Below are 230,686 nucleotides of genomic sequence, written 5' to 3'. Positions count from 1 at the left end.
CGAAGGAGTCTCCATGAAACAGGAAAGGGGACGCGACCGCCGCGGCTCCCCGTCCTCAGACCGCCCGCGCCCCCGGCGCCTCCCGCTCGGTGAACGCTGCTGCGTCCCACGTGCCGCCCAGCTCCGGAGCGAGCCAACTCCCCGCTGCCGCACGGAAGGCGGGCCCTTCGAGCGACCCGGCGCCCTCCGGGACCGCGCCGAGGAGCGGTGTGCCCGCGTCCTTCGGCAGGTCGGCGAGGTTGCAGCGGGACGCCAGGTCGGGGGCGGCCGGCCAGCTGCCGATCAGCGGTCCGAGCTGGCGCACGCCGCGCGCCCGCAGCGCCTCGGCTGTCAGCGTTGTCGCGTTGAGCGTGCCGAGGCCCGCCGTCACCACCATCAGGACCGGCGCGCCCAGGAGCCGCGCGGCGTCCGCGAGGGTGCCGCCCTCGTCGTCGAGGCGTACGAGCAGTCCGCCCGCGCCCTCGACGAGGACGAGGTCGTGCTCGGTCGCCAGCTTCGCCGCCGCGTCGGCCACCTGCTGGGGCCGGACCTGGGCGAGACCGGCCCGCCGTGCCGCGACGTCCGGCGCCAACGGCTCGGGATAGCGGGCGAGTTCGAGGGTGGTGATGCCCTCGCCCGCGAGCCGCGTCACCTCCCGCGCGTCGCCGGGATCGTCGGGGCCGACCCCGGTCTGCGCCGGTTTGAGCACCGCGACGCTGCGCCCGGCCGCGACGGCGACCGCGGCCACCGCGGCCGTCGTCACCGTCTTGCCGATCTCCGTGCCCGTACCGGACACCACGATGACCGTCATGTCAGCCCTCCTTCGCCGCCGCGCACACCGCGCGCGCGATCCGTGCCACGTCGTCGTCGCCCGTGACGAACGGCGGCATCGTGTAGATCAGGTCGCGGAACGGCCGCACCCACACGCCCGCGCGTACCGCCGCGTCCGTGGCCGCCGCCATGTCCACCGGGTGATCGAGCTGGACGACGCCGATCGCCCCGAGGACGCGGACCTCCTTGACGCCGGGCAGGGCGGCCGCCTCGGCAAGCCCCTCGCGCAGGCCCGACTCGATGCGTTTGACCTCGGTGCGCCAGTCCTGCCCGAGCAGCAGGTCGATCGAGGCACCGGCCACCGCGGCGGCCAGCGGATTGCCCATGAACGTCGGCCCGTGCGCGAGGACCGGAACCTCGCCCCGGGAGATGCCGTCGGCGACGCGCGGTGTGCACAGGGTCGCCGCCATCGATAGATATCCGCCGGTCAGCGCCTTGCCGACACACATCACATCGGGTGCGACAGCGGCGTGGTCGGCCGCGAACAGCTCACCCGTACGACCGAACCCCGTCGCGATCTCGTCGAACACCAGCAGGACGTCATGGGCGTCGCACGCCTCGCGAAGCGCGCGGAGGTAGCCGGGGGAGTGGAACCGCATGCCGCCCGCGCCCTGCACCACCGGCTCGACGATCACGGCGGCGAGTTCGCCGGCGTGCGCCCCGATCAGCTCGTGGAGGTGATCGGCGTACGACGCGTCGAACGCGTCGAAACCGGCCGGGGGCGCGTCCGCGAACACCTGCTGCGGAAGCACGCCCTGCCACAGCTCGTGCATGCCCCCCTCGGGGTCGCACACGGCCATCGGCTGCCAGGTGTCGCCGTGGTAGCCGCCGCGCCAGGTCAGCATGCGCCGCTTCTCGGGGCGGCCAAGGGAACGCCAGTGCTGGAGGCACATCTTCACCGCGACCTCGACCGCCACCGAACCCGAGTCGGAGAGGAAGACGTGCTCCAGGCCCTCGGGCGTGATGTCGACGAGGCGCTTGGCGAGCGCGACGGCGGGCTCGTGCGTGAGCCCGCCGAACATCACGTGGCTCATGCGGTCGAGTTGGCCGCGCACCGCGTCGTTGAGGACGGGGTGGTTGTAGCCGTGGATCGCCGACCACCAGGACGACATGCCGTCGATGAGCTCGGTCCCGCCGTCCGCGAGACGCATCCGGACACCGCTCGCGGACTCGACGACCAGGGGTTCCCGGGTGCCCGGCATCGGCCCGTAGGGGTGCCAGACGTGCTGCCGGTCGAGCGCGATCAGGTCCGCGGTGGAGAGGTCACGCATTGGGTGCCAGGTCCGTTCCCGCGCCCCGGCGACGCACCGCCACCAGATCCGTGCGCGCCTCGTTGGCCTCGGCCGCGGGCTCGGTCACGGGTCCGGCCGTGGCCTCGTCCGAGGACGCGGCCGGAGCCTCGGAGCCCCCGCACGGACCGCACCCGCCGCCTTCGTGCGCACCACAGCCGCCCGTCGCGCCGTGCGAACCGCAGCCCGCGGCGGCGGCCGCCGCGTCGACCCGGTGCTTCGGCAGCGTCACCTGGTCGGTGCCCTCGACCTCGAAACCGGCGTCCGCGATCATGTCCAGGTCCGCCTGGCCCGCCTGGCCCTCACTGGTCAGGTAGTCGCCCAGGAAGATGGAGTTGGCGAGGTTCAGGGCGAGCGGCTGCATCGAGCGCAGATGGACCTCGCGGCCGCCCGCGATGCGCACCTCGATGTCCGGGCAGACGAAGCGGGTCATGGCCAGGATGCGCAGGCAGCGCTGCGGCGTGAGGTTCCACTCCTTGGCGAGCGGCGTGCCCTCGAAGGGGATCAGGAAGTTCACCGGCACGGAGTCCGCGTCGAGTTCGCGCAGCGCGTACACCACGTCGACCAGGTCGTGGTCGCTCTCGCCCATGCCCGCGATCAGCCCCGAGCAGGCGGAGAGGCCCGCCGCGTGCGCCTTCTGGACGGTGTCGACGCGGTCGGCGTACGTATGCGTCTTGGTGATGTCGCCGTACGTCGCCTCGGACGTGTTGAGGTTGTGGTTGTACGCGTCGGCGCCCGCGCCCCGCAGGCGCTCCGCCTGGCCGTCCGAGAGCAGGCCGAGGCAGGCGCACACCTCGACGCCCTCGTTCTGCTCCTTGACCGCGGCGATGGTCTGCGCGACACGGTCGACGTCCCGGTCCGTCGGCCCCCGGCCGCTCGCCACCAGGCAGACGCGCTTGGCGCCGCCCGCGACCCCGGCGGCCGCGGCCTGGGACGCCTCGTCGGGCTTGAGCCAGGTGTACTTGAGGATCTCGGCCTTGGAGCCGAGCCGCTGCGAACAGTACGAGCAGTCCTCGGGGCACAGGCCCGACTTGAGATTGACCAGATAGTTGAGTTTCACCCGTCGCCCGAACCAGTGCCGCCGCACCTTCCCTGCGGCGGCCACTACGTCCAGGAGGTCGTCGTCGGAGGTGGCCAGTACGGCCAGCGCCTCTTCGCGGGTCGGCAGTTCGCGCCGAAGCCCCTTGTCCACCAGCGTGTTCAGCAGATCCATGGCGCTGATCCTTACGTACGGCGACCCCCCTGGCCAAGGAGAGTTCGTACAACAGAAACGGTTTGAGGTGTGGGTATTGCCACACCCTGGCCAGGTGGCCGGGCGGCTAGGGTCTGTGCAATGTCTACAAACAGGCCCCGTGTGGCGGAACCGGCGAGCACGCCGTTCGACTGGCTCGACGAGCAGGCCGGGCTACGGTCGGCGGCCGGTCTCGTCCGCACCCTGCGGCCCCGCGCGGCCGACCCGGGCGGCCTCCTCGACCTGGCGAGCAACGACTACCTGGGCCTGACCCGGCATCCCGCGATCGCCGAGGGCGCGGCCGGGGCGGCCCGGCGCTGGGGCGGCGGCGCGACCGGCTCGCGCCTGGTGACGGGCACGACGGAGCTGCACGCCGAACTGGAGCGGGAACTCGCGGAGTTCTGCGGCTTCGAGGCGGCGCTCGTGTTCTCCTCCGGGTACACCGCGAACCTCGCGGCCCTCACCGCGCTCGCCCCGCACGGCTCCCTGATCGTCTCCGACGCGAGCAACCACGCCTCCCTGATCGACGGCTGCCGCCTCGCCCGCGCCGCGACACAGGTGGTGCCGCACGCCGACCCCGCCGCGGTGCGCAAGACCCTGGAGGCCCACGGCGGCCCCGCCCTGATGGTCACCGACTCGGTGTTCTCGGTGGACGGCGACGCCGCGCCGCTCGACGAACTGGCCACCGCGTGCCGGGAGTTCGGCGCGGGGCTCGTCATCGACGACGCCCACGGGCTCGGTGTGCTGGGGTCCGGCGGCCGGGGCGCGCCGCACGCGGCGGGGCTCGCGGGCGCGCCCGACACCGTGGTCACGCTCACGCTCTCGAAGTCCTTCGGCAGTCAGGGCGGCGCCGTGCTCGGTCCCGCCAAGGTCATCGAGCACCTGGTGAACGCGGCCCGCACCTTCATCTTCGACACCGGGCTCGCGCCCGCTTCGGCCGGTGCCGCGCTCGCCGCCCTGCGTCTGCTGCGCGCCGAGCCGGAGCGTGCGGAGCGGGCGCGGGAGGTCGCCGCCGAGCTGTATCGGCTGCTCACGGCGGAGGGTCTCGCGGCGGTGCGTCCCGAGGCCGCCGTCGTCTCCGTACGGGCGCCTTCACCGGACGGGGCCGTGCGCTGGGCGGCCGACTGCCGGGCCGAGGGTCTCGCGGTGGGGTGCTTCAGGCCGCCGTCCGTGCCGGACGGCATCTCGCGACTGCGGCTGACCGCCCGTGCGGATCTCACCGACGAACAGATCGCCGATGCCGTACGAGTGATCAGCCGCAACGCACCCGGGTAAGAACCGGTCCCGGCCCGGCCTGGGCCGGGGTCTGCTCACCGGAGGCTGTCTACGAATGTCTCCCAGGGGCCGGGGGAGAAGAGCAGGGCGGGCCCTGCCGTGTCCTTCGAGTCACGCACGGCACGCAGGCCGGTCAGCGGACCCGAGTCGAGCGTGGCCGTCTCGACACAGTTGTTCATTCCATTACTGCGGCTGCTGCGCTGCCACCGCGCACCGTGCAGTGTGGTGCTGGAAGGTAGGTGTCGAGGCAGTTCGGTCATGGTGCCTCCTTATGCGCCACCGCCTAGCCCGGCGATGAAATCCGTTGAGTCCTCTGGTGATAGCGCCTGTTCCTGAAGGGAGTTGAAGGCCTCCGTGTATGCCTGGAGGTCTTCTTTCCGTTCGAGGTAGAGGCTACTCGTCAAATGGTCGAGAACAACCAGATCCAGATCAGCAATGTTCGGAAATGAGAAAATAACGAAAGGCCCGATCAGGCCAACGTGCTCTCCGGCGGCGAACGGCAGTACCTGAAGCCGCACATGGGGCAGGTGTGCCGACTCCCGTAACCGCGCGAGCTGCCCCGCGAAGACCCGTTCCCCGCCCACCGGGCGGCGCAGCACCGCCTCGTCGAGCACCACGCTCAGCCGCAGCGGCGGATCCGCGCGCAGTACGTCCTGGCGGGCGAGCCGCACCTCCACCAGGGCGTTGACCTGCTCCTCGGGCAGCCCGCCGAGCGCGGCCCTGGTCACCGCGCGGGCGTAGTCCGCGGTCTGCAACAGGCCGGGCACGACGCTGGTTTCCAGGGTGCGCAGCCAACTCGCCTGCGATTCCAGGCTGATGAAGTCGCGATAGGTCGCGGGCAGCAGGTCGCGGTAGGCCTTCCACCAGTGGTGACGCCCCGCGCCCGCTTCGTCGGACCCGCCCAACGCGGCCAGGCGTTCGATGAGATGGGGGTCCTTCACGTCGTACGCCTCGAGCAGCAGGCGCACGTCGGGGGCCTTCACGCCGCTGCGTCCCGTCTCGATCCGGCTGACCTTCGACTGGTGCCAGCCGACCTTGGCCGCGGCCTCGCTGCTGGTGAGTCCGGCCAGGCCGCGCAGGGTGCGCAATTCCGCGCCGAGTTGGCGGCGACGCACCGCGGGCCCGTACTGCATGCCCGTCTCCTTCCGGACGGAGCCGTCGGTGAGGCGGCGGCTGGGTGGGGGCAATAGGCGACAGTAGAGGAAGTGCCGGTGTCCCGCCCAAATACGGTCTGTCGTTGCAGAGTTCACCGCTTCGAGCGACAGATATATGCACATCTCGGTGGATCGCCACCCGTGACCGGCCAAGGAGTGGCAGGCTGGCGCGATAGCACCAGTCCGGGATTGTCCTCGAGTCATCCGCCACGAGTCGGCGAGACCAGTCCCGGTGGGAAAGGGACAGCGTCGCCATGGCAGATCACCAGGAAGCATCCGTCACCCTGCCGAGCGATCCCGCCTCGGTCCCCGCGGCCCGCAAGTACGTCTCGCGGGTGCTCATGGAGTGGGGCCTCCCCGCGGAGGCCGACGTGGCGGACACGATCAGGCTGATCGTCTCCGAGCTCGCGACGAACGCCGTGCAGCACACCCTCGGCCAGTCGCCGACCTTCACCGTGGGCCTCGAACTCGACCGGGACGAACAGTTGCGGATCGGCGTCACCGACAGCCACCCCCGCTACCCCAAGCGGCTGCCCGCCGCCGTCCAGCAGGACAACGGCCGGGGCATGGTGATCATCCGCTGGCTCGCCGCCGAGTGCGGCGGCAGGCTGTCCGTCAGCCCCACGGAGGAGGGCGGCAAGACGGTCTGGATCGCCCTGCCGTGGACGGCGCCGGTCGAGGGCAGGCCCCGCGACCCGGCCCGCTGACCCCGCCCGCCCCGACTCAGCCCACTGAGCGGCCGTAGGCCCCGCGCAGCAGCGCCCGGAACGAGTCCGCGGCGGCGGTCGACTCGTCGGTGCGGTGGACGACGGAGATGGTGCGCCGCAGGTCGCCCGGTTCCAGCAGGCGCGTGCCGACCGGGGTGGCGGCGGTCCGCGCCACCATCTCCGGCACCACGGCGATGCCGAGCCCGGCGCTGACCAGCGCGCAGACCAGGGCGTAGCCCGGCGTTTCGACCAGCACCGAGGGCGTCGCACCGGCCCGTGCGAGCGCCCGCTCCACGGCCTGTCGGGGCGGATGCGTCGGCGCCATGCTGATCAGCGGCTGCCCGGCGAGGGCCTCCAGCGGCAGCCGTGCCGTGCCGCTCGCAAGGGCGTGCCCCGGCTGCGTCACCAGGACCAGTTCCTCCACGAGGATCCGCTCGGCGGAGACGGCGGCGGGCAGCGGCACCGCGTCGGCGGGCTCGTAGGCGTGGGTGAGAGCCAGATCGACCTCGCCCGCCGCCACCGCCGCGACACCGAACGGCGGTTCGTACCCCGCGACGGTCAGTTCCACGTCCGGGTGGGCCCTGCGGAACGCGGTCAGGACGGGCGGCAGCAGATGGATGCCCGCGGTCGTGAAGGTGCCGACGCGGAGCCTGCCGCCCGACAGGCCCGCGAGCTGCGCGAGTTCGTGCCGGGCGCGCTCCATCTCGTCGAGTACCCGGCGGGCCCTGGCCGCCAGGAGTTCGCCCGCGCCGGTCAGCCGCGCCCCGCGGTGATGGCGTACGAGCAGCGCCGTCCCTGCCTCCCGCTCCAGCTTGGCCAGTTGCTGCGAGAGGGCGGGCACGGTGTAGCCGAGCCGCTCGGCGGCCCGGGTGATCGAACCGGCCTCGGAGACCGCGACGAGTGCGGCGAGCCGCGTGGGGTCGTACATGGCAGCTCCTTGCGGCGCGAAGGGCGCGCGTACGGCTCCGGCGGCAGGCCACCCGGATCCCGGCCCGCAGACCCGGAGACTAAACGGCTGCTTAAGTCACGGTCAGGATATTCCACATACCCGTTGAAGGCTCGGGACCGGCAGGCTGGGCGGCATGGACGCACAACTGGTCGCCTTCACCCTGTTCGCCGCGGGCATGGTCGCCATGCCCGGTGCCGACTTCACCGTCGTCGTACGCAACTCCCTCGCCTCCCGGCGGGCGGGCGTGGCCAGTGCGATCGGGGTCGCGGCCGGACTCCTGGTGCACACGGCCCTCGCGGTCGCGGGCGTCGCCGCGGTGCTCGCCGCGGTCCCCGCGCTCTTCCGGGCGCTCCAACTGGTCGGCGCCGCCTATGTGCTGTACCTCGCCCATCGCGCGCTGCGCTCGGCGGCACGACCGCGTGAGACGGCGCAGGACGTGCTGACGGCGCGGGCCGGTGGTCTGCGGGAAGGCTTCCTGACCAACGCCCTCAACCCCAAGGCGTCGATCACGTTCCTGAGCGTGCTGCCCCAGTTCGTGCCCGCGGGCAGTCCCGCGATGCCCAGGACCTTGCTGCTCGCGTCCATCGTGGTGGCGCTCGCCCTGCTGTGGTTCCCGGCGGTGGCCCTGCTCGTCGACCGGCTCGGCAGGTGGCTGCGCAGGCCCCGTACGGCCCGTGCCATCGAGGCGGTCACCGGTGTCGCGCTCGGCGTGCTGGGTCTGGTGCTCCTGGTGGAGCCCGTTCTGGCCTGACCCCCGAGCACTCCGGAGTGCTCGGGGGACAGGACGGTCGCGGCGAGGGTCAGCGGACCCGGCCGTACCAGACGCTCTTGGACCAGATCTTCTCCAGGCGCACCACGGTGTTCCGCTTGGGCGCGTGCCAGATGCGGCCGTTACCCGCGTAGATCCCGACGTGGTAGACGTTCCTTCCGGAGTGGAAGAACACCAGGTCGCCGCGGGTCCGCTGGGACTTGGAGATGTGCTTGGTCTTGTTGTACTGCGCGGCGGCGGTGCGCGGCAGTTTCTTGCCCGTCTTCTTGAACGAGTAGAGCGTCAGGCCCGAGCAGTCGAACCGGTTGGGTCCCGCCGCGCCGTAGCGGTAGGGGGAGCCCTTCTTGGAAGCCGCGATCTTGAGCGCCTTCGTCCCGTGAGTGGCCGCTTGCGCTTCCCCGGTGAGCCCGGGGGCCACCACGGTGCCGCCTACGACGGCGAGCGTGAGGGCCGAAGCGGCCCCCGTCCTGCTGAGCAGCGACGGAACATGATTCAGCGCAGTCATGCGCAACCCTTCGTCAGCCGCCTGTGAAAGATGACCTGTCGGGTTCGGGCAGGCGAAGATGCCCGGCCGCGTCGTGCTCTGCGGCTTCACCCCAAGGGCGCGTCGTCCGGACCTTCCGGACGGGCCCGCCGTGCTTGGGTCCTCCACTCCTGCCGTTGCACCGATGTCGACCGGTCATCCGGGTGGCGGCAGGACTCGGCGTCCGCCCGGACCGCCCCGCCGCTGTGGCGGGGGCTTGTCGTCGGAGAGGATCTTGACCCGACAAGGGCGAAAAAACCGAGCCGAAACGGCGTTTTGTGAGGCTCCTCACGACTGACCCGTTCAGGTGGACACCGCCCGAAAGGGGCAGCCGTCCGGGTGGCCGACGACGGTTCGACCAGCACCGGAATGGTCCGTTCCGCACTCCTCGTACACCTCTGACGCAACTCTCGACCACGCCTTGGCGGACCCTTCGCTACGCCGTTCGGGGTAGCTCGTCTGGTCCGTTTCAACACGGCTCCGGACGTTCCGGAGAGTGCGGCGCGACGGGTTTCGGGCCTTCGGTGGCGGTCAACGGGCGCATAGCCACAGGGGTCTGGCCGAGGGGCGTGATCAACTCTGTGACGGGGGTGGCACGGTGACGCGGCGGGTCCTTCGCTCGCCGTCGAGCACGCGCAGCGCGCGGGCCAGCGTGGGCGCGTGCACTTCGCTCTCGCCGCGCCGGTGCATCAGGGTCAGCGCGTCCCGCAGGTCCTTCGCGCTGGTCACCAGGGCCTGGGCCGCGCGCAGTCCTCCGTAGGTGAGTTCGCCCCTTGCCGGGTTGATCCGGCCCACCAGGTCGACGACTTCGAGGTAGCGGTCGACCAACTCGGCCTCGGCGCGCGTCAGCGCGGGCAGGGGCGGGAGGTGGGGAAGCATGTCGGGCTCACCTCCCGTCGTGCGCGGACAGTGTGCTCTTGCGGCTCGGGATGATGCCGTCCACCAGGCCGTACTCGACGGCCGTGGGGGCATCGAGGATCTTGTCCCGCTCGATGTCGGCGCTGATCCGCTCGGGGCTCTGTCCGGTGTGCCGTACGAGCAGTTCCTCCAGGAGCCGCCGGGTGCGCAGGATCTCGTCGGCCTGGATCGCGAGGTCGCTCGCCTGCCCGCGGACCGGCTCGCCGATGGACGGCTGGTGGATGAGCACGCGCGCGCCGGGCAGCGCGAAGCGCTTGCCGGGCGTGCCCGCGGCGAGCAGCACGGCGGCGGATGACGCCGCCTGCCCCAGACAGGTCGTCTCCACGTCACAGGTGACGAACTGGATCGTGTCGTACAGGGCGGTCATCGCGCTGAACGAGCCGCCGGGGGAGTTGATGTACAGCGAGATGTCACGCTCCGGCGCCTGGTGCTCGAGGTGCATGAACTGCGCCATCACGTCGTTCGCCGACGTCTCGTCGATGGGAGTGCCGAGGAAGACGATCCGCTCTTCGAGGAGCTTGGAGTACGGATCGAGGGTCCGCGTCCCCGAACTCGTGCGCTCGGTGAACTCGGGCAGGACGTAACGGGCGGACGGACGGTTCACCGGGTGGTTCGACGGACGGTTCATGGGACGCCTCTCTTCGCAGCACTCCGCAGGGATCTGTAAAAAATGTACAGGACGTACGTTCATGGGGGGAAGGGTCCGACCGCACGCTGGGTTTCACGCCGCTGGGGTGGATCTGGACGGTGCGCTGAGCGACGGGAGCCGGTCGGCGCTCGGCCCCGGACGCTCGTCCGCACTTCGTGGCGCACCGTCAGGGCCACGCGGCCGCCTGTGCTCGCACGGGGAACGGGTTCCTGAGGTGGCGTTTAAGCTGGACGCATGGCCTACGAGATTCCGGTGACGCAAGCCCGCGCAGAGCTCGCCGAGCTGATCAACCGTGTCGTCTACGGCGGTGAGCGGGTCGTCGTGACCCGGCACGGCAAGCCGCTCGTGGCACTGGTCTCGGCCGCCGACCTGGAGCGCCTCGAAGGGCTGACCGAGGAGCCGGAGGAGCACACCATCACCTCCGTCACCTCGATCGGATCCACCTCATCGTCCCCCGGCGAACCGCGACGATTCGGTATCGCGGCGGAGCACCGGGGGCCGAGCGCGACCTGAGCCCGGATCCAACTCCCCTTCTGGGTGTGGGGTGTTGAGGGGCAGTGGAGGGCGCTTCGCCGGGCTCACGATCCACGTGTTCGGAGCGGCCCCGCAGTACGCGCCGCATCCGTCCGTGGCGCGGCTGGTCGGTCCCGATCGCGCATCCGAAGGCTGATCAGCGCGGTGACGGTGAAGACGGCGGCCTCGTAGAGCATGGCGTGCCGAAACGCGGCGCCCGGACCGGCGGCGGGTGCGAGATAGACGAGCCCCGCCGCGGCCACCCCGATCGATCCGCCCAACTGCTGAGCCGTGGGCAACAGCCCGGACACGGAACCGGCCGCGGAGCCGTCCACCCTCGCCAGCACCAGAGCGAACACCGAGGCGGTGAACGAGCCGAACGCGGCGCCGCCGAGAGCCAGGACCGGCAACGCCGCCCAGCGTCCCGCCGCCGTGCCGATGAGCGGCGCGAGAGCCAGGGCCGTCGCCGCCAGTACCAGCGCCGAGACCGTGAGCACGGCCGACCCGTGTCGGCGGGCCAGCGCGGGTGCGCCACGGCTGCCCAACACGGCCGCGGCCGCGAAGGGAGCCGACGTCAGCGCGGCCGTGAGGGCGGGATACCCGATGGCCGACTGCAGATGCAGGAACAGCAGGTACGTGAAGGACGGCACTCCGGCGTTGAACACGAACACCAGCAGCACCCCCGCACGCGCCCGCCGGTCGCGGAACAGCGACGGATGCACCAGGGGATCCGGCCGGTGCGGGAGAGTCAGCGCGAAGCAGCCGAGAACGGCCACGGATACGGCCAGCGTGGCCCATGTCCACCAGGGCCAGCCCGCTTCCCTTCCCAGCGCGAGCGGCAGCACCAGCGCGCCGAAGCCCACGGTGGTCAGCAACACGCCCACCCCGTCCACGCGCTGCCCCGCCGCGCCTCGCGTGCGAGGCAGTACGGTCGCGCCCGCGAGCGAGACGAGTGCCACCGGCACCGTGACCAGGAACACCGAGCGCCAGCCGAGACCGAAGGGGTCGGCGCCGACGAGGAGTCCGCCGATCAGCGGCCCGGCCAGCGACGCCACTCCCATCGTCGCCCCGAACAGGCCGAGCGCCCGTGGGCGCCGGGCAGCGGGGACGGCGACCTGGATGATCGAGAGGACCTGCGGGGCGACCAAGCCGCTGCCCGCGCCCTGGACCAGCCGGGCGACGATGAGGAACGCGGCGTCGGGAGCACACGCGGCGGCCACCGAACCGGCCGTGAAGACGACGGTGCCCAGCACGAACAGCCGGTGGTAGCCGTACCGGTCGCCCAGGCGCGCGGCCGTGATGAGCAAGCAGGCGTAGGCCAGGGTGTACCCGGCCAGGATCAGCTGCACGGCACCCGAGCCCGCGCCCAGGTCGGCGCGGATCGCCGGGGCGGCGATCTGCGCGACGGTGACGTTGAGCAACTGCGCGAACGTCGCGCTCAGTACGACCGGGAGGACGAGCCGCTCTCTCACGAGGCGAGGGCCGCGGCGAGTTCGTCCGGCCGGGCCGCGAACGGGCTGTGGCTGCCGGGCAGGGTGCGCACGGTGAACGGGTTACCGGGGAAGGCCCGGTCGGTTTCCGTGATCATCAGGTCCTGCGCGGCCGGTGCCAGCGCCCGGTCATCGGCGCAGCGCAGGAAAGTTCGTGGAACGCGTCCCCACCGTGCCGCGGTCAGGGTGACCGGAGTCGTCGGGATCGACAGGGGCAGGTCGGGGCTCAGTGCAGTCCGCCAGCGGTCGAAGCGGTCCAGGGGGGTGTCGTGGTAGTGGGTTTCCCGCAGTTCGTCGAGGTAGGCGGGATCCGGTGAGAGCGGATTGATCCGTACGGCGCCCAGGGCCTCGGGGTCGCCGAGGTTCAGGTTCTGGCCCAGCGCGGTGGCGTTCTCGGGTGAGCCTAGGTAGTCGAAGAACCGCGGCCGCCCGCCCGGGACGAACGCGGAGAGGTAGACGATCCGGTCCACCAGCTCGGGCGCCCGCTCCGCGGCCAGGGACGCGGGGCCGCCGCCCGCGCTGTGCGCGACGAGCACGACGGCGCGATGGTGACGCACCTGGCGCAGGACGCTCAGTACGGCCTCGGCGCAGTCGTCCATCGTCAGGGTGGCGAGCCGCGACTTCTCGGTCAGCAGGCCCGGCTGGCCGGGCAGCAGGTATCCGGTGGGCAGGGGTGCGTCGAAGCCGTGCCCCGGCATGTTGACGGCCACGCTCGCAGCGCCCAGTCCGGCCAGCGCGCGCTGCGTCGCCGCCCACTGTCCGGAGCTGTGCCAGGCGCCGTGCACGAGGACGAAGACGGTGCCGGTGTCGGTCAGAGATGCGTTCTTCATGGCCCCATTCCAGACAGGAACCACAGCGTCATCCACTTATAGATCTGGTAAGCGGCATGGCGATATCTTTGAGGTATCGCCAGCAGCTGATGGATCGATGGAATCGATGGGACGGAGGGCGGGTCATGGAAGCGCGGCACCTGCGGTACGCGGTTGCTCTCGCCGAGCACGAACACTTCGGCCGGGCAGCGGGCGAGCTGGGCATCGCGCAGCCACCGCTGTCCAAGCAGATCGCCGACCTGGAGCGCGAGGTCGGGGCCCGGCTGTTCGACCGCACCCGTCAGGGGGTGTTCCCGACCGCCGCCGGTGAGGCGTTCCTCGCGCGGGCGCACCGGGCGCTCGACGAGATCGCGGCGGCCAAGGTCGACGCGGGCCGGGCCGCGCGCGGCGAGACGGGACGGCTGCGCCTCGGCTTCATCGCCTCGGCACTGCTCGACCCGCTGCCGGGCGTCCTGAGCCGGTTCCGCCGTGAACGGCCCGACGTGAGACTGGAACTGCACGAGATGGCGACCAGCCGCAGCTCCCCGGCGCTCGTCGCGGGGGAGCTGGACGTGGCCCTCACCCTCGGCCCGCCACGCGGTGCCGGAGCCGAGCACCTCGTGTCCGTCCCGGTCGGCAGCGACCACGTGATCGCCGTGGTGGGTACGGCGCACCCGTACGCCGGTCAACAGTCGGTGAGCGCCGACCAGTTGCGGCGACAGCCGCTGATCGTGTCGGCCGGCGAGGACGAGCCCGCTGTGGTCGCCGGACTGCGCACCCTGCTGGGCACGGACTCGTCGGCGCTCGGCGGCGCGACCGTCGCGAGGGACGTGCACACGATCATCGGCCTCGCCGCCTCCGGCGTGGGCGTCGGCCTGGGCCCGTCCCGCATGAGGGCGGTCCCGCGTCCGGGAGTGCGCTTCTGCGAAGTGACCCCGCGCACGCCCCTGCCCGATCTCGTGCTGTCTTTCGCGGCCCACGATCACTCGCCGGTGCTGCACGCCTTCCTCGACACCATCCGGGAGAACTGCCCCGACGTCGGCGCCGCGCTCAACGACCGGCTCCGACCTCACACTTGATGCGGGCCGGTCGTCCCTTCGCGCGCACGTGTCCGGCCTTCCGGCACGGATCGGCCTCGGCGTGAGGCGCGCGGTGTGTAGCCCTGACCGCGCCGCACGACGCCCCCTGGGCGAGCGCTGTCCGCTCGGCGGCCGCCAGCTCGGTGGTGCGGAGGAAGTCGGCGACCTTTCGGCGCGACGTGAACGACGTCGTCGAGCTGTACGTCGTGCGCGGCGAGCCCACCGGCTAACCCCGAGCGACCTCAGCGGTGTGCGCGGGGGCGTACCGCTCACCCCTCACCTGGTCGCTCAGCGGGTCCAGCGCGGCCAGCGCCTCGGCGTCCAGGGTGAGCTCCAGCGCGGCCGCGTTCTGCTCCAGCCGGGCCGGGCTGCGGGTGCCCGGAATGGTCGCCACCGCCACCCCGAGCCGCTCGGCCTGGGCGTACACCCAGGCCAGCGCCACCTGGGCCGGGGTGGCACCCAGCCGGTCGGCCACCTCGCGCACGGTCTGCGCGATCTTCTCGTTGGCCTTGCCCGCCTCGCCCGCGAAGCGGGGGTTGGTGCGCCGGAAGTCCTTCTCGCCCAGCGCGGAGCGGTCCAGGGTGCCGGTCAGGAACCCTCGCCCCAGAGGCGAGTACGGCACAAGACCGACCCCCAGCTCGGCCATCACCGGGGTGACCGCCTCGACGTCGCGGGTCCACAGCGAGTACTCGCTCTGCACCGCGGTGATCGGGTGCACCGCGTGTGCCCGGCGCAGCAGCTCGCCGTCGACCTCGGACAGGCCCAGATGGCGGACCTTGCCCGCCTCGACCAGCTCGGCCATCGCCCCGACGGTCTCCTCGATCTCCACGTCCTGGGGCGGGCGGTGGGCGTAGTACAGGTCGATCACCTCGACGCCCAGCCGCAGCAGCGAGGCGTCACAGGAACGCAGCACGTAATCCCGGGCACCGCGGATGCGGCGTGCCTGGTCGCCGGCGCTGCGGTCGATGCCGAACTTGGTGGCCAGCTGCACCTGGTCCCGGCGGCCGTGGATAGCCCGGCCCACCAGTACCTCGTTGTGCCCGGTGCCGTAGGCGTCGGCGGTGTCCAGGAACGTGATGCCCAGCTCCAGGGCCCGGTCGATGGTGGCAAGGCCGCCGTCCCAGTCGGCGGCGCCATAGCTCTCGCTCATCCCCATGCACCCCAGGCCCATCGCGCTGACGGTGAGACCGGGCGAGCCGAGCTTGGTTCGGGTGATCATGCGCGGATACTCCTCCCGCCCGACGGACCGGGCGATACCTTGAGCACTGACGAACACCTCGGACGCTAGGACTTGGAGCGCGCTCGAAGTCAAGCCGGAGGGTCGGCCCCCGTCGGCGGGTGAGGCGCGGCGGGAGCGGCGTGCTCGTACTCCGTCGAGCGCCGCTCGGCGTACCGCTTCACGCCCGAGGCGTCCGCGATGCCGAGCTGCCCGGCCAGGTACTCCACGACCTTCGACGGCACGCATCGGAGAACGTCGCGTACGCCTCGGCCTGCTCATCAGCCAGAAACTTCACCGGCACGAGGCGGGCCGTAGCCAGCGCCGGCACCCGCTCGGCGGCCGCTGGTGAGTACCCTCCCCGCGACCGCGAGCCGTGCACCGTGCCCATCAGTGAGACCGAGGACAACCCACCCGCCCGGGGAGCGCCTCAGCCGACCGGCGCCATTTCGGTTCGCACCGCGGGCCGCCCGGCGACCGCCGGTGAACGCCGCCCCCTCAGTGCCGCGCCGAGCACCACCGCCGTCAGGCCGAGCACAGCCCACACGGCGAGGGTCAGGGCGGGGCCGAACGCTCGCGCGCCGTCGAAGAAGGAGACCGAGCGCAGCAGGGAGCCGCCCGCGCCCGGCGGCAGCAGCTGGCCGATCGTGCCCACCGGTTCGGGCAGCAGGTGGGGCGCGGAGGTCACGCCGGAGAACGGGTTGCCGAGCAGGACCATCGTCAGGGCGCCGACCCCTATCCCCGCAGGACCGAGCAGCGCGGCGAGCCCCGCGACGGTGGCGCTCACCGCGAGCGTGGACAGGCCCAACGACCCCGCTTCCACCCACCAGTTGCCGGTGAGCACACCGAGCCAGCTGTGCGTGAGCGCGGCCGCGATCGCGCCGACGAACACGGCGATGGTGACGAGAGTGGCCGCCGCACGGATGCCGCGCAGGCGGCGCAGGGTGACGAGCGACCCGGCCGCGACCCCGGCGATCGCCAGTGGCAGCACACTGGCCCCGAGGGCCGCGCCCCGCGGATCCGCCTCCGGCGCGGGCACCACATCGACCGTCGGCACGGCCTTGCCCTCCGGGGCCTGACTCCGCACGGCCTGCTGAAGGAGCTGCGCGACGACGGGACTCGCGGCCGACGCGGTGAGGAGCTTCGGCCCCTGGGGCGTGGCGACGACCGCGCCGTACACCGCCCGGTCCTCGATGGCATCGCGGGCCGCGGCCTCGTCGGCGTACCGGTGGACCTCGAACGCGCCCTGCTGGCGCTGGAGTTGCTGGGTCACAGGGTCGGCCGCCGCGGCAGGTCCCGCGACGCCGAGCGGCAGATCGCGGGGCGCCGTCCGTGCGGCGGGCCATGCGAAGGCCCAGAGCGCGAGGGCCGCGAGGACGGGGACGAGGACGGCCACCATCACGATCTGACGCGCCTGCGGGGGCGCGGTGGCGGGCGGCGTGGTCATGGGGGTGCTCCTCCGCGAAGGGGGCGCCCGGTGAGTGGCCCCGGGCTGCGACGTAAAGGGCTGCGACATAAAGAGAATGAACCTTCGTTTTACGTCATGCACTCTCCTGGGGAGGCGGCGCGCTTGTCAAGAATGAATGTTCGTTTTACGTTGAGCCCATGGCCCGGGTATCCCAAGAACACCTCGACGCGCGACGTCGGCAGATCCTCGACGGCGCGGCCCTCTGCTTCGCGCACAACGGCTTCCACGCCACGTCGATGCAGGACGTGTTGAAGGAGGTGGGCCTCTCGGCGGGCGCGGTCTACCGCTACTTCCGCGGCAAGGAGGAGCTGATCGAGGCGATCGTCGCCGAGGTGCTCGACGACATCAGGGGCGTCTTCGAGGCGGCCGCCGAACAGAGCCCGCCGCCCCCGCCGCACGAGCTGGTCGGCGAGGTCCTCGGCAACGTCCTGGAGCTCAAGCCGGGTCTCACCGACGGCGCCAAGTCGTTCTACCCGCGGCTGATGATCCAGGTGTGGACGGAGACGCTCCGCAACGACGACCTCTCGTCCCTCATCCGTGAGGGGTATGCCGGGGTGCGGGCCGCGTGGGTACGGGTCGTGGAGGGGTACCAGAAGGCCGGAATGATGTCCTCCGACGTGCCCGCCGACCATGTCGCACGGACCATGATCGCCTTGGCTCAGGGCTTCGCCGCCCAATATGCCCTGTTCGACGACGTCGCCGTCGAGATGCTGCAGAACGGCCTGCGAGCGCTGGTGAGTATGGATCTCCCCAGTTGATGGTCATGAGCCGGTCAATGACTGGTTAACCTCGTTGAAACTCCTCCCAACTACCCTCCCATGCCACGCCACCAGCGGATTTCGTAACCAAGGGTGCGTAGATCATGCGCACTCGCTGTGTGTTACATCTATATCTGTCGCGGTGGCCGCGGCAGCCGGACCCCGCACGGTTCGGAGCGAGGACTGTGAGGTGGGACGCGTGCAACTGACCCCGCACGAGCAGGAGAGACTGCTCATTCATGTGGCCGCGGATGTGGCCGAGAAGCGAAGGGCGCGGGGGCTGCTGCTCAACCACCCCGAATCGATCGCGCTCATCACCGCCCACATCCTCGAAGGCGCCCGCGACGGCCGTACCGTCGCGGAACTGATGTCCTCCGGGCGCGCGGTGCTCACCCGCGACGACGTCATGGAGGGCATCGCCGAGATGATCCACGACGTCCAGGTCGAGGCCACCTTCCCGGACGGCACGAAGCTCGTCACCGTCCACGATCCGATCGTCTGACGGGGGACCGCGCCTCATGCATGCCGCAGCGCACGCTGTCTCGGGTCGGGGAATGATCCCCGGCGAGATCCTCTTCGCCGATGACCCCGTCTCCTTCAACGAGGGCCGCGAGGTCACCCGCCTCACCGTCCTCAACGCCGCCGACCGCCCCGTGCAGGTCGGCTCCCACTACCACTTCGCCGAGGCCAATCCGGGTCTGGAGTTCGACCGCGGCGCCGCGCACGGAAAGCGGCTGAACATCGCCGCGGGAACCGCCGTGCGCTTCGAGCCCGGAATTCCCGTTGACGTCGAACTCGTTCCGCTCGCCGGCAAGCGCATCGTGCCCGGTCTACGCGGAGAGACCGGAGGTGCCCTCGATGCCTGATCTGTCCCGTGCCGCGTACGCCGATCTGTTCGGCCCCACCACCGGCGACCGGATCCGGCTCGCCGACACGGATCTGCTGATCGAGATCGAGGAGGACCGCTCGGGCGGTCCCGGACGCTCCGGCGACGAGTCGGTGTTCGGCGGCGGCAAGGTCATCCGCGAGTCGATGGGCCAGTCGCGGACGACCCGTGCCGAGGGCGCCCCCGACACGGTCATCACCGGCGCCGTGATCATCGACCACTGGGGCATCGTCAAGGCTGACATCGGTGTCAGGGACGGCCGCATCACCGGCATCGGCAAGTCCGGCAACCCCGACACGATGGACGGCGTCCACCCCGAGCTCGTCATCGGCCCGGAGACCGAGATCATCGCGGGCAACGGCAAGATCATCACCGCGGGCGGCATCGACACCCACATCCACTTCATCTCGCCGACCATCGTCGACGAGGCCCTCGCCTCCGGTGTGACCACGCTCTTCGGCGGCGGCACGGGCCCTGCCGAGGGCAGCAAGGCGACCACCATCACGCCGGGCGCCTGGCACCTGGCCCGGATGTTCGCCGCGCTGGAGTCGAGCCCCGTCAACGTCGGCTTCCTCGGCAAGGGCAACACCGTCAACGCCGAGTCGATGCACGCCCAACTCCGCGCGGGCGCCGTCAGCTTCAAGATCCACGAGGACTGGGGCGCGACCCCCGCCACCATCGACGCCTGTCTGAACGTCTGCGAGGAGACCGGCGCCCAGCTCGCCGTCCACACGGACACCCTCAACGAGGCGGGCTTCGTCGACGCCACCTTCGACGCCGTGGCGGGCCGCACCCTGCACGCCTTCCACGTCGAGGGCGCGGGCGGCGGCCACGCCCCGGACATGATCACGGCCGTCTCGCTGCCCAACATGCTGCCGAGCTCCACCAATCCGACCCGGCCGCACACCGTCAACACCGTCGAGGAGCACCTCGACATGCTGATGGTCTGTCACCACCTCAACCCGGCCGTCCCGGAGGACCTCGCCTTCGCCGAGTCCCGCATCCGGCCCACGACCATCGGGGCGGAGGACATCCTGCACGACATCGGTGCCATCTCGATCATGTCGTCGGACTCCCAGGCCATGGGGCGCATCGGTGAAGTGATCATGCGTACGTGGCAGACCGCGCACGTGATGAAGCGGCGCCGCGGCTATCTGCCGGGAGACGTGCGCGCCGACAACCACCGCGCACGTCGCTATGTCGCCAAGTACACGATCAACGCGGCCGTCGCCCAGGGCATCGACCACGAGCTGGGCTCGGTGGAGTCCGGCAAGCTCGCCGACCTGGTGCTGTGGGAACCGGCGTTCTTCGGCGTCAAGCCGCAGGTCGTCATCAAGGGCGGACAGATCGCGTACGCGCAGATGGGCGACGCCAACGCGTCGATCCCGACCCCGCAGCCGATCCTGCCGCGCCGCATGTACGGCGCGCACGGCAGGGCCCCGGCGCTCAACTCGATCAACTTCGTCACCCAGTCGGCCCTCGACGACGGCCTTCCCGAACGCCTCGGTCTGGACAAGCAGTTCACCGCGATCCGCTCGACGCGTGGCCGCTCGAAGGCGGACATGTACGAGAACGACGCGCTGCCCCGGGTCGAGGTCGCACCCGACAGCTTCGCCGTCACCATCGACGGCGAACTCGTCGAGCCGTCGCCCGCCGCGGAACTGCCGCTCGCGCAGCGGTACTTCCTCTTCTGACGGCTCCGACCACCGAGGGTTCTCACCGTCTCGACTCACCTGGCGACGATCACATGTCACGAGCAGCACTTCTCGTCCTGGCCGACGGACGATTCCCCGCGGGCGGGCACGCCCACTCCGGCGGGGCCGAAGAGGCCGTCAAGGCGGGCCGCGTCACCGGCGCCGCGAGCCTGGAGGCTTTCTGCCGGGGCCGCCTGCACACCACCGGCCTGGTGACGGCCGCCCTCGCGGCGGCCGCGGCCCTCGGCGTCGATCCGGTGGACCTGGACACGGCGGCGGACGCCCGTACGCCGTCCCTGGCGCTGCGCGTCGCCGCGCGGCGCCTGGGGCGGCAGATGATGCGGGCCGCGCGGGCCACCTGGCCGCACCCGGAACTCGACGCGCTGGCGCGGCATTTCCCCAAGGGGGCGCATCAGCCCGTCGTGCTCGGGCTCACCGCCCGTGCGGCCGGGCTCGGGCCGGAGGACGCGGCCCACTGCTCGGCGTACGAGGGGATCAGTGGGCCCGCGACCGCCACGGTGCGGTTGCTGAGCCTCGATCCCTTCGACGCCACGGCGGTGCTGGCTCGGCTCGCGCCGGACGTCGACCGTGTGGCGTGCCGGGCGGTCGACGCGGCGAGACGTGTGCTGTCCGACGGTGTCGACGCGTTGCCTGCGGGGTCGGCGCCGTTGCTGGAGGTCGGGGCGGAGGCGCATGCGGCTTGGCCTGTGCGCTTGTTCGCCTCCTAGTTGGCTTGGTTGATGTCGCGGGGCTGTGTCCCGGACCCCCTTTTGGCCTGGACGGCCTCGTCCTCAAACGCCGGACGGGCTGGAACGCCCGTCCCTGAACGGGCTCGTCCTCAAACGCCGGACGGGCTGAGATGCCCGGCCCTGGACGGGCTGAGATGTCCGTCCCTAATTGATCTATTGGAGCTGTACACATGCACCTCGACCACTCCCACGACGGTCCCGCCGCCGTGTCCGCCGATGCCCATCGTGCCGACGGCAGCCGTCGTGCGCTGCGGATCGGGCTCGGTGGGCCCGTCGGGTCCGGGAAGACCGCTACCGTCGCGGCGCTCTGCCGTGAGCTGCGCGACGAGCTGTCCCTCGCTGTCGTCACGAACGACATCTACACCCGCGAGGACGCCGAGTTCCTGCTGCGCGAGGCCGTGCTTCCGCCCGAGCGGATCACCGCGGTGGAGACCGGCGCCTGCCCGCACACGGCCATCCGCGACGACATCTCCGCCAACCTGGAGGCCGTGGAGGACCTGGAGGACGAGGTCGGCCCCGTCGACCTGATCCTCGTGGAGTCCGGCGGCGACAACCTCACCGCCACGTTCTCCAAGGGGCTCGTCGACGCGCAGATCTTCGTCATCGACGTCGCGGGCGGTGACGACATCCCGCGCAAGGGCGGGCCTGGCGTCACCACCGCGGACCTGCTCGTCGTCAACAAGACCGACCTGGCCCCGCACGTCGGCTCCGACCTCGCCCGGATGGCCGCCGACGCGAAGGCGGCGCGCGCCGAACTGCCCGTGGCCTTCCAGTCGCTGAGGTCCGAGGACGGCGTCGGCCCCGTCGCCGCCTGGGTGCGGGCGCAGTACGCGGCATGGACCGCGTCGGCGTGACGGTCGACCTCGCGCCCCGAGGCGTCACCAGGACGGGCGGTGGCGCGGGCGTCCGCGGCATCGCCCGTGTGGAGGCCCGCGCCGACGGACGCGGCGGCACCGTGCTGCCCGTGCTCGACGGCGAGGGCCCGCTCGCCCTGCGCCGCACCCGCTCGACCGGATCCGGGGCGCACATCACCCTCGTCGGCGCGATGAGCGGCCCCCTGGGCGGCGACCATCTGAGCGTGGACGCGACGGTGCGCGAGGGCGCCGCGCTGCACATCGGTTCCGCGGCTGCCACCCTCGCGCTGCCCGGCCAGAGCGGCGATTCCGCGCGATACGACGTGCGCCTGACCGTCGAGGACGGCGCGGAACTGCACTGGCTGCCCGAGCAGTTGATCTCGGTGCTCGGCAGCGATCTGCGTGTCACCACCCGCGCCGACCTCGCCCCGGGGGCCCGCCTCGTGCTGCGCGAGGAACAGGTCCTCGGCCGGGTGGCCGAGGACCAGGGGCGACTCACCAGCCGTCTCACGGTGTACCGCGCGGGCAGCCCCCTGCTCGACCAGGAACTGTCCTGCGGGCCCGGCGCCCTCGCGGGTTGGGACGGCCCCGCCGTCCTCGCGGGGAACCGAGCGGTCGGACAACTGGTCGTCGTACGGCCGGAGTTCGTTCAGAACATGCCGAAACCCGAACCGTTGGGGGAGTGGGCCGCGCTCACGCCACTGGCGGGCCCGGCGGTCCTGGTCACGGCGGTGGCGCCGGACGCGCTGCGGGTGCGCAGGGCCTTGGACGCGGCGTTGAACCGGCTGGGCTGACCAGTAGTTTCAGTGCTCCCTCCGCTGGAGCACGACGTACCGGGCCGCCCAGTCCGTGACGCCCCGGCGTCGCCCGAAATCGGAGATCCGATGGTCGAGCACGGTAAACCAGGGGGTCACCGCGGCGCGGAAGGTCTCCTCCGTGGTCCAGGAGGGGCCGTTCGACTGGTGCAGGGCGTCCTCCTCGTCGAGCGCGGCGGCCCCGACATGGAGCCACAGTCCATCGGGGCGGCACATCCGGGCCATCGCCGCGGCGAACGTCCGGCGCTCACGGTGCGTGGGGCAGGTGTGCAGCACGCCACGGTCGAGGACCACGGGAAACGATTCCAGGGGTGGCGGTTGGCCGGTGACGTCGAGCACCTCGTACCGTACGGCCGCGCCTGCCGGTGTGCGGCGCCGGGCCTCGGTGATCGCCCGGGGCGAGAAGTCGCAGGCCGTCACGGTGTAGGAGCGCTCGGCGAGCCACCGCGCCGTGGTGCCGAGTCCGCAGCCGACATCCAGGACGTGGGCCGGTGGCGGAGCGTGCTCGGCGAGGAGTTCGCCGAGCACCGGTGGTGGCTCCTCGTCCCATCCAGGGTTCGTGGAGCCGTAGGTGTGGTCCCATTCGGCCGCGCTGAGGGAACGCAGCGGCACGGTGGCTTCGCCATGAGGCGGCATGGTTCTCGATCCCTTCCGTCTGCTCTCGGCCGGTCCGTCAACTCACGACCGGCCAGCGGGAGATGCGGGAGGGCAGCCACCACAGGAGCGAGCCGACCTGATGAACGAGACCTGACTTCAGGAACGCCTCGATCTCCTGTGGCCGGAAGTCCGACACAGGGGCACCGTCGAGGAGCGACGCCAGCTTCCCCTTGTGCACTTTGCGCATGAGGACGCGCCGCTGTGTTCCGTGGCGCAGATCGGTGACTTCGACGAAGCCCGTGCCGCGCCGGTAGCCACACTTGTTCATGTGGAACGTGGCGCGCCACTGGTCGAGGACGGCATCGCCGTCCGGACCGGCCACCGAACGCGGGGGATAGAGGTGGCTGAACAGCCGCCATCGTCCGACCTCGGTGCCGAGGTCCAGCTCCCAGTCGACGGAGAGGCCGTGTCCCGTCGACTCCCGCACGTGGGTGAGTCCGCGGACCGCCTCCCGGTCACTCCCGGGATCGCCGTGCTCGTCGTGACCGAGAATCACGGGCTCGGGGAGGGCGACGTGCCGGGCGCCGCGTGCGACCAGGTCCGACACGGTCCGTACGGCGGTGTCCCCGTACTCCCCTTCGCCCAGGTAGATGCCGTCCCGCGCGCGTGTCTCCTCGTCGCGTTCCCGCCAGCACCGGAGCGCCGTCGCCGTGCCCGCTTCCGGCGTGCGGCCCACCGGCTCGTGGAGCAGCGCGGGCACCAGCGCGGGACTGCTGTCGCGGGTCACCCAGCGCATGAGGTCCTGGTTGGCTGCGTACGGTACGACGTGCACGGTCTGGCCACCGTCTTCGAAGAGCAGTCCCAGAGTGCGCCAGCGGGCGAGCAGGTCCGACAGGTCCTCCGCCGCGATGTCGTGATCGGCCTCCCGGAGCTTCTTCGCCAGGACGTCGCCGGTGCACGGCTGTTCAAGGAGCCGGAAGGCGGCCATCTCCCAGGGTTCGTCGATGCTCAGCGTCCGCCAGGCGAAGCCGGGCCGGGTATTGGTGAGGACGATGGAGTCGGTCAGGTCGCACTGGGTCAGCCGGCCCCGGGGGAACTCGTGGCGCCAGGTCTCGACGGCCTTCTCCAACCGCTCCGCGTGCGTGGTGGAGATGCCTTGGTGCGCCGCGTCGAAGACATAGGCCATGTCGCGCAGTTCGGATTCCGGAAGGTCGTAGATCACCGCGTAGTGAGCGGCGGGCTCCAAATCGCCGAATCCGAGCTCTGGACGGTTGAAATAGGGGCTGAAGCGCTCGATGGCTATGCGGGTCACTCCGTTGGGCGGAGCGAGGTGGTGGACGGCCGGGAACTGGTCGATCACCGAGTCGTAGTCGTCCTCGGTCTCGGCGGGAAAGCCGAAGAGGTAGTTCCACACGACACCGAGGCTCACCGACTCCGCGTCCCGCAGCATGCGGACGTTCTGGCAGCCGGTCACCCCCTTGTCCATCAACTTGAGGACACGGCCGCTGAGGCTCTCGATGCCGGGCTGCACGTAGTGGATTCCGGCGGCGACGAGCGAGGCGAGCTGTTCGCGGCGCATGTTGGACTTGATCTCGTAGCTGATGCGCAGGTCGCATTCGGCCTCCGCGAGCCGCGGGACCACCGACCGCAGATACGTCATGTCGAGGATGTTGTCGGCCACGGCCACGTTGAGCACCTGATGGCGTTCGGTCATCGCGAGCAGTTCGTCGACGAACCGGTCGGGGCTCTTGCTGCGGAATTCCATGAACGAGCCGTTGAGCCCGCAGAAGGTGCAGTGGTGCTTCTGGCCCCACCAGCAGCCGCGTGAACTCTCCAGGACGATGTGGGGCTCGGCCATGGCCCTGGCGCGGGAGGCCGCGTGCTGCTCGAAGTAGTCCGTGTAGTCCGGTGTGACCAGCGCCGACGCGGGCAACGGAGCCGCTCTCATGGCGTTGGCGTGCGAGGTGCCTTCGGCATCGCGCCAGCAGAGCCCGGGAATGTCCGCGGGGTCCGACTCGTCGCGCAGACAGGCCAGGAGCCGCGTGAACGACACCTCGCCCTCGCCGCGATTGACGTAGTCGACGAACGGGAAGCCGCGGTGGAGCGCGGCGCCCTGTGGGCCGTCGCAATTGCCGCCGCCCAGCACCACGTGCACTTCTGGTGCCGTCTTCTTGATGAGCCTGGCCGCGGCGAGAACGGCGCTGTTCTGCGCGAAGGTCGTCGAGAAGCCGACGACGTCGGGCCGGTCCGCGAGAATGCGACGGACCAGGGACGCGATGTACTCGGGAGCGAGTGCGTGCAGCTCCCGGCCCTTGTTGAGCATGTCTCCCGGCACTGCGCCCGCCACCAGGTCCGCGAATTCCGCATTGCGCCAGTGCGGATCGTCGTACAGCGCGGAGGAGAAGATCCACTCGCTGTAGCCGGTGAAGTAGGAGTCCCAGCAGAAGTTGTACTCCTCACGCGTGAGGCCCGCCCGCTCGGTGATCCAGTCGAGGTAGTCGAGATTGGCGTTCACGACGTCGACGCGGCTGTCAGGGAACTCGTCCGCGACGCGACGCTTGAGGATTCCCAGGGCCAGGGAAGGGAAGTCAATCGAGGCCCAGGGCATGTTGACCAAGGTGATGTGCACCGTGTGACTCCTTCAGCGTGTCGGACTGGTTGCCGGTAGCGGTGCGTCGCAGAGGACACCGGCATCCGCGGCGGCGAGTTTGCCGAGGAGGGACCGGCCGTGCGCACTGGTCGCGATCAGGGGACTGCCAGGGGCGTCGCTCCGGGTCACATGGCTCTTCGGCAAGGAGTAGACCTGTTCCCGTACCGGATCGGCCAACAGGGAGGAATCGCCTCCCGGGCCGCGCGGGGCGAGCCGTGCCGGAGCGCATCGGATCCATGGATGCGGGCGCAGCGCAAGGTGCTCGGCAGGGGAGTGTGCGGCGGCTTCGGCGGGCCCGGCCGCGGCAGCCGAGATCCGGCGCATGCCCTGCTTGAGCCGCCGGAGCATGTCGGGGCGCTCGGGTCCGCCGATGACGGTGTGCCGTCTGCCCACCCTGCCGCCCAGGTAGTTGAGTTCGCGGTTGTCGGCGAACGCGTCGGACCCGTCGAGGACCACGCCGAAGGCGTGCGGATCGGCCACCAGCCGGGTCCCGGGCTCGGCCACCATGAGCTCGAAGGCGTCGACGGCGAACTTGTCGCGGTTGCGTTCGAGGAAGCGGAGCGAGTCCTCGGACTCCTCCTCGGTCTCGTCCAAGAGGCCACCCATGATCGAAAGATTGACCCGTATGTCCGCCGCCGCGAGATTGTCGAGGATGGCCTGGAAGTCCCCGGCCTGCACGCCTTTGTCCAGCGTGTCGAGGAGCCGCTGTGTGACGCCCTCGTAGCCGACGGCCATTCCCTCGCAGCCCAGTTCGGCGAGCTCCTGACAGAAGGCCGGATCGAGCAGGATCGGCTCCAGGCGGTTGCGCGTATTGAAACGGACCTGAAGACCGCGCTCGCGCACCAGACGCATGGCACGGGCGAGCAGTCGCAGATTGGTGTTCTCATCGACGACGGTGACGAAATCGATTCCGGTGCTCTCCACGATCTGGTATACCGCGTCGGCGAGTTGCCTCGGAGAAGCCTGTTGGTAGGCACCGCGTTCGAGAGACCGGTTGCCGTAGGAACAGAAGACGCAGCGTCCCCAGTAACACCCCACACAGGACACCATGGAGAGAACGACGGTGTCATTGAGATAGGAGTGCACCTTCAGCCCGGCATAGTCAGGCGCTCCTACGTCCTTGAAACGCAGAGTGGGCGGTCGGCCGGGGCCTGTCGCGCCCCCGGGATTCAGCCATCTCATTCCCGGCACTTCGGAGCGAGGCGCGTTCGCGGTGAGATGCGCCAGCCAGCGCTCAAGCGGCTCCTCGCCCGCCGTGACGCAGAGAGCGTCCACCGCTGTGCGTACTGAGGTCAACGCGGCCAATTCGTCGTGGCGCAGCATGATCTGCTGTCCGCCGATACAGATCGGTGTGTCCGGGTGGCGGAGCCGGATCCACCGGGCGAGCAGCAGCGCCGGGGCCAATTGGCTGAAGAAGGCGACGGAGATGCCGACCGCCCGCGGCGTGGAATCGTCCAGTGCCTCGGTGAGTAACGCGTGCAGCTTCCGGGTCGCGAAGTCGAGGGAATCGACCGGCGCTTCCGACAGCTGGAGCACTGCCCGGTCCAGTGAGTCGAAGTCGTCCCACACCTGCGACAACGCCGAGTCGCGCAGCAGGAGTTGGGCGGCCTGTCGAGCCAGTCGCACCGCGCGCACAGGTCCGAGTCGGGGCGCCGGGTCCTTCGTCAGGACGAAGTCACGCATCTCGCCGAGATGCTGGAGGGAGGCATCGGCCACCACCGCTCGGTACCAGGTGGGCAGATCCCGCGCCTCGTCCAGCGTCCGGGCTTTCTGTGCGAGTGCCGGGCCGTCCAGGAGACGGTGGACCAATTCGATACCGAGATCGACCTGGTGAGCGCTGTAGCCGGACCTGCGGACGTGACCGGCGAGATAGGGCAGACTCAGATAGGGAAAAAGAGTTGCCTCCGTCGGGGGCGGAAAGAGCAACAAGAGGTCCATGCCATCCGTCCTGATCCGGACGGTGCGGCCGACCGGGTGCGCGAGGCGATCGCGGAGAGAGAGCGGCGGGAGAATCGAAGGAGCCCACAAGCGGGCGTTGCTCCGACCTCGCGGCCGAAGAATCCAGAAGATCTTGTGAGCTCCCCATGCAGCGATTCAGGCGGGCCGATCAGCCCGCCGGCATCTCCGAGGAGCGGTCTGCATTCTTGGCGATGTAGTTGTAGGCCGTGGACGAACCGCTGACTTGCAGTTCGTCCATCTCGAGTACCTCAAGTTCGCCGAGGTCGCTGTCGACTTCGGTGCTCATCTGGATGTCCATGGAACCTCCATGTGCGACATGTGTGAGTGGAACATGAAACGGGAGTGCATTTCTGGGACTCCGGTTCTCGAACAGACTCGCTGTGACGTTTCATCATGGTCAAGGGCGCTATTGAGCCATGGTCATCCGGGCGGCGCGCCGCCGCCGTCGTGACTCCGGGCGTCCGAGGGCGCGCGCGGCCCTCCTGGCAGGGGCGTGACCTGCGTCGACCCCTCCGCCCCCGCTCGCCCGTTGAGCGGTTCAAGGTTCACCGTTTATCGGATTGGTAAAGAACCTCCGCCACATCTGTCGCTGGGATCCTCGCAACGCGAGGATCCCTCGTACTGATCGAATCTGCTCGAATCGATGTGCGGGAGGCCCCACTTGCGACGGACCCCAGGAAACAGACGGACGGCGGTGCTCGGCACCGCGGGCACCCTGGTCACGGCCACGCTGATCGCGGGCGCCATGGCCGCGCCCTCGGCGAACGCCGACGCGGGTGCCCGCTCCGGGAAGGACCGCGAGGCGCGCGGTGTCGCGCTCGCCGCGCAGCGTGCCGCGAAGGCGGGCATCGACTGGCGCGACTGCCCCGCCGACTGGGGCCTGGACAAGCCGATCCAGTGCGGTTGGGTCACCGTGCCGCTCGACTACGCGAAGCCCAACGGCAAGAAGATCAAGATAGCCGTCGACCGCATCGGCAACACCGGTACGGACAAGGAGCGTCAGGGCGCGCTCGTCTACAACCCGGGCGGCCCCGGCGGCTCCGGCATGCGCTTCCCGACGCGCGTGACCAAGAAGAACCCGGTCTGGGCCAAGACCGCCAAGGCGTACGACTTCGTCGGGTTCGACCCGCGCGGCGTCGGCCACTCCACGCCGATCTCCTGCGTCGACCCGCAGGAGTACGTGAAGGCGCCCAAGGCCGACCCGGTGCCCGACTCCGAGGCCGACAAGCGCGCCCAGCGCAAGCTCGCCGCCGAGTACGCGGACGGCTGCGCCGAGCGCAGCGGCTGGATGCTGCCGCACATGACCACGCCGAACACCGCGCGCGACCTCGACGTGGTCCGCGCCGCGCTCGGCGAGAAGAAGCTCAACTACCTGGGCGTGTCCTACGGGACGTACCTGGGCGCCGTCTACGGCACGCTCTTCCCCGCCCACGTCCGCCGCATGGTCGTGGACAGCGTGGTCGACCCCTCCCGCGAGAAGATCTGGTACCAGGCCAACCTGGACCAGGACGTCGCCTTCGAGGGCCGCTGGAAGGACTGGACCGCGTGGGTCGCCAAGAACGACGCCACCTTCCACATCGGTGACACCCAGGCCAAGGTGCAGCAGCAGTGGGAGAAGCTGCGCGCCACCGCCAAGGCGAACCCGATCGGCGGTGTCGTCGGCCCCGCCGAGCTGACCGCCTTCTTCCAGGGTGCGCCCTACTACGACTCGTCGTGGGTGCCGGTCGCCGAGACCTGGAGCAAGTACCTCGCCGGGGACACCAAGGCGCTCGTCGACGAGGCGGGCCCCGATATGTCCGACACCGCGGGCAACATCTCCTCGGAGAACGGCAACGCCGTCTACACCGCGGTGGAGTGCGCCGACGCCAAGTGGCCGACCAGCTGGCGCAAGTGGGACCGGGACAACACCCGCCTGCACAAGGACTACCCGTTCCTGACCTGGTCCAACGCGTGGATGAACCTGCCGTGCGCCACCTGGCCGACCAAGCAGCACACCCCGCTGGACGTGAAGACGGGCAAGGGCCTGCCCGCCGTCCTCATCGTGCAGTCCCAGCGTGACGCGGCCACCCCGTACCAGGGCGCCGTCGAGCTGCACAAGCGCTTCAAGGGCTCCCGCCTGATCACCGAGAAGGACGCGGGCTCGCACGGTGTCACCGGCCTGACCAACCCGTGCATCAACGACCGGGTGGACAGCTACCTGCTCGCGGGGAAGACGGACGCGAAGGACGTGACGTGCGCACCGCACGCCACGCCCAAGCCGTGACGTCCCGCGTCTGACGGGTTCCTGTCCGACGGGTTCCTACTGGGAGATCGCCTCGGTCCGAGGCCCGGCGATCTCCCGGTAGTCCGCCGTCCGCAGCGCCAGCGAACGGTCGAGCCGCGCGGCGTTGAAGAAGATCTCCTCGTGCTCCAACAGTGCGGGATCCACGACGAGTTCGAGCTCGGGGTCGAAGGAGAACGGCAGGATGGTGCCGCTCACGCTGCCCGAGAGCCGCTCCGCCAACTCCTGCGTCGCGAAGCCCGCGTACGTACCGCCGAGCAGCGCCTTGAGCGCGTTCAGGTCCACGCGCCGATCGCCGGGCACCACGGCCAGGACGTACCGCTTCGTCTTCTTGCCGATCTTCACCATCACCACGATGCACTTGGCGGCCTGCTCCAGCGTGTTGCCGCGCAGCGCGCTCACCGCCTCCGTGGCGCCCTCGGCCTCGTGCTCGATGACGCGGTACGTGGCGCCCCGCTCGTCGAGGAGGCCCACGAGCTTCGTGTACTGGGCGTGCTGCTCGCTCACTTACTTCTCCCGCCGCGCCAACCAGGCATCTTCCGCCCGGTAGTTGAAGAGATCATAGTTCGCGGCCAATTTGGGGAACGCCTCGCGCCAGTCGCGCTCGCGGAGGTGGTCGACGAGCCAACGGACCGTCTCCTCCAGGGATGCGGCGTACGTCGTGACGGGCCTGTACCCCAACTCCCGCTCCGCGGCCGCCATGTCGTACACCACGGGATGCGCGGAGGACCACATCGTGAGGCCGACACCGGGTTCCGGCGGCTCGCCCTCCACCAGCACCGTCTCGGTCTCGACCCCCATCACCGCGTCCACCGAGGCCCCGATCTCGGCCACGGTCGGCGCCTCCGGGTCGCCCGCGTTGAGCACCCGGGACCCGGGCCTGGCCGCGGCGAGCCTCACGAGCTCGGCCAGCGTGCGCACCCCCACGGGGTGGAAGCGGCTGCGGCCGCCGTGGGCGAGCACCCGGGTACGCCTGCCGTCGAGGTTGCGCTGCACGAAGTACAGCTCGCGGGGCCCGCGGCAGTACGGCCCGTGGATCGCCCCGGCCCGCAGCAGCGTCACCGGCAGCCGGTCGCCCAGCGCGAGCAGCCCCCGTTCCAGCGCTATCTTCCGGGTGCCGTACGTGGCATCGCCCGGCGCCACGGTGGGCTGGCTCTCCGGGATCGGCACCGGGTAGCGGGGAAAGCCGTCCGGTTCGCCCTGGGTGTCGAAGCTCCGGCCCTGGGCGTCCGCGTAGACGGCACCGCTGGAGAGCACCACGGCGGACCCGATCCGATCGGCGAACGCGGCGTACTGCCGGGCGTGCGCCGCCGTGAACGCCACCATGTCGACCACGAGGTCCACGCCGTCGCCGAGCACCCCGGCGAGCTGCGCGTCGTCCTCCCGGTCGAGCACGGCCTCGCGCACGTCCCCCGGCCACCGCTCGTCGCGCCCGCCGCTCCGCGACGCCGCCGTCACGCTCCAGCCGTCCTCGACGAGTGCCCGTACCGTCGCGCGCCCGGTCTGTCCCGTCGCCCCGATCACCACCGCGTTCTTCATGACCGGACCGTAGGGCAGCGGGTCCGGTCAGGTGAAGGGTGATCTGCTCTCGGCAGAGGCAGAGGCAGAGGCAGAGGCAGAGGCAGAGGCAGAGGCAGAGGCAGAGGCAGCCGCAGCGGTCAGCTCAGCGGCATCCGCGGGAACTTGCGGGGCTCCTTGGCGCCCGCCGCCGTGCGCTCGGCCTCCTCCGCCTTCACGACGGCCGCGTACTTGTCGACGTACTCCTGACCGGAGAGCCCGAGGATCGCGTACATGATCTCGTCGGTGACGGCCCGCAGGACCGCCTTCTCGTTGTCCATGCCGTCGTAGCGCGAGAAGTCGAGCGGCTCGCCGAAACGAATCGTCACCTTGCGGAAGCTGGGCACCTTCTGGCCGGGTGGCTGTGCCTCGAACGTGCCGATCATCGCGCAGGGGATCACCGGCACCCGGGCCTTGAGCGCCATCGCGGCGACGCCGACCTTGCCCTTGTACAGGCGGCCGTCGTGCGAGCGGGTGCCCTCGGGATAGATGCCGAGCAGCTCGCCCTTGCGCAGCACGCCGAGCCCCTCGCGGATCGCGGCCTGGCCCGCCTCCTTGCCGGAGCGGTCCACCGGGATCTGCCCGATGCTGTGGAAGAACGCGGCGGTCAGACGGCCCTTGATGCCGGGCCCTGTGAAGTACTCGGCCTTCGCGAGGAAGGTGATGCGGCGCTTGATGATGGCGGGCATCAGGAAGTGGTCGGAGAAGGACAGGTGATTGCCCGCGACGATCGCCGCGCCGGACTCCGGAACGTGCTCGAGGCCCTCGATCCTCGGCCGGAACATCAGCCGGAGGAGAGGGCCGAGGACCACGTACTTGAGCAGTAGATAGAACATGGCGGCTGCCTTCCCCCTGGACCCGGTGCCGACGCAGAGTAGCCAATCGGCGGCGCGGACGCGAGAGCCCGTTCGGGCCCTTGCGCGCGGCCGGGCGGGGGACCGACCGGCGCGGCAGCTGGACCGCCCGCTCCGGCGGAGGGTGCGCTGGCCTCTTCCCGGCGTCCCGGACGCCACAGAACGTCACCGTCCCCGGAGGTTTCGCATGCGCCCGTTCACCGTCGCGGCCACCGCCCTGATCGCGCTCGGCGCGGCTGTCCCCGCCCACGCCGCAGAGGGGGTCCCCGCCCCGCGCGGCGGTCTCTTCCTGACCGTCTCGGGCGCCGACAACACCTGGATCCGCGGTGTGCTGCTGCGCTGTACGCCCGAGCCCGAGGGTCACCACCCGCAGGCGGCGCAGGCCTGTGCGGCCATCGAGGAGGCCGCGGGGGACTTCGACGCGCTGGCCGACGACCCGCACGCGTGCACCAAGGAGTTCGACCCGGTGACCGTGAGCGCGAAGGGCACCTACCGGGGCCGGGTGATCGGCTGGCACAAGACGTACCCGAACGCCTGCACCATGGATGCCGACACCGGATACGTCTTCCGCTTCTGACCGGCGCGGTACCCGGCCGGTGCGCGCCTCAGGTGGTGCTGCGGGAGAGCACCATGGCGAGGGTGATCAGGCCGAGGACGACCCAGCCGAACCAGAGCCATCCGTTGCTTCCGAGCGTCACCGTGTAGGCCGTCACCATGACCAGGCCGCCGATGGTGAACGCGCCCATCGTCTTCGTGGAATCGGGCATCGCTGAGCCTCCTCCCGGCAGCCTCGTGCGCCGGGGCGCGGCGGCTGCGGTCCGAGGGCCATCGTCTCCCGCGAAGCCCGGTTGCCGCTAGCGTCCGCGTGCGGCCAGTGAGGCCAGATAGGCGTTGTACTCCTCGAGCTCCTTGTCGCCGTTGCGGTCCGCGGCACGGTCCTTGCGCCGGGCCTCGCGGTCCTCGGACTTGCGCCACTGGAAGAGCAGGGCGACGAGGACCACCACGGACGGGATCTCGCTGAAGGCCCAGGCGATGCCGCCCGCCGCCTCCTGGTCGGAGAGCGGATCGATGCCCAGCGAGGCGGGCGGGTGCATGTAGGTGCCGATCATCGGCTGGGTGGCCATCATCAGCGCGATTCCGAAGAACGCGTGGAACGGCATGCCCGCGAACAGCTCCAGCATCCGGAAGATGTGGCCCGGCCGGTGCGGTCCCGGGTCGACGCCCATGATGGGCCAGAAGAAGACGAGACCGACGGCGAGGAAGTGCACCATCATCCCGATGTGGCCCGCTTTGGAGCCCATCAGGGTGTCGAAGAGCGGCGTGAAGTAGAGCGCGTACAGGCTTGCGATGAACAGCGGGATCGTGAACGCGGGATGCGTGATGATCTTGACGTACCGGCTCTGGAGGAGCCAGAGCAGCCACTCGCGGGGGCCCTTGTGACCGCGGGCCGCCACCGGCAGCGCGCGCAGCGCGAGGGTGATCGGCGCCCCGAGCAGCAGCAGGATCGGCGACAGCATGCTGATGATCATGTGCTGCACCATGTGCACGCTGAACATGACCATGCCGTAGTCGTTCAGCTTGGTGCACATCACCAGGAGGATGGTGAGCACGCCGATCACGAAGGAGACCGTGCGACCCACCGGCCACTTGTCACCGCGCCGCACGAGCCGCAGCACGCCCCACCCGTACAGGGCGAGGGCCAGCAGGCAGCCGATGAGGAAGAAGGGGTCGGCCGACGGTTCGAGACCTCGCCCCAGCGTGAACGGCGGCAGATCCATGTTCATGCCGTGCCCGCTGTGATCCATCCAGTGGCTCCTGATTCGTGCGGATTGTGCGACGTGTTCGGCACCAGAGTAGAACTGCCCCCGGCCGCTGACGCGACCGGGGGCAGATAGTTCAACAGGTGATGACCTCACCGATGTGCGGAGGGACTTACAGCACGCACTCCGCTTCGGCGTACCGCTCGTCCGGCACGGTCTTCAGCGTCTCGACGGCCTCGGCGAGCGGCACCATCGTGATGTCCGTGCCGCGCAGCGCCGTCATCTTGCCGAACTCGCCGCGGTGCACGGCCTCCACCGCGTGCCAGCCGAACCGGGTCGCGAGGACGCGGTCGTACGCGGTGGGGGTGCCGCCGCGCTGGACGTGGCCGAGGATCACCGGACGCGCCTCCTTGCCGAGGCGCTGCTCCAGTTCGAGGGAGAGCTGGCGGGCGATCCCGGCGAACCGCTCGTGGCCGTAGACGTCCTTGCCGCCCTCGTCGAACTCCATGGAGCCCGCGCGGGGCTTGGCGCCCTCGGCGGCCACCACGATCGCGAACTTCTTGCCCGCGGAGAAGCGCTCGCCGACCTTGGCCGCCAGCTCCTCGATGTCGAAGGGGCGCTCGGGCACGACGATCGCGTGCGCGCCCGCCGCCATCCCGGAGTGCAGGGCGATCCAGCCCGTGTGACGCCCCATGACCTCGACGATGAGCACGCGCTGGTGCGACTCGGCGGTGGTCTTGAGGCGGTCGAGTGCCTCGGTCGCGACGCCGACGGCCGTGTCGAAGCCGAAGGTGACGTCGGTGACCGCGATGTCGTTGTCGATGGTCTTGGGGACGCCGACGATGGGCAGGCCCCCGTCGGAGAGGAGCCGCGCGGCCTTCAGCGTGCCCTCGCCGCCGATCGGGATGATCGCGTCGAGGCCGAGGTCGGCGAGGTGCCCCTTGGCGCGCTCGACGCCGTCCCGCAGATGCGCGGGCTGGACGCGCGACGAGCCGAGGATCGTGCCGCCGCGGGCGAGGATGCCGCCCACCGCGTCGAGGTCGAGCTTGCGGTAGTCGCACTCCAGGAGGCCCTTCCAGCCGTCGTGGAAGCCGATGACCTCGTCGCCGTGGTCCACCACCGCGCGGTGCACGACGGAGCGGATGACGGCGTTCAGTCCGGGGCAGTCGCCTCCGGAGGTCAGGACACCAATGCGCATAGCCCGGAATACCTTTGCAACGTGGGCCGAGGTCCGGACCACGTCGTCCGGCTGGAATCCCCGCCACCCTATAGGCGGGAGGGGGTTGGTCCGTACCGGGCGTCCGCCTGCTGGACGCCCCCGCTCACATGTGCGGGCGGGGCGTCAAGCGGGCTCCTGTGAAGCTCAGGCGGGCTGCTGCTGCGCGGCGTTGATGCGCTCGTTGCGCAGCGCCTCGTACCACCGGTCGTCCGTCGGCGGCAGCGCGTTCACATCGAGGGCCAGCTTCAGGAGCAGGTCCGCGATGAGCGGGTTGCGGGCGAGGACGGGGCCGTGCATGTACGTACCGAAGACCGTGCCGTTGTAGGCGCCTTCGGTGCCGTCGCCCGTGCCGTTGCCCCGGCCGAGCCTGACCTGGGCCAGGGGGCGGGCGTTCGGGCCGACGTGGGTGACGCCCTGGTGGTTCTCGAAGCCGGTCAGCTGCGGCAGGCCGAGCTGCGGGTCGATGTCCCCGAGGACGTCACCGACGCACCGCTCGCCCTCGCCGCGCGTGGAGACCACGTCGAGCAGGCCGAGGCCCGGCTCGCGCTGGCCGAGGTCGTTGATGAACTCGTTGCCGATGATCTGGTAGCCGGCGCAGACCGAGAAGACGATCGCGCCGTTGCCCACGGCCCGCTGCAGGCCGCCGTCGCGGCGAAGGCGCTCGGCCGCCAGGCGCTGCGGCCGGTCCTCGCCGCCGCCGATCAGGTAGATGTCGCCGGAGGTGGGCACCGGCTGGTCGCTGCGTACGTCGTAGCGCTCGACCTGGAGGCCGCGCTGGCGGGCGCGGCGCTCCACGACCAGGGCATTGCCCTGGTCCCCGTACGTGCTCAGGAGGTCGGGGTAGACCCAGACCAGACGCAGGCTGTTGTCGCTCATGCTCATTGTCCTTACCCGGGGTCAGTTGCCGACGCGGCGGCGCAGGTCCTGGAACGCGGTGTAGTTCGCGATGGTCTCGATGCGTCCCGGCGGGGCGAGCTGCACGGCCTCGTCGAGGGACTCGCAGACCCGGAAGTCCAGGTTCGCGACCTCCAGGCGCACCGCGAGGTCCAGCTTGCGGTCGCCGAGGACGAAGATCGGGTGGCCCGCGAGGCGGGTGTAGTCCACGTCCCACAGCCAGGAGGTGTCCGTGCCGTCCGCGCCGCGGGCGTTGACGGAGAGGATCACCGGGGTCGGCGGCGGGTCGATCAGCGAGAACGTCTCGAGCCAGCCCGCGGGGTTCTTCGCGAGCAGCAGTCGCAGGTCACGGCCCTGGAACTGCACGACGTCATAGCGTCCCGCGACGGCCTGCACCTGGTACATGCGCTCGAGGGCGACCTGCGGCGGCACCCCGAAGACGGCGGCGACGGCGGCCGACGAGGTCGCGTTGGCCTTGTTCGCCCGGCCCGGCAGCTGCAGGTGGATCGGCCAGGCCGAGCCGTGCGGGTCCAGGACGTGGTCGCCGGAGAGCACCCAGCTGGGCGCGGGGCGGCGGAAGCCGCACTCGCCGCAGAACCAGTCGTCCCCGGGGCGCTGCATGACGCCACCGCAGGACGGGCACGACCAGGCGTCGTCCTTCCACTCCTGACCGGCGGCCACCCACACCACGTTCGGCGAGGAGGAGGCCGCCCAGACGACCAGCGGGTCGTCGGCGTTGGCGATGACCACGGCCTTGGAACCGGACAGGCCCTCGCGCCACTTCTCGGCGAGCATGCGGGTCTCCGCGGCGCGGTCCAGCTGGTCGCGGGAGAGGTTGAGCAGCGCGATCGCCTTCGGGTCGACGTCACGGGCGACGCCCGCGAGGTACTTCTCGTCGACCTCGATCACGCCGTACTTGGCGTCGGAGCCGCCGGCGAGCGCCGAGGTGATTCCGGCGGGCATGTTCGCACCGAGCGCGTTCGAGACGACCGGGCCGCTGGCCCGCAGCGCCTCGGCGATCAGACGCGTGGTGGTCGTCTTGCCGTTGGTGGCCGACACGAGGACAACGTCCAGGTGAGTGGCGAGCCGACCGAGCAGTTCGGGGTCGAGCCTGAGCGCGACCTTGCCGCCGATCACCGATCCGCTGCCGCGGCCCGCCGCGCGCGACACCGCCGCGGCCGCCTTGCCCGCCGTCACGGCCAGCTTGGCCCGCGGCGACAGCGGGTCCGTGTTGCCTGACATCTGTCGAGATCCTCCTTGCGTACGGCGCCGCGCCTGCCCCCGGCATCGTTTCGACCTCAGCCTATCGAGATCCACTGACAAGCCCGAACCGCGGCACCACCTCGGCACCGCTCCATCCCCTGGACCGTACTCTTGCCGCCATGCGACACGGCTCGATCCCGGGCGCCTCCGGGCGCGTAAGACCCCTGACCCTGCTCGGTGACCCCGTGCTGCACACGCCCTGTGAGGAGGTCACCGACTTCGGACCCGAACTGGCGCGGCTCGTCGAGGACATGTTCGCCACGATGTACGCCGCCCAGGGCGTGGGCCTGGCCGCCAACCAGATCGGCGTCGCCCGCCGGGTGTTCGTCTACGACTGCCCGGACGACGAGGATGTCAGACACCTGGGCCATGTGGTCAATCCGCGTCTGGTCGAGGCGGACGGCGTGACGGTGCGCGGCCCCGAGGGCTGTCTTTCGCTGCCGGGACTCGAAGCGGGGACGCCGCGCTTCGACCACGCCGTGGTCGAGGGCGTGGACGTGCGCGGGGAGCCCGTGACGGTGCACGGGTCGGGCTGGTTCGCGCGCTGTCTCCAGCACGAGTGCGACCACGTGGAGGGCGGTGTCTACACCGACCGCGTCACCGGCTGGCGGCGGCGCAGGGTGCTGCGGGCCGCCGCCAGGGCCTCCTGGAACAAGAACTGAGGACCGGGGTGTGACGCGGGGGCGGGTCGGTTCGGAGTACGGGCCCGCTCAGAACCCGGGCCCGCCCACGCGATTGCCCGCGGCGGCGAGCCTGCCCCACAGCAGGTCCGCCAGGCTGCTCACCAACTCGGCGCGCGAGCAAGGCCGTTCACCGAGCCACCAGTCGCCCGCCGCGTGCATCATGCCGACGATCCCGTGGCCCCACACACGGGCGAGTTGGGCGCTCTGCGGTCCGAGGTCGACGCGCTCCTCGATGACCTCCGCGAGCTCCTCGCCGAGGCGGCGGAGCAGCGGAGCGGAGTGCAGGCCGACGTCGAAGCCCTGCTCGCCGGGGGAGGGGGCCTCCGACGGATGCATCAGGAAGCGGTAGACCTGCGGGCGGGCCTCGATCGCCGCGAGGTAGGTGTCGAGCGTCGCCTCGACCCGCTCCCTGCGCTCGGCGGGTGCGTCGAGCGCGGCGCGCAGTGCCTCCAGGAGCGCGTCCGTGTGCCGCTTGGCGAGCGCCGCGTAGAGTCCGCCCTTGTCGCCGAAGTGGCGGTAGAGGATCGGCTTGGTGATGCCCGCCTCCGCGGCGATGGCGTTCATCGAGGCGCCGGGTCCGTCGCGGAGCACCACCCGGTCCGCGGCCTCGAGCAGTTCCCGTCGCCGGTGCTCGGCGGACCGCTGCTGATCGGTCCGCTGCGTGGTCTCCATGGCTTCTCCCCGCCCGTGCTGATTCGGTGACGCACGCGCAACGTAACACCCGGTGCGCTGTGCGCATCGAACGGGCTGCCGGGAGTTGACATGGACTACTGGCCAGTAACAGACTTCGGTTACCGCAAGTAACGCCGCAGTTGATCGCTGGTCCTGGAGGGGTCATGGCCGAGTTCACCATGGAGCTGAACGACGAACAGAAGGAGGTCCGGGACTGGCTCCACGGTTTCGCGGCCAATGTGATCCGCCCCGCGGCCGCCGAGTGGGACGAGCGCGAAGAGACCCCCTGGCCCATCATCCAGGAGGCGGCGAAGCTCGGGATCTACTCCCTGGACTTCTATGCCCAGCAGTTCTTCGACCCCTCGGGGCTCGGCATCCCGATGGCGACCGAGGAGATCTTCTGGGGGGACGCGGGCATCGGCCTGTCCATCATGGGCACCGGCCTGGCGGCCGTGGGCGTCCTCGCGAACGGCACCGAGGAGCAGATCGGCACCTGGATCCCGCAGATGTACGGCGACGTGAACGACGTGAAGGTCGCCGCCTTCTGCTCCTCCGAGCCCGACGCGGGCTCCGACGTGGCGGCGATGCGCACCCGCGCCGTCTACGACGAGGCCAAGGACGAGTGGGTGCTCGACGGCACCAAGACCTGGGCGACCAACGGCGGCATAGCCAACGTCCACGTCGTCGTCGCGGTCGTCGACCCGGAGCTCGGCTCGAAGGGGCACGCCTCCTTCATCGTGCCGCCCAACACCCCCGGTCTCTCGCAGGGGCAGAAGTTCAAGAAGCACGGCATCCGCGCCTCGCACACCGCCGAGGTCGTCCTGGAGGGCGCCCGCGTCCCCGGCCACTGCCTCCTCGGCGGCAAGGCCAAGCTGGACGAGCGTCTCGCCCGCGCCAGGGAGCGCGCGAAGTCGGGCGGCGAGCGCGTGAAGAACGCGGCCATGGCCACGTTCGAGGCGTCCCGCCCCGCGGTCGGCGCGATGGCCGTGGGCACCGCCCGCGCGGCGTACGAGGAGGCCCTGGAGTACGCCAAGACGCGTACGCAGTTCGGCCGCCCGATCATCGACAACCAGGGCATCGCCTTCCAGCTCGCCGACATGCGCACGCAGATCGACGCGGCCCGTCTGCTGGTGTGGCGCGCCTCGTGGATGGCGAGCACCGGCAAGAAGTTCGAGTCGGCCGAGGGCTCCATGTCCAAGCTGTACGCGAGCGAGGTCGCCAAGAAGGTCACGGCGCAGGCCGTGCAGATCCTCGGCGGCAACGGCTTCACCCGTGAGTACCCCGTGGAGCGCATGCACCGGGACGCCGCGATCTACACGATCTTCGAGGGCACGAGCGAGATCCAGCGTCTGGTGATCGCGCGCACGCTGTCGGGCATGCCGATTCGCTAGCGCTCGGCCGGGGCGGTTTGCGTCTGCGGGGGCGTCGTGGCCGGTCGCGCAGTTCCCCGCGCCCCTTACGGAGTCCGCCCCTGTCGCTTTCGCGGCAGGGGCGGTTTTTCGTGGGTGAGGGAGATTGGCAGGTTAGCTGTGCAGTGAAGCTTGCAAGTTTACCTGTCTATTGTCTATGGTGCGGAGCATGAGCGCACCCCTTGGCGACCCCGGCCCCGAACAGCTCGCCGCCGATCTGTCGGGCGCCGTGCGGCGACTCGTACGACGCTTTCGCGGAGTGTCGCCGGACACCGGCCTGAGCCCTTCGCAACGTTCCGTGCTCGCCCGCCTCGACGGGGCGGGCCCCGACACCACCGCGGGCCTGGCCCGCGCGGAGCTCGTACGGCCCCAGTCGATGCGGATGACCGTGAGCGCGCTGGAGGAGCTGGGGCTCGTCGCGCGCGCCCCCGACCCCGACGACAGGCGCCAGTCCGTCGTCTCCGTGACCGAACAGGGGCGCCGCACCCTCACCGAGATGCGAGCCGCCAAGCGCGACTGGCTCGCCGCGGCGCTCGCCGACGAGCTCGACCCGGCGGAACGCCGCCAACTGGCCGACGCCGTTGTGCTGTTGGAGCGGTTGGTGCGCAAGTGAGGACGGCGTCGCGCGCGACGCCCCGTCCCGCCGCGGGCGATCGTCCGGCCTTCGGGGCCCGGCTCACCGCGCCCCTCCTCCTCGGCTCCCTGCTCAACCCGCTCAACACCACGATGATCTCCACCGGCCTGGTGGCGATCGGACACGACTTCGGCGTCGGCGCCGCCGACACCGCCTGGCTCGTCTCCGTGCTCTACCTCGCGAGCGCCGTCGCGCAGCCCGTGCTCGGCAAACTGGCCGACGGCATCGGGCCGCGCCGGGTCTTCCTCGGCGGGCTCGTGGTCGTCGTCGCCTCCGGTCTCGTCGGCGCCCTCGCCCCGGGCTTCGGCTGGCTGCTCGTCTCCCGGCTGCTGCTCGGCGTCGGCACCTCCGCGGCCTACCCGGCCGCCATGGCCGTCCTGCGCGACGAGTCACGCAGACTCGGCACACCGACCCCGCGCACCGTCCTCGGCAGGCTCTCCTTCGCCGCGCTCGGCAGCGCCGCCGTCGGACCCACGCTCGGCGGGCTCCTCGTCGCGACCGCGGGGTGGCGCGGCATCTTCGCCGTGAACGTTCCCGTCGCCCTCCTCGCGTACGGCGCGACGCTGCGCTGGATACCCAAGGACGCGCCGCGCGGTGAGCGCACGGGCGACGGCGCCGCGGGCGGCCTCGACCCGCTGGGCACGCTGCTCTTCACCGGCGTGCTGACCTGCCTCGTCGTCTTCCTGCTCGACCTGCGCCACCCCCTGTGGTGGCTGCTCGCCCCCGTCGTCCTGCTCGGCGCCGTCCTCACCTGGTGGCAACTGCGCCACCCGCGTCCCTTCATCGACCTGCGGATGCTGGGCAGCAACCACGCGCTCGCCCGCACCTACCTGCGCCACGGACTGAGCTACCTGGTCGTCTACTGCGTCATGTACGGCTTCACCCAGTGGCTCGAGGAGGCCCGCGGCTACGGATCGCTGCACACCGGGCTCGTCATGCTCCCCATGTCCCTTGCGGCGCTGGCCTGTTCACTGCTCGGCGCCCACACGAAGGGCATCCGCGCGCCGCTCACCGTCGCGGCCGTGCTCCTCGCCGTGGGCAGCGCGCTGCTCCTGGTGACGACGGGAGCCACCCCGCTCGCCGTCCTGCTGCTCGCGGGCGCCTGCTTCGGCATTCCGCAGGGGCTCATGGGCACCGGCAACCAGGCCGCCGTGCAGCAGTTCGCGCCCGCCGACGCGATCGGATCGGCCGCGGGGCTCCAGCGCACCGCCCAGTACATCGGCGCCATCACGGCCTCCGGGCTCATCGGCCTCGCCTACGGCAGACAGGCCGACGACGGCGGACTGCACCTGATGGCCGTGGTCGGCGGCGCCCTCGCCCTGGTCCTCGTCGTCCTCACCGTCACCGACCGCGCGCTGCGGCCCGCACCACAGCACCATCCCGCACCAGAGCAACACCCCGCACCGGAAAGGCACCACTCATGACCGCCACCGTCCTCGACCCCACCACCGCCCTCGTCCTCGTCGACCTCCAGAAGGGCATCACCGGGCTGCCCACCGTCCACCCGGCCGACGAGATCGTCGAGCGGGCCGCGCGGCTCGCCGACGCCTTCCGCGAGCGCGGTCTGCCCGTGGTCCTGGTGCGGGTGACCGGTGGCGCTCCCGGGCGTACCGAGGCTCCCGCGCGCGGTGGTCGGCCGCCCGCCGACTGGGCGGACCTCGTGCCCGAACTCGGCCGCGTGGACAGCGACATCGTCGTCACCAAGCAGCAGTGGGGCGCCTTCTACGGCACCGACCTCGACCTCCAGCTGCGCCGCAGGGGCGTCCGTCAGGTGGTGCTCGCGGGCATCGCGACGAGCATCGGCGTGGAGTCGACGGCGCGCGCCGCGCACGAGCACGGCTATCACGTCACCGTGGCCGTCGACGCCGTGACCGACATGGACGCCGACGCCCACCGCAACAGCGTGGAGAAGATCTTCCCGAGGCTCGGCGAGATCGACACGGCGGAGGCCGTCGCGAGGCTCCTCGGCTGAGCGAACCGCCTACGGCGTGTACACGTACGGCGTGGTCGTGCACAGCGTCGCGAAGCCGAGCCGGTCCAGGATCGGGCGGCTGTCGTCCGACGCGTCGACCTGCAGATAGCGATAGCCGCGCTCGGCCGCGATGCGGGCGCGGTAGGCGACGAGGGCGCGGTAGATGCCCCTGCCGCGCCACTGGGGAGCGGTTCCGCCGCCCCAGAGCCCGGCGAACTCGGTGCCGGGGCAGAGCTCCATCCGGGCGCCGCACACCGGCAGGTCACCGGCCATGGCGACGACCGCGACGATGTCGTCGGGCGCCTCCGCCAGCTGGGCGAGCACCTGCTTGCCGATCCGCTCGCCCAGGGCGGCCTCGCCCTCGCCGAACGCGGCGGTGTGCGCGCGGGCCATGAGCCGCACGCCCTCGGCGTCCGTCACGGGGAGCAGGCGGACGCCCTCGGGCAGCTCGGGGCCCGCGGGCAGGGCGTCGGCCTCGGCGACCATCAAGGTCTCCGTGGGATCGGCCACGAAACCGGCGGCGACGAGGCGCTGCGCGAGGTCGGCGGGCCGGTCGTGGGAGTACAGCTTCCACTCGAACTCCCGCCCCGCGGCGGTGTAGTCACGCACCTGCGTGGCGATCACGGCGTCGGCCGTCGCCGCGTCGATGTCCGCCCACAGGACGCCGTTCCAGTCGTGCGCGGAGCCGATCTGCCGCACGACGCCGTCGATGCGCTCGATCCGCGAGGTCGCGCTGTCACTGTGCGCGTCGCGCCGCATCTGCCGGTCGTACGCGGCCAGCGTCTTGTCATGATCCATGCGCGTCACTTCAACAGGGCGCGATCGGCGCGGCAACCCAATATCCACGGCACGGGGCCGCGATGGCCGGGTCTACGCGTGCCAGCGACCGCGCAGCGCCGCGGTGGCGAAGCCCGGGCCGAAGGCGACCGTGGCGCCGTGCGCGCCGACGGCCGGGGGATCGGCGTGCGTGCGCTCCAGGACGCGCAGGATGCTCACGCCGCCGAGGTTGCCCTCGTGGGCGAGCGTGTCCAGGGAGTGCCGGGCCGCGTGGTCGTCGAGGCCGAGCGCGGCGGCGGTGTCGGCGATGATGCGGGGGCTGCCGGGGTGGATGACGGCGAAGTCGAGCGGCTCGGTGCCCAGCCACTCTTGCAGGCGCGGCATGACATCGTTGGCGGCCGCCAACGCGTGCTTGGTGGAGTCGAAGTGGATGCCGCCCGCGCTGATCCGCCCGCGCTGGCGGTCCAGACTGTCCGGCAGGACGTACTCGAGACTCTCCTCGATCACGAAGCCGGGGCCCAACGGGGTGTCGGTCACGATCGTGGCGGCGGCCGAGTCCCCGAAGAGGGCCTTGTAGATCATCGACTCGATGGACGTGTCGCTGTGGTGGTAGATGGCCGAAAGTACCTCGGCGGCGACCACGAGGACCTTGCTGCCGGGCCGGGCGGCGATCAGGTCGGTGGCCCGGATGAGGGCCTGGGCGCCACCCGGGCAGGCCACCGTGGTGAGCGCGACGCGGCGCACGTCGGGGCGGAGTCCGAGGCGTGCGACGAGGTGGATGTCCAGGTTGGGCACCGACCAGCTCGTCGTGTGCGTGGTGACGATCGCGTCGATGTCCCGGGCGGCGAGACCGGCCGAATCGAGGGCCGTGACGGCGGCGCGCTCGGCCATGACCAAGGAGTCCGTGAACGCGGCGCGCGCCCGCTCGCCGACGTCGGCGGTCCCCGAGACGGTGGGGGAGTCCAGGGGACGCGAGAAGTGACGCGTGTCCACGCCGCAGTTGCCGATGACCCGCAGGATCGCCCGCAGACGGGGGTGGTCGGCGTGGCGGGCGCTGATGTCGTCGGCTATCTCCGCCGTGGTGACCTTGTGGTCTCCGACAACGGTCTGAGGTCTGAGAACGTGGGCGGTCACGAGGCGGCTCCCTCAAGGACTGGCAAAGGGCGGGCGGAGTGATGGCCAAATTACTGCACCTCGCCGTGCCTGTTACCCATGGTGCCAGGACCGGAGTGGAACCTCTTTTCGAGCGACCGGGGAGCCGTCAGGTCGCCCGGAGGATCCCCGCGCGCGCGTGGATGCGGGTCTCGCCGGGGTGGAAGACCAGGATCATCAGGCGGGAACCGGGCGCCGTCAGGGGCTGCGCCGCGCACATGGTCACCCACCCGCGCCCCTCCTGGGCGTGCAGCAGCGGCCGCTCGTCACCGTCCGGATGCGGATGGGAATTGCCCGTGGCATAGAGGTCGGCGGTCTGCGTCTCGGCCAGGACCTCCTTCTCGATCTGCCGCAGGACGTCGTCGTCGGGCCGGGCGGCGAGCGCGGCGCGCAGTTGCGGCAGCACCATCGGCGCCCAGGCCGTGTCCCAGTCGAGGAGGGTCTCGCGGCCGTGCGGGTCGAGGAGCATCCAGCGCAGGGTGTTCGCGGGGACCTTGCCGTGCGGGAACATGGTGGCGAACCGCCGGTTGTAGGCCAGCATCTCCCAGGAGGCGTCGGTCACGTAGGCCATGTGCCGGATCCCGTCGACCGCCTCCTGCCACACCCCCGGCACCTCTTTGCCCGATGACAGGTGCAGGGGGCCAGGGGGGTCCTGCAGGAGCGCGTACCGGCAAAGCGACACCCACTCCTGCTCGTTGAGGCCGAAGAGGCGGGCGATGTCGCGGAGCAACGAGGTCGGCGGGTTGGGGTAATTGCCGGATTCGAGTCGGTGGTACGTGCCGAACGTCCGGTGCAGCAGCTGGTCGACCTGGTGCTGTGACAGGCCAGGCGCGCGTCTGCCCTGACCGGTGGGCCGGGCGAAGCCGTGTGATTCGGGGGCTATGAGGGCGCGTCGTTCGCGGAGCAGAGCGCGGAGCGCCGTCTTGTTCATGGTGGGTAATCCCTCTTGATGCACGCCGAGTTGGAGCGCGATCAGTCTAAATATTCACATCGGCTTTGGTAATAAACATTGCCCGAAGAAAACGATCAGTCTCTACGGCATCATGGAGTGCGCGAGCTCGTCGACCTGCAGCTTTGATCGTCGACGAGCCTGCGGGCACAACTGTGGGGCATCTTGTCCGGGGAGCCTGAGAATGGCTGAAATTCCCCGGCATTGGGTACCCCCTAGGCCCACAGGGCCGATGCGGGAAGCGTGTGGGACTGTTGTTCGTATTTCGATCGGTGTGGTCGGAAACAGGGCAACTCAGGATCGCACAGCGGTTCTTCCCGGACCGGCCGCGTGGGTCCACCGGCTGCGGTCGGTGCCGTCACTCGCCATTACGTAGCGGCCACGGTACCGGCCGCCCGTGGTTGTCCCCGGGCGGCTCACGCCCCCGCGACCAGCGCCTCGGCCTCCGCCAGGATCTCCGTGACCCGCAGTCCGAAACGGGCATCGCACGCGTGCGGCGTGCCACCGCGCGCGGCCTCGACGAGTCCGTCGATCGCTGTCCTGAACGCTTCGCCGGGACCGTCCCAGGCCGGCAGCGACTCCGTGCCTATCTCGCCGCGCAGCTCCACGGTCAGCCCCGCGCACTTCACCGGCGCCGTCAGGCTGAGTGCCGCCGTGCTGGAGGCCCCGCCCGTGTGGCGCAGGATCAGATGGGTCGTGTCGCCCGCGCCCCGCGCCGCCGTCACCGAGGTGACGTCGCCGAGCACCGGGAGCAGTACGGACAGGGCGTGCGGGCCGACGTCCCACAGTCCGCCTCGGCCCGCCCGCCAGGGCGAGGAGAACGCGGCGTCGCCGCCGTCCGGCGCGTAGAACGAGCCGTACCAGTCGGCGCGGCCCGTGAACCAGCCGCCGACGGATGCCTGTTGGGCGACCCAGGCCGCGGTGACGGGCGCGAAGCGGAGGGTGAAGAAGACCACGGACGCCACCCCGGCCCGTTCGGCCGCCGTCACGAGGTCCCGCGCCCCTTCGACGGAGGTGGCGACCGGCTTGTCGAGCAGCAGGTGGCGACCCGCGGCGGCGGCCCGTGCGGCGAGCGGCGCCTGGACGTCGGGCGGCACCGCGAACGCGACGGCGTCGCTGGCGGCGAACAGGTCGTCCACGTCCGCGTACGCCGTCGTGGCGTGCGTCGCGGCGAGCGTGGCGGCGGCTTCGGGACGGCGGCCCCAGACGCCGCTCAGTTCGACGCCGGGGTGCTCGGCCAGTGCGGGGGCGTGGGTGGCGCTGGCCCAGGGGCCGGTGCCCACCAGGCCGATGCGGAGTCGGTTCATGGGCGGCAGTATGACCGAGTGCGCCCGGGTGCGACCTCTCCCGGCCGGAGTCCGACCGAACTCGGACGGGTTTCCTGGCCGATGCGCCGGCGGAAGTGACCGTTCGGTCGACCGGGATGGCTGCCCGGTCGGCGGCGTCGGGTGCCGGTCGGCCACGGTGTGCCGCCGTACAGCCTCTTGTCGGACATTCCCCACCACTGGGTGCATTCCGTCACGCGAGAGCCTTCGCGCTTCATCCCAAATGGGTCGTCATATCCCGTTCCTGAATAGGGGCGGCACGGCATGTTCTCATGGCACATGCCAACTTCCTCATGGTGAATACCCATTCACCCGCTATGGTGAATTTCAATTCACCTCATGCTCGCGGGGGAGTCCGCATGAAGCCCGTCCCGATACCCGGCGAGGCGCGGGGCCCACGGGCCCGTCTGACCGTTCCCGTGCTGGCCTTCGGCGGCATCCTCATGGCCGTCATGCAGACGGTGGTCGTGCCGCTGCTGCCCGATCTGCCCCGGCTGACCGGCAGTTCGGCCGGAGCCGTCTCCTGGATGGTCACCGCGACGCTGCTGGCGGGCGCGGTGCTCACCCCGGTGCTCGGCCGCGCGGGCGACATGTACGGCAAGCGCCGTGTCCTGCTCGTCGCCCTCGGCCTGATGACCGCGGGCTCGGTGCTCTGCGCGCTGACCTCCGACATCCGGCTGCTGATCGCGGCGCGTGCGCTGCAGGGCGCGGCCGCCGCCGTGGTGCCGCTGTCCATCAGCATCCTGCGCGACGAACTCCCGCCGGAGCGCACCGGTTCGGCGGTCGCCCTGATGAGTTCCACGGTCGGGATCGGCGCCGCGCTCGGTCTGCCGCTCGCCGCGCTCGTCGTGCAGTACGCGGACTGGCACGTCATGTTCTGGGCGACCGCCGGCCTCGGTGCCATCGGGTTCGCGCTCGCCTGGTGGGTCGTACGGGAATCGCCCGTGCGTTCCCCTGGCCGGTTCGACTCCGCGGGTGCCCTGGGGCTCGCCGGGGGCCTGGTCTGTCTGCTGCTCGCGGTGTCGCAAGGCGGCCAGTGGGGGTGGGGGAGCGCTCCGGTGATCGGGCTCGGCGCGGGCGCGGTCGTCATCCTCGCCGCGTGGTGGCACCGGCAACTGCGCACCGAACAGCCGCTGGTGGACCTGCGGCTCGCGGCCGGGCGGAAGGTGGCACTGCCGCACGTGGCCGCGCTGCTCGCCGGATTCGCCTTCTACGCCAACTCGCTCGTGACGGCACAGCTGGTCCAGGCGCCCGCCGAGAGCGGCTACGGCCTGGAGCTGTCCATCGTGGCGACCGGCTTGTGCCTGCTGCCCAACGGCGTGGTCATGCTGGTCCTCTCGCCGGTCTCGGCCCGCATATCGGCGGCGCGGGGCCCCAGGGTGACGCTCGCGATCGGCGCGGTCGTCATGGCTCTCGGCTATGTCGTACGCATCGTGGACAGCCGGGACCTGTGGGTGATCGTCGTGGGCGCCGCGATCGTGTCGACCGGGACCACCTTCGCGTACTCCGCGCTGCCCACGCTGATCCTGCGGGCGGTACCGGTCGCCCAGACCGCGTCGGCGAACGGCGTGAACGTCCTGATGCGGACCATCGGGCAGAGCGTGTGCAGCGCGGCGGTGGCCGCCGTGCTCGTACGGCACACCAGCGCGGTCGGCGCGGCCCACGTCCCCACCCTGCACGGCTATCAACTCTCCTTCGCCCTGGCCGGAACGGTGGCGCTCGTCGCCTGCGCCGCCGCTCTGGCCATACCCTCGGACACGGCACCGCAGGGCGGGCGGCCGCGCGCGGGGCGCGGCGGGCCCGCCCAGGAGACGGCCCTGGAAGGAACGTGACCATGGCGACCACCGCCTCGTCCCCGACGACGGCTACGGACCCGGCCGCGTCCTCGGCCGCCGCAGCGACGTCGGCCCCCTCCGGCCGCAGGGACGCGGAGGCGAGCAAGGCCGCCATCATCCGCGCCGCCCGCTACCTCCTCGCGCGGCACGCGCACGGGGACATCACGCTCAAGGCGGTGGCGGAACGCGCCGGGGTGAGTTCCCCGTTGATCCTCAAGTACTTCGGGAACAAGGACGCGCTGTTCTCGCACGTCATGTCGTTCGAGGCCGACGCGGACGCCTTCTTCGACGCGCCCGTGGCCGACCTCGGCGCCCACATGGTCCGCCATCTCCTGACCGGTCAGGCCGAGCGGGGCGCCGACCCCATCCTGCGGATCGTCTTCGCCCCGCTCCACGGCGAGCAGGGCGACATCCTGCGTGCCAACTTCCGTACGCAGGTGGCCCACCGGCTCAGTGAGCGGCTGGCAGGACCGGACGCGGGCCTCCGTGCCGAGCTGGCCGTGGGCATGCTGATCGGGCTCGGCGTGATGTACGGCATCGCGCGCGGTCCGTGCGTGCGGTCCACCGAGATCGACGAGATCACCGACCGGTACGCGCCCGCGGTGCAGGCTCTGCTGACGCCGCGGTGACCGGCTCCTTGGAGGCGCTCGCGTCACCCCCGCGCCGCACGACCACCACGGCGGCGAGTCCGACCGCGAGGCCCAGGGCCGTCTGGGCGCCGAAGGGTTCGCCGAACATCAGGGCGCCCCACAGGGCCGTCACCGGCGCCATGAGGAACATGAGCGTATTGACCTGGGTGACTCCGGAGCGGCGCAGGATCAGCCAGTACAGGCCGTAACCGCCGAACGTGGAGAGCGCCACGAGCCAGCCGATCGCCACCCAGAACGACGCCTCGGCGGGCGGCACGACCCCACCCGTGGCCGCCGCGAGCGCCGTGAAGAGCGCGGCGCTGGTCACGCAGTGGACCGTCATCGCCACCGCGGGGCGCACCGGACGGCGCGTCCGCCGGTCCAGGAACGTCGCCGCCACCAGCGAGAGCATGCCGAGGAACGGCACGAGGTAGGCCCACCACGGGGCGTCGCCGCCGCCCGCGAAGTCGGCCGCGGTGACGATGGCGACACCGGTGACGCCGAGTCCGAGGCCCAGCCACTGGGTGCGCGAGACGTACTGCCCGAGCAGCGGCCCGGCGAGCGCGCCCGCGACCAGGGGCTGGGTGCCGTCGATCAGCGCGGTCGTGCCGCTGGAGACGCCGAGCTGGATCGCGTAGTACACGGTGAGCAGATAGCCGCTCTGGGACAGCGCCCCGACGACCGATTGCCTGCCGACGTCGCGCGGGGTCACACCGCGCCAGGACGCCCTGGTCAGCGTGAGGGCGACCACCGCGAGGACGACGGCGAGCGGCAGGAAGCGCCACATCAGGACCGTCGCCGCGGACGCGCTCCCCGCGCCCAGTTTGGCGCCGATGAATCCGGAGCTCCAGGTCAGCACGAAGGCGATCGACAGTACGACGTTCACGGTGGTCCTCCTCGCCGAGTCGGGTCTGCGCATCAGGGCGGGTATACAGATCGGTCTACTGGGGGGCGAGTATACAGATCGGTTTACTATGGACGCATGAGTGAGCGCGGGAGCGAGTACGAGAAGGGCGGCGCGGCGGCCGGGGGTCCGCGTCGCGTCGCCATGACGCCGGGCGCGCGGCGCGCCCTCGACGCCGCGGGGCGGCTGTTCTACGAACGCGGTATCCATGCCGTCGGAGTGGACCTGATCGCCGCCGAGGCCGGGGTGACGAAGAAGACGCTCTACGACCGGTTCGGCTCGAAGGAGCAGATCGTCGTCGAGTACCTCGCGGACCGCGACGAGCGCTGGCGGGCCTTCCTCGCCCCCTATCTGTCGGACGCGGGCACGGCGCGCGCCCGCGTCCTCGCCGTCTTCGACGCCTCGCGGGACTGGGCGGAGGTGCATCTGGCGAAGGGGTGCAGCATGGTCAACGCGCATGCGGAGATCAGTGACCCCGCCCACCCGGCGTATCAGGTGATCACCGGTCAGAAGGCGTGGATGCTCGCCCTGTTCACCGATCTCGCGCGGGAGCTCGCCCCGCGCGGGGCCCAACGCCTGGGCAGGACCCTGATGTTGCTGCACGAGGGCGCTCTCGTCGCGCACGGGTTGCACGTCTTCCCCGGGGCCGTCGAGCAGGCCCGCGCGGACGCCGACGCGCTGCTGCGGACCGCCGTGGCGCGGGGGTCCGCGGATCGTTGACAAGTCTTTGCATGTGGCCGGAATGCTTCGTTCCGTGATCTGCCGTGTGTCCGCCCGGGTGCGGTGACGGGATCCACGGCTGGTGCGGCGGGGCGTCTGGCCTTGGCAAAAGGCGGCCGAAATGGTGAGGGTGCGGTCCGCCGCCGTCGTCTTCGGGCGTTGACCGTACGCGATCGCAGGCGCACGCTCCTCAGGTAGGTGCTAGATACATCTAGTTCGCCCAATGGGAGGTAGCGCATGTGTGGCATCACCGGCTGGGTCTCCTTCGACCGTGATCTCGGGGCCGCGTCAGGGACGTTGGAGGCCATGACGGAGACGATGTCCTGCCGGGGCCCGGACGACCGCGGTACCTGGTTCGGCGGGCCCGTGGGGCTCGGGCACCGACGCCTGGCGATCATCGACCTGCCCGGCGGACGCCAGCCCATGACCGTCGAGACGCCGAACGGCACGGTCGCCCTCGTCTACTCGGGGGAGACGTACAACTTCACCGAGCTCCGTCGCGAACTGGCCGCCCGCGGCCACCGGTTCACCACCGAGTCCGACACCGAGGTCGTGCTGCGCGGCTACGTCGAATGGGGCGAGGCGCTCGCCGAGCGGCTCAACGGCATGTACGCCTTCGCGATCTGGGACGGCAGGCACGACAAGCTCGTCATGGTCCGCGACCGCATGGGCATCAAGCCCTTCTACTACTACGAGACGTCCGACGGCGTCCTCTTCGGCTCCGAGCCCAAGGCGATCCTCGCCAATCCGCTGGCCCGCGCCCGCGTCGGGACGGACGGACTGCGCGAGCTGTTCACCGTCGTCAAGACGCCCGGACACGCCGTGTGGGAGGGCATGCGCGAGGTCGAACCCGGCACGGTCGTGACCGTCGACCGCTCGGGCCTGCGCCGGCACGTCTACTGGACCCTGGAGACCCGGCCGCACACCGACGACCGGGACGCGAGCATCGCCAAGGTGCGTGAACTCCTCGACGACATCGTGCGCCGCCAGCTCGTCTCGGACGTGCCGCGCTGCACCCTGCTCTCCGGCGGCCTCGACTCCTCGGCGATGACGGCGCTCGCCGCACGCCAGCTCGCCGAGGCGGGCGAGACGGTGCGCAGCTTCGCCGTCGACTTCGTCGGCCAGACCGACAACTTCGTCGCCGACGAGCTGCGGGGCACCCCCGACACCCCCTTCGTGCACGACGTCGCCGAGCTCGCGGGCACCGAACACCGCGACATCGTCCTGGACTCGGACGCCCTCGCCGACCCCGAGGTGCGCGCGAAGATGATCCGCGCGCGGGACATCCCGATGGGCTTCGGCGACATGGACGCCTCCCTCTACCTCCTCTTCCGGTCCATCCGCGAGCACTCCACGGTCGCGCTCTCCGGGGAGTCGGCGGACGAGGTCTTCGGCGGCTACCTGCAGTTCTTCGACGAGCAGGCGCGCGCGGCCGACACCTTCCCCTGGCTGGTGAAGTTCGCCGACCACTTCGGCGACGACGCCGGTGTGCTGCGCCCCGACCTGAGCGGCACGCTCGATCTCGACGCGTACGTCAAGGAGGGCTACGCGACGGCAGTGGCGGGCATCCGACGCCTGGACGGCGAGAGCGACTTCGAGTACCGCATGCGCAAGATCAGCCATCTGCACCTGACCCGCTTCGTGCGCGTCCTGCTCGACCGCAAGGACCGCGCGAGCATGGCCGTCGGCCTGGAGGTGCGCGTGCCGTTCTGCGACCACCGGCTCGTCGAGTACGTGTACAACGCGCCGTGGGCGCTGAAGTCGTTCGACGGCAGGGAGAAGAGCCTGCTGCGCGAGGCGACCGCGGACGTGCTGCCGAGGTCCGTGTACGACAGGGTGAAGAGCCCCTACCCCTCCACCCAGGACCCCAAGTACGCCGTCGCCCTCCAGGGGCACGTCAAGGACCTGCTCGCGACTCCCGGGCACCCGGTCTTCGAACTGGTGGACCGCGAGGGAGCGGCGCGGGCCGCGAGCTGGGACGCGCCGCAGATCACCCAGGCCTCGCGGCGGGGCCTGGAGCGCACCCTCGACCTCGCGATCTGGCTCGACCTCTACAAGCCGGACCTCGCGCTGTCCTGACCGGCCGCGCTCACCCCGTCATCCGGGTCCGCCGAGGCCGCGAGGGTGTCGAGGAACCGCTGGAGCGCGGGCGTCCCGTCCGCGCCCAGGTCCCGCTTGACCGGGGGCACCGCGGCCCCGCGCCGGGCGTCGCCGCGCCGGCCCGGCTCCGGATACTCCTCGGGGCGCAGGGTGACGGCGCGGCGGATGAACTCGGCTACCGGCACCCCGAGCCGCTCCGCGAGTCCCAGGACCGCGTCGTACTCCTCGGGCGTGAACAAGACCTGCACAGGCTTGGCACCGTCCATGGACGCATGATGCCGCTCGGGCGGGTGTGACGCGGTGCGGTTGGCATATTCGCCCTCGAAGGCGTGAAATCCGCTCGGATCCGCACGGACAGTGAGGGCGGGCTGCTCACGCAGGGGTGTGGCCCCGGCCGGACGGGGGAATCGCGGTCGGGGCCACATCATGTTCAACGGTGAACCACTCTGTGGTGTTCCCAGGTGAGCGGCCTGTCGGTGTGACCTGCGTTACGCGGAATCCGGCCGGAGGCGCGGGGTCCGTGCCTCCGGGGCCCGGTCGGTACACCCCGTCATCGTGGCGTTCGGTGACCGGCTAGCGCACCAGCATCAGCACGGACGCCGTCACGCCGACGACGACGATGAAGGCGCGCATCGCGGCCGGCGGCAGCCTGCGGCCGTAGCGGGCGCCGACCAGGCCGCCCACCGTGGAACCCACCGCGATCAGACCGGCCGCCGTCCAGTCGATGTCCGCGACCACGATGAAGAGGACCGCGGCGACGCCGTTGACGATCGAGGCGAGGACGTTCTTCACGGCGTTCAGGCGCTGCAGGTCCTCCAGGAGCGTGGCGCCGAACAGGCCCATGAGCAGGACCCCTTGGGCCGCGCCGAAGTAGCCGCCGTAGACGCCGGTGGCGAGCACCCCGCACCACAGGAGGACGCCGCCGTCCTTCTTCCCCGGCTCCTCGCGGTTCCTCAGGCGCCGGTTGAGCCGGGGCTGCAGCAGCACCAGGACGCACGCGGTGAGGATCAGCACGGGCACCACCGCCTGGAAGGCGTCGGCGGGCAGTTCGAGCAGGAGCAGCGCGCCGATCAGGCCGCCGATCAGCGAGGCGGTGCCGAACCGCACGAGGCGTCTCGCCTGCCCCTTCATCTCCCTGCGGTAGCCGTACGCGGCGCTCAGCGTGCCCGGCACCAGACCGAGGTTGTTCGACACGTTGGCGAGCACCGGCGGAAACCCGAAGGCCAGCAGGGTGGGGAAGGTGATGAGGGTGCCGGACCCGACCACCGCGTTGAGCCCTCCGGCCGCGATACCGGCGGCGCCGACGGCCACCATCTCCAGCGCTTCCACAGCACACCTTTCCCCGAGCGGTCCCGGCCCGCGCGCCAGGTGCGGCGGGGATCATGACCCGCGCACCCACATCCCCGTCCGGGCAGGTCTCGATCTTGGTGTACGGCCAAAACCCAAGTCAATCCTCGGGTTTCCTTGCCTGCCTCCAAGCGATACCTTCACCCCTCGTGACTCTCGACGACCTCCGCGTCTTCACGGCCGTCTGCCGCGCGGGCAGCCTCAGCGCCGTGGCCCGCGACCTCTCCTGCACGCAGTCCGCCGTGAGCCAGCACGTCAAACGCCTGGAGCGGGAGCTCGGGGTGAGCCTCCTCGAACGGCACGCGCGGGGCGTCGTGCCCACCCCCGCGGGGCGCGTCCTCCGGTCCGCGGCCGCCGACGGCATCGGCGGCATCGACCTCGCCGTGCGCCGCCTGCGCGACCTGGCGCGCGGCGACGGCGGCGCGGTGCGGGTCACCACCGGAGCCACCTCCGTACGGCACTTCATGGCGGAGGCCGTCGTCGACTTCAGGGAGCGCTGTCCTCGGGTCACGCTGGAGTTCCAGACCATGAGCTCCAGCAGCGCCTGTTTCGACGCGCTCGCGGCCGACGACCTGGACCTCGCCTGGATCACCATCGGGGCGCCCGTGCGCGGCATCGAGCTGCGGCCCGTCGTCGAACTGCCCTGGGTGCTCGCCGTCCGCACCGACGACCCGCTCGCGGAACGGGACCGCGCCGAGCCGTCCGACCTGGCCGCCGGGCGGCTCATCACGCCGCCGGGGAACTCGACCTCGCGCGGACAACTCGACGTACACCTCGGTGAGTCGGGGGCGGAACTGCCGACGGGGACCAGCGTCGCCGACTGGGACACGGCCGTGCTCCTCGCCGAGCTCGGACTCGGCCACGCCGTGGTGCCCGCGCTGCCCGGCTGGCGCGACCAGGGACCCGCGGGGCTGCGCCTGGTCCCGGTCCCCGACCTGCCGCCGCTCCAGGTCGGGTGGGCGGTGCGCAGGTGGGACGCGCTGAGCCCGTCGGCCCGCGCCTTCGCCGACACCGTCGCCGAGCACTGCGCGCCGCTGGGCCCTCGGCCGGTTCAGGACGGCAGTCTGGCCGCGCGCGTCTGAAGGTAGTGGGCCTCGGGGCGGCTGAGCGTGCCCCGCGCCGCCAACCGGTAGGCGGTACGCGCCTCTTCGGTGTCGCCCGCCTGCTCCAGGAGGTGGGCGCGCACCGCGTGGAGACGGTAGTGCCCCTTCAACCGGTCCTCCAGCGCGGTCAGTTCGGCGAGCCCGGCCCGCGGCCCGTGCACCATCGCGAAGGCCACGGCCCGGCCGAGCTCGGCCATCGGTTCCGGCACGCGGTGGACGAGGAGGTCGTACAGCGCGAGGATCTGCGGCCAGTCCGTGCTGTCCCCGTCCGCCGCCTCGTCGTGCAGCGCCGCGATCGCCGCCTGCAACTGGTAGGCGCCCGCGGGGCCTTGGGACAGTGCCTCCTCGACCAGCGCCGTGCCCTCGGCGATCGCCGCACGGTCCCAGCGGGTGCGGTCCTGTTCGTCGAGGGGGATCAGCTCGCCGTGCGGCCCGGTGCGCGCGGCGCTGCGCGCCTCGGTGAGCAGCATCAGCGCGAGCAGGCCCGTCACCGCGCCCTCGGCGGGCAGCAGCCCGCGCACCGCACGCGTGAGCCGGATCGCCTCGCGGGCGAGGTCCGCCCGGTGCAGCGCCTCGCCGGACGTCGCCGTATAGCCCTCGTTGAAGATCAGGTAGAGCACTTGCAGGACGACGGCGAGCCGCCCGTCCCGGTCCTCGGGGACCGGCTGTCGGAAGGACACGCCCTTGATCTTCGCCTTGGCCCTGCTGATCCGCTGCGCCATGGTCGCCTCCGGCACCAGATGGGCGCGGGCGATCTCCGCGGTGGTCAGGCCGCCGACGGCCCGGAGCGTGAGGGCGACCTGCGCGGGCGGACCCAGCAGCGGGTGACAGCACAGGAACAGCAGGGTGAGCGTGTCGTCGTCCGAGGGGGCGCGGCCCTCGCCGGGCGGGGGAGCGGTGAACGCGTCGCGCGGGGTGAGCAGCGCGGCCTCCTCCTCGCGCCGCCGCCGCGCCTCGTCGGCGCGCAGCTGGTCCACGAGCCTCCGGGACGCCACCTTGATCAGCCAGCCGCGCGGATTGTCGGGCACCCCCTGGTCCGGCCACTGCCGCGCCGCGGCGAGCAGTGCCTCCTGCACGGCGTCCTCGGCGGCGCCGAAGTGTCCGTACCGGCGTACGAGCGCGCCGAGGACCTGCGGCGCGTGGCGGCGCAGCAGGTCCTCGACCCCGGTCGTACGTCTCAGCACTCGCCCCCGGCCTCCGGCACGGCCCTGATCACGACGGGCGGCTCGACGAAACCCTCGGGACCGGGGCATTCCGTGACGCGCAGGGCGATCTCGGTGACCCGCTCCAGGCTCTCGCACTCCAGGAGCCAGTAACCGGCGAGCACTTCCTTCGTCTCGCCGTAGGGGCCGTCCGTGATCACCGGGCGGCCGTCCTTGCCCTTGCTCACGAAGCGGGCCTGCGCGGGCTCCGTGAGGCCCTGAGCGTCGATGAGCTCGCCCGTCTCGGCGAGATCGTTGTTGATCTCGCCCATGTAGGCGTACATCGCCTGCAGTTCCTTCTCGCTCCAGGCCGGGCTGTTCTCGGAGGGCTTGCCCGCCATCGCCTCGTAGTCGGCCTGGGAACCCTGGACCATCACCAGATACTTCATGACTTCGCTCCTCGGCTGCGCCGTCACCCCTCGTGGGCGACGCTCACAGGGAACGTCGGAGCGGTCGGCACGTTCTCGACACCTCGCGAAAAGGAATTCCGAAGAAATCCTATCGACGGACGGCGACGGGTTCCTGGTGAAGCGCCCGCTTCCTTCCCGCCGCTGCTTCAGCCCATGTGGACGGGGGCCGCGCCCTCGTCCGTACGCTGCTTGCCCGCGGTGACGGCGAGGCCGGTGACGACCAGGCCCGCAAGGAACATGGCGCCCGCCCCGACGAAGGCCATGGTGTAGCCGTGCGTCATCGCGTCGGCCGCCCGGGCGAGCAGGCCGTGGTCCCGGGTGGCCGCCGCACGGTAGAAGGAGGCGGCCGCGTCGGGCAGCCGGTCGTTCGCCGCCGAGGTGGAGATCGTGGCGAGGACGGCGAGGCCGAGGGCGCCGCCGATCTGCTGGGCGGTGTTGAGGAGCGCGGAGGCGATGCCCGTCTCCTGGTGGCCGACGCCGCTGACCGCGCCGAGCGTCATGGGCACGAAGCTCATCCCGAGGCCGAGCGCGGTCACGAACATCGCGGGCATCAGATGCCCGGCGTACGACGAGTCGGGCGTGAGCGTGGCGAACCAGAACATGCCGACGGCCGCGATGAGCAGGCCGGGCCCGGCGATCAGGCGGGGCGCCAGGCGTGTGACGAGCTTGGCGCTGACGGTGGCCGCGACGCCCATGCCGAGGCTGAACGGCAGATTGGCGAAGCCGGTCCTGACCGCGCTGTAGCCGAGGATCAGCTGGAGGTAGAGGGTCAGGAAGTAGAACGTGGCCATCATGCCCGCGCCGATGAACAGCATGGTCGCGTAGGAGCCGGAGCGGTTGCGGTCCTTGAAGAGGCGCAGCGGCATCATCGGGTGCGCGGTGCGGCTCTGGACGAGCAGGAACACCACGAGCAGGACGGCGGCGACGGCGAAGCAGGTCAGGGTCAGGGCGTCCGTCCAGCCGTGCTCGCCGCCGCGGGTGATGCCGTAGACCAGGGCGATCAGACCGCCGGTGCCGGTCACGGTGCCGGGGATGTCGAGGCGCCCGCGGTGGCGTTCGGCCTCGACGAGCGTCCTGGTCCCGGCGAGGACCGCGAGGCCGATCGGGATGTTCACGAAGAACACCCACCGCCAGTCGAGGGCGTCGGTCAGGATGCCGCCGAGCAGCAGTCCGACGGTGGCGCCGATGCCCGCCATGGCGGCGTAGACGCCCATCGCCTTGTTGCGGGGCTTGCCCTCGGGGAACGTCGTGGCGATCAGGGAGAGCGCGCTGGGCGCGGCGACGGCCGCGCCGACGCCTTGCAGGACGCGCGCGCCGATCAGCAGCCCCTCGTTCGGGGCGAGACCGCCGAGAAGGGAGGCCAGGGTGAACAGCGCGATGCCCACCTGGAACATCCGGCGCCGCCCGAACAGGTCTCCGGCCCGGCCGCCGAGCAGCAGCAGACCGCCGAAGGCGAGCGCGTAGGAGTTGACGATCCACGCGAGGTTGGCGTCGGAGACGTCCAGGGCGGTCTGGATGCTGGGCAGGGCGATGTTGGTGATGGTGCCGTCGAGAACCACCATCAGCTGGGCCGCGGCGATCACGAACAGGGCGAGGCCGAGGTGGCGACCCCGGGGCGAGGCGTCGGGGGCACCGGCGGTGTCCACCGGTGCGGGGGCGGTGACAGCCGTGCTGTCAGCAGACATGAAAGGGCTCCAGGACGAGGCGTGGACACATTTCACCGGAACGGGAAGCGGGCGCGGAAGACTGGCTTCCCTTTCGGCGGTAAAGGCATGGTGACCGGCTTCGGAGAGCTGGATCACCGCAATGCAATCCGAGCGATGCGCCGACGGTAATGCGGCCTGGGCTCGGGACGAATGAAGACTTTAGCACCCGGTAGTGCCTGGTGGTGGCCCTGAGGGAGGGGTAAGGGGCAAGGAATTATTGGACTTGACATTCGCCGTTGAATCATAGGCAGGCGACCTGAGAGGAGTTATCAATTCCGCTTGATTTCTCGCCAAAAGTGTGAGCAACGGGCGATTGTCGACGCCATTGTGGGTCCACACTTTCGCCGTAAAAGCAAATCGCACGGCGCGGTCGATGGCCGGAGAAACTTCCGCGAACGGGCCATGAACGGCTGCCGCTGGACTAGCGTGACCGCAGGGGCGGACGGGGGAGCGGGGGCGGAAGTGACCGAGAAGGATCGTGCCTCGGAGGCGGAGTCGCCCTCCCTGTGGGCCAATGTCCACTACCGCACCTTCCTGGTCATCCAGACCCTCTCCGCCCTCGGCGACTCCTTCTCCTTCGTGGCGATCCCGCTGCTCGTCCTGCACAGCACGGGCTCGGTCGTCCAGATGGGGCTCGTCACCGGCCTCACCGGCGTCTCCTCGATCGCCACCGGACTCTTCGCCGGGGTGATCGCCGACCGCGTCGACCGACGGCGGCTGCTGATGCTGAGCGATGTGGCGCGCGCCCTGCTGTACGCGCTGATCCCGCTGGTCTGGCTCTACGCCACGCCCATGTGGCTGATCTACGCGGTCGTGCCGCTCGCGGGCGTCTTCTCGATGCTCTTCCAGGTGACGTACGTGACGGTGGTCCCCGCCCTCGTCGAGCCCGGCCAGATCACCCGGGCCAACGCCCACCTCTTCGGGGCGTTCGCCGTCGCGACGGTCGGTGGACCGACCCTCGCGGGTTTCGTCGCCGCGGCGTTCGGGCCCGTCGCCGCCATCGGGATCGACGCGGGAACCTTCGCCGCGTCGGCGGCCGGACTGCTCCTCGTCAAGCTGAGGCCCGCGCCGCCGCCCACGGACGAGGAGGCCGAGCGTGCCCAACAGGGCGGAGTGCGCGGGGAGTTCCTCGCCGGGGCCCGCTTCCTGTGGGCGCATCCCGTGCTGCGGCCCCTGACCGTGCTGCTCTCCGTGTTCATCTTCCTCACGCACGGCCTGACCGACGTCATCATCTTCCGTGTCAAGGAGGACCTCGGGCACGCCGACAGCACCGTCGGCTATGTGCTGAGCGCGGGGACGATCGGCACGCTGCTCGGGGCCTTCGTGGTCACCCGGCTGCGCAAGAGGCTGGGTTTTGGGCGTAGTTGGACGGGAGCGATCGGCGTGGCAGGTGTCGCCGTCGCCTGCGTCGGACTGACCGAGAGCGTGCCGTTGACCGCGCTAGCTTCGGCGGTGATGCTCCTCGCCACCGGCGTGTCCGGCATCTGCTCGATGTCCCTGCGCCAGGAAGTGACGCCGAGTCACCTCCTGGGGCGGGTCACCGCCGCGTTCTGGACCACGCACTACTCGCTCGGCCCGCTCGGCGCCGCCGCCGTCACGGCGGCGGCGGCAGGATTCGGCGTTCCCGCGGTCTGCCTGGCCGTGGGCGCGGGAGTGGTGTGCGTGGCCGTGGTCGGGACGTTCACGGGCATCGTGCGCGGGGAACAGGCCCTGCGATAGGGGCGCTGGGAACCGTGGACAGGAGCCGAGCCCACGAGCAGGTGAACGGGACCTCGTACGAAACGGACCCTACGGAACGTGCTCGTCCGGGCCCTCAGGCGCCGGTGCAACCGCCCCGCCGCCCCCGTTCCGCTTCTCATCCCCGTGCCCCGGCCACCAGGCCGCGTGCCCGATCAGCGCCGTCAGCGCGGGCGTGAAGATCATCGCCATCACGAACGCGGCGATCGCGATGCCGAACGAGAGGGAGAAGCCCATCTGCGAGAGCGTCGAGTTGCCCGCGAGCATCAGCGTCGCGAACGTACCGGCGAGGATCACGCCCGCCGAGCCGATGGTGGGCCCGGAGTGGCGTACCGCCGTGCCCGCCGCGTCGTGCGGGTCGCGGCCCTCGCGGGCCTCCTCGCGCAGCCGGGACACCATGAGGATGTTGTAGTCCGTGCCGAGCGCGACCACGAACAAGTACATGATCACGGGGAGCATGAACATCAGCCCGGGCTGGCTCCCGATCTGCTGGAAGAGCAGCGAGGTCGCGCCGAGCGTCGCGCCGAATCCGAGCGCGACGGACAGCATGAGGTACCAGGGCGCCACCAGGCTGCGCAGGAGCAGGCCGAGGATCACCATGATGGCGAGCGCGGCGGTCGGGAAGACCACCGAATAGTCGCGGTCCACCGCCTTGTTGATGTCGACGTACACCGCCGTGGTGCCGCCGACGAGCGCCTGCGTCCCGCTCGGGGCGTCCTCGTGGGCGGCCGGTCGCAACCGGTCCTTGACCGTGGCGAGCGCCTTGTCGGAGGCGGGAGGATCGGCCAGGACCACGGAGTAGGAGGCCGTCGTGCGGTCGGGACTGAGCCGGGCGGGCGCCACCTCGCCCACGCCGGGGACGTCGGCGAGCCGCCCCCGGAACGCCTTCGCCTCGGGCTCGGTGACGCGCTTGTCGGTGGTCGAGGAGAGGTACACGGAGGTGGGGTCGGTGGAGCCCGCGGGGAAGCCCTTCTGGAGGTTTTCCAGGGCGACCATCGACTCCTTGTCCTTGGGCAGCGAGGACCCGGCGAGGTCGAAGTTGGCCTTGTAGCCCAGCGCGCCGAGCGCGAGCGCGCCCATGAAGAGGGCGGAGACCACGGCCCACACCGCGGGCTTGCGGGCGATGGCCCCACCGAGCTTGGCGAACCCGGTGCCCTGCGGCTCGCGCTGCCAGGACTTCGAGGGCCAGAACACCTTCGTACCGAGCAGCGAGACCACGGCGGGCACCAGGGTGAGCCCGGCGAGCAGCGTGACGAACACGGCGATCGCGAGCGCCGGGCCCATCGACCGGAGCATGCCGAGCGAGGAGAGGGTGAGCGCGGCGAAGGCGACGATGACGGCGCCCGCGGCCGAGGTGATGGCCTCGCCGACCCGCTCGACGGCGTGGGTCATCGCGCCCTTGGGATCCTCGCCCGCGCGCAGCGCCTCCCGGTAGCGGAAGAGCAGGAAGAGGATGTAGTCGGTGCCGACGCCGAACAGGACGACGGTGAGCAGCTCCTGGATCGAGGAGTCCGCCTTCATGTCGAACGCCTTGTTGGCGGCGGCGATCAGGCCCGTCGCCATGGGCGAGATCAGGCCGATGAGGACCACGGGCAGCAGCGCGATGATGGGGCTGCGGAAGATCACGAGCAGCAGCACGATGATGATCACGATCGTGCCGGCGCCGACGAGGATGCCCGCCTTCTTGGACGCGTCGCTCTCGTCCAGCGCCTGCGCCGCGGAACCGGTGATCCCGGCCGTCAGGTCGGTGCCCTTCAGCTCGGGCTTGAGATCGGTCCGCAGCTGCTTCACCGCGTCCTGCTGGGCGGTGTCCTCGGGGTTGGTGATCTTGGGCATCGCCACGACGGAGGTCTGCACGAGCTTGTTGGGCGACACCTCGCCGGGCACGACCGCCCGCACCTCGTCGATCTTGCGCGCCTGGAGGTCCTTGGAGATCCGTACGACGTCCCCGGAGTCGGCGGCGGTCAGTTTCCCGCCGTCGGAGCGCTGGAAGACGATGATCGCGCCGATGTTCTGCTGCTTGGGGAACTCCTCCTCCTGCACGTCGGCCGCGCGAATGGACTCGTAGTGATCGGGAAGGAAGCTCGCCTCGTCGCTGCTCGACGTGAGTTTCGGTGCCAGCGAGATCACGGCACCGGCCGCCACCACCCACGCGAGGATGATCCACCAGGGGCGGCGGACCACGAATCGGCCCAGGCCAGAGAACATCTGCTACTGCCTCTCCTCGCCCCCGAGGCACAACAGTCCTGTCCGACAGCATCGGCCGGACCGGGCGGCCGCGCCACTTGGGGCGAGCGGTTTCGGCCGCTCGCCCCAAGCGGGCCGCCCGGGCGCGTCAGAAGTTGATCATGTGTCCCGCCAGGCCGTGCACGGCCTCCTTGACGGCCTCGCCGAGCGTCGGGTGCGCGTGGACGTTGCGCGCGACCTCGTGGACGGTGAGGTCCCACTGCTGGGCCAGGGTGAGCTCGGGGAGCAGCTCGGTGACGTCGGGACCGATCAGGTGGGCGCCGATGATCTCGCCGTACCGCGCATCGCTGATGATCTTCACGAAGCCGACGGTGTCGCCGAGGCCGTGCGCCTTGCCGTTGGCCTGGAACGGGAACTTCGCGACCTTGACGTCGAAGCCCTTCTCCTTGGCCTGCGCCTCGGTCCAGCCGAAGCTGGCGATCTGCGGCTGCGAGTAGGTGGCGCGCGGGATCATCGGGTAGTCGAGTTCCATCGTCTCGGCGTCCGCGAGCGTCTCGGCGGCGACCACGCCCATGGCCTCGGCGGTGTGCGCGAGCATCAGCTTCGCGGTGACATCGCCGATGGCGTAGATGTTCGGGACGTTGGTGCGGCAGCGCCCGTCGACCTCGATCGCGCCGCGCTCGGTGAGCGCCACACCGGTCGCCTCCAGGCCGTATCCGGAGACGTTCGGGGCGAAGCCGATGGCCTGGAGGACCTTGTCGGTCTCCAGGACCTCCTGCTTGCCGTCCTTGCCGGTGACCGTGACCTTGACCTGCTCGCCCGAGTCGTCGATCGACTCCACCCGGGTCGAGGTGCGCACGTCGATGCCGAGCTTGCGGTACTGCTTGGCGAGCTCCGTCGAGACGTCCGCGTCCTCCAGGGGCGCGATCCGGTCGAGGAACTCGACGATGGTGACCTTCACGCCGTAGTTGTGCAGGACGTACGCGAACTCGATGCCGATGGCGCCCGCGCCCGCGATCACGATGGACCCCGGCAGCTCGTCGGCGAGGATCTGCTCCTCGTACGACACCACGCGCTCGCTCAGGCTGGTACCGGGCAGCAGGCGCGGCGTCGCGCCGGTGGCGATGATGCAGTTCTCGAAGGAGAGCGTGCTCGTCGTGCCGTCCGAGCCCTCGACCCGCAGCGTGTTCGCGTCGACGAACGTGCCCCGGCCGTCGAACTCGGTGATCTTGTTCTTCTTCATCAGGAAGTGGACGCCCTTGACCCGTCCCTCCGCGACCCGGCGGCTGCGGCTGAACGCCTCGCCGTAGTCGAAGGAGACCTGCCCGTCGACCTTGATGCCGTACGTCTTCTGCTCGTGCGTGAAGAGGTGCGCCAGCTCGGCGTTGCGCAGCAGCGCCTTCGTCGGGATACAGCCGACGTTGAGGCAGACACCGCCCCAGTACTTCTCCTCGACGACCGCTACGCGCTTGCCCAGCTGGGCGGCGCGAATGGCGGCCACGTAGCCGCCGGGTCCTGCTCCGAGCACGACGACGTCGAAGCGGTCTTCCATGGGGAGGTCCTCTCTGGGTGGAACGGATCCAGTGGTGCGGATGGCTCTGTGTCACGATCATGCGCCATGCGGGGGCCCGGACGGCGGGCGGGTGTGGCACGCCACAGTCCATGGTGGGCGACGGGGCCGTCTCCGAGGGGCGCGGGGGTGCGGGCGCGGGGGAGTGCTGCGCGAGCCGCACGGTTGACCAGGAGCGGTCCGCGTTCCACAATGACGACCATGATCCAGCACCTGACCGCTGCCGTACGGACGTTCAACGTCCCGTGGCGGTGCGGGTGCGAGCGATCGGGCCGCTAGCTGTCCGGAGTCATCTCCGCACGCCACCCGCCCGCTTCCGCACCCCTGAGGATCGGATCCCCATGACGGTCACCGACACCGAACCGACCCCTGCCCAGACGCCGCCCGCGCTCCGCGAGGCCCGCGTTCCCGCCGACGGCATGTACGAAGGCCGCCGCGTGCTGCGCCGACTGCCCGACGGCTGGGACGAGCGGCCCTACGAGCTGCTCGACATCGCCCCGCGGGGCCGCGTCATCGGCGCCGAGATCCGCGGCGTCGACCTCGCGCGGCCCCTGACGGCCGCGCTGCGCGAGGAGTTGAACCGCGCCCTGCTCGAATGGAAGGTGCTGTTCTTCCGAGGCGCGCACATCACCGCCGAGCAGCAGCGCGCCTTCGCCCTGAACTGGGGCGAGCTGGAGACCAATCCGCTGCTCGCGCGCGGCTCCGCCGAGGACGTCGTCCGCTTCGACAAGGGCGGCAGCGCCACGCCGACGTACGAGAACGTCTGGCACGCGGACGTCACCTTCCGCGAACGGCCCGCCCTGGGCGCGGTGTTGCAGCTGCGCGAGGTGCCTCCGTACGGCGGCGACACGATGTGGGCGGACATGGCGGCCGCCTACGACAACCTGCCCGAAGCCGTCAAGGAACGCATCGAAGGGGCGCGAGCGGTGCACGACTTCATCCCCGGCTTCGCCCGCTTCTACGGTCCTGAGCAACTCGCCCCGCATCAGGACCGGTTCCCTCCCGTCACCCACCCCGTGGTGCGCACGCACCCGGAGACCGGGCGCCGGATGCTGTTCGTCAACACCTCCTTCACCACGCACATCGTCGGCATGGACAGGGCGGAGAGCGACCGGCTGCTGAGCTTCCTGGTGCGGCAGGCCCATGTGCCGGAGTACCAGGTGCGGTTCCAGTGGCAGGCGGGCGACGTCGCCTTCTGGGACAACCGCGCCACCCAGCACTACGCGGTGGACGACTACGCCCCGCACCGGCGCGTCGCGGAGCGGGTGGCGATCGCGGGCGACCGGCCGTACTGACCGGGCGGCCGTATGAGGGGAAGCGGAACCTTGGGGCGCCGGGAGCGCCCCAAGGCGATCCGCCGCAGCGCTCGTTAGCCGGTGGTGAAGATGACCGCGTGCGGAACCGTGGCTCCGCCGTAGGCGCCGCTCCCGCCGGGCGCCAGCGAGTCCTGCGGGACCAGGCACTCCGTGTCACGGAAGAGCACGGCCCGGGTGTCGGTGCCGTTGTCGGCGATACCCGCCCCGCCGTCCAGCGGGACACACGTGTCGTCCGGCGGATCGGCGATCGGTACCCGGAAGCCGGTGTCGGCCCGGTTGTAGAAGAAGGTGCCCGACGCCGCCTGGGCACTGGTCGAGACACCCGCCACCAGGACGAACGCCGAGCCTGCGACGACGGTCATCCTGGCGAGCCGTTTCCACATGTGCATAGAGGACCCCTTTCCCGAAACCGGGTGATTTCCACTGTGCCTCTTATGAGGGCTATATCCAGCAGAGCAGGGATGACAGCGGCATGCCGCCGATCTGCGCACGAATCACCTGTGTGGTACGGCGAAGCGGAAGCTCGGAGTACGGGGGATGCGCGGGCGGCGCCCCCCTCTCAGCCCCTTCCGGCACTCCTTTCCGGCGCCCTCACTCTCCGGCGGTCCGCCGCTCCCAGCGGATCTCGCCGTCCTGGACCACATCGGTCGCCGTGAGCCGCGCCGCCCTCGCGACGGCCGCGGACGCCTCGTGGTCGGGATGGACGTGCGCGACGAGCGTGCGGACGGCCCGCTGCGTGGTCAGCCAGTCCACCAGGCCGCACGCCGCCTCCGACGCGAAGCCGCGCCCCTGCCAGGGCGTGCCGATGACCCAGGCGACCTCCGCCGTGGGACCGTCGCCGTCGACGCCCGGTGTGACCGTCGCCTGCACCGTCCCCACCAGACAAGGGAGTTGACCGGTCCGGAGCCTGACCACCCAGTTGAGCCAGGAGACGGCGGGGTCGGGCGATCCGGCGAGCATCCTCCCGTAGCGGGCGCGCAGCGCCGTCACGCCGTCGGGGGCGCCGCCGATGAAGGTGTGCAGCGCGGGATCGGCCAGCACGGCCGCCATCTCGTCGGCGTGCTCGACGCGCAGCGGCACCAGGTCGAGGCGGGCGGTGCGGATGGTGGCGGGTGCGCCTATGGGGTCGGAGGAGGGCTCAGGCATGCGCGCATTCTGTCAGTGCTCCCTCTGCTCCATCTGCTCCCTCTTCTCCGTCTGCGTCCTCTGTGTCGTCGCGCCGAGCCGTGCCGCGACCGCGCTCACCGCGTCCAGGAGTGCGTCCGCGATGGCGGGGAGCCGGTCCGCGGTGCGCGAGGTGGGGCCCGCCACCGCGATCACCGCGCGGACCTCGCCGTCGACCAGGACCGGCCGGGCCGCGGCGGTCACGTCGGGGAGCGTCTCGCCCCGGTTGAACGCCACGCCCCTGGCGCGGACTTCGGCGAGGTCGGCGCGGGCCGCCTCGTACCCGCCCGGGTCGGGGAGCAGCGTGCGGAGGTAGGCGTCGCGCCGCTTCTGGGGGCGGTGGGCGAGCAGCACCTTGCCCGCGCTCGGCGGGTACAGCGGACGGCGGGTGCGCAGCGGCGCCGAGTAGCGGATCAGCTGACGGGACTCGGCGGCGCTCGCGTAGACCAGTGAGTCGCCGACGGCCGTGCCGAGCATGGCCGTCTCCCCGAAGTGGTCCCGCAGCGCTTCGAGCGTGGGCAGCGCGGCGCTCGCGAGGTCCTGCGCGGTCCTCGGCAGGAGGCTGCCGAGTGCGGGGCCGAGCCGGTGGACACCACCTTCCTCGACCAGGTAGCCGGTCGAGACGAGGCCCTTCACCAGGCCGAACACCGATGACTTGGGGGCGTCGAGGGCATCGGCGAGCTCCTGCGTCCGGGCGCCGCCGTGCCGCGAGACGTACTCCAGGATGCCCGTCACCCGGCTGACGGTCCGGTGCTCCTTGGGCGTGGCCGCTTCACTCACGCCGTCCCCCTACTCCCCGGTGGCTCTTGACCCGCCGATCACGCGGCTCTTAGCCTCACGCATATCCGACTCGGCGATCGTATATACGAACTGGGGCTGGAAACCATGGACTTCGCGCTGTCCGAGGAGCAGGAGGACATCCGCCGCGCCGTCGCCGCGCTCGCCGCCCGGTTCCCCGACTCGTACTGGGCGGACCACGACGAACGGGCCGCGTTCCCCCAGGAGTTCTACGACGCCTTCGCCGACGCGGGCTGGCTGGGCATATCGATACCCGAGGAGTACGGCGGCGGCGGACTCGGCATCCTGGAGGCGTCCCTGCTGCTCCAGGAGATCGCCGCGTCAGGGGCGGGCATGAACGGGTGCAGCACCATGCACCTGACGATCTTCGGGCTCAACACCATCGTGAAGCACGGCAGTGCGGAGCTGCGCGAGGACATCCTGCCGCGTGCCGCCGACGGCTCGCTGCACGTCTGCTTCGGCGTCACCGAACCCGACGCGGGCACGGACACCACCCGCATCTCCACCGTCGCCCGGCGCGACGGCGACGACTACGTCATCGACGGCCGCAAGGTGTGGATCACCAAGGCGGGCGAGTCCCAGAAGATGGTGCTCATCGCGAGGACCGCCCCGCGCCACGCGGAGCGGCCCACGGACGGCATGTCGCTGTTCCTCGTCGACATCGCCTCCGATGCCGTACGGCTGCGGGCCATTCCCAAGATGGGCCGCAACGCCGTCGCCTCCTACGAAGTGCTCATCGACGGACTGCGGGTGCCCGCGTCCTGCCGGGTGGGGGAGGAGGGCCAGGGCTTCCGGTACCTCCTAGACGGGCTGAACCCGGAGCGGATCCTCCTCGCCCACGAGGCGCTCGGGATCGGCAGGGCCGCACTGCGCGGCGCCGTCGACTACGCACGCGCGCGTGTCGTCTTCGACCGGCCCATCGGGCAGAACCAGGGCATCGCCTTCCCGCTCGCCGAGGCGGCGACCCGGCTCGACGCCGCCGAACTCATGGCACGCGCCGCCGCTTGGCGCTACGACCAGGGGCTGCCCTGCGGCAAAGAGGCCAACATGGCCAAGTGGCTGTGCGCCGACGCCGGTTTCCAGGCCGCCGACCGTGCCGTGCAGACGCTCGGCGGGATGGGGTACGCCAAGGAGTTCCACGTCGAGCGGTACTTCAGGGAGGCGCGGTTGCTGCGGCTCGCCCCGATCAGCCAGGAGATGGTCCTGAACTACGTGGCGAGCCATGTGCTCGGCCTGCCGAAGTCGTACTGAAGTCCTCCCGATGTCGTCCTGATGCCGTCCTGATGCCGAGGTCCTCCTGATGACGAACACGCCGATCCGCGCCCTCGACGGGCTCAAGGTGCTCGATCTGTCCCGGGTCCTCGCGGGCCCCTACTGCGCGCAGATGCTCGCCGACCACGGCGCCGAGGTCATCAAGGTCGAGCCGCCGACCGGTGACGAGACACGGGGATGGGGCCCGCCGTTCGTCGCGCCCGGCACCTCCGCGTACTACCAGAACCTCAACCGCGACAAGAAGAACGTCATCGTCGACCTGTCCGTGCCCGAAGGGCGGGACATCCTGGGGACCCTGCTGCGCGACACCGACGTGCTCGTCGAGAACTTCAAGGGGGGCACCCTCGCGGCATGGGGCTACTCCGACGACGAGCTGCGCGCCCGCTTCCCCGCGCTCATCCACTGCCGCGTCACCGGCTTCGGCACGGACGGGCCGCTCGGCGGACAGCCGGGCTACGACGCCGTGCTCCAGGCGTACGGCGGCCTGATGAGCGTCAACGGAGCGGCCGGGGGACCGGCGTTGCGCGTCGGTGTGCCGGTCGTCGACCAGGTCACCGGAATCCTCGCGTTCTCCGGGATCCTGCTCGCGCTGAACGAACGGCACCGCTCCGGCCTCGGCCAACTCGTCGACTGCACCCTTCTGGACACCGCCGTCAGCCTGCTCCACCCGCACTCGGCGACCTGGCTCGCGAACGGCACGGTGCCGATGCGCACCGGCTCCGCGCATCCCACCATCGCCCCCTACGACGCGTTCACCGCGGCCGACGGGCCCCTCTTCGTCGCGGTGGGCAATGACCGCCAGTTCGCCGCGCTCACCGAGGTCCTGGGGGTCCCGGAGCTCGCGGCCGACCCGCGCTTTTGCACGAACCCGGACCGCGTACGCCATCAACAGGAGCTCCGCGCCGCCCTGGAGAAGCCCATCGCCGCGCACTCCCGCTCCGCACTGACCGGACTCCTCACGGCCCGCGGCATCCCGGCCTCGCCCGTGCACGACGTCGCCGAGGCCCTGACGGCGCCCCAGGTCCGCCACCGGGGCCTGGTGATCGAGCACGACGACTACCGGGGGCTCGCCTCGCCCGTCTCCCTCTCCCGCACACCGGCGCGGGAGCGTCCCGTGGTGCGGGGCGCCGGCGCGGACACCCGGGAGGTGCTCGGCGCGGCGGGGTACGACGACGCGGCCGTCGACGCGGCGGTGGCGCGAGGCGTCGTGCGGGCTACCGAGCCCGAGGTGACCTGCGACGACGCGTGATTGTCAGTGTCGGGTGCGAAGGTGATCGGCATGACACCTCTGCTTCTCAGCGACATCGAGTCGGCCGTGCGCGACAGTTGGGGCGCCGACACGTGCCCGCCCGACTCCACGGACCCCTGGCCGCCGGAGAACCCGGCCAGGGACCAGTGCGGGGTGACGGCGCTGGTCCTGCACGACCTGCTCGGCGGCGAGCTCGTCCGCGGCGAGGTCCATGTGGACGGGGTCCGCACGGACTACCACTGGTGGAACCGCCTGGGCGCGGGAGTGGACGTCGACCTGACCCGCGAGCAGTTCGCGCCGCAGGAGATCGTGACGGCGGGCACGGTCATCGCCAGGCCGCCGGAGATACGCCGCTGCCGCGCGGAGTACGAGCTGCTGCGCGCCCGGGTGCTTGCGAGACTCGGCGAGTTGGCCGGTGAGCGCAGCGCACGGTCCGCCGCGCAGACCAGGTCGGGGACCGCTCAGGCCACGTCGTAGACGTCCAGTCGCCCGCACATGCCGAACCTGCCGCGGGCCGCGGGCCGTTCGGCCCGCACCGAGGCCAGGGCCAGATAGTCGGCGTCGCCGCGCTCCAGGTGGTCGAGCTGCGCGCCGGTCGCCCCGGCAGCGGCGGCCGCGCCTTCGCGCCAGCGTGCGCGCCAGGCCGCCGCGAGCGGGCGGGCGAGGGCTACGGCGGCTCGGTGGAAGGCCGCGAGCGGCTCGGGGTCACCGGACTCGGTCGCCTCGCGGAGGGCGGTGAACCCCTCGATGGCCAGGTCGCGACGGTGCCGGGCGGCAGTCGCCTGTTCGGCCTCGGTGGCTTCGGTGGGCAGCGCGACCGCCGCGCGGTACGTCTCGGGGTCGGCCAGCAGGGGAGGGGGCAGGGTGAGCACCGCGTCACCGGCCTCGGGGAGGCCGCAGTTCTGCATGAGGACGGTGATCTCCAACTCGCCGTCGTTGACCAGGCGGTGGATGGTGCCGGGGGTGAACCACACCAGTGCGCCAGGGGCGAGCGGTGTCTGCCGGAAGCCGGACGCGGTCAGGGTCTGCACGGCGCCGCGGCCTCCGGTGACCGCGTACCCCTCCGAACAGGTCAGGTGCAGATGGGGAGTTCCGCCGCGCAGCCCGTCCGCCGTGGGCCAGTCGTACACCCGTAGGCGAGACACGCCGATGCCGCCGGGAAGCCCTGCGTAGGTCTCACACGTCTCAGGCATACGGGAACACTACGGCCCCCGGTGCCCGAGGACACCGGGGGCCGCCCCGCGTCCCGACCGCCTTCCCCCACGAAAGGTGCCGGGACTCCCCTGAGTGTGGTTCAGGGACAGGTCTCGTCAGAAGGTGAGTGCGACGCCTTCACCGAGACCGGCCTTCATCATGCAGGCGTTGGGGAAGGTGGCCGACCACTGCACGTGTCGGCCGCCCCAGACGCCATCGGCGGTCACGACGACCGGCCGCCATTCCTTTGTACACACCACACTCGACTCGGCGCCGACCAGCTCGGCGAACCGCCCGTCCACCGCCGCCAGTTCGGCGCAGGCGGCTGCCGCGGCGGGGTGGCTGCCCGCCGGGCGCGGCGCACAGGTCAGCGTCACCGCGCGCTCCACGGTGGCCGTGGCGGTGTTCTCGCCGTGGCCGACCGTGAAGACGAGGGCGGACGGCGCGTAGAGGCTCGTCGGCTTCGGTGCCTCGGCCTGCGCGATGCCTGCCGTCGTGGTGAGGACGCAGACCGCCGCGGCGGCGGCCGCGACCGTCGCCTTGAGGGTGCGACGCATGGTGGACTCTCCTTCGATGGATGCGGTTGGTGACTGCGGTGAGGAGTCTTACCTGTGCGGAGAGTGAGTGCCATACGGATGGTCGATTTCCGGATGTGCGTGTTCGGTGTTCGGTGACCGTACGCTCGTTCGGGCAGCTCAGGGGTGGTGGCGCGGCGGCGCGCACGCTGTCCAGCATGTGGACGCACGGCATTGGTATAAGCGCTGACTAACTCCTGACCTGCGTAAACGTGGAATTGGTTCTTTCTTCGACGATCTGCATCGACCGGAAATCATCGCTGCACGCGCTCGTCGGTGGCCTCCTCCCGAAGGCCCGGGTTGGCGGCCGCGCCCTCGGTGCTGAGCAGGACGACGGTCGAGGTGGGGGAGATGCCGAGCGCGGCGCGGCGCTCGGCGGCGCCCTCGCCGGTCAGCGCGGCCCGCGCACCGGCCAGGGGAGCCGCGCCGCAGGGCCCCGAGGAGACGCCGAGGTCCGCCAGGTCCCGCACGGCCGCGGCGCTCGCCGCGTCGGTGACGGCGACCGCCGCGTCGAGGCCGTCGCGCAGCGCGGGCCAGCCGAGCGAGGACGGCGTGCCGCAGTTCAGCCCCGCCATGGCCGTCATCCCGGTCGGCACGCTGGTGAGGCGCCCCGCGCGCAGACTGGCCAGCGCGCAGGCGGCCGCCACGGGTTCCACGGAGAGCAGCGCGGGAGCCGCCGCACCCACCGGGCCGTCCGCCGGTCGGCCCCGGTAGTGCGTGACGGCGGCGTGCGCGAGCGCCCCGACGCCGACCGGGACGGCGACCAGGGAGGGTGACGCCACGCCCGTTTCGGCCAGTTGGGCGTCGATCTCGGTGAAGAGCGTCGCGTATCCCTCGACGATCAGTGAGGGGACTTCCTCGTAGCCGTCCCACGCGGTGTCCTGGATGAGCACCGCGTCCGGCGCGGCGGCCGCGTCCGCCGCCCTGCGCACCGCGAGGTCGTACGAACCGGCCACCTCCGTGACCTCGGCCCCCTCGCCCCGGATGGCGTCGACGGCCACCGCGTGCACGCCGTCGGGGACGAAGACGTGCGCGCGCTGGCCCAGTTGCCCGGCCATCCTGGCGACGGCGCGCCCGTGATTGCCGTCGGTCGCGGCGATCAGGGTCAGCGGGTGCCCCGCGCCGTCCGCGGCGCCCGCGTTCGCGCGCCGCGCCAGCACCCGGTGGATCGCCCAGGACGCGCCGAGCGCCTTGAAGGCGGGCAGACCGAGCCGCTCCGACTCGTCCTTGACGAAGACCCGGCCGACCTTCAAGTCCGCGGCGAGGGAGGGAAGGTCGTGCAGCGGGGTCCTGGCGTAGCCGGGCAGGGACGCGTGGAAGTCCCGGGCGTCGGACGGGGTGGGGGCACAGGTCCAGGAGCGCGCGGCGGGACGCGCGTACCAGGGCAGCGGAGCGGCGGAACCGGCCGGGGAGTCACTCTCTTGATCCATCACGGGATCAGCCTGCGGCGGACCACCGCCTCCGGTCCAGCGCATGTCCCGGACCGGCAGTGATCGAGGTCAGCCCCGCGTGAACGCCAGGATCGTCGCGAGGTTCATGGGGCGGCGCGTCGAGAGGTAGACGTAGGGCGCGCCGCCGTACGCGTCGCGCAACTCGATGCGCAGCGCGGTCGGAACGTAGGAGCGCAGGAGCAGCAGCGCGTACGGATTCGCCCTGACGGTGCGCCACTCGAAGGCCTCGCGCTCGTCCAGGATCTCCGTCGCGCCGAGCGCCTCGATCGGGATCTTCCGGCCACCGACGACGAGCGAGCCCGGTGTCACGAGGATGCGGACGCTGCCGTGCGCGTGGACGATCGCGGCGGCCACCGCGATGCCGGCCGTGGCCGCCGTCACCGCGGCGAACACCCCGAAGGGGAACGCCCCGAGCCCGAGACCGACTCCGCCGAGCACGACCAGAGCCCACCAGGAGCGGGGCACGCTGAGCCGCTCTTCGTAGATGTGCATGTCCGCATCCTGGCAGGACGGCCCGCCGCTCGTGGCAGGGGGCTCCGGGAGAAGCGCGCCCATCTCGCCGCGCCCGCCGCTCTTTTGCGGCCTTCCCCGGGCCCTTTCCGCGTTCGGTTCCGCCGGGAGGCAACTCAAGGTCGTCGATTTCCGTCCTCGAAGGGGCAAGAGGGGCACGTGAGTTCGGTTGCGTGTCCTGTGGAGAGTGATGACGAGGAGGACCACTTTGAGACGTGTCTCACGAGTGGTGACCACGGCGCTCGCGGCGTTCACGCTGGCCGCGGTGTCACCCGGGGCGGCGCACGCGCTGCCGCACGCCGACGCACCACCACCCGCTCCGGCCACGACGACCGGCGACGCCGACGACGGCCTTCCTGAGGGCTGGCGGCTGGCCGGTGACGGCGGCGGCGAGGAACTCGTGTGGGACTCGCCGGAGGCGGTCCCCATGGGCGACGCCAGGGTCGAGTTCTACTCCGGTGACCGGCTCCTGGGCCGACCGGTGGCCGCGCAGGACCGGAAGTCGTTCCGGCTTCCGCTGAACGGCGCGCGCCTCGGCCGGGCGACGGAGCTACGGGTGCTGGCCGGTGGGCGCCGCCTGGACGAGGCGGGCAACGGGCAGCGGCAGGACGCCCGGCGTCCCGCCTCGCCCCCGCTCCCCGGCAAGCCGTTCCCCGAGGCCCAGGTCGACCCCGGAAAGCCCGGCGGCTACCGCACCGCCACCGACGACTACACGCTGAAGTCGGTGCGGCTGCCCGGCTTCCCCGAGCCGGTGGAGATGCGGGCCAAGGTGGTCGGCCCCGTCGACGCGCCGGGCGACCGGCCGCTCGCGCTCTTCCTGCACGGCCGCCACTACACCTGTTACGGCGCGGGCGACGAGGAGGGCGGCGACTGGCCCTGCGCGGCGGGCACGAAGCCGGTGCCGAGCCAGGACGGCTACCTCGGCACCCAGAAACTCCTCGCATCCCAGGGTTACGTCACGGTGTCCATCGCCGCCAACGGCATCAACGGACAGGACCACCTCGCCGAGGACGGCGGCGCTCAGGCCCGTTCGTCGCTGGTGCGACTGCACCTCGCCCAATGGGCGGACTGGGCGAAGGACCGCTCGGGAGCCCCTGCCGCGGTGCGCGCGATCGCGCCCGCCGACCTGTCGCGCGTCCTCCTCGTCGGCCACTCCCGAGGCGGCGAGGGCGTCAACAGGGCCGCACTCGACAGCCTTTCCCGGCCGCCCGCCGACCAGGACGGTTACCGGGGCCCGGTGCGCTGGAAGATACGCGGCAACGTCCTGATAGGCCCCACGATCTTCGGGCAGAACCCGGTGCCCGACGTGCCCTCCGCGACGATCCTGCCCGGCTGCGACGGAGACGTCTCCGACCTCCAGGGCGAGATCTACGTCGACGGGACGCGCGGCGTCAGCCGCGGCAAGGCCCTGCACAGCGCGGTGTACATGGTCGGCGCCAACCACAACTTCTTCAACAGCGAGTGGACTCCGGGGCAGTCGAAGGCGCCCGCCACGGACGACTTCGGGTCCGAGGACCCGGACCCGGTGTGCTCGCCGGGCACGAAGACCCGCCTGACCGCCCCGCAGCAGCAGAAGGCCGGGGCCACCTACATAGCCGCGGCGGCCCGGCTGTTCGTCGCGGGCGACGACCGGGTGCGCCCCCTGCTCGACGGCTCCGGCAGGCGCGCGCCCTCGGCGGACCCCGCGAAGGTGCTCACCCACGCCGTCGGCGCGGGCCGCACCCCTGCCATCCTGCCCACTCCCTCGACCAAGGTCGAGGGCGGCCGGGTCTGCGCCCAGATCACCTCCGACGCGGCCCGTTCCTGTCTGCCGCGCGACGGCAAGGGCGCCTCACCGCACTTCGCCGAGTGGGAGACCTCGCCCGAACCGGGCCGTGACGCCGTCGCCATGAGCTGGTCCCGGTCCGGCACCCCGGTGCGCGTGAGTCCCGCACGGCCCGTCTCCCTGGCGGGCGCCAAGGAGCTCGCGCTGCGGGTGATCGTGCCGCCCAACACCGAGGGCACCGCGCTCGACGTGAGCGTCGTCGACAAGGCGGGACACCGGGCGAAGCTCGGCAGGGCCCGCGTCGACGGGCTGCCGGGCAGCAGCATGACCACGTCCTACTGGGCCCGCGAACTCCGCGTGCCGATGGCGGCCGCGGTCCGCGCCGGTTTCGACCTCAAGAGCGTGCGGAGTCTTGAACTCACCCCGCGTACCGGCAAGGGCAAGGCGTGGCTGATGGACGCCTGGGGCTGGCGCCCGGGGACTCCCGAGGTGAAGCCCGCCGAGCTGCCCCGCGTGGACATGGGCCGCCTCAAGGTGAAGGAGGGCGACTCCGGGGTGCGGACCTACCACGTGCCCGTGAGCGTCTCGGGCAAGGGCAGCGGCCAGGTCAGGCTCTTCCAGCCCAAGCCCGGCAGCACGGGCGAGTACGTCTCCCGGCTGGTGACGGTACGGCCCGGCGGGCAGGACATCGACGTACCCGTAGAGGTGCGTGGCAACACCCGCTACGGCTACGACGTGGCGCACGACGCGTTCGTCAAGGCGGTGCGCGGCGCCGTCGTCGGCTCCCACCACGGCGGGGTGACGGCGCAGAACGACGACCCGATGCCCAAGGTCACCATGAAGCCGATCGCCGACAAGGTCACCGAGGGCAAGCCGCTGAAGTGGCGGATGACGCTGTCGGAAGCCGTCGACGTGGACATCCAGGGCGAGATCTCCTTCCTGCCGGTCACCGGTGGCGCGGAACTCTCCACCCTGGACGTGGACCCGCGCTGGCTCAAGGACGAGTTCGACGAGAAGCCCCGTCCGGGCCGGGCGCTGTCCAAGATGGCGCCGGGCTCGGCCCTGTACGTCTCGGTGCCCGCGGGCAAGAAGAGCGTCGAGGTCCGCGTGCCGACGGTGAAGGACGACGTGCGGGAGCCCGACGAGTCCCTGAAGGCTCAGCTCTCCCTCTACGACGAGAACTGGGAGCCGCAGAAGGGTCCTGTGTTCACGGGAACGGTACGCAACGCTTCGTAGCGCCGTACGAACCCTGAAAGGAGCGGCCAACTCGGTCTACCACAGGCCGAGTTGGCCGCTCCGTGCGTGTGGCCCCCGACAGGGCCGGTACCCGTCGCCGGGCGTCGCGTGCGTGCCTACGTAGAGTTCCCCTGTGCCCGCACCCTCCCCGGGCCCCGAACTACAGCTCCTGCGCCCCGATCACGCGCCCGCCCTGCTCGCCTTCGAGGAGGCGAACCGGGCGTACTTCGCCGCGTCGGTGCCCGACCGGGGCGATGCCTACTTCCGTGACTTCGCCGCGCGGCACCGTGCCCTCCTCGCCGAACAGGCCGAGGGCGTCTGCTTCTTCCACGTGCTCGTGGACGGGGCGGGGGAGATCCTCGGGCGGGTCAACCTGGTCGACGTGGCGGCGGGCAGCGCCGATCTCGGCTACCGGATCGCCGAGCGGGCGGCCGGGCGGGGCCTGGCCACCCGTGCCGTGCGGCAGATCCGCGAACTCGCGCTCTCCACGTACGGCCTGAGCGAACTCCGGGCCGCCACGACGCTCGACAACCCCGGCTCACGGGCCGTGCTGACCCGCACCGGTTTCGTGTCCACCGGCGACATCACGCTGGACGGGCGGCCGGGGACCGCTTTCGTGCTGACTCTCTGAGCCCTGCTGCTGAGGCGGCAGTGCCTGCTGGGCCCGTTCGAGGAAGCGGAGCAGTTCGACGGGGAAGGGCAGGACGAGGGTGGAGTTCTTCTCGGCGGCGACCGCGACCACGGTCTGCAGCAGCCGCAGTTGCAGGGCCGCGGGCTCCTCCGCCATCTCGTGCGCCGCCTGGGCGAGCTTCTTGGACGCCTGGAGTTCGGCGTCGGCGTTGATGACCCGGGCACGCCGCTCCCGGTCCGCCTCGGCCTGCCGTGCCATGGAACGCTTCATCGTCTCCGGCAGGGAGACGTCCTTGATCTCCACGCGGTCGATCTGCACGCCCCAGCCGATCGCCGGGGAGTCGATCATCAACTCGAGGCCCTGGTTGAGCTTTTCGCGGTTGGACAGCAGGTCGTCCAGGTCGCTCTTGCCGATGATGGACCGCAGCGAGGTCTGGGCCATCTGCGAGACCGCGAAACGGTAGTCCTCGACCTGGATCACGGCATTGGCGGCGTCGACGACCTTGAAGTAGATGACGGCGTCCACCCGGACCGTGACGTTGTCGCGGGTGATGCCGTCCTGCGCGGGCACCGGCATCGTCACGATCTGCATGTTGACCTTGCGGAGCCGGTCCACGACGGGGACCACCAGGGTGAGGCCGGGGGCGCGCACGTCGCCCGAGAGCCGTCCGAGGCGGAAGACGACGCCCCGCTCGTACTGCTTGATCACGCGAGCCGCCGTCATCAGATAGACGAGGCAGCCCGAGGCGACCGCGGCGCCTGCGGTGAGCAGTTCCTGAACCATGGCGACCCCCTGACGTCCGAGTCGGCCACCTATTTCACGATATGCCCGCAGATGCCCTCCGGTCGAGCCCCTGGCCGCCCCGATCACACGGCTCACCTGGCTCGCGCGGCCGCGTGCTCAGTCCGAGCGCGGCCGGGATTCGTGCAGGCGCGTGTGATAGCGGCCCTCAGACTCGTAGCCGGCCGGATCCTCCCCGGCCAGGATCACCTGCCGTACGGCGTCCCGCTGCTCGTCGGAGCTGGTGAAGAGGCGCTGCGGATACGTGCGCGAGGTGTCCGTGACCGTGGTGAGGCCGTGCGCGTCGAGCGTGGCGGAGATCCGCCGGTAGGGGACGGTCCTGAGCACGAACGCGCTCACCCACACCGGGAGCCGCGCGCAGTCGAGCAGGGCGTCGAACGTGCGGTGCGAGATGTACCCGATGCCACCGGTGACCGTGATCAGACCGGTGCGGGCGACCGCGCGGCGCAGCGCGGGGCTGGGCGGATGCCGCTCCAGGTTCTCGGCGTACGCCTCGTCCAGAAGACCCACGTCCAGCGCGTAGCGGGTGGCGTTCTCCGCGGTGTCGAGCCCGATGACCGGGGTGGCGTCGGCGCGCCGCCGCGAGGCGTAGAACTCCTTGTCGTGCTCGATGAGTTCGGGCCGGGAGAGCCCCGCGGTCTCCTCGGAGGTGTAGTGGGCGTACAGGTCGGCGAGCGTCAGGTCGTGGTTGAGCAGTGCCGCGTTGATCCCGTACGAGCAGCACAGATCCAGGACCGTCACGGGCCCCTCGGCGTCGGGCGACTGGGAGCGCAGCTCGCGCGTGCGGCGGAAGACCGCCTGCGCGTGGTGCGGAATCTCGTACGCGAAGGGCGCGAGCGTCCGGAAGTAGGGGCGCGGGTCCGGCTGGTCGTAGATGTCGTCGAAGCGCGTCTTGCCCGATGCGGTCCGCGTCCTGTGCCGCTCTGTGGCCATGGGGCACCTCCGGGAAGGAAGTCGGGTGTGGGGCGATGTGCAGCTCTACCCGACCGCTGACGCCCCCGGTAGACCTCGTGGCGGTTACCGGCCACCGCGGCGCCCCGCCGGGGCGCGTCCCCTTCGCTCCCTGACTACCCTGGAGCCGATGTTCACCTCCCAGGGTCCCACGCTGCGTGAGCTGGCCGTTCAGGCCCTCTCCTCCATCGAGCACGGGTACGACCTGCTCGCCCCGAAGTTCGACCACACCCCCTTCCGTACGCCCGGCCGGTTCTTGACGGTGACGACCGAAGCACTTCGGCCGTTCGGGCCCTTCGCCGCGGGGCTCGACGTCTGCTGCGGAACGGGCGCGGGCGTCGAGGCGCTGCTGCCCCTGTGTACGGAACGGGTCACCGGGGTGGATTTCAGCGCGGGGATGCTGGCCGCCGCGGCGGAGGCCGTGCCGGAGCCCGGGGGAACCACGGTCGACTGGGTCAGGGCGGACGCCCGTGCGCTGCCGTTCGGCGAGGCGTTCGACGTGGCCGTGAGCTTCGGGGCGTTCGGTCACTTCCTGCCCGCCGAGCGGCCCGCGCTCTTCGCCGGGGTGTACCGCGCGCTGCGCCCCGGTGGCCTGTTCGCGTTCCCGGTCGGCGCGCCGCAGCCGTTCGGCTCCCGCTGGTACTGGGCGATGCTCGGTTTCGACGGGGCGATGCGCGTACGGAACCTGCTGTGGCGCCCGAGCTTCGTCATGTACTACCGCACCTTCCCGTTGGGTGCCGTGCGCGCGGACCTGGCCGAGGCGGGTTTCGACGTAGGGACGCGGGCCCTGGAGGAGTTCGGACGGCGGCCCGACGGGAGCCCGCACTGGCGCCTGGTCGTGGCGAGGAAGCCGGATCCTGACCGGGCGGGGTAGCGGGCCCTGCGTCCTCGTCGGACTGGTCAGGGATCCTTCCGCGCGAGTCCGCACACTCCTCTCACCGCGTCCATGAGCTGGTCCCTGTGCGGCTGGGCCGCGCGGTCGAGTTCCAGGGCGAACGGCAGCACCGTGCCGTCGGGCCGGGTGACGCGCCGGGGCGGGGCGGTGAGCGTGAGCTCCTCGGCGGCGGTGCTGACGATCTCGGCCGCGAAGCCGCAGAAGCGGTTGGTGTCGTCGATGACGACGAGACGCCCCGTGCGGCCCACCGACGCCGCCAGTCCCGCCCAGTCGAACGGGTAGACCGTGCGGGGGTCGAAGACCTCGACGGAGACCTCGGAGGCGAGCTCGTCGGCCACCGCCACGGCCTCCTGAACGAGATGGCCGACCGCCACCACCGTGATGTCCGAGCCCGGGCGCACCACGCGGCCCACGCCGAGCGGGACCGGGCCGAGCTCGGCGGGATCCACGTCCTCGCGGTCCGTCGACGAGGCGGCCGGGGTCAGGACCACCACCGGGTCGTCGTCCCGGATCGCCGAGACGAGCAGTCCGTAGGCGTCGGAAGGGGTGCTGGGGACGACCGTCTTGAGCCCCACGTGGGCGAAGAGGCCGTACGGCTGGTCGGAGTGCTGACCCGCCCAGCCCACGCGGGAGCCGGACCCCGGCACGAGATAGGTGACCGGCACCTTGGCCTGACCACCCGTCATGAGCGAGAACTTGTGCGCCTGGTTGGCGATCTGCTCGAAGACCAGGAACAGCAGGGACGGGATCTGGAACTCGATCACCGGACGCTGTCCGACGAGCGCCGCACCGGTCGCGAAACTGGTGAACGCCTGCTCGGACAGCGGCATGTCGACGATCCGCTGCGGACCGAACTGCTCCACGAGACCCTTGGTGATGTTGGCGACGCCGACCCGTACGTCCTCGCCGAAGACGCAGACGGAGGGGTCGCGCGCGAGTTCGTCGTTGAGGGCCTTGGAGAGCGCGCCGAGGTAGGAGAGCTTAGGCATGGGCCGTCACCCCTGCCCGAGGGCGCAGGCCCGTCGCGTACAGATGGTCGAGGGCGTCGGCGGGGTCGGGTTTGGGGCTTTCCAGAGCGAACTGCCGTGCGGACTCAAGGACTTCCTCCACCTCACGGTCGATGCGCTCACAGGTCTCGGAGCCGATGAGCTCCGCCTGGACGAGCAGCGGGTCGCGGGAGCGTCCCTCGGCGACCTCCTCCCGCGTCCGGTACCTGACGAACGACTTGTGCTCCCAGGTGTGATGGGCGTCGAACCGGTACGCGGCGCACTCCAGGAGCGCGGGACCGCCGCCCGAACGGGCCCGGTCGGCGTACTCCCGCGTGGCGGCCATGACCGCCTCGGCGTCCGTGCCGTCGATCCGCGCGGCGGGAATGCCGAAGGCGGCGGCGCGGCCGACGATCGTGCCCGCCACCGCGTTGTCCACGGTGAGGGTGGAGGCGTATCCGTTGTTCTCGCAGACGAAGAGGACCGGAAGCTGCCAGAGCGCCGCCAGGTTGAACGATTCGAGGACCACGCCCTGGCTGACCGCGCCGTCACCGAAGAAGCTGACCGCGATCCGGTCCTCGCCCGCGCGCGTCGCCGCCCAGGCGGCACCGGCCGCGATCGGGGCGCCCGCCCCGACGATGCCGTTGGCACCGAGGATGCCGAGGCTGACGTCCGCCGCGTGCATGGAGCCGCCGCGGCCCTTGTTGAGACCGGTGACCCGTCCGGTCAACTCGGCCATCATGCCCGCGGGATCGGCGCCCTTGGCCAGGACGTGACCGTGGCCCCGGTGCGTGCTGGTGATGTAGTCGTCGGGGCGCAGTGCCGCGCACACCCCGGCCGCGATGGCCTCCTGGCCGATGTAGGGATGGATGCCGCCCGCGATCTCCCCGGAACGCACCAACTTGATGCAGAACTCCTCGAAGCGGCGGATCAACCGCATGGTCCGGTACAGCCGTTCCCTCGTCGAGTACTGCTCACTCATGGCGTCACTCATGGCGTGCCCCTCGTGGTCGAAACCGACGACCGAAGACATCGAGGCGGAAAGGACGGGCGCTACCGCGGGCCAAGGGATTCCACATCCGCTGATTTCGCGGAAACGGTCCGCGGCGCGGTGCGGAAACCGCCTCATCCGGCCGACGATATTCCGGTCCGAAGACGCTTCGTGCAGATCGTGCGGATCGTGCGGACATATATGCCGGAGCCGTGGAACGCCGGGATACTAACCCGCTCCTCAGAACAGCAGCAAGCATGGGGCGCCCGTGGGAAGCGGCCCCGTGACGGTGGCCAAACGCCACTGCCTGCCCCTATTGACGGATATGCCAGGCAGGTTGGCGTTTGTAGCGATCTTGCCCCCTTCCCAGGCGGCGACCGTGCTTGCTAGAGTCCGATTTCGTTCGCCTTCGGGTTCCCAGGAAACGTGCCACAAGTTTCTCATGACCGCATCACGACGAATGCGAGGGACTTCATGCCGGGGCCGCACGACAAAGTAACTCCGGATCACTCGAGCGAGTATTTGCCCTTGTTGGCCGCCCAACGGGGAATTTGGTTCGCGCAGGCTCTGGCACCCACCGTCACGCACCACAGCATCGCCGACTGCCTCGACATCGAAGGCCCCGTGGACCCCGCGCTCTTGCAGGAGGCCCATCACCGGGTGACCACGGAGATGGAGGCGCTGCGCCTGCGTTTCGTGGAGGGCGCCGAAGGACCGATGCAGTACGTCGACGATTCCGCGCGGCCGCCCGCCCACTACTTCGACGTCAGTTCCGAGGCCGACCCGCGGGCCGCGGCGGAGGCGTGGATGCGCACCGACATGGCCAAGGAGGTGAAACTGTCGGAGCCCCCGCCGTTCACCACGGCGCTGTTCAAGCTCGCGGCCGACCGGTTCACGCTCTTCCGCCGCGTCCACCACCTGCTCCTCGACGGCGGCAGCCTGGGCGTGCTGCACCGTCGTACGGCCCAGGTGTACACGGCCCTCGCGGCGGGCCGGACCGTCGACGACAACCCCTTCCGGCCCTTCCGCATGCTTGTGGAGAGCGAGACGGCCTACCTCGCCTCCACGCGCCGCGAGCGGGACCGCAAGTACTGGCTGGAGCGGCTCTCCGACCGGCCCGAACCGGTGCGCCTGACCACCCGGCGCACGGCGGGCGGCGCGGACGTGCTGACCCGCAGGGCCGCCCTCGAACCGGCGCGACTGGCGCGGCTGCGCGCGGCCGCTGAGCGATTCGCCGTCAGCTGGGTCGAGTTGACGACCGGCATCACCGCCGCCTACACCGCGCGGATGACCAGCGCTCCCGAGGTCACGATCGGCATGCCCGTCGCGGCACGCCTGACCAAGGTCGAGCGGGACACCCCCGGCATGCTGACCAACCCCGTGCCGCTGCGCATCGCCACCGACGCGGGGACCCCGCTGGCGGACTTCCTCAAGGACACCCGGGCCGAGGCACGCGCCGCCTTCCAGCGCAGCCGGTACCCCTCGGAGGAACTCAGCAGGGAACTGGGGCTGCTCGGCACCGAACGGCGGCTGTGGGGACCGGCGTTGAACGTCATGGGCTTCTCCCACGACCTCGATTTCGCCGGAGCCACCGCGCGCCTGCGGACGCTGTCCCACGGCCATGTCGCCGACCTGATGTTCACGTTCTTCCAGACGTCCGCCGACGGGTCCGTGGACCTCATCGCCGCCGCCAACGCCGACCTCCACCTGCCGGGCGAACTCGACGCGCACGTCGAGCGGTTCCTGCACTTCATGGACGGCGTCGCCGCCGCGGACCCCGGGACACCGATCGGCGCCCTCCCGCTGCTGCGCGCCGAGGAACGCGAGCAACTGCTCGCCTGGGGCGCCGGACCGGTCAAGGAGATCCCCGAGGTGGGGATGCACACCCTGGTCGAGCAGTGGGCGCGGCGGACCCCGGACGCGGCGGCGGTCGAGCTGCACGGCGGGCCCACGCACAGCTACCGCGACCTCAACGAGCGCTCCAGCAGGCTCGCGCGGCACCTGGTCTCGCGCGGCGTGGGCCCCGGCAGCGTCGTGGGCCTGTCCCTGCCGAGGTCCCCGGAGCTGGTCGCGGCCGTCCTCGGCGTACTGAAGACGGGCGCCGCCTTCCTGCCCCTCGACTCGGCCTATCCCGAGGACCGGCTCGCCTTCATGGTGGCTGACGCGTCGCCCGCGCTGCTGTTGCTGCACTCCTCGACGGCGCACCTCGCGGACGTCCTCGACACCGAGAGCCTCCTGCTCGACGACCCGGGCCTGCGGCGGACGCTCGCCGAACTGCCCGGGGACGACCTCACCGACGACGAGCGCACCGGTCCTTTCGACCCGGGGCTCCCGGCGTATCTGATCTACACCTCCGGCTCCACCGGGCGCCCCAAGGGCGTCGTGGTGCCGCACCGGGGCGTCGTCAACATCACCGGAGCCATGCTGGACCGGCTCGGTTCCGGGCCCGGCGGCCGCACCCTGCAGTTCGCCTCCGCGAGCTTCGACGCGTCGGTGGGGGAGATGACCCAGTCGGTGCTGGTCGGCGGGACGTTGGTGATCGCCCCGAGCGACCGTCTCGCGCCAGGACCCGACCTCGCGAGGATCATCGACGAGGCGGGCATCAACGACCTGGTCCTCGCCCCCTCGGTGCTCGAGGTGATGTCGCCGGACGACCTGCCCCCGGGCGTCACCATCACCATCGTGGGCGAGGCGTCGTCACCGGACGTCGTCAGGCGCTGGTCGCCGGTCTGCCGGCTGATCAACGGCTACGGCCCCACCGAGGCCACCATCTCCACCGCGATGAGCCTGCCGCTCTCGCCCGCCGACGCCGAGGCCCCGCCGATCGGCAAGCCCCTGCGCAACGTCCGCGTCCGCGCCCTCGACGAGCACCTCGAACTGGTCCCCGTCGGGGCCGTGGGGGAGCTGTACGTGGCGGGGGCAGGGGTGACCCAGGGCTACCGAGGCCGGGACGAACTGACCGCGGAACGCTTCGTACGCGACCCCTACGGGCCCGAGGGCTCCCGGATGTACCGCACGGGCGACCTGGTCCGCTGGACCCCCGAGGGCGACCTCGTCTTCGTCGGGCGCAACGACGACCAGGTCTCGCTGCGCGGCTACCGCATCGAGCTCGGGGAGGTCGAGGCGGCGATCCGCGAGGTGCCGGGCGTCGCGCGGGCCGCGGCGACGGTGATCGAGGACGAGACCGGCGACCGTCGGCTGATCGGCTACGCCGTGCCCGAGCCCGGCAGGCGCCTCGACCCGGCGGCCGTACGCACCGAGATCGGCGACCGGCTGCCCGGCTATCTGACACCGAGCCAGCTGGTGTCCCTGGACGAACTGCCGCTGACCGCCAGCGGCAAACTGGACCGCAACGCGCTGCCCGCGCCCACGGCGGCCGCGGCGGACCGCAACCAGGTGCCGCGCACCGCGGCCGAGGAGATCCTGGCGGGACTCTTCGCCCGCATCCTCAAAGTGCCCCAGGTCAACATCGACGACAACTTCTTCGACCTGGGCGGGCATTCGCTCTCCGCGACCCGCCTCCTCGGCAGGATCCGGTCCACGCTGGGCCGGGAACTGTCGGTCGGCGAACTGTTCGCGAGCCCCACGGTGGCCGGTCTCGCCCGGCAGCTGGGGGACGGCGTCGTACGCAACCGCGACGACGTGCTCGTTCCCCTGCGGGGCACGGGCAAGAAGACCCCGCTGTTCTGTGTCCACCCCGCCGACGGACAGAGCTGGGTGTACGTGCGGCTCGCGGGCCACCTTCCTGCCGACATCCCCCTGTACGGACTCCAGGCGCGCAGCCTGACCGAGGAGGACGGCCTCCCCGCCACCCTGGACGAACTCGCGGCCCAGTACCTGGATGCCGTGCGCACCGTCCAACCCTTTGGCCCCTACCGCCTGTTGGGGTGGTCCTTCGGCGCGCCCGCGGCCCACGCGATGGCCGTGAAGCTGCGGGAGCAGGGGGAGGAGGTGGAGTTGCTGGCCCTGCTGGACGGCTACCCGGCGCAGGCGGGACCGGATGCGGCGGGTGACGGCATGTCGGAACAGGAGGTGCTGCGCGCACTCCTCGACCGCTTCGACTGCCCCGTGCCGGACACCGCAGGTGAGCCCCTGACGATCGCGCGGACCGCCGAGGCCCTGCGTGACTCCTCCGAGGACCCGGCCGATCTGGCGGAGTTCGACGAGAGCAGGGTCGCGGCGCTCGTACGGACGTACCGGCACACCAGCGCCCTGCTGAGCGCCCACCGCCCCGAGCCCTACGACGGGGACGCGGTGCTCTTCACGGCCACGCGGGGCGGGGCCGCCGGGCCGACTCCGCACGCCGAGTCCTGGGACCCCTTCGTACGGGGCCGCCTGGCGCGCCACGACATCGACTGCGCGCACGACGAGTTGACGCACGCGTCGGCGCTGGCCGTGGTGGCCCAGGTCATCACCGCTGGACCGGACGCCTGACCGTATGCGTGAAGCGGCCCGGGCCACCGCCGAGAGGCGGTGGCCCGGGCCGCTTCGGTACGGCTGAGCGGAGGCCGGTCAGTACCGGATCTCCGCGAGTGCCTTGTCCAGCGTGGTCACGATCTCCTCGACGTCGGACGCGGTGACGACCAACGGCGGAATGATCATGATGGCGGGGACCATGGCGAGCGAGGAGACGAGCACGCCCCGCTCCTCCAGGGCCAGCCGCAGATGATCCGCCATCGCGCCGCCCGTGAGCGCCCCGTCCTGTGACGCCGCCACCATCTCGACGGCCTGCATCAGACCGGCGCCGCGCACCGCCGCCACCTGCGGATGCCGCGCCGCCACCTCCTCCAGGCCCTGCCGCAGCAGCGCGCCCATGGCCTCGACGTTCTCCAGCACCCCGCCGTCGGCGAGCGTGTCGATGACGGCCATCGACGCGGCGAGTCCGAGGGGATGCCCGTCGTTGGTCGAGCCGATCAGGAACTTCTGCTCGAAGTCGAGGTCGAAGAGGCGCGCCGAGACCTCGTCGGACAGCACCACGGCGGACAACGGCGCGTACCCGGCGCTCAGCCCCTTGCCCAGGGTGAGGATGTCGGGGCGGATGCCGACCTGCTCGGTGCGGGTGAACGCGCCGGTGCGGCCCATGCCCGTGCTGACCTCGTCGACGATCAGGTGGATGCCGTGGCCGCGGCAGAACCGTTCGAGCGAGTGCAGATAGTCGTCGGAGAGGACGTGTCCGCCCTCGCCCACGACGAGTTCGAGGACCACCGCGGCCACCCGCTCGGGACCGCACGCGGTGATGGTCTGTTCGAGCCCCGCGCCGGGGGCGGCCGCGCCCTCGAAGGGACCGGAGACGTGGTGGACCTCCGGCAGCAGCGGCCCCGACTGATCGTGCACGTACGACATGCCGGTCACGGCGCCCGCACCCGAGCCGAGGCCGTGGTAGCCGTGCCACATGCCGAAGACCGCGAGCCGTTCCTTCTCCCCGCCGCTGTGGTGCAGGAAGCGCGAGAGCAGTACCGCGGTCTCCACCGCCTGCGAGCCGTTGCTGCAGTAACGGATCTTGTTCATGTGTACGGGAAGGTGGGGGAGCAGCGCCTCGGCGGCCTCCACGGCGATCGCCCCCGGCCGTCCGTAGCCGACCAGGTTGGCGAACGGCAGGGTGCGCAGCTGCCGTTCGATGGCCTCGGTCACCTTCGGGTGGTCATATCCGAGAGTGACGTTCCACAGCCCGGAGCGGGCGTCCAGGAACCAACGCCCCGCGGCGTCGCGCACCCGCACGCCGCGGCCCTCGACCAGCATGTTCTCGTGGGACAAGGTGGTGAGGTAGGCGCTCATGCTCGGGCTGTTCCACAGCGGATAGGTGTCTCGATCGATCACGGCCTGGCTCCTTGTCTGCGGTCCGCCGACGGTGGTTCCCCTGCGTGGTTCCCCTACGGTGGTTCTCCGCCTCACCACGCTCAGGGGGCGGCGAGCGGGCGTGCTTCGATGACGCACATCCCGGGCGGCCCCTGCACGACGCGCTCCAGCCGCCAGCCGCCGCGTTCCAGGAGCCGCCGGAACTCCGGCAGCGTCCGTTCCTTCGCGCGGTGGTAGAGGGCGAGCATGGCGACGTCGGCCCAGCCCTGGAGAGCGGACGGAACGGCGTCGTCCGGCAGGACGTCCTCGAAGATCCGCAGCACGGCCGTGTCGTCACCGCCGCGCCGCACGGCATCGAGGATCGCGGCCACGCTGTCGTCGTCCCAGTCGTGCAGGACCCGGGAGAGCACATAGACGTCCGCGCGCGGCGGTGGCACGAACAGATCGCCGGTCCGCACCGTGCACCGGTCGTCCACGCCCTGCTCCGACAGATAGGCGCGGGCGCGGCCGAGCACCTCCGGCTGGTCGACGAGAATGCCCCGCGCGTCCGGCGCCTCGTCCAGGATGTCGGCGAGCAGCACCCCGATGCCGCCGGCGATGTCGGCGACCGTGCCGTCGGCGGGCCAGTCCAGGAGGGGCACGCACGGCAGCGTCAGCAACCGCGCCTGCTCCGCCATCGCCTCGCCGAAGACCAGCTGTTGGTCGGGGTGCTTCGCCAGGTGCTCCCAGAAGTCGATGCCCAGGGCGTGTTGGGTGGCGGGCGCGCCGTCCTTGAGGGTCTCGGTGAGCGCGTTGCCGACGTCCGGGATGCCGAAGGTGGCGAACGTCGCCCACAGTGACATGGGGTGACGGCGGCACAGCACCTTGCCCTGTTCGGTGAGCGCGGCGCCGACACGGTCCGCGTCGACGTCGACGATCCCGCTGCCCGCGAGGAGCACGAGCACCCGCCGCAGGGCCTCTTCGTCCGTTCCTGTCTCTTCGGCGAGGTCGGCGATGTCGCGTCTGCCGTCGGCCATCCGGTCGGGGATGGACAGCCGGGTCACGGCGCAGAGGCTGTGAAAGACGAGCCCTTGCCGATAGACGTCCAACAACGCTCCGACGTCGCGCAATGGTTCAGCAGCCAAGAATCCTCCAGCAAGCTGTTGACGTCCCCTTCCGCCGTCGTGCGACGGGGGACGTCCTTGATGCGGGACGGGTGTCCGCGGATGCGCTTTGCGTGGGGAGAGACGGAACCGTATGACGGCCCCTCAGGGGGCGTTCCGATTCCGCTCGGTATACCGAGAGTGACGAATCCGGCTCGGGCAATCGTAGACTATACATGCCTGAGTGATGATTTCCGGGGGCCGCAGGAACCTGCCCGAGACACCGGATCGGCCCCATTTTGCACCGACTTCGGGACCTGCTCCCGTGCCGAACCACCGGAATGCCGGAGTTCGGAAAGGGGGCCTTGACTGGGGGTGCCGACCGCAATGAAGATGGCATGCGGGTGCGCCGCTGGCGCACCGGAGATACAGCTGTCCTGGCCGTAGAGATTCCCGACGCAACACGGTTCGAGCGTATTCGGAACGCCGGAGAGATGAAGCAGATCTCCGTCACAGGACCCTGCCTCGAGGCAGTGGCGATTTCCATGCAGACGGCTGCAGTCGTCCACCGCAGCCCCGCACTTCATTGCTCCCGACAGCGGTCGGTCGATAAGGGGGATTAATGGGACGCCCAGCGGACGGAGCGGCGGGGTGCGATGCCCGGACGTCGATGGATGCAGTAGCCATCCGTGAAGTGCGAAACGCAATTCGGGGCGAGATTCGCGGCCGATTATTCACGCTTAAAGTGCTGGTCTGCGCCTTGATCACGGCTGCGGGATGCTGGCTGGCACTCCAGTCGCAGCTGTCACTGCGGCTGTGCGGAGTCCTGCTGATCGGGCTCATGTTCGCGCACGCCGCGGAACTCCAGCACGAGACCCTGCACGGCCTCGCCTACCGCGGCCGGCGCGCCAACCGCGTGGTGGGCGTGCTGCTCGGTCTGCCGATGCTGATCTCGTACACCGCCTACCGCGTGGCCCACATGCGCCACCACCGCGACCTCGGCACCCCGGGGAACCGGGAGTTCTTCGACTACGGGGACCAGTACGGCGCGGGGGATGGCGGCAGCCGGATCGGCACCGCGCTGACCTGGTTCGCCCGCTTCACCATGGCCTACCACTACTGGCAGTTCGGCGTCGGCGTCGGGAAGGCGCTGCGGGGCAGCAACTTCGACGGCGAGAGCGCCGTCAACACCCGCCGCATCCGGGTCGAGCACCTGCTCGCCGTGGCCGCCCTGGTCGCCGCGGCCGTGCTCTCGGTGGTGTTCGCGAGCCCGGCGGTCCTCTGGCTCTGGGTGCTGCCGATGGTGGTGGTCGCGGCTCCGATGCACGCCCTGATCGAGCTGCCGGAGCACTTCCGCTGCGAGACGCTCGACCGCTCGCCGTTCGCCAACACCCGGACGATCAAGTCCAATTGGCTGCTGACCTGGTACACCAACGGCAACAACTTCCACGTCGAGCACCATCTGATGCCCAACCTTCCCATCGAGCGGCTGCCGGACCTCCATGTCGAGGTGCGCGACCGACTGCGCCACTACCACCCCGGCTACTTCGCCTACTTCAGGAGCTTCATCGGCAGCAAGTAGCCCCCGCACGTGGACGGACGGAGGAACGTGGACGGACGGAAGGAAGGGACCATGGCCGAGGGCATCACCTTCCGCAGGGCCCGCACACCTGCCGAGGACGCGGATGTGCTGCGGCTGCGGGAAGCGGTGTACGTGCGGGACCAGGAGCGGCTCACCGACACCGCGCAGACCGCCGACACCTTCGACAAGTTCGACGCCCGGGCCTACTACCTCCTCGCGTACGCCGGATCCGAGGCGATCGGCACGATAAAGATCGTCCCTGACTCGCCCGCCGGACTGCCCTGCGAGGACGTGGCCGACATCGGCCGGCTGCGCTCCGCCGGGCACCGCCTCGTGGAGTTCGGCCACCTGATGACGCTGCCGGGCGTGCGCAACCGGAAGGTGGGCATGCGGCTGATGCGCGAGGCGCTGGTGCACAGCGTCCGGACGCACCAAGTGACGTGCATCATGGGCGACTTCTTCACCGACGACGGCGAGGGGCGGCTGCGCGACTTCTACACCGGCATCGGCTTCGTGCCGGTGCACGGTCCCTACCTGGACCCCCGCTTCACCGGCGCACCGCTGAGCATGGTGGCCGCTCTCGACGTGCCGGAGGCGGTGCGCCTCTGCAAGGAGCTGGGCGCCGAAGGCAACGCGGTGCTCAGGTACTTCTTCCAGGACTTCGACGAGTACGCGAGGGGATCCTCCGAGTATGCGGACATACCGGCAGGTACTGGCCGAGGCTAAGGCGGCCCACAACCACCCCACCTACGCGAAGATGGCCTTCGTCATGGGGTGCGGTGTCCAGGGCGTGGGGAAAGGATCCACCGTCCTCGACGACGCGGGGCAGTCCTTCCTCGCCATGTTCGACCAGTACGGCAACCAGTCCCTCGGCTACTCCCACCCCCGGATCATCGGCGCGCTCCGCGATCAGCTCGCATCGGGAGTCCTGAACAGCAGCAAGATCATGTTCGAGGAGGTGTCCATCCGCCTCACCGAACGGCTCGCCGAAGTCACCGACCAGGAGCTGCCGTTCGCCTATCTCGCCAACGGGGGCGGCGAGACCATCGACAACGCTCTGAAGCTGGCCAGGGCGGCGACCGGACGACCGAGGTTCATCAGCGCGCTCGGCTGCTTCCACGGGAAGACGTTCGCCACGCTCGGCGCCGCCGCCCGGCCCGAACACCAGGCCAGCCTCGGCCCGCTCATGGCCGAATTCGAGCAGGTGCCCTTCGGTGATCTCGACGCCCTGGCCGAGGCCCTGGACGACTCCGTGGCAGCGGTGCTGCTCGAACCCGTCCAGGCGGAGGCCGGAGTCGTCCCGCCGCCGCCGGACTATCTGCGCGAGGTCCGACGGCTCTGCACCGAAGCGGGCGCGCTGCTCGTACTCGACGAGATGCAGACCGCGTTCGGCCGCTGCGGCACCTTCTTCGCCTACCAGCGGTACGGCATCACCCCGGACCTGCTCTGCGTCGGCAAGGCGTTCGGCGGCGGCATGCTCGCCCTGTCCGCCGTGCTGGGCACCGAGGCGGTCTGGGAGGTCCTGCGCGAACTGCCCTCGACCTTCGGCTCCAGCCTCGGCGGCAACCCGCTGGCCTGCCGGGCGGGCCTGGAGACGATCGCCATCGCGTCGGACGAGGAGTTCCTGGCCGACGTCCGCGCCAAGGGGGAGCGGATCGGCGCGCGGCTCTCCGCCGTCGCCGACCGCTACCCGGAGGTGATCGCGGAGCACCGCGGCGTCGGCATGATGCACGGCCTCGAGCTGAAGGACGAGGCCCTGACCGGACTCGTCCTCGGACGCCTCATCGAGGAGGGCGTGACCTCCACGTACTCGCTCTACAACCCCCGGGTGCTGCGCGTCCAGCCGCCGCTGGTCATCTCCGACGCCGACCTCGAACGGGGGCTGGGCGTCCTCGAAGGCGTCCTCGCCGAGGCCGACGCGGCCCGGGGCAGCGTGCGCCCGACGGCGGAGCTGTCCCCGCTCACCCGCACCGTCCCACTGGCCAGGCCCGCCGAGGCCGTACTTCGGCTGCTGCACGAACGGCCGCGGCTGCTCGACCCGTTCGCCCGGGACACCAGGGCCGACCGGACGGAGTCGGAGGAGGACTTCGGCGGCCGGATCGGACAGGACGACGTGGTCTGGTCCGACCGGGTCGAACTGAACGACGACGGGGTCGTGTTGCGGGCGGAGCCGTGCTGGCTGTGGCAGGAGCTGGCCCGCACCGTCGTGGTGGCTCCGACGCCCGACGGCGGCTGCACCGTCGAGGTCGACATCGCCTGGGACACCGGCAGCGGTGGCTACGAGGAGATGCTCGGCGGCCGGATCGCCCTGTTCGTCCAGGAGCGTCTCGCTGATCTGCTGGCCAGTCTGGAAAAGGAGTTGGAGAACGCGTGAGCATGAACATCGCGGAGCTCGGCGAGCGCTACCGCGAGCACACCGACGCACGGCTGACCGAGATCGACCTCTCGGGCAAGCGGCGTGTCGTCACGTACAGCCGACTGCACGAGCTCGCCACCGAGCGCGCGGAGCGACTGGCGGCCGCCGGGGTCGAGCCGGGGCACTTGGTCGGCATCCGCGCGCCCAGCGGCATCGACTGGGCCCTGTGGGACCTGGCGACGCTGATGCGCGGCGCGGTGGTCAAAGCCTTCCCCGAGGACACCGCGATAGCGGACCCGGCCGCCTTCGTCGCCCGGCACGAGCTCGCCCTGCTGATCGCCGACGGCCTCACGGCCGACTGCCCCTCGGCGATCGCCCCGGACGCGCTGCCGGGACCCGACGTCGTGCCCGACACCGCGACACGCGTGGACCGCGACCACGTCCACAGCCTCGTCTACTCCTCGGGCACCTCGGGCAAGCTCAAGGGGCTGAACATCACCGCCCCGGGCTCCGAGTACGTGATCAACCAGTTCATCGAGACGTACCGCCTCACCGCGAGCGACCGTCATCTGGTCTTCCTGCCGCTCTCCAACTACCAGCAGCGGCTGTCCCTCTACTGCTGTCTGTGGCTCGGCGCCGATCTGACGCTCGCCCCCTACCAGCGCGTCTTCCAGGCGGTCAGAAGCGAACGGCCCACGTTCCTGATCGGCCCGCCGGTCTTCTACGACACGATGCTGCAGGTCTACCTCAAGTCCGGCGGCACGGGCACCCTCGGGGACTTCCTGGGCGGCGCCGTCCGCTTCCTGATCACGGGCATGGCGCCCATCAGGAGGGAGACGCTGGAGGCGTTCTGGGCCCGTGACGTGAAGCTCCTGGAGGTCTACGGCCTCAACGAGACCGGCATGGTGGCCTGGAACACCGAGGAAGCGCACCGGCTCGGCACCGTCGGCAGGCTCCTCGACCCCAGTCACGTCCGGATCCTCGACGACGGCGAGGTGATCCTGAAGCGCCCCTTCCCGCAGAGCAGCGGCTACTTCGAGGTCCCCGACGACGGCGCAGACGAGACCTACCGCCCCGACGGGAGCATCGCCACGGGCGACTTCGGGAGACTCGACGACGACGGCTTCCTCACGCTCATCGGGCGCAAGAAGGACGTGATCGTCCTCGGCAACGGGCGCAAGGTGCACCCCGCGCAGATCGAGGAGTACTTCGCCGGGGTGGAGGGAATCGCGGAGATCATCGTGGTGCCCACCCCCGACACCGGCAGGCTCGGCGCCGTGATCACCACGACCGATCCCGAGGACGCCGCCCTGCCCGCCAAGGTGCGGGCACGCGTCGACGAGGTCAACCGAGGGCTCGACGCCCACCAGCGGGTCGCATCCGTGATCTTCTCCGAGCGGCAACTGCGCTCCGACGCACGCTTCATGACGGGGAACATGAAGCTGAGCAGGGCCACGGTGGCGCGGCACTTCGCCGACACGGTGCGCGGCGCGGGCACGGCCGCCGAAGGGACGGAGTCCCGGTGACCTCGAACCCGAACCCGAACCCGGACGCGCGCCAGAACCCGGACCCGGCCCCGGGGACGGCACCCGCCGCGCCGCCGATCGTCGACGCGCAGGTCAACCTGGCCAGCCTGCTCGCCATCCCGCGTTCCTTCGTCGAGCACCAGGCCGCCAACGTCCACCACCGGCTCGACGCCTACGGTCTCGGTGGCCGCCCCGACCGCGTGCGCAACCAGGTCTTCTCCCTGTACGCGGACGACGACGCGGACCAACTGGTCGCGGAGATGGACGAGGCGGGCGTCGACCAGGCGTTCCTCGTGGCGCCCGACTACTCGCACGCGGCCGAGTGCGCGCTGTCCCAGCCCGAACTGGCCGCGCTGCACGACCGCGTGAACCGCCGTCACCCGGGCCGGTTCCACGTCTTCTGGGGCGTGGACCCACGGGGCGGGCAGGACGGCATCGACCTCTTCGAGCGGTGCGTGACGGAGTACGGATTCTCCGGGATGAAGCTCTACCCGCCCTGCGGATACGAGCCGAGCGACCCGCGCCTCTACCCGTACTTCGAGCGCTGCGCCCACTACGGCATCCCGGTGCTCACCCACACGGGTCCCGGCTGGGGGCCGCTGGACTTCAGCTTCGGCAGCCCGCTGCTCGTGGACCGGGCGGCCAGGGACTTCCCCGGCGTCGACTTCATCCTGGGCCACGGCGGGGTCACGCACGTCGACGAGGCCGCGTACCTCTGCGCCCACCGGCCCAACGTCCACCTGGACATCAGCCAGTTCCACTCGGTGCTCAGCGCCGACGGCTGGCAGACCCATGTCAACCGGCTCTTCAGGGCCGGGATTTCGCACAAGATCCTCTTCGGTACCTGCTGGCCGTCCTTCCGTCTTTCGGAGTCGCTCGGGGGACTGCTGAAGGAGTTCTCCCGAGGAGCCCCGGCCGTGGCCGGACTGCGGGAGGCCGAACGGAAAATGATCATGAGCGGCAACAGCCTCCGCCTGATGGGGCGGAAATCCGCGGAGCTAAGGGGTGGTCGGCCGTGAGCGAGGACGTCTCGGCGGTGGAGAAGGATCTCGTCGCGTGGGTGGAGAACTGGAACGAGGGGGAGGTGGAGGTCGCCGAGCTCAAGGCCGATACGGAACTGACCCACTCCGGTCTGCTCGACTCGATGGCGCTGGTCGGCCTCATCTCCTACCTGGAGGAGCGCAGCGACCGGGAGTTCGACTACTCGACCTTCGAGCCGGGTGACGGCGTCAGCATCCGGGGCCTGGTGGAGCACTGCTTGCGGTGATCGTCTACGACGGCCACTGCCATGTGGCATCCACCGACTTCGTCCCGCCGGCCTTCGTGGAGGGCGTGGCGGAGAACGTCCACAGCAGGCTGTCCGCACGAGGCCCCGCGCCGGACCCCGGCCGGATCGCGGACGGCTACCAGGCGCAGCACCAGGACCACCTCGCCGACGGCCTGGTCGCCGAGATGGACCGGGCGGGGATCGACCGATCGGTGCTCCTCGTGCCCGACTTCAGCCACCGGATGGCCTGCCCGCTGACCCCCGAGGAGATGGCCGAGCGGCACCACCGGATCCGGCTGCGGCACCCCGGGCGGTTCTGGGTCTACATCGGGATCGACCCCCGCCACGGCCCGGGCAACCTCCGGTTCTTCGAGAAGACCCTGGACGACTACGGCTTCGACGGCATCAAGCTCTACCCGCCGTGCGGCTACTCGCCCTCGGACCGGAGCCTGTATCCCTACTACGAGATCTGCGCGGCCCGTTCGCTGCCGGTCTTCGTGCACACCGGCCCCAGCGTGCCGACCCTCGACACCGAACTGGCCCACCCGCTCCACATAGACCAGGCGGCCCGCGACTTCCCCGGTGTCGACTTCGTCCTGGGCCACGCCGGGGTGACCAACGTGGAGACGGGGGCCTATCTCGCGGCGCACCGGCCCAACGTGTACCTGGACATCGGCGGGTTCGCCAGCTCCGCCACCCTGCCGAGCTGGCCGCACCACCTCAACCGGCTGTTCCGGATGGGCATCAACCACAAGGTGATCTTCGGTACGGACTGGCCGCTCGGGCGGATGTCCGGAGGGCTGCGCCGCACGATGCGCGAGGTGGTCGAGGGACCGACCGTCTTCGACGGCGTCCCTCGGCGCGACCGCGCGCTGCTGCTCCACGAGAACCTGCTCCGGGTGCTCGCTCCCGCGAGCCGCCCGGCAGGCGTCGTACCGAAGGCCCCCGGCCGGAGCCGGTCGTGAACCGGCCGGGCCGGGACCCGGTCCCGCTAGGCCGCGACGAGTTCGCTGTCGTCGTCGATGCTGGTCAGGAATTCGCTGAGGAAGTCCTCGAAATGGTTGAAGGACTCGGCCCTGAACAGGACCGGCTGGTATTTCTCCACCAGGTAGCCCTGACGTCCCATGGCCGCAGCGTCGAACGAATTGATGTCCGCGCCGAGGAAGTAGTCCATTTCTCCGCAGGAGGACAGCAGGCTGGCTCCGCAGACCTTGGTCCTGCCGTCCTCCTTCACCAGTCCGTATTCGATGGTGAACCAGAAGACGCGGGACACGAGGCTGACCGCCTCGTCGGACTCAAGACGGCGAACCGTCTTCCCGAGAAGTTCGTACAGCGTCGCCCATCGATTACTTGAAAGGTGTGTGCCGTGCCCCACCACCTCATGGATCATGTCCGGTTCCGGCGAAAACCGAGGAAACGAAGGATGGCGTATGTACTGGGTCGCCTGAAACCTTCGATCGGCCAGCGAGCCGTAGAAATCACGCTGCGCCACCAGGCCCGCGGCCGGGCCGAAGGTGAATCCGGTGAGCGGGTATACGCGTGCTGAGACGTCGCTGAGCTGCGGAAGCCGTTCGTGGCGCAGGTCGAGCAGCTCGCTCGCCTCGATGAATTCACGACAGGCGTGCACGCGGTGCTTGGCGGACAATTCCGTGCTCACCGTGTGCCACGTCTCGTGTTCGGCCTCCGTATAAGGAATGTCGGGTGCCGGTTCGCCCTTCCTGTGCCGTAAAGCGAGTTCGGCTATGCGGGCCCGGTGCTCCTGATACGGCCGGTCCTGGTATCCGGGGTGGTCCTTCGCGAAGATCACGGACACGCGTCCGTGTTCGTTATTGATGACCGGAGAGTAAAGGGTGGCTTCCTTGAACATCAGAACCGCCTGGTGGATGACGATGGTTGAAGCGCTCAACGTAGGCTAACGGGTCGCTGAGTGAGTGTCACCCCTGGAGGGTTATAGGTAGCCGGTACCCATTACGAATAGCCGGAGGCTACGTATGGATTCCAGAAAGGGAACCATGAAAATTCGGACTCCTCGATGGACGGCCGGCCGAGTTGCCGCGGACCTCGCCGACCCCTACTTGTACACCGACGAGACGCACCTGGAAATGTGGCGGCAGGCGCGCGCGGCGCATCCGGTGGCGTGGACGGAGTCGGAGCTGGCCGGTGGCTTCTGGTCGGTCGTGACCCATGCCGAGGGCTCGGAGGTGATCAGACGCCCCACGAGCTTCGTCTCCGTCCAGGGGATGCGCCTCCAGGCCAACCCCGCGGGCGTGCGGGCCGCGGCGGGACGCATGCTCGTCGTCTCCGACGGCGCCGAGCACCGCCGCCTTCGCGGCGTGCACCAGGCCTGGTTCAACGCGCGCTCCGTCGCCGCCCTGGTCCCCACGCTCGGCGCCCGTGTCGAAGAACGCCTGGACGCCCTCCTCGCCCGCGGCACGACCTTCGACGCGATCGCCGAACTCACCGCCGAGGTGCCGCGGTGGGCCCTGTTCGACCTCCTCGGTGTTCCCGATGAGGACCAGGACGAGCTGGCCCGCACGATGGAGGAAGCCTTCGACGATTCCGACCCGGGACCCGCGGGCGAGGCCGCCCGCACCGCCGCGCACACCCGGATATTCGGCCACTTCGGGGACCTGCTCGACCTGCGCAGGGAGGAGCCCGGCGACGACATCGTCTCCGCGCTCGCCCAAGCCGCCCCGGACGGCGTCCCGTTGACCGACGACGAGATCCTGCTCAACTGCGACGGCCTGATGAACGGCGGCCTGGAGACCACCTCGCACGCGCTGGCCGGGGCCCTGCTGGTCTTCGCCCGTCGGCCCGACGTGTGGCGAAGGCTCAGGGAGGACCCCGGGCTGATCGACACGGCGGTCGAGGAGATCCTGCGGTGGACCTCACCGGCCCTGCACGCCCTGCGCACCGCCGCGGAGGACACCGTGCTCGGCGACGTCAGGATCGCCGCGGGCGACCGCGTCGCGGTCTGGTACCCCTCCTGCAACCGCGACGAGAAGGTCTTCGCCGACCCCGACACCTTCCGGCTCGACCGCCGCCCCAATCCGCACATCGCCTTCGGCGGCGGCCCCCACTATTGCGTCGGCGCCACCCTGACCCGCCTGGAGGTGAAGTGCGTGCTGGCGGCCGCGGTCGAACGGGTCGCGGAGATCGAGGTCGAGGGCGAGGCCGTGCGGCGCCCGTCCAACTTCCTCCAGGGCCTCTCCCACCTCCGGATCGGCCTGACGGCGGACCGCAGGCCGGGCCCGCGCTCAGGGCCGGGCCCGCGCTCGGACCCCGAGCCACGACCGGACCCGGAGCCGCTCCCCGACCCACTCGACGGAGCCTCGACGAACGGCACGTCGTCCGACCTGCGGATCGTCCTGCCCGGCGCGGACACCGCCACCGGCACCGGCACCGTCGAGGTGCGCAGCAACCAGGAGGTCACCTTCGGCCGGGGCCTGACCGGCGCCCCTGCCGACATCTCCGTCGACGACCCCACCGGCGAACCCATCGCGGGACGGATCAGGGCCGCCGAGGACGGCCTGTGGTTCATCACCAACCTCAGCCGGGCCCGCACCTACGTGGTGGAGAACGAGGAGGGCGGCGGCGAGTACGTCTGCGTGCCCCCAGGGCGGCTCGACATGCCGGTCCCATTCCCGCACGCCAGGATCAGCCTGCCGTCCTCCACGGGGTCGACGTACCTGTCCGTGAGCGCGCCGACCCCGGCCAACGCGTACGCGGCCACCACGTACGCCCCCGACGCGGACCCCGCCGCGCGGCCCGACCCGGCGTTCGCCCTGGACCCCCGGGCCAAGTACTTCCTGGTCCTCGTCGCCCTGTGCGAGCCCCAGTTGCGCGCGCCCGCCACGATGGCCATCCCCAGCACCGCCGAGATCGTCCGCAGGCTGAGCCCGCTGGCTTCCTGCCGCAGGATCAGTCCGGCCGCCGTCAACTTCCACATCGAGTACATCGCGGGGAACAAGCTGGGCGTACGCAACCAGCAGTCGCCGTCGGGGCGTTCGGGCGGCAACTGGCTGCGCCAGGCGGTCGTCTCCACCGCGCTGCGGTTCCGGCTCGTGTGGACCGAACACCTGGCGCTGCTGCCCGCCGTCGAGGCGCGGTGACCGTCAGGAGGTGTCGCGCAGTCGCCGGGAGACCAGCTCGGCGACCGCCCGCGCGGGCTCGCCCGACAGCAACTGGTGATGGGTGCAGTCGAGCCGCACGTCCTCGATGGGGCCCTCCACGTACGGCCCCCAGGCCTCGGCGGCGGACGGCAGCCCCTCGCCCCGGTCGCGACCCGCGGTCACGAACAGGACCGCACCGCGGAACGGCTTGGGGTCGAAGCCCCTGGCGAGGTCGTGGTTGTTCTCGAAGACCCTGACCATGGCGGCCAGTTGAGGTTCGGTCAGGCCGAGGGCGGCGCCTCGCTCGGCGGGGGCCAGCGCGGTCGCGTCCACCCCCAGGGCCTCGGAGATCGCGGCGAGCGCGTCCCCGGTGTCGGCCGTCGGATCGGGGCCGCCGTCCTCCGGGCCGGGCCCCAGGTCATGGGGGTAGCCGTCGAGGACGCACAGCAACGGCACCTCTTCCCCCTGTTCCTGGAGGAGGACCGCCATCGCGTGGACGACGAGGCCGCCGAACGACCAGCCCAGGAGGTGGTAGGGCCCGACAGGCTGGACCTTCCGGAGCTGCTCGACGTACTCCGCCGCCATCTCCTCGACGCTCGCGGGTAGTTCGCCGACCGGGGATATGCCGCGCGCCTGCACGCCGTGGATCGGGTGCTCGGGAGGGACGTGGGCGAGCAGCGCGGCATAGCACCAGGCGAGGCCGCCGCCGGGATGCGCGCAGAACAGCGCGGGGCCGTCCCCGGTCGAGCGCAGCGGCAGCACGGTCCGGAAGTCGTCGTGCTCCAGCGCCTTCCCCTCTCCGCGCCGGTCCGTCAGCCGCAGCGCGAGCTCCGCCACGGTGGGCGCCTCGAACAGCGCCCTGATACCCAGCTGTTGACCGGTGGCCGCCCGGATCCGGCTGACCAGGCGCGCCGCGAGCAGGGAATGGCCGCCGATCTGGAAGAAGTCCTCGTCGGCCCCCACGGTGTCCACCCCGAGCTCTTGGGCGAAGAGACCGGCCAGCAGTTCCTCCGCGGCTCCGCGCGGCGCGCGAGCGGCAGTCGGCGTGCCGAACTCCGGCCGGGGCAGCGCTCCGCGGTCGACCTTGCCGTTGGCGGTCAGCGGCACCTCGTCGACCACGACCAACGCCGAGGGCACCATGTGGGCCGGCAGGGTGCGCTCCGCGAAGCGGCGCAGCTCCGAGAGGTCGAGGCGGGCGCCCGCGGCGGGCACGACGTATCCGACAAGGCGTACGTCCCCGGCGGACGCGCTGTACGTGGTGACCACCGCACGCGCCACCGAGGAATGGCTTGCCAACGCAGCTTCCACGTCGCCCAGTTCGATGCGGAACCCGCGGACCTTCACCTGGTCGTCGGTGCGGCCCAGGAACTCGATGTCGCCGTCCGCCCGCCACCGGACCACGTCTCCGGTGCGGTACATACGGGATCCCGCCGGGCCCCACGGATCGGCCACGAACCGCTCTGCGGTCAGCCCCGGGCGGTGCAGATAGCCGCGTCCCAGACCGGTGCCGCCGACGTACAACTCGCCCTTCACCCCGACCGGGACGGGACGCAGCCGTTCGTCGAGGACGTAGAGGCGGTTGCCCGGCTGGCGGGCGCCGATCGGCACCTGGCCCGACGGCAGCCGCTGCCCCGGTTCGATCCGGTACTCGGTACAGGTCACCGTGATCTCGGTGGGGCCGTAGACGTTGTGCGACCGGACCCCGGGACGCCTGCGCCGTGACAGTTCCAGCGCCTCCGCGGTCAGTGGCTCACCGCCGAGCAGCAGGTCGTCGGTGGGCACGAACACCGGGGGCAGGGCGTCGAGCAGCGCCAGGTGGCTCGGGGTGGCGAAGAGCAGGGTGCAGGGGTGGTCCGCCAGCCACGCCTCCACCTGCGGGTCGTGCTCCAGCGGTGCGAGCAGGACGCAGCCGCCGACGGCCAGGGGCGTGAACAAGGCCGTGCCGGAGATGTCGAAGGAGATCGACGACTGGAGCAGGGCCACCCCGCGCGCACCGGGGTACTCCCCGCCGATCCAGGCGATGTGGTCGATCAGGGCCCGGTGCGTGATGACCACGCCCTTGGGCCGGCCGGTGGATCCGGAGGTGTACATGACGTAGACGGGGTGGAGGTCCCGCAGCGGGGCACGGCGGTCGTCGTCCGTGAGGTCGGTGTCGGCGCCTGGCGCCCCGGCGTCGGGCCCGTCGAGGTGCCACACGTGCACGTCGACGTCCGGCAGCCCTGCCCGCGCGGAACCGGTGGTGAGCAACAGCGCCGAACGGGCGTCCGTCAGCATGAACGCGATGCGTTCGGCCGGGTAGTCCAAGTCGACGGGCAGATAGGCACCGCCCGCCTTCACCACGGCGAGCAGTGCGACGGGCAGGTGGACCGACCGGTCCACGGCGACGGCCACCACGTCCTCGGGCCCTATGCCGAAGGCCACCAGGCGGCGGGCGAGCCGGTTCGCCCGCGCGTTCAGCTCCGCGTAGCTGAGCTCTTCGGCGCCGCATCGCACCGCGGGCAGATCCGGGGTGAGCGCCGCCTGGCGCTCCACGACGTCGGCGATGGAGGACGCCGGGTCGGCGCCGCTCGGACGGGTCTCGTCCCCGGCACCGCCCCACTCGGTCAGCAGCCTGCGGCGTTCGGCGGCGTCCAGCAGATCGATGCCGTGGACGGGGACGTCGGGGTCGGCCACCGCGGTGTTGACGAGACGGACGAGACGGGAGGCCATGGCCTCGACCGTGCCGCGGTCGAACAGTTCCGTGTCGTAGTCGACGACGCAGCGGATGCCCTGGGGCGCTCCGGCCGGACCGTACTCCTCCTCCAGCTGGAACAGCAGGTCGAACTTGGTGGCACTGGTCACCGTCTCCACCGGCGCCGCCCGCGTGGCGCCGAGCGGCCACGCGGCGGTGGACCGGACCTCGAAGGTGAGCATCGTCTGGAAGAGCGGGTGCCGGTTCAGCGAGCGGTCGGGGTTGACCGCCTCCACCAGCCTCTCGAACGGCAAGTCCTGGTGCCCGTACGCCGCCAGGTCGGTGTCGCGCACCCGGGCGATCACTTCGCGGAAGGTCGGGTCACCGGAGAGGTCGGCACGGAGCACGACGGTGTTCACGAAGAAGCCGACGAGATCCTCGAACTCCTCCTCGGAGCGGCCCGCGACGGCGGAGCCCAGCGGGATGTCGGTGCCCGCACCGAGCCGCGAGAGCAGGGTCGCGATGGCGGCCTGCAGCACCATGAAGACCGTCGCCCGGCTCTCCTTGGCCAGCGCGACCAGACGCGCCTGTACGGCGGTGCCGAGCCGGAGCTGGACGCTGCCCGCACGGTGAGCCGACACCGGCGGCCGCGGGCGGTCGTAGGGCAGCTCCAACTCGGGCGGCAGGTCGGCCAGGGCGGCGGTCCAGTACCGCAACTGCCGTGCCTGGACGCTGTCCTGGTCGTCCGGATCACCCAGGAAGTCCCGCTGCCACGCCACGTAGTCCGCGTACTGCGCGGGCAGCGGCTCCTCCCACTCCGGTTCGCCGCCCGCACACCGCGCCTCGTACGCCGTCGCGAGATCGCGGGTCAACGGCCCGATCGACCACCCGTCGGCCGCGATGTGATGGAACAGCACCAGCAGGACATGATCGGTCTCGCTCAGGACGAACAGGCAGCAGCGGGTGGCGAGTTCGGCGGTGAGATCGAAGACATGGCGCGTCGCGGCGTCGAGATCCTCGGCCAGCCGCTGCGGGTCGCTCTCCCGCACCAGGAAGACGGGCCGGGCCGCCGCGCCGTCCCGCACTTCCTGGTAGGGCTCGCCGTCGACTTCCAGATAGCCGGTGCGCAGCACCTCGTGCCGCTCGACGACGTCGGTGAATGCCTGGATCAGCGCATCCCGATCGAGGCTTCCGGTGATGCGCAGGGCCAGCGGCACGTTGTAGGCGGAGCCGTGTTCTTCGAGTCGGGACAGAAACCACAATCGGCGTTGGGCATAGGAAAGCGGGATCATTGGTTCCCCCATCCGATGACGGTATGACGCGGCGGTCCTACGGCTTTTCGGCCACGGTCTCGGTTTCGGCCTCGGGCCTGGATTCGGGCTCGGGCGCGCTGAGCGGAATGTCGCGCATGCCCCGCAAGGGCGAGAAGAACAGCCAAAGACCCGCGCAGCAACCGCCGATGACGGCGATCCACAACGTGGTCTGGACGCCGAATGCGGTGGCGAGCCCGCCGCCGACGAGTCCGCCGACCGGCAGGGTGCCCCAGGTGATCCAGCGTGCGGCGGCGCTGACCCGGCCGAGCAGCTCGGGCGGGCAGGCGGCCTGCCGGTAACTGGTCAGCGAGATGCCCGCGACGGTGGAGGAGAAGGTCCACGAGATCCAGCCGAAGCCGAACAGGAGCACCCACCAGCCGGATCCGGCCATCGGGATCAGCAGGCCGGGCAGCGAGAGGACGGTCATCGAGATCCAGCTGATCCGCGCCGAGCCGAACCGCCGGGCGAGGTGCCGTGCCGCCACACCGCCCGCGACGCCGCCGACGGCCCCCAGCGCGAGGAGCAGGCCGACCAGGCCGGGGCGCAGGTCGAGCGTGCGGATCAGGAAGACCGGGCCCAGGGTCTCCACGATGATGACGAAGAAGTTGGCGGTGCCGTTGAAGGCCACCGAGTTGCGCAGGATGCGGTCGCGCAGGACGTAGTCGAGCCCTTCACGGATCTGCGACCGCATCGTGGGGCGCGGCCCGGGATCGGCCTTGCGGCGCGGCTCGGGGGTACGGATCGCCGACAGGGCGCTCGCCGACAGGGCGAAGGAGACCGCGTCGGCCGCCATCGCCCCCGCGGCACCGACCAGCGTCACCAGGCCCGCGCCCGAACTGGGTCCCGCGACCTGGGCGACCGACCGGGAGGCGGCGATCTTGCCGTTGCCGTCGAGGAGTTGGCTGTGTTCGAGGACCGCGGGCAGATAGGCCTGGTAGGCGACCGCGAAGAAGACCGAGAGCACGCTGGAGACCAGCGCGACGGCGTAGAGGTGGACGAGTGTCAGGGAGTCGAGTACGTGGGCCAGGGGCACCGAGCCGATCACCAGGAACAGTCCGATGTCGCACCAGATCATCAGCCGCCGCTTGGCGACCCGGTCCACGATGGCTCCGGCCGGCAGGGCGACCAGGAGGTACGCGCTCGTCTCCGCGGCCGCCAACAGGCCGACCTGGAACGGGGTGGCATCCAGCAACACGACCGCGACCAACGGCAGGGCGAGAACGGTGATCTGCGTCCCCATCTCGCTGACCGTCTGCCCGCTCCATAAGAGCAGGAATTCGCGATTGTGCCAGATCGAGGAATGCTTTCTACTGTCGTCGACCATCCGTCAGATAGTGTCATCAGCCCCAACACATGTCCATGCCATCCTCAGCCGCAGGCGTCACCGAATTCCCCTTTGCGGAGGCCGCGACTCGCAGGTTCGGAACAACGAGACGGACGTGACTATGTGTGCGGTCGGGCGTGTCTTTGTGCGCGGGCGGGCGTGACGGTGGGCGCCACCGATTTCAGCGAGCGCGCCACGCCCGTCCGGGGCAGGGCGAGTGCCCTGGCCCTCCTGCTCGGTGCCGACGTGGCGGTGCAGTTCGGGTCGGCGGCCGCCGCCCTGCTGATACCGAGCGTGGGCGTCTGGGGCGTACTCGTCCTGCGCCTCACCGTCTCCGCGGTGCTGCTGCTCGCGATCTGCCGTCCGAGCCCGCGGGGTCACACCGCCGAGGACTGGGCGGTGGCGGGCCTGCTCGGTCTGACCCTGTGCGCCTGGAACAGCTGCTTCTACCTCGCGATCCTGCGCATGCCGCTGGGGCCCACCGTCACGCTGGAGCTGCTCGGTCCGCTGACGCTCACGCTGCTCGGCTCCCGGCGCGCCGCCGACCCGCTGTGGGCGCTGCTGGCCCTCGTGGGCGTGTTCCTGCTCGGCAAGGACGGTTTCAGCGGCCTGGAGCCCGCGGGGGTGGCCTTCGCACTGGCCGCCGCCGCGCTGTGGGCCTGCTACATCCAGCTCAGCGCGCGGACCGGCGCGCGCTTCGAGCGGCTCGACGGCCTCGCGGTCGCGATGACGGTCGCCGCCACGGCGAGCGTTCCCGTGGGCCTGTCGTTCGGGCACGTGACCCTGCCGGAACTCGGGGACGTCTGGCTCGTCCTCGCCGTGGCCGTGCTGTCCTCGGTCGTGCCCACCGCGTCGGAACTCGTCGCCCTGCGCACGATCGGGCCCGCCGTCTTCGCCGTCCTGATGAGCCTCGCGCCTCCCGCGGCGGCGCTCGCCGGACTCCTCGTCCTCGGCCAGTCGTTGACCCTCCTCCAATGGCTGGCCATGGTGCTCGTGGTCATCGCGTGCGGCGGCGCCTTGCTCACTCCCGGACCGGGGCGACGCCGGTGACGGCGGGCGGGATCCGCGGCGGGCGTCCCGCCGTCCCCGCCACCACCTTCTGGAGCAGGCTGTAGGCGAGGATCGGCAGCAGCACCGCGGCGCGGTGCGAGAACGAACCGGCGGCCAGGACCGCCGCCGCGCTGCTGTTGTTCATGCCGGTGGCGAAGGTGAGGGAGATCCCGTCGGGCCGGTCGCACCGCGTCCAGCGGGACAGCCACCGACCGCAGACGAAGGTCAGACAGCACACCGCGCCGGACAGGGCGACCGCCGCCACGAGCAGGTCGGGGTCGGGGTGGGCGAGCGCCTGCCCCAGCGCGCCCGCGGCGTTGATGTAGCAGAGCGACAGGATGTTGACCAGGTTGACGGCCTTGATGGTGGGCAGGGTCCTGCGGACCCGCTCCTCGCTGAGGACGGTCCGCACGGCGATGCCGACCAGGCAGGGCAGCACCACGGACACCAGCGCGAACAGCCCCGCCCCGGTCCTGGCGATGGTGTCGACCGTGGTGGTGTCGTCCAGGGCGCCCGCGCCGTAGGGGCCCACGAGTTGGCCCGCGAGGCGCATGCCGAGGGGGACGGTGAGCGGACTGAGCAGCGTGGAGCCGATCACCATCGCGACGACCAGCGGGACGTTGCCCCCGGCGTTCTGTCCCCAGGAGACCGCGCCGCCCGCGATCGGCATCGCGAGGACCAGCATGAGCCCGATCACGAGACCTTCCGTCTCCGCCGGGTCGGGCCAGCCCCGCAGGGCCAGGGCGACACAGGGGAGCAGGACCAGCGGCAGGAGCGCGTTGGCGGTGATGCCGAGGGTCAGCCGCCAGGGCTGGGACAGGACGACGCGCAGATCGGCGACGCGCACCCCCAGACCGGCGTTGAACAGCATGACCGCCAACAGCACCATGGGCAGCGTCAGTTCGGCCGTACCCACCGGGATCCGCAGCGTCAGCGCGCGAAGCGCCTCGCCGGGAGCGGGGAAGACGCCCGCCAGGACGTAGCAGCCGAGCATCAGCGCCAGGAGCCAACGCTGCACGGTCATGATTACCTTCGTCACACAGCGGAGCCTATCGATCACCCTTCGCTGTGTCGCTCTCCTCAGACTCGGACGCCGGTTCGCACCCTGTCACTCCGCCCGCGGCCCGGGGCCGCCCCGGCCCGCTCCGCCCACCGCACCGCGGGCCCCATGGCCAGCGAGGCGGCCAGGAAGACGGCCCCGAGCAGCAGCCAGCCCGGCACGCCCCACACCAGCAGGAGCCAGCTGAGGAGCAGCGGGCCGAGCGTGCGGGCGAGCGGTACGCCCGTGCCGAAGAAGCCCTGGTACTGGCCGACTTGATGGGCGGGAGCCAGCGCGAAGCCGATCTGCCACGAGCCCGCGGACTGCTGCGTCTCGGCGACGACCTGCAGCACCGCGCCCGCGACCAGGACCGACGCGGCCGCCCACGGCGAGAGCCCGGCCGCAGAGAGCGCGAAGACCGCGCAGGAGGCGCACATGACGAGACCGGAGCGGCGCACGGCGCGGGTGGCCGTGCGCAGCCCGGTGACGCCGCGGGCCACCCGGACCTGAAAGGCCATCACCGCAAGGGTGTTGAGGACGAACAGCGCGGACACCAGCCACCCCGGTGCGTGGGTGCGCTCCACGACCCACAGCGGAATCGCCAGGCTGAGCAGCGGCATGCGCAGCAGGAGCACCGCGTTGAGGAGAGTGATCACCGCGTACGGGCGGTCACGGAGCACCGCGAGCCGGGGCTCGCCGCCGTCGCGCGCGGCCGGGGACTTCGCCACCGCGGGCAGCCGCAGCAGCACCGCAGCGCAGAGCAGGAAGCTCGCCGCGTCCATCGCGAACACCGCGCGGTACGCCTCCGCGGTGTCGTAACGCAGCGCCAGGCCACCGATCGCCGCGCCGGCCGCGAGACCCGCGTTGAGCGTCGACTGGAGGTGGGCGAGGACCCCCGTACGGGCGGCGGGGGCCACGAGTCCCGCGAGCAGTGCCTGACGGGCCGCGGCGAGACCGCACTGGGCCACGGCGTATCCGACCGAGGCGACGAGGAACAGCGGGAAGGAGCGGATGAAGAGGAACGAGCCGACCGCGACACCGGTGGCGAGCGCGCCGAGCGGCACCCCCGCCACCGAGCCGACCGCCCAGGCCACGGTCAGGCCGAGGCCGATCTGGGTGGGGGAGAGGCCCACGACACGGGTGAAGTACAGCGCCGACGCCACGTAGTACGCGCCGTCGCCGACGGAGTTGCTCAGCTGCGCGGCGGCGAGCACGCGTGGTGCCCCCCGCGGCGGAAGAATACGCATCGACACGACGCTCCCCGGTGTCGGCGGCCGTGTGGCCGCCCCTGGTCCGACGCGTCGACGGTAGGCAGTCGGCACCGGCCGCGACTGGGCCAATCACCAGCCGCGGCCGTGTGCCAATTCGGTCGCTGCGCGCGGCTGCCTACGCGGTGCCGTCGGCGGCGGCCCTGAGCGCCGCCACGTCGAGCTTCTTCATGCCGAACATCGCCTGCATGGCGCGCTGCGCGCGCTGGGGGTCCGGGTCCGAGAGGAGCTCGGGCAGGGCCGCGGGCACGACCTGCCAGGACAGCCCGAACTGGTCCTTCAGCCACCCGCAGGGCCCCTCCTCGCCGCCTTCGGAGAGCTTGCCCCAGTAGTAGTCGACCTCGTCCTGGTCGGCGCAGGCGATCGAGAAGGAGACGGCCTCGTCGAAGGTGAACTCGGGACCGCCGTTGAGCGCCAGGTACGGGTTGCCGTCGAGCTCGAACTCCACCGTCAGGACGGAGCCCGCAGGGCGCGGACTGCCCTCTCCGTAGTACGAGGTGTTCTTGATCTCCGAGTTCGGGAAGACCGAGACGTAGAACTTGGCGGCGTCCTCGGCCTGGGTGTCGAACCAGAGGTTGGGCGTGATCCGGGGCATGACTGACTCCTGTCGTCGGTGCGGCGGTCCTGTCCGCTCTCCTTTAGGACCGTCGCACCGCCCGGAACTCATCGCCACATCTCATCCGGTCTCGCCGAGCGTCGGTTCGCGGTCGAGCCGGACGCCGAAGTGCCGCTCGTAGGCCGCGAGCACCTGTGCCGTGGAGGCCAGCTCGGTGACCTGTCGCTCGCCGTCCACGGTGCGGGTGAGCTTGCGCCCGCTGAGGGTGACGCGGCCGTCGTCGGTGAGCAGCGAGCAGACCAGCGACCGCGTGAAGTGGGAGGCGGGGGAGGTGCGGTGGTACCAGGCGCCGACCCGGAAGTCGGCGAGCTCGCGCGGGCGGGTCTCCAGGACGTACTGCGGCCTGCCGTCCTTGACGACCCGCAGATCGCCCTCCGGGGTGTCGTGGAGCCGGAAGACGCCGCCGGGGTCGCTCTGCTCGCCGCGATCGCCGAAGGCGAGCGGCAGGTGGCTGTGCGTCCCGAAGCCGACGTCCGCAAGCCAGTCGCGGCCGTCGTCGGTGCGCACGCGCAGCGCCATGTGGTCGTAGGGGATGCCGGGCTGCCCCGCGTCGTCGTACACCCGGGCCTGGACGAGCGCGACGTCGAAGCCCAGGGCGCCGAGCAGGGCCCCGAAGGCGCCGTTGAGCTCGTAGCAGAAGCCGCCCCTGCGGGCGTCGACGACCTTCGCCAGGAGCGCCTTCTCGGTGAGGTCGATCTCCTCGCCGATGTGGAGGGAGAGGTTCTCGAAGGGGACGCGGCGCAGATGCGCGAGGTGCAGGTCGCGCAGGGCCTGTGCGGTGGGGGCGGCGGGACGGTCGGCCCCGATGCGCCGCAGATAGGAGTCGATCTGTCCGGAGTGCATGCGACCAGTCTGCTGGGGCGACGGGATCGCGGCGACGGACCGTGGGCGGTCGCGGCCCACGTCATCGGGCCTAGGTCCCGCGTCCGAGCGGTGCCGGTCGCTCGGCGGATTCCGATACTCGGGTGACGCCGGGACACAGGCGTGGATATAGTCGCCGACGACGCGCCGCGCGGCCGATGCCGCTCGGTACGAAGACCTTTCGAGGAGGTGAGCCCGATGCGTGACCAGACCCCCTTCCGGGCCCTCCCGATTGCTGTCCTCGGCTGATCCGCCGCAGCCGTTCAGGAGTGCCCGGGCAGTAAACCCGAGCACTTCCGAACAGAGGATCCGAACCACCCATGAACACCACGCCCTTCAAGGTCTCCGTCTCCGACGACGTCCTGGACGACCTGCGTGCGCGCCTGCGGCGCACCCTCTTCACCAGCGCGTCCGACCCGACGTACTGGGCCGCGGGCACCGACCCCGACCACCTGCGCGACCTCGTCTCCTACTGGGCCGACGGCTTCGACTGGCGCGCCGCCGAGGACCTGCTCAACGGCTTCGAGCACCACATCGCCGACGTCGCGGGCACCCGCGTGCACTTCGTCCACGTACGCGGCGTACGTCCCGAGGGGGCGCCCGCGCCGCTGCCGCTGGTCCTGAGCCACGGCTGGCCCAGCAGCTACGTCGAGATGCTGCCCGTCGCCCGGCTGCTCGCCGACCCGGCCGGCCACGGCGGCGACCCCGCCGACGCCTTCGACGTGGTCGTCCCCTCGCTGCCCGGATTCCTCCACTCCGGGCTGCCGGAGGGGCCGTTCACCCGCGAGCACGTCGCCGGGATCTGGCACGAGCTGATGACCGAGAACCTCGGCTACCGGCGTTTCGGCGCCTTCGGCGGGGACATCGGGGGAGGTGTGACGCAGTGGCTCGGCGCGCTGTACCCCGGGCAGGTCGCCGGTGTGCACATCACCTCCGCGGTGGTCTCCGCCGACTTCGAGGCGGCGCCGCCGACCGCCGAGGAGCGGGCCTACCTCGACCACCTCGACGCGTACGACGCCGAGGACCAGGGCTACAGCGAGATCATGTGCACCCGGCCCGACACGATCGCCGCGGCGCTGCGGGACTCCCCTGCGGGCCTGCTCGCCTGGATCAGCGACAAGTACCGCGACTGGAGCGACTGCGGCGGCGACCTGGAGGCCCGCTGGGACCGGGACACCCTCCTGACCGTCGCCACGCTCTACTGGGCCACCGGCAGCATCGGCTCGTCCTTCCGGCAGTACTACGACTACGTACGGCACAACCGTCCCGTGCCGCCCGTGACCGTACCGGGCGCCGTCACCCTCAGCCATGAACCGGCCTTCGCGCACTACCCGAAGAGCCTGGCCGAGCGGGTCCTGACCGATCTGCGGCACTGGAGCACGCCGCGCAACGGCGGTCACTTCATGGCGCACGAGGAGCCCGAGCAGGTCGCGCGCGAACTGCGCGCGTTCTTCCGGCCGTTGCGGTCCGAGGACTGACCTCTCAGGGCTGCCCCCGGCGGCGGCCCCTCCCGCGGCCCCCGACCGGGCCGCGGGAGGGCGGGCGGTGAAGGGGATCCAAAGATTCCGCACTCATGACGACGAAACTGTTGACACGTGCCTGCACCTTGTGGCCTAGACGGGGTGATCCGCTCTCCTCCCGGAGGATGACACCCCGCGCGGCGCAGTACAGCGACCGTGGGCCAAGACTCCGGCTCGCAGGCTGACTTCCCGTCCCGCATCGGCAGTGACTATTGAGGGGAATCCTGCTGGACCTCCTGACGTGCACCGTTCGCACAGCCGGGAGGTCGCCCCTGCCTGCTCAACCCGACGGGAGTCCCTTTCGCCGTGGCTACGTTCCTGTACAAACTAGGCCGCCTCGCCTTCCGGCGACGCCGCTATGTGGCGCTGCTCTGGATAGCGCTGCTCGTCGGTGCGGGTGTCGCCGCCTCGGCCGCTCCCGCACCGCCCGCCGACACCTTCTCGATGCCCGGCACGGAGTCCCAGAAGGCCTTCGACGTCCTGGAGAAGCGCTTCCCCGACGCCAGCGCCGAAGGCGCGAGCGCCCGCGTGGTCATACGGGCCCCCGAGGGCGAGAAGATCACCTCGGCCAAGTCCAAGACCGAGGTCGAGAAGATGATCTCGACCATCGGCAAGGGGTCGCAGGTCGCGGGGGTCGACGACCCGTACAAGGCGAAGACCGTCAGCAAGGACGGCACCACCGCCTACGCCTCGGTCACCTACAAGGTGCCCGCCACCGAGCTCACCGACAAGTCGCACGACGCGCTGACGAAGGCCACCGACACGACCCGTGACGCGGGCCTGACGGTCGAGACCGGCGGCGACGCGGTGATGACCGAGCAGGAGATGGGCGGCAGCGCCGAACTCATCGGCATCGCCATCTCCGCGGTCGTCCTCATCGTGACCTTCGGCTCGCTGGTCGCCGCGGGCATGCCGCTGCTCACCGCCATCATCGGCGTCGGCATCGGCATCTCCGCCATCGGCGCCCTCGGCAGTGTCCTGAACCTCTCCAGCACGACGTCGACCCTCGCGATGATGATCGGCCTCGCCGTCGGCATCGACTACGCCCTCTTCATCGTCTCGCGCTACCGCGCGGAGATCGCCGAGGGACGCGAACCGGAGGAAGCGGCGGGCCGGGCCACCGGAACCGCGGGCTCCGCCGTGGTGTTCGCCGGTCTCACCGTCGTCGTCGCGCTCTCCGGCCTCGCGGTCGTCAACATCCCGATCCTCACGAAGATGGGCCTCGCCGCGGCGGGCACCGTCGTGATCGCCGTCCTCATCGCGCTCACCATGATCCCCGCGCTGCTCGGCTTCGCGGGCCGCAAGGTGCTGCGCCGCAAGGACCGCAAGAAGTCCGCCTCCGAGCTCAACGACCCGAACGCCAAGCCCAAGCTCGGCACTCGCTGGTCCCGCTTCGTGCTGCGCCACCCGCTGGCCGTCCTGCTCGTCGCCGTGGTCGGCCTCGGCGCCGTGGCCGTCCCTGCCGCCAGCCTGGAGCTCGGCCTGCCCGACGAGGGCACCTCCGCGCCGGACACCACCCAGCGCAAGGCGTACGACATGCTGTCCGAGTCCTTCGGCGCGGGCTTCAACGGCCCCCTGATGGTCACCGTCAGCAAGGACGCCGACGTGGCGGCCGCGGCCAAGACCGTCGGCGACTCGCTCGCCAAGGTCGACGGCGTCGCCGCCGTCACGCCCGCCCAGCCCAACAAGGCGGGCGACACCGCGATCCTGAACGTCATCCCGGAGACCGGGCCGAGCGACCACAAGACCGAGGAACTGGTCAAGTCGCTCCGTTCGACCGCCGACGGCATCGGGACCGACACGGGATCCGAGGTCCTCGTCACCGGCCAGACCGCGATGACGATCGACTTCTCGCAGACCCTGAACGACGCGCTCCTGCCGTACCTCGGCCTGGTCGTCGGCCTGGCGTTCCTGCTCCTGATGCTGGTCTTCCGCTCGATCCTCGTGCCGCTCAAGGCCGCGCTCGGCTTCCTGCTCTCGGTGGCCGCCGCGCTCGGCGCCGTCGTCGCGGTCTTCCAGTGGGGCTGGCTCGCGGACATCGTGGGCGTCGACCAGCCTGGGCCGATCATGAGCATGATGCCGATCTTCATGATCGGCGTGGTGTTCGGTCTCGCGATGGACTACGAGGTCTTCCTCGTCACGCGGATGCGTGAGGCGTACGTCCACGGGGCGAGCCCCGAGGAGTCGGTCGTCACCGGCTTCACGCACGGCGGCCGGGTCGTGGCCGCGGCCGCGATCATCATGATGAGCGTCTTCTCCGGCTTCATCATGGAGAACGACGACATGATCAAGATGATGGGCTTCGGTCTCGCCATCGCCGTCCTCTTCGATGCCTTCGTGGTCCGCATGGCGATCGTGCCCGCGGTGCTCGCCCTGCTCGGCCGGTCCGCCTGGTGGCTGCCGCGCTGGCTGAACAAGATCCTGCCGAACGTCGACGTGGAGGGCGAGAAGCTCCACAAGGACCTCGGCGACGACATGACGCCCGGTGCCCAGCGGGAACGGGAGTTGGAGAGCGTGCGCTGACGCGCCGTCGGCCCCTGAGCGTCGAGTGATCGTCGAGCGGGCCGGGCGGGACACCCTTCGGGGCGGTCCCGCTCGGCCCGCTCGGCCGTTTCCAGGCCCGCTGGCGGCTATGGCGCTGATACGTCCTGGGTCTCGTCGTAGGAGGCGCGGGCGGCCGTGATGGCGGGCCGGTGCGCGATCGACCAGTCGGCAAGGGCCTTCACCAGATGCGTGAGGCTGTGCCCCATCTCGGTGAGCTCGTACTCGACCTGCGGCGGAATCGTCGGGTACACCGTGCGCTTCACCAGGCCGTCCCGCTCCAGGCGGCGCACGGTGAGGGTGAGCATCCGCTGCGATATGCCGCCGTGGATCCTGCGCTGCAGCTCCTTGAACCGCAGGACGCCCGAGGCGAGTTCGACCACCACGTACACCGACCACTTGTCGCCGAGCCGGTCGAGGACGTCCCTGACCCCGCACTCGTCCTGCGGCGTCTCACAACTGATCACCGGCTCGTCGGCCGCCGCGCCGACGGTGGTTACCGCGGTGTGCCCTGCTGACATGAAAGTGCCTCCTTATGCGGCCGGGCGCCGCCGATCATGATGGTTCCGAAGCCGCCGCCCGATCCGCGGGGCCGCCACAGCGCAACCATCCACCACGGGGGAACCTTCCCATGCTCATGATCACCGGTGCCACGGGCGCCCTCGGCAAGCTCGTCACCGCCCGCGTCGCCGACCGCGACGACGTCGTCCTCGGCACCCGCAACCCGGCGCCCGGCGAGCGCCGCATCGACTTCGACGACCCGGCGTCCCTGGGCTTCACCGGCGTCGACACGCTCCTGATGATCTCCGCGGGGGCCGCCGAGGACGACACCGTCATCGCCCGCCACGAGGCCGCGATATCCGCAGCGGAGAAGGCGGGGGTGCGCCACCTCGTCTACACCAGCCTCAGCGGTGACGGCGACCACCTGACGTACGCCCTGGCGCACCGCTGGACCGAACGCCGGCTGCGCGCCTCCGCGCTGCGCTGGACCGTGCTGCGCAACGGCCTGTACGCCGAGTTCCTGGCCGCGATCGCCGCGCCGGGCCCCGACGGGACGATCGCGGCGCCGCTGGGCACGGGCCGCCTCGCCGCGGTGGCCCGCGAGGACCTCGCGGAGGTCGCGGTGCGCGTGGCGACGGCGCCGGACGCACACGCGGGCCGCACCTACGAGCTCGTCGGCGAACAGGCCCTTGGCGGCGCCGACCTTGCGGCCGCGACCGGCGGCTCGTACGAACCGGGCAGCCTCGGCGAGACCCGCGCCGCGATCGCCGGGGCGGGCCAGGCGCTGCCCTTCCAGGTGCCGATGCTGCTCAGCACGTACTCGGCGATCGCCGGGGGGTTCCTGGACGGCACGTCCGTCGGGGGCAACGACCTGCGGGAGCTGCTCGGCCGTGAGCCGCGGTCTGCGGTGGAGGTGTACGCGCGGGCCGTCAGCGGTCGCCGGTGAGGCGCTCATAGAGGTCGGGAGAGCGGGACTCGATGTGCTGGAGGATCAGGTCCCCGAACTCGGTACCCGCCTGGTAGGACAACCCGACGATGACGTTGACGGCTTCCTCCAGGCTGAAGCGGGGCAGGTCGCGGTCGAGCAGGTCGAGCAGCAGCGAACCGAGGCGCTGGGCGACCGGGCCGTTCCGTTCGAGGACCTTGAAGGCCATGCCGACCCGGCGGTACAGCTCCGCGAGGTCCTCCGTGGACGTCCCCTCTCCGTCGTCCAGCCACAGCCGCAGCAGATCGTGTGCGGCGGACGTGGCCTTGTGGCTTCCGCCGCCGTTGAACAGGGTGACCAGCGGCCCCAGGTGCTCGAAGAGCGGACGCAGCGCCTGGAGCGCCGACCCGTCGTTCGTCCCGGACGAGATATCCATCTTGTGCCATATCTCCTCCCAGTAAGGGCGGTGCCAGAAGACCTCGTTCTCCTCCCGCGGGATGCGGTAGAGCCAGTGGCCGTCCACCAGCTCGGGAGCGGTCAGCTCGCCGTCCCTGAGCGTGATCTCCACGTCGCGCCGCCGATCGTCCCTCGTGTGCCGCACCGTCAGCGGCAGCGCGAAGTCCGTCCACTGCGACTCCTCGAACGACGACCGCCACAGCAGCGCGTACCGGTGCCAGGCGCTGCCCGGATCCTTCCAAGCTGGGAACAGCGTGCCGGCCGTCGTACCGCCGGTGAGCAGCAGGGCCAGGACCACCAGGTTCGCGCTGTAGATCCCGTGCCGGGAGGCGGTGCGGATCCGCCGGGGAAGGTACGTCGGGTGCGGCTGCTCGGCGCGGAGTTCCCGCTCGCCGAGTACCCGGACGACGAGCTCGGCCAGGCGGCGGCGCTCGTCCGCGGGGAGCTGCCCGACGCGGGCCCGGGCGAAGCGGAGCAACTGCCGGGAGGAGAGCGGCGCGAAGGACAACAAGGTGAACAGCAGATCGTCGTTGACCGGTTCGCTGCCCATGGAGAGCACCGGCCGGTGGCCGAGGAGCCGGGTCACGAGCTGCACGGTCAGCCGGACCGTCAGGTACTCACCGAACGTGGCGTGCAGGAACTCGTAGGTGGAGAGCCGCTGTCCGTCGCGGATCGACTGCGCGCGCTGGACGAAGAAGAAGCGCCCCAGGGCGACTTCGGCCTGCCCCAGCGGGGCGCGGAACCCGTGCTGCCGGGTCGGAGCGCGTCCGACGAGCGCCGCCAGATCGTCGTCGAGTTCGGCGGTCGAGACCCACTGGCGTCGCCGGTTGTGCAGGGCGAAGGCGACCAACGAGAGCCGCTCCAGCTCGTGTTCGACGCGCTCGTCCAGCTGGGCGGCCGAGGCCGTGTCCCTGGTGTCCTTGCCCACCTCGCGGCGGGCGAACGAGCTGAGGAGCGCCTCGTAGATGTCGGCCTCGTCCAGCGGGCGTTCGTCGGCGCCGCGCAGGTCGTTCCCCGCCGCGTGGTACAGCGCGAGCATCGTGAGGAGGAGAGGCTGCTCGGCCAGGTACCGGTGCGGCTCGAGCTCGTCCCAGGTGAGCGATGACAGACCCATGGCCGCGAAGTTCAGGGAGTTGGCCAGGTTCCAGTAGCGCAGCCACGCCTGTATCTGCACAGGACGGAAGGGTTCGAGGCGCAGCGCCACCGTGCCCTCCGGGTAGCGGGCCCGGTCGGCGACGGCGGTACGGCTCGTGACGACCGCGAGGACCGGCCGCCCCTGCTCCCGCTCCCGTTCCTGGAACCGGGCCACCCGGACCAGGAAGTCGTTCTGGTGCACCCCCGTGGTCTGCAGCAGTTCGTCGAAGCCGTCGAGCAGGACGACCGGCATCGCCGTGCCCGCGGACCGCACCACGTCCGGCCACGTGGTCTGCTCCCCGGTGGTGTCACGGATGGCCTGTTCGATCTGGTCCTGGATCTCGTCGTCCGCGCGTACGTCGCGCAGCGCGACCCGCACCGGCAGGAATCCGGCGGCCGGAAGGCGGGCCGCGAGAATGCGGATGAGCACCGACTTGCCCGCTCCCGGCTGCCCGAGCACCAGCAGCGGGGCCGTCGTGAATCCCTCCGAGGTCAGCGCCCCGGCCAGATAGTCCGTGAGGTCCTGGCGCACCGGGGTCCCCGCCCACCACTCCTCGTTCGCCGGGCCGCCCTGCCCGTCCACGGCGCGCACGCGGAAGTCCGGGTCCAGATACACCTCGGCCAGCGTGGGGACCCGTATCCCCTCAGGGGTGGATTCGGCGTCCAGGACACGACGGGTCAGCGCCGAACGGTGGGCCCGGGACAGGGCGTCGGCGATGTTCACCGGCTGGCGGCGCAGCGCGGCGGACGCGGCGAGGTGCGCCTCGAGCCCGGTGAGGGCGCGGCGCATCTCGGCGCGGGTGGCCTGGTGCTCCACCTGCTCGGACCAGAAGCGGAATTCGGGTGCTTCGGTGGCGAGCCGTGCGTACAGGGCTTCGTACCGCTCGACGGCGCCCCGGGGGACCGCCTCGCGCACGGTGTCCGCCGCAGCCAGGCGAGCGGCGGCGTCCAACTGGTGCCACACGGCGAGTCCTTGCAGGAAGTCGTGCGTGCGGTACGCCAGGTACCGGTACCAGTCGCCGAGTTCGGCGATGTGGTGTTCGTAGGGGAGGTGGGGCGCCGGGCGCGGCGCGTCCACCTGGATCATGGTGGGCACGAATCCCTCGTCGGCGGGGAGCCGATCGCCCGCCAGGGTGAGCTGCTCCCGGCGGGTCAGCTCCAAGTCGCCCAGGGATACGGGGAGTTCCGCCTGCTCCAGGGCCTCGAAGAAGGCGAGCACGACGATGACGGTGTGCGCCGCCTCCAGGACGTGGGCCCGGTCGGCCCGTCCTTCGGCGCGCCCCAGGCGTTCGCCGAGGCCACGGGCGGCCGTGCGGCCGAGGCCGAGGATCCGCCCGCGTTCGCCGAGCATGGTGAGCAACTCGCCGCTCAGGCCGCCGGTCGCCAGATTGAGCGCTCCGCCGAGCACCCGGTCAAGGGCCGCCATGGTGGGCGGATCCCCGCCGAGCAGCACCAACGCGTCTCCGAACGACAGCAGTCTGCGCGGTCCCACAGCAGCCCCCCTGGCTGTGCCACTTCCAGCACGTGCCAGCGTGCCACGAGGAGGGCGCCGGAGTCAGTGCCGGTCCGCGTACACCATCCAGACCTGCCCGGGCGCGAACGGCATCCGGCGGCCGTTGGCGAGGGTGAAGGACGTGCCCCCGGTGGCCGCCGACCGCTTCCAGTGCGTGGCGTACCGCTTGCCGTCGCGCAGCACCAGCGCCTTGCCGCTGCCGACCGTCTCGATGTACGGCGTCACCGCGCCGTTGACGTCCTTGTAGCGCGAGGGGCGCATGGTGACGTACTGGATCACGATGGTCCTGGCCCCGAGCCTGGTCCCCGACGTGCTGCGGGCGGGGGCGCCGTCGAAGGACGCGAGCCAGCGGCCCTGCCGGGGCGACCAGCGGAAGGAGTGGCTGGCCGACGCGTATCTGACGGTGCGCCGCGCGGTGGGGGTGCCGCCCTTGGGGGCGGGGCCGAAGCGGAAGCCGATGTCGGTGGGGCGCGAGGCCCGGGGCGCCGTGCGCAGCAGTGCGGCGGGGCGCAGGAAGAGGTTGTGCGGGGCGATCCGGTAGCCGTTGCGGAAGTAGGCGCCGGGGGCGCGGCCGTGCGGGCGGGCGTAGAGAGGGGAGTCCCTGAGGACCTTCTGCAGCGAGCTGCGCACGCCCGAGTAGGCGAGGGCGGGGTGGCCGAACTGCCGGAGCAGCTCGATGTCGGACTCGCGCGCGCTGCGCACGGGACCGACGGTCTTGGGCAGCTTGCTGGAGTACACGCCCATCAGACGGCTCATGCCGCCCTCGACCTTCTCCACATAGACGATGTCCGCCTTGTCGAGGCCGGTGTGCGGGCGGGCCCCGCGCGCATTGTCGAACTTCACCGCGAGGACCCGGCCCTGAGGTGCCGTCAGGCCGGTGAAGGGGGAGGTGGCGCGGAGCGGCGGGGCGTCGCCCGGCGCGGGCGCGTTCGCGTGGGAAGGGGCACCCACGGCGAGCGAGGCCGTGGCGGCCAGCGCGAGCACCGTCGCGCGGAGCCGGGTGCTGCGGGCGGCCCGCCTTGTCGTTGCTGCCATCGCGGCGTCTCCATTCGTGTCCGTACGGCCCCGGGGGAACCTGTCGTCGCCGCGGTGCGGCAGGCGCAGTACTACCTCGCGAAGACCCCCGGCCAATCACCACTGGGGCCATCCAACCGGCGCGCGTCACTCTTTCCGGGGGCGACGGCGTGTGGCCCCTCGCCCGGGCGCGATGACATTTGTCCCGGCCAGGAGCGGACATGCGGATCTGTCGGCGGCCGTCGGCGCGAGCCCAGGATGGAGCGCATGGACACACCGAAGACAGGGCCGCTGAGCGCGCCCGAGCCCGGTACGTACGTCATCGACGCGCAGGCATCGGCGGTGCGCTTCCGCACCCGCTCGGTCCTCGGCCTGGTCCCGGTGCGCGGCACCTTCGCCGTCGCACGGGGCGCCGTCACCGTCGCCGACGCGGCCGAGGAGTCGACCGTGGACGTCGCGATCCGCGCGGACACCTTCGACACGGGGCTCGCGCGGCGCGACGAGCACGTCAGGTCCGCCGACTACCTCGATACGGCGACGCACCCCGAGATCGACTTTCGCGGCCACCGGGTCAGGTACGCGGGGCAGCAGGCCGTGCTGGAAGGTGAGCTGACGGTCCGTGGCGTCACCGGGCCCGTCGCGGTCAGCGTCGACGCGATCACGGTCGACGGACGACGGCTCGCCGTCCGGGGCACGGCGACCGTCGACCGGTACGCGTTCGGCCTCACCAAGGCCAAGGGCATGACGGGCCGCCGTCTCCGCGTCGAGCTGGACGTCCACGCGGTCCGCTGAAGGGCACGCGGGCCCCCGAACGGCGCCCCGGACGTGCCGAGCGGCGCGCGTCCGCGAGAATCATGGTCATGGCAGCGCTGAGCGAACTCCTCCCCGTGGCGGCCGTGACCGTCGACGCCCCTGCGGCCGACTGGCGCGAGGCCGTGCGGCGCGCCGGTGACCTGATGGTCGCGACGGGCGCCGCCACGGACGCGTACACCGCCGAGATGATCGAGAACGTCGAGCAGAACGGGCCCTACATCGTCATCGCGCCCGGACTCGCCTTCGCGCACGCCAGACCCTCGCCCGCCGTCCTGCGGACCGGCATGTCGTGGGTGCGCCTCGCACGGCCCGTCGCGTTCGGACACGAGAGCAACGACCCCGTCGAACTGGTCGTCGGCCTCGCCGCGAAGGACGCGTCCGAACACACGGCGGCGATGGGCGCGCTCGCCAGGCTGCTCGCCGACCAGGACACGGCACGCGCGCTGCGCGAGGCACCCACCGCGCAGGCGGTGCACGCCATCCTGAGGGGTGGTCAGGAGGCCGGGGCCCCGGCGCAGGCGGCGGCGCGCGGCGGTGGCGGCGAGCTGCACAAGATCCTGACGGTGTGCGGCAACGGTGTCGGTACCAGCCTCTTCCTCAAACAGACCGTTGAAGGCGTCCTGGACCACTGGGGCTGGGGCAGATACGTCACCGTCGAGGCCACCGACACCATCTCCGCCAAGGGCAAGGCGAACGAGGCCGTGGCCATCCTCACCTCGCGGGAGATCGCGCGGACGCTCGGTGACGTCGGCGTCCCGGTGAAGGTCGTCGAGGACTTCACCAGCGCGGCGGAGGCCGACCGCGTGCTCAGAGACACCTACGACGTCTGACGGCGCGGGCAAGGAGAACACCACCATGGACTGGCTCGTGTCGATCGCCGAGTTTCTCGTCAACGAGATCCTCAGCCAACCCGCGTACCTCATCGGCCTCATCACCGCCGCGGGGCTCATCGCCCTGAAGAAGTCGGCGGGACAGGTCGTCGGCGGCGCCATCAAGGCGACGCTCGGCTTCCTCCTCATCGGGGCGGGCGCCACGCTCGTCGTCGGCGCCCTCGCCCCGCTCGGCGAGATGATCCAGGGCGCCACCGGGGCGCACGGCGTGATCCCCACCAACGAGGCCATCGTCGGCATCGCACAGGAGCAGTACGGCGCCCGCGTCGCCTGGCTGATGATCCTCGGCTTCGCCATCAGCCTGCTCCTGGCCCGCTTCACACCACTGCGCTACGTCTTCCTGACCGGCCACCACATGCTGTTCATGGCCACCCTGCTGACCATGGTGCTCGCCATCGCGGGCCAGCCCTCGTGGATCGTCGTGGTGGTCGGCGGCGTGCTGCTCGGCATCCTCCTTGTGGCCATGCCCGCCTTCGCGCACCCCTGGACCAAGCGCGTCACCGGCAACGACAGCGTGGCGATCGGCCACTTCGGCACGGCCGGATACATCGCGGCGGGCGCCACCGGACAGCTGGTGGGCCGCCGCAGCCGCAGCACCGAGGAGATGAACCTGCCCGAAGGGCTGCGCTTCCTGCGCGACTCGATGGTCGCGACCGCCCTGTCCATGGTCCTCATCTACCTGATCATGTCGCTCGTCTTCCTCGCCAAGGTCGGCAAGGAAGCGGCGTTCAAGGCGTTCGGCGAGGGCGGCGCCGCGGGCGCGAGCGGCGTCGGCGACTACGTGATGCAGTCCGTGATGCAGGGCCTCCAGTTCGGCATCGCGGTCGCCGTGATCCTCTTCGGAGTTCGGACGATCCTCGGCGAACTGGTCCCCGCCTTCCAGGGCATCGCGCGCAAGCTCGTACCCGGCGCCGTCCCCTCCCTCGACGCCCCGATCGTCTTCCCGTACGCCCAGAACGCCGTCCTCATCGGCTTCATCTCCAGCTTCGTCGGCGGTCTGATCAGCCTCGGACTGCTCGCCTGGGTCTTTCACCCCGCCTTCGGGCTGGCGCTCGTCCTGCCCGGCCTGGTCCCGCACTTCTTCACCGGCGGCGCCGCGGGTGTCTACGGCAACGCGACGGGCGGCCGCCGCGGCGCGGCGCTCGGCGCGTTCGTCAACGGCGTCCTGATCACGTTCCTGCCCGCGCTGCTCCTGAAGGTCCTCGGCGCCTTCGGCGAGGAGAACACCACTTTCGGAGACGCCGACTTCGGCTGGTTCGGCACGCTCATCGGGTACTCCGCCAAGGCGGGCGACGCGGTCGGCATCGTCTTGATGCTGCTGATCGGCGCGGTCATCCTGCTCGGCGCGATCGTCGTGCAGAAACGGGTCGTGGAGACGGGCTGGGACCCGGGTGCCAGGCGCGACGCGCTGCTGGGGCCCGTCGAGACGCTCACCCCGGCCGCCGCGGGCACCGGGGCCGAGGGAGCCCCGGTGACGTACGCGAAGATCGCGCCGCCGCGCGGGGCACCGGCGCCGCCCCCGCCGCCGGACGGCGACAGGGGCTGAGCGCGGGCGGGCGCGTCAGTCGGTCGGCTTCTCCCAGACCGAGACGTGCCCGCCGCTCTCGGCGGTGAAGGGGGCCCGCGACCAGTCCGCCCAGCGGTGGCGCAGCCGCAGTCCGGCGAGACGGGCCATCAGGTCGAGCTCGGCGGGCCACACGTACCGGAAGGGTGTGGAGGAGTGCTCGGCCCGCCCGTCGACGAGCGTGACGAAGTGCGACGTCATCGCCTGCGTGGCGACGTCATAGGTGTCGAACCCCCACTGCGTCGGGCTGATGTGGAACGGCACGGCGGTCTGCCCCGGGGGCAGCTTGCGGAGTTCGGGGATCCCCGTTTCCACCACGAAGGTGCCGCCGGGCAGCAGATGGCCGGCGGCGTTGTGGAAGCAGGCCACCTGGGCGTCCTGCGTCGTCAGGCAGTTGATGGTGTTGAAGACCAGGTAGGCGACGGAGAAGGCGCCCGCCACCCGGGACGTCGCGAAGTCGCCGATCGTCACGCCCACCGCGTCGCCGCCCGGCTTCGCCCGCAGTCTGGCCACCATGGCCCTGGACATGTCGATGCCGTGCACCGGGACCCCGCGTGCGGCCAGCGGCAGCGCGATCCGGCCGGTCCCGACGCCGAATTCGACGGCCTGCCCGTCACCGGCGAGCCCGGCGAGCACATCGACCGCCGGGCCCACCACCTCCGGGCTGAACCGGTGCGCCACGAAGTCCTCGTAGGTGGCCGCGGTGCTCTCTCCGAAGTAACCGTCGTCATCAGCCATCCGGCGACCGTACCGTCCGCTGCCGGGTGGACGCGCCCGAATATCCGGCGGCCGCTCAGCAGTGCCGGTACACGTATCCGTCCTCGCCCTCGGCGCTCACGTCACGGTCGCGCAGGGTGATCGAGAGCTTCTCGCCCCACTTGCGGCAGGCGGCGTCGAAGTCCTTCGTCGTGTACTCGATGTCGAAGACCTTGCCGTCGTACGCCTTCTCGTAGTCCGGGCACTCCTTGTAGTGCGCGCACTCCTCGGTGACGGCGAAGTCGAAGCCGATCGCGTGGTGCTCGCCGATCAGATCGGTGGTGTTCTTCTGCGCGATGGCCAGGCCCTCGGCGTGCGCGCGCTCGGCGAGCAGCCGGGCGAAGGCCGCCGCGTCGTCCTTGGTCAGCAGGTCGTCGGAGCGCTCGTAGGAGTCGAGGTTGTCGGGCTCCACCGCGTCGAATCCCGCCGTGCCGCAGCCCTCGATCCACAGGCCGACGATCTCGGCGAGCGCCGCGCGCTTCTTCTTCGTGGAGATGTCGAGCAGCGGCTCCTGCCAGTCCTCGTCGACGACGGGATCGCCGTCGTCGTCCCGCAGGATCAGGTCGGGGTGCTCGCGCTGCCACCAGCGCGCGGCGTCGGCGCCGGGCTGGGCCTGGAAGGCGTTGACGTAACAGATGTTGTAGTGGCCCGGCACGGGGTCCGCGGTGCGGTCGCGCGAGACGGCGCGCACCTTCGCGGGGGGTGGGTAGGGGCCGCCCAACTGGTAGTCGAAGGGCGCGTTCACGGGCGGTTGCCGGACCGCGCCCGCGGAGGCGCTCGCCTCGTCGGAACCACCGGACCCGTCGGACGAGCACGCGGTGAGCAGGGAGAGGAGCAGCGCGCCGCCGACGCCTGCTCGAAGGGACCGCGCGGAGCGGTTTGTGCGGGTACGCCACTTGATGCCGTTCACGGATCAAGGATCGCAGCCGCACCGGGCGGACCCTTCGGCAGGACCCCGGGCCGGGCCGGTGGCGCGCGTTACGGACGGCCGATGACCTCGGCCGTGCGCGCGGCCATGCCCGCCTCGCCCGCCGCGTTCGGGTGCACGGGCACGAAGTTGGTGCCGAACAGGACGGGCTCGATCCACCGCTGGTCCGCCGGACGGCAGGCGTCGTGCGCGTCGGAGGCCGCCGCCATGTCGACGAAGGTCGCGCCGCTCTCCGCCGCGGCCCGCTCGGCCACGCCGTTCAAGGTGGCCTGGAGGTCGCGGAGATAGGGGACGTCGCCCTGCGCGATCGGCATCTTCAGGAAGCAGCCGGGCACCGCCTTCGCCGGAGTGATCCACGGATAGCCGAGGATCGCGACCTTCGCCTTGGGGGATCTGGCCTTGATCTGGTTGAGCGCCGTCCTGATCGCCGGATAGGTCTTCGTCTCGACCTGGTCCTTGAACGTGTTCCCGTGGACGTCCTTGCAGGGGCTGCCCTGCCCGCCCGTGAGGACGCCCGCGCTGCCGCAGGCGAGGATCGCGTTGATGAACGTGCTGTTGTCGTTGCCGCCGATGGTGAGCGTCACCAGGTCGGTGTCGGCGCTCAGCGCGTCGAACTGCGGGGCGACGCCCGGGTACTGGGACTCGATGAAGTGCTTGGTCTGGGCGCCGCCGCAGGTCACGTCCTTGAGCGTGGCGCCGAGCGAGGCGGCGAGGAGATGCGGGTAGTTCTTCGACGTGCGGGCGCACAGCAGGGGCGCGCCGGGGTCGAGGGGCAGCACGCCCGATCCCGCGCTGTAGCTGTCGCCGAGGGCGACATAGCTCAAGGGCGCCGCCGTGTCGGCGGTGGCAGGTGCCGCGCCGAGGCCGAGAGCGGCCAACGAGGCGGCGGCGACGGCCGCCGCCGCGGTGCGATGCTGTGCGGGCATCCGCATGAGCGTTCTCCTCCGGGCGGGGATCGGAAAGCGATCCGGGGCCCGGCACCCTAGTTCACCGCTGAACCGCTCACTACGACCGAGGATGCGTGTCCTCGTGCTGGGAATTGGCATCCGGGTGACAAGCGCTCCTTCGGCCCCGCGGCCCCCGCCGGGTCAGCAGTTCCCGCGCGTGCCCAGCCGGTACAGCTCCGCGTAGAGCCCGTCGCGCGCCATCAACTCCGGGTGGCTGCCCACCTCGTGCACGCCCCGCCCGTCGAGCACCACGATGAGGTCGGCCGCGCGCACCGTCGCGAAGCGGTGCGAGACGAGGACCGTGACGGGCGGTGTGCGGGAGGCGCGGGCCGCGTCCGTGTAGCGGGCGAACAGCTCGTGCTCGGACGCCGCGTCCAGACTCGCCGCGGGCTCGTCGAGGACGAGCAGCGCGGGCCGCTCCCGCATCGTCGTACGGCTCATCGCGGTCTTCTGCCACTGCCCAGCGGACAGGTCGACGCCGTCAGGGAAGGCGGGGCCGAGCTGGGTGTCGAGGCCGTGCGGCAGCTGCCCGGGGAGTTCCGCGCCGCCGCCCCTGGCGAGCGCCCCGGTGACCGCGTCTTCGGCATCGGCGCGGGGCAGGTCGCCGAGCCCGACGGCGGTGCGCAGCGTCAGCTCGAAGCGCTGGAAGTCCTGGAAGCACGCGGTGAGCCCCGCCCGCCAGGCGTTCACGTCCAGGGTGGCGATGTCCTGGCCGCCGTACGAGATGGTGCCCGACGTCGGCTCGTACAGTCGGCACAGGAGCTTGACCAGGGTGGTCTTGCCCGCGCCGTTCTCCCCGACGAGCGCGATGACCGTGCCCGCGGGAACACGCAGGCACACGTCCTCCAGGACCGGACGCCGCGTGCCCGGGTAGGTGAACGACACGTGGTCCAGGACGAGTTCGGATCCAGGAGTCGGTGGCGGTGCAGGGTCGGTGCCGGGGCGGTTCGGGGAGTTCTCCGGGAGCGCCGCGTGGTCGGACAGCCAGAGGAAGTGACCCGCGGCGCGCAGGGCGTGCTGGAGCCACGAGCCGAGCGCGACCAAACCGGAGACGGAGCCGAGGAGTTGCGCCCCGAGGACCAGGGTCAGGACGACGTCACCGGGGGTGCCCTCGCCCCGCGCCACCGCGACCAGGGAGAGCAGGACGCCGCCCAGGTATCCGACGGCGAAGACCAGCCAGCCGCCGCCCGACCACACCGCGGCCCGCGCTTCGGCCCGGTTCCGGCCGCGCAGGACCGCGTCCTGGAGGGTGTCGTGGCGCCGGGTGAGCTCGTCGGCCAGGCCGTAGACGCGTATCTCGCGGGCCGCGGCGGGGGAGCAGGACAGTTCGAGGAGGGTGCGCCGCAGCCGTTCCTGCTCGGCGCTCGCCCCCTCGGCCCGGCCGACCAGGACGCTGCCGCGGTGGGCCGCGAAGACGGTGGGCAGGGCGAAGAGCGGGAGCACGAGCAGCGCCGGGTGGACCGTGCCGAGCAGCCCCAGGGTGGTGCCGAGGCCGAACAGCGCCCGCAGGTTCTCCACCAGGGCGCCGAAGGCCCCGCCGAGCTCGCCGCGGTGGGTGCGCAGCAGCTCCATGCGGTCCAGGTAGTCGGGGTGTTCGTGGTGGGAGAGGCCGGGGATGCCGCCGGTCAGCTCCATCAGGCGCCGGTCGAGGAGCAGCCCGACGTGCTGTTGGAGATGGATGCGCAGGACGGATACGAACGCGCCCGCCGAGTACGTCGTGACGACCGCGGCGACGAGCAGCGCGGCCGCCGTCAGGGCGGCCCCAGTGTCGTGGCGCAGCGCGGCGTCGGTGGCCGCGCGGATGGCGAGCCCGCTGACGACGCCGCAGCCGCCGACGACCGGGGCCAGGACCAGGACGAGCAGCGCCCTGCGGGCGTCGGCACGGAACGCGGTGGCGATCAGGAGGGCCGCGGCACGGGCCCGGTCGAGCAGGGCGCGCCCGGGCCTCTCCGGGACGCCTGCCGGTTCGCGCGGCTCACGCATGGGTTCCTCCCGCGTACGCGGCACTCTGCAGGGCGAACGCCCGGGCGTAGCGGCCGTCCTGGGCGATGAGCTCGTCGTGGGCGCCCTGTTCGACGACGCGGCCGCCCTCGACGTAGCAGATGCGGTCGGCGAGCCGCACGGTCGCGAACCGGTGGGAGATGAGCACGGTGGTCAGGCCCCTGGTGAGGTCGAGGAACCGCTCGTACAGCTCGGCCTCGGCGCGTACGTCCAGGTGGGCGGTGGGCTCGTCGAGGACGAGGACGCGCGCCCCGTGCTCCACCGCGTACAGCGCGCGGGCCAGCGCGAGCCGCTGCCACTGTCCGCCCGACAGGTCGGTGCCGTCGGTGAAGCGGCGCGACAGCGGGGTGTCCCAGCCGTGCGCGAGCGCGGCGACGGCCGGGTCGAGCCCGGCAAGGTGCGCGCAGCGCGCGAGGGCCTCGTCGTCCCGGGGCGCGCGCACCGCGCCGAAGCCGACGTTGTCCCGTGCGGGCAGCTCATAGCGGACGAAGTCCTGGAAGACCACGGCGAGTTGGTGCCGCCAGGCGGACACGTCGAGGTCGCGCAGGTCCGTGCCGTCCACGGTGACGCGTCCCCCCGTGGGGTCGTGCAGCCGGGCGAGGAGCTTGACGAGCGTCGTCTTGCCCGCGCCGTTGGCACCGACCACGGCGAGCGAACCGCCCGCGGGCAGCCACAGATCGAGCCCGTCGAACACCGGACGGCGGCCGCCCGGATACCTGAAGGCCGTCTTCTCGAAGCGAATGCCGGACGCGGGCAGGCCCGCCGCGGGCAGCGCGCCGCTGACGACCGTGTCCCGCTCCGGGAGCGCGGCCACCTCGAGGGCGGGCGGTACGACGGCGCTCGCCCTGGCCAGCGTCCACTGCAGATCGCCCAGCCAGCCGAGGGCCGCGGTGCCGACGACGGCCTGGAGATACACGGTCGTGCGGGCCACCCCGACCTCGCCGTGCCCGGACTCGACGGCCAGCGGCACGAGGACCGCCGCGTGCGCGGCGACCAGCAGCACGCCCGCGACCACGTCACGGACCGCCGCCCCGCGCCGGTTCCCGCCGACCCTGCCCACTCCGGCCAGCCACGCGCGCGTGAACCGGTCCACCAGCCACGGCGAGAGCCCGAAGACCCGGATCTCCTTGGCGGCCCCGCCGTCCAGGGCCACCGCGCGCAGGTACTCCGCGCGCCGCAGCTCGGTCGTGGAACCCGCCTGGACGTCCACCGCGCGCCGCACCTCCCTGTCCCGCCAGATTCCCGACACCGTCCAGGCGGCGATCAGCGGCAGCGGCGCCCACCAGTGGAAGCCGATGAGCAGCACGGCCGATGTCGCCCCCGCGGCCCTCGCCGAGACCAGCGCGGGCAGCGCCGTCACCGCCCGCGCCACCGGCAGCATGCCCGTGCCCTGCCCCTGCGCGAGGGTGAGGCGGTCGGCCACCGAGGGATCCTCCAGGGCGGCGATCCCCGCGGGGCGCAGCGAGCCGCGCATGACGAGCCGCGCGGTGCACGCGGTGACCCGCCTGCCGAGCCGTCCCGCGGTCACCTCGATGGCGGGCTCCGCCAGCAGACCGGCCACGTAGACGCCGCACAGCACGGCGAACGCCGTCAGGACACCGTGCCCGGCGGCCGTGCCGAGCCCGGCGCCGATCCCGGGCAGCCGCCCCGCGAGGACACCGACGCTCAGCATCAGCGCGGGCGCCAGGGCCGCGTCGAGCAGCGCGAGCGCGGTCAGTGCGGCGGTGAGCGGCAGCGACGCCCGGGGCAGCAGCCGTAGCAGAGCGCCCACCGGCGAGGCGGCGCGGCCTTGCCCCGTCCGCCCCGTCCTCCGCGTCCACCTCGTGCCGCGCGTCCCCGGCCGCCGCGCCATGCCGGTCACCGCAGTCCGAACGCGGCCAGCCAGGACCGGTCGCCGGACGCCCCCGACTCCAGGGTGAGCAGTGCGGCGCAGGCCCCGGTGGCGCCGGTCAGCAGCGTGCCGTCCCGCGCCGCGAGGTCCGTCACCTCGTCGAGCCGTTCCAGGAGCCGGGCGACGAGCCGGTCGCGCAGCGCGGCGGCCCCGGCGAGGCCCGCGTGCCGGTGGAAGGCGTCGCACACCAGGGCGAGACCCGCCTGCCCGTGACAGAGGCTCAGATCCGGGTGGTCGGCCTCCTCGTCGTATCCGCGCAGGAAGGAGGTGGCGGCGTGCAGCGCGAACTCGCGCAGCGGCGCGTCGTCGAGGACCCGTCCTGTCTCCCACAGCGCCCAGGCGATCCCCGGCGTGCCGTAGCACCAGGTCAGGGGGCGGCTCGGCAGATGCGTCAGGCCCCCGGCCGGCGGCCAGGTGACCACGGACCGCGTTCCCGCCTCGTACCGCGTGAGGTACCAGGACGCCACGTGCTCCAGGGACGCGGCGATCTCCGGCGTGAGGCCGGTCGCGTCGGCCGCCCTGCACAGGGCGGTGGCGACCCCGGCGGCGCCGTGCGCGGCGCCGGAGTTGACCCGGTCGTGGTTCCAGCCGCGCATCTCCTCGTCCTTGTACCGGCCCACCCGCAGCCGCCGCAGATCGGCGTCCGCGCACAGCGCGGTGAGGTGCCCCACCGCGTGCGCGACGTCCCGCCGGGTGCACGCCGGGTCCGCGGCGAGGGCGAGGAGGCTGCCCGCCGTCCCGGTCACCAGGTCGTAGTCGCACCAGGCGAGACCTTCCGTGCGCCACCTCCCCGAGCAGGCCGCGAGTTCCCGGTAGGCGGTGTCCGCGAGCCCGCCGAGCCGTGGCCAGGCGGCCGCCGCGGTGCGCAGGCCGAGCAGATAGCCGCCAAGGCCCCAGCCGAACAGGCCCGGATGGGTGCAGCCCTGCCGCAGCTGCCGCAGCCAGGCCGCGACGGCGCGCGGCGCGGGCGCGGGCGGGGTGCGGGGTCCGTCGGCGGCGACGGTGAGGGCGGCGAGGACCGCGGGGCCGAAGTCGACGCTGTACTCCTCGCCCCGCGCGCCCAGGGGAGCGAGGTCCGCGAAGGCCGTCAGGACGCGGGCGGAGACGGCGGCGGAGCGCGGCGGATCGGCGGCCGGAGCCGGGGGAGGGACCGGGGCCGGTGTCGGGTGGGTGCTGGTCATGGGGCGGCGGCCTTTCGCGGTGCTGACGAATGGGGTGGCGGGGCGAAGGAACGGGCCGCCGGCGCCGCGGGCATGAGCGGCTCCGGCGGCCCGTGGTACGCGGGGTGGGGAGGTACGGACGGCCACTCCGGCGTGGGCCGACGGGGTCACCCCGGCACGGAGGGACAAGTCACCCTGTCCCCGGAGGGACAAGTCACCTTGTCCTTACTGGGCGCACGGGCAGGAGCCGGTGCACTTCGTGGCGGCGGTGCACCCCTGCGTGGTGCCCACGATGCCGACCGTGAGGATCTGCGAGTCGTCGAACTGCGTCTCCAACTGGTCGATGAGCGCGTCCACATGGTCGACGTCGTCCAGACTGTCGGGCGCGAAGCCCTCGGTGCCGTCCGTCATGTTGTCCATAGCTGTCACCTCCTTTCTGTCAACAGGAACCACGTGCTTACTGGTTGCAGGGGCAACTGCCCGTGCAGCCACCGACCTGGGTGCACCCCTGGGTCGTGCCCACGATGCCGACCTTGAGGAGCTGCGAGTCGTCGAACTCCGTCTCCAGCTGGTCGATCAGCGCGTCCACGTCGTCGAGCTCGTGGACCACGTACGCCTCGGCGGTGGTCATCTCACCGTCCATCACCTGTCACCTCCTTCCGCTGCGAGGGAGTTGCCGGGCTGCCACCTGTCGTGCCGTGGCAGCGTTCGGGGGATCCGCTCACGCGGACCGGGGGAGGCGGACGAGCAGCTCCGCGGTCACGGGCCCGGCGACGGGGTCGGAGAGGTCGGCGACGGTCAGTTCGGCGGGCGAGGGGAGCATCTCCTCGACCACCACCGCCGCGGCCCCCGCGACGAAGGCGAGGTCGCCCGTCCGCTCCAGGACGGGCAGCGCCCCCAGGCTCGCCAGATCGCACGGGAGCGGTGAGTCCGCGCCGGGCGCCGCCGAGAGGAAGGCCCAGCGCGGCAGCCCCAAGCGGGCACGCAGCCGCGTCAGTTGCCCGGCCCTTTCCAGTTCGGCGGCGCCCCTCAGGGGCAGCGCGGTGACGGGCAGCCGCCACTGTGCGGCGGACAGCACGAGTGATCCGGCGACGGTGATCCGGGGGACGTACTCCCGTTTGGGCAGTGCCGTCAGGGAGTGCCGGAGCCTGCGGCGCCGCGCGGCGTGCTGCGACGCGTCGCGCAGCAGCAGCGAGGCCACCTGGTCCCAGGGGAGCGGCGCGTTGCGGGCCGAGTGGTAGAGCGGACGGACGGGCCCCGCCCGGTCGCTGACCACGACCCGCCCGCCCGTCCACCGGGCGCTCAGTTCGTCCAGCGGCACGAAGCGCGGGTGGCCGCCGTATGTCCCCTCGCAGTACCCCGGCAGATCGGGGTCGCCGGTCCAGGCGCTCGTGTACAGCGGCCTGCGCACGGCGTTGGCGGCGAACCGGGACAGCGCGGGGAAGAGCAGCTCGACGGAGGGCACGCCGCTCTCGCGGTCGAGGCGCCGCAGGAAGTCGCGGTACGCGTCCACGTGCGGCAGCGGCCCGTGCAGCCGCTCCAGGGCGCCGACGAAACGTGCGTCGTACACCCCGGCGGGCGCGACGATGTCCAGGACCCAGCTCCGGCCGAGCAACGGGCGTACGACGCAGTCGAGCGGCCAGTCGGTACGCACCTCGGGGGCGCCGAAGCGGTCGAGCACCGACGGGTCGATGTCGATGCGCCGGGCACCGGGCGCGGCGTCGATCCTGCCGCCCAGCCAGTCGACGAGCCTGGCGTACCCCGAGCCCGGCGAGCGGGGTTCGGGCCACTCGGCGGCCGGGACGTGCACGCTCACCGGGGTGTCTCCCTGCGCGGTGAGCCGGTCGCGCAGGATGTCGAGGACAGGACGGTCCCGCCCGTGCAGGAAGGCGGGCGCGGTGGTGACCTGACCTGTCGCCGCGTCCTCGTCGATCAGCGCGTGCAGGCGCAGGGCCTGCCCGATCGCCGCGCGCAGGATCTCCAGATCGATGGCGCGCAGCGCGTGCGGAGTACGGCGGTACACGTCGAGATAGCCGCCGTCGACGCGCTCGGGCGGCGCGTCCGACCCGGCTGCGCTCAGCGGTCCTCGCCACCCGTGCCACCGCTGCAGGGCGGGCCGCCGCAGTTGCACGAGGCCCAACTCATCGAGTCGAAGGAGGAATTGACGCAGTACATGGCGCGGGATCCCGGCGCCGGACGGCGGGGCCAGCACGGCCTCGAGCTCGCCCAGGGACAGCGCGCCGCCGCGCAGCAGCTCGTGCAGGCGGTTCACGAGCGGGGTGCGCCGGATGCTCACGGGGGTCAGGAGGGTGTCGTGGCCCACCTCCAGCGCGAGGGCCTCCAGGCGGTCCGGTGTCACGCGCAGGAACGGGTTGAAGGAGACGCGGGTGGCGGGGGTCAGGGTGGCGGGGGTGAGGGGGCTTGCGGCGAGGGGGTGCGCGCCGCTCCCGGCGGTGCCCTGCGCGGCCGCCCCCGTCCCCGCACCCTCCTGGATGTTCTCCGTCCAGTCCGTCGCCACGTCGTCGGTGAGCGTGAGCGGGCGGTCCGGCGCGGCCGGGTCGTCCGTCACGCTCACCACGGCCACGTGGCCCAGCCAGCCGCGCGGGGTCACCTTCACCGCGCCGCGGGCGATCATCCGCCACAGGTAGTCCGCGCGCTTGCGCATCTGACGGTCCGTCCAGGGACGTCCCGCGGCGAGTCGTTCGGCGATCTCGATGCCGACCGGCAGCGAGCCGTCGCGCACGGCGCGGTCGCCGACGGGGGAGCCGGTGAGGAGCGCGTGGCCCGCGGGGGCCAGCCGGCGCTTCTCGTCCTCGTACCGGCGCCCGACGGCGATCCTGGCGCGCTTGAGCTCGGTCGCCGACGCGTGGGCGCCCACGAGCACCCGGGCCAGGGCGCCCTCGGGCGCCACGCGCCGGGCGACGGCGACGAGCCTCCGGTGGTCCGCGTCAGGGAGGGGCCTGCCGCGGTACAGCCGTCGCCGTGCGGAGAGCGCCAGACGGCGCTCGTGGACCGTGAGGGCCGGGTCGGGGACGAGGATCGCGCCGACGGCGTCGGCGAGCCGCGTGCTCAGCCGGGCGAAGTCGCCCTCGGTGCGCTCCAGTTCGGCGATGAGCCGGAACAGTACCGGGGAGCCCCCGGCACACCACAGCCGCATCGGAAGCCCCGCCGTGCGCAGCAGTACCGTGTCGTTGCTCGGCGGCTCCGCGTCGAACGGGGCCTGTGCCTCCGGCCCGGTCACCGCGCCTCCCCTCCGGGACGTGCCGTCAGGGCCTCCGCGATGAGCGCCTGGCGCAGCACGGAGAGACCCGCCCGGTTCCAGTGGAAGACGATGACGAACGCGGCGGCCTCGCGCGGCCCGATGAGCGCGTCGCCCGCGGTGAAGTACGTGCGCAGCCACCGTTCCCCCGCGCGCGCCACCGCCACGCGGAACTCCTCGGCGTGGCGTCGCACGCCGTCGGGCAGCGCGGCGGCCAGGGATTCCGGGTCCGCCCACGCGGCGCGCAGCGCGGCCTCGATGCGGCCGACCTGCGCCGCGGGGCCCGCCGTGCCCGCCGCGCGCAGATCGGCCGCGTACCGGCGCCCCGTCTGGCGGCGCAGCCGGTCCCACACGTCGAGGTCCTCCCAGCCGAGGACCTCCAACGCGTCGAGCAGCGCGCGCACCATGAGGAGCGACATGGCCCACGCCGGGCGCACTCCCGCGTCCTTGCGCCCGGCGGGGCCGTCGTGCGGCTCGCTGTGGAAGCCGAGCCAGGCCAGCGAGTCGGCGGTGAAGACCCGGTGGACGCTGCGCATCGAGACCGGGCCACCGAACAGGTACTCCTCCGGTTCGTACACTCCGGCGTGCCACGCCTCGAGCAGGCCCTCCTGCTGCCAGCTCACGAGCCGCTGGCGCAACAGGCCTTCGACGTCGGGGCGTTGGGGCCGCGTCGTCTGCCAGCGCACCCGCAGTCCGGGGTGCTTGTGCAGGAAGAAGAACTCCTGCGCCCGTCCGTCGGCGAGCAACTCCCTGGCCAGGTCGTGCAGGTGGGCGTAGAGCTCGCGCTGTCGGCGCCGGGCGGGCGCCACCCCGAAGTGCAGCCAGGCACCCGGGTGGCGCCGCACGACCGGCGTCACGATGTCCGGCGTGCGCAGACAGCCGAACTCGTCCATGCCCCTCACCCCCGCGAGACGGAACGCGGCACGCTCTCGGCCGCCCTGTCAGAGTGCCGCCGGGCGGGCCGTGGGCGATATGCGTACCTCTGCGTAGCGGCCGCACCGTCCCGGCGCTTGACAGGCCGGGGACCGCTCCTCTAATCCGGAGAGTGCGGAGGGAGGGGGCTTTCCGTGGCCTGCATGTCCGCACACGACTACCAACGGGTGCTCGACCTGACCGTCGCCATCCTCAACAGCCGTCAGTCCACGCTGCCCTGGGAGCTGGTCAGAGCGGAACTCGGCGACGTCCTCGACAGCTCGGCGAAGGTCCTCTTCGCGTCGCGGGGCTGGCCGGACACACCGGTGCCCTGCCCGCCGCCGTCGGCCCCGGTCGACCCGCGCATGCGCGCCCTGGACCAGTCGCTGCACGAACATCCGCTGGTGCGCCACTACCGGCGCACGGGCGACAGGTCGCCGCTCACCGACCGCCAGGCCAGGGGCGCGCCGTCCTGGCCCGACGAGGCCGCGCGGCACACGTTTGAAGAGGCGTTCGAGGCGGATCACCAGATGACGCTGCCGCTGCCCGCGCCCCCGGGCGCGAGCCACCTGATCGTCCTCGGCAGGCAGGGCGAGCTGTACGGCGAGCGCGATCTGGAGGTTGCACGGCGGGTCCAGCCGCTGCTCGCGGCCGTCGTCGACCACATGTCGCACGCGAGCCGCCTGCTGCCGCCGGTCCCCGGCGAGGGCCCGGAGGACACCCTGGACAGGGCGGCCGACTACGGCCTCACGCCGCGCGAGACGGTGGTCCTCACCCTGCTCGCGCAGTCCCTGACCGCCGACACGATCGGTCGCAGGCTGGGCATCTCGCCGCGCACCGCGCACAAACACCTGGAGAACGTGTACCGCAAGCTCGGCACGGCCGACCGCCTCGCCACGGTGCTGCACGCCCGGGACGTCGGACTGCTGCCGGGGGTCTGAAGGAGCGGTGCGGATCAGGCGCGGTCGCCGTCTCCCCGGGCTCGTCCGGTGTGGGCCACCAGGGCGTCGATGAGCTCGGGCCAGAGCTCACGGGGCCGGTCGTGCCCCATGTCGGGGATCAGCAGGAGCTCCGCTCCGGGCACGAGATCCGCGGTGCGCTCGCCGCCGCTGGGGTCGATCAGCGTGTCGTCGAGGCCGTGGATCACCAGGGTCGGCACGCGCAGCTCGCGCAGGGCGTCGGCGCGCGAGCCGCCGAGGACCATCGCGCCGATCTGCCGCCCGACCCCGGCCGGATGGTGGGCGCGGTCGTAGCTCGCTGCGGCCAGCTCGCGCAGCGCGGCGGGGTCGCCGTAGCGCCGTGAGGCCCACACCATCTCCCGCTCCGCCGCCGCCACGTACCCCGCGCGGTCGGCGGGTTTCGGGCCGAGGAGCACCGCCTGGGCCTCGGGGCTCGACCCGCCGTACTCGGGCTCGCCGGTCGAGGACATCATCGACGTCAGGGTGAGCACCCGCGCGGGGTCGGCGATCGCCATCGTCTGGGCGATCATGCCGCCCATCGAGGAGCCGACCACGTGCGCCCGCTCGATGCCGAGCGCGGTCAGCAGGCCGAGCCCGTCGTCCGCCATGTCCCGCAGCGAGTACGGCACCATCGCGAGCGCGGACGGGATGTCTCCCGCGCTCACGGTGGCGATGAAGTCGCCCATGTCGACCGGATGCTCGTCGAACCGGGTGGACAGGCCGCAGTCGCGGTTGTCGTACCGGATCACGTGGCGGCCGCGTGCCGCGAGGGCGCGGCAGAAGTCCTCGTGCCAGGAGATCAGCTGGGCGCTGAAGCCCGCGACGAGCAGGACGGCCGGATCGCCGGGGTCACCGAAGGTCTCGTGGGCGAGGGACACTCCGGGCGAGGATTCGATGATCGGCATGTCCGGAGTGTCCAGCACGCGCCGCGGGTCCGCATCCGGATTTCCGCGGGCTCACGGCCTTCGGGCGCACTCCTCGATCCGCGCCCGCAGTTCCACGACGTCCGCGCCGGGCAGCCGGAGCGCCGCGGTGTAGTCGGCGTGGGCGGCGTACACGCGGCCTGCCTGCTGATGCGCGTAGCCGCGGTTGTAGAGCAGATCGGGGTCGGTGGGTTCCAGGGTGATGGCACGGGTGAGGTCGGCGACCGCCGCGTCGTCGTCGCCCGCCGCGTACGCGAGCGTGGCGCGGCCCGCGAGCGCGCTCACCAGGTGGGGGGCGACCGCGAGCGCCCGGTCGAAGTCCGCCCGCGCCGAGGTGTCCGCGCCCTCCCGCAGGGCGATCAGACCCCGCTCGCACAACAGGTGCGCGTCGTCGGGGTGGTGCCGCAGCCCCTCGGTGACCTGGGCCCGCGCGTCCGGCAGGTCTCCGACCCCGAGCAGCGCCCCCACCAGGCTCGCCCGGATGTCGGCCCGGTCCGGCTCCAGCGCGGCGGCGTGGCGCAGATCGGCGAGTGCCCCCTCGGCGTCCCCCGACTCCAGGCGCAGGTCGGCGCGGTTGAAGTACAGCTCCCAGTACGGCGGGGCCAGGTCGATCGCCCGGTCGTAGTCGGCGAGCGCCCCTGCCGGGTCGCCGAGGCGCCGCCGGATGTCGGCCCGGTCGAAGTAGTGCTCCGGGTGGTGCGGGTCCATCGCGACGACGGCGTCGTGATCGGCGAGAGCCGCGTGGAGGCGCCCGAGTGCGGCGTGCACCTCGGCCCGGTTGCGCAGCAGGACCGAACGGTGCAGCAGGTGCGCGGTGTCCGGGAGGTGCCGTCGCAGCCGGTCGAGTCCGCTCTCGATCAGGCGCAGCGCGTCCGCCGGGCGGCCCAGGCGCAGCTCGGTGAGCGCGAGGCCGTTCTCCTGGAACGCGGTGTGGAAGGCGCGCTGCTCGGTGCCCGGCAGCCGGGAGGCCAGCGTGACCGTGCGGGTGAGCAGGGCCTTCGCGGCGCTGAGGTCACGGCGCTCGGGCGGGTGGAAGCGGGCGTGCAGCATGGCCAGGGCGTAGTCGCCGAGCAACCGCACCAGCGGGTTGGAGTAGCGCTCGCGCATCCGTAGGTGCAGCCGCTCCGCTTCGCCCGTCTCGCCCAACAGGGCCAGTGCCGTGGTGACCTTGGTGTGCAGGGAGAGCTCCGTGCTGAGGGGGGCGTCCTCGGGTGTGACGGCCTGCGCGCGCCGCGCGAGGTCGAGGAGCGCGTGGTAGCAGCCCATCGCGAGCGTGTCCTCGGCAGCGGCCGCGAGCACAGGCGCCGCCGCCGCGGGATCGCTGCCGCGTTCCAGGTGGTAGGGGAGCGCCCCCAGCCCGAGCGTCACCCCTCCCTGCTCCACCCGTGCGTGGAGCTCGGCGGCGCGCGCGTCGTGCAGGCGCGCGCGGACGTGGCGGTCGGCCCTCTCGTACGCGGCCGACTCGGCGGGATCGACCGACGTGCCGTCACTCGTGACGAAGGCGCGCACGAGGGCGTACGGGTGGGTCCGGTGCGGAAAGCGCCGGGGCGGGGCGGCGGGCAGTGCCCGGTGGGTCGCGTACTGGCGCAGTGCCGACGCCAACTCCTGCTCGAGGAGCTCCGGTTCGGCGTCCCGCGTGTGTACGACGAGGGTGATCCGCCCGGGTTCCGCGCGGCGCAGCAGCAGCGCGAGGAACTCCTGGTCGGCCGGGTCCGCCTCGCCGACCCGCGTGAAGCCGAGGACCAGCGGCCGCGTGAGGTCCGCCGCCGTGACGTAGGAGAGGAGCAGCTCCACGATGCCGTGCGCCAGGCGCCGCGTGCGCGTGCGCGGATGCAGCCGGGTCCGCTCGGCGGGAGCCGCGCGGTCGGTGAGCGTCGAGGGCGGGTCGGCGACCAGGCCGCGCAGCTCGGGCGCGACGGCGTGGATCTCCACGCGGTGCCGGTCGGGCAACTCCGGCTGTTCCCGGCGTATGTGGGGGAGCAGGGCGCGCAGCAGGCCCCCCGCTCCGGTGTAGGGGCCGCGCAGCCGCCGGTGGCAGTCGACCGTGATGTCCGGCTCCGGGGCCGGTGTGGGCTGCCGCGGTTCTCGTCGCGGCCGCGGCTGCGGTGGTGACTGGGGCAAGGGTTCCGATGCCGGTTCCGGTCCGGTGAGCCACACGTGTGTGCTCGTCGTGCTCATCCCGCTGGTCCTGTCCTGTCCTGTCCTGATCTGACGTGAGTCCTGTTGCCGGGTTCCGCACCGATGAGGTGCGAGTGGTCGCGCATGCGCCAGGTGCCTCCTGGGGAGACGGGGTGCCGGGGCCCGCCGCGGCGCCCGGCGCCCGGCGCCCCGCTCAGGGCAGGGGCAGGACGTACGCGGCGTACGAGCTGAGCCGGATCGCGCTGCCCGGTCGGTGCGGAGTGATCAGCTTCATGACGGGAGTCCCTTTCGTGTTCACGGACGGCCTCCGGGAGAGGCCCGCCGCCGCAACAGTGGTGGGGCGCGACGCCCCGCGACATGGGGGCCCGACCCCCGGATTCCCCAGGTCGACCGGACCGCCGACCTCCACCGGTCGCCCCGGTGGGAATCGCTGTCGGAAATCCCGGAATCGCTGAACGCGCGGGCGTCTTCACCCGTATCCCCTCAAAGGCGTCCGGGCGCGGATGCGGCTCGGACGAGGGTCGTAGTGGCATGAGCACGGGGGGCAGGACGCCATGGACACACACCGGACATCGATCATCGGGCGGGAACGGGAACTCGGCGCGCTGGAAAGGGCGTTGGCCGCCGCCCGCGCCGGTGCGGGACGGGCCGTCCTCCTCACGGGCGAGGACGGGGTCGGCAAGTCGAGGCTGGCCGCTGAGGTCGCGGAGCGGGCGGCGGCGCGAGGGATGCGGGTCCTGCGGGGGCGGGCCAGCGCGATCGGCCAGCGCGTGCCGTGCAGGCCGCTCACCGAGGCCCTGCTCGAACTCTCCCGCGACCGGCGGCTCGGCCTCGAGGCGGCGGGACTGTGCGGGACGGCGCTCGCCGGGCTGACAGCGCTGTGCGAGCCGGAGCCCTCGCGCGACGCCACGTCCTGCGCCGCCTCGCTCGTCGTCCTCGGTGAGGCCGTGCTGCGCGCGGTGGCGGAGGCGGGTCGCGACGGCGGCTGTCTGGTGGTCCTGGAGGATCTGCACGACGCGGACGCCGGCACCCCCGCGCTCGTCGAGTTCCTCGCCGACAACATCGCCCGCGAGCCGGTCACCCTCCTGCTCACCCTGCGCGACGAACCGTGCCAGGCCCTGGAGTTGGCCCGCGCCCTTGCCCGGCGCGACAGCGGCACCCTGATCGCTCTCGACCGGCTCGGCAGGTCCGACGTGCGGGCACTGGTCGCCGGTCAACTCTCGACGGGGCCCGAGGAGTTACCCGACGGCCTGGTCGACCTGATCTGGGAGCGGAGCGACGGCAACCCCTGGGTCGCACGGGAGTTGCTGACCCACATGGTCGACGAGGGGCTGCTCGGGTACGAAGCCGACGGCTGGCGACTTTCCGGGCGGCCCCGCGCCGTGTCCGTGCCCGACGCGCTGGTCGCCGGTGTCGCGCGGCGCGTGGACCGGCTCGGCCCTCGCGGCAGGGAGCTGCTCGCGGCCGCGGCGGTGGTCGGCACCCGCTTTCCCGCGCCGGTGGTGCAGGCGGCCACCGGGATGGCCGACGACGAGGCGCTCGGCCATCTGCACGCCGCCCTCGCCGGCGGCCTGATCGGCGCGGCCGAGCCCGCGCCCGACTGGTTCGCGTTCCGGCACCCGCTGACGGCGCGGGCCCTGCTGCGCACGCTCGCCCCGAAGGAACAGGCACGGATCGCCCGCGACTGCGCCGGTGCCGTGGCCGACCTGCACCCCCAACTCCCCGCCGACTGGTGCCTGGTGGCGGCGCGCCTGTGGGAGACGGCGGGCGAGCGGGACACCGCGGCCGGGCTGTACGCCCGGGCCGGGTCCCGTGCCCTCGCGCACGGGGCCGCTGCGGACGCGGCCGACGCGCTCGACCTCGCCCGTTCCCTCCTCGCGGGGCAGGACGCGGCGGCCGACGCGGCGCCCTCGGACCCCCGGCGCGTCCCGCTGTACGCCCACGTCCTGGACTCGCTCCTGGCCGCGCTGACCGAGGCGGGCGAGGGCGAACGCGCGTGGGACCTCGCGGGGGCGGTGGACGGCGTGTGCCCCGCCGCGGCCGGTCCTGAACGCGCGGCCGCGCTGCACGTGCGCCTCGCGCGGGCCGCCTCCGTGACCGGCAGGACGGCCGAGGCGCTCGCTCAACTCAGCGAAGGGCGCCGCCTGTTGGGGAGCGGCGCCGACGCGGACGGCGCCGTCGACGCGGCCGCCGCCGCTCTCGCCCTGCAGTCGGGAGCGGTCTCGGAGGGGGAGGAGGAGCGCGCGCGGAAGGCCGCGGCGGCCGCCGAACGCGCGGGGAACCCGGAAGCGGCCTGCCAGGCGTGGGACGTGCTCGGCGTGCTGGCCAGGACCCGTGACGTGGCGGAGTCGACCGGCTGCTTCGATCGCGTCCGCACCATCGCCGAACGGCACGGCATGCCGTTCTGGCGGCTGCGCGCGCTGTTCCGGCTCGGCGGTGACGACTGGCTCACCGAAGGGGACGTGGCGCGGCTCGAACACGCGCGGCGCGAGGCGGCCAGGATCGGCGCGGGGGACATCGGCGGCGCCGCCGAGGCGGACCTCGCGCTGTGGCTGGTGCTCAGCGGCAGGTTCGGCACCGCGGCCCAGCTCATCCACGACTGCTGGACCCGGGGGGCCGGGCAGCGCGACGCCGACCGGGCCAGGCATCTGCTCGCCGCCGACGCCGTGCTCGCCGCGCACCGGGGCAAGCGGGCGCGTATGGAACAGGCCGTCGCCGAGTTCCACCGCTGGGACGGCGACCGTTCGCCGCTGGCCACGCTCACCACCGGACTCGCCAGGACGTTCTGCGCGCTCCTGGAGGAGGACCGGCCGAGGGCCCACCAGGAGCTGGCCCGCATCGCCGCGCCGGGCGCGGTCGGCGCGGGCCACGCGCTGGACGGGCGGCACGGACTCCTGTACCTGCTCGACGCGTTGAGCGAGGACGCGCAGACGCTCACCGGGGAGGGGGACGACGAAGCCCCCCTCGCCCAGCTCCGCTGGAACCGCCACTTCGTCCTGCTCGCCCGCGCGGTCCTGCTCGGCAGGAGCGGCCACGGCGACGAGGCGATGGCGGTCCTGCGAGCGGCCCGGAACGTCGCGTCGCCGTTCCCCGTGGCGTACCACCTCGGCCTGAGGCTCGTCGCGGAGGCCGCCCACCGGGACGGCTGGGGCGAGCCGACCGTGTGGCTGCACCGGGCCGAGGAGTACTTCCACCAGGCGTCGGTTCCCGCGGTGGCGGGCGCCTGCCGAGGTCTGCTGCGCAAGAACGGCGTGCCCGTGCGCCAGCGGCGCAGGGGCGCCGACCTGGTGCCGCGTCCGCTGCGCCAGCTCGGTGTGACGGTCCGGGAGTACGAGGTGTTCCGGCTGATGGCGCCCCGCCCCGCCAACCGGGACATCGCCGACCGCCTCTACATCTCACCGCGCACCGTCGAGAAGCACGTGGCGAGCCTCATCCTCAAGACGGGCAGGCCGAGCCGCGCGGCACTGAGCGAACTCGCCTCGACCGTACTGCTCGACGACGCGGTCGATGAGGGGTGACCCCGGCGGAAAAGGCCCGACCCGCAGGACCGTGTGTGGTCCTGCGGGTCGGGTGTGGTCCTGCGGGTCGGTGTGGACCGGCGATTCGGGTGGGTGTCAGCCGGTGATGTTCACATCGATGCAGGCGTAGAAGGCGTTGGTGGTGTCGGCGATGTTCCACACCGCGAGCACCTTCTGCTTGCCCTTGAGTCCGCCGAAGTCGACGGTGTGCGTGACGGTCGAACCCGGCTGGGCGCCCCCGTCGTCGACTTCGGCGATCTTGTTGCCGCCGACGAAGTACTGCCAGGTGCTGGTGCTGTGACGTGCCGTCAGCTTCCAGCTGAACTCCTGGGAGGAGCCGACATCGGTGGTCCGCCAGCCCTTGCTGTCGTCGTCGAGCTCGGCGAACCGCTCATTGCCTCCGCTACAGGTGGTCTGCCCCTTGGGGCCCTCGACGCTCTGTGGCTCATGGGTGATCTCGCCGCACGACACGGTGCCCGCCGCGCACTGCGCCTGACGGCTCGGCGGTGTGGAGACGTAACCGTGCGCGCCGGCCGGGGCGACCGAGGCGAGGACGAGAACGGGCGCGAATCCCGCGCCGACGACGGCAGCCAGCTTCCGCTGTGAAATCATCTCTGCTTCCTCTGGGGTGGGGGGGACGAGGGCAGAGACAACCGGGCGCCTCGGTCGACTCATTGGCCTAGACCTTACGCGTTGTCTGATCTCCGTCAAGCCTTCAAGTGATGTTCGTGGGACGGCTGTTGTGGATGAGAAACTGCTCGTCTCTCTGCGGGAACGACCCGAAATCCCCGCGAAAGCACCTCGACTTGGAGTGGCAGTGACCCAGACCGACGACGTCGTACGCCTGGTCCGTGAGGTGCTCGAACCGGTCGGCCTCATCGGCGCCTACCTGCACGGATCCGCCGTGCTCGGCGGCCTGCGCCCGCACAGCGACATCGACGTGCTCGCCGTCGTGCGGCACCCGACGACGGCCTCCCTGCGCCGCGCCCTCACCGAAGGGCTGCTCGCGGTCTCCGGCCACCCGGACCACGGCACGCCCCTGCGGCCGGTCGAGCTGACCGTCGTCGTGCAGGACGACATCCGCCCCTGGACGTACCCGCCCCGGTGCGAATTCCAGTACGGCGAATGGCTCCGCGACACCTATCTGCGCGGCGGGACGCCCGAGCCGGGGCCAGGCCCCGACCTCGCACTCCTGGTCACGATGGTGCTCGCGGGCCGTGCGTCGCTGTTCGGTCCCGCGCCGGACGACGTGCTCGACCCGGTACCTGCCGCCGACCTCACCCGCGCGATGACCTCAGGCATCCCCGAACTGCTCGCCGAACTCGACACCGACACCCGCAACGTCCTGCTGACCCTCGCCCGGATCTGGACGACCCTGGCGACCGGGGACATCAAGTCCAAGGACGCGGCGGCCGATTGGGCCCTGGAGCGCCTTCCCGCCGAGCACCGGCCCGTGCTCGCGCGCGCCCGCGCCGTCTATCTGGGGGACGAGGAGGAGCGCTGGGACGACCTGCTGCCGCAGGTGGCGCCGCACGCCGCGTACGTCGTCAAGGAGATCGAGGCGCTTGCCCCGGACGGGAAGTTCGCTCCATGACGACCGTGACCGTCAGTGCGATGGCGGTCAGCGCGGAGAGCAGGCCCCAGGCCGGAGCGAAGCTGTGCGTGACGTCCCTGAGCAGGCCGAGCGTGGGCGGCATCACGACGATGGCGATCTGGTTGACGGACATGGCGAGCCCGATGACGAACCCCGTCCTGCCCGGCGGCGCCGACTCGGCGACATGGGCGACCCAGGGCCCGTACCAGCCGTAGCCGAAGAACCCGAGCCAGACGAACAACAGGCAGGCCGCCACGAGGGATTGCCCGAGTGGCGTCATCAGCGCCGCCATTCCGACGATCACCGCGGCCATGCAGGTCATCACGGTCCCCTGCCGCCCGGACGCGGCGCGGTCGCTCCACGCCGCGAGGCAGACGCGCCCGGCGACGCCCGCCGCCTGCGCCGCCACCAGGACCAGCGCCGCCGCACCGGCTCCCAGCGACGTCGTGTCGTGGAGGTACAGCACGGTCAGGACGAGCACACCGCACTGCGCGGAGATCAGACTCGTACCCGCCAGCATGATCCGCACCATGGACGGTTCGCGGAGCATCGCGAGACGGGCGGCGAGCCGCGCCCCGACCGTGACGCGCGGTGCGCTCGGGGCGTGCGGCGCGGAGCGGCCGTCGGCGAGCGCGTCAGCGGGCGGGGGCCGGTACCAGGCAAGGAAGACCGCGCCGCCGAGCAGCGCGACGAGCCCGCCGGTCACCAGCGCCGCGCGCCAGCCGAACGCCCCGGCGACGAGGGGCAGTACGGCCGCCGAGAGGGCGCCGCCGAGCGGCAGCCCCGCCTGTCGTACCCCCATCGCGACGCCCCGCCGGGACGCGTCGAACCAGGACGCCACCGCCTTGCTGCCACCGGGCTGGGCGGTGCTGTACCCCGCGCCGACCACCAGGAGGACCAGCAGCAACGAGACGTACCCGGGCGCCGCGCCGCCCGCGCACAGCGCCACCGCGATCAGGCAGGCACCCGCGCCGACGACCCGGCGCTCGCCGAAGCGGTCGAGGAGCTCGCCGGCCACCGGAAGCCCGATCAGCGGGACCAGCTGGGCGGCCGAGAGCAGGAGCCCCAACTCGGCGGTGCTCAGGTCCAGATCGCGCCGCAGCTGGACGCCCATCGCCCCGATGCCCTGCACGAAGAACGCCGACGTGGCCTGGGCGAACGTGGCGATCCCGAGGATCACCCACCGGTAGTGGGCGGCGCGGTGCACCAGCGTGTCCGCGCTCATCCGCACCCCGCCCGCCGGGCGGCGCGGCCCCGCACAGGACGCCGTTTCACGGCCGTCCGCACAGGGCGGGATCGGGGTGCGGGACGAAGCCGAGCGCGCGGTAGAGCGGTTCGCCGTCGTGCGACGCGTACAGGTCCACGCGCGGCACCTCGCGGTCCCGGAACCAGTCGAGCAGCCCCCGCATGATCGCCCGGCTGTGCCCGCGCCGCCGGAACGCCGGATCGGTGACCACACCGGTCACATGGCCGCTGAGGCCGTTGGGCCTGTTGGGGCCGGGGAGCCGCTGCTCGACGAAGCCGAATCCGCAGGCGGCGAGGCCGTCGTCGCCGTCGACGACGAGGATCCGCACGGTGTCCGCCGCGAGCTGTTCCTTCAGGAGCGTGGCGAGGGAATGCCGCCAGTCGACACCCGTGGACGAGGAGGTGAAGAAGTCCCCTTCGAGCGTCTCGAAGAGCAGCGCCCGAAGACGTACGAGCTCCGCGATGTCGTGCTCCCCGGCCGGTCGTACGGGGGAGTGAGGGGCGGTGCGTGGAGCGGTGTGCCCTGCGATGTGCTGTGTCATGAGGATGAGCCTGCTGTAATGGTCTTATGCATCTCAACCCTTACGGCGAAGATGCCGTGAACCTGGCAGCCGACCTCACCAACCGGCCTCCGGAGAGCGCCGACGAGCTCGCGGACCGCTGCCGCGCCGCGGGCCTGACACTCGAACACCCCGTCACGGCCCGGGACCTCGACCGCACGAGGACCGCCCTGGACGCCTGGGAGAGGGTCGTCGACGCCACCGAGGAGGGCGAGCGCGCCGACCTGGTCAACGCGATGCTGGCCGAGGCCGCCGCCCATCCGCGCCTGACCGACCACGCGGGCAGCGGCTGGCACCTGCACTACCGCGACGACCGCCAGCCGCTCGGCGCCCTGCTGTTCTCGCTCTTCGCCGTCGGCACCGCCCTCCACCTGGCCGGGCGCGGCATGCACCGGCTGCGGCGCTGCGACGTCACCGAGTGCACCACGGTCTTCGCCGACACCTCACGCACCGGACGGCAGCGCTACTGCTCCCAGCGGTGCGCCAACCGCGACGCGGTCCGCAGACACCGCGCGAACCGGGAGGCCGCGAAGGCCACGGCGTAAAGCCCGTTTCCCCGCGCCCCATTGACATCCCGCGCGTGCGCCCCGAAGCTCCAAGACGCCCGTGGTAACGCTAACACCGGGCTGAGGCACACCTGAGGGAGTCATCCATGTCAGGTAGTCGTCACCCGTCGATGGACCGCCGCACCCTGCTCGTGGCCGCCGCGGCCGGAGCGCTCGCCACGGCCTGCGGCACCGCGGCGGGACAGCCCCCCGGCAAGGTCGCCGTGCTCGGCGACAGCCTCCCCTGGGAGAAGCCCATGGCCGCCGCGGGCGCGGCCATGAAGAGGGTCGCGTCGCTGCAACTGGTCCCCGAGGTCAACCCGTCCCTGGAGTCGTTCGAGCAGATCGTCCGGTCCTCGCTGCGGACCAACAAGACGCCGGACATGCTCAAGTACTGGTCGGGCTACCGGCTGCAGGACCTGGCCCGCACCGGCGGCATCGAGGACCTGACGCACCAGTGGGACGACGCCGTCGCCAAAGGCTGGGTGGACCCCTCGCTGCGGGGCGCGTTCACCTACCACCGACGGGTCTACGGCCTGCCGATGAACCTCGCGTACTGGGTGATGTTCTACAACCCCCAGGTCTTCCGCGCACACGACATCAAGCCCCCCGGGACCTGGGACGGCTTCCTCACCGCCTGCGCCCGCCTGAAGAAGGCGGGCATCACACCGCTGCACGGCACCGCCGCCGACCGCTGGCCCTCCTTCATCTGGTTCCAGGAGGTCCTCAGCCGTCAGGACCCGCGGTTCTACCAGGACTTGATGAACGGCCGCGAGCGGTACACCGACCCGCGCGCCGAACGCGCCCTGCGCACCATCGCCTCCTTCTTCGACAAGGACTGGTTCACCCCCATGGACCTGAGCCACACCGACGCGGCGGCCGCCCTGGTGCGCGGCACGGTGGGCATGGTGGCCTGCGGCACCTGGCTCGGCTCCACGCTCGCGGGCGCGGGCGGCAAGCCGGGCGAGAACGTCGGCGCGTTCGTCCTGCCGATGGCGGACCCGAAGGCCAGGCCCAGCGTCATCTTCGAGTCCAGCGCGCTCGTCGCCACCGTCAAGGGAGCCGACCACGACGAGGCCGTCGAGGCCACCGGGGCCTGGCTGCACCCCGCGGTCATGCGGGCCTTCTCCGGCGCCCTCCAGGACGGCTGCCCCAACCCGAAGGTCAAGGCCGCCAACCCCGTCATCGCGGGCCTCGCGAAGAAGGTGCGCGGCGACAAGCTGTGGCTGCTCAACCGGTTCTGGGAACAGGGCCCGCCCGAACTCGTCGAGGCGACCGTCGACGACCTCGCGGGATTCCTCCTGAACCCCTCCTCGTACCGCTCGACCCTGCGCACGATGCAGGGCCGCGCGGACGAGGCGTGGAAGGTGTGGCGGGAGGCGGAGCAGTCATGACGGGAACCGCGACACCGGCACACGGCGCGGCGAAGCCGACACACGTACGACGCAGGGTGCCCGTGCGCACCCCGCACCAGGCCGCCAAGACGGGCGGCGGCAGGCTCGGCGGCCCGCTCGCCGCGCTGCCCTGGGCGTTGCCCGCGTTCGCCTTTGTCGGCGTGCTGCTCGTCTATCCGTTCTTCCGCAGCGTGTACGGCAGCTTCTTCGAGGACAACGGCTTCACCAGCAGTTTCACCGGGTTCGACAACTACACGCGGCTCGCCGACGACCCGATCTTCGGCAGGTCGCTGCTCAACACGCTGATGTGGGTGGCCGGGACGCTGCTGCTCCCCGTGCTCGCCGGGCTCCTGATCGCCGTCGCCACGCACCGCATGCGGTGCGGCCGGATCGCCCAACTGGTCATCGTGCTGCCCTTCGCGATCTCGGGCGCCGCCACCGCCGTCCTGTGGAACTTCATGCTGACCTCCGAAGGGGCGGTCAACCAGGTGCTGCGCGGCGTCGGCCTCGACGGCTTGGCGCAGCCCTGGCTCCTGGAGTGGCCGCAGAACACGCTCTCGATGATCGTCGCGAGCACCTGGCAGGCGACGGGCCTGAACGTGGTCCTCTTCGCGATCGGCCTGCGGGCCATCCCGCGCGAGACCGTCGAGGCCGCCGAACTCGACGGCGCGAGCGGCTGGCGGATGTTCCGGTACATCACCCTGCCCCAACTGCGCGCGGTGTCCGTCGTGGTGGTCGGCATGGCCATCGTGAACAGCCTCAAGGCGTTCGACATGATCTGGATCCTCACCAAGGGCGGCCCGTCCCGCTCCTCGGAGACCCTGGCCCTGAGCATGTACCGGGAGACGTTCCGGCTCTTCCACGTCGGCTACGGCTCGGCCATCGCGCTCGTCCTCTCGGTCATCGTCGTCGCCTCGTCCTGGACGTACCTGCGCCGCCAGATGCCCGACACCTCCACCACCGCCGTGCAGAGCTGAGGAGGACCCGCCGTGGGACGCACAGTGCGCCATGTCTTCGTCGCCGGATGCGTGCTGCTCTGGCTGATCCCGCTCTACCTCCTCGTGGTCAACGCCCTGACCCCGGCGGCCGAGTACGCGGGCAAACCCGAGTGGACCTTCCAGGGCTTCGCGCTCCTGGACAACCTGGACACCGCGTGGGACGTGGCGGGCATCGGCGACAGCTTCCAGTCCTCGCTGCTCTACGCCGTCGTCTGCGGCCTGCTCGCGGTGCTCGTCGCGGCCATGGCCGCGTTCGCCGTCGTCGTCCTGCCGATCCCCAGGCCCGCGTTCTGGTTCTGGCTGATCTACTCCGGCACGCTCTTCCCGCTCCAGATGTTCCTCGCGCCGCTCTTCGGCCTGTACGCGGACGCCAACCTGTACGACACCAGGATCGGCCTGATGCTGGTCTACACGGCCTGGGCCGTGCCCTTCGCCTTCTTCCTGATCCGCAATCAGCTGACCACGATGCCTCCGGAGTTGACGGAGGCGGCGCTGCTCGACGGCGCGTCCTTCCCGCGGATCTTCTGGCGCATCCACGTCCCCCTGATGAAGGCGGGGCTCGGCGCCGCCTTCATCTTCCAGTTCACCGCCGTCTGGAACGACCTGCTCCTCGGCATCACCCTCAGCCGCAGCCCCGACGTCCAGCCGGTCATGGCGGCCCTGACCACGCTCAACAACGCCTACTCCTCGGCGGGTCCTCCCGTCATCCTGGCCGGTGCGCTCATCGTCTCCGCCCCGACCCTCGTCCTCTTCCTGGTGTTCCGCGGCCTGTTCCTGCGCGGCGTCACCGCATCCGCCCGCTGACCGACCACCCACGCACTCCCGGGAGGGATCCGCATGACGACACGGGCACTGGTCCGCACCACCGACTGGGACAACGACCGGATACGCGACAGCCTGCGCTCCAGCGTGGTCGGCGCCGAGGGCGGCCTGGCGGACGGCACCGCGCTGCGGCTCACCGAGGAACCCCTGCTGCGCCGCGCGGACGACGGCACCCTGCTCCAGTCGCTGCGGGTCGAGCCCGTCAACGGTGCCTCCCTGCCTGCGGAGTTGAGCGTACGAACGGACTCGGGCACCGCGCTGCCCGTCGAGCGCATCGCCGGTCCCGGCCGCTCCGTGCGGCTCCTGGTGCCCGCCGTCGAGACGGCAACCCGCGTCACCGTCGGCCTCCCCGAGGGGCGGGACGGGGGCATCGAGATCCAGCTGACCCCCCAGCGCCAGTGGACCCTCCACCTGGTGCACCACTCGCACCTCGACATCGGCTACACCGACCCCCAGGGCCACGTCCTGGCCGAACACCTCTCGTTCCTCGACTCCTGCCTCGAACTCACCCGGGCCACCGACGACTGGCCCGCCGAGTCCCGCTTCCGCTGGTGCGTCGAGTCGCTGTGGTCCTTCCGGCAGTGGGCGGACGCGCGCCCCGCCGAGCAGGTCGAGGAGTTCGTACGCCGGGTCCGCGAGGGCCGCATCGAACTGACCGCGCTGCCCTTCAACCTGCACACCGAGACCTGCTCCACCGACGAACTCCACGAACTCCTGCGCCTGGCCCACGACCTCCGCGACGAACACGGCGTCGAGTTCACCTCCGCCATGCAGACCGACGTGCCGGGCGCGGTCGTCGGACTCGTCGACGCGCTCGCCGGGGCGGGCGTCAAGTACCTCTCCGTGGCGCACAACTGGGCCGGACGCTCGGTGCCCCACCTGGTCGGTGGCGAAAAGCTGCCCCGCCTCTTCCGGTGGCGCGCGCCGAGCGGCAACAGCGTCCTGGTGTGGGTCACCGACACCCCGCACGGCCTCGCCTACATGGAGGGCCCGCTGCTCGGCTTCGACACGGACTACGCCGACGTCGACGACCTGCTGCCCGCCTATCTGAACTCCCTCGCCACCCACCCCTACCCCTACCGGGGCGGCATCTTCGGCTGGGCCATGGACCACGTCGACATCAAGCGCGAGCCCTACCCGTGGGACGTCCTCCACCTGCGCGTCCAGGGCAAGTTCGGCGACAACGCGCCGCCCCGCCGGATCATCGCCGACACCGTCCGCCGCTGGAACGAGACCTGGGCCTACCCCCGGCTGCGGCTCTCCCGCAACGAGGACTTCTTCACCGACGCCGAGGCCAGGCTCGGCGACGAGATCCGCACCTTCGAGGGCGACTGGACCGACTGGTGGGTCGACGGGGTCGGCTCGGGGGCACGCCCGTTGTCCCTGGCCAGGACCGCCCAGTCCGTGGTCGCCGACGCCCAGACCATCGGCACGTTCGCCGCCCTCCTCGGCGCCACGGGGGCCGAGGACGACGGCAAGGACGCCGCCGGGGTCTACGAGGCGGTGTCGCTCTTCGACGAGCACACCTGGGGCGCCGGCGACCCGTGGACCCACGGCGACGAGGGCGGCCACTCCGGCGAGCACCAGTGGCACTGGAAGTACGGGCAGGCCATGCGCGCCCACGACGAAGGCAACGCCCTGCTGGCCAAGGCGAGCGCCCGCCTCGGACAGCGGCTCATCGCACCGCCCGGCGCCGCCGCGGCCTACCACGTCGTCAACACCTGCTCCTGGCCGCGCACCGACGTCGTCCACGTCTTCCTGCCGGAGAGCACGGTCCCGCTGGACCGGCGGGTCAGCGTCACCGACGCGCGCGATGGACGCCGACTCCCGTACGAGGAAAGGGCGCAGACCAACGACGACCACCGCGACGCGGGCCGCTTCCTCCTCGTCCGCGTCGACGACGTGCCGCCCGCCGGATCGGTGCGCCTGGACATCAGCGCCGACCCCGCGCACGCCGACGCGGAGCAGGACACCGTCACGGTCAAGGCCGCCACCGGCTGGAACCCGACCGGCGGCACCGAACGCGAGGACCCGGCCGAGACCGCCGCCGAGGCGCTCGCCCACCCCGATCCGACCCTCCTGGAGAACGACCACCTCGCCGTCCGCGTCGACCTGGCCCACGCCTGCGTCGCCTCGGTCATCGACAAGTCGACAGGACGCGAACTCGTCCGCGAGGACGCCGTCGTCGGCTTCAACGGCTACCTCCACGACAGCTACACCACCGCCGGTGCCTTCAACCACAACTCCAGCCGTACGACGGGTTCCGAGCGCCTCGAACACCTCGGGGCCCGCGCCGTGGCCCCGCCCGCCGCGCTGATCGCCCGCCGCTCCACACCCACCGCGGAATCACTCACCTACGAGACCCGCCCCGTGGGCGCCAACCGGCTGCGCACCACGCTCACCCTGCCGCACGGCGTCGCGCGCCTCGACATCGAGAACCGGCTCGACAAGGACGCCACGATGGGCAAGGAGAGCGCCTACTTCGCCTTCCCCTTCTCCTTCGACGACCCGACCGTCCGCATGGAGGCATCCGGCGGCGCGACCGGCAGCGGGCTGCCGGTGGTACCGGGCTCCGCGTTGCACATGCGGGCCGTGCGGCGCTGGGTGACCCTGCGCGACGAGACGCTCGCGGTGGCCTGGTCCACCCAGGACGCCCCGCTCGTACAGTTCGGCAACATCGCCCTGCCGTACGCGCCGTTCCCCACGACCCTGGGCCACGACGAGCCCGCCACCGTCTTCTCCTGGATCCACAACAACCTCTGGGACACCAACTTCCCCAGCGCGCAGGGCTTCGAGTTCACCTACCGCTACAGCATCGCCTGCGCGCCGTCCGCCGAAGGACTGGGCCCGCGCACGGCCGCGGCCTGGAGCCGTCCGCTGCGGGCCGTGCGGGCCCGCGGCCCGGTGGGCGAGGGGCCGCGGGAGCACGCCTTCGCCGAGGTGGGAGACCCGCGCGTGCGCCTGGTGGGTGTCACCACGCCCGCGTCCGGTGAGGTCCTGCTGCGCCTGCAGTCGTTCGCCGAGGAGTCGGTGGCCTGCCGGGTCCGCGCCCGCTTCCCGGTCGCCGCCGCGCACCGCGCGACCTTCCTGGGCGCCGCCGGATACGAACTGCCGTGCGTGGACGGCGAGGTGACGGTCCACATCCCGGCCCTCGGCACCACCGCCGTCCTCTTCGTACGCCCCTGAAACGCCTCAGCCCCTCCTCACGTCATGTCCGCCGTCATGTCCGCGCGAAGGAGAACGTGTGTACCGGCTCGACCCGCGCCACGCCCCGGCACCGGGGACCGTCCTTGCCACGGGCTGGCCCGCCGTGGCCGCCCGACTGCCCCGAGGGTCCGCGACCGTCGCCGTGGACGGCCCGCCGACGGCGGACTGGGACGGCCTCGCCGCCCGGCTCGCCGCGGAGTTGGACGCGTACGGCATCGCGGTGGTCCCGCTCGACCTGCGCGCCCACCACGCCCCGCCCGCCGAGGTGCGCCGCCGCACCGACGACACCGACGACCCCTACTTCTGCCGACTCGCCGAGAACACCCTGCGCGAACTCTTCGACGACCTGCCGCTGCCACCGGACCCCCGGGACCGCGAACTGGTCCTCGTATATGGGCCCGGTGCCGCGCTGCTGCCGCACGACGTGCTCTGGTACGCCGACCTGCCCAAGCGGTACGCGGAGGCGGCCGTCGCCGCGGGTGCCGGACACAACCTCGGACTGCCGCACGCCGTCGGTGACCTGAGGCGGCTCTTCTACATCGACTGGCCCGTCCTCGACCGGCACCGCGACACCCTCGCCCCCGGCGTCGACGGCTGGCTCGACGTGCAGGACCCCCACCGGCCCACCTGGATCGACGGGGACGGGCTGCGCGCCACCCTCGCCGCCCTCGCCCGCCGACCGGTGCGCACCAGGCCCTACTTCAACTCCACGCCCTGGGGCGGCCATTGGGCCCAGCGGGAACTCGGCTTCGCCCCCGGCGCGCGCAACACCGCCCTCGGCTACGAACTCATCGCCCCCGAGGCGGGCGTCCTCATCGGCCCGCACGTGGGCCAACAGGCCGAGATCCCTTTCCAGTTGCTGTGCGTCCTGCATCCCGACGCCCTGCTCGGCCCCCAGGTGCGCGCCCGCTTCGGCACCTCCTTCCCGATCCGCTTCGACTACCTGGACACGGTGGGCGGCGGCGACCTCTCGGTGCACTGCCACCCCAAGGAGCCGTACATGCGGGAGCGGTTCGGCTGGCCCTATGCCCAGCACGAGACGTACTACATGACCCTCGGTTCCCCGGACACCCGTGTCTTCCTCGGTCTGCGCGAGGACGCCGACATCGACCTCTTCCGCAAGGAGATCGAGGAGGCCGCGCACGACGGCGTGCCGATGGACCCCGCCGACCACGTCCTGACCTTCCCCGCCGAACAGGGCAGGCTCTTCATGATCCCGGCGGGCACCCCGCACGCCAGCGGTGCGGGCAACCTCGTCCTGGAGATCAGCGCCACCCCCTACCTCTACAGCCTGCGCCTCTACGACTGGCTGCGCCCCGACGCCGACGGCAAGCCCCGCCAACTCCCCTACGAGCACGGCCTGGCGAACCTGGAGACCCGCAGGCGCGGCGACGCCGTGGCCCGCGACCTCGTCCAGGAACCGCGCACCCTGCGGCACGGCACGGGCTGGCGCGAGGAGCTCATCGGCGCCCTGGACGAGATGTTCTACGAGGTGCGCAGGAACGTCCTGGACGTGGACGCCGAACTCCCCGACGACACGGCGGGCCGCTTCCACGTCCTGAACGTCGTCGAGGGCGAGGGCGTGCTGCTGCACACGGCGGCGGGGGAGCGGCTCACCCTCGCGTACGCGGAGACGATGACGGTGCCCGCGGCGGTCGGCCCCTACCGGCTCACGGCGATCGGCGACGCCCCGGTCACGGTCGTCAAGGCGCTGGTCAGGCCCCAGACGGGCACACCGCGCCCCCACACAGGCGCATGAGGAGCGCGGCCCCGGGCCGTCTGCGGGCGGTCATCGAGCTCGGTGGCACCCATGTCACCGCGGCCCTCGTCGACCCCGGGACGGCGACCGTGGCCCGCGCCGTCCGGCGCCCGCTGGACGCCAAGGGCCGCGCCGAACACGTCCTGGGCGCGGTGGTCCGCTGTGCCACCGACCTGGCCGCGCCCGAGGGCCTGGTGTGGGGCGTCGCCGTACCGGGACCCTTCGACCACGACAAGGGCATCGCCCGTTTCGAGGGGGTCGGCAAGTTCGACGACCTGTACGGCATCGACGTGCGCGCGGTGTTGCTCGACGGCGTGTGGCCGCGCCCCGCCCATGCCGTGTTCCTCAACGACGCGCACGCCTTCCTGCTCGGCGAGTGGCACGCGGGCGCCGCGCGCGGACACGAACGCTGCGCGGGCATCACCCTGGGCACCGGGGTGGGCTCGGCCTTCCTCGTCGACGGGGACATCCGCAGGCAGGGGCCCGGGATCCCGCCCGAGGGCCGCATCGATCTGGTCCGGGTGGGCGGGCGGCCCCTGGAGGACTCGGTGTCGCGCCGGGCCGTCCTCGCGCGCTACGGCGACGGTGCCGTGGACGTCAGCGATGTGGCGGAGCGCGCACGGGCGGGGGAGCGGCACGCGCGCGACGTCCTGGACGGGGCGTTCACCACGCTCGGCGCGGTCCTCGCCCCGTACGCGCGCGACTTCGCCGCCACCGTGCTCGTCGTGGGCGGCGCCATGGCCGCGTCCTGGGACCTGGTGCGGCCCGCGCTGCGCGCAGGACTGGGGGATACTCCCGTCACGCTGCGCGCCGCGGGGCTCGGCGAGCACGCGGCACTCGTCGGTGCGGCGGCGTACGCCGCCGAGGAGAACTGACCGGCGACAGCGGACGCGAGCCCGAGCACCGGAACCAGCACCGCAACCAGCGCCGGAGAGAGCACCGGAGCGATCACCGGAAGAAGCACTGGACGGAACGGAAGGGACACCATCACCATGCCCGGACCGCACCCCAAGGGCGGGCAGCCCACCCTCCGCGACGTCGCGGAGCGGGCCGGGGTCAGCGCGATGACCGTGTCACGTGCCCTGCGCGACGACCCGCAGGTGCTCCCCGCCACGCGCGAGCGGGTGCGCGCCGCGGCCGACGCGCTCGGCTACCGGCCCAACGAGGTCGCCCGCAGCCTGCGCCTGGGCCGTGGCACGGGGCTCGTCGGGCTCGTCGTCACGAACCTGGCCAACCCCTTCTACTCGCGCCTCGCCCTCGGCGTGGACTCCGTCGTGGCGGGCGACGGCCTCAAGACCGTCATCGGCAACACCGGACAGGACCAGGAGGCCGAGCGGGAGTTGGTGGCCGACCTGGTGGCCCGCCGCGTCGACGGGATCATCGCGGTGCCCGCGGGCGCCGACCAGCGCCACCTGGCATCGGCCGTGACCGACGGGGTGCCGGTGGTCCTCGCCAGCAGGCCCCCCGAGGGCTTCGCGGCGGACTGCGTCCTCGTCGACGACTTCGGCGGCGCCCGTGACGCGACCGCCCGCCTCCTGGAGCGGGGCCACCGCCGCATCGGCTTCCTCGGCTCGCCGCCCGCCGTGCACACCGGCACCGAACGCCTGCGCGGCTTCCACGCGGCCCTCGCCGCGGCGGGTCTCGCCGCCGACGCGCGTCACATACGCCAGGGCCAGACCGAACCGGACCAGGCCACCCGCGCCGCCGCCGAACTGCTCGCGCTGGCCGAGCCGCCCACCGCGCTGTTCTGCTCCAACAACCGCAACACCATCGGGGCGTTCCGCGCCATCCGCGCCGCCGACGCCGATGTCTCCCTCGCGGGCTTCGACGACTTCGAACTCGCCGACGCGCTCGGCCTCGCGCTCACCCTCGTCGCGTACGACAGCGACGAGCTCGGCCGCGCGGCCGGCCGCCTCCTGCTCGACCGCCTGCGCGACCACGGGAGCGGCGCGGCCGACGAGAGGGCCGAGCCCCGCCCTCCCCGGCAGATCGTGGTGCCGACGAGCCTGGTGGAGTACGGGGGGTGAGATCGAGGAACGGACCGGGGTGCCCGTACGTTGAGCGGGGCGAATAAAGCGGGGTCCGCAGGGCCCGGCGGATGCAGCGGATGCAGCGGATGAAGGGGACGGGGGCACGCGTGGCGCAGCAGACCCGTTCCGCGCGCCTGGCCGCGTCCGCGCTGGCCCTCGTCGTCACCGTCCTCGCCTTCTTCGTCCCCGCGGCCACCACCGCGTACGGAGCACCGGGCGACGCGCCGGGCGCCCACCACCTGACCGTCGTGCACGAGCAGGGCTCGGTCTCTCCCGACGACGTCCCGGCACTCCGCGTCGCTCCCGCACACCGCGTCGACGCCCACATCCCGGGACCGGGGCCCGCGGGCCCCGCGCGCAGGGCCTTCGACGCGGCGCCGCACCGCGCCTGCGGAGGCCCCGACGCCCGCACCACGGGCGTCCTGCCGCCGCCGTGTCACGCCGTCGCGGCCGCCGCGCCGCGCGGCCCGCCCCACCGATGAGCACACCGCAGACCGTCCCCGACGCCTGACCAGGAGCGCACCGCGCCCGGCCGGGTGTCCTTCCGTCCTGCCCTCATCGTGGAGACCCCATGAAACGCGCGCCCTTGTGGCGGGCGATCGTCGCGCTCGCCGTCGTCGCCCTGTCCCTGTACGTCGCCCTCACCCAGACCGCCCGCCTCGGCCTCGATCTGCGCGGCGGCACCCAGATCGTCCTGGAGACCAAGAACTCACCCACCGTCAAGGCCGACGCGGCCTCCACCGACCGTGCCCTGGAGGTGCTGCGGCAGCGCGTCGACGCGCTCGGCGTCGCCGAGCCGAGCATCGCCCGCTCCGGCGAGAAGCGGATCATCGTCGAACTGCCGGGAGTGCAGGACCCGCGCGAGGCCGCCGAGGTCATCGGCCGCACCGCCCAGCTGACGGTCCACCCCGTGACGGGCGAGTCGGCCGACAAGGGCACGGCGAAGGCCGCAGCCGACGGGTCCCGCACCCTGCCCGACCCCGACCGGCCGGGCAGTCACCTCGTCCTCGGCCCCACCGTGCTGACCGGCGAGGGCGTCAAGGACGCGGAGGCGGTCCTCGACCAGCAGGCCATGGCGGGCTGGCTCGTCTCGCTCGACTTCCGCAAGGCGGCGGGCGAGAGCTGGGCCCGCGTCACCGGCGAGGCGGCCTGCGCACCGCAGGGCGCGCCCGAACGCCGCGTCGCCATCGTCCTCGACGGCAAGGTCATCTCGGCGCCCGGCGTCAACGAGGGCGTGGTCTGCGGCACCGGCATCACCGGCGGCTCCACCCAGATCACCGGCGGCTTCGACCAGGACGAGGCCCGCGACCTCGCCGCCCTCGTCAAGGGCGGCGCCCTGCCGGTGCCCGTCGACGTCGTCGAGCAGCGCACGGTCGGCCCGACGCTCGGCGCCGACGCCATCGACGCGAGCACCCAGGCCGCGATCATCGGCATCGCGCTGACCGCGCTGTTCATCACCGTCGTCTACCGCCTCATGGGCGTGCTCGCCTCGCTCGCCCTGGCGCTGTACGGCCTCATCTCGTACGCAGCCCTGGTGGCACTCGGCGCCACCCTGACCCTGCCCGGACTCGCCGGGTTCGTCCTGGCCATCGGCATGGCCGTCGACGCGAACGTCCTCGTCTTCGAACGGGCCAGGGAGGAGTATCTCGGCGCCCGCTCCACGGACCTTGCCAAGCCCGTGCGCACCGGCTTCGCCAAGGCGTGGAGCGCGGTCATCGACTCGAACGTGACGACGCTGCTCGCCGCCGGTCTGCTGTTCTTCTTCGCCACGGGACCGGTCAAGGGCTTCGGCGTGACCCTGTCCATCGGCGTCCTCGCCTCGATGGTCACCGCGCTCGTCATCACCCGTGTTTTCGCCGACTTCGCCGCCGCACGGCGCTTCGTGCGCAAACGGCCGGGACTCACCGGCATCACCACCACGGGTCGCGTCCGCGGCTGGCTCTCCCGCCGTGACCCGAACCTGCTGCGCCACCGCAGGCGGTGGCTCGGCGCGAGCGCGCTCCTCGTCGTCGTGGCGGTCTCCGGGATCGTGCTGCGCGGCCTGGACTTCGGCGTCGAGTTCACCGGCGGCCGTCTCGTGGAGTACAGCACCAGCAAGCCCGTCGACGCGGACACCGCACGTGGCGCCGTGTCCGACGCGGGCTTCCCCCGCGCGGTGGTGCAGGAATCGGGCGACGGCGACATCACCGTACGCACGGAGAAGCTCACCAACGAAGAGCAGCAGCGCGTCAAGGAAGCCCTGGAGAAGCCGGGCGGCACCGTCACCGTCGAGCGCGACGAACTGATCGGGCCGAGCCTCGGCAGCGAACTGCGGCAGAAGGCCCTCATCGCGCTCGGGATCGCGGTCGCCGCCCAGCTGATCTATCTGAGCGTACGGTTCCGCTGGACGCTCGCGGCCGCCGCGGTGACGGCGATGGTCCACGACGTGCTCCTCGTCGTCGGCCTGTTCGCCTGGCTCGGCAAGCCGATCGACAGCGTCTTCCTCGCCGCGGTGCTCACCGTGATCGGCTACTCGGTCAACGACACGGTCGTCGTCTTCGACCGGGTACGCGAAGGGCGCCGCCGCGACCCGCGCCGCGACCTGGAGACCACGGCCAACCGGGCCGTCGTGCAGACCCTGCCGCGCACCGTGAACACGGGCATGGGCGCGCTGTTCATCCTCGCCGCGCTCGCCGTGCTCGGCGGCGACTCGCTGGCCGACTTCTCGCTGGCGCTGATCGCCGGTGTCCTGGTCGGCGTGGCGTCGACGGTCTTCACCGCGGTGCCCCTCGCGGTCGCCCTGGAACACCGCAATCCGGCGCCGCCGCCCGCGCGGCCCGGCCGCAAGCGCGACGTGCCGGACGGGTACAGCCCGTTGGAGGCGCGCAGGAACAAGGAGCGCGGTACGGGCGCGGTCGTCTGAGCCGGAGCCGTGCGACGGGCGGCCGTTCCCCGGGCAGGGGAGCGGCCGCCGGTCGGGCGCGGTCGGCCCGCGCGGTGCGCCGTAGCCGCGTCAGATCCTGCGCCAGCGCGCGTTGACCCACGAGAAGAGGCCGAACGCGGCGAGGCCGACGGCGATCAGCGCGAGCAGCCAGGGCCCTGCGGCCGTGTCGGTGAAGGACCGCAGCGTGTCGTCCATGCCCTTGGCCTTGCCGGGCTCGTGCCGCAGCGCCGCGGCGACGGCGAAGCCGCCCGCGGTGGCGAAGAGCGCGCCGCGCGCCGTGCCGCCGGTCACGCCGAGGACGTCGCTGGCGCGGCGCACGCGGCCCGACATCTCGCCGAGGCGCAGCCGGTCGCGGAACTTGCGCAGCAGGGCGCGTCCGGCGATCCACAGACCCGCGCCGAGCACCGCCGCGCCCGCGACGGCCACGATCCACTGCCCGCCGGGCCAGTCGAGCGCCTTGGCGGTGACGTCCTGGGTCTGCTTGTCGCTCGACCCGCTGCCGCTGCCCTTGTCGCCCGCCGCGTAGGCCAGGACGGAGTAGGAGACGAAGCCGTAGAAGACGGCGCGCCCGCCGGACAGGGCGCGCTTGCGCGCCGAACCGCCGTCGGGGCCCGCCTGGCCGAAGAAGAGTTCGGAGAGGCGCCACAGCGCCATGCCCGCGAGGGCCGCGCCGAGCACCCAGAGCAGGACGTGGCCGAAGGGGCGCTCGGCGAGCTCCGCCACCGCGCCTCCGCGGTCCGCCTGTTGCTCGCCGCCGCCGTCGGCGAAGGCGACCCGCAGTGCCAGCGCGCCGACCAAGAGGTAGAGCACGCCGCGGCCGATGAATCCGGCGCGCGCCACAGCGGCGACGGTGCGGCCCTTGGCCACCCGCCGCGCTTGTACGGTCCCGCTTCCTGTCGCACCCGGAAGTCGCATGGCTCCCTAGTGCCCAGGCCGGTGTGGCTCATGCCCGCCGCGGTCAGTGGAATCCGCTTCTCGCCCATGGCCGCGCGCCCGCGACCGGGTCGCAGGAGGGGATCACGAAAGCCTGGTCGAGGCGGGTGATGCGCAGGACCCGCCAGTTGCGCTGGCTGCCGGGCACGAGCCACAGCATGCCCTGGTTGTCGGCCACTTGACGCCTGATCCGCACGAGGAGGCGCAGGCCGCCGGCGTCCAGGAAGGTCACCTGCCGAAGGTCCGCGACGACCTGGTGGCCGGCGCGGTCGAGGAGTGCCGTCACACGCGGAGCGAGTTCCTGGTCGGCCCAGGCATCCAGTTCGCCCCGGAACGCAAGGACATCAGTGCCGTTCACCACGTGGTGATGCAGGCCGAAGGTGAAGTCGGCGGTGCCCGATTCCCAGTCCAGCAGTTTCCTGTCTCCTTACAGAGAGTAATCGAATATGGCGATGGCGTGGCGTTCATAGGTCGGCGCCGGACGCCATCGAGTCCTGGGCGGCACCGAAGTCCTACCTGCATCGTGCCCGCTCAGGGCCATTCGTACCCTTGTATGGGGGCAGCAATGAGGATCGAGTGCGGATGATCAGGGTTCACGTGTGTGATTACTCAGGGTAGTTGAAGGTTTTGGCGCCCGGGACTCGGCGGTCCCGGTGGCCTGCGCCGGCTCAGCGCGGTGTCGCCCGGAAGGCCCTGCGGTAGCCGCCCGGTGTCGTGCCGAGGGCGCGCAGGAAGCGTCGGCGCAGGTTGGTGGCGGAGGCGAGCCCCGAGCGCCGGGCCACGGCCTCCAGGGGGAGGTCCGTGGACTCCAGCAACTCCCTTGCCGCGCCGATCCGTTGGGCGAGCAGCCACTGGCCGGGGCTGATGCCGAGCTGGTCGGCGAAGCGCCTGGCCAGCGTGCGCGCGGAGACCCCCGCCCGCGCGGCCAGGTCCTCGATGCCGATCGGCTCCGCGAGCCGTTCGCCCGCCCAGGCGAGCAGCGGCGCGAGCGAGCCGTCGAACTGGACGGGATGGGCGGGCGCCGCGTACTGCATCTGCCCGCCCTCGCGGTGCGGCGGCATGACCATGTTCCGCGCGACGTGCGCGGCGTACCCGGCGCCCTGGTCCGCGCGGACCAGATGCAGGCAGAGGTCGATGCCCGCGCCCGATCCCGCGCTGGTCGCCACGTCCCCGTGATCCACGTACAGCACGTCGGGATCGACCCGAACGGCAGGGAAACGCGCGGCCAGTTCCTCCGCGAGCGCCCAGTGCGTGGTGGCCCGCCGCCCGTCGAGCAGCCCCGCGTGCGCGAGGGCGAACGCGCCGGAACAGATGCTCAGCACCCGCGCGCCCCGGCCGTGGGCCCGGCGCAGCGCGTCCGTGACCTCGTCGGACGGCGGCTCCTGCGGAGGCAGCCAGCCGGGGATGACGACGGTGTCCGCACGCTCCAGGGCGTCGAGGCCGTCGCGCACGACCATGTCGTACCCGGCGCGCGTCGCCACCGGTCCGGGGCGCTCGGCGCACACGCCGAACGTGTAGCGCGTGGCGAGGCCGCGCCGCTCGGTCCCGAACACCTCGGCCGCACAGGCGAGTTCGAAGGTCGACTGGGGCGCGTGGACCAGGGCGACGACACGATGCATGGCAGGAAAATACCTTGGCATGACTTTCTGGACACTGGGTGGGGCGCCCGTGGCCCGAGAGGCTGGAGCCATGACGACAGAACAGACGGCCGGGACAGCGGAACAGACGGCCGGGACGACAGAACCGACGGCCGGGACAGCAGAGCGGGCAGAGCGGAAGGACCGGAGCGCCATGACCGGCTATGTGTGGTCGGCCGTGGACGACGCCCCCGTCCGCGAACTCTTCCCCGGCATCCGCCTGCGCCCGCTGTGGCGCGGCGAGAACGGCGCGAGCGCGCAGGTGCTCGAAATGGATCCGCACACCTGCTGGGAGGGGATCGACGTGCACGAACCGGGCCCCGAAGAGGTCTTCGTGGTCTCCGGAGTCTTCAACGACGGCGAACGCGACTATCCGGCGGGCTCGTTCATCCACGCCCCCGCGGGCTCCTGGCACATCCCGCAGACCACCACCGGCTGCACCTTGTTCGTCTTCTACCCGGAGGGCTGAGCCCCCTCCTGCCCCTTGGCGGACGACTTCTCCGACCGGCTGCGCTCCGCGGACTCCAGGAGCGTCGGCAGCGCACGCTCCAGCGCGTCCACGCCGTGCGCGTACGGCAGCCGCAGCCGGTCCCTGAAGCCGTCCACCGCCGAGAACGCGGACCCCGGCACCACGGACACGCCCCGGCGTCGCGCCCACTGCGCCATCGCCTCCGTGTCCGTGCCGGGCACGCGCACCCACAGCGCGGCGCCCCCGGCGGGACGGTCCCACTCCCAGTGCGGAGCCCGGGAACGCAACAGCTTCTCCGCGCCCGCCCGTTGCTCGCGCAGGACCGTGCGCCGCGTCGTGCGCGCCTGCGGCAGACGGCCGAGCAGCCGCACCGCCACCAGCTGCTCCACCACGGGACAGGACAGGTCCACCGACGTCTTGATCTTCGCGAGCCGGGCCACGACCTGCGGCGATGAGCGCACCCAGCCGACCCGCAGCCCGCCCCAGAACAGCTTCGACAGCGTCCCCACGACGATCGTGGAGGCATCGGGGAGCCCGGCGGCGAGCGGCACGGGAGGACCGTCGCCGTCCAGGGCGAGCTCCGCGCACGAGGTGTCCTCGACCGTGAACACCTCCCGCTCGGCCAGCGCCGAGGCCCACGCCCGCTGCGCCGCCCCGTCCAGGCCGCGGCCCGTCGGGTTGTGCACGGTCGGCTGGAGGTAGACGAGCCGGGGCCGCACCGCCGCGCCGAACCGCCGCAGGGCCCCGGGATCGGCGCCGTCCCGGTCCGCCCCTGGCCGGTCGCCGCCGACCGGCACGAGGCGCGCCCGGCGCGAGCGCAGCGCCTCCAGGGCGCCCCGGTAGGTGGGGTTCTCGACCACCACCGTGTCGCCCGGGTCGACCAGCGCCTGCGCCACCAGCCACACCGCCTGCTGCGAGCCCGAGGTGACCAGGATCTGCTCGGGCCCGGTCGGCACCCCGGCAGCCCGGTAGTACGCGGCGATGCCCTCGCGCAGCTCGGGAAGCCCGTACGGCAGATAGCCGTCGGCGCGCAGCAGCGGCGCGAGGTCGTCCGCCGTCAGCGCGCCCACCACGTCGCCCACCGTGCCGAGCCCGTCCAGGGCGCCGCTGGACAGGTCCACGGTGCCCGTCCGGGCGTCGAAACTGGCGAGCCTGCCCTCGCCCGCACCCTCGTCGATGGACCCCGAACCGCGCAGTCGCGAGCCGCTGCCGCGTCGGCTCTCCAGCCACCCCGACTCCTCCAGGAGGCTGTACGCGGCGGTCACCGTGGAGCGGCTGACGCCGAGGACGAGGGCCAGCTCACGCTGTGAGGGGAGCGTCGAGCCCGCCGGCACGTCGGCGCGCTCGGCGAGCTCCCGCAGGGCGTCCGCGAGCCGCCTGGGCAGCGGACCCGACCCCTCGGAGGCCCAGCCGGTGAGCAGTCGCGCCAGCCTGGTCGTCGGAATCTTCGCCATGCGCCCATCTTCCTCCACACGGACCACCGTTCGCCCCGCACGCCCCATGACCAGGCAGGACGCGCAGGCCAATCGGGCCCGACTGGTCGTTGCCAGGGCCACCGGCGGGACGCAGGATCGGCAGCACCGCGCACAAGAAGGAGTGTGAAGGACATGGCGACCGTCGTGCTGGCCGGAACCCTGGACACCAAGGGCGAGGAGTACGCCTGGCTGCGCGAACGCCTCAGGGAGTACGGCAGCGATGTCCTCCTCGTCGACACCGGCATCCAGCCGCCGCCCGCCCACGCCCCCACCCCCGACGTACCGGCCGACGTCGTGGCGCGGGCCGCGGGGCACAGCCTGACCAAGCTCCGTGCCGCGGGGGACAGGGCCGCGGCGGTCGCCGCCATGGCCGAGGGACTCACCCGCGTCGTCCTCGACCTGCACCGCGAGGGACGGCTGCACGCGGTGCTCGCCGCGGCGGGCAGCGGCGGCTCGGCGATCGCCGCGCAGGCCATGCGGGCGCTGCCCATCGGCGTACCGAAGGTCCTGGTCAGCACCATGGCGGGCGGGGACGTGGCGCCGTACGTCGACAGCAGCGACCTCACGATGATGTACAGCGTCGTCGACATCTCCGGCATCAACTCGGTCTCGCGCCAGGTGCTCGGCAACGCGGCGGCGGCCGCGGCCGGGATGGCGCGCCGCAGGGAGCGCAACCACGAGCAGCTCGCGGGACCGCGGCGCAAGGTCGTCGCCGCCACCATGTTCGGCGTGACCACGCCCGCCGTCGACACGGCCCGCGCCCGCCTCGCCGAACTCGGCTACGAGGTCCTCGTCTTCCACGCCACGGGCGCCGGTGGCCGGGCCGTGGAGAAGCTCGCCGCCGACGGCATGCTGGACGGCGTGCTCGACCTGACCACCACCGAACTCGCCGACGAACTGGTCGGGGGAGTGCTCAGCGCGGGCCCCGACCGGCTCACCGCCGCGGGCGCGGCCGCCGTCCCCCAGGTCGTCGCGCCCGGCGCGCTCGACATGGTCAACTTCGGCCCCGCGGCGAGCGTGCCCGAGCGGTTCGCCGACCGGCGCCTCCTGGTGCACAACTCGACGGTGACGCTGATGCGGACGACCGCCGACGAGATGACCGAACTCGGCACGGTCCTCGGCCACAAGCTCGCCGCCGCCCGCGGCCCCGCCGAACTCTTCTGGCCGCTGCGCGGCCTGTCCGCCGTGGACGTGACGGGCGGCCCCTTCGACGACGGCGTGGCCGACACGGCGGGCCTGGAGGCGCTGCGCGCCACGGTGCGCGGCAGCGGCGTACGGCTGCGGGAGATCGACGCCCACATCAACGACGCGTCGTTCGCCATCGCCATGGCCGACCGCCTGCACGAACTGATCACCGAGCGCTCCGCGGCCCCGGTCCGCCGCTGAACCGCCTGGAACCGAAGGAGAACACCATGAACCGCGAGGAAGCACTCGCCAGGCTGCGCGCCCAGGTCGCCGCGGGCAAGCCCGTCATCGGGGCGGGCGCGGGCACCGGGCTCTCGGCCAAGTGCGCCGAGGCCGGCGGCGTCGACCTGCTGATCATCTACAACTCCGGCCGCTACCGGATGGCGGGACGCGGCTCGCTGGCAGGGCTCCTGCCCTACGGCGACGCCAACGAGATCGTCACGGACATGGCCCGCGAGGTCCTGCCCGTCGTCAGGGACACCCCGGTCCTCGCGGGTGTCTGCGGCACGGACCCGTTCCGCCGCATGGACCTCTTCCTCGACCAGCTGAAGGCCATGGGCTTCAGCGGCGTGCAGAACTTCCCGACGGTCGGCCTGTACGACGGCACCTTCCGCGTCAACCTCGAAGAGACCGGCATGGGGTACGGCCTCGAGGTCGACATGGTCCGCACCGCCCACGAACGCGAGCTGCTCACCGCGCCCTACGTCTTCGACCCCGAGCAGGCCGCGGACATGGCGCGCGCGGGCGCCGACGTCCTGGTGCCCCACGTCGGCCTCACGACGAAGGGCTCGATCGGCGCGGGCACCGCCCTGACGCTCGACCAGGCGGCGGCCGCCGTCCAGGAGATGCACGACGCCGCCAAGCGCGTCAATCCGGACCTGCTCGTCCTGTGCCACGGCGGTCCCATCGCCGAGCCCGATGACGCTCGCTACGTCCTCGAACACACCGAAGGAGTCGTCGGCTTCTTCGGCGCCTCCTCCATCGAACGGCTCCCCACGGAACGCGCCGTCGTCGAGCAGACCCGCGCTTTCAAGTCCCTGACGCCCTGAGGCGTTCTCACCAGAGCCGTGCGCCGCGCCGCGCCAGGTACGCGGACGGGCTCACGTCCGAGCCGTAGTGCCGCCGGGCCCGTATCTCCAGATGGAGATGGGGGCCCGTGGCGCGCCCGGTGGCGCCGCTGTTGCCGAGTCTGGCGCCGGTGCGGATGCGGGCGCCCTGGCGTACGCCGATGCGCGAGAGGTGCGCGTACACCGCGTAGTGGCCGTCCGGCATCCGCACGGTGACGGCGTTGCCGTACGCCCCCGACCAGCGGGCGAGGACCACGACGCCGCCGCCCACCGCGTAGACGGGAGTGCCACGCGGCACCGCCAGGTCGATGCCGGTGTGGTGCCCTGCGAGCCAGTCGCCGGGCACGCCGTACCGGGCGGTGATCCGGTAGTGCCTCCGCAGCGGCAGCGCGCACCGGCCAGGAGGGCCGAGCCGCGCGATCCCGCGGTCGTCCTCCTCGGGTATCAGCTCGTCGGCGCCGGCCAGCGCCGACTCGAACTCGGCGTCGTAGTGGGCCGTGCAGGAGTCCTCGGACTCCTCGGCCGATGCCGGTGCGGCCGCCCGGAAGGAGAGGGCGCCGCCTGCCAGGAGCGCCGCGGCCATGCCCAGCGCGTCACGTCGTGAGGTGCCCGCGCGAGGCGGGACGTCTATGTGGTATCCCATTTCAGTCAGCAGACCGGTCGGGGCGGCGGAACGCACGCCGACTGAGCCATCCGGTGTACCCGGCCGGGACGGCTGAGGGGCCGTCGGCGATCCCGCCGGGAGAAGTTCCGGCAAATCTTCCGCGCCGCGAGCCGCCCGGAGCCGACCGGCGTCCCGGCCCCCGCCCGACGAGCCCGACACGCCGGAAACATCGGCCAACTCATCGACGCCCAAGGCCAGTTCACTCCGTACGATGTGCGGGCGGGCCCCGCCGGACGCTCCTGCCGAAGTGATCGTCCCCGGCGCAGGGGCGCCCGTTGCGCGGAGGGACCGTCTGTCCGGTTGTCGTGCCCGGCGCAAACAGCGGATACGGTGCTGCCGTGGTGATCGAGAGGGAGGGGCCGGTGTCAGGAACTGCGCTGCTCGTCGCGGCGGCTCCGGTGAGCAAGGGCCGCATCGTGGACGCGGCTTCCGTGCTTCCCGTGCTCGCGGCGGTGTCACCGGCGGCCCTCGCCGGAACCCCGACCGCGAGCGTCGTGGAACTCGCCGACCCGCTGGACCCGCAGACGGTCCTGACGCGGCTGCGGGCCGCCGCCATGGCGCCGGGGCCTTTGACGATCTTCCTCGTCGGCCAGGTCCATCTCGACCGGCGCCAGCGGCAGTTGCACCTCGCGCTCGCCAGGTCCACCCCCGCGACCATGCGCTACACCGGGCTGCCCTGGCACTGGATCACCCAGGAGCTCAGGCTGCGCCCCGCGGGCAGCACCACGATCGTCGTCGACCTGCACACCGACCCGGAGAGCTGGGAGACCCTCACCCAGCACCCGCTCGACGCGGGACCGGGCGTCGCCCTGTACGGACGGATCGCCCCGCCCGTGCGGCGCCGCGGCATCGAGACGCCGACGTACATGAAGGCGCTCGCCACCGTCCTGCGCAGCGGGCACCGCCCGCCGCTGCCCCAACTCCACGAGCAGGCCGTCGCCCAGTCCCTCGCCGACGACGCGCAGGACCTTTTGATCGCGTCGACCGGCGCCGCCCCGGTGGCGCAGAGCCCCTACCGGCAGCCGCCGACGCCGTCGGACATGGATCCGCACGCGGCGATCACCGCGGCCGTCGAGGCGGGGCGGCACGGCGAGGCCGCGTCCCTGGCCGCCGCCTGGGAGCAGACGGCGCTGCGCATGCACGGCCCGGGCTCCGCCGAGGTCATCCACTGGATGGAGGTCCGTGCGGACCTCCAGCGGTTCGCCGGGGAACCGGCGCGCAGCTGCGAGACCTGGCTCGCGGTCGCCGCGGCCCGGCTCTCCGCGGGCCAGGCGCCCGACTCCGCAGAGGTGGAGGCCGCGGCGGACCGGGCCCACCACCTGTGGGACCGGGTGCGCGACCCCGAGACCGTCCGGGGGCTCGGCCCCGCCCTGGTCGCCCTGCGCCGCCAGGTGCCGGGACGCCAGCGCGGCACGCTGTCGCTCGCCCAGCGGCGCCTGGAACAGTTCCACACGCAGCAGGTCGGCTGAGCGGACCCGTCGCGCGCGGGTCAGAGCGCCGTGCCGAACGCCTGTGTCCACCACGGGCCGCCGGAGCCGTTGTGGATGCCCACGCCCAGCTCCTTGAAGTCGCAGTTGAGGATGTTGGCGCGGTGGCCGGGGCTGTTCATCCACGAGTCCATCACCGAGGCGGGGGTCTGCTGGCCGCGCGCGATGTTCTCGCCGTAGGTGCTCCAGCGGTACCCGGCCGCCGTGATGCGGTCGCCGGGGTCGGTGCCGTCCGGGCTCGTGTGGTCGAAGTAGTCGCGGGCCGCCATGTCGGCGGAGTGCTTCGACGCGGCGGTGGCGAGCTTGTCGTTGGAGCGGACCGGGCCGCAACCCGCCTTGGACCGCTCGGTGTTGACCAGGGCGACGACCTGCGCGGCGGTGCCGCTGGGCTGCTGGGGCGCCGGATCGGGCTTGTCGGGCTTCGGCTTCGGCGCGGGCTTGGACGTGGTCTTCGTGGGCGTGGGGGTGGGCGACGGCTTCTTCTTCGGCTTCGCCTTCGTCTTGCTGGGGCTCGGTGAGGCGGAGCGCGAGGCGGAGTGCGAGGGCGAGGGGCTCTTCGACGCCGAGGGCTCACCGGTCCCGGACGCGGGCGCGGCGGCGGTCGACGGTGCGCTCTCGTCCGCGTCCGGCCCGGTCAGCAGGTGCACCGCGGCGCCACCGGCGACGAGCGCGGCGACCGCGGCCGCCACCGCCGCCGTACGGCGCTGTCGCCTGGCCCGCTCCTGACGGGCCCGCGCCCGCGCGGAGACCGGAGCCTGACCGGGCAGGGAGGAGGTGGCGCCGACACTGACCAGGTCGGCCGGCGGCAGCAGCCTGCTCGTGAGCGCGGCCCCCACCGGTACGAGTCCCAGCGCCACCAGGAGTCCCTCGGCGGGGACCAGGTTCGACCAGTGGCTCTCACAGACCTGGCAGCCGCGCGCGTGCCGCGCGATCCGCTTGCGCCACAGCGCCGACGGCGCGCCGTCCCAGGTGTCCGTCACCTGCTGGAGGCCCGCGCACCGAGGCACGGCCGACAGGGCGCGGACCACCACGCGCGCCGTCTCCAGCTGTGCCTTCATCCGCTGGACCCGCACGGCCGCGTGCTGCGGCGCGAGTTCGAGCGCGGTGGCGACCTCGGCGCGCGTCAGCTCGCCCGCCGACTCCAGCCACCACAGGGACAGCAGCGCCCGGTCGTCCTCGTCCAGCCACCGGGTGGCCTCCGCGGTCTCGCGGCGCTGACCGGAGAGCCCGAGGCGCGTGATGGTCAGGTCCACGAAGTCCGCGCCGGGATCCACCACGTCGTACCCGTCACCGAGCTGGCCGCCGGTGGGTATCTCACCCGTGGCGCGCTCCCGCCAGTGGCCGCGTATCTGGTTCATGGTGATGGCGACGAGCCAGCTGCGGAACGTCTCGGGACTGCGCAGCCCGTCCAGGCCGCCGAGCACGCGGAGCATGGTCTCCTGCACCACGTCGTCCACGTCGGCGTGCCCGTTCAGGGCCCGCCCGACGATGTTGTAGACCAGCGGAAGATACTCCGCCACGAGCGCGTCCTGCGCCTGCTGGTTCCCGTCCTGCGCTGCCCTGACCATCGCGGCTTGGCGTTCGCTGCTCACGCTGTGTCCACTTCCTCTGTGGGGGGTCCGTCTGCTCCGACATAGGGGAGACGCCCCCCCGCCCGCCCCGATAACAGAAACCCGTCGGATTCCGTCGGCGGCGGTCCACTATGCCGTGCGGCCCATCCGGCGCCCGCAAGGGGTGGCGACCCGACGCTGTCACTCGAATGGGTGTACGTCGCGGGGTCCTGGACCGGCAGAACAGGCGAGGACGCACAGATCGGCAGACGATGGCCGAACAGTCCGGCAGAGCCTGCGAGGTGGTTGCTGTGCAGATCAGAGCGGTGGTATCCGAGTTCATCGGGACGTTGCTCCTCGTCTTCTTCGCCGTGGGATCGGCGGTGCTCGGCGCCGAGTACATCGGCACCCTCGGCATCGCACTGGCCTTCGGCTTCACGCTGCTCGCCCTGGCGTACACCCTCGGCCCGATCTCCGGCTGTCACGTCAATCCGGCGGTGACCCTGGGCATGCTCTGCGCGCGCAGGATCGACGTCCGCACCGCCGTGACCTACTGGGTCGCGCAGCTCCTCGGCGGCATCGTCGGCGCGGCCCTGCTCTTCCTGCTGGCCAAGCAGGTGCCGGGGCTGAAGACGAGCGAAGCCTTCGGCAGCAACGGCTACGACGACCGGTCCGCGGTCGGCATCAACCTGGGCGGTGCCTTCCTGGCGGAGGTCGTCCTGACCTTCCTGCTCGTCTTCGTCGTCCTCGGCGTGACGCACCGGGTGGCGGTCACGGGCTTCGACGGGCTGCCGATCGGCATCGCGCTGGCCGTCATCCACCTCGTCGGCATCCCGCTGACCGGCACCTCGGTCAACCCGGCGCGGAGCCTCGGCCCCGCCCTGTTCGCCGGGGGAGCGGCGCTCTCCCAGCTGTGGCTGTTCCTCGTGGCCCCGCTGGTGGGCGGTGTGATCGCGGCGCTCGTGCACCGGGTGACGCATCCCGCGGGTGAGGAGCGGGTCATCGCCGACAAGGCGTCCGCGGCGTAATCACCGCTTGGGGAAGCCGACCTCCGGATGAGCCGGGGAGGGGCCGTCGAGCAGCGGCTGAGGACGGTCCCTCAGCTCCTGTTCGAAGAAGGCGCCGACGTAGGCGCGGGTGATCTGCTCCGAGCGCTCACCGGAGAGCGGCACCTCGGGGTCGACCACCCCGGCCTGGCCGGTCAGGACCGGCACGTCGGTGAAGGTGAAGTGCCCGGAGCCCTTGACCGTGAGCCAGCGCTTCCAGCCGCTCAGGCCGTTCCACGTGCTGTCCCAGTTCTCGCCGTCTCCCTTCCCCGGGGTGTGGTCGAGCTCGGAGCCCAGCATCAGGAAGGGGCGCTTTCCGAGACCGACCGGTTCCGTATGGAAATGACCGTCCATGTTCATGCCCGCGCGCACCCGGGGGTCCGTGCTCATGACGGCGAGCGCCGCGGCCCCGCCGATGGAGTGCCCACCGGCCCCGATGCGCTCGGTATCGATCATCCCGGAGTGCCGCCAGGCCGCCTGGCGTCCGGTCAGCCGGTCGATGACGTACGAGAGGTCCTCGGCCCGCCCCTCGGTGACGACCTTGCCCATCCCCGGCTCCTCGGCGGGCCCGCACGCGGCGCAGGTGAGGATCCGGCCGCCGGGGAACGCCGTGCCGACCGACTCGTAGGCGTGGTCGACGGTGGCGACGACGAACCCGCGGCTCGCGAGGTCCTCCGCGAGGTGCGTCAGCGTGGCCCGGGGAGCGGTGAACCCGGGGGAGAGCACGACCAGCGGGAACCGGCCCGACGCGGGCCGCGCACCGGCGCGGGCGAAGGTGCGCGTGGCGCTGTAGGCGGTGGCGGAGATCTGCTTCTCCAGACCGCCGGCCTCAAGGAGCAGACGGGCCTCCGCCTCGGAGGTGTAGGCGGTGGGGCGCCCGCCGCCGTGTCGCGCGGGGTAGTACACGGACGTCATCAGCTCCCGCGCGCCCGCCGAGGGCACCCACGGGTCGGGACGGCTCGTGTCGACGAGGTGCAGGGTGTCGCGGCCCACCGCGAACGGGCCCGTGGGGCGAGGGAGATGGAGGGGTGCGGTCGCCTTGTCGCCTTGGCGGTCCACAGCTTGAGGGGCTGCCGACGCGGGCGTGGCGTGGGCGACCGCGGCAGTCGCGGCGGGCAGGGTCAGGGCCAGCGCGAGCACGGTGACAACGGCGTGCCCACGCAGGGCAGTTCGGGTTCCGGTCATGACACAGGACGCTAGACGCGGGGGCGGGGCGGTACGTCGCCCCGCGGTCTGACCCGCACCAGACTCCGGAGGTATGCGGGCGTCAGCTTCTGGTAGGAGACTCGATACGGCCACGGTGGCGCGCCGATCACCACGCGCCACCACGCGCCCCCACTTGTCCACCGCTCGTCACCAGTCACCAGGAGGTCCGTTGTCCCCACAGCGCGCTGAGGCCCCGCAGGAGACGCCCGATGAGGCGATGCCGGTTTCGAGGGAGCCGTCGGACGAGGGAGGTGAACCTCCCTGCGCCCTGGACCGGGTGTGCCCGGAGTGCGGCCGCCTGAACGAGACGGCCGGGACCCGCCGCTGCGAGCGGTGCGGCGGCGGACTCCCTGGCGGACCCGGTGGAGACGGTCAGTGAGGCTCGACCGGTGACGGGAACGCCGCGTTGACCGTGGCGGCCACCGTAACCGCCCACGGCGGCCTGACGATGTCGTAATGCGTGGCGTCGAGCTGTCGGCTCTCCTTGAGGTCGTCCAACCGCTCCCGCCACAGCCGCTGTTGGTGCTCCGGCGAGCCGTGGGCCGGGAGTTCGGGCACCGGGCGGGAGGCCAGCCACAGCCAGGTCGGCGTGCCGGACAGGCGCGGCGGCTCGTGCTGCGCCATGCCGCTCAGGTTGGCGCGGCAGCAGTGCGCGAGACGCTCGGCGTACGCCTGTGCCTGGGGGCCCGCGGGTGCCCCGGAGCCCGACTGGCTCAGCTCGTGGGCGAAGACCGCCTCGATCCGGCTCTCGTCGTACTCCTGGAAGCGCGGTGCGGCGTCCGGCGGCGGCGGGTCGAGCAGGTGCAGTCCGTCGAAGGGCCGGTCCGCCTCCCGCGCCCCGGCCGCCATGGCCTGTGCCACCCAGGCGCCGAACGACCAGCCCACGAGGTGGGTGCGCCACTCGCCGTGCGGGAAGCGGGCCCGCAGCGCGTCCCGGTAGCGGCGCGCCCGCTCGGTGGTCGACCAGGCGGTGAGGTCGGGCCGCCGCAGCGCGGGGTCGGGGATCAGACAGACGGTGAGCCGTGGATCGAGCCCCGACACGAGTGCGCGGTACGCCTGGATGTCACCGCCGACCGGGTGGATCAGGCACACCAGGTCGCGGCCCGTGCCCTCCTGCCACACCTCCAGGGTGACCGGATCGTCGGAGGAGTCCACGGCACCGGGGGCCGCCTCGGCGACGCGTGCGAGGACCTCGTTGAGGCTCACCCGGTGGCTGAGCCGGGAGAGTTCGATGGAGACGCCGTGGTGCTGCTCGACCTCGGCGATCAGGTCGAGCAGGGTCAGGGAGTCGGCGCCGTGGTCGTACAGGGAGGCGTCGGGGTCGAGGGCGTCGATGCCGAGCAGATCGCACAGCAGGGCGGTGAGCCGCGCCCCGGCGGACCGGGCCGAGGCGGCCGCGAGGGCCGAGGTGCTCGCGGGGACCGGGGTGCTCGCGGGGGCCGGGGCGGCACCCTCCCTGCCATTGTCGGCGGACGACGCGTCGTTCCCCGGCGCGTAGAACGTACGCGCCTTCTCGATGTCGGTGGTGGAGACCATCAGATGCGGCAACTGGAGCCGCAGCGCCCGCGAGAAGAGGGTGCGGCCCTCCTTCACCGCGAGTCCGACCGCGAGATGAGCCTGGTGGCGGGCGTCCGAGTGAAGGGCGTTCCGCGCCATGCCGACCTCGCTCCACACGTCCCAGTCGACGGCGATGCGCAGGGTCGTCTCCGCGGGGCCCGAGCGGTGCCGGGCGAAGCCGTCCAGGAGACCGTTGGCGGCGGCGTAGTCGAACTGGCCGACGCCGCCGAACAGCGCCGCCATCGACGAGCAGTACACTGCGAACGCGGGCCGGTGCCGCGCGATCAGCCGCTCGACGAGCAGGGCGCCGCGCGCCTTGGCGTCCGTGACCCGGCGCAGCGCGGCGGCGTCACGACGGGCGAGCAGGCCGCCGCCCGCCACGCCCGCCGCGTGCACCACACCGTCGACGCGGTCCGTGACCTCCTCGATCACGGCTAGGACCTCGTCAGGTGTCTGTCCGGCGAGGTCGGCCCGCACCAGGTCGACGCGGTCCGCCCACTGCGCGAGATCGGCGGGCAGCCGGGGCTGCCGGGACAGCAGGAGGACCCGGCAGTCGGAGCGGGCGAGGAGCCAGTCCGCGATGGCGCAGCCGATGCCGCCGGTGCCGCCGAGCACCAGGTACGTCGCGGGGCCCGAGGGCAGCGCGGAGGGCGCCGTCGGCGCGGGAGCGGCCACCGTGAGCAGCGCTTGGCGCCACCAGTAGCCCTGGCGCAGCGCGATCCGCCGGGGCAGCGCCGCGGCATGGTCGCTCCCCGCGAGCAGTGCCGCCACGGACGCCGCCCAGTCGGCCGGGTCCGCGGTGGGCAGGTCGAGCCAGTGCCCTTCGACGCCGCTTTCCTGCGGCGCGACCTCGCCCGCGCCCGCGAGGAGCCCCGACTCGGGCCGCTGGACGGTGCCTTCGACCGGCTGCGCCTCGTACGAGACCCACCAGGTCCGCAGCCGTACCGACGACGGAAGACCGGTCGCCGCCCGCAGCAGCGCGGCCGGTGTGTCCAGGCAGGCCCAGCGGGCGCGTTCGAGCGAGTCCTCGCCGACGGGACCCCGCACGGCGAGCGGCAGCGCGTGCAGCCAGTCGACTCCGGCCGGTCCCGCGGCGGCCAGTTCGGCGACGAGACGGCGCAACGACTCCGGGTCGGCGGGGTCGACTTCGTAGACGTCGTCCGCGAGCCGGGCGAAGGCGTCGGCGGCGGTGACGCGGACGACCCGGTCGTATACGGCCTCGAAAGCGCGGACCGCGTCGGCGTCGAGCGGCTCCGCCGTCATCGCGACCAGCACGCCGGGCACATGCGGCGCTTCGGTGGTGGCGCGGCTCAGCCGTACCCAGTGCGGCTGGTGGAGCCAGTCGGACTCGGGGAGGCGTTGCGGTCGGTCGCCGACGGCGTGGGTGTTCCGGCCGGGCATCGTCGTCGACGTCTGTTCGATGTCGTACTCGGACAGGGCGAAGGCGGGCGGCGGGAAGTCCCAGGGGGCCTGGGCGGGACCGGACGGCCAGTGGATCGCCCGGCCGGACAGCCAGGCGTCGGCCACCTCCTCGGCCGTGCGGCCCTCGGCGGACAGGGCGGCGGGGTCCGCGTCGCCGGGTGTCACCTCGACGCCCGACACCGTACGCAGCCAGGCCACGGCCGATGCCGCGTCGGCGCAGGCCCCGGCCGCACGCCAGCGGCCCGGCGTCCGTCCTGCCTGTAGATGCCGCAGCACCCTGCCGTACTCCTCCGGCCTGGCCTGAAGGTAGTCGGCGATTCGTGCGGCGTCGGCGCGCAGTGCCTGAGTGCTGCTGCTGGAGAGCAACAGGCAGCCCGATACGTCCAGTTGAGGGACCGGCGGGATCGACGAAAGGTCGGGGTCGTCCGCTTCGAGCACCAGATGCGCGTTCGTGCCGCCGATGCCGAAGCTGCTCACGGCGGCGACGCGCGGGCGTCCCTCCGGCCAGGGGAGTGCCTCGGTGGGGATGGAGAACGGTCCCGCGTCGGCGCCGATCTGCGGATTGAGCCGCCGGAAGTCGACGTTGGGCGGGATCACGCCGTGGTGGACCGCGAGCGCGGCCCGGACCAGACCGACCACGCCCGCCGCCGCGCCCAGGTGCCCGATCTGGCTCTTCACCGAGGACAGGGCGCACTGCCCCGACTCGTCCAGGTCGAAGGCCTGACGCAGCGCGCCGACCTCGACCGGGTCGCCGAGCCGGGTGCCGGTGCCGTGCGCCTCGACGTAGCCGAGGTCCGCGCTGTCCCGGCCGCTGCGGCGCAGCGCGGAGCGGATCACCTCGCGCTGGCCCGGCAGTGAGGGCGCGCTGTAACTGAGCTTGCCCGAACCGTCGTTGTTGAGGGCCGAGCCGGTCACCACGGCGTAGACGGTGTCGCCGTCGCGCCGTGCGAGGCGCAGCGGCTTGAGCACCACCACGCCCACACCGCTGGCGCCGACGGTGCCTCCGGCGTCGTCGCTGAAGGGCCTGCAGTGCCCGTCGTCGGAGAAGATGTGCTGTGGCCGGTACTGGTAGCCGTCGGTCAGCAGCCGGTCGACGAGGACCCCGCCCGCCAGCATCACCTCGGCGTCGCCCTGCCGCAGCAGCCCCGCCGCGACGTGCACCGCGACCAGCGAACTCGCGCAGGCCGCCTGGACGGTGAAGGCGGGTCCCGAGAGGTCGAGGTGGTAGGCGACCTTGGTGGTGAGGAAGTCCTTCTCGTGGTGGAGGGCGAGCTGGAAGCCGTCGGGCAGCCGCTCCGGGTCGACCTGGCGCAGCATCGACTGGAAGTAGGTGTTCTCGCCACAGCCCGCGACGAGTCCGATGCGCTGCCTCGACGCATCGGCGATTCCGGCGTGCGCGAGCGCCTGCACGGAGCTCATCAGCAGATGCCGCTGCTGCGGGTCCATCAGCCGCGCCTCCTGGCGGCTGATGCCGAAGTGCTCCGGGTCGAAGGAGAGGAGCCCCGACATCTGACTGCGGGCGCCGACCAGGCCGTCGGCCGCCTCGAAGTGCTCCACGCCCCTGCCGCCGTCGCGCACCATCTCCCAGAAGGTGGCCAGATCGTCGGCGCCGGGCAGCCGGACCGCCATGCCGATGACGGCGATGGGCTCGTCGACGGGGCCCGGCGCCACCCGGTCCGGTTCGTCGGCGTCGCTCGTCCGCTCACCCGGTACGTCTCGGCCGTCCAGGAATCCGGCGAGGTCGCGGATGGTCACGTGCTCGAACAGATCGGGGATGGTGAAGGTCAGTCCGGGCTCGGCGGTGCAGCGCAGATGGAAGCGCATCAGGTCCAGGCTGGTCGCGCCCGCGTCGAAGAAGCGCTGCTCGGGCCCGATGCTCCTGCCGACCACCGACGCGAACAGCTCGGTGAGCAGGGCCTCGCGCGCGGAGCGGGCCGGACGCGCACCGGGGCCCGGCCTGGTGGCGGAAAGCTCCTCTCCCGGCACGGTCGCGGCCGCCCGCCGGTCCAGCTTGCCGCTCGGCGTGAGCGGCAACCGTGCCACGCGCCGGAAGCGGTCGATCCGCACGTACGGCGGAAGCAGTGGCGCCAGATGCCGCGCCAGGTCCACCGGGTCGGGGTCGGGAGCGTCGTCGCGGCACTGCACGCAGGCCACCAGGCGCGCACCGTCGCGTACGACCACCGCGTTCACGATGTCCGGGTGCCGCAGCAGGGCTGCCTCGACCTGCCCCAGTTCGAGGCGGTGACCGCTCAGCTTGATCTGCTGGTCGTCCCGGCCGCGGAAGTGCAGCAGACCGTCCCCGTCGAAGCGGGCCAGGTCACCGCTGCGGTAGAAGGTGCCGAGGCCGGGCAGGTCGACGAACCGGTCCGCGTTGAGGGAGGGATCCCCCAGGTAGCAGGGCGCGGCCATCGGACCGCCGATGAGCAGCCGACCCGTGCGGCCCGGCGGCAGCGGCTCGTCGGCCTCGTCGACCACCCGCAGCCAGGCGCCCGCCACCGGAGCGCCGATGGCGGGGCGCTCCGGCCAGTCGGCCGGGTCGCCGTCCAGGCGGAGCGCGCTGACCACGTGGGTCTCGGTCGGGCCGTAGTGGTTGAACAGGCGTGCGCCCGGCATCCCGGCGAACCAGCGGCGGATGGCGTCGGTGCACAGCAACTGCTCGCCCGCGGTGACCACGTCACGCAGTCGCGAGGGATGACGGCCGAGTCGTACGCCGTGTTCGGCGAGCAGGTGCAGCGCGACGTAGGGAAGGAACAGGCGCTCGACACCCGCGTCATCGAGCTGGTCGAGCAGCGCGGGCACGTCATGGCGCCACTCCGGGCGAACCAGATGCAGCCGCCCTCCGCCGCACAGCGTGCCGAAGATCTCCTGGAAGGAGACGTCGAAGGAGAGCATGGAGAACTGCTGGGTGGCCGCGGGCGCCGCGAGGTCGCCGGACTCGGCCTGCCACTGGAGCAGGTTGCACAGCGTACGGTCGGGCACCCGCACGCCCTTGGGGGTGCCGGTGGAGCCTGAGGTGAACAGCGTGTACAGCGGCCGCCGTCCGTCGTGCGGCGCCGTTTCGGGCGCGTCGGCGGGCAGCGGTGGGTGGGTCGACAGGGCGACCGGGTGGCGCGGCGGCCCTTCCGGGGCGATCGCGTCGAGTGGATCGGGGGCTTCGTCCCGCGGCACCAGGACGCACAGCGGCTCCGCCTGCGCCAGGATCTGCCGAAGGAGCTCCGGCGGATAGGAGGGGTCGAGCGGCACGATCGTCAGGTTCAGCCGGGCCAGCGCGAGCAGCGCCACCACGTGCTCGGCCGACGGCTGGAAGTACAGGGCCACACTGCGCGGCCCGTCGTCGTCGGGGAGTGACGGGTAGAGCCCTCGCAGCTCGGCTGCCAACTGAGCGGCGTACGCGTCCAGTTCGGCGTACGTGAGGGTGCGCCCCTCGGGCGTCACGACCGCCGGGGCGTCGGGCGTACGGCGTACGGCGCGGGCGAAGCCCTCGGCGACCGTACGGAAAGCGGGCGCCACCTCGGCGGCGCGGCCGGGCTCGGGCAGCGCGCGCCGGTAGGGCTCCACCAGCTCGGCGGGCGTGCTCCGGGCGGGGTCGGTCAGCAGGTCCAGGCCGCGCCGGAACAGGTCGGCGAGGGCCGCCACCTCGTCGGCGTCGAAGTGGCGGGCGTCGTACTCCCAGAGGCAGTCGAAGCCCGTGCCCCGCTCGACCACCGAAAGGGTCAGCGGACACTTCGCGTCGGCCGGTGGCCGCCACCGGGGCCGGACGGTACAGCCGGGCAGCGCCAGCGCGTCGAAGTCGGTGTTCTCCATGACGAACAGGAAGTCGAACGGAGAGCCGTGGTCCGCGCGGTCGGCCAGCACGTCGGCGAGTGACACGTCCTGCCGGTCGAGCACCGACTGCACGGCGGCTCCGTGCCGCCGCAGTTGTTGGCGCAGGTCGTCGCGCGGCGCCACGTCGAGCGGGAGCAGCACGGTGTTGGCGAACATGCCGACACCGGACTCGAATTCCTGCACGGGCCGGTTGGCCACGGGGCTCGCGATGCGCGGCCGCGTCCCGCCCGTGACTCCGTACAGGCTCCAGGCGTAGACGCTCAGGAGCAACTGGAAGCGGGTGAGGCCGAGTTCGGCGCAGAGCCGGTCGAGCGCGGAGCGACGTCCCGGGTCGAGCGAGTCGCGCAGGAGACGCCCCGCGGGCCCGTCCACCGGATGGATGTGCCCCAGGGGCTCGTCCCTGGCCTCCGACGTCGCGTAGTGAGCGCTCAGTTCGGCGCGCTGTGCGCGATACCCCTCGTGGCTGAACCACGCGGCCTGCCAGGCCGCGAAGTCGAGCGGGGTCGGGACGGGCGCCGTGTGCTGTCCCTCGACCTCGCCGTCGTGCGGGGCGGCGGCGTAGTCGGCGGAGAGTTCGCCGAACAGCACGTTGAGCGACCAGCCGTCGACGGCGATGTGGTGCAGACGCAGCAGCAACTCGCCGCCGCCGGTGTCGGGACGCGGCAGCCAGCTCGCCCGGAACAGCCGAGGGTCGGCCAGGTCGAAGGGTTCGGCGAAGAAGGCGTCGGTGCGATCGCCCCGCTCCTGCTGGGAGTGGCCGAGCGGCTCGGGCAGTTCCGTCCACGGGTCGTACGGCTCCGCCACCACCTGGCGCAGCCCGCCCGGCGTGGCCTCGAAGGCGGTGCGCAGTGCCGGATGGCGTGCCACGACGCGGCGCAGCGCGTGTCGGAGCGCGGCGGTGTCGACCTCGCCGTCGACGCGGAAGACCAGCGGCACGTCGTACGCGCGGGAGGCGGGGTCCCGCTGCTGGAGCAGCCACAGCCGTTCCTGTTCGGCCGTCGCGGGCGCCGAGCGCGCGTCCGTCGGCTCGGCCGGGGCCGGATACGGTGAGCCCCCCTCGGCCGCCGCCTCGGCCAACCGCGCGAAGTCGCCGCGCAGGATCAGCGCCTGCGGCACCTCGCGGCCCCAGCGGCGCCGGGCCTCGAAACGCAGCCGCAGCGCCTTGAGGGAGTCGCCGCCGACCGCTATCCAGCGGTCGGCCAGACGCAGCCCGTCCACGCCGAGGACCTGCTCGGCCAGGTCGAGCACCTCGCGCTGCCAGGGGGTGAGGTCCGCGTCCCCCGCCCCGTCGCGCCGCCAGGGCGCGTCGTCCCGTGCGAGGAGCGCGGCCATGTCGACCTTGCCGTTGGCGTTGAGCGGCAACTCGTCGACCAGATAGGCCCGGTGCGGGCGCATGTAGGCGGGCAGCGCGGCGGCCACGTGCCGGTCGAAGTCGTCGAAGGACAGCTCGGCGCCGAGCACCAGGTAGGCGAGGAGTTCGTTGACGCCGCTCGCGTCGCGACGTGTGCACACGTATGCCTGGCGTACGGCGGGGTGGGCCACGATCTGCCGTTCCAGCTCGCCCGGTTCGACGCGGAAGCCGCGGACCTTGACCTGCCGGTCGGCGCGCCCGACGTACTCGACGTCACCCGCCTCGTCGAGCCGCACCAGGTCGCCGGTGCGGTAGTGGCGGGCCGAGCCGCCGTCAGGGCCTCCCAGGGTGACGAAGCGCCGCTCGGTCTCCTCGGGGAGGTTGCGGTACCCGGCCGCCAACGCCGCGCCCGCGAGGCAGAGTTCACCCACCTCGCCGGGGCCCGCGATCCGGTCGCCGTCCGCCGTCACCAGGAGTTCGGTGCCCGGCAGCGCGCGCCCGATCGGCACCACGTCGCCGTCGAAGTCCCGGGGGATCGGATGGCAGAGTGCGAAGGTGGTGGTCTCGGTGGGGCCGTAGACGTTGTGGAGCCGGGTGGCGCTCTCGGGATTGTCGCGGTACCAGCGGCGGATCAGCCGGGCGTTCAACTGCTCTCCGCCGACCAGTACCTGGCCGATGGTCGAGAAGCAGTGCGGCGCCTTGTCGACCACCGCGTTGAACAGCGCCACGGTCATGAACAGGACGTCGACGCGCAGCCGCGCGAGCTCCGCCGCGAGCACGTCGGGGGTCTGTACCGTCTCGTCGCCGAGGATCACGCAGCAGCCGCCGGTGAGCAGCGGCGTCCAAACCTCGAAGCTGATCGCGTCGAAGGCCGGATTGGACAGACACGCGTACCGCGCGCCCTCGTCGATGCGGAGATAGCCGGGCCGTGCCAGGCGCAGGATCCCCGCGTCCAGGACCTCGACGCCCTTGGGACGGCCGGTGGTGCCCGAGGTGTAGAAGACGAAGGAGACCGGCGCGTCGCCCTCCTGCCGCGCGGGCGGGGAGACGTCGGCGACCGTGGCGTCTCCGTACGCGAGCAACTCCGCGACCGGCAGTGGACGGACGCCGGGCGGCAGGGCGTCCGGTTCCGTGTCCGCGTGCAGTACCGCCACGCAGGCCGAGTCGGTGAGGATGTGCCGTCGCCGGTCGGGCGGGCTCTGGGCGTCGAGCGGCACCACTACCCCGCCGAGGCGCAGGATGCCGAGCATGGCGGGGACCAGCTGCCAGGAGCGCGGCAGGCAGACCGCGACCGCCTGGCCGGGACGTACGCCATGGCCGCGCAGCGCGGCGGCGACGGACGCGCTCGCGGCGTCGAGGTCCGCGTAGTCCATGCGGTGCGCGCCGTCGACGAGCGCGAGGGCGGACGGATGCCGGCGCGCCCGCCGGAGCACGGCCCGGGCGAGGCCGTCGGCCGGAACGCGGGCCGCGGGGCGCGGCGCGGTGCTCATCAGCTCTCCCGGGCTCGGGCCCGGGCCGAACCGGACTCCGTGAGCCGTGCCAGCTCGGCCTCGATCGTGGCCGCCGCCCGCAGGACCTCCGAGGACTCCAGCATCTCCCAGTGGTCGCACTTCACCGACTCGACCGCGTACTCGCCTTCGGCGCGGCGGCGCCAGAACTCCCGCACGGCACCGAGCATCTCGTCCGTCGTGCCCTCGACGGCCTCGAGGAGGACCGTGCGTGCCGTGGTGGACGCGGGGACGTGGTCGCGCGAGGTGTGCAGGTTGTGGTTGTAGATGTGGTGGTACTGCTCGATCTGCCGGTCGTCGATGCCGGGGTACATGCCGTTGAACTTGATGAGCTTGTCGCGGAACTCCGCCATGCCCACCGGTTCGGTGGGCACGCGCAGCACCGGATCGTCCGTGGCCTGCGTGTCGAGCAGCACGACGCTCAGTCGCTCGCGTCCCGCCGCGGCGAGGCGGCGCCCCATCTCGTGGGCGACCAGGCCGCCGTAGGAGAGGCCGGTGAGGACCAGCGGCCCGTCCGGCAGGGGCTCGATGAGCTTCAGGTACGCCTCGGCCATGGCCTCGACCGAGGGCAGGAACTCCTCGCCGGGGTTGACGCCGGGCGACTGGATGCCCTGGACGCCGACGGATTCCGGCAGGGCCTTGGCGAGCGACAGGTAGCAGAACGCGGTGCCGCCCGCCGGGTGCACGCAGACCACCCGCGCCTGTCCTTCGCCCGCGCGGAGCTCCAGGAGGTTGCTCGGCGGCGGCCCCGACGCGCCCCTGCGCAGCCGCTCGCCCAGCGCCTCGATGGTCGGGTGCTGCAGGATGTCGCGGACCGGCAGCGTCTCGCCGAACTCCTCGCGGACGGCGTGCGCCAGCTTGATGGCGGAGATCGAGGTGCCTCCGACGTCGAAGAAGCTGTCGCTGATGCCGATCTCGGTCTGCAGCAGTAGGCGCTGCCAGATCCGGTACAGCGCCAGCTCGATGTGGTCGCGCGGACTTGCCTGGTTGACCTGCACGGGGCGGTCGGCGCGCGCCTTGGCGAGCAGGGCCGCGCGGTCGAGCTTGCCGTTGGTGGTCAGCGGCAACTGCGGCAGTTCGACGAAGAACGCCGGGATCATGTAGGCGGGCAGCCGCTGCCCGAGCGCGGCGCGCCAGTCGGCGTAGGACCGGGGCGCGGCGTCTCCGACGCCGACGGCGGCCACCAGGAACTGGTCGCCCGCCTCGTCCCGGTCGGCGAGGACCGCGGCCTCCACGACGCCCGGCTGATCGAGCAGCGTCACCTCGATCTCGCCCGGTTCGATGCGGAAGCCCCGCAGCTTGACCTGGTGGTCGTTGCGACCGGCGTACACGAGATGCCCCTCGGGCAGCCAGCGGGCCTGGTCGCCGCTGCGGTACATGCGCTCACCGGGGACGAAGGGGTCGGCGACGAAGCGTTCGGCGGTCGCTCCCGGGCGGCTCAGATAGCAGCGCGCGGTGCCCGCGCCCGCGACGTACAGCTCGCCCACGACACCCACCGGCACCGGCTGGAGCCGCTCGTCGAGCACGTAGGTGCGCATGTTGGCGATCGGCGAGCCGATGGGGGACTGGCGCGCGATCGGCCGGATGTCGGGGTACGCGGTGCAGTACAGCGCGGTCTCGGTGGGCCCGTAGCCGTAGAGGATGCGCAGCCCGGGCAGCGTCTGTTCGAGGCGGTGCAGGCCGTCCTCGGGCAGGGATTCGAGACCGCTGTGGATGAAGCGCAGCGCGAGACCCGCCAGGCGTTCCTCGGGCGCCTCGCAGAACCACTTGATGTACGCGGGCGGCAAAAACACCTCCACGATGCGCCGCTCGCGCAGCCAGCCCGTCAGGAGCTCGGGGTCGTGGCGCACCTCCCCGGGCACGAGTTCCAGGGTGCCGCCGCTGGTGAGGGGCAGCAGGAACTCCTGGATCGACGCGTCGAAGGCGAAGCTCGGCCACATCGCCGAGGGCAGCCCGGGCGTCGTACCGAACGTGGCGATCCAGTTGTCGAGGACGTTGAGGATGCCCCGGTGGGTGGCGGCCACTCCCTTGGGACGGCCGGTCGAGCCCGAGGTGTAGATGACGTACGCCAGGTTGTCCGGGCGGAAACCGATCCCCGGCGCATCCTCGCGGGCCCCCTCGGCCTCGACCTCGGCGAGCGTCGGCCAGCCGTCCGGCGGCGCCGCGGCATCGGTCAGGACCAGGGAGGCCCCGGCGTCCGCAACCATGCCCGCGAGCCGCTCCTGCGGCAGCGCGGGATCGAGCGGCAGATAGGCTCCGCCCGCCTTGAGGATGCCCAGCATGGCGACGACCAGGTCCACCGAGAGGCCCAGGTGCAGGCCGACCACGTCGTCGGTGCGCACACCACGCGCGATCAGGGCGTGGGCCAGACGGTTGGCACGCCGCTCCAGGGTGGCGAAGTCGAGCTGCTCGCCCTCGTGGACCACGGCGGCCTGCTCGGGCCGCTCGCGCACCTGCGTCTCGAACCGTTCGACGAGACCGGCCGGATCGCCGGGCCGTTCGGTGTCGTTGAAGCCCGTCAGGATCCGTCGGCGCTCCTGCTCGTCGAGGAGCGTGAGGGCGGCAGCGGGCCGCTCCGGGTCCTCGGTCATCTGGCGCAGGACCAGGCCCAGTTGGTGGCCGAAGCGCTCGGCCGTCGCCGCGTCGAAGACCGCGGCGGCGTACTCCAGATCGCCTTCGACGCGGCCGTCGTGCTGTGCCAGGGACAGCGTCAGGTCGAACTTCGCGGCGGTGTACGGCGAGGGGAGCGGCGCAGCCGTCACGCCCGGCAGCGTCAGCTCGTCCCGCCCGGCGCTCCGCCAGTCGAAGAACACCTGGAACAGCGGGGTGTGGGCGAGGCTGCGCTCCGGATTCACCACGTCGACGACCTGCTCGAACGGCAGGTCCTCGTGGTCGCGCGCCGAGAGCGACACCTCCGTCACGCGGCGGAGGAGCTCGGCCACCGTCGGCTCGGCCGAGAGGTCGACGCGCAGGGCCAGCGTGTTGGCGAAGAGGCCGATCAGGCCGTCGAGTTCGGCGCTCCGACGCCGGGCGGTGGGCGTGCCGATCACCACGTCGGTCTGCCCCGAGAGGCGGGAGAGGGTCAGCGCCCATCCGGCGAGGACGGCCGTGGACACCGCGCAGCCGTGGCGTCGCGCGAGTTCCTCCAGCGCCGCGGTGAGTTCCTCGTCGAAGGCGAGCGGCACCCGGCCGCCGCGGAAGTCCTGCTCGGCCGGGCGCGGCCGGTCGGTGATCAGCTCGAGAAGCGCGGGCGATCCGGCGAGGGCCCCCTGCCAGTAGGCGCGCTGCTGCTCCGCGGCAGCTCCGGTCAGCCACTGTCGCTGCCAGGCGGCGTAGTCGGCGTACTGCACCGACAGCGGCGGCAACGGGTCGGCCGCGCCCTCGGTGAACGCGGTGTAGAGCGCGCCGAGTTCGCGCGTCAGGACGCTCAGCGACCGGGCGTCGGTGATGCTGTGGTGGAGCGTCAGGAGCAGGACGTGGCGCTCGGCGCCGAGGGCTATCAGGCGGCCTCGGGCCAGCGGACCGCGCGCCAGGTCGAAGGTCGCGGTGGCTTCCTCCCGCTGGAGCGCGCCGAGTCGCTCTTCCGCGTCCGGGCGGTCGGTGAGGTCGTGGAAGGCGAGCGGGAAGCCCGTGTCGGCCGGACCGATCTCCTGGAAGGGCGTGCCCGCCACCGTGGTGAAGCGGGTGCGCAGTACCTCGTGCCGTGCGCTCAGCGCGTCCAGGGCGCGCCCGAGTGCCGTGCGGTCGAGGGTGCCCTCCAACTCGACTGCCAGGGGCAGGTGGTGTGCCTCGCTCGCGGTCCGCATCTGCGCCAGGAACCACGACCGCTGCTGCGCGTAGGACAATTCCAGTGGCGCGGTGCGGTCCGCGGGCGGCACGGCGGAGGGCTCGCTCCGCGTCACAGCCGAGTGTCCGGTGGGGGAATTGCGGAACTCTTGGTTCGCGGGCAAGGCTTACTCTCCACTCCGAGGGAACCCGGTTCACGGTGGGTGACGGGATATCGCCCGGCGGGGTCTGCCGAGCTCAAAAGCTGTCCCTCAACGCTTCACTGCGGTCCCGTAATGCACGTGCCGACCTTCAAACGCGATGATTGATCAATGCCTCGGAACCTGTCAATGGCCAGTCGTACGAGCTTCAACACTCGGGGCCCCACGACGTGCGGCCTGTCCGAACGGGCAGGCAGAAAGGTACGAAAGGGCAAGCCGGGCGGGCGAGTCATTGCCATTTCGGGAAGGAATCCCGCGTCAGTGGCGACGGCCGGAGGGGGGGGTGTTCTTCGGCGCGCGAGGAAAGGCGCGGTGAAATCCGGGGAGAGCGGAAAATCCGGGAAGCGCGGGAAAGTCGTCGCGGGCGGGGAAATCCGCGAGCAATAACGGCACCCGCCTCGACGCCTTGACGTCGACTGTCCCTATGCCACGACGACACCTGCCTCGACGCCCTGACGACATCAGTCCCGATGTCACGACGACGCCCACCCCGACGTCTTGACAGCACCCGCCCCGCGGCGATCGCCTGGGACCCGCCGCGGCGACGGGCCGCGGTCGCCACGGCGCCGAGCGCGGGCACGGGGGAGCGAGGAACGATGCTTCGGGTGCACTTCACGTCCGAGGACCTGACGCGGGTACGCATCGCGTCGGGTCCCGACCACCTGTGGGAGATCAGCAACAGCGTGCAGACCCTGCAACGGCGGGACGGTGCGCGGGAGTTCGGGGAGTGGCGCAGATGGGCGAGACCGCGCCTCTCGGAGAGCTCCCGGCTCCTCTCGCCCCTGCTGCCCCCGCACGGCAACTCGCCGGACTTCCTCACCCCCTCGCTCGGAGGCGGCACGACGCTGGAGGCCGCGGTGGACGCGCTGGTGCGCACACCGAGGCCGCGGCTCCGTGCCGACCTGCGACGGGTGGCCGCCTCGCGCAGACTGCCCGGTTGGACGGAGTCCCTCGCGGGCGGCGACGGAGTCACCCTCAAGCGGCTCGGGCGGGCGGTCCAGACGTACCACCTGGAGGCGCTCGCGCCCTTCTGGAGGCGGGTCCACGCCCACGTCGACGCCGACCGGATGCTGCGCGTGCGCAGTCTCATGGAGGGCGGCACGGAAGGGTTGCTGGCCGGTCTCGGTCCTCAATTCCGCTGGCGCTCACCGGTGTGGGAAGTCGACTACCCCGTCGACCACGAGCTGCGCCTGGACGGTCGCGGGCTCACCCTCCAGCCGTCGTTCTTCTGCTGGCCCACGCCCATCACGCTCGCCGACGCGGAGCTGCCGCCCGTCCTGGTGTACCCCATCGACCACGACATGGACTGGACGCGTGCGACGGCTGACGGCCGCACGGACGACAGCGCGCTCGGCGCGCTCGTCGGACACACCCGCGCCGCCGTCCTCAAGGCAGTCCGCACCGGTGCGTGCACGGTCGAGCTCGCCCGCCACCTGGACGTGACCCATCCCGCGGTGAGCCAGCACATGAAGGTGCTGCGCGCGGCGGGTCTGGTGACCACGGTGCGCAGGGCCGGGCGGTCGCTGCACGTGGCGACCGCGGAAGGGCGTGCGCTGCTGCGCAGTTGTGAGCGCGGCGACGGCGGCTAGCCGCACGGGCGCGGATGCCGCACAGCTGCACCAGCCCCCGGGCCGCGTCCGTAAGCCTGGGCTTTCATCGGTTGCGTATGGCATGAGCATGCAAGGAAGCTGACCGGGCTGTGACACGCGCGTCCCCCACCGTCCGTGGATCAACAGCCCCTGCCAGGTGCGCGGTTGGCGCGCGCACCTGGCGGTCGGCCGCGAGCGCTTCTCCCTTGCGCGGGCCGGGGACGCGTCGACGATCCGACGAAGGAGTGGCGATGCGCACCGACCGAAACCGAACTCCCCTACGCCCGGCGGCCGTTGTCGCCACACTGGCCGCCGTCGGCGCCCTGTTCGCCGCGCCCGGCGCGGCCCATGCCGGTACGCCCGCCCCCGCCGGGGCCTCGACGGCGGCCCCCGGACACGGCCTTGAGCGGTTCCAGGCCCGGCACGGGCTGCCCAGGACCGGCTCCGTCGACTCCGCGACCGCCAGAGCCCTGCGGGACGCCTCCGACGCCGAACTGCACAGGACCTTCCGGACCGCCGCCGACCTCGGCCCGGAGGAGCTCGCCAACGCCCGCACCGTCATCGGCGTCGGCAAGGGCGCCCAGATCCCCGAGCAGGGCCAGGTCATCGCGCTGATGACCGCCATGCAGGAGTCGAAGTTCGTCAACTACCTGACCCCCGTGGACCACGACTCGCTCGGCATCTTCCAGCAGCGCCCCAGCACCGGATGGGGCACGCCCGAACAGATCACCGACGTGCCCACCTCGTCCAAGTCCTTCTACGGAGTGGCCCCCTTCGGCAGCAACCCGGGCCTGATCCAGATCGACGGCTGGCAGACCATGCCGCCCGGCGAGGTCTGCCAGGCGGTCCAGGTCTCCGCCTACCCCGACCGCTACGCGCAGTGGGAGCAGTTCGCCCGCGACCTGCTCGCCCAGGAAGGCCCCTCGGTCCCGCCCATTCCCTGAGCCGCCCACCCCTTCATCCCTCTCAGGAGCCCGTATGCGCAAGAGACTTCGCTCCACGGCGCTCGCCGCGCTCGCCACGGTCACCTTCGGCGCCCTCGTCACCCCGGTGGCAGCCCAGACCGACCCCGCGCCGACGCCCCCGCACGCGGCGTCCGTGCTCGGCCACGGCTCGAAGGCCGGCACCGCGGTCGTCAGCGGGCAGAACGAGCCCGGCACCCGGCTGCGCGTCGACGGGGCGCGGACCAGGAGCGCCCACACGCTGGACGTCGACTACCAGGTCCAGGAGACCGGCTACTGGTGCGGTCCCGCCGCGACCCGCATCGCGCTGTCCGCCCGCATCGCCCCGCCGGGGCAGGGCGCGTTGGCCGCGCAGCTCGGCACCACCGAGGCGGGTACCGATCACATCGGTCAGGTGACCGGCGTCCTCAACGCCAACCTCGGCACCGGCTGGTACGAGACCAAGGAGATGCCGAACGACCCGCCCACGCAGGCCCAGAAGGACCTGCTGTGGCGCGACGTCGTCCTGGACATCGACAACAACTACCCGATCGTCGCCAACATCGTCGCCCCGCCCGGCAACCAGCCGCCCGGCTACCCGTCGGACCAGACGATCTACCACTACTTCACGGTGATCGGCTACGACGACGCGAACCGCACGGTCCTCATCGCCGACCCGGCCTCCTTCGGCGGCAACCAGATCTACTGGCTCTCCTTCGACCAACTCGCCAGCCTGATCCCGCCGAAGGGCTACGCCGCCTGAGCCGTACGGAAAGTCAGGGCCGTGAGTGGCGCGGAACGGGGAACCCACCACTCGCGGCACGTCGTCTCCCATGACACGTGTGTACGGTTCGGACGCGGCCGGCGCGTCACGGGAAGGCGGACGAGCTGAGATGGACGTCACTCTGCACGGACCCGACGAGCTCAGCCCCGCGCTGCGTCTGGCCTGGCACCGGACGATGGACCTGTCGCCGGTGTACGCCAACCCGTTCCTGGCGCCGGAGTTCGCGGCAGGCGTGGCCAGACACCGCGGCGGGGCGAGAGTGGCGGTCCTGCGCGAGAACGGCGAGCCCGTCGGCTTCCTGCCGTTCGAACGCACCGCGTTCGGCGTCGGCAGGGCCATCGCGCTCGGCCTCTCCGACTGCCAGGCGCTCGTGCACCGCCCGGGGGTCGTCTGGGACACCGGGGAACTGCTGCGCGCCTGCGGACTCGCGGTCTTCGAGTTCGACCACCTGGTCGAGGAGCAACAGCCGTTCGCCGCTTCCGTCACCGGCACCTTCGCCTCTCCGGTGCTCGACCTCAAGGTCGGCGACGAGAGCTACCCGCAGTGGCTGCGGGGCGCCTACCCGGGTCTTGCCAAGACGACGCTGAAGAAGGAACGCCGCCTGGGCCGCGACCACGGAGAGGTGCGGTTCGTCTACGACGAGCGGGACCCGAAGGCGCTGCGCACCCTCATGCGGTGGAAGTCGGCGCAGTACCGCAGGACGGGCCGCATGGACCGGTTCGCCAAGCCGTGGATAGTCGACCTGGTGGACGACCTGTTCCAGGTCCGCGAGGAGCACTTCACCGGCGTCCTCTCCGTGGTCTACGCGGGGGACCGGCCGGTCGCCGCCCACTTCGGCCCGGCCTCGCGCACGGTCTTCGCGGCCTGGTTCACCGCGTACGACCCCGAGTTGAGCTACTACTCGCCGGGCCTGATGATGCACCTGCGGATGGCCGAGGCCGCGGGCAGGGACGGGGTCCGCGTGATGGACATGGGGCGCGGCGACAAGGAGTACAAGGACTGGCTCAAGACCCGTGAGCTGCGCGTGGGCGAGGGGTTCGCGAGCAGGACCCACCCGGTGGCCACCGCGCACCGGATGTGGCGCCGACCCGTGCGCGGGCTGCGCAACACGGTCCTGGCCCATCCCGCGCTGCGCGAGCGCGCCGACCGGCTCCTGAAGACGGTCGGCAACCTCCGTACGTCGGGCGGTCCCGCACCGCGAGGCCCCGCTCGGCGCGGACGCTGAGCGGACTTCCCGCCGACCTTACCGGCCGGTAGGGTCATGGCCTCCGAGGAACGGAGCATTCCATGACCCGTACGTTCACCGTGTCCCGCAGCATCGTGGTCCAGGCGTCGCCCAAGGCCGTGTACGAGCAGGTCAGCCGCCCCGCCCGGATGGGCAGGTGGAGCCCGGAGAACCTGGGCGCCACCGTCGAGGGACGCGACGAACCGGCCCGTGTCGGCCTGGTCTTCGACGGGCACAACAAGCGCGGGGCGTTCCGCTGGACCACGCGCTGCACGGTGACCGCCTCCGATCCCGGCAGGAGCTTCGCCTTCCGCGTGCACGCGATCGGACTCAAGCGGCCCCGGCTGCGCGCTCCCATCGCCACCTGGGAGTACCGCTTCGAGGACGCGGGCCCCGCGGACGCGGGACCGGGGGAGACGGGAGCCGGAGCGTCATCGACACGGGTGACCGAGACCTGGACGGACGACCGCCGCCGCTGGCCCGATGTCGTGGCCAACGCCTTCGACCGGATCGCCACCGGCGGGCAGACCTTCGCGGTGTTCCAGGCAGGGAACATCGACAGGACCCTCGGGAACCTCAAGAAGGACCTGGAGGGCGCGGGCACGCCCCGCACCTGAACCGGCGAGCGGGGGGCGGCTCACCTGGTGGGAGGGGCGCGCCAGGGAGCCCGCCGCCCACTCGCCGGGCGGCTCCCGGCGGTGGTCGGGCGGCCGGTGTCTCCCGCGGTGGCCGCCCTGACGGTTGGTGCTGCACACCGGGAGCCTGGAGTGGTCCGCGCGGTGAGGAGTCGTGGCCCGGGACGGGAAGAGAGACTGGTCTGTCTTCCTGCCCTTTTCCTTCACGATGGCAGCGGAAGGGGGCCCTGTCCAGGACTAATCTGGAGGATTATGGACAGCGACCCGAGGCCGGGGACGCCCCGACCTCCGCCCCGCGAAAGGATATTGAGCACCGCGTACACACTCTTCTCGCGGCGCGGCATCCGTGACGTGGGCGTGGACGAGGTCGTCGCGCGGTCCGGGGTCGCCAAGGCGACGCTCTACCGCCACTTCCCCTCCAAGGACGACCTGGTGCTCGCCTTCCTCGACCGCAGGGAACAGGAGTGGACGCTCGGGAGGGTCGTGGCGGGAGCCCGACGGCGCGGCGGGACGCCGGAGGAGCGTCTCCTCGCCATCTTCGACGTCTTCGACGAGTGGTTCCGCGGTGACGACTTCGACGCGTGCGCCTTCATCAACATCCTGCTGGAGATGGGCAGGGAACACCCGCTCGGGCAGGCGGGCATCGCCCATCTGGAGACGATCCGACACCTGGTGCGCGGCATGGCCGAGGAGGCCGGGCTGCGTGACGCCGAGGGATTCGCCAGGTCCTGGCACATCTTGATGAAGGGTTCGATCATCTCGGCGGCGGAGGGCGACACCGAAGCGGCCCACCGGGCACAGGCGATGGCGCGGGCCCTCATCGAGCGGCACCGCTGACGCGGGGCCGCGACGAGGCCGTCCCGGTCGCCGGGTGGCGCGCCGTCGCCCCCGGGGTGTTGCCCGTGGCGCGGGCGATGCGCGAGTGTGCTCTGTCATGGACTGTGAGCGGAACAACGCCGCGTTGCCTCTGTCCCGTCGTCAACTGCTCCTCGCCGCGGGCGCCACCGGCGCCGCGGGAGCGATCACCGCACTGGGCGCCACACCGGCCCTCGCCAGGCCGGACACCGAGATCGCCCTCTCCTTCAGCCGGGGCACCAACGCGGCCGCGACGCTCGCGCCCGCCGGTGACCGGCTCGTCGCGGAGGCCCAGGCCACGCTCTGGTCGCTGCCGCGCACCGGCGGAGAGGCCGTGCCCCTCACCCCCGCGGGGCTCGAACCGAACCGGCCCGTGCACGCCCCGGACGGCGAACTCGTGGCGTTCTGCGCCTACCAGGGCGGGGGCTTCCACATCTGGACCGTACGCCCGGACGGCACGCGGCTGCGGCAGCGTACCGAAGGGCCCTGGGACGACCGGGGGCCCGCCTGGTCGCCCGACGGCACCCGCATCGCCTTCGCCTCCGAACGGGGCGGCGACCCCGTCAAGGGCAGCCCGTACCGCATCCACGTCCTGGACCTCGACAGCGGTCGGCTGACGCGCGTCACCGGCCTTCCCGGACAGGACGGGCCGTTTCAGGACGGGGCCTGGGAGGACTTCGACCCCACCTGGTCGCCCGACGGGAAGCGGATCCTGTTCGTCCGGGGGACGCCCGTCACCACGCCCCAGGGCACGAGCCTGGACTCCCGGACCGTCGCCGCGGTCGATGCCACGGGCACGGGCCCCGTCACCGTCGTCCACACCGAGACCGTCGCCGCGCAGGTGATGACCCCCGCCCTCTCCGGGGGCGAGGGGGAAGGAAAGACGGGCGGCGGGCGCCTCGCCTACCTGCGCACCACCGCGTCGCCGAACGGCTCCTGCACCCTGGTCGTCGACGGCGAGCCCGTCGCCGTCGACGGGGACGTGGCGCCCGTGCCTCCGCGCTGGGCACCGGACGGGCGCCTGCTCCTCACCGTGGACGGGCGCTTCACCCTCGTACGGCCGGACAGACCCACGACCACGGAGACCATCCCCTTCGACGCCACGCTCCCCGTGGACCGGCCCCGCTACCGCGTCAAGGAGTACGACCTCGGCCAGGGCCGTGCGCGGCCCGTGCGCGGCATCCACCTGCCCGCGCTCTCGCCCGACGGACGGCAGATCGCCTTCGCCGCCCTCAACTCGCTCTGGCTGGCCGACACATCGGGCGGCCGACCGCCCCGACGGCTACACAAGGCGGCCGCCACCCACTACCTCCTCGGCCCGGCGTGGGCCCCCGACGGCAAGTCCCTCGTCTACGCCGACGATCGCGACGGACTGCTCGGCGTACGCCGTCACGACCTGGCCACCGGCGAGGAGAGCGCGCTCGCGACGGGCGGCCGCGTGCACCCCGCCCTCTCGCCCGACGGCAAGCGGCTCGCCTGCCTCGACCTCACCGGCAAGCTGATCGTGCGCGACCTGGCGGCGGGCACCGAACGCGTCCTCGTCACCCCGCTCGGCGGCGGCGGTCTGCCCGGCAGGCCCAGCTGGTCGCCCGACGGCCGCCACCTCGTGCTCTGCGACCGCAACCGGCTCAACCTCCGCTTCCGCGAGGGCTACAACCTCATCCGCGTCGTCGACGCCACCACCGGCGCCGACCGGCTGCACGCCGTCGCACCCCACACCTCGATCTCCGACCGGTACGCCTCAGGGCCCCTCTGGTCGCCCGACGGCCGATGGCTCGCCGTGATCGTCGAGTCCGCGCTCTGCCTGCTGCCCGTCACGCCCGACGGCACCCCGCGCGGCCCCCTGCGCACGCTCACCCGCGAAGCCGCCGACCACCCCTCCTGGTCGGGTGACTCCCGGACGCTCCTCTACCTCTCCGGCACCCGGCTGCGCCTGATCGGCGTCGACGGCGGCGCCGCGCGCACCGTCCGCGTCCCCCTGGACGCGCGCAGGCCCACACCCGCCGACACGGTCGTGCACGCGGGACGGCTCTGGGACGGCACGGGGGAGACCGTGCGCGACGACGTCGACATCGTGGTCCACGCCGGACGCGTCAGCGCCGTCGAACCCCACAGCGCCGCCCGCCACTCGGCCGCGAAGCACAGCGTCGACGCCTCGGACCGCACCGTCGTCCCCGGGCTCTGGGACACCCACACCCACCCCTGGCAGAGCACCTACGGCGGGCGCCAGACCGTGGGCCAGCTAACCTACGGCATCACCACGGCGGTCTCCCTCGGCGGCTTCGCCCACGAACAGGCGCGCATCCGCGAGGCGGTGGCCGCCGGCCAGCTCGCCGGACCACGGCTGCTGACCACCGGCGAACTCCTCGACGGCGCCCGGGTCGCGTACAGCATGGGCCGGGCGCACACCACCCGCGCGGGTCTGCGCCGCTCCCTCGACCGGGCCGCCGCCCTCGACTGGGACTTCGTCAAGACCTACGTCCGCGCACCGGGCTGGATCATGGCGGAGGCCGCCAGGTTCGCCCACGAACGGCTCGGGGTGCGCACCGGCGGCCATCTGCTCTCGCCGGGCATCCAACTGGGCCAGGACCTGACGAGCCATCTGCAGGCTACCCAGCGCGCCGAGTTCGGCCACGCGATCACCGCTTCCGGCCGGGCCTACGACGACGTCGTGGAGATCTACAGCGCGCCGGGCGCCCGCTTCTCGCTGATCGCCACGCCGTTCACCTCGGCGCCGCTGATCGGCGCGGACCCGGGCCTCGCCGACGACCCGAGGGTCACCGCCGTCATGGCGCCGTGGGACGCCGAGCTGGTGAAGAAGACGGCGCAGGCGCCGCCCACCCAGGCCCAACTGGACACGCTGCGCACGGAGACCGACATCTACCGCAGGGTCCTGGCGGCGGGCGGCCTCGTGGCGCTCGGCACCGACCAGCCCATCGTCGCGGTCGGCCTCTCGCTGCACCTGGCGCTGCGCGCCCTGCACCGCGGCGGCCTGAGCCCGGCGCAGACGCTGCGCACCGCGACCGTGCTCCCGGCCAGGCTGTTCGGCGTCGAACGGGACCTCGGGACCGTGGAACCCGGCAAGCTCGCCGACCTCACCGTGGTCGACGGCGACCCGTTCACGGACTTCCGCACCATGGTGCGGACGGTCGCGGTGCTGCGCGGCGGAACGCCGTACACCACGAAGGACCTGGTGGCCGAGTTCGAGCCGTCATCCCGGCGCACGGGCGAACGCCGCGCCGCGGCCCCCGGCGGCGACGCGGCCGAGCGGGACGACTGGCTGGCGGTCGGAGAGCTGATGCGCAAGGACGGGTGCTGCTGATCCACGCCGTCACCGTCGGGGGCGGCGCCGCTGCCGCTCCCGACGTCAACTTGACGCCGCCCGCTGCCCGTTAGAGAGCCTCCCGTATACCGGGCGGCTTTCCCCGCGGTCGCTCGGACGCCCCCGCCGGTGCACCAGACTGCTGCTCATGGAAGGAAAGGTTCCTGAGGAGAAGACCAGTTTCGTGGGGCGCGAGGCGGATCTGCGACGGCTCGGCGCATCGCTGGCGGCGCACCGCCTGGTGACCCTGACCGGCATGGGCGGCGTCGGCAAGACCCGCCTCGCCGTACGGGGCGCCGTCCGGGCAGGGACCGGGTACCGCGACGGGGTGTGCTGGGCCGACCTGTCCCCGCTCATGGACGACCACCTGCTGACCGCGACGGTGTGCGACGCCGTGGGCCTCGCCGACCACACCCCCCGGATGCCGGTGGACGCGCTGCGGTCCTGGCTGCGCGACAGGCACCTGCTGCTCGTCCTCGACTCCTGCGAGCATCTGACCGACCAGTGCCGCCGGTTGATCGGCGAGCTACTCTCCGCCGCCCCCGGCCTGACCGTCCTCGCGACCAGCAGGCAACCGCTCCTGCTCTCCGTCGAGTGCGTCCTCGACGTGGAGCCCCTGCCGGTCGGACCGGCGACGGACCGGCAGCCGGGCGACGGAGGCACGGGCGGGGGACCGATGGGGGACGGGCCGACCGGAGGCGGGCCGACGAGCAACGGAGCGGCGGCCGTGGAGCCCGCGCCCGCAGGTCGTACGGCCGCACACTCCGACGCACTGCGCCTGTTCACCGACCGTGCCGCCCGCTTCGTCCCCCGCCAGACCCTGGAATCCCCGGACTGGGCGGCCGACGCCGCCGAGGTGTGCGAGCGTCTCGAAGGCATTCCGCTCGCCCTGGAGCTGGCGGGCGGGCAACTGCGCCACCGCAGCGTGCGCAGTCTCGCCGAGGGGCTCGGCTCCCGGCTCGCCGAGCTCACCGGCGCGCCGCGGGTGCGGCCGCCCCGGCACCAGAGCCTGCGTACGACGATCGGCTGGAGCCACGAGCTGTGCACCCCGGGGGAGCGGCTGCTGTGGGCGCGGCTCTCCGTGCTGCGGGGCCCGTTCGACCTCGGCATCGCCCAAGCGGTCGGCGCGGGCGGGCCCTTGACGCGCAGAGGGGTGGCGTGGGCGCTCACCGGCCTGGTGCGGCAGTCGGTGGTCGGGCGGGACGGGCCGCGCTACCACATGCTCGACACGCTCAAGGAGTACGGCCGCATGTGGCTGGCGGAGCTGGGCGAGGAGGAGCTCCTCGCCGACCGCCACGCGGAGTGCTTCCTCAACCTCGCGCGGCGCGCCGACGCCGAGTGGCTGGGCCCCCGGCAGACGCACTGGTACCGGCGCGTCGGCGAGGCCCACGCCGACCTGTGCGCGGCCCTGCACCACCTGCTCGACCGCGCCCCCGCCGACGGCCTCGAACTGGTCAGCCGCGTGGCCTTCTTCTGGAGCTGCTGCGGCCATCTCCACGAGGCGCGCACCTACTTGGAGCGCGGCCTCGCCCTCCACCACGAGCCGGGCCCCGTCCACACCCGCGCCCAACTGGCCCTCGGCGTCGCCGCGCTGTTGCAGGGCCAGCACGATACCGCGGAACGGCTCGGTGAGATCTGCGCGCGCGAGGCCGCGCGGGACGGCGACGGACAGGGCGTGCTCGCGGCCGGATACCTGCGGGGCATCACGTACCTGCTCACCGGCCGCCCCCTGGTCGCCCGTGCGCTGGCGCTGCGCGCCCTGGAGGAGGTGCCCGGCGAGGACTTCGCCTCGGCATCGCGGCTGCGCTGCCGCCTGGTCGTCGTCTTCGCCCTCACCGCGCTCGGCGCCCTCGACGAGGCGATGGAGTCGGCGCGCGAGCTGCGGGCCGTCTGCGAGCGGATCGACGAGCACTGGACCCGGTCCTACCTGGACTACCAGCTGGCCCTGATCGCGCTCTTCCAGGACCGGCCGCACGAGGCGGCCGAGCACGCCCGTGCCATGCTCCTGGGCAAGCAGCGCATCGGCGACAGCTTCGGCATCGCCCTGGGCCTCGACCTGCTCGCCGCGGCATCGGCGGCGCAGGGCCGGGCCGAGCAGGCGGCACTGCTCTCCGGTACGGGACACGCGTACTGGCGCAATGTCGGCCATCCCCAGCGCGGCACACCGGAGTTGGCGCCGCTGCGCGCCAGGACGGAACAGCTGGCCCGCGCGGGCATCGGATCGCAGGCGTACGCGCGGGCCCTGCGCCGAGGCGAGAGCGACACCGGCACGGGCCTCGCACTGGCCCTCGGTGACGACGCCCAGGAGATGCCCGCTGAGGACAGCTGAGTCCCACAGCGACGCGTCAAGCGACGGGTCAGGAGAAGCGCGCAACGGCGCGAAGAGGGTGATGATCAAGGGAAAAGAGGAGTACCCACTCCTTTCCACTCTCAACTTATAGCGCACAGGGGGGCTTGCGGCAAGGCCCCCGTGGTGCCGCAGAATCTCTCGCCGAGGCCAGAACTCGCGGAAATGGGAGATTCACTCAGTGCATGAGCTTTTGTCGGTCTTCGGGGCGTGCGTGACGCCGGACTTCGCGGGTACGACCTCGGATCGGAGCTGATTCCATGACCCCCCTGAGCACCAGCGCCTTCGACCTTCCCGACCACCTCGCGCCCAAGGCCGACCCGCGGCTCATCGACGCCGACGAGCGGCACTTCGCCGCCGTCGCGGAGAGCCTGGAGCGCACGATCGCCGAAGTGTCCGACGCCCTGGAGACCGTGCGCAAGGCGCCCGGCGGCACCGGCAGGGCGGCGATGGACCGGGACACCGAGATCCACCGGCTGACCGGCAGGCTGCGCGCCCTGCGCCGCTTCGGGCTCGACCTCTGCCTCGGCCACTTCGTCGCCGCTGACGACCCCGAGCCCGTGTACATCGGACGGCTCGGCCTCACCGACAGCTCAGGGCGCCGCCTCCTGATCGACTGGCGCTCGCCCGCGGCCGAGCCGTTCTTCGCCGCGACCCACGCCCACCCCATGGGGCTCGTGAGCCGCCGCAGGTACCGCTGGACGCGCGGCAGGATCGGCGACTACTGGGACGAGGTGTTCACCGCCGACGGCCTCGAAGGGCATGCCGCGCTCGACGACCAGTCCGCGTTCATCGCGAGCCTCGGCGGCAACCGCTCCGACCGGATGCGGGACGTGCTCGGCACCATCCAGGCCGACCAGGACGCCATCATCCGCGCCGGATCGCGCGGCGCGCTCGTCGTCGACGGCGGCCCCGGCACGGGCAAGACCGTCGTCGCGCTGCACAGGACCGCCCACCTGCTGTACTCCGACCCGCGCCTGGGCCACCGCAAGGGCGGCGTGCTGTTCGTCGGACCGCACCAGCCCTACCTGTCGTACGTCGAGGACGTCCTGCCCAGCCTCGGTGAGGAGGGCGTGCAGACCTGCACGGTCCGTGACCTCGTCGCCGAAGGGGCCACGGCGGCGGAGGAGGCCGACCCGGAGGTGGCGCGGCTGAAGTCGGACGCGGGCATGGTGCGCGCGATCGAGAAGGCCGTCAGGTTCTACGAGGAGCCGCCGACGGAGGCGATGACGGTCTCGACCGACTGGGCCGACGTCCGGCTGAGCGCCGCGGACTGGGCCGAGGCGTTCGACGCACCGGGCCCCGGCACCCCGCACAACGAGGGACGCGAGCAGGTCTGGGAGGAACTCGTCGAGATCCTCCTGGCCAAGGTCGGCGACGACGTGCCCGCCGAACTCTTCGAGCGGCAGCTGCGGCACGACGAGGAGCTCGTCACGGCGCTGCACCGCGCTTGGCCGCTGCTCGAAGCGGCCGACCTGGTCTCCGACCTGTGGACGGTCCCCGCCTATCTGCGAATGTGCGCCCCTTGGCTCGACGCGGACGAGGTGCGCAAGCTGGGGCGCAAGGAGGCTCCGCAGGCATGGACGGTGTCCGACCTGCCGCTCCTGGACGCGGCGCGCCAGCGGCTCGGCGACCCGGAGGCCGCCCGGCACAAGCGGCGGCAGGCGGCGATCCTCGCCGCGCAGCGCGAGCGGATGTCGCAGGTCGTCGACAACCTGATCGACGCCGCGTCCGACTCGGGCGCCGACGGGGACGACGGCGAGGGCCTGGTGAGGATGCTGCGCGGGCAGGACGCCCGGGTCAGCCTGGTCGACGAGTCCGAACTGCCGCCCGCGGACCCGGATCTGCTGGCGGGACCCTTCGCGCACATCGTGGTGGACGAGGCACAGGAACTGACCGACGCCGAGTGGCAGATGCTGTTGCTGCGCTGCCCCTCCCGGAGCTTCACGATCGTCGGGGACCGGGCGCAGGCCAGGCACGGGTTCACCGAGTCCTGGCAGGAACGTCTTGAGCGGATCGGGCTGGACCGGGTCGAGATGGCGTCCCTGAGCATCAACTACCGCACGCCGCAAGAGGTCATGGCGGAGGCCGAACCGGCCATCCGGGCCGTGCTGCCCGACGCCAACGTGCCGACCTCGATCCGCGGCAGCGGCATCCCCGTCGTGCACGGGTCCCTCGCGGAACGGGACGCGGTCCTGAAGACCTGGCTCGCCGCGAACGACGACGGCATCGCCTGTGTGATCGGTGATCCCTCGTTCCCTGCGACGCCCCGGGTCAGGTCGCTGCCTCCGGAGCTGACGAAGGGACTCGAGTTCGACCTGGTCGTCCTCGTCGACCCGGAGGAGTTCGGCGCGGGCATCGAAGGGGCGGTCGACCGCTACGTCGCGATGACCCGTGCGACGCAGCGACTGGTCGTCCTCAGGAGCTCCTGATCCGCATCCGGCCCTGACCGGCCCGCGGTGGCCACCGCACGCTTCACGTGGTGTCAGGTGGTGGCCACCAGCAGGTCCTCTCCGGTGGACGGGTAGAGACCGTCGGTCCGGCCCGCGAAGTAGCGTTCGGCGACGGCGGTCCCCGGCACGTGCCTGGCCCGCGCGAATCCGGCCTCCTCGGCGAGGGCCAGCATCTCGGGCGGGCTGTAGGCGCTGCGGAACGGCGTCCCCTCCGCCCGCGTCAGGGGCCTGAACGCCTCGACCGCCGAGCGGTCGGACGGCGCGATGAACGCGGGCGTCAGCAGGAACGACAGGGCGAACGTCGAGCCGGGCGCGAGCCCGGCCACCCGGCGCAGGGTCGCCGCGTTGGCGTCCTTGGTGAGGTACATGCTGACGCCGGTACAGGCGACGAGGGCCGGCCGCCCCGGATCGAACCCGGCGGCCGCAAGCCGCTCCCACCAGTCCGCGCCCGCCTCGAAGTCGACCGGCACCAGGCGCAGCCAGTCGGGGATCCCGAGGCCGAGCTCGATCAGCCGCCGCCGCTTCCACTCCTGGGTGTCGGCGCGGTCGATCTCGAACATCCGTAACCGGGCGGCGATGTCGGGCCTGCGCTGCGCGAACGTGTCGAGGCCCGCTCCCAGGACGACGTACTGGCCGACGCCGCGCGCACTCTCCTCGGCGACCAGGTCCTCGATGAACCGGGCACGTCCCACGATGGCGGCCCGGAACCGGCTGCTGCCCCGCGGATCCATGTCGGGCCGCTCCTGCCAGCCGTCCTCGGGCGCCGCGAGGCGCAGTCCGACCTCGTCCTCGAGCACATGGGGAGGCGCGTCGATCCGCACGTGCATCGCCCGCCAGAGCGCGACCCGCACCGCGGTGCTGTCCGGCACCTGCCTCTGCTCGTCACCCACGGTGCACCTCTCGTCGCAGTCGGTTCCGGTGTGAGCCTAGAGGAGGGGGTACGGCGGCGTGCCATGATCGGGACGTGACCACACTCTTCCTGACCGTCGGTCTGCCCGGGGCCGGAAAGACCACGTGGGCCCGGCAACTCGCCGAGGAGCACCGTGCGTTGAGGCTGACGCCCGACGAGTGGATGATCCCGCTGTTCCACGATCCGGAGGCGGACGGGAAACGGGACGTGCTCGAAGGGCGGCTGCTCCGGCTCGCCCTTGAGGCGCTGCGGATCGGCACGAACGTGGTCCTGGACTTCGGGTGCTGGACCCGCGCCGAGCGGTCCGCGATCCGCTGCCTCGTGGCGTCCGAGGGCGCGTCCTGCCACCTCGTGTACGTGCCGGTGGACCACGAGACGCAGCGCGCGAGGATCGCCAGGCGCCAGGCGGTCACCCCCGGCGAGACCTTCCCCGTCTCGGAAGCGGACCTGATCCGCTGGCGCGCGCTGTTCGAGGAGCCCGACGACGCGGAGCTCGACGGGGGTGAGCCGGACGGGCCGCCTCAGGGGTGGCCCGGATGGCCGGAGTGGGCCGCCGACCGATGGCCTTCGCTCGGCTGAGGCCCGTCGGTCGCGTGCGGACCAGGTCCGCGGCTTCCCGTACGGCCAGGGCTTACGGCACGGCGGGCGCGAGGCGCTTGACCTCGCGCAGCGTCGGGGCCGTCTCGATGCTCTGGATGCCGGGGAGCCTGCCGATGCGGCGGTCGATGTAGTCGTAGAGATCGGCCGGCCCGCGGAAGATGCCGCTGGCGACGAGGTTGGAGGCGCCCGTGATCGCGGCGGCGAAGGCGATCTGCGGATGCGTGGCGAGGGCCTCGCCGACCGTGCGCAGATGTCTGGGCGTCACGTTCAGCCAGAGCCGCGTCCCCATGTGGAAGCCGAGGAGCCGCGGGTCGAAGTCGACGGCCAGGACCAGCGCGCCCTCGCCGCGCAGCCGGTCGAGGTGGCGCTGGACGCTGGAGGGCGAACGTCCAGTGGCGGCGGCGAGTTCGGGCAGGGTGGCGCGGCCGTCCTTGGCGAGTTCGGTGAACAGGACGCGGTCGGTGGCGTCGAGGGAGAGCGGAGAGTGGCCGTCCGCGCCGGAATCCACCGCGGGCGGCGCGTCCTGGGGCCGGAACCGGGTGGCGTGCCAGGTGCTGGTGGCGCCGATGAAGATCCGCATCATGCAGTGGGCGCTGACCGAAAGGACGTGCGGGGTGCGGGGGAGCCGGTCGAGGAGCAGCGCGTTGCGCTCGTCGGCGGTCCTGGCGTTGAGCGCGCAGTACAGCTCGGTGCCGCCGGAGGCGAGCGTGACCCAGCTGGTGTCGGGCCTGCGGGCGAGGGCGTCGGCGATCGTGCCCGCCGCGTCCGGCGTGCAGTGCACCCGCAGCAGCCAGCGGGTTAGACCGAGCCGGGACACCACGGGCTGGCCGACGATGCGCAGTCCGCGGGGCCGCATTCGCTGATAGCGCCTGGCGACGGTGCGTTCGGAGACGCCCAGGTCGCGCGCGATCCGGCTGAAGGGTGCCCGGCCGTCCCGCTGGAGTGCCTGGAGAAGGCGCTGGTCAAGCTCGTCGAGACTGTCGTGATCCACCGCGTACCGCCCGTTCGATGCCGGATCCTGCCGCTCTCCAGGGTATGGCTTGGGGCCACGCGGTCCCGGACCCGATGGTGGCGCGGTCACCTCGTCAGCCCTGCCGGAGAGTGGGAAAGCATGCGTATCTGGGGGCCGTTGGTCGCCATCTGTCTGGGCACGTTCATGCTGCTCGTGGACGTCACCATCGTGCTGGTCGCCCTGCCGGCCATGTCGGATTCACTCGGCTCGTCGCTGTCCCAGCTGCAGTGGGTCGCCGACGGCTACGCGCTCGCGGTGGCCGCCGCTCTGCTCGGCGCCGGAATGCTGGCCGATCTGCACGGCAGACGCCGGATGTACGTCGGCGGCCTGATCGTCTTCGCCGTGGCGTCGGTGGCCTGCGCCCTGTCACCGAACATGCCGGTCCTCATCGGCTCCCGCGTCGTACAGGGCCTCGGCGCCGCGGCGATGTTCACCACCACCCTGTCCCTGATCAGCACCCTGTACGAGGGCCGCCGACTGGGCCTTGCCTTCGGTGCGTGGGCCTCGGTCGCCGCCAGCGCCTCCGCCCTGGGGCCGGTCCTGGGCGGTCTGCTCACGCAGGCCCTCGACTGGCGGTGGATCTTCCTGGTCAACGTGCCCGTCACGGTGCTCGCGCTGGCACTGACCTTCCGTCATATCCCGCGCTCCGCACCGGGGAAGCGGGACGCCGCACGACGCCTGGACGTTCCCGGGGTGCTGCTCTTCGCGCTCGGCGCGGGCGGATTCGTCTACGCCGTGACCGAGGCGCACACCCAGGGGTGGGCGTCGGCCGCCACGCTCGTACCGCTGGGCATCGCCCTTGCCGCGTTCGCTGTCTTCGTCCGCGTACAGAGCCGAGGAGCGCATCCCCTGCTCGACCTGTCGATGTTCCGCAGGCCCGCGTTCACCGCGGCGATGATCACCATCTCGGTCGGCGAGGGCGCGGTGTACGGGATCCTGCCCTACACCTCGCTGTGGCTGCAGTCCGTGCGGCACCTTTCGCCGATCGGGGCGGGCCTCGTCGTCCTGCCGCACGCGGTGGCCGCGGCGCTGGTGGCGGTGGTGTGCGGGCGGTGGCTGCCCACGCCCTCGCCCCGCCTGGGGGCCTCCCTCGGGCTGCTCCTCGCCGGGCTCGGCGTGGGCGCGGAGGGGTTCCTCGGCCCGGAATCGGGCTGGCCCGCCCTGGTGGGCGGCCTGGCGCTGAGCGGGTTCGGCATGGGCCTGGTCTTCCAGGTCGCTGCCTCCCTGGCGCTCGGCTCGGTGCCTCCGGAGCGCGCGGGCATGGCGAGCGGCACCTACAGCACCTTCGAACAGCTCGGGTACGCCTTCGGGGTCGCCGCCTTCGGCACCCTGGCCGTCTCGGCGATGACCGGGTCCCTCGAAGGAAAGGTCACCGACGCCTCCGCCACCGCGGGGACCCTCTCCGGCGGCGGCGCCGACGCCCTGCTCTCGGCCGCCCCCGACGCCCTGCGTCCCGGCCTCGACCACACCCTGCACGCGGCCTTCGCCACCGGGCACAACACGCTGGCCCTCACCGCGGGTGCCCTGTGCCTCGCGGGCGCCGCGCTCGTCGCGTGGTCGACTCGGCGCCCGCGTGACGAGGGGCCGCTCCCGGCCCGACAGGGCGCGCCCGCGGGCACGTCGCGGACACGGGCCCACGCGCCCGGCGGGACGAGCGGGCACGGCAGTTCATGACGGACCGACCCCGCCCGCGGGCGGGCGGGGTCCCCGCGTCACTTGCGCCAGAACACGTGGTGGGTCACTCCGCTGGGACTGGGCACGACGTCCAGGTGGAACCGGTCGAGCAACTCGTCGGGCGACTCCCACAGGCGCGATCCCGAGCCGACCTCCAGCGAGGGGTAGACCGCCACATGCAGGGTGTCGACCAGATCGGCATCGAGGAACTCCCGGATGACGGTGGCGCCGCCGCCGAGCCGGACGTCCTTGCCCTGCGCGGCCTCGCGCGCCCGGTCGAGGACCTTGGCCGGTTCGTCGTCGACGAAGTGGAACGTGGTGTCGGACAAGGTGAACGAGGGGCGCGGGTGGTGCGTCATCACGAACACCGGCGTGTGGAACGGCGGTTCGTCGCCCCACCAGCCCTGCCACTCGTGGTCCTGCCAAGGGCCGCGCTGGGGGCTGAACTTGTTCCTGCCCATGATCTCGGCGCCGATGTTGTGGGTGAAGTCCCGCGTGAAGTAGTCGTCGAGCCCGCGGCTGCCGCCCGGATCCGTCCGGTTGGGCCAGCTGGCCGTGGCCCCGGCCCAGGTGAACATGCCACCGGGATCGACGTGCCCGAAGGGCCTCTCCAGACTCTGGTGCTCGCCCGCGCCGAAACCGTCCCGCGAGACGGTGAAGTTCTGTACTCGCAGCAGCTGAGCCACGTGCTTCCTCCTGTGCCGGTGGTACCAGTGATGCCGTGTTGGCGTCAAAGGTAGGACCGCCCGGTCCAGGAGAACTCATCGGCGCGTCGAAAACTATTTCGGCCACAAGTCGCCGCGCGACCCCGGCCGCGCGGCGACTACCGCCGCTCCCACCGCTCCTTGGCGATCTCGTACCGTACGCCTCCGAGCTCGGCGCCCTCGACCGTCGCCATGTCCGGGGGAGTGGGGAGGGTGCCCGCGAGCGTCATCCCGAGCTTCTCCATGACGGTGCGCGAACCGTGGTTCACCGACATCGTCTCCGCCCAGACCACGCGCACACCGAGCTCCGAGAACGCCTTGCCCAGCAAGGCCCGTGAGCCCTCGGTGGCGTACCCCTTGCCCCAAGCCGCCCGCCGCAGCCGATAGCCCAGTTCGACCTCGTCCAGGGGGCCCTCCGCCTCGGGGCGCAGGAGGAACCAGCCGATGAACGTGCCACCGGTCCTCTCGTGGGCGGCGAAGAGCCCGAGGTCGCCGCCCCACTTCTCGTATCCGGCGAGGATCCGCGGCAGATGGAGCTCGCGGATGATCTCAGGAGCGGTCGGCTCGCCGCCGCTCAGGTAGCGCATCACCGCCGGGTCACTGTCCAGTTCGATCAGCAGGTCCGCGTCATCGGCGGTGAAGCGGCGCAGCGCCAGGCGCTCGGTCTCCAGGTAGGTCTCCACGAGTCGATCATGCCGGAGGCTGGCCGGGCGGCCCAACGGATTTCGAGCCGTTCGGCGGCCGCGGGGATTGACACCGTACGACGGATGCTGTGTGATCGCGGCCGCTCCGACCGGAGATCACCCGCCGGGCCCCGGAGCGTCCGTTCCGCACCGACCGATCAGTCCCCGAGGCGTAGCCCCTACGCCCGACCCGGAGGTCACGTTGAGCGAGCAACCCCCCACACGCAGAGGTGTCCTACGAGCCGTCGGCGGGCTCTCCGCCGCGCTCGCCGTCGGCGGCGCGGGCGTCGTCGCCGCCGCCTCGTCGGCCCGCGCGGCCGACGACGGCTTCGGCCTGCGGATCGTGGACCGCAACGAGAACGATCCCCGCATGTGGTACTACCGGTTCGCGACCGGCGCGATCGGCTGGAACCCCGGCGTCAACGTCCTGCTCCCCGACGGCTACCACACCAGCGGGCGCACCTATCCGGTCCTCTACCTCTTCCACGGCGGCGGCACCGACCAGGACTTCATCACCTTCGACCGGCTCGGCATCCGTGCCTGGACCGAGGGCAAGCCGATCATCGTCGTGATGCCCGACGGCGGGCACGCGGGCTGGTACTCCAACGCGGTCACCTCCAACGTCGGACGCCGCGACTGGGAGACCTTCCACATCGAGCAGCTCCTGCGCTGGGTGGAGGCGAACTTCCGCGCGTACGCCGACTACGACGGCCGCGCCGTCTCCGGATTCTCGATGGGTGGCTTCGGCGCGCTGAAGTACGCGGCCAAGTACTACGGCCACTTCGCCTCGGTCAGCGCCCACTCGGGACCCGCGAGCATGCGGCGCGACGGAGGACTGGTCACCCACTGGGCCAACGCCACGTCCGCCGCCCTGGACCTGGGCGGCGGAACGGTCTACGGAGTGCCGTGGGACGAGGCCCGCGTCAACGCCGACAACCCGGTCCAGCGCATCGAGAGCTACCGCAACAAGCGGATCTTCCTCGTCGCGGGCACCAGTCCCGACCCGATCAATTGGTTCGACACGGCCAACGAGACCCAAGTGCTCGCGGGGCAGCGGGAGTTCCGCGGCCTGCTCGGCAACGCGGGCATCCCGCACGAGTGGTACGAGGAGCCGGGCGGCCACTTCGTCCGCGAACACCTCTTCCGGCGGGACCTCGACGGCATCATCGGGCGGCTGCGCCCCGCGTGAGCGGGCGCGCCGAACGGGGCGTGAAAGTAGCGGTGTAGTGCAACCATCGGGGCATGTGGTGCGTCGTTGCGGGCAGTCGGAGTGAACCGGCGGTGAACTCCGCCGGGCATCCGGGGGGATGGGGAGAGCGCCGGAGCGTGGATCCCTCCCCGAGGACCGGCCGACCGACAGATGACACAAGAGCCACAGGAACCAAGGGAAGCCACATGTCGCGAGCACCTCGCAGCGCCCGTCTCACCACGCCCCTGATCGCAGCCTCCCTGCTGGCGGGCGGACTCACGATCTGGTCGCTCGGGATCGACCAGGCCCGGGCCGCCACCCCCGCGGCGCAGGGCGGCAGCGCCGCGGCCGCCGCCAAGGCGTCCGACGACTTCAACGGCGACGGTTACGCCGACCTCGTCGTCGGCGCCCCCGGCGGCACGATTTCCGGCCAGAAGAAGGCCGGGTACGTCGCGGTGACGTACGGGTCCAAGGACGGCCTGAAGCCCGCCGCCAAGCAGATCGTCAGCCGGTCGACCGCGGGCGTGCCCGGCGCGGCCGCCGCCAAGCAGGAGTTCGGCAAGTCCTTCACCAAGGGCGACCTGGACGGCGACGGCTACACCGACCTCGTCATCGGCGCCGACGGCGACGGATACGACGGCAACGGCGCCGACGCGGGCGCCGTGATCCTGTGGGGCTCCGCGTCCGGCCTCACCGGCGGCACGAAGATAGACACCTTCGGATTCGCCCCGCAGGCAGGGGACTTCGACGGCGACGGCAAGACCGACCTGGCGCTCTTCGGCAAGCAGGGCTCCCACGGCGACGACCCCGAGGGCCAGAACGCCCGCCTCTGGAAGGGCCCCATCGCCCGCACCGGCACCCCCGCGGGCACGCGCGACTTCATGGAGAAGTCGCAGTGGTGGAGCTACGAGACCGACGAGCGCCCCGACCTCGGCTGCGCGGACCGCCCCCAGACCTGCGTCGACGGACCGCAGTCGGTGATGGGCCCGGTCGTGCCGCAGGCCGTCGGCGACCTCAACGGCGACGGCCGCTCCGACATCGCCGTCAACCAGTACAACGGCGACGGCCAGTGGCAGAACAGCGTCCTGTACGGCAGCCCCGACGGCTTCAAGCGGCAGTGGGCGCCCGGCTACGAGGGCGCGCTCGCGATCGGCGACATCAACGGCGACCACTACGACGACCTGGTGGCGGGCACCAGCAACGACGACGCCAAGGCCCAGGTCGCGTTCGGCTCGAAGGACGGCCTCAAGACGGACACCCAGTCCTTCGACCAGGACCTGCCCGGCGTGCCCGGCGCCGAGGAGGAGGGCGACGAGTTCGGCGCCTCTGTCGCGGTGGGCGACGTCGACGGCGACGGCTACGCCGACGTCGCGCTCGGCACCCCCGGCGAGGACGTGCGCGACCTCGCCGACGCGGGCTCGGTCGTCCTCGTCCGCGGCAGCGCCTCCGGCGTGACCGGCACCGGCGCGCAGGCCTTCCACCAGGACACCGCGGGCGTTCCCGGTGCCGCCGAGAGCGGCGACCGGTTCGGCGAGGCCACGGCGCTGCTCGACGTCAACGGCGACGGCCACCGTGACCTCGCGGCCTCCGCCGCCCACGAGAACGCCGACATCGGTGCCCTCTGGTCCCTGCCCGGCACGGCCACGGGTCTGACCGCCACGAACTCCGTGGCCATGGCGCCCAAGGACCTCGGGGCCCCGGACGTCGCCGCGCTCTTCGGCAGCGCGCTGCGCTGATCCGTGCCCGCGGAGCTGGAACACTGACCGCGTGACCACACCGAACCAACTCCGCAAGGCCGCGCTCGCCCTCCCGGAGACCGAAGAGGGGATCCGGGACGGCGAGGTCTTCTTCACCGTGCGCGGCAAGCGGTTCGCGTCCCTGACGAAGGACGGCGTCGTACGGCTGAGGCTGGCGGAAGCGGCGGCCGAGTCCGCCGCGGCGGCGCACCTGACGGGGGAGCGGCTGCTCCGCGGCGACACGGTGACCGGCTTCCGCGTGCCGCTGGCCGACATCGGCGGCAAGGACCTCAACGCCCTGGCCAGGGCGGCCTGGGCCGACCGCGCCCCGCGTCGCCTCGTGGCGGAGCTCGACGCGGCGGACGCGGGAGCCGGCGGTCCGCGGAGCGATCTGCCGCCGGGCATCGGAAAGCCCGCGACACGGGCCCTGCTCGGCGCGGGACTGACCACGCTGTCCGCGCTCACGGAACGCACAGGGGCCGAACTCCTCGCCCTGCACGGCGTCGGCCCGAAGGCGGTGCGGATCCTGTCGGAGGAACTGGAGCGGCGCGGCCTCGCCCTGCGCGACTGAGCGGCTCCTCTCTCTGGTCAACTCGCCCTGTCGGCCCCACAATCCTCCCGTACTCGTGCGTAGCCATGAATCTCGCGCCGTGGGAGGCACCGTGTCGATGGCCAAGCGAGCCCGTGGGCTCGTCCTCTTGATCGCCGCACTGTTGGCGTCCGCCGCGGCGGTGACATCGGCCCCGGCCTCGGCATCGGCGGGCGCGGCGCACACGCCGGTCGTGTTCGTCCACGGCTACAACGCCGACCCTGGCGTCTGGGGATCGCTGCGCGACGAGCTGAAGGCGTCGGGATACACCGACGACGAGCTGTACTCCTGGGGCTACGACACCAGCCAGTCCGTGAACGAGACGCTCTCCGGCAGGCTCGCCGACTACGTCGCGCAGGTGCGGGCCCGCACGGGTGCCGATCGCGTCGACCTCGTGGCGCACTCGTTCGGCAGCCTCGTCACGCGGTGGTACGTGAAGTTCGGCGGCGGCGCCGCCGAGGTCGACCACTGGGTCTCGCTCGCCGGACCGAACCACGGCACCGCCACCGCCTGGGCCTGCGCGCTGTGGTCGCAGGCCTGCCGTGACATGACGCCCGGATCGTACGTGGTGAAGAAGCTCGCGGAGGGGGACGAGACGCCGGGCACGGTGGCGTACGCGACGTGGTGGTCGAACTGCGACGAGGTGATCAACCCGGACGACAGCGTCCCGCTGGGCGGCGCCCGGAACCACGCGGCGGGGTGCCTGGCCCACAACGAGCTGCTCTCCGACGACGGGGTGTCCCAAGGGGTGCGCGGCTTCCTCGCCGGGTGACCCGATGACCGGCGGAGCCGACCGGCCCCGCCGGACGCGTCGCCGCCTGACGGATCACAGATCGGTGGCGATGATCTTCTCGATGTTCCGCTCAGCGAGCGCGGTGATGGTGACGAACGGATTGACGCTGGTGTTGCCGGGGATCAGCGCGCCGTCGATGACGTAGAGCCCCGAATGGCCGTGCAGGCGCCCGTAGTTGTCGGTGGCCTTGTTCAGCACGGCGCCGCCCAGCGGGTGGTACGTCAGGTGGTCGCCCCAGATCTTGTACGTGCCGAAGAGGTCGGTCCGGTAGATCGTCCCCTCCTTGGCGTTGATCTTGTCGAAGATCGTCTTGGCGGCGTCGATGGAGGTCTGCTTCCAGGCGGTCTGCCAGTTCAGGTCGACCCGTCCCGCCCCGGCGTTCCAGGAGAACTCGGCGCGGTGCGGGGTCTTGGTGATCGACAGGTAGAACGAGGCGTACGTCTCGATCCCGGTCGGCAGCGGAGCCACCTCCGCGAATGCGCCGCCGGTGGCCCAGTTGTCGATGCCGCCGCACGGGATGGACGACTGGACCTTGCCGGTCGGGTCCCACAGGTGGTTGGCGCGGCCGCACATGACGTTGCCGTTGTCGCCCCACCCCTTGCCGATCTCGCCGTTCAGACCGGGCAGCGCGCCCGTGGCCTTGAGCTTGGTCAGGAGCTTGCTGGTGCCGACGCTTCCGGCCGCGAAGAACACCTTGTCCGCGGTGACGCTCTTGGTCGCCGTCGTGTCGCCGCTGGTGTTGAGCTCGTCCATGACGACGGTGTAGCCGCCGCCCGGGGCGGGGGAGACCGAAGTGACCTTGTGCAGCGGGGAGATGGTGACCCGTCCGGTGGCCCTGGCCTGGGCGAGGTAGGTCTTCTGCAGCGACTTCTTGCCGTAGTTGTTCCCGTAGAGGATCTCCCCGTCGAGGGCCGACTTGGGCACGGTCCCCGCCGCCTCCTTCTCCATGTAGTCCCAGTCGTAGACGTCGGGCACGAAGACGAAGGGGAATCCGGAGCGCTGGGCGTGCTTGCGGCCGACCCGGGCGTATTGGTAGCAGTCGACGGAGTCGAACCAGGCGGGGTCGACGGTGGCGACGCCCAGTCCGGAGTTGGCGCGCGGGTAGTAGACGCCGTACATCTCGTCGGCGTTCACGGACGGCAGGACGGCTCCGAAGTTCTCCCGCCTGGGCGTGACGGCCATGCCGCCGTTCACCAGGGAGCCGCCGCCGATGCCACGACCCTGGTAGACGATGATGCCGCCCATCTCCTCGGCGTCCAGGATCCCGGTGTAGCGGGGGACGTCCTTGTCGATGGGGAAGCCGAGGAAGTTGCTGAGTGGCTGCTTCGTACGGGTGCGCAGCCAGTACGAGCGCTGATCGGGCTTGGTGGTGTTGGCGAAGATCTTGCCGTCGGGGCCCGGGGTGTCCCAGGCCATGCCCATCTCGACCATGTGGACGTCCACGCCCGCCTCGGCGAGGCGGAGGGCGGCGACGGACCCGCCGTACCCGGTGCCGATCACCAGGGCGGGCACGCGCGCGGCGTCGGCGATCGGTGCGGTCCTGGCCGGGGCGGCGTACACGGCCGAAGCGCGACCCGCGAGGATCGCGCCACCAAGAAGAGAACTTGTTCCAGCGATGAATCTTCGCCGTGACACACCGTCAGAAGTCTGACTACGCATGGCATTACCACTCATGTGACGTTCCTCACTCTAGGCGGAATCGGAACGAGTTCTACTGCCGCCCCTGCGGGAAGTCACTGCATACCAAGAGGTAACTTGTACCTGATCTTTACGATCCGTCCCTTTTTGTCGTTGAGCGGCGTACGAGGTGTGAGGGGTGGCTATTGGTCTAGACCCTTGAAGAAGTTTCGGCGCCTGCCCTTGTCGAGGGGCGTCCGGCGAGGTCCGTCCTCACCTGCGGACATCTCATTCCTGGCCACGCCCGGTGACAGGTCGTGCACGTGAGGGCCCCTCGCTGCGGGTGGCCCGGCATGGTATAGACAAGTGGAAGAAGTTGGAAGAAGCCGGAGGGCCTGCTCCCGTGCGCGATGCCGATCACACGACCCCTGCCGCGACCGTGCGGCACGCCCGCAGGGCACCCCTGTCGCCGGGCGCCACCGGGGCCGCCCGGCACCTGCGGCGTGCGGGCATCGCGCGGGTGCTCGTCGCCGGGTGCCTGGTCCGTGTCACGCTGCGGGGTGAGATCACCGCGCGCCAGGCCGACTCGCTCGCGGCACACCTGCACCGCCTCGTGCGGGGCGGCTGCCGCCATCTGATCGTCGATCTGTCCGAGGTCACCTATCTCGCCCGGGACGGCGCGGGCGTCTTCTTCGGTACGCTCCGGGCGCTCAAGGACGTCGAGGGATCCCTGGTGATGCGGGGAGTCTGCCCCAAGTCCGCGGCGACCCTGCACTGTCTGGGCATGGGGCGGCTCATCGCGGCTCAGGAGGCGTCGGCCACCTGAGGGAGCGGTCGGCGCTCGGCGGCCGCGACGCGCCCGCCGACCTCCGTCCACCCCTCGTCGCGGACCCGGGCCACGATCTCGGACGCGACCCCCTGCCGGATGTGCACGTCACGGCCCAGCTCGGCCGCGAGGAGCATCGCGGCCGCGCCGGTCGCCTCGTCCTCGGTGATGGCGTCCCCGCGCCGCGGAAAGCCGCGGGCGCGAAGGGTGCCCGCGGCCTCGTCCTGCCACGCCCACGCGTACAGCCAGCCCTCTCCCGGGGGCGGTGCGGGCAGGGCGTCGACCTCGGCGGCGGAGGCGTACTGCTGCGTACGCTTGCCCGACACCCATGCGGCGCGCCCGCGGATCCAGGTGAACCCGCCCTCGACCCACGTCGCCACGTCACCGGCCGCGGTCCGCAGCACGTCCACGGGCGTGCCGTGCTCCCGCAGCACCGAAGCGGCGCCGATCAGCGGATAGCCCGCGAACGGCAGCCGGGCGCTGGGCGTGTAGATGTCCACCTCGCCCCGCGCGGCGTCGTCCACGAACACGGTCTCGCTGAACCCCAGCTGTCGCGCCAGCTCCTGACGGCCCGTCACGCCCGGGACCGACGCGCCATCGGTCACCACCCCCAACGGACTGCCGCCGGTCCCGTCGGCGGTCACGAACACGCGCACAATCTCGACATCGGTCATGCCGAAGATCCAATCACAGGGTCCCGGCGTCCTCGCCCGCCACCAGCCGATCCAGATCGAGGACCGCGCCGAGCGCCCCCTTCAGCGCCCCGACCGACATGGTGTGCAGTTCGGCGCGGGTGAACGACTCGTTGGTCAGCCAGTCCACGCAGAGCACGCGGACGAAGACGAGCCAGCTGGTCAGCGCCGACGACACCAGCTCCCTCGGGCCGTCCCCGAGCGCGGTCGCGTCCAGCAGGCGCCGTCGCAGCTCGGCCAGTTCGCCCGTGATGATCGACTGGATGACGGGGTCGCCCGCGAGCACCCGGTTCGCCGCGAGCACCGTGTGCTTGTTGGCGGCGAAGTAGTCGAAGTGGGCGTCGAGTCCGGCCGACAGCTGGTCGAAGACGGGCGCGGATTTGTCGAGCCTGGTCACCGAGAGCAGTTGATCGGCGGCCTGTTGGTAGACGGCGGCGAAGAGGGCGTGCTTGCTCGGGAAGTACCGGTAGAGCAACGCGCGGGAGACGCCCGCCTGTTGGGCGACCTCCTCCATGAACACCTCGTCGTACGGCTTCGCGGCGAACAGTCGGGCCCCGGTGTCGAGCAGTTCGCCGCGGCGCTCGGCGGGATCGAGTCTGCGGCGCGCGGTCATGCGCCCACCCTACTTGACACCTGTCTACTAGTGGCCCTAGCTTCCCGCTAGTAGACAGACGTCTACTAGCGGGCGGAAGGTGGTCCAGCCGTGGCCAGACTCCTCAAGTGGCTCTCGATGGCGATGGGTGTCGCCTGCGTGGCGATCGGCCTGTACCACGTCGTCCTCGGCATCGGCTCGGTGCCGGGGGAGGAGTCGGCGGGGGCGACCGTCGACAGCAGGGAGCGGTTCTACAACGCGATCTTCCTCGGCTTCGGGCTCGCCTGGATCTGGGTCGCGCGCCAGTCGCCGATCCCCTCCGCCGTCGTACGCGTGCTCGCCGGGGTCTTCCTGCTCGGCGGCGTCGGCCGTCTGCTCTCCGTCGCGGTGCACGGCTGGCCCCACTGGTTCCAGGTGCCCCTGACCGTCCTCGAAGTCGGCCTGCCGCCCCTCTACTTCTGGCTCTCGACCGCGGACGAACGAGCCGCGGCAGCGGGCGCGGCGGCGCGCGGGACGGCGGTCGCGGCCGACGCGGGAGAGGCCACCGCGGCCGGGCCCGCCGCCCCGGGCCTGGCAGACTCGACGGATGGACACCTACCCCCTGGTCGACCGTGAGCCCGCCCCCGAGAGCTACGGGCGGCTGCGCGTACAGACCGCCGACCTCTCACCGGCCCACTGGCTGGGTGAGCACGGCCCGGGCCGCGGCGCGTTCGGCACGGTGACGGGCGTGGCGGCGGCCGGTTTCGCGGCGTACGCACGGGTGCTGCATCCGGCGTCCCTGGACGAGCGCCCGGTGCGCTGGTCCGCGGTGGCCGCTGCCCACGGTCGCGAGGTGGCGCCGGGCGTGAACTGGCACGAGGTGGTCGGCATGGACCGCGACTACCAGAACCTGTCCGAGTACGGCCTGCCCGGCGTGTGGGACGAGCACCCCGCCGAGGGCCCCACCCCGCCCGATGTCGCCCGCGCCCTCATCCCCGTACTGTCCCGGCACACGGCGACCGCCGAGCAGTGCTGGTTCGGCCTGTGGAACGGCTACGGCCGCTGGGACTTCGACGGACTGCCGACCTTCGAGACGCCGGGCAGGGACGAACTGCTGCTCGCGGGGCCGCTCGCCGACGTCGTGTCCCCCCTGTCCCTCGACGAGTTCGCCGAGCTGCCCGACCTGTGGTGGCCGAGGGACCGCGCCTGGTGCGTGGGCGGGGACGTCGACCTGGTGAGCACGTACGTCGGCGGGTCCGAGGCGCTCATCGCGGACGTGCTGGAATCCCCGGGCCTGGAGGCGCACCGGGTGTCTCCGGGCGACGGGGTCGGCTGAGGCCCGCGTCAGCGCAGCTGGTCGCCGAAGGCGGAGCCGGGGGCCGGGGCGGCGAGGACGTGGCCCACGGCGGAAGCCCGGTGCTCCAGGAAGCGGTTCATGGCGTCGGCCGCGGCCAGGCGCTGCTGCACGCGGACGAAGAGCGCGGGGTCGCGCATGTAGGAGAGGAAGAGCAGCCCCCGGTCGTCAGCGCCGTCGTCGTAGGAGTAGCCGCGCCGCAGCATGCGAGCACCGCCGTCGAGGCGCGAGTGGGCCAGCCGCACATGGGATTGCGCCGGGATCAGATAGCGGCCCTGGGGCGTCTTGGCGTACAGGTCCACGGGGTCGTGCTCGCGCTCTCCGCCGAGGGGCGCGCCGCTGGCGCGATGGCGGCCGATGACGCGCTCCTGCTGGGCGACGGGCAGCGCGGTGAAGGTGTCGACGGCCATGTGGATGCGCCGGTAGACGAGGTAGGTGGTGCCGTCGCCGTTCCACACCCAGCGGTGGAGCTCGTCGGCGCCGGGGTTCTCCGTGCCGTCCTTGAACCCGAAGAGGTTCAGCGGGGTCTGTCCTGCGGCCCGGGGCGGCAGGAACCCCTCCTGCCGCCAGCGTTGGGTGAGGACACCGGCGGCCCGGGCGGTGAGACGCGTGGCGGCGCGGGCACAGGCCGCCGCGTCGTCGCCGCAGAGCTGCACCAGGACGTCGCCCCCGCCCCGCCGGGGGTCGAGGCGGTCGCCGGGAAAGGCGGGAAGGGCCTTGAGGCGGTCGGGGGCGGGCACGGCGAGCTTGCGGTACAGGCCGGGCCCGGCGGCCACGGTCAGCGTGATGTCGGGTGCGGGGCGGGACCACCAGGCGGACAGGGTGGCGCGGACCGCTGCCGCCGTCGCCCCGGGGGAGGCGAGGTCGTAGGCGGTCAGCAGGACGCGGGCGGGTTGCGCGGTGGCGATGCCGTGTTGGGTCCGCGCCTGGGGCCGGGCGCCCGCCGGGTGCGAGGAGGGAGAGGAGGGGGCGCCGCACGCGCTCGCCGCGGCGAGCGGGGCGAGCAGAAGGGTGCGGCGGCGCGGCGGGGGCGACACGGTCACCGAGACTCCAGGACGTCAGGGCAAGGGGAGGGCCAGGGTGCGCTGAGCGGCGCGGCGTGACGATACACCTCTGGGCCATGCGATCTCTTTTCATGAAATGCCGGGCACGTGTCCGTGGTGGTGGCTCCTCGTGGTGTGCCGTGCTGTCCGGCGCGGCCTTGATGGCGCTGGCCGGGTGCGGTGCGACGGGCACCGACGGCAAGGCGGGGCCGTCGGGGCCCCCGACGGTGCTGCGCGTGCCCGCCCAGTACGCGTCCATCCAGAAGGCGGTCGATGTCGCCCGATCCGGGGACACGGTGTTGGTCTCATCGGGTGTTTACCGCGAGAGCGTGGCGGTGCGGCGACCCGGCGTGGTGCTCCGCGGCGCCGACCGCAACAAGACCGTCATCGACGGTGAGTTCAGCCGCGCCAACGGCGTCACCGTGACCGGCGCGCGTTCGGTCGTGGAGAACCTGACGGTGCGCAACCACCTGGCCAACGGTGTGCTCTTCACCGGTGTCACCGATGAACGTCTGCAGGGCTCCGGCGCGGGCGGCGCGGGCTACGACCCGCTGGACACGACCAAGTTCCCTCCCCTGAAGGGCTTCCGGGCCTCGTACGTGACCGCGTACAACAACGCCCTGTACGGGATCTACGCCTTCGACGCGCGCAGCGGCCTCATCGAGCACGCCTACGCCTCGGGGCAGTCCGATTCGGGGATCTACGTGGGGCAGTGCGATCCCTGCGACACGGTGGTGCGGCACAACACGCTGGAGCACAACGCGATCGGCATCGAGGTCACCAACGCGTCGAGTGACCTGTACTTCCTGGCCAACACCGCACGCCGCAACCGCGTCGGTCTGACCATCAACTCCAACAACCTGGAGGCCCTGGGGCCGCAGCACGAGGCCGTCGTGGTCGGCAACACCATCATCGGCAACAACGACGACCGCGGTCCGGAGCAGGCCGACGGCGGTTTCGGGATCGGCGTGGGCATCGGCGGGGGCACCCGCAACCGCGTCGAGCGCAATCGCATCGAGGACCACCGCGTCGCCGCGCTCGTCCTGCGCGACGTGCAGGGTTACCCCGTCCGGGGCAACCGGGTGTCGGACAACACCGTGGACGGCGGCACCGCGTTGGTCCTCGCCTCGCCCCGCACCGGCGGCAACTGCTTCACCGGTGACGGTCCCGCCGTCACCAGTCCCCGGAGCCTGCCCCGCGCGGTGACCTCCTGCCCGGGCCGGGACGTTCCGCTGGCCGCGCAGGGCTCCACCGAGGCCGTGACCGTCCCGCCGGGAGTCTCCTTCAAGCGGGTGGCCGCGCCCGGACCGCAAGCCGTGATGCCGAAGGCGCGGACCGCGCCCGCCCGCCCGGCCGTGGATCTGCCCGGCGCCGTCGACCTGGCGCGCTACCGGCTGCCGGGAGTCGCGACGGGCGACCGGGGCAGGAGCTGACGGGCGCGCATTTAGAGCAAAAGGGGTGCAGTCGGGGGTAGTGAGGCGTGTCGGGGGCGATCTTGCCCGGTCCTTTTCACTAAGCAGGAGGCGGGCCCGTTCGCCCGGAGAAGAGCGAGCGGGCCTTCCCTGTTCGAATGAACCAACAGGAGACATCTTGCTGTCTACCCCCTCTGCCGCGTCGCGCGGCAGACAGATCCCACGCCGGGCCTGCACGCTCGGCGTGGTGCTGCCTCTGCTGGCCTCCGGCACGGCCCTCGGGGCCGCGCCCCTGGCACTGGCGGCCGAATCCGGCGACGGCACCGTCAAGGTCCGGGTGGTGCGCGAGGTCAACGCCAACGGCGCCTGGGACAAGGTGCTCGAACCCGGCATGAACAAGGTGCGGGTCCGCCTGACCGACGACGCGGGCACCACCATCACCGCGACCACCGGCGCGAACGGCGTCGCGACGCTCAACCCGGCGACCTCGAAGCTCAAGGGCGGCAAGTACCGCGTCCAGGTCATCAACCCCAAGCCGGGCGTGCTGTATTCGGCGTTCGCCGACAAGGAGGGCCTGGACAAGGCCCCGGACTCCCTCAGCAGCACCGAGGAGTTCGTCGACGTCGGCGGCGGCAAGGACGTCGAGTTCACCACGGCGTACTGGAACCCCGCCGACTACTGCCAGAAGAACGCCGAGCTGGTGACCGCGTGCGTCCGCAAGGACGTGCCGCCGGCCGACGCGGACGACATGCGCACCCTGGTGTCCTTCCCGTACGACGCCCGCGGCAACAACGACCAGACCACGGACCTGGCGACGAAGGCCGACACCGGCACCGTGTACGGCATCGGCTACAGCAAGCAGAAGAAGTGGATCTTCAGCGGTGCGCACGCGCACCGCGGGTCGGCGTACGGCCCGGGCGGCAGCGGGGCCATCTACCTCACCGACCGCGACAGCGGCGCCACCAGCCAGTTCGCCACGGTTCCCGGCGCGGGCAGCACGGCGCACGACTTCCCCACCGACATGGACCTGGCCTTCGCGCCCGCGGCGGCCAAGGAGTCGCTGGGTGACGTCGAGGTGTCGGAGGACGGCAAGGACCTCTACGTCGTCAACCTCAAGGACCGGAAGCTCTACCGGTACGACGCCACCAAGCGCACCGCGGACGCCCCGAAGGGGTCGTACGCGATTCCGGACCCGGGCTGTCCCGACGCCGACGACTGGCGCCCCTACGGCCTGGGCGTGCAGGACGGCACCGTCTACGTGGGCGGCGTCTGCTCCGGCGAGTCGACCCAGAAGAAGTCGGACATGCGCGCGGTGGTGCGCACCTTCGACCCCAAGGCGGGCACCTTCGGTCCCGTGATCATGGACCAGAAGCTCGACTTCCCGCGCGAGGTCACCTTCCAGTCGGCACCTCAGTGCAAGGGCGCCTCCTGGTACCCCTGGACGGACACGATCCCGGACACGCAGGACGGCAAGAACTGCGCCGCCACGTACTACGCCAACCCCGAGCCCATGCTCGCGGACATCATCGTGGACACCGACGGCGCCCTCATCCTGGGCTTCCGCGACCGGCTCGGTGACCAGCTCGCGCAGGGGCAGCGGATCCGGCCCGGCGGCGGTCTGTACTCGCCCGCGGCGGGCGGTTCGCTCAGCCGCGCGTGCCGGGGCGCGGGCGGCAAGTTCGTCATGGCCGAGAACGAAGGCTGCGGCAAGTCTCCGCGAGGCACGGGCTACTACGACAACCGGACCTACTGGGAGCACGGCAACGGCTTCTTCGCGGGGACGGCCCTGTCCAAGGTCGAGGACACCATCGCCAGCTCGGCCATCGACCCCAGCGGCGCGATCTTCACCGGCGGCACGGCCTGGGCCAAGCGGGACGGCAGCACCACCCCCGCGGGCGCCCAGAAGGGCAACCAGCTGACCACCACCTTCGGCAAGGGCGGCTCCATGGCCGACCTGGAGGTGCTGTGTGACGAGGCGCCGATCCAGATCGGCAACCGCGTCTGGTACGACGTCGACAAGGACGGCATCCAGGACCCGGGCGAGAAGCCGGTGCCCGGCGCGACCGTCAACCTCTACGACAAGAACGGCGACCTGGTCGCCAGCACGACGACCTCCAGCCGCGGCGAGTACTACTTCGACAGCGTCAACGACGGTCTGAAGTTCCGCACCGAGTACACGATCAAGATCGACAACCCGGCCGACTACGAGGAGGGCGGCCCGCTCTACCGCTGGGCCGTCACCAAGCACGACGCGGGGAAGAACGACTTCATCGACAGCGACGGCAAGGTCCCCTCCGGCGGACAGTTCCCCGAGCACACCATCACCACCGGGACCGCGGGCCAGGACAACCACACGTACGACTTCGGCTACAACCAGCCCAACGGTGACGTGCGGGTCCTGAAGGTCGACGCCAAGAGCGGCAAGCCGCTGCGCGGGGCCCAGTTCCAGCTGTGGCGCGAGAGCAACGGCAAGAGCGGTCTGCAGACGGGACGCGACGCGGACACCAAGGTCGGCGGGCGTGTCACCACCAAGGCCGACGGCCGACACGTCTCCCGGGTGTCGCTGGGCACCTACTACTGGCAGGAGACCAAGGCACCCGCCGGGTACCGGCTGCCCAAGCCCGCGGTCTTCGGTCCGCTGGAGTTGACCTGGGAGAACCGGAGCAAGGGCGTCTCCGTCACGGCGAAGGACCAGCCGAAGCCGGGGGAGATCGTCCTGCTCAAGAAGGACGCCAAGACCCGCAAGGCGCTGCCGGGCGCGGTCTTCCAGCTCTGGCGGGACACCAACGGGCGAGCCGGTCTGCAGCGCACCGGCGGCCGTGCCGACACCCGGATCGGGTCCTCGTGCGCGACCGACCAGCGCGGCCACTGCAGGTTCACGGTTCCCAACGGCACCTACTACCTCTACGAGACGGCCGTCCCCGAGGGGTACAAGCTGCCCAGGAACCGCGTCTCCGGACCGCACCGCATCACCCACACGACCAAGCGGATCGTAGCCACCGTCTACAACCCGCGTGGTGAGACCGGCAAGAAGAAGTAGCGGCGACCCACGCCATCCGGCGTGACGGCGGCGGCCTCCCCACCGGGAGGCCGCCGCTCCGCACCCGCCACCGGAACATCGAACTGGAGGACCCCCTCGTGCCCAGGCTGCCCAGTCGGCGACGGATCGGCCCATGGAAACCCCGCACGGCCCTGCTCGCCCTCGTGGCGCTCGCGGTCATCGGGGGTGCGGCCGCGATGGCCCTGCCCCGGGACGAGGGACCGCGCCCGGTGACCGTCGCGGAGGCCCAGCGCCTGGCGATGGCCCGCTTCAACACGTACGACACCGGAACCATGCGGGTGACCGTCACCCTCCACGACGACTCCGGCACCACGACCGTGCGCGGTCTCGCCGACTACCGCGCGCACCGCGCGGTCGGACGCTTCACCGTCGACGGCGCGGGCAGACCGGACACCGGCCTCATCGCCTGGGACGCCGCAGGACTCGCCGTGTCGTCCGCACCGGCGCGCGGCGCCGACGAGGTGGCCGGCACCACGAAGGCCGTGGCCAGGACGTCCCCGCGCTCCTGGTCGCCGCGCGCCTACACCGAGGACCCCCTGGACAACGCACTGCGCCTGGTGATGGCCCTGGCCACCGACCGCCCTGACAACCCCCAACTGCTGGCCCAGGCAGGGCCGCGCCGACTGCGCGACGAGACCCTGCGGGGCACCGCCTACACCCTCTTCTCCGGTCCGAGGCCCCGCGGCAGTGCCCGCGACAGCGAGTCCCCGTTGACGTACTGGGTCGACGAAGAAGGGCGGCTCGGACGGCTCGAGGCACGCATCGCGCCGCTGCCGGGCCCGGCGCGCGTGGACCTCACGGCCGCGCCCGACGGCTTGCGCGTGCCGGACCGTCCCTGGGCCGCTCAGGCCGCCGCCGGCACCGGACGCCGATAGCCCCCGGGCCGGTCCGTCAGCCCCCGGTGCCGGGTTTCGTCCCCCATACGTAGACCCAGTCGCGCACCTTCAGGAGCTTCCACAGCTTCTTGGCGTCGGGCAGGCGCAGGTTCACGCAGCCCGCGGAGCCGCCTCCGTTGTAGAGGTCGTGGTAGGTGCCGTGGAGCGCCTGGCCCCGGTCGAAGAACTGCGAGTACGGCATGGGGGCGTTGTTGTAGAGCGTGGAGAAGAACTTCCGGTGCTTCACGTAGATGCGGTGCCAGCCGCGGCGGGTCTCCTGCCCGTCGCGCCCCGTGCGCATCGGCACCGGACCGAAGACCACCTTGCGCCCGCGCTGCACCCACAGCAACTGCCGCCGCTGGTCCACGCACGTCACCTTGAACCTCCGCACCGGGCACTTCCCGGCCTTGTTCGGGTTCCTGCCCGCCTGCGCCACGAGCATCATGCGGTACGTCCACAGGTTCGCGTACCCGTTGGCCGGTCTGATCCGTTGCTGGGTCTGGAAGCGGCGTATCGCCGCGCAGTCGGCCTTCGACTGCCTGCCGTCGCGGGCCAGGCCCAGGTAACCCTCCAGCTGGCGCTGGTAGGGCCCGGTGTCCGCGGTGCACGCCGCCGCGATCCCGTGCGTGCGGTGGATGCCCGGTTCCACCGCCGCGGCGGTCGCGGCGGGTCCGAGTGCGATGAGCAGCGCGCCTGTGGTGGCGCCGACCTTGATGCGGTGCATAGCGTCCCTTGCTCGGCCGGGAGGCCGTAACCCGTTGGTTTCCTTGCTCGTCGTCCGTCGTCGGCCTCATGCCGAGGATCTCGCGCACCCTTCGTTTCGGAATTCCGTGCCGGGCAAACGAGTGGTACTCGTGGGGTATTCGAGCGAATTCCGGTGGTCGTCCAGGTAACCGGGCGGCACGGCGGTGCTGGCGGGGCGGTGGCTCGGGGCCGGGACGGGGTAGGTGTCACCGGGGCAGCCCGACGCCCGTGACGCGATGGGAGGGTGCGGAATGCGTGGCACGACGGTCTTGCCCGGCCACGGGCGCAACGGAGAGCCGTGCGGTGAGGACATGCCCATGCACCGGCTCGAAGTGCCGATGCCCAACGCCCTGCCGTTCGCGATCGGCACCTTCGACACCATCGGCGCGATGTCCCGCGCCACCTTCCCGCACCGCCACACCTTCCACGAGATCGTGCACGTGACCGGCGGCAGCGGCCACCACGTCGTCGACCTGTCCCGGTTCGCGCTGCGCCCGCCGAACCTCTGTTTCCTGGCGCCGGGACAGGTCCACCACTGGGACGCGGTCACCGGTCTGGAGGGCAGGGTCGTCCTGTTCACCGACGAGTTCCTCGTCGACCACCCCGGCGACCAGTCCGTCCTGCGCGCGCTCGGTCGGCGTCCCTGGCTCGAACTGCCGCCGAGGGAAGCGGAGGTGACCGCACGCCTCATCGACGAGATGGACGCCGAGTACCGGGCGGGGGCCGACGGTTTCGCGAGCGTGCTCCGTTCGCTGCTGCACATCCTCGTGGTGCGCGCCGTCCGCCTGGCCGCCTCACCGGCGACCCGGCCGCGCCAGGAGCCCGCAGGGCCCGAGCGGACGCAGGGCGCGGGACCCTCCCGCCCCGGCCTGGTGGCCACGGAGTTCGTGGCCCTGCTCGGCACCCCCGACAGCTGCCCGCTCTCGGTGCGCGAAGGCGCGCGACAGCTCGGCGTCTCGGTGAGCTACCTCAGCGAGGCGGTCAAGGTGTTCACCGGCCGCACGCCCGGTGAGCTGATCCGGCAGGCGCGCATCCGCGAGGCTCAACGCTTGCTGCTGCGTACGGAGTTGTCGGTGCGTCAGATCGCCGAGCGGGTCGGCGTGGGTGACCCTGCCTATTTCTGCCGGTTCTTCCGCAGGGAGACCGGCACGAGCCCCGGTGACTACCGCAGGGGAACCGGCGATATTCACCACGACCACCGGCTTGAGTCCATCGCCCGCCCCGGTCCTTCCGCCTAGCTTCGTAGCCGATCCGGGCCGCGCTCACGCCGACAGCGCAGGGCGGGGCCCCTGTTGCGAAGGAGGAGCGATGGACCACGAGCCCGACCCTCGTACCCCGGACGACGCGCCCGCCACGGAGGACTCCCGTGGCACCGGCGGCCCCAGCCGCAAGACGGTCCTGAGAGCAGCGGCCGCCGTCGGCATGTCCGTGCCGGTGGCCATGATGGGCATACCCGCCCTCGCACGCACCGCCGACGGGCAGGGCCGGGTGCTGGATGCGACCCCCACCTGCGACGACGGCGACGACCCGACCATCCCGCAGATGGAGGGCCCCTACTTCAAACCCAACTCGCCGGAGCGTGCCTCGCTCCTGGAGCCGGGCACCGTCGGGGTCCGCCTGACCGTGACGGGCTACGTCTTCACCCGCACCTGCAAGCCGGTCTCGCGCGCACTGCTCGACTTCTGGCAGGCCGACAACAACGGCAACTACGACAACACGGGGTTCCGGTTCCGCGGCCACCAGTTCACCGACGCGAACGGTGCCTTCACCCTCACCACGATCGTGCCGGGCCTCTACCCGGGCCGCACCAGGCACCTGCACGTGAAGGTCCAGGCTCCCGGCCGCCCGATCCTGACCACCCAGCTGTACTTCCCCGGCGAACCCCGCAACAACACCGACTCGCTCTTCGACCCGCGGCTGCTCATGAACGTGCGCGACGTCGGCAACGCCAAGCAGGCCGACTTCGACTTCGTCCTGAACATCGGGGACCCGCCCACCCAGCCGCCCGGCGGCGGCACGTGGGCCGCGGGCACCGCCTACAAGGGCGGGGACCGTGTCACCTATGACGGCCGCACCTATCAGTGTCTGCAGGCACACACCGCCCAGCGAGGCTGGGAACCGCCCAACGCGCCCTCGCTGTGGCGCGCCCTGTAGCGGACGGCCCCTGCACCGTCGTTCCTCGGTCCGTGCACCGGAGCTGTCGTCCTCCGGTGCACGGCGCACGCGTGCGTGCTCAACGCGTCGTGTGCGCGCCCCCGTTGACGTGCAGGACCTGCCCGGTGATGTGGCGGGCCGAGGGCGAGGCGAGGAAGGCGACCGCACCGGCGACGTCCTCGGGGGAGCCGGGGCGGCCGGTCGCGGTGTTGGCCACCAGCTGTCCGCGCCGCTCGTCCGTGAGCTTGTCCCGGAAGAACTCGGTGTCGGCGATGTACCCGGGCGCGACGACGTTGGCTGTGATGGAGCGTGCGCCGAGCTCGTGCGCCAGACTGATGTTCCAGGTGGCGAGCCCGGCCTTGGACGCGCCGTACGAACCGGCGCCCTGGTCGGCGGCGATCGACCCGATGTGCACGACGGCGCCGTCCTCGGCGAGACGCTCGTCGAGCGCCCTCGTGGTCAGTGCGGCAGTGATCAGATTCGCTTCGAGGTTGGCGCGGAAGTCCCGCGCGTAGGACGCCAGATCGCTCTTGCCGTCGGCGTCGAACCCGGTGTTGCCGCCCGCGTTGTTGACCAACACGTCGATGCGCTCGGGCAGTTCGTCGAGGAGTCGGGTGAGGTCCGCCGGGTCGGTGTGGTCGCACACGAGGGCCCGGACGCCGCTGTCCCGTGCGAGTTCCTCGATCGGCGCGGCCCTGCGGCCGGTGACCGTCACCTGCTCGCCCTGCGCCGCGAAGTGCAGTGCGACAGCTCGGCCGATGCCCGTGCCACCGCCGGTGACAAGGATGTTGCGTGCCATATGCTGAGCTCCGAATCACAGTCGTTTAGCTCTAAATTTAGAGCTAAACGTAACACTCGGGAGGCCCTCCATGGCAAGCAAGGACCAGTCGGCGCAGGACATCGCCGACGCATGGCAGCGCGAACGCCCCGGTACCCCCGTCGACTCGATCACGATCGTCACCCCGATCTGGCAGCTCGCCAAGCTCTTCGGCGACGACCGGCGGCGCGTCCTGACCCGGGCCGGGATCGACACCGCCACCCTCGACCTGCTCAGCACGCTGCGCCGCAGCGGTTCCCCGTACGCCCTCAGCACCCGTGAGCTGGCACGGCGTTCGATGGTCACGGCGGGCGCCGTCTCGCAGCGCGTCGGCCGCGCCGAAGGCGAGGGCCTCGTCACCCGGGAGCCCACGCCGGGCCGCGCACGCACCGTCCTGGTCACCCTCACCGAGGCCGGTCACGATCTGGTCGAAGGGTCCGTGGACCAGGTGCTCCACCGGGAGGCGGAACTGATCGACGCGCTCAGCCCCGAACAGCGGACCCAGCTGTCGGACCTGCTGCGCACCCTGCTCCAGGACGTGCAGTCCCGGGTCGGCGACCACACGATCTCCCAGGTCGGCCAGATCTGAGGTCTCCCCTCCGGCGACCACGGGCCCCGGTCTCAGAAGTCCGGCCGACTCTCCAGCACGCGGTCCGGCGTGAGGGGCAGTTCCCGCAGCCGCGCCCCGGTGGCGTGGTGCACCGCGTTGCCGATCGCCGCCGCCGTTCCGACGATGCCGATCTCGCCGATGCCCTTGCTCCCCATGGGGTTGAGGTGGGGGTCCTCCTCGTCGATCCAGTGCGCCTCGATCGCGGGCACGTCCGCGTGCGCCGGTACGTGGTACGCGGCCAGGTCGCACTCCGCGAAGTCACCGAAGGCCGCGTCCATCGTGCTGCCCTCGGTCAGCGCCATCCCCAGGCCCATGGTCATCGCGCCGATGAACTGCGAGCGTGCCGTACGGGGGTTGAGGATCCGCCCGGCCGCGTAGACACCGAGCAGTCGTCGTACGCGCACCTCGCCGGTGACCGTGTCGACGCCGACCTCGGCGAAGTGGGCGCCGAAGGAGTGCCGGGAGAAGTCGCTGTCCGCGTCGGCGACGCCCGCCGTGTCCGCCGTGGCGGACAGGCCATCGGGCGGGAGCGGCGCGCCGCGCCGCGCGGACAGGAGCGCCGCCAGTTCCGTACAGGCTTCGTGGACCGCCCAGCCCCAGGAGGCCGTGCCGGAGGAGCCGCCCGCGAGCGGCGCGGTCGGCAGGTCGCTGTTGCCGATCTCGGTGCGCACGCGCTCCAGCGGGGCGGCGAGCGCCTCGGCGGCGATCTGGGAGAGCACGGTGCGGGCGCCCGTGCCGATGTCGGTGGCGTTGACCCGCACCACGAAGCTGCCGTCGGGCAGGGCGTGGGCGCTCGCGCGGGACGGCGAGACGAGCACCGGGTAGGTCGCCGCCGCGACGCCGCTGCCCACCAGGACGGGGCCCTCGGCGTGCGAGCGGGGGCGTGGGTCGCGCGCCGACCAGCCGAAGCGGCGGGCCCCTTCCCGCAGGCACTCGGCGAGGTGACGGCTGCTGAAGGGCAGGGAGCTGTCGGGCTCGTTGCGGGTGTCGTTGCGCAGCCTCAGCTCGACGGGGTCGATGCCCAGGGTGGTCGCGAGTTCGTCCATCGCCGACTCCAGGGCGTACATCCCCGGTGCCTCGCCGGGCGCCCGCATCCAGGAGGGGCTCGGCACGTCGAGCGCGACCACTCGCTGGGTGGTGCGTCCGTGCGGCGACGCGTACATGACGCGGGTGGCGGCGGTGGCCGTCTCGACGAACTCCTTGACGCGCGAGGTGTGCGCGGTCGCCTCGTGGATCACGGACGTCAGCGTGCCGTCGGCCTCGGCCCCGAGGCGCACGCGGTGCAGGGTCGGCGACCTGTGGCCGACCACGGCCGCCAACTGGCGCCGGGGCAGCGCGATTTTGACGGGCCGTCCGGTGACGCGGGCGGCCATGGCGGCGAGCACCACGTGCGGCCGTGGCGTGCCCTTGGAGCCGAAGCCGCCGCCGACGTGCTCGGAGATGACGGTGACGTGGTCCTCGGGCAGCTCGAAAAGGCCCGCCAGGGCGTCGCGGACGGCGGTGGCGCCCTGGCTGCTGTCGTGCACGGTCAGCCGCCCGTCCTGCCAGTGGGCGGTGGCCGCGTGCGGCTCCATGGGGTGGTTGTGCAGCGGAGGCACCCGATAGGAGACGTCCACGCGGGCGGGCGCCCGGGTGAACGCGTCCTCGGCGTCGCCGCGCACGTGCTCGCCCGAGGTGCCGTCGGTGTCCTCCGGGACGTAGGCGTCGGGATGGTCGGCCCGCAACGTGACGTCGTGCGGCTCCTCGGCGTACGTGACGCGGACGGCACCGGCGCCCTCGCGCGCCGCCTCCAGGCTGTCGGCGACGACCAGCGCGACGTACCAGCCCCGGTGCGGCACGTGCGCGTCCCGCAGCACGGTGAGGATCGCGTCGTCGGTCTCCGCCAGGCGCGGCGCGTTCAGGTGGCTGAGGACCCCGACGACACCGGGCAGGGCGAGCGCGGCCGAACCGTCGATGCCGGTGATCTCGCCGCGCGCCACCGTGGCAGGGACGGGCCAGGCGTAGGCGCAGCCGTCGGGCGTGTGCTCGGCGGCGTAACGGGCGGCCCCGGACACCTTGTCCGGGCCCTCCCTGCGCTCGGCCGCCGCCCCGAGCGCGCTCACGGTGTCGGACATGGTGTTCTCCCTGGTGGCTGAGGTGAGAGACGGCGCAGCACGTCGCACGCGAGAGCGCGGGCCAGGCGCACCTTGAACGCGTTGTCCCGCAGCGGCTCGGCGGCGGACAGCTCCGCGTCCAGGGCCCGCTCGAACGCGGCACCAGACGGTGCGGTGCCCACCAGCGCCTCCTCGGCACGCGTGGCCCGCCACGGCCGGTGGGCCAGACCGCCGAAGGCGATCCGCACCCGGCGTACGACGGCGTCCTCGACCTCCAGGAGCACGGCCACGGACACCAGCGCGAAGGCGAACGAGGCACGGTCGCGCGCCTTGCGGTAGGCGCACGGCACCCCGGCGGTCGCGGGCGGGAGCAGTACGCCGGTGATGAGCTCGCCGTGCGCGATCTCGGTGTCCAGGTCGGGCCGGTCACCGGGCAGCCGATGGAACTCGGCGACGGGCAGGTCCCGCCCGCCGCGCGCACCGTGCAGCTCGACCCGCGCGTCGAGCGCGGCGAGCGCCACCGCCATGTCGGAGGGGTGGGTGGCGACGCACTGCGGGGAGTGGCCGAGCACCGCGTGGTCGCGGTGGACGCCGTCGAGCGCCCCGCAGCCGGTGCCCGGCTCCCGCTTGTTGCACGGCTTGCCCAGGTCCTGGAAGTACGGACAGCGGGTGCGCTGGAGCAGGTTGCCACCGGTCGTGGCCATGTTGCGCAGCTGCCCCGACGCGCCCGCGAGCAGCGCCTGGGACAGCACGGGGTAGCGGTCGCGGATCAGCGGGTGGGCGGCGAGGTCGCTGTTGCGCACCGTCGCGCCGATCCGGACCGAACCGTCGGGGAGCTCATCGACCGAGTCGAGCGGCAGTCCGCTGACGTCGATCAGGGTGCTCGGCCGCTCCACGCCCAGCTTCATCAGGTCGACGAGATTGGTGCCGCCGCCCAGATAGCGGGAGGTCGGCCGGCCCGCGTGGGCCGCGGTCGCCTCGTCGACGCTGTGCGCGCGGACGTACATGAAGGGCTTCACCGGATCACGTCCTCCACGGCCTCGACGATGTGCGGATAAGCGCCGCAGCGGCACAGGTTCCCGCTGAGCCGCTCCCGAATCTCGTCCCTGTCCAGCGCGACAGGGGTCTTCGCGCCCGGCTCCGTGACGTGTGAGGGGTGGCCCGCCGCGGTCTCCGCGAGCATGCCGACGGCCGAGCAGAGCTGCCCCGGGGTGCAGTACCCGCACTGGAAGGCGTCACGCTCCACGAACGCCCGCTGCAAGGGGTGCGGGGCCTCGCCGTCGGCGCCGCGCAGCCCCTCCACGGTGGTGATCTGGCATCCTTCACAGGCCACGGCCAGCAGCAGACAGCTGTTGGCGCGGCGCCCGTCGACGAGGACGGTGCAGGCGCCGCACTGCCCGTGATCGCAGCCCTTCTTGGCGCCGGTCAGGTCCAGCTGTTCACGCAGCACGTCAAGGAGGGTCGAGCGGTGGTCGACGACGGGGGAGCGGCGCTCGCCGTTCACCGTCAGCGGCACCGCCGACCGGAACACCTCGGTTGCCATGGCGCTCTGCTCCCTCGCTGTGGCGCGGTGCGGGATGCATCCGCCCGTCCAGCCTGGGCCAGGACACGCTTTCCGGCATGCCGGGGGAGCGGGGCCCGGGCCGGGCGGCGGCCGTCGGGAGCGGCCCGACCGGCGCCGCCGCCCACGTCGGCGTCACTCCGTCTCGGTCAGCGTCCGGTAGGCCTCATGGCGTACGTCGGGGTCCGGGTGCCCGCGCAGTGCGCGCAGCAGCGCCCGCCACTCCTCCGGCCAGCCGAGACCGGCGCCCCACTCGGCCACCAGACCGGCCGCGAGCAGGCCCGTGACGGTACCGCCTTCCCGGGCGAGCCGGTCGGTGGTGATCAGGAGCGACTCGGTGTGCCGGGGCGGCGTGCGGTGCGCCCGGCCCGCCCGCAACCGGCCCGCGGCCTGCGCGGCGACACTCACCCCTGCGCCCTCCAGGGCCTCGGCCAGGTCGAGCAGGCGGGCCAGGAGCGCGTCGGGTTCGGCGGACGGATCGACCAGCCCGCACAACAGATCGGCACGCTCGGCCACGAGGAGCGGTTCGGACGCGAGCTGGGCGGCGAGCCCTGCCAGGAACTCGGGCCGCTGCCACTGGCCGTGCTCGGTGCCCCGCGACACCAGGGTGCGCAGCCGCTGCAACGCGGGCACGTCCCGGTCCTCCCGCGCGTCACAGCCGCCCTCGGGCCCGTGCGCGGCGGCCAGCAGCTCGGCCACCGCACCGTGCAGGGCGCTGCCGGGAGCCGCCCCGCCCACCGGATGCGGCAGCTCCGACACGGCGAGTTCGCGCAGGGTCCACGCCGCGTACTGCCAGTGCGTGCGGGACCCGAGGTCGCAGACCGTCCGCACGAGCCGGTCGGCCAGGTCGGGCGCGTAGCGGCACCACACGCCGAAGGACTGCAGCATGCCGAGGCCCGCGAAGCCGTCGGTCGACGCCAGGCACGCGTCGTACGCCGACCCGACCACCGCGGCGTACCCGCGACGCTGTCCTTCGGGCAGCTCCCACGGGGTGACCCGCAAGAGCGCGTCGAGCACGGGCTCGGCGTCGGAGCGCGCGGCGTCGTCGAGCAGCGACCAGGCGTCGGCCACCCCGAGAAGCGGCGGCAGCGCGCGGACCACGGCGGCCCGTACGTCCGGGTGGCGGTCGGGGGAGTGGAAGGCGCGCGTCAGCAGGGCCACCGCCTGCCGCTGCGGCAGGAGGCGGGCCGCGAGCC

The 230,686-nt window shown here is 72.1% G+C and carries 190 protein-coding genes and 1 riboswitch (1 of these 191 cut by a window edge); of the genes, 90 read left to right on the top strand and 100 right to left on the bottom strand.

Annotated elements, in window-relative coordinates; genetic code table 11:
• Positions 1-55: 55 nt before the first annotated feature.
• The 3 genes from bioD to bioB are packed head-to-tail and all read right to left on the bottom strand — an operon-like array spanning position 56 to position 3,312.
• Positions 56-790, bottom strand: a complete 735-nt coding sequence (gene bioD / locus KY5_RS01920; RefSeq protein ID WP_098240521.1) for a dethiobiotin synthase — start codon at positions 788-790, stop codon at positions 56-58.
• 1 nt (position 791) lies between these two features.
• Complete coding sequence (locus KY5_RS01915; RefSeq protein WP_098240520.1) at positions 792-2,081, bottom strand: adenosylmethionine--8-amino-7-oxononanoate transaminase; 1,290 nt, start codon at positions 2,079-2,081, stop codon at positions 792-794.
• Positions 2,074-3,312, bottom strand: a complete 1,239-nt coding sequence (gene bioB / locus KY5_RS01910; protein ID WP_098240519.1) for a biotin synthase BioB — start codon at positions 3,310-3,312, stop codon at positions 2,074-2,076. The genes KY5_RS01915 and bioB overlap by 8 nt, the downstream gene beginning before the upstream one ends.
• Before the next feature lie 120 nt (positions 3,313-3,432).
• Between bioB and KY5_RS01905 the strand changes: the two genes are divergently transcribed.
• Positions 3,433-4,605 (top strand): 8-amino-7-oxononanoate synthase, encoded by a 1,173-nt coding sequence (locus tag KY5_RS01905; RefSeq protein WP_098240518.1) that lies wholly within the window; start codon positions 3,433-3,435, stop codon positions 4,603-4,605.
• 35 nt (positions 4,606-4,640) lie between these two features.
• Here the strand turns inward: KY5_RS01905 and KY5_RS01900 are convergent, their stop codons facing one another.
• Entirely contained in the window at positions 4,641-4,865 is a 225-nt protein-coding gene (locus tag KY5_RS01900; RefSeq protein WP_098240517.1) for a DUF397 domain-containing protein, read from the bottom strand.
• Between the two features lie 9 nt (positions 4,866-4,874).
• The gene (locus tag KY5_RS01895; protein WP_098240516.1) at positions 4,875-5,738 is read right to left on the bottom strand and encodes a helix-turn-helix domain-containing protein; all 864 of its coding nucleotides are present in this window, start codon (positions 5,736-5,738) and stop codon (positions 4,875-4,877) included.
• Between the two features lie 275 nt (positions 5,739-6,013).
• Here KY5_RS01895 and KY5_RS01890 point away from each other — a divergent pair, with 275 nt between their 5' ends.
• Entirely contained in the window at positions 6,014-6,466 is a 453-nt protein-coding gene (locus KY5_RS01890) for an ATP-binding protein (RefSeq protein ID WP_098240515.1), read from the top strand.
• A 16-nt stretch (positions 6,467-6,482) separates the two neighbouring features.
• Here the strand turns inward: KY5_RS01890 and KY5_RS01885 are convergent, their stop codons facing one another.
• Complete coding sequence (locus KY5_RS01885) at positions 6,483-7,394, bottom strand: LysR family transcriptional regulator (RefSeq protein WP_098240514.1); 912 nt, start codon at positions 7,392-7,394, stop codon at positions 6,483-6,485.
• Positions 7,395-7,548: 154 nt separating this feature from the next.
• Here KY5_RS01885 and KY5_RS01880 point away from each other — a divergent pair, with 154 nt between their 5' ends.
• On the top strand, positions 7,549-8,166 hold the full coding sequence (locus tag KY5_RS01880) for a LysE family translocator (protein ID WP_098240513.1): 618 nt from the start codon (positions 7,549-7,551) through the stop codon (positions 8,164-8,166).
• A 49-nt stretch (positions 8,167-8,215) separates the two neighbouring features.
• On the opposite strand, the gene KY5_RS01875 is transcribed toward KY5_RS01880, so the two are convergent.
• The 3 genes from KY5_RS01875 to KY5_RS01865 all read right to left on the bottom strand — a co-directional run bounded on the left by KY5_RS01875 (position 8,216) and on the right by KY5_RS01865 (position 10,229).
• Positions 8,216-8,689 carry a C40 family peptidase gene (locus tag KY5_RS01875; protein WP_098240512.1) on the bottom strand — a complete coding sequence of 158 codons (474 nt, stop codon included), beginning with the start codon at positions 8,687-8,689 and terminating at the stop codon, positions 8,216-8,218.
• Positions 8,690-8,692: 3 nt separating this feature from the next.
• Positions 8,693-8,871, bottom strand: a riboswitch (cyclic di-AMP (ydaO/yuaA leader).
• Positions 8,872-9,280: 409 nt separating this feature from the next.
• A complete protein-coding gene (locus KY5_RS01870; RefSeq protein ID WP_098240511.1) occupies positions 9,281-9,586 on the bottom strand; it encodes a hypothetical protein in 306 nt (101 codons plus the stop codon).
• 7 nt (positions 9,587-9,593) lie between these two features.
• Entirely contained in the window at positions 9,594-10,229 is a 636-nt protein-coding gene (locus KY5_RS01865; RefSeq protein WP_098247012.1) for an ATP-dependent Clp protease proteolytic subunit, read from the bottom strand.
• A gap of 279 nt (positions 10,230-10,508) precedes the next feature.
• Between KY5_RS01865 and KY5_RS01860 the strand changes: the two genes are divergently transcribed.
• Positions 10,509-10,787 carry a type II toxin-antitoxin system Phd/YefM family antitoxin gene (locus tag KY5_RS01860; protein WP_098240510.1) on the top strand — a complete coding sequence of 93 codons (279 nt, stop codon included), beginning with the start codon at positions 10,509-10,511 and terminating at the stop codon, positions 10,785-10,787.
• Between the two features lie 65 nt (positions 10,788-10,852).
• On the opposite strand, the gene KY5_RS01855 is transcribed toward KY5_RS01860, so the two are convergent.
• Both KY5_RS01855 and KY5_RS01850 read right to left on the bottom strand, forming a co-directional pair.
• Positions 10,853-12,259 (bottom strand): MFS transporter, encoded by a 1,407-nt coding sequence (locus KY5_RS01855; RefSeq protein WP_098240509.1) that lies wholly within the window; start codon positions 12,257-12,259, stop codon positions 10,853-10,855.
• Positions 12,256-13,107 carry an alpha/beta fold hydrolase gene (locus KY5_RS01850; RefSeq protein ID WP_098240508.1) on the bottom strand — a complete coding sequence of 284 codons (852 nt, stop codon included), beginning with the start codon at positions 13,105-13,107 and terminating at the stop codon, positions 12,256-12,258. The genes KY5_RS01855 and KY5_RS01850 overlap by 4 nt, the downstream gene beginning before the upstream one ends.
• A 125-nt stretch (positions 13,108-13,232) precedes the next feature.
• Between KY5_RS01850 and KY5_RS01845 the strand changes: the two genes are divergently transcribed.
• Positions 13,233-14,165 (top strand): LysR family transcriptional regulator, encoded by a 933-nt coding sequence (locus tag KY5_RS01845; RefSeq protein ID WP_098240507.1) that lies wholly within the window; start codon positions 13,233-13,235, stop codon positions 14,163-14,165.
• 226 nt (positions 14,166-14,391) lie between these two features.
• On the opposite strand, the gene KY5_RS01840 is transcribed toward KY5_RS01845, so the two are convergent.
• From KY5_RS01840 to KY5_RS01835, 3 genes are all read right to left on the bottom strand, one after another.
• Complete coding sequence (locus KY5_RS01840) at positions 14,392-15,384, bottom strand: aldo/keto reductase (RefSeq protein WP_098240506.1); 993 nt, start codon at positions 15,382-15,384, stop codon at positions 14,392-14,394.
• 89 nt (positions 15,385-15,473) lie between these two features.
• Positions 15,474-15,626 carry a hypothetical protein gene (locus KY5_RS41305; protein WP_107645681.1) on the bottom strand — a complete coding sequence of 51 codons (153 nt, stop codon included), beginning with the start codon at positions 15,624-15,626 and terminating at the stop codon, positions 15,474-15,476.
• Positions 15,627-15,811: 185 nt separating this feature from the next.
• Entirely contained in the window at positions 15,812-16,828 is a 1,017-nt protein-coding gene (locus tag KY5_RS01835; protein ID WP_199842894.1) for an ABC transporter permease, read from the bottom strand.
• 158 nt (positions 16,829-16,986) lie between these two features.
• Between KY5_RS01835 and KY5_RS01830 the strand changes: the two genes are divergently transcribed.
• The 7 genes from KY5_RS01830 (at position 16,987) to KY5_RS01800 (ending at position 22,584) form a co-directional block, all read left to right on the top strand.
• Positions 16,987-17,607, top strand: coding sequence for a TetR/AcrR family transcriptional regulator (locus tag KY5_RS01830; protein ID WP_098240504.1), 621 nt, complete (start codon positions 16,987-16,989; stop codon positions 17,605-17,607).
• A gap of 199 nt (positions 17,608-17,806) precedes the next feature.
• Complete coding sequence (locus tag KY5_RS01825) at positions 17,807-18,109, top strand: urease subunit gamma (protein WP_098247011.1); 303 nt, start codon at positions 17,807-17,809, stop codon at positions 18,107-18,109.
• Between the two features lie 52 nt (positions 18,110-18,161).
• The gene (locus KY5_RS01820) at positions 18,162-18,473 is read left to right on the top strand and encodes an urease subunit beta (RefSeq protein WP_098240503.1); all 312 of its coding nucleotides are present in this window, start codon (positions 18,162-18,164) and stop codon (positions 18,471-18,473) included.
• On the top strand, positions 18,466-20,187 hold the full coding sequence (locus tag KY5_RS01815) for an urease subunit alpha (RefSeq protein ID WP_098240502.1): 1,722 nt from the start codon (positions 18,466-18,468) through the stop codon (positions 20,185-20,187). The genes KY5_RS01820 and KY5_RS01815 overlap by 8 nt, the downstream gene beginning before the upstream one ends.
• 53 nt (positions 20,188-20,240) lie before the next feature.
• Positions 20,241-20,915, top strand: coding sequence for an urease accessory protein UreF (locus tag KY5_RS01810; RefSeq protein ID WP_098240501.1), 675 nt, complete (start codon positions 20,241-20,243; stop codon positions 20,913-20,915).
• A 191-nt stretch (positions 20,916-21,106) separates the two neighbouring features.
• Entirely contained in the window at positions 21,107-21,790 is a 684-nt protein-coding gene (gene ureG / locus KY5_RS01805) for an urease accessory protein UreG (RefSeq protein WP_098240500.1), read from the top strand.
• A complete protein-coding gene (locus tag KY5_RS01800; RefSeq protein WP_098240499.1) occupies positions 21,772-22,584 on the top strand; it encodes an urease accessory protein UreD in 813 nt (270 codons plus the stop codon). Before ureG ends, KY5_RS01800 begins: the two co-directional genes overlap by 19 nt.
• 9 nt (positions 22,585-22,593) lie before the next feature.
• Here KY5_RS01800 and KY5_RS01795 read toward each other — a convergent pair whose 3' ends face one another.
• The 4 genes from KY5_RS01795 to KY5_RS41675 form a co-directional block, all read right to left on the bottom strand.
• Positions 22,594-23,241, bottom strand: a complete 648-nt coding sequence (locus tag KY5_RS01795) for a class I SAM-dependent methyltransferase (RefSeq protein ID WP_098240498.1) — start codon at positions 23,239-23,241, stop codon at positions 22,594-22,596.
• A gap of 37 nt (positions 23,242-23,278) precedes the next feature.
• Complete coding sequence (locus KY5_RS01790) at positions 23,279-25,831, bottom strand: RiPP maturation radical SAM C-methyltransferase (protein WP_098240497.1); 2,553 nt, start codon at positions 25,829-25,831, stop codon at positions 23,279-23,281.
• 12 nt (positions 25,832-25,843) lie between these two features.
• Entirely contained in the window at positions 25,844-27,790 is a 1,947-nt protein-coding gene (locus KY5_RS01785) for a B12-binding domain-containing radical SAM protein (RefSeq protein WP_159072463.1), read from the bottom strand.
• A 169-nt stretch (positions 27,791-27,959) separates the two neighbouring features.
• Complete coding sequence (locus KY5_RS41675; protein ID WP_159072462.1) at positions 27,960-28,109, bottom strand: hypothetical protein; 150 nt, start codon at positions 28,107-28,109, stop codon at positions 27,960-27,962.
• A gap of 345 nt (positions 28,110-28,454) precedes the next feature.
• Between KY5_RS41675 and KY5_RS01780 the strand changes: the two genes are divergently transcribed.
• Positions 28,455-30,074 (top strand): alpha/beta hydrolase, encoded by a 1,620-nt coding sequence (locus KY5_RS01780; protein WP_098240495.1) that lies wholly within the window; start codon positions 28,455-28,457, stop codon positions 30,072-30,074.
• Between the two features lie 36 nt (positions 30,075-30,110).
• Here KY5_RS01780 and KY5_RS01775 read toward each other — a convergent pair whose 3' ends face one another.
• The 3 genes from KY5_RS01775 to KY5_RS01765 all read right to left on the bottom strand — a co-directional run bounded on the left by KY5_RS01775 (position 30,111) and on the right by KY5_RS01765 (position 32,485).
• Positions 30,111-30,599, bottom strand: coding sequence for a YbaK/EbsC family protein (locus tag KY5_RS01775; RefSeq protein WP_098240494.1), 489 nt, complete (start codon positions 30,597-30,599; stop codon positions 30,111-30,113).
• A complete protein-coding gene (locus tag KY5_RS01770) occupies positions 30,600-31,631 on the bottom strand; it encodes an NAD-dependent epimerase/dehydratase family protein (protein WP_199842892.1) in 1,032 nt (343 codons plus the stop codon).
• Between the two features lie 119 nt (positions 31,632-31,750).
• On the bottom strand, positions 31,751-32,485 hold the full coding sequence (locus tag KY5_RS01765) for a lysophospholipid acyltransferase family protein (RefSeq protein ID WP_098240493.1): 735 nt from the start codon (positions 32,483-32,485) through the stop codon (positions 31,751-31,753).
• Positions 32,486-32,690: 205 nt separating this feature from the next.
• Between KY5_RS01765 and KY5_RS01760 the strand changes: the two genes are divergently transcribed.
• Positions 32,691-33,080, top strand: coding sequence for an SSI family serine proteinase inhibitor (locus KY5_RS01760; RefSeq protein ID WP_098240492.1), 390 nt, complete (start codon positions 32,691-32,693; stop codon positions 33,078-33,080).
• Positions 33,081-33,108: 28 nt separating this feature from the next.
• Here the strand turns inward: KY5_RS01760 and KY5_RS41300 are convergent, their stop codons facing one another.
• From KY5_RS41300 to KY5_RS01740, 5 genes are all read right to left on the bottom strand, one after another.
• A complete protein-coding gene (locus KY5_RS41300; protein WP_107098911.1) occupies positions 33,109-33,270 on the bottom strand; it encodes a hypothetical protein in 162 nt (53 codons plus the stop codon).
• A gap of 87 nt (positions 33,271-33,357) precedes the next feature.
• Positions 33,358-34,308, bottom strand: a complete 951-nt coding sequence (locus KY5_RS01755; RefSeq protein ID WP_098240491.1) for a cytochrome c oxidase assembly protein — start codon at positions 34,306-34,308, stop codon at positions 33,358-33,360.
• 127 nt (positions 34,309-34,435) lie between these two features.
• On the bottom strand, positions 34,436-35,461 hold the full coding sequence (locus KY5_RS01750) for a 6-phosphofructokinase (RefSeq protein ID WP_098240490.1): 1,026 nt from the start codon (positions 35,459-35,461) through the stop codon (positions 34,436-34,438).
• Between the two features lie 165 nt (positions 35,462-35,626).
• On the bottom strand, positions 35,627-36,358 hold the full coding sequence (locus KY5_RS01745) for a type 1 glutamine amidotransferase (RefSeq protein WP_098240489.1): 732 nt from the start codon (positions 36,356-36,358) through the stop codon (positions 35,627-35,629).
• 21 nt (positions 36,359-36,379) lie between these two features.
• A complete protein-coding gene (locus tag KY5_RS01740; protein ID WP_098240488.1) occupies positions 36,380-37,618 on the bottom strand; it encodes a MurT ligase domain-containing protein in 1,239 nt (412 codons plus the stop codon).
• A gap of 140 nt (positions 37,619-37,758) precedes the next feature.
• Between KY5_RS01740 and def the strand changes: the two genes are divergently transcribed.
• Complete coding sequence (def, locus tag KY5_RS01735) at positions 37,759-38,301, top strand: peptide deformylase (RefSeq protein WP_098240487.1); 543 nt, start codon at positions 37,759-37,761, stop codon at positions 38,299-38,301.
• 48 nt (positions 38,302-38,349) lie between these two features.
• Here the strand turns inward: def and KY5_RS01730 are convergent, their stop codons facing one another.
• Positions 38,350-38,994: a TetR family transcriptional regulator gene (locus KY5_RS01730; protein WP_098240486.1), complete on the bottom strand. Its 645-nt coding sequence runs from the start codon at positions 38,992-38,994 to the stop codon at positions 38,350-38,352.
• 164 nt (positions 38,995-39,158) lie between these two features.
• On the opposite strand from KY5_RS01730, the gene KY5_RS01725 reads away from it, so the two are divergent.
• The 4 genes from KY5_RS01725 to KY5_RS01710 all read left to right on the top strand — a co-directional run bounded on the left by KY5_RS01725 (position 39,159) and on the right by KY5_RS01710 (position 43,009).
• Positions 39,159-40,385: an acyl-CoA dehydrogenase family protein gene (locus tag KY5_RS01725; protein WP_098240485.1), complete on the top strand. Its 1,227-nt coding sequence runs from the start codon at positions 39,159-39,161 to the stop codon at positions 40,383-40,385.
• Positions 40,386-40,572: 187 nt separating this feature from the next.
• Positions 40,573-41,016, top strand: a complete 444-nt coding sequence (locus KY5_RS01720) for a MarR family winged helix-turn-helix transcriptional regulator (RefSeq protein ID WP_098247009.1) — start codon at positions 40,573-40,575, stop codon at positions 41,014-41,016.
• Positions 41,013-42,461 carry an MFS transporter gene (locus KY5_RS01715; RefSeq protein ID WP_234362577.1) on the top strand — a complete coding sequence of 483 codons (1,449 nt, stop codon included), beginning with the start codon at positions 41,013-41,015 and terminating at the stop codon, positions 42,459-42,461. Before KY5_RS01720 ends, KY5_RS01715 begins: the two co-directional genes overlap by 4 nt.
• Positions 42,458-43,009 carry an isochorismatase family protein gene (locus KY5_RS01710; RefSeq protein ID WP_098240484.1) on the top strand — a complete coding sequence of 184 codons (552 nt, stop codon included), beginning with the start codon at positions 42,458-42,460 and terminating at the stop codon, positions 43,007-43,009. Before KY5_RS01715 ends, KY5_RS01710 begins: the two co-directional genes overlap by 4 nt.
• Before the next feature lie 9 nt (positions 43,010-43,018).
• Here the strand turns inward: KY5_RS01710 and KY5_RS01705 are convergent, their stop codons facing one another.
• The 4 genes from KY5_RS01705 to KY5_RS01690 form a co-directional block, all read right to left on the bottom strand.
• Positions 43,019-43,807: a GNAT family N-acetyltransferase gene (locus KY5_RS01705; RefSeq protein WP_098240483.1), complete on the bottom strand. Its 789-nt coding sequence runs from the start codon at positions 43,805-43,807 to the stop codon at positions 43,019-43,021.
• Positions 43,808-43,879: 72 nt separating this feature from the next.
• Entirely contained in the window at positions 43,880-44,920 is a 1,041-nt protein-coding gene (locus KY5_RS01700; protein WP_098240482.1) for a PhlD, read from the bottom strand.
• 127 nt (positions 44,921-45,047) lie between these two features.
• Positions 45,048-45,869, bottom strand: coding sequence for a helix-turn-helix domain-containing protein (locus KY5_RS01695; protein WP_098240481.1), 822 nt, complete (start codon positions 45,867-45,869; stop codon positions 45,048-45,050).
• A gap of 434 nt (positions 45,870-46,303) precedes the next feature.
• On the bottom strand, positions 46,304-47,194 hold the full coding sequence (locus tag KY5_RS01690; protein WP_098240480.1) for a Gfo/Idh/MocA family protein: 891 nt from the start codon (positions 47,192-47,194) through the stop codon (positions 46,304-46,306).
• A gap of 377 nt (positions 47,195-47,571) precedes the next feature.
• Between KY5_RS01690 and KY5_RS01685 the strand changes: the two genes are divergently transcribed.
• Together KY5_RS01685 and KY5_RS01680 are read left to right on the top strand one after the other, a co-directional pair.
• The gene (locus KY5_RS01685; protein ID WP_098240479.1) at positions 47,572-49,044 is read left to right on the top strand and encodes an MFS transporter; all 1,473 of its coding nucleotides are present in this window, start codon (positions 47,572-47,574) and stop codon (positions 49,042-49,044) included.
• A gap of 2 nt (positions 49,045-49,046) precedes the next feature.
• Positions 49,047-49,676: a TetR/AcrR family transcriptional regulator gene (locus KY5_RS01680; RefSeq protein WP_098240478.1), complete on the top strand. Its 630-nt coding sequence runs from the start codon at positions 49,047-49,049 to the stop codon at positions 49,674-49,676.
• Here the strand turns inward: KY5_RS01680 and KY5_RS01675 are convergent.
• Positions 49,627-50,562: a DMT family transporter gene (locus tag KY5_RS01675; protein WP_098240477.1), complete on the bottom strand. Its 936-nt coding sequence runs from the start codon at positions 50,560-50,562 to the stop codon at positions 49,627-49,629. The two genes, KY5_RS01680 and KY5_RS01675, sit on opposite strands and share 50 nt — an antisense overlap.
• Before the next feature lie 162 nt (positions 50,563-50,724).
• On the opposite strand from KY5_RS01675, the gene KY5_RS01670 reads away from it, so the two are divergent.
• Both KY5_RS01670 and asnB read left to right on the top strand, forming a co-directional pair.
• Positions 50,725-51,300 (top strand): TetR/AcrR family transcriptional regulator, encoded by a 576-nt coding sequence (locus tag KY5_RS01670; RefSeq protein WP_098247007.1) that lies wholly within the window; start codon positions 50,725-50,727, stop codon positions 51,298-51,300.
• A gap of 237 nt (positions 51,301-51,537) precedes the next feature.
• Positions 51,538-53,379, top strand: a complete 1,842-nt coding sequence (gene asnB / locus KY5_RS01665) for an asparagine synthase (glutamine-hydrolyzing) (protein WP_098240476.1) — start codon at positions 51,538-51,540, stop codon at positions 53,377-53,379.
• On the opposite strand, the gene KY5_RS01660 is transcribed toward asnB, so the two are convergent.
• The gene (locus KY5_RS01660; protein ID WP_159072461.1) at positions 53,352-53,666 is read right to left on the bottom strand and encodes a hypothetical protein; all 315 of its coding nucleotides are present in this window, start codon (positions 53,664-53,666) and stop codon (positions 53,352-53,354) included. The two genes, asnB and KY5_RS01660, sit on opposite strands and share 28 nt — an antisense overlap.
• A 307-nt stretch (positions 53,667-53,973) precedes the next feature.
• On the bottom strand, positions 53,974-54,729 hold the full coding sequence (locus tag KY5_RS01655) for a sulfite exporter TauE/SafE family protein (protein WP_098240474.1): 756 nt from the start codon (positions 54,727-54,729) through the stop codon (positions 53,974-53,976).
• A 167-nt stretch (positions 54,730-54,896) separates the two neighbouring features.
• Between KY5_RS01655 and KY5_RS01650 the strand changes: the two genes are divergently transcribed.
• Positions 54,897-55,829, top strand: a complete 933-nt coding sequence (locus KY5_RS01650; protein ID WP_098240473.1) for a LysR family transcriptional regulator — start codon at positions 54,897-54,899, stop codon at positions 55,827-55,829.
• Here KY5_RS01650 and KY5_RS01645 read toward each other — a convergent pair.
• The 3 genes from KY5_RS01645 to KY5_RS01635 all read right to left on the bottom strand — a co-directional run bounded on the left by KY5_RS01645 (position 55,799) and on the right by KY5_RS01635 (position 59,147).
• Complete coding sequence (locus tag KY5_RS01645) at positions 55,799-57,034, bottom strand: RNA polymerase sigma factor (RefSeq protein ID WP_234362576.1); 1,236 nt, start codon at positions 57,032-57,034, stop codon at positions 55,799-55,801. The genes KY5_RS01650 and KY5_RS01645 overlap by 31 nt on opposite strands.
• On the bottom strand, positions 57,028-57,441 hold the full coding sequence (locus KY5_RS01640; protein ID WP_098240471.1) for a YciI family protein: 414 nt from the start codon (positions 57,439-57,441) through the stop codon (positions 57,028-57,030). Before KY5_RS01640 ends, KY5_RS01645 begins: the two co-directional genes overlap by 7 nt.
• A 167-nt stretch (positions 57,442-57,608) precedes the next feature.
• On the bottom strand, positions 57,609-59,147 hold the full coding sequence (locus KY5_RS01635) for an MFS transporter (protein ID WP_098240470.1): 1,539 nt from the start codon (positions 59,145-59,147) through the stop codon (positions 57,609-57,611).
• Positions 59,148-59,630: 483 nt separating this feature from the next.
• On the opposite strand from KY5_RS01635, the gene KY5_RS01630 reads away from it, so the two are divergent.
• Positions 59,631-60,887 carry an MFS transporter gene (locus KY5_RS01630; protein ID WP_234362575.1) on the top strand — a complete coding sequence of 419 codons (1,257 nt, stop codon included), beginning with the start codon at positions 59,631-59,633 and terminating at the stop codon, positions 60,885-60,887.
• Positions 60,888-60,956: 69 nt separating this feature from the next.
• Here KY5_RS01630 and KY5_RS01625 read toward each other — a convergent pair whose 3' ends face one another.
• Positions 60,957-63,113 carry an MMPL family transporter gene (locus KY5_RS01625; protein WP_098240468.1) on the bottom strand — a complete coding sequence of 719 codons (2,157 nt, stop codon included), beginning with the start codon at positions 63,111-63,113 and terminating at the stop codon, positions 60,957-60,959.
• A 127-nt stretch (positions 63,114-63,240) separates the two neighbouring features.
• Positions 63,241-64,644, bottom strand: coding sequence for a dihydrolipoyl dehydrogenase (lpdA, locus tag KY5_RS01620; RefSeq protein ID WP_098240467.1), 1,404 nt, complete (start codon positions 64,642-64,644; stop codon positions 63,241-63,243).
• 437 nt (positions 64,645-65,081) lie between these two features.
• Between lpdA and KY5_RS01615 the strand changes: the two genes are divergently transcribed.
• Positions 65,082-65,957: a TauD/TfdA family dioxygenase gene (locus KY5_RS01615; protein ID WP_098247006.1), complete on the top strand. Its 876-nt coding sequence runs from the start codon at positions 65,082-65,084 to the stop codon at positions 65,955-65,957.
• A 74-nt stretch (positions 65,958-66,031) separates the two neighbouring features.
• Here KY5_RS01615 and KY5_RS01610 read toward each other — a convergent pair whose 3' ends face one another.
• From KY5_RS01610 to KY5_RS01600, 3 genes are all read right to left on the bottom strand, one after another.
• On the bottom strand, positions 66,032-66,367 hold the full coding sequence (locus KY5_RS01610) for a hypothetical protein (RefSeq protein WP_098240466.1): 336 nt from the start codon (positions 66,365-66,367) through the stop codon (positions 66,032-66,034).
• Between the two features lie 202 nt (positions 66,368-66,569).
• Entirely contained in the window at positions 66,570-67,124 is a 555-nt protein-coding gene (locus tag KY5_RS01605) for a GNAT family N-acetyltransferase (RefSeq protein ID WP_098240465.1), read from the bottom strand.
• A 12-nt stretch (positions 67,125-67,136) separates the two neighbouring features.
• The gene (locus KY5_RS01600) at positions 67,137-67,922 is read right to left on the bottom strand and encodes an IclR family transcriptional regulator (protein WP_098240464.1); all 786 of its coding nucleotides are present in this window, start codon (positions 67,920-67,922) and stop codon (positions 67,137-67,139) included.
• Positions 67,923-68,027: 105 nt separating this feature from the next.
• Here KY5_RS01600 and KY5_RS01595 point away from each other — a divergent pair, with 105 nt between their 5' ends.
• Genes KY5_RS01595 through KY5_RS01585 form a run of 3 tightly spaced genes read left to right on the top strand, consistent with a single transcriptional unit; the run spans position 68,028 to position 70,938 of the window.
• On the top strand, positions 68,028-69,191 hold the full coding sequence (locus KY5_RS01595) for an acyl-CoA dehydrogenase family protein (RefSeq protein ID WP_098240463.1): 1,164 nt from the start codon (positions 68,028-68,030) through the stop codon (positions 69,189-69,191).
• Positions 69,192-69,240: 49 nt separating this feature from the next.
• On the top strand, positions 69,241-70,461 hold the full coding sequence (locus tag KY5_RS01590) for a CaiB/BaiF CoA transferase family protein (protein WP_098240462.1): 1,221 nt from the start codon (positions 69,241-69,243) through the stop codon (positions 70,459-70,461).
• 30 nt (positions 70,462-70,491) lie between these two features.
• Positions 70,492-70,938: a YunG family protein gene (locus KY5_RS01585; RefSeq protein WP_098247005.1), complete on the top strand. Its 447-nt coding sequence runs from the start codon at positions 70,492-70,494 to the stop codon at positions 70,936-70,938.
• On the opposite strand, the gene KY5_RS01580 is transcribed toward KY5_RS01585, so the two are convergent.
• The 4 genes from KY5_RS01580 to KY5_RS01565 all read right to left on the bottom strand — a co-directional run bounded on the left by KY5_RS01580 (position 70,923) and on the right by KY5_RS01565 (position 74,173).
• Positions 70,923-71,654 carry a cupin domain-containing protein gene (locus KY5_RS01580; RefSeq protein WP_098240461.1) on the bottom strand — a complete coding sequence of 244 codons (732 nt, stop codon included), beginning with the start codon at positions 71,652-71,654 and terminating at the stop codon, positions 70,923-70,925. The genes KY5_RS01585 and KY5_RS01580 overlap by 16 nt on opposite strands.
• A 117-nt stretch (positions 71,655-71,771) precedes the next feature.
• Positions 71,772-72,212, bottom strand: coding sequence for an SSI family serine proteinase inhibitor (locus tag KY5_RS01575; protein WP_098240460.1), 441 nt, complete (start codon positions 72,210-72,212; stop codon positions 71,772-71,774).
• 272 nt (positions 72,213-72,484) lie between these two features.
• Positions 72,485-73,660 carry a diaminopropionate ammonia-lyase gene (locus tag KY5_RS01570; protein WP_098240459.1) on the bottom strand — a complete coding sequence of 392 codons (1,176 nt, stop codon included), beginning with the start codon at positions 73,658-73,660 and terminating at the stop codon, positions 72,485-72,487.
• Positions 73,661-73,729: 69 nt separating this feature from the next.
• Entirely contained in the window at positions 73,730-74,173 is a 444-nt protein-coding gene (locus tag KY5_RS01565; protein WP_098240458.1) for a DUF3093 family protein, read from the bottom strand.
• A 226-nt stretch (positions 74,174-74,399) separates the two neighbouring features.
• On the opposite strand from KY5_RS01565, the gene KY5_RS01560 reads away from it, so the two are divergent.
• Positions 74,400-77,192, top strand: a complete 2,793-nt coding sequence (locus tag KY5_RS01560) for a hypothetical protein (RefSeq protein WP_098240457.1) — start codon at positions 74,400-74,402, stop codon at positions 77,190-77,192.
• 133 nt (positions 77,193-77,325) lie between these two features.
• Positions 77,326-77,823, top strand: coding sequence for a GNAT family N-acetyltransferase (locus tag KY5_RS01555; protein WP_098240456.1), 498 nt, complete (start codon positions 77,326-77,328; stop codon positions 77,821-77,823).
• On the opposite strand, the gene KY5_RS01550 is transcribed toward KY5_RS01555, so the two are convergent.
• Together KY5_RS01550 and KY5_RS01545 are read right to left on the bottom strand one after the other, a co-directional pair.
• Positions 77,731-78,606 carry a slipin family protein gene (locus tag KY5_RS01550; RefSeq protein WP_098240455.1) on the bottom strand — a complete coding sequence of 292 codons (876 nt, stop codon included), beginning with the start codon at positions 78,604-78,606 and terminating at the stop codon, positions 77,731-77,733. The two genes, KY5_RS01555 and KY5_RS01550, sit on opposite strands and share 93 nt — an antisense overlap.
• A gap of 117 nt (positions 78,607-78,723) precedes the next feature.
• Entirely contained in the window at positions 78,724-79,557 is an 834-nt protein-coding gene (locus tag KY5_RS01545) for a hypothetical protein (RefSeq protein ID WP_098240454.1), read from the bottom strand.
• Between the two features lie 148 nt (positions 79,558-79,705).
• Here KY5_RS01545 and KY5_RS01540 point away from each other — a divergent pair, with 148 nt between their 5' ends.
• On the top strand, positions 79,706-80,449 hold the full coding sequence (locus KY5_RS01540) for a class I SAM-dependent methyltransferase (RefSeq protein WP_098240453.1): 744 nt from the start codon (positions 79,706-79,708) through the stop codon (positions 80,447-80,449).
• A gap of 26 nt (positions 80,450-80,475) precedes the next feature.
• Here KY5_RS01540 and KY5_RS01535 read toward each other — a convergent pair whose 3' ends face one another.
• Both KY5_RS01535 and KY5_RS01530 read right to left on the bottom strand, forming a co-directional pair.
• A complete protein-coding gene (locus KY5_RS01535; protein WP_098240452.1) occupies positions 80,476-81,459 on the bottom strand; it encodes an alpha-ketoacid dehydrogenase subunit beta in 984 nt (327 codons plus the stop codon).
• The gene (locus KY5_RS01530; protein WP_234362574.1) at positions 81,452-82,450 is read right to left on the bottom strand and encodes a thiamine pyrophosphate-dependent dehydrogenase E1 component subunit alpha; all 999 of its coding nucleotides are present in this window, start codon (positions 82,448-82,450) and stop codon (positions 81,452-81,454) included. Before KY5_RS01530 ends, KY5_RS01535 begins: the two co-directional genes overlap by 8 nt.
• 525 nt (positions 82,451-82,975) lie before the next feature.
• Between KY5_RS01530 and KY5_RS01525 the strand changes: the two genes are divergently transcribed.
• Positions 82,976-86,881, top strand: a complete 3,906-nt coding sequence (locus tag KY5_RS01525; protein WP_159072460.1) for a non-ribosomal peptide synthetase — start codon at positions 82,976-82,978, stop codon at positions 86,879-86,881.
• A gap of 78 nt (positions 86,882-86,959) precedes the next feature.
• Here KY5_RS01525 and KY5_RS01520 read toward each other — a convergent pair whose 3' ends face one another.
• Both KY5_RS01520 and KY5_RS01515 read right to left on the bottom strand, forming a co-directional pair.
• Positions 86,960-88,264, bottom strand: coding sequence for an aspartate aminotransferase family protein (locus KY5_RS01520; RefSeq protein ID WP_098240449.1), 1,305 nt, complete (start codon positions 88,262-88,264; stop codon positions 86,960-86,962).
• A gap of 80 nt (positions 88,265-88,344) precedes the next feature.
• Entirely contained in the window at positions 88,345-89,286 is a 942-nt protein-coding gene (locus KY5_RS01515) for a methyltransferase (RefSeq protein ID WP_159072459.1), read from the bottom strand.
• A 799-nt stretch (positions 89,287-90,085) separates the two neighbouring features.
• On the opposite strand from KY5_RS01515, the gene KY5_RS01510 reads away from it, so the two are divergent.
• Genes KY5_RS01510 through KY5_RS01480 form a run of 7 tightly spaced genes read left to right on the top strand, consistent with a single transcriptional unit; the run spans position 90,086 to position 97,021 of the window.
• On the top strand, positions 90,086-90,907 hold the full coding sequence (locus tag KY5_RS01510) for a fatty acid desaturase family protein (RefSeq protein ID WP_159072458.1): 822 nt from the start codon (positions 90,086-90,088) through the stop codon (positions 90,905-90,907).
• Between the two features lie 51 nt (positions 90,908-90,958).
• Positions 90,959-91,633: an N-acyl amino acid synthase FeeM domain-containing protein gene (locus KY5_RS01505; protein WP_098240446.1), complete on the top strand. Its 675-nt coding sequence runs from the start codon at positions 90,959-90,961 to the stop codon at positions 91,631-91,633.
• Entirely contained in the window at positions 91,599-93,281 is a 1,683-nt protein-coding gene (locus KY5_RS01500; RefSeq protein WP_098240445.1) for an aspartate aminotransferase family protein, read from the top strand. The genes KY5_RS01505 and KY5_RS01500 overlap by 35 nt, the downstream gene beginning before the upstream one ends.
• A gap of 2 nt (positions 93,282-93,283) precedes the next feature.
• Entirely contained in the window at positions 93,284-94,789 is a 1,506-nt protein-coding gene (locus KY5_RS01495) for an AMP-binding protein (RefSeq protein ID WP_098240444.1), read from the top strand.
• Positions 94,786-95,808: an amidohydrolase family protein gene (locus tag KY5_RS01490; protein WP_098240443.1), complete on the top strand. Its 1,023-nt coding sequence runs from the start codon at positions 94,786-94,788 to the stop codon at positions 95,806-95,808. The genes KY5_RS01495 and KY5_RS01490 overlap by 4 nt, the downstream gene beginning before the upstream one ends.
• Positions 95,805-96,056, top strand: coding sequence for a hypothetical protein (locus KY5_RS01485; protein ID WP_098240442.1), 252 nt, complete (start codon positions 95,805-95,807; stop codon positions 96,054-96,056). The genes KY5_RS01490 and KY5_RS01485 overlap by 4 nt, the downstream gene beginning before the upstream one ends.
• Complete coding sequence (locus KY5_RS01480; RefSeq protein WP_159072456.1) at positions 96,053-97,021, top strand: amidohydrolase family protein; 969 nt, start codon at positions 96,053-96,055, stop codon at positions 97,019-97,021. The genes KY5_RS01485 and KY5_RS01480 overlap by 4 nt, the downstream gene beginning before the upstream one ends.
• A 26-nt stretch (positions 97,022-97,047) precedes the next feature.
• Here KY5_RS01480 and KY5_RS01475 read toward each other — a convergent pair whose 3' ends face one another.
• Complete coding sequence (locus KY5_RS01475) at positions 97,048-97,962, bottom strand: phenylalanine 4-monooxygenase (protein ID WP_199842881.1); 915 nt, start codon at positions 97,960-97,962, stop codon at positions 97,048-97,050.
• 106 nt (positions 97,963-98,068) lie between these two features.
• On the opposite strand from KY5_RS01475, the gene KY5_RS01470 reads away from it, so the two are divergent.
• Positions 98,069-100,168, top strand: coding sequence for a cytochrome P450 (locus KY5_RS01470; protein WP_159072455.1), 2,100 nt, complete (start codon positions 98,069-98,071; stop codon positions 100,166-100,168).
• Between the two features lie 3 nt (positions 100,169-100,171).
• Here the strand turns inward: KY5_RS01470 and KY5_RS01465 are convergent, their stop codons facing one another.
• Both KY5_RS01465 and KY5_RS01460 read right to left on the bottom strand, forming a co-directional pair.
• Positions 100,172-104,143: a non-ribosomal peptide synthetase gene (locus KY5_RS01465; protein WP_098240439.1), complete on the bottom strand. Its 3,972-nt coding sequence runs from the start codon at positions 104,141-104,143 to the stop codon at positions 100,172-100,174.
• Positions 104,144-104,168: 25 nt separating this feature from the next.
• The gene (locus KY5_RS01460) at positions 104,169-105,476 is read right to left on the bottom strand and encodes an MFS transporter (protein ID WP_098240438.1); all 1,308 of its coding nucleotides are present in this window, start codon (positions 105,474-105,476) and stop codon (positions 104,169-104,171) included.
• 165 nt (positions 105,477-105,641) lie between these two features.
• Between KY5_RS01460 and KY5_RS01455 the strand changes: the two genes are divergently transcribed.
• Positions 105,642-106,526 (top strand): EamA family transporter, encoded by an 885-nt coding sequence (locus tag KY5_RS01455; RefSeq protein WP_159072454.1) that lies wholly within the window; start codon positions 105,642-105,644, stop codon positions 106,524-106,526.
• Here KY5_RS01455 and KY5_RS01450 read toward each other — a convergent pair.
• The 4 genes from KY5_RS01450 to KY5_RS01435 form a co-directional block, all read right to left on the bottom strand.
• Entirely contained in the window at positions 106,498-107,550 is a 1,053-nt protein-coding gene (locus KY5_RS01450) for a bile acid:sodium symporter family protein (protein ID WP_098240436.1), read from the bottom strand. The genes KY5_RS01455 and KY5_RS01450 overlap by 29 nt on opposite strands.
• Positions 107,551-107,606: 56 nt before the next feature.
• The gene (locus tag KY5_RS01445; RefSeq protein WP_098240435.1) at positions 107,607-108,812 is read right to left on the bottom strand and encodes an MFS transporter; all 1,206 of its coding nucleotides are present in this window, start codon (positions 108,810-108,812) and stop codon (positions 107,607-107,609) included.
• Between the two features lie 139 nt (positions 108,813-108,951).
• Entirely contained in the window at positions 108,952-109,428 is a 477-nt protein-coding gene (locus KY5_RS01440) for a VOC family protein (protein WP_098240434.1), read from the bottom strand.
• 81 nt (positions 109,429-109,509) lie between these two features.
• Positions 109,510-110,292, bottom strand: coding sequence for an arylamine N-acetyltransferase family protein (locus KY5_RS01435; RefSeq protein WP_098240433.1), 783 nt, complete (start codon positions 110,290-110,292; stop codon positions 109,510-109,512).
• 338 nt (positions 110,293-110,630) lie between these two features.
• Here KY5_RS01435 and KY5_RS01430 point away from each other — a divergent pair, with 338 nt between their 5' ends.
• Together KY5_RS01430 and KY5_RS01425 are read left to right on the top strand one after the other, a co-directional pair.
• Positions 110,631-111,788 carry an epoxide hydrolase family protein gene (locus tag KY5_RS01430; protein ID WP_098240432.1) on the top strand — a complete coding sequence of 386 codons (1,158 nt, stop codon included), beginning with the start codon at positions 110,631-110,633 and terminating at the stop codon, positions 111,786-111,788.
• 348 nt (positions 111,789-112,136) lie between these two features.
• Positions 112,137-114,353, top strand: coding sequence for an MMPL family transporter (locus KY5_RS01425; RefSeq protein WP_098240431.1), 2,217 nt, complete (start codon positions 112,137-112,139; stop codon positions 114,351-114,353).
• Positions 114,354-114,460: 107 nt separating this feature from the next.
• Here the strand turns inward: KY5_RS01425 and KY5_RS01420 are convergent, their stop codons facing one another.
• Positions 114,461-114,892 (bottom strand): winged helix-turn-helix transcriptional regulator, encoded by a 432-nt coding sequence (locus KY5_RS01420; RefSeq protein WP_098240430.1) that lies wholly within the window; start codon positions 114,890-114,892, stop codon positions 114,461-114,463.
• A gap of 110 nt (positions 114,893-115,002) precedes the next feature.
• Between KY5_RS01420 and KY5_RS01415 the strand changes: the two genes are divergently transcribed.
• The gene (locus KY5_RS01415; RefSeq protein WP_098240429.1) at positions 115,003-115,818 is read left to right on the top strand and encodes an NAD(P)H-binding protein; all 816 of its coding nucleotides are present in this window, start codon (positions 115,003-115,005) and stop codon (positions 115,816-115,818) included.
• On the opposite strand, the gene KY5_RS01410 is transcribed toward KY5_RS01415, so the two are convergent.
• Together KY5_RS01410 and KY5_RS01405 are read right to left on the bottom strand one after the other, a co-directional pair.
• Positions 115,802-118,879 (bottom strand): NACHT domain-containing protein, encoded by a 3,078-nt coding sequence (locus KY5_RS01410; protein ID WP_098240428.1) that lies wholly within the window; start codon positions 118,877-118,879, stop codon positions 115,802-115,804. The genes KY5_RS01415 and KY5_RS01410 overlap by 17 nt on opposite strands.
• Before the next feature lie 63 nt (positions 118,880-118,942).
• Positions 118,943-119,935, bottom strand: coding sequence for a DUF3048 domain-containing protein (locus tag KY5_RS01405; protein WP_098240427.1), 993 nt, complete (start codon positions 119,933-119,935; stop codon positions 118,943-118,945).
• Between the two features lie 246 nt (positions 119,936-120,181).
• Between KY5_RS01405 and KY5_RS01400 the strand changes: the two genes are divergently transcribed.
• From KY5_RS01400 to KY5_RS01390, 3 genes are all read left to right on the top strand, one after another.
• The gene (locus tag KY5_RS01400) at positions 120,182-120,706 is read left to right on the top strand and encodes a YceI family protein (RefSeq protein ID WP_098240426.1); all 525 of its coding nucleotides are present in this window, start codon (positions 120,182-120,184) and stop codon (positions 120,704-120,706) included.
• Positions 120,707-120,774: 68 nt separating this feature from the next.
• Positions 120,775-121,557 carry a PTS sugar transporter subunit IIA gene (locus KY5_RS01395; RefSeq protein WP_098247003.1) on the top strand — a complete coding sequence of 261 codons (783 nt, stop codon included), beginning with the start codon at positions 120,775-120,777 and terminating at the stop codon, positions 121,555-121,557.
• 25 nt (positions 121,558-121,582) lie between these two features.
• Positions 121,583-123,163, top strand: a complete 1,581-nt coding sequence (locus tag KY5_RS01390; RefSeq protein WP_098240425.1) for a PTS ascorbate transporter subunit IIC — start codon at positions 121,583-121,585, stop codon at positions 123,161-123,163.
• Positions 123,164-123,178: 15 nt separating this feature from the next.
• On the opposite strand, the gene KY5_RS01385 is transcribed toward KY5_RS01390, so the two are convergent.
• The 10 genes from KY5_RS01385 to KY5_RS01340 form a co-directional block, all read right to left on the bottom strand.
• Complete coding sequence (locus KY5_RS01385) at positions 123,179-123,919, bottom strand: class I SAM-dependent DNA methyltransferase (protein ID WP_098240424.1); 741 nt, start codon at positions 123,917-123,919, stop codon at positions 123,179-123,181.
• Positions 123,920-123,974: 55 nt separating this feature from the next.
• A complete protein-coding gene (locus tag KY5_RS01380; protein WP_234362572.1) occupies positions 123,975-124,847 on the bottom strand; it encodes an endo alpha-1,4 polygalactosaminidase in 873 nt (290 codons plus the stop codon).
• Between the two features lie 68 nt (positions 124,848-124,915).
• On the bottom strand, positions 124,916-125,791 hold the full coding sequence (locus KY5_RS01375) for an SGNH/GDSL hydrolase family protein (RefSeq protein WP_098247001.1): 876 nt from the start codon (positions 125,789-125,791) through the stop codon (positions 124,916-124,918).
• Positions 125,792-125,953: 162 nt separating this feature from the next.
• Complete coding sequence (locus tag KY5_RS01370) at positions 125,954-127,795, bottom strand: ABC transporter ATP-binding protein (protein ID WP_098240423.1); 1,842 nt, start codon at positions 127,793-127,795, stop codon at positions 125,954-125,956.
• The gene (locus KY5_RS01365; protein WP_098240422.1) at positions 127,788-129,584 is read right to left on the bottom strand and encodes an ABC transporter ATP-binding protein; all 1,797 of its coding nucleotides are present in this window, start codon (positions 129,582-129,584) and stop codon (positions 127,788-127,790) included. Before KY5_RS01365 ends, KY5_RS01370 begins: the two co-directional genes overlap by 8 nt.
• A gap of 86 nt (positions 129,585-129,670) precedes the next feature.
• Complete coding sequence (locus KY5_RS01360) at positions 129,671-130,885, bottom strand: lanthionine synthetase LanC family protein (protein WP_098240421.1); 1,215 nt, start codon at positions 130,883-130,885, stop codon at positions 129,671-129,673.
• A gap of 204 nt (positions 130,886-131,089) precedes the next feature.
• Entirely contained in the window at positions 131,090-131,284 is a 195-nt protein-coding gene (locus tag KY5_RS01355) for a hypothetical protein (protein WP_098240420.1), read from the bottom strand.
• Between the two features lie 37 nt (positions 131,285-131,321).
• Positions 131,322-131,507: a hypothetical protein gene (locus KY5_RS01350; protein ID WP_098240419.1), complete on the bottom strand. Its 186-nt coding sequence runs from the start codon at positions 131,505-131,507 to the stop codon at positions 131,322-131,324.
• Positions 131,508-131,585: 78 nt separating this feature from the next.
• On the bottom strand, positions 131,586-134,105 hold the full coding sequence (locus KY5_RS01345; RefSeq protein WP_098240418.1) for a lantibiotic dehydratase: 2,520 nt from the start codon (positions 134,103-134,105) through the stop codon (positions 131,586-131,588).
• A complete protein-coding gene (locus KY5_RS01340; RefSeq protein WP_098240417.1) occupies positions 134,102-135,016 on the bottom strand; it encodes a thiopeptide-type bacteriocin biosynthesis protein in 915 nt (304 codons plus the stop codon). The genes KY5_RS01345 and KY5_RS01340 overlap by 4 nt, the downstream gene beginning before the upstream one ends.
• A gap of 183 nt (positions 135,017-135,199) precedes the next feature.
• Here KY5_RS01340 and KY5_RS01335 point away from each other — a divergent pair, with 183 nt between their 5' ends.
• A complete protein-coding gene (locus tag KY5_RS01335; protein WP_098240416.1) occupies positions 135,200-135,976 on the top strand; it encodes a helix-turn-helix transcriptional regulator in 777 nt (258 codons plus the stop codon).
• A 14-nt stretch (positions 135,977-135,990) separates the two neighbouring features.
• On the opposite strand, the gene KY5_RS01330 is transcribed toward KY5_RS01335, so the two are convergent.
• Together KY5_RS01330 and KY5_RS01325 are read right to left on the bottom strand one after the other, a co-directional pair.
• Complete coding sequence (locus tag KY5_RS01330) at positions 135,991-136,899, bottom strand: alpha/beta fold hydrolase (RefSeq protein ID WP_098247000.1); 909 nt, start codon at positions 136,897-136,899, stop codon at positions 135,991-135,993.
• A 51-nt stretch (positions 136,900-136,950) separates the two neighbouring features.
• Complete coding sequence (locus KY5_RS01325; RefSeq protein WP_098240415.1) at positions 136,951-139,095, bottom strand: tetratricopeptide repeat protein; 2,145 nt, start codon at positions 139,093-139,095, stop codon at positions 136,951-136,953.
• Between the two features lie 515 nt (positions 139,096-139,610).
• On the opposite strand from KY5_RS01325, the gene KY5_RS01320 reads away from it, so the two are divergent.
• Positions 139,611-142,574 carry a helix-turn-helix transcriptional regulator gene (locus KY5_RS01320; protein WP_098240414.1) on the top strand — a complete coding sequence of 988 codons (2,964 nt, stop codon included), beginning with the start codon at positions 139,611-139,613 and terminating at the stop codon, positions 142,572-142,574.
• A 96-nt stretch (positions 142,575-142,670) separates the two neighbouring features.
• On the opposite strand, the gene KY5_RS01315 is transcribed toward KY5_RS01320, so the two are convergent.
• Complete coding sequence (locus KY5_RS01315; RefSeq protein ID WP_098240413.1) at positions 142,671-143,186, bottom strand: lytic polysaccharide monooxygenase auxiliary activity family 9 protein; 516 nt, start codon at positions 143,184-143,186, stop codon at positions 142,671-142,673.
• A 205-nt stretch (positions 143,187-143,391) separates the two neighbouring features.
• On the opposite strand from KY5_RS01315, the gene KY5_RS01310 reads away from it, so the two are divergent.
• The gene (locus KY5_RS01310; protein ID WP_098240412.1) at positions 143,392-144,168 is read left to right on the top strand and encodes an aminoglycoside adenylyltransferase family protein; all 777 of its coding nucleotides are present in this window, start codon (positions 143,392-143,394) and stop codon (positions 144,166-144,168) included.
• Here KY5_RS01310 and KY5_RS01305 read toward each other — a convergent pair.
• A complete protein-coding gene (locus KY5_RS01305; protein WP_098240411.1) occupies positions 144,122-145,393 on the bottom strand; it encodes an MFS transporter in 1,272 nt (423 codons plus the stop codon). The genes KY5_RS01310 and KY5_RS01305 overlap by 47 nt on opposite strands.
• A gap of 46 nt (positions 145,394-145,439) precedes the next feature.
• Complete coding sequence (locus KY5_RS01300; protein ID WP_098240410.1) at positions 145,440-145,955, bottom strand: GNAT family N-acetyltransferase; 516 nt, start codon at positions 145,953-145,955, stop codon at positions 145,440-145,442.
• 26 nt (positions 145,956-145,981) lie between these two features.
• Here KY5_RS01300 and KY5_RS01295 point away from each other — a divergent pair, with 26 nt between their 5' ends.
• The 10 genes from KY5_RS01295 to secD all read left to right on the top strand — a co-directional run bounded on the left by KY5_RS01295 (position 145,982) and on the right by secD (position 159,630).
• Positions 145,982-146,518: a CGNR zinc finger domain-containing protein gene (locus KY5_RS01295; RefSeq protein ID WP_098240409.1), complete on the top strand. Its 537-nt coding sequence runs from the start codon at positions 145,982-145,984 to the stop codon at positions 146,516-146,518.
• Positions 146,519-146,625: 107 nt separating this feature from the next.
• Positions 146,626-147,912: an ABC transporter substrate-binding protein gene (locus KY5_RS01290; RefSeq protein ID WP_098240408.1), complete on the top strand. Its 1,287-nt coding sequence runs from the start codon at positions 146,626-146,628 to the stop codon at positions 147,910-147,912.
• Complete coding sequence (locus KY5_RS01285) at positions 147,909-148,889, top strand: carbohydrate ABC transporter permease (RefSeq protein WP_098240407.1); 981 nt, start codon at positions 147,909-147,911, stop codon at positions 148,887-148,889. The genes KY5_RS01290 and KY5_RS01285 overlap by 4 nt, the downstream gene beginning before the upstream one ends.
• A 12-nt stretch (positions 148,890-148,901) precedes the next feature.
• Positions 148,902-149,714, top strand: coding sequence for a carbohydrate ABC transporter permease (locus KY5_RS01280; protein ID WP_098240406.1), 813 nt, complete (start codon positions 148,902-148,904; stop codon positions 149,712-149,714).
• Positions 149,715-149,747: 33 nt separating this feature from the next.
• The gene (locus tag KY5_RS01275) at positions 149,748-152,918 is read left to right on the top strand and encodes a glycoside hydrolase family 38 C-terminal domain-containing protein (protein WP_098240405.1); all 3,171 of its coding nucleotides are present in this window, start codon (positions 149,748-149,750) and stop codon (positions 152,916-152,918) included.
• A gap of 58 nt (positions 152,919-152,976) precedes the next feature.
• A complete protein-coding gene (locus KY5_RS01270) occupies positions 152,977-154,698 on the top strand; it encodes a class I mannose-6-phosphate isomerase (RefSeq protein ID WP_098240404.1) in 1,722 nt (573 codons plus the stop codon).
• Positions 154,695-155,573: an ROK family protein gene (locus KY5_RS01265; protein WP_418952730.1), complete on the top strand. Its 879-nt coding sequence runs from the start codon at positions 154,695-154,697 to the stop codon at positions 155,571-155,573. Before KY5_RS01270 ends, KY5_RS01265 begins: the two co-directional genes overlap by 4 nt.
• A 117-nt stretch (positions 155,574-155,690) precedes the next feature.
• Positions 155,691-156,725: a LacI family DNA-binding transcriptional regulator gene (locus KY5_RS01260; RefSeq protein WP_098240403.1), complete on the top strand. Its 1,035-nt coding sequence runs from the start codon at positions 155,691-155,693 to the stop codon at positions 156,723-156,725.
• Positions 156,726-156,835: 110 nt separating this feature from the next.
• On the top strand, positions 156,836-157,210 hold the full coding sequence (locus KY5_RS01255; RefSeq protein WP_159072453.1) for a hypothetical protein: 375 nt from the start codon (positions 156,836-156,838) through the stop codon (positions 157,208-157,210).
• Between the two features lie 89 nt (positions 157,211-157,299).
• On the top strand, positions 157,300-159,630 hold the full coding sequence (gene secD, locus KY5_RS01250; RefSeq protein ID WP_098240401.1) for a protein translocase subunit SecD: 2,331 nt from the start codon (positions 157,300-157,302) through the stop codon (positions 159,628-159,630).
• Positions 159,631-159,720: 90 nt separating this feature from the next.
• Here the strand turns inward: secD and KY5_RS01245 are convergent, their stop codons facing one another.
• From KY5_RS01245 to KY5_RS01235, 3 genes are all read right to left on the bottom strand, one after another.
• Positions 159,721-160,566 (bottom strand): DUF1206 domain-containing protein, encoded by an 846-nt coding sequence (locus tag KY5_RS01245; protein ID WP_098240400.1) that lies wholly within the window; start codon positions 160,564-160,566, stop codon positions 159,721-159,723.
• Between the two features lie 43 nt (positions 160,567-160,609).
• Positions 160,610-160,942, bottom strand: a complete 333-nt coding sequence (locus KY5_RS01240) for an STAS domain-containing protein (protein ID WP_159072452.1) — start codon at positions 160,940-160,942, stop codon at positions 160,610-160,612.
• Between the two features lie 310 nt (positions 160,943-161,252).
• On the bottom strand, positions 161,253-162,203 hold the full coding sequence (locus KY5_RS01235; RefSeq protein ID WP_098240398.1) for a helix-turn-helix domain-containing protein: 951 nt from the start codon (positions 162,201-162,203) through the stop codon (positions 161,253-161,255).
• Positions 162,204-162,375: 172 nt separating this feature from the next.
• On the opposite strand from KY5_RS01235, the gene KY5_RS01230 reads away from it, so the two are divergent.
• Positions 162,376-162,690 carry a cupin domain-containing protein gene (locus KY5_RS01230; RefSeq protein WP_098240397.1) on the top strand — a complete coding sequence of 105 codons (315 nt, stop codon included), beginning with the start codon at positions 162,376-162,378 and terminating at the stop codon, positions 162,688-162,690.
• Here KY5_RS01230 and KY5_RS01225 read toward each other — a convergent pair.
• Positions 162,675-164,144, bottom strand: a complete 1,470-nt coding sequence (locus tag KY5_RS01225) for a PLP-dependent aminotransferase family protein (protein ID WP_159072451.1) — start codon at positions 164,142-164,144, stop codon at positions 162,675-162,677. The two genes, KY5_RS01230 and KY5_RS01225, sit on opposite strands and share 16 nt — an antisense overlap.
• 153 nt (positions 164,145-164,297) lie before the next feature.
• Between KY5_RS01225 and KY5_RS01220 the strand changes: the two genes are divergently transcribed.
• Together KY5_RS01220 and KY5_RS01215 are read left to right on the top strand one after the other, a co-directional pair.
• Positions 164,298-165,551 carry a Tm-1-like ATP-binding domain-containing protein gene (locus tag KY5_RS01220; protein ID WP_098240395.1) on the top strand — a complete coding sequence of 418 codons (1,254 nt, stop codon included), beginning with the start codon at positions 164,298-164,300 and terminating at the stop codon, positions 165,549-165,551.
• Positions 165,552-165,577: 26 nt separating this feature from the next.
• Positions 165,578-166,399, top strand: a complete 822-nt coding sequence (locus tag KY5_RS01215) for a phosphoenolpyruvate hydrolase family protein (protein WP_098240394.1) — start codon at positions 165,578-165,580, stop codon at positions 166,397-166,399.
• Between the two features lie 7 nt (positions 166,400-166,406).
• On the opposite strand, the gene KY5_RS01210 is transcribed toward KY5_RS01215, so the two are convergent.
• Positions 166,407-167,060: a M23 family metallopeptidase gene (locus KY5_RS01210; RefSeq protein WP_098240393.1), complete on the bottom strand. Its 654-nt coding sequence runs from the start codon at positions 167,058-167,060 to the stop codon at positions 166,407-166,409.
• A 383-nt stretch (positions 167,061-167,443) separates the two neighbouring features.
• Between KY5_RS01210 and KY5_RS01205 the strand changes: the two genes are divergently transcribed.
• Positions 167,444-168,550, top strand: coding sequence for a hypothetical protein (locus KY5_RS01205; RefSeq protein ID WP_098246998.1), 1,107 nt, complete (start codon positions 167,444-167,446; stop codon positions 168,548-168,550).
• Positions 168,551-168,570: 20 nt separating this feature from the next.
• On the opposite strand, the gene KY5_RS01200 is transcribed toward KY5_RS01205, so the two are convergent.
• The gene (locus KY5_RS01200) at positions 168,571-170,160 is read right to left on the bottom strand and encodes a sigma-70 family RNA polymerase sigma factor (RefSeq protein ID WP_098240392.1); all 1,590 of its coding nucleotides are present in this window, start codon (positions 170,158-170,160) and stop codon (positions 168,571-168,573) included.
• Positions 170,161-170,429: 269 nt separating this feature from the next.
• Here KY5_RS01200 and KY5_RS01195 point away from each other — a divergent pair, with 269 nt between their 5' ends.
• The gene (locus tag KY5_RS01195) at positions 170,430-171,146 is read left to right on the top strand and encodes an MIP family channel protein (RefSeq protein ID WP_098240391.1); all 717 of its coding nucleotides are present in this window, start codon (positions 170,430-170,432) and stop codon (positions 171,144-171,146) included.
• On the opposite strand, the gene KY5_RS01190 is transcribed toward KY5_RS01195, so the two are convergent.
• The 3 genes from KY5_RS01190 to KY5_RS01175 all read right to left on the bottom strand — a co-directional run bounded on the left by KY5_RS01190 (position 171,147) and on the right by KY5_RS01175 (position 185,983).
• On the bottom strand, positions 171,147-172,349 hold the full coding sequence (locus KY5_RS01190) for an alpha/beta hydrolase family protein (protein WP_098240390.1): 1,203 nt from the start codon (positions 172,347-172,349) through the stop codon (positions 171,147-171,149).
• Between the two features lie 393 nt (positions 172,350-172,742).
• Entirely contained in the window at positions 172,743-182,015 is a 9,273-nt protein-coding gene (locus KY5_RS01180) for a non-ribosomal peptide synthetase (protein WP_098240388.1), read from the bottom strand.
• Positions 182,015-185,983 carry a non-ribosomal peptide synthetase gene (locus KY5_RS01175; protein ID WP_098240387.1) on the bottom strand — a complete coding sequence of 1,323 codons (3,969 nt, stop codon included), beginning with the start codon at positions 185,981-185,983 and terminating at the stop codon, positions 182,015-182,017. The genes KY5_RS01180 and KY5_RS01175 overlap by 1 nt, the downstream gene beginning before the upstream one ends.
• Positions 185,984-186,615: 632 nt before the next feature.
• Here KY5_RS01175 and KY5_RS01170 point away from each other — a divergent pair.
• The 9 genes from KY5_RS01170 (at position 186,616) to helR (ending at position 200,149) form a co-directional block, all read left to right on the top strand.
• Positions 186,616-187,608, top strand: coding sequence for an ArsR/SmtB family transcription factor (locus KY5_RS01170; RefSeq protein ID WP_098240386.1), 993 nt, complete (start codon positions 186,616-186,618; stop codon positions 187,606-187,608).
• Between the two features lie 251 nt (positions 187,609-187,859).
• Positions 187,860-188,552 carry a peptidoglycan-binding domain-containing protein gene (locus KY5_RS01165; protein ID WP_098240385.1) on the top strand — a complete coding sequence of 231 codons (693 nt, stop codon included), beginning with the start codon at positions 187,860-187,862 and terminating at the stop codon, positions 188,550-188,552.
• 34 nt (positions 188,553-188,586) lie between these two features.
• Positions 188,587-189,312: a C39 family peptidase gene (locus KY5_RS01160; RefSeq protein ID WP_098240384.1), complete on the top strand. Its 726-nt coding sequence runs from the start codon at positions 188,587-188,589 to the stop codon at positions 189,310-189,312.
• 130 nt (positions 189,313-189,442) lie between these two features.
• Positions 189,443-190,558, top strand: a complete 1,116-nt coding sequence (locus KY5_RS01155) for a GNAT family N-acetyltransferase (protein ID WP_098240383.1) — start codon at positions 189,443-189,445, stop codon at positions 190,556-190,558.
• A gap of 62 nt (positions 190,559-190,620) precedes the next feature.
• The gene (locus tag KY5_RS01150) at positions 190,621-191,175 is read left to right on the top strand and encodes an SRPBCC family protein (protein WP_098240382.1); all 555 of its coding nucleotides are present in this window, start codon (positions 190,621-190,623) and stop codon (positions 191,173-191,175) included.
• A 324-nt stretch (positions 191,176-191,499) separates the two neighbouring features.
• Positions 191,500-192,030: a TetR/AcrR family transcriptional regulator gene (locus KY5_RS01145; protein ID WP_234362571.1), complete on the top strand. Its 531-nt coding sequence runs from the start codon at positions 191,500-191,502 to the stop codon at positions 192,028-192,030.
• Positions 192,031-192,127: 97 nt separating this feature from the next.
• The gene (locus KY5_RS01140) at positions 192,128-195,370 is read left to right on the top strand and encodes an amidohydrolase family protein (protein ID WP_098240380.1); all 3,243 of its coding nucleotides are present in this window, start codon (positions 192,128-192,130) and stop codon (positions 195,368-195,370) included.
• Positions 195,371-195,518: 148 nt separating this feature from the next.
• Complete coding sequence (locus KY5_RS01135) at positions 195,519-197,699, top strand: ATP-binding protein (protein ID WP_098240379.1); 2,181 nt, start codon at positions 195,519-195,521, stop codon at positions 197,697-197,699.
• 278 nt (positions 197,700-197,977) lie between these two features.
• Positions 197,978-200,149: an RNA polymerase recycling motor ATPase HelR gene (gene helR, locus KY5_RS01130; protein WP_098240378.1), complete on the top strand. Its 2,172-nt coding sequence runs from the start codon at positions 197,978-197,980 to the stop codon at positions 200,147-200,149.
• Positions 200,150-200,202: 53 nt separating this feature from the next.
• Here the strand turns inward: helR and KY5_RS01125 are convergent, their stop codons facing one another.
• Entirely contained in the window at positions 200,203-201,060 is an 858-nt protein-coding gene (locus KY5_RS01125) for a class I SAM-dependent methyltransferase (protein WP_098240377.1), read from the bottom strand.
• Positions 201,061-201,134: 74 nt separating this feature from the next.
• Here KY5_RS01125 and KY5_RS01120 point away from each other — a divergent pair, with 74 nt between their 5' ends.
• Entirely contained in the window at positions 201,135-201,659 is a 525-nt protein-coding gene (locus KY5_RS01120; protein WP_098240376.1) for an AAA family ATPase, read from the top strand.
• 52 nt (positions 201,660-201,711) lie between these two features.
• Here KY5_RS01120 and KY5_RS01115 read toward each other — a convergent pair whose 3' ends face one another.
• Positions 201,712-202,671 (bottom strand): Lrp/AsnC family transcriptional regulator, encoded by a 960-nt coding sequence (locus KY5_RS01115; RefSeq protein ID WP_098240375.1) that lies wholly within the window; start codon positions 202,669-202,671, stop codon positions 201,712-201,714.
• Here KY5_RS01115 and KY5_RS01110 point away from each other — a divergent pair.
• The gene (locus KY5_RS01110) at positions 202,663-204,366 is read left to right on the top strand and encodes an MFS transporter (RefSeq protein WP_267894257.1); all 1,704 of its coding nucleotides are present in this window, start codon (positions 202,663-202,665) and stop codon (positions 204,364-204,366) included. The two genes, KY5_RS01115 and KY5_RS01110, sit on opposite strands and share 9 nt — an antisense overlap.
• Positions 204,367-204,404: 38 nt before the next feature.
• Here KY5_RS01110 and KY5_RS01105 read toward each other — a convergent pair whose 3' ends face one another.
• Positions 204,405-205,052, bottom strand: coding sequence for a dihydrofolate reductase family protein (locus KY5_RS01105; RefSeq protein WP_098240373.1), 648 nt, complete (start codon positions 205,050-205,052; stop codon positions 204,405-204,407).
• Positions 205,053-205,189: 137 nt separating this feature from the next.
• Entirely contained in the window at positions 205,190-205,753 is a 564-nt protein-coding gene (locus KY5_RS01100) for a GNAT family N-acetyltransferase (protein ID WP_098240372.1), read from the bottom strand.
• 202 nt (positions 205,754-205,955) lie between these two features.
• Here KY5_RS01100 and KY5_RS01095 point away from each other — a divergent pair, with 202 nt between their 5' ends.
• From KY5_RS01095 to KY5_RS01080, 4 genes are all read left to right on the top strand, one after another.
• Entirely contained in the window at positions 205,956-206,942 is a 987-nt protein-coding gene (locus KY5_RS01095) for an alpha/beta hydrolase (protein WP_098240371.1), read from the top strand.
• A gap of 206 nt (positions 206,943-207,148) precedes the next feature.
• Positions 207,149-208,678: an FG-GAP-like repeat-containing protein gene (locus KY5_RS01090; RefSeq protein ID WP_098240370.1), complete on the top strand. Its 1,530-nt coding sequence runs from the start codon at positions 207,149-207,151 to the stop codon at positions 208,676-208,678.
• Between the two features lie 31 nt (positions 208,679-208,709).
• Entirely contained in the window at positions 208,710-209,249 is a 540-nt protein-coding gene (locus KY5_RS42400) for a hypothetical protein (protein WP_098240369.1), read from the top strand.
• Positions 209,250-209,346: 97 nt separating this feature from the next.
• Entirely contained in the window at positions 209,347-210,039 is a 693-nt protein-coding gene (locus KY5_RS01080) for a lipase family alpha/beta hydrolase (RefSeq protein ID WP_098246997.1), read from the top strand.
• A 54-nt stretch (positions 210,040-210,093) separates the two neighbouring features.
• Here KY5_RS01080 and KY5_RS01075 read toward each other — a convergent pair whose 3' ends face one another.
• On the bottom strand, positions 210,094-211,734 hold the full coding sequence (locus KY5_RS01075) for a GMC oxidoreductase (RefSeq protein WP_098240368.1): 1,641 nt from the start codon (positions 211,732-211,734) through the stop codon (positions 210,094-210,096).
• 346 nt (positions 211,735-212,080) lie between these two features.
• Here KY5_RS01075 and KY5_RS01070 point away from each other — a divergent pair, with 346 nt between their 5' ends.
• Complete coding sequence (locus KY5_RS01070) at positions 212,081-212,503, top strand: STAS domain-containing protein (RefSeq protein ID WP_159072450.1); 423 nt, start codon at positions 212,081-212,083, stop codon at positions 212,501-212,503.
• Here the strand turns inward: KY5_RS01070 and KY5_RS01065 are convergent.
• Positions 212,482-213,177 carry a PhzF family phenazine biosynthesis protein gene (locus KY5_RS01065; RefSeq protein ID WP_098240366.1) on the bottom strand — a complete coding sequence of 232 codons (696 nt, stop codon included), beginning with the start codon at positions 213,175-213,177 and terminating at the stop codon, positions 212,482-212,484. The two genes, KY5_RS01070 and KY5_RS01065, sit on opposite strands and share 22 nt — an antisense overlap.
• Positions 213,178-213,190: 13 nt before the next feature.
• Positions 213,191-213,808: a TetR/AcrR family transcriptional regulator gene (locus tag KY5_RS01060; RefSeq protein WP_098240365.1), complete on the bottom strand. Its 618-nt coding sequence runs from the start codon at positions 213,806-213,808 to the stop codon at positions 213,191-213,193.
• A gap of 90 nt (positions 213,809-213,898) precedes the next feature.
• On the opposite strand from KY5_RS01060, the gene KY5_RS01055 reads away from it, so the two are divergent.
• Positions 213,899-214,402 carry a DUF4345 domain-containing protein gene (locus tag KY5_RS01055; protein WP_098240364.1) on the top strand — a complete coding sequence of 168 codons (504 nt, stop codon included), beginning with the start codon at positions 213,899-213,901 and terminating at the stop codon, positions 214,400-214,402.
• The gene (locus KY5_RS01050; RefSeq protein WP_098240363.1) at positions 214,374-215,102 is read left to right on the top strand and encodes a hypothetical protein; all 729 of its coding nucleotides are present in this window, start codon (positions 214,374-214,376) and stop codon (positions 215,100-215,102) included. Before KY5_RS01055 ends, KY5_RS01050 begins: the two co-directional genes overlap by 29 nt.
• Positions 215,103-215,110: 8 nt before the next feature.
• Here KY5_RS01050 and KY5_RS01045 read toward each other — a convergent pair whose 3' ends face one another.
• Positions 215,111-216,163: a Dyp-type peroxidase gene (locus KY5_RS01045; protein WP_098240362.1), complete on the bottom strand. Its 1,053-nt coding sequence runs from the start codon at positions 216,161-216,163 to the stop codon at positions 215,111-215,113.
• Positions 216,164-216,303: 140 nt separating this feature from the next.
• On the opposite strand from KY5_RS01045, the gene KY5_RS01040 reads away from it, so the two are divergent.
• The 3 genes from KY5_RS01040 to KY5_RS01030 all read left to right on the top strand — a co-directional run bounded on the left by KY5_RS01040 (position 216,304) and on the right by KY5_RS01030 (position 221,511).
• Positions 216,304-217,596: a right-handed parallel beta-helix repeat-containing protein gene (locus KY5_RS01040; protein WP_234362570.1), complete on the top strand. Its 1,293-nt coding sequence runs from the start codon at positions 216,304-216,306 to the stop codon at positions 217,594-217,596.
• 226 nt (positions 217,597-217,822) lie between these two features.
• Positions 217,823-220,615, top strand: coding sequence for a SpaA isopeptide-forming pilin-related protein (locus KY5_RS01035; RefSeq protein ID WP_199842877.1), 2,793 nt, complete (start codon positions 217,823-217,825; stop codon positions 220,613-220,615).
• A gap of 98 nt (positions 220,616-220,713) precedes the next feature.
• On the top strand, positions 220,714-221,511 hold the full coding sequence (locus tag KY5_RS01030) for a hypothetical protein (protein WP_159072449.1): 798 nt from the start codon (positions 220,714-220,716) through the stop codon (positions 221,509-221,511).
• A gap of 16 nt (positions 221,512-221,527) precedes the next feature.
• Here the strand turns inward: KY5_RS01030 and KY5_RS01025 are convergent, their stop codons facing one another.
• The gene (locus KY5_RS01025; protein WP_098240360.1) at positions 221,528-222,235 is read right to left on the bottom strand and encodes a L,D-transpeptidase; all 708 of its coding nucleotides are present in this window, start codon (positions 222,233-222,235) and stop codon (positions 221,528-221,530) included.
• 331 nt (positions 222,236-222,566) lie between these two features.
• On the opposite strand from KY5_RS01025, the gene KY5_RS01020 reads away from it, so the two are divergent.
• Both KY5_RS01020 and KY5_RS01015 read left to right on the top strand, forming a co-directional pair.
• Positions 222,567-223,493, top strand: a complete 927-nt coding sequence (locus KY5_RS01020) for a helix-turn-helix transcriptional regulator (protein ID WP_234362569.1) — start codon at positions 222,567-222,569, stop codon at positions 223,491-223,493.
• Positions 223,494-223,563: 70 nt separating this feature from the next.
• Positions 223,564-224,409 carry a carbohydrate-binding protein gene (locus tag KY5_RS01015; protein ID WP_098240358.1) on the top strand — a complete coding sequence of 282 codons (846 nt, stop codon included), beginning with the start codon at positions 223,564-223,566 and terminating at the stop codon, positions 224,407-224,409.
• 79 nt (positions 224,410-224,488) lie between these two features.
• On the opposite strand, the gene KY5_RS01010 is transcribed toward KY5_RS01015, so the two are convergent.
• Positions 224,489-225,208 (bottom strand): SDR family NAD(P)-dependent oxidoreductase, encoded by a 720-nt coding sequence (locus KY5_RS01010; RefSeq protein ID WP_098240357.1) that lies wholly within the window; start codon positions 225,206-225,208, stop codon positions 224,489-224,491.
• A 70-nt stretch (positions 225,209-225,278) separates the two neighbouring features.
• Here KY5_RS01010 and KY5_RS01005 point away from each other — a divergent pair, with 70 nt between their 5' ends.
• Positions 225,279-225,815 (top strand): MarR family winged helix-turn-helix transcriptional regulator, encoded by a 537-nt coding sequence (locus KY5_RS01005; RefSeq protein WP_098240356.1) that lies wholly within the window; start codon positions 225,279-225,281, stop codon positions 225,813-225,815.
• A 32-nt stretch (positions 225,816-225,847) separates the two neighbouring features.
• On the opposite strand, the gene KY5_RS01000 is transcribed toward KY5_RS01005, so the two are convergent.
• From KY5_RS01000 to KY5_RS00985, 4 genes are all read right to left on the bottom strand, one after another.
• Entirely contained in the window at positions 225,848-227,950 is a 2,103-nt protein-coding gene (locus KY5_RS01000) for a xanthine dehydrogenase family protein molybdopterin-binding subunit (RefSeq protein WP_098240355.1), read from the bottom strand.
• The gene (locus tag KY5_RS00995; RefSeq protein ID WP_098240354.1) at positions 227,935-228,948 is read right to left on the bottom strand and encodes an FAD binding domain-containing protein; all 1,014 of its coding nucleotides are present in this window, start codon (positions 228,946-228,948) and stop codon (positions 227,935-227,937) included. The genes KY5_RS01000 and KY5_RS00995 overlap by 16 nt, the downstream gene beginning before the upstream one ends.
• Positions 228,945-229,472, bottom strand: a complete 528-nt coding sequence (locus tag KY5_RS00990; protein WP_098240353.1) for a (2Fe-2S)-binding protein — start codon at positions 229,470-229,472, stop codon at positions 228,945-228,947. Before KY5_RS00990 ends, KY5_RS00995 begins: the two co-directional genes overlap by 4 nt.
• Positions 229,473-229,625: 153 nt before the next feature.
• Positions 229,626-230,686, bottom strand: the end of a protein-coding gene (locus KY5_RS00985) for a hypothetical protein (protein WP_098240352.1). 2,371 nt of this gene lie beyond the right edge of the window; only the last 1,061 of its 3,432 coding nucleotides appear in the window; its start codon lies off the right edge, out of view — the gene reads right to left on this strand; it ends in the stop codon at positions 229,626-229,628.

It is taken from the genome of Streptomyces formicae, from assembly GCF_002556545.1.
GTDB lineage: Bacteria > Actinomycetota > Actinomycetes > Streptomycetales > Streptomycetaceae > Streptomyces > Streptomyces formicae_A.
Note: the sequence above shows the minus strand (reverse complement) of the source record. Positions and strands in the feature narration are given on the sequence as shown.

Bases quoted from the DNA above. Each gene is read 5' to 3' on its own strand.
- KY5_RS01225 (WP_159072451.1), bottom strand. From the start codon at position 164,144: ATGGCGAAGATTCCGACGACCAGGCTGGCGCGACTGCTCACCGGCTGG.
- KY5_RS01075 (WP_098240368.1), bottom strand. From the start codon at position 211,734: ATGAGTGGTAATGCCATGCGTAGTCAGACTTCTGACGGTGTGTCACGG.
- KY5_RS01060 (WP_098240365.1), bottom strand. From the start codon at position 213,808: ATGACCGCGCGCCGCAGACTCGATCCCGCCGAGCGCCGCGGCGAACTG.
- KY5_RS01750 (WP_098240490.1), bottom strand. From the start codon at position 35,461: ATGCGCATTGGTGTCCTGACCTCCGGAGGCGACTGCCCCGGACTGAAC.
- KY5_RS01585 (WP_098247005.1), top strand. From the start codon at position 70,492: ATGACACCTCTGCTTCTCAGCGACATCGAGTCGGCCGTGCGCGACAGT.
- KY5_RS01780 (WP_098240495.1), top strand. From the start codon at position 28,455: ATGTGCGGGAGGCCCCACTTGCGACGGACCCCAGGAAACAGACGGACG.
- KY5_RS01820 (WP_098240503.1), top strand. From the start codon at position 18,162: ATGATCCCCGGCGAGATCCTCTTCGCCGATGACCCCGTCTCCTTCAAC.
- KY5_RS01885 (WP_098240514.1), bottom strand. From the start codon at position 7,394: ATGTACGACCCCACGCGGCTCGCCGCACTCGTCGCGGTCTCCGAGGCC.
- KY5_RS01530 (WP_234362574.1), bottom strand. From the start codon at position 82,450: ATGAGTGACGCCATGAGTGAGCAGTACTCGACGAGGGAACGGCTGTAC.
- secD (WP_098240401.1), top strand. From the start codon at position 157,300: ATGAAACGCGCGCCCTTGTGGCGGGCGATCGTCGCGCTCGCCGTCGTC.
- KY5_RS01370 (WP_098240423.1), bottom strand. From the start codon at position 127,795: ATGCGTGAGCCGCGCGAACCGGCAGGCGTCCCGGAGAGGCCCGGGCGC.
- KY5_RS01860 (WP_098240510.1), top strand. From the start codon at position 10,509: ATGGCCTACGAGATTCCGGTGACGCAAGCCCGCGCAGAGCTCGCCGAG.
- KY5_RS01020 (WP_234362569.1), top strand. From the start codon at position 222,567: ATGCCCATGCACCGGCTCGAAGTGCCGATGCCCAACGCCCTGCCGTTC.
- KY5_RS01590 (WP_098240462.1), top strand. From the start codon at position 69,241: ATGACGAACACGCCGATCCGCGCCCTCGACGGGCTCAAGGTGCTCGAT.
- lpdA (WP_098240467.1), bottom strand. From the start codon at position 64,644: ATGGAAGACCGCTTCGACGTCGTCGTGCTCGGAGCAGGACCCGGCGGC.
- bioB (WP_098240519.1), bottom strand. From the start codon at position 3,312: ATGGATCTGCTGAACACGCTGGTGGACAAGGGGCTTCGGCGCGAACTG.
- KY5_RS01745 (WP_098240489.1), bottom strand. From the start codon at position 36,358: ATGAGCGACAACAGCCTGCGTCTGGTCTGGGTCTACCCCGACCTCCTG.
- KY5_RS01435 (WP_098240433.1), bottom strand. From the start codon at position 110,292: ATGCACTCCGGACAGATCGACTCCTATCTGCGGCGCATCGGGGCCGAC.
- KY5_RS01360 (WP_098240421.1), bottom strand. From the start codon at position 130,885: ATGACCAGCACCCACCCGACACCGGCCCCGGTCCCTCCCCCGGCTCCG.
- KY5_RS01015 (WP_098240358.1), top strand. From the start codon at position 223,564: ATGGACCACGAGCCCGACCCTCGTACCCCGGACGACGCGCCCGCCACG.
- KY5_RS01275 (WP_098240405.1), top strand. From the start codon at position 149,748: ATGACGACACGGGCACTGGTCCGCACCACCGACTGGGACAACGACCGG.
- KY5_RS01005 (WP_098240356.1), top strand. From the start codon at position 225,279: ATGGCAAGCAAGGACCAGTCGGCGCAGGACATCGCCGACGCATGGCAG.
- KY5_RS01680 (WP_098240478.1), top strand. From the start codon at position 49,047: ATGGCGACCACCGCCTCGTCCCCGACGACGGCTACGGACCCGGCCGCG.
- KY5_RS01840 (WP_098240506.1), bottom strand. From the start codon at position 15,384: ATGATCACCCGAACCAAGCTCGGCTCGCCCGGTCTCACCGTCAGCGCG.
- KY5_RS01375 (WP_098247001.1), bottom strand. From the start codon at position 125,791: ATGCCCGCACAGCATCGCACCGCGGCGGCGGCCGTCGCCGCCGCCTCG.
- KY5_RS01595 (WP_098240463.1), top strand. From the start codon at position 68,028: ATGGACTTCGCGCTGTCCGAGGAGCAGGAGGACATCCGCCGCGCCGTC.
- KY5_RS01785 (WP_159072463.1), bottom strand. From the start codon at position 27,790: ATGGACCTCTTGTTGCTCTTTCCGCCCCCGACGGAGGCAACTCTTTTT.
- KY5_RS01140 (WP_098240380.1), top strand. From the start codon at position 192,128: ATGGACTGTGAGCGGAACAACGCCGCGTTGCCTCTGTCCCGTCGTCAA.
- KY5_RS01300 (WP_098240410.1), bottom strand. From the start codon at position 145,955: ATGACACAGCACATCGCAGGGCACACCGCTCCACGCACCGCCCCTCAC.
- KY5_RS01010 (WP_098240357.1), bottom strand. From the start codon at position 225,208: ATGGCACGCAACATCCTTGTCACCGGCGGTGGCACGGGCATCGGCCGA.
- KY5_RS01165 (WP_098240385.1), top strand. From the start codon at position 187,860: ATGCGCACCGACCGAAACCGAACTCCCCTACGCCCGGCGGCCGTTGTC.
- KY5_RS01335 (WP_098240416.1), top strand. From the start codon at position 135,200: ATGTCCGCACACGACTACCAACGGGTGCTCGACCTGACCGTCGCCATC.
- KY5_RS01465 (WP_098240439.1), bottom strand. From the start codon at position 104,143: ATGGGGGAACCAATGATCCCGCTTTCCTATGCCCAACGCCGATTGTGG.
- KY5_RS01170 (WP_098240386.1), top strand. From the start codon at position 186,616: ATGCTTCGGGTGCACTTCACGTCCGAGGACCTGACGCGGGTACGCATC.
- helR (WP_098240378.1), top strand. From the start codon at position 197,978: ATGACCCCCCTGAGCACCAGCGCCTTCGACCTTCCCGACCACCTCGCG.
- KY5_RS01635 (WP_098240470.1), bottom strand. From the start codon at position 59,147: ATGTCTGCTGACAGCACGGCTGTCACCGCCCCCGCACCGGTGGACACC.
- KY5_RS01610 (WP_098240466.1), bottom strand. From the start codon at position 66,367: ATGCACATGTGGAAACGGCTCGCCAGGATGACCGTCGTCGCAGGCTCG.
- KY5_RS01180 (WP_098240388.1), bottom strand. From the start codon at position 182,015: ATGAGCACCGCGCCGCGCCCCGCGGCCCGCGTTCCGGCCGACGGCCTC.
- KY5_RS01685 (WP_098240479.1), top strand. From the start codon at position 47,572: ATGAAGCCCGTCCCGATACCCGGCGAGGCGCGGGGCCCACGGGCCCGT.
- KY5_RS01420 (WP_098240430.1), bottom strand. From the start codon at position 114,892: ATGTCAGCAGGGCACACCGCGGTAACCACCGTCGGCGCGGCGGCCGAC.
- KY5_RS01845 (WP_098240507.1), top strand. From the start codon at position 13,233: ATGGAAGCGCGGCACCTGCGGTACGCGGTTGCTCTCGCCGAGCACGAA.
- KY5_RS01050 (WP_098240363.1), top strand. From the start codon at position 214,374: ATGGACACCTACCCCCTGGTCGACCGTGAGCCCGCCCCCGAGAGCTAC.
- KY5_RS01220 (WP_098240395.1), top strand. From the start codon at position 164,298: ATGGCGACCGTCGTGCTGGCCGGAACCCTGGACACCAAGGGCGAGGAG.
- KY5_RS01870 (WP_098240511.1), bottom strand. From the start codon at position 9,586: ATGCTTCCCCACCTCCCGCCCCTGCCCGCGCTGACGCGCGCCGAGGCC.
- KY5_RS01690 (WP_098240480.1), bottom strand. From the start codon at position 47,194: ATGAACCGACTCCGCATCGGCCTGGTGGGCACCGGCCCCTGGGCCAGC.
- KY5_RS01580 (WP_098240461.1), bottom strand. From the start codon at position 71,654: ATGCCTGAGACGTGTGAGACCTACGCAGGGCTTCCCGGCGGCATCGGC.
- KY5_RS01445 (WP_098240435.1), bottom strand. From the start codon at position 108,812: ATGCGTATTCTTCCGCCGCGGGGGGCACCACGCGTGCTCGCCGCCGCG.
- KY5_RS00990 (WP_098240353.1), bottom strand. From the start codon at position 229,472: ATGGCAACCGAGGTGTTCCGGTCGGCGGTGCCGCTGACGGTGAACGGC.
- KY5_RS01440 (WP_098240434.1), bottom strand. From the start codon at position 109,428: ATGCCCCGGATCACGCCCAACCTCTGGTTCGACACCCAGGCCGAGGAC.
- KY5_RS01575 (WP_098240460.1), bottom strand. From the start codon at position 72,212: ATGCGTCGCACCCTCAAGGCGACGGTCGCGGCCGCCGCCGCGGCGGTC.
- KY5_RS01065 (WP_098240366.1), bottom strand. From the start codon at position 213,177: ATGACCGATGTCGAGATTGTGCGCGTGTTCGTGACCGCCGACGGGACC.
- KY5_RS01330 (WP_098247000.1), bottom strand. From the start codon at position 136,899: ATGCCGATCATCGAATCCTCGCCCGGAGTGTCCCTCGCCCACGAGACC.
- KY5_RS01495 (WP_098240444.1), top strand. From the start codon at position 93,284: ATGAACATCGCGGAGCTCGGCGAGCGCTACCGCGAGCACACCGACGCA.
- asnB (WP_098240476.1), top strand. From the start codon at position 51,538: ATGTGTGGCATCACCGGCTGGGTCTCCTTCGACCGTGATCTCGGGGCC.
- KY5_RS01155 (WP_098240383.1), top strand. From the start codon at position 189,443: ATGGACGTCACTCTGCACGGACCCGACGAGCTCAGCCCCGCGCTGCGT.
- KY5_RS01260 (WP_098240403.1), top strand. From the start codon at position 155,691: ATGCCCGGACCGCACCCCAAGGGCGGGCAGCCCACCCTCCGCGACGTC.
- KY5_RS01795 (WP_098240498.1), bottom strand. From the start codon at position 23,241: ATGCCGCCTCATGGCGAAGCCACCGTGCCGCTGCGTTCCCTCAGCGCG.
- KY5_RS01670 (WP_098247007.1), top strand. From the start codon at position 50,725: ATGACGCCGGGCGCGCGGCGCGCCCTCGACGCCGCGGGGCGGCTGTTC.
- KY5_RS01900 (WP_098240517.1), bottom strand. From the start codon at position 4,865: ATGACCGAACTGCCTCGACACCTACCTTCCAGCACCACACTGCACGGT.
- KY5_RS01395 (WP_098247003.1), top strand. From the start codon at position 120,775: ATGGCAGCGCTGAGCGAACTCCTCCCCGTGGCGGCCGTGACCGTCGAC.
- KY5_RS01340 (WP_098240417.1), bottom strand. From the start codon at position 135,016: ATGGACGAGTTCGGCTGTCTGCGCACGCCGGACATCGTGACGCCGGTC.
- def (WP_098240487.1), top strand. From the start codon at position 37,759: ATGCGACACGGCTCGATCCCGGGCGCCTCCGGGCGCGTAAGACCCCTG.
- KY5_RS01285 (WP_098240407.1), top strand. From the start codon at position 147,909: ATGACGGGAACCGCGACACCGGCACACGGCGCGGCGAAGCCGACACAC.
- KY5_RS01545 (WP_098240454.1), bottom strand. From the start codon at position 79,557: ATGGCCACAGAGCGGCACAGGACGCGGACCGCATCGGGCAAGACGCGC.
- KY5_RS01400 (WP_098240426.1), top strand. From the start codon at position 120,182: ATGGACACACCGAAGACAGGGCCGCTGAGCGCGCCCGAGCCCGGTACG.
- KY5_RS01755 (WP_098240491.1), bottom strand. From the start codon at position 34,308: ATGGATCACAGCGGGCACGGCATGAACATGGATCTGCCGCCGTTCACG.
- KY5_RS01830 (WP_098240504.1), top strand. From the start codon at position 16,987: ATGGCCCGGGTATCCCAAGAACACCTCGACGCGCGACGTCGGCAGATC.
- KY5_RS01605 (WP_098240465.1), bottom strand. From the start codon at position 67,124: ATGCCTGAGCCCTCCTCCGACCCCATAGGCGCACCCGCCACCATCCGC.
- KY5_RS01295 (WP_098240409.1), top strand. From the start codon at position 145,982: ATGCATCTCAACCCTTACGGCGAAGATGCCGTGAACCTGGCAGCCGAC.
- KY5_RS01090 (WP_098240370.1), top strand. From the start codon at position 207,149: ATGTCGCGAGCACCTCGCAGCGCCCGTCTCACCACGCCCCTGATCGCA.
- KY5_RS01835 (WP_199842894.1), bottom strand. From the start codon at position 16,828: ATGACCACGCCGCCCGCCACCGCGCCCCCGCAGGCGCGTCAGATCGTG.
- KY5_RS01500 (WP_098240445.1), top strand. From the start codon at position 91,599: ATGCGGACATACCGGCAGGTACTGGCCGAGGCTAAGGCGGCCCACAAC.
- KY5_RS01765 (WP_098240493.1), bottom strand. From the start codon at position 32,485: ATGTTCTATCTACTGCTCAAGTACGTGGTCCTCGGCCCTCTCCTCCGG.
- KY5_RS01160 (WP_098240384.1), top strand. From the start codon at position 188,587: ATGCGCAAGAGACTTCGCTCCACGGCGCTCGCCGCGCTCGCCACGGTC.
- KY5_RS01230 (WP_098240397.1), top strand. From the start codon at position 162,376: ATGACCGGCTATGTGTGGTCGGCCGTGGACGACGCCCCCGTCCGCGAA.
- KY5_RS01740 (WP_098240488.1), bottom strand. From the start codon at position 37,618: ATGTCAGGCAACACGGACCCGCTGTCGCCGCGGGCCAAGCTGGCCGTG.
- KY5_RS01815 (WP_098240502.1), top strand. From the start codon at position 18,466: ATGCCTGATCTGTCCCGTGCCGCGTACGCCGATCTGTTCGGCCCCACC.
- KY5_RS01640 (WP_098240471.1), bottom strand. From the start codon at position 57,441: ATGAAGTATCTGGTGATGGTCCAGGGTTCCCAGGCCGACTACGAGGCG.
- KY5_RS01430 (WP_098240432.1), top strand. From the start codon at position 110,631: ATGAACACCACGCCCTTCAAGGTCTCCGTCTCCGACGACGTCCTGGAC.
- KY5_RS01710 (WP_098240484.1), top strand. From the start codon at position 42,458: ATGACCGCCACCGTCCTCGACCCCACCACCGCCCTCGTCCTCGTCGAC.
- KY5_RS01415 (WP_098240429.1), top strand. From the start codon at position 115,003: ATGCTCATGATCACCGGTGCCACGGGCGCCCTCGGCAAGCTCGTCACC.
- KY5_RS01305 (WP_098240411.1), bottom strand. From the start codon at position 145,393: ATGAGCGCGGACACGCTGGTGCACCGCGCCGCCCACTACCGGTGGGTG.
- KY5_RS01385 (WP_098240424.1), bottom strand. From the start codon at position 123,919: ATGGCTGATGACGACGGTTACTTCGGAGAGAGCACCGCGGCCACCTAC.
- KY5_RS01000 (WP_098240355.1), bottom strand. From the start codon at position 227,950: ATGTCCGACACCGTGAGCGCGCTCGGGGCGGCGGCCGAGCGCAGGGAG.
- KY5_RS01080 (WP_098246997.1), top strand. From the start codon at position 209,347: ATGGCCAAGCGAGCCCGTGGGCTCGTCCTCTTGATCGCCGCACTGTTG.
- KY5_RS01730 (WP_098240486.1), bottom strand. From the start codon at position 38,994: ATGGAGACCACGCAGCGGACCGATCAGCAGCGGTCCGCCGAGCACCGG.
- KY5_RS01625 (WP_098240468.1), bottom strand. From the start codon at position 63,113: ATGTTCTCTGGCCTGGGCCGATTCGTGGTCCGCCGCCCCTGGTGGATC.
- KY5_RS01290 (WP_098240408.1), top strand. From the start codon at position 146,626: ATGTCAGGTAGTCGTCACCCGTCGATGGACCGCCGCACCCTGCTCGTG.
- KY5_RS01470 (WP_159072455.1), top strand. From the start codon at position 98,069: ATGAAAATTCGGACTCCTCGATGGACGGCCGGCCGAGTTGCCGCGGAC.
- KY5_RS01720 (WP_098247009.1), top strand. From the start codon at position 40,573: ATGAGCGCACCCCTTGGCGACCCCGGCCCCGAACAGCTCGCCGCCGAT.
- KY5_RS01405 (WP_098240427.1), bottom strand. From the start codon at position 119,935: ATGGCAGCAACGACAAGGCGGGCCGCCCGCAGCACCCGGCTCCGCGCG.
- KY5_RS01695 (WP_098240481.1), bottom strand. From the start codon at position 45,869: ATGAACAAGACGGCGCTCCGCGCTCTGCTCCGCGAACGACGCGCCCTC.
- KY5_RS01770 (WP_199842892.1), bottom strand. From the start codon at position 31,631: ATGAAGAACGCGGTGGTGATCGGGGCGACGGGACAGACCGGGCGCGCG.
- KY5_RS01570 (WP_098240459.1), bottom strand. From the start codon at position 73,660: ATGGATCAAGAGAGTGACTCCCCGGCCGGTTCCGCCGCTCCGCTGCCC.
- KY5_RS41300 (WP_107098911.1), bottom strand. From the start codon at position 33,270: ATGCCCGATTCCACGAAGACGATGGGCGCGTTCACCATCGGCGGCCTG.
- KY5_RS01540 (WP_098240453.1), top strand. From the start codon at position 79,706: ATGTTCACCTCCCAGGGTCCCACGCTGCGTGAGCTGGCCGTTCAGGCC.
- KY5_RS01150 (WP_098240382.1), top strand. From the start codon at position 190,621: ATGACCCGTACGTTCACCGTGTCCCGCAGCATCGTGGTCCAGGCGTCG.
- ureG (WP_098240500.1), top strand. From the start codon at position 21,107: ATGCACCTCGACCACTCCCACGACGGTCCCGCCGCCGTGTCCGCCGAT.
- KY5_RS01315 (WP_098240413.1), bottom strand. From the start codon at position 143,186: ATGATTTCACAGCGGAAGCTGGCTGCCGTCGTCGGCGCGGGATTCGCG.
- KY5_RS01265 (WP_418952730.1), top strand. From the start codon at position 154,695: ATGAGGAGCGCGGCCCCGGGCCGTCTGCGGGCGGTCATCGAGCTCGGT.
- KY5_RS01660 (WP_159072461.1), bottom strand. From the start codon at position 53,666: ATGGACGGTGCCAAGCCTGTGCAGGTCTTGTTCACGCCCGAGGAGTAC.
- KY5_RS01235 (WP_098240398.1), bottom strand. From the start codon at position 162,203: ATGCATCGTGTCGTCGCCCTGGTCCACGCGCCCCAGTCGACCTTCGAA.
- KY5_RS01390 (WP_098240425.1), top strand. From the start codon at position 121,583: ATGGACTGGCTCGTGTCGATCGCCGAGTTTCTCGTCAACGAGATCCTC.
- bioD (WP_098240521.1), bottom strand. From the start codon at position 790: ATGACGGTCATCGTGGTGTCCGGTACGGGCACGGAGATCGGCAAGACG.
- KY5_RS01915 (WP_098240520.1), bottom strand. From the start codon at position 2,081: ATGCGTGACCTCTCCACCGCGGACCTGATCGCGCTCGACCGGCAGCAC.
- KY5_RS01890 (WP_098240515.1), top strand. From the start codon at position 6,014: ATGGCAGATCACCAGGAAGCATCCGTCACCCTGCCGAGCGATCCCGCC.
- KY5_RS01895 (WP_098240516.1), bottom strand. From the start codon at position 5,738: ATGCAGTACGGGCCCGCGGTGCGTCGCCGCCAACTCGGCGCGGAATTG.
- KY5_RS01615 (WP_098247006.1), top strand. From the start codon at position 65,082: ATGTACGAAGGCCGCCGCGTGCTGCGCCGACTGCCCGACGGCTGGGAC.
- KY5_RS01725 (WP_098240485.1), top strand. From the start codon at position 39,159: ATGGCCGAGTTCACCATGGAGCTGAACGACGAACAGAAGGAGGTCCGG.
- KY5_RS01320 (WP_098240414.1), top strand. From the start codon at position 139,611: ATGGACACACACCGGACATCGATCATCGGGCGGGAACGGGAACTCGGC.
- KY5_RS01215 (WP_098240394.1), top strand. From the start codon at position 165,578: ATGAACCGCGAGGAAGCACTCGCCAGGCTGCGCGCCCAGGTCGCCGCG.
- KY5_RS01190 (WP_098240390.1), bottom strand. From the start codon at position 172,349: ATGACCGGAACCCGAACTGCCCTGCGTGGGCACGCCGTTGTCACCGTG.
- KY5_RS01905 (WP_098240518.1), top strand. From the start codon at position 3,433: ATGTCTACAAACAGGCCCCGTGTGGCGGAACCGGCGAGCACGCCGTTC.
- KY5_RS01505 (WP_098240446.1), top strand. From the start codon at position 90,959: ATGGCCGAGGGCATCACCTTCCGCAGGGCCCGCACACCTGCCGAGGAC.
- KY5_RS01880 (WP_098240513.1), top strand. From the start codon at position 7,549: ATGGACGCACAACTGGTCGCCTTCACCCTGTTCGCCGCGGGCATGGTC.
- KY5_RS01565 (WP_098240458.1), bottom strand. From the start codon at position 74,173: ATGCACATCTACGAAGAGCGGCTCAGCGTGCCCCGCTCCTGGTGGGCT.
- KY5_RS01875 (WP_098240512.1), bottom strand. From the start codon at position 8,689: ATGACTGCGCTGAATCATGTTCCGTCGCTGCTCAGCAGGACGGGGGCC.
- KY5_RS01135 (WP_098240379.1), top strand. From the start codon at position 195,519: ATGGAAGGAAAGGTTCCTGAGGAGAAGACCAGTTTCGTGGGGCGCGAG.
- KY5_RS01350 (WP_098240419.1), bottom strand. From the start codon at position 131,507: ATGGACGGTGAGATGACCACCGCCGAGGCGTACGTGGTCCACGAGCTC.
- KY5_RS01535 (WP_098240452.1), bottom strand. From the start codon at position 81,459: ATGCCTAAGCTCTCCTACCTCGGCGCGCTCTCCAAGGCCCTCAACGAC.
- KY5_RS01760 (WP_098240492.1), top strand. From the start codon at position 32,691: ATGCGCCCGTTCACCGTCGCGGCCACCGCCCTGATCGCGCTCGGCGCG.
- KY5_RS01850 (WP_098240508.1), bottom strand. From the start codon at position 13,107: ATGAAGAACGCATCTCTGACCGACACCGGCACCGTCTTCGTCCTCGTG.
- KY5_RS01550 (WP_098240455.1), bottom strand. From the start codon at position 78,606: ATGGTTCAGGAACTGCTCACCGCAGGCGCCGCGGTCGCCTCGGGCTGC.
- KY5_RS01210 (WP_098240393.1), bottom strand. From the start codon at position 167,060: ATGGGATACCACATAGACGTCCCGCCTCGCGCGGGCACCTCACGACGT.
- KY5_RS01460 (WP_098240438.1), bottom strand. From the start codon at position 105,476: ATGGTCGACGACAGTAGAAAGCATTCCTCGATCTGGCACAATCGCGAA.
- KY5_RS01025 (WP_098240360.1), bottom strand. From the start codon at position 222,235: ATGCACCGCATCAAGGTCGGCGCCACCACAGGCGCGCTGCTCATCGCA.
- KY5_RS01355 (WP_098240420.1), bottom strand. From the start codon at position 131,284: ATGGACAACATGACGGACGGCACCGAGGGCTTCGCGCCCGACAGTCTG.
- KY5_RS01450 (WP_098240436.1), bottom strand. From the start codon at position 107,550: ATGACCGTGCAGCGTTGGCTCCTGGCGCTGATGCTCGGCTGCTACGTC.
- KY5_RS41675 (WP_159072462.1), bottom strand. From the start codon at position 28,109: ATGGACATCCAGATGAGCACCGAAGTCGACAGCGACCTCGGCGAACTT.
- KY5_RS01800 (WP_098240499.1), top strand. From the start codon at position 21,772: ATGGACCGCGTCGGCGTGACGGTCGACCTCGCGCCCCGAGGCGTCACC.
- KY5_RS01325 (WP_098240415.1), bottom strand. From the start codon at position 139,095: ATGAGCACGACGAGCACACACGTGTGGCTCACCGGACCGGAACCGGCA.
- KY5_RS01705 (WP_098240483.1), bottom strand. From the start codon at position 43,807: ATGGATCATGACAAGACGCTGGCCGCGTACGACCGGCAGATGCGGCGC.
- KY5_RS01245 (WP_098240400.1), bottom strand. From the start codon at position 160,566: ATGCGACTTCCGGGTGCGACAGGAAGCGGGACCGTACAAGCGCGGCGG.
- KY5_RS01810 (WP_098240501.1), top strand. From the start codon at position 20,241: ATGTCACGAGCAGCACTTCTCGTCCTGGCCGACGGACGATTCCCCGCG.